This window comes from Streptomyces sindenensis (assembly GCF_014649035.1).
Classification (GTDB): Bacteria; Actinomycetota; Actinomycetes; order Streptomycetales; family Streptomycetaceae; genus Streptomyces; species Streptomyces sindenensis.
Map to the genome: position 1 here is coordinate 1 of NZ_BMSG01000014.1, position 174,803 is coordinate 174,803.

A 174,803-nucleotide genomic window follows, 5' to 3' on the forward strand; every position below is an offset into this window, starting at 1 on the left:
GCCCCTGGGCCCTCCGATCTTACGAGTGACCAGATCAGACCCACGTCTTGAAAGGTAGGACTCTCCCATGAACGGGAACCTCTACGCCCTGTCGGCCCCCACGCCCGACGCCTTCGCCGACTTCTGCGGGGGCAACGCGGGTGGCCCCCACGAGACCTGCGTAAGCCTCGCCCCGATCCCCGGCGCGGACGCCTCCTTCGTCATCCGCGACAGCAAGCCCGAGGGCGCCGGCAAGGAGCTGCGCTTCACCGGCGGCGAGCTCGACGACTTCGCCACCGGGTGGGTCAGGACTCGGGGCCTGACGCTCTAGTCTGGCTCCCTTCCTGAGCACGAAGCACCACGTAAAGGGCCGGACCGGACATGCTCCGGGCCGGCCCGTCTCCCCTAATGAAGGGCGCAGATGACCTGGTCAGGACACTGGCACGGATACGGTCCGTGGACCGGCAGCAGGGACGCGTACGGCCAGGAGGCCCTACGCCGTCCGGGTGCGGAACCGAACTCCGAACAGACCCGGGCGTTCGTCGCCTCCACGCTCCCGCCCCTCATGACCGGGCACTGGCTCCTGCGGCAGAACCAGACCGCGGTGGAGCGCACCTGGACCCGCGCGGTGGGGGCCGTCACCTGGCTGCAGAGCACGTACGAGGCGAATCCACCCGCCGACAGGGACGACGGCGGACGCGCCCACATCCCCCTCGAACAAAAGATCGCGTACGCGATGGACGCGCTCCCCCGAGGCGTCGACGTCTGCTGGGTCCACTACACGAAGTCCCAGAGCCTGATCTCCTTCTCGGTGGTCTGCTGCCTCAACCACCACCATCCCGGCCTTCCGTGCCCCCTTCCACCCGCCTGACCGGGGAAGAGCAAGTCTTGGTCCGATGGGGGTTGTGGCAGCGTGCCCGCGCGTCCAACTCCAGATGTTGAGCACGTGAGTACCTCGCGAAGGGCGGCCCCGGCGTCGAGAAGCGCACCGCCTTCGTGCGGCCGTTCTTGGGAGGCCTTCAGGGCCGTGGACCGGGCAAGGGTGCGCCGGGGAGCGGGGAGATCAGCGTCCGCCCAGATCTGCTCAGGCGTGGCCATGCCTGGCACCCCCGAGGTGGCGACCGGCCCGGTGCCTCCTGGTGAAGACCTGGTCCACGCCTCTATCCGTCGTGTCCAGCAGCAAGACCGGGCACCCGGGCCGTCCGGAAACTGATCCTTCCGTCCGCTCGTCCTACAGAGCAGGGCCGAGTGGACGGAAAGACATGGTGGAGCGGGCAGACAGCGGTGCGGTGGCGTCGGAGGCGTCGGCGCCTGGGGTGGGGAAGCGACGGGGGTGGGTGGTCGCCGGGAGTGCCGTGGTCGTGGGGGTCGTCCTGGGGTTTCACCGGCATGTTCCCAACTGGCCGGGGCGGGTGGGGAGCCTGCTGGAGTCCTTTCTGCCCTGGGTCGGGCTCCTCGTCGTCGTCCTGCTGGTCGTCGCCCTCGTTCGGCGGTCCGCCGTCGCCCTCGTTGCCCTCCTGCTGCCGGTGGGCGTGTGGGTGGACACCTTCGGCGGGCTGCTCCTGCCCGGCGAGGAGAGCGGCGGCGGGCGGGAGCTTGTCGTCGTGCAGCACAACGTCAGCGACGAGAACCGGGATCCCGACGGGACCGCCCGCGCGCTGATCGGCTCCCGGGCCGACCTCGTCGCGTTGGAGGAGCTCGTGGATCCGCAGGTGGCGGTGTACGAGAAGAGCCTCGCCGCCGACTATCCGCATCACGTCGTCCGGGGCACCGTCGGGCTCTGGTCCAAGCATCCGCTCAGCGGGGAGCAGGTGGTGGACATCAAGCCCCCGAGCATCGAGGAGGGGTGGAGCCGTGGCCTGCGGGCCGTGGTCCACTCCCCGTACGGGGACGTCGCCGCGTACGTCGCCCACCTGCCCTCCGTCCGGGTGGGGGCGGGCGGGCTCGCGTCCCAGCGGCGCGATGAGAGCGCCGCGCTGCTGGGGCGCGCCATCGCGGACGAGAGCGTCGAGGCCGTCGTCCTGCTCGGGGATCTCAACGGCGTTGTGGAAGACCGGGGGTTGAAGCCTCTCACCTCACAGTTGGGCGTCGCCGGGAGCGGGTTCGCCTTCAGCTTCCCCGCCGCCTTCCCAGTGGCCCGGATCGACCAGGTCATGGCCCGCTCCGCCACCGTGGGCCGCATCCGTACCCTTCCCGCCACCGGCAGCGACCATCTGCCCGTCGTCGCCCGCGTCACCCTGGCGTGAGTCGCCCAGGGGTGCGTCGCCCAGGGGTGCGTCGCCCTGGGGCGATCCTCCGGCGGCCCGTAGCTCGTCCGCCTTCCTTACGGCGGCCACGCGTTGCCGCCAGGTCATGTCCTCGGGGAACTCGTACGTGTCCGTGCCGACCATCCAGCTCGCGTACGCCGTCGCCCTCCGGCAGTCCGCGCACTCCGCCTCGTCGGTCAGCGGGCGGAAGACATGCTCCTCCCCCGGGCCCGTGCACACCATCAGCTCCCTGACCGCAGGCGGCGGAGGCTGAGTCGGGGCCGGCAGCGGGGTCACCGGGCACTTCTGGATCAGGCGATGGCGCAGGAAGCCGACCGCCGAGCGCACCCCGCCCTCCGGCGGGTCGGCCAGGAGCGCCTGGCGCAAGTCCCCCTCCGGCAGGCCGCCCTCCAGCCACTTCACGGCCTCCACCGCCAGCGTCCGGGCCTCCCTGACGCCCAGCAGCAGATCGCGGCGCGTGTGGCGCAGGGACAGCAGCAGGCGTTCGGCCTTGGCCAGTTGGCTGGTGGGGTGCGGGGCCGGGGCCGCCTCGGCCGGGGCCGGCTCGGCCGGGGCCGCCGCCGGTTCAGGGTCCGGTGCCCGCTCCCGCCCCCGCCCCCGCTCCGCTTCGGAGGGTGGGTGGGGAGTGGTCTTATCACCGTGGTCTTCCTCGGGTTGATAGCCACCGACCGACCGAGGAGTCGGTTCACCGACCGTCGGATACCGCACACCCGGCGAGCCCCCCGCGTCCTCCTCCAGCCTCGTCCAGACCGCCCTCGCCTCCGCGCGCGTCAGCGGCGTGTTCGTGAACAGCTGGTCCGTCGCCCACAGCCCGTCCTCGCGCTGGCCCCGCCACTCGTGGACGTAACCGTGCTCCACCAACTGCTTCTTGGCCTGCTGGTACGGGCGGCCCTTCATGTCCAGCTTCTGGGCCAGTTCGCCGAGCGGGCGGCTGGTGGCGGAGTCCGGGAGGCCCTGGACGTACAGGATGAGGATCTTCGCGTTGCTGTTCATCCGTCGGTCGCGCACGACCGTGTGCGAGGCCTTCGTCCAGCCCGACGAGGGCGCGATAACATGGCGCAGCACTTCTAGTGGCTCCTATCCACTGGCGGTGTAGGCCCTCGGGTGGTGTTCGCGCACCTCCGGGGGCCGCCCTTTGCGCGCGGGCGCGCACTGAGCGTGATGACCCGGTCACCGTATCCCACGGTTCTGACGCATCGCCAGATCGAAGATGCGTTCGCCGAACCACCCTCGCGTCGGCGTCCGTAGCATTCCCCCATGATTGCTCTGGTCGTCACCATCGCCCTCGCCTTCGTCGGGTACGTCGCGGCCTACCTCAACGGGTTGCGGCTCGCCCAGCGCAGCGAGCGGCTCGCGCGGGTCAACCGGCAACTCAGCGACTTCTACGGGCCGTTGTTCGCCGTCACCGAGGCCAACAGCCGCGCCTTCGACGCCTTCGCCCAGCGCAACGTCCGCCCCGACGGGCGCTCCCCCTTCGACCACGAGGATCCGCCCACCGAGGAGGAACTCGCCGAGTGGCGGCTGTGGGTCACCACCGTCTTCCTGCCGAACATCCGGACCATGCGCGACCTCGTCGTCACCCACGCCGATCTGCTGCGCGAATCCGAGATGCCGCCGATCCTGCTCAAGCTGTGCGCCCACGTGTCCGGTTACGAGATCACGGCCGCCCGATGGGAGCAGGGGCGGTTCGACCAGCATCAGTCCGTCGTGTCGTTCCCGAGCCAGGAACTCGCCGACTACGCGCGGGAGGGGTTCACCGCGTTGAAGGCGGCGCAGGGCCGGCTGCTGGGGCGTCGGCCCGCCGCCTGAGGCCCTCCATGTTTTGTACACGCTCTCATCACAATTCCGCTTCTCTTCCCGCATGCCCCTGCTGCGAGCCCGTACGCGCTGCGAACATCGGCTGCTCCACCGCACCTAGTTCGGCCTTGGGGGCAACACATGCAGACGAGGAAGCAGGCACGGCAGACCTTGCGCGGAGCCCTCCGGATGCGCACAGCAGTGGGAGTGGGGGCCCTCGCCCTCTCCCTGACCGGATGCGGGAGCGACGACGGCGATACGGGTGCCCAGGGCGGGAAGGGCACGGTCGAGCGGACACTGGCGCTCATGGACGACCAGCAGACCGTGGAGGCGGGCGACAGCCTGGACGTGGACGTCCTCGACAACGACTCCCTCACCCTGGAGAGCGGCGAGCGGGCGGGCCTGCTCGCCGCCTATGACCCCGCCGAGCTGACCCTGACCGTCGACACCGAGCCCGGCCACGGCTCCGCGTCGGTGTCCTCGGCCACGGTGACGTACACCGCCAGGGACGGGTACACCGGCGAGGACGAACTGACGTACGAGGTCCGCGTGAAGGGCACCGACGTTCCCGCCGCCACCGCCGTCGTCCGCATCACCGTCACCGCGCCCGCTCCCTGACCGCGAACAGCGGCGCCGTACGGGCCGGCCGCCCGGGTCCTGGCCGGGCGCGATGCCGTACGGGCCGGCCGTCCGGGTCCGTTCACTCAGCCTTCTCCTGCTCCCGCCGGGCGCCGCGCCGGCGCCGGGCGGCAAGCGCCAGGTGTGTCACCAGCCCCAGGACCAGACCCCAGCACGCGGAGCCGACGCCGCCCAGGGTGACGCCCGAAGCCGTGGTGAGGAAGGTGACCACCGCCGCGTCGCGGCCCTGTTCGTCCGCCACCGCCTGGGCGAGGCTCGTGGAGAACGTGGCGAGCAGGGCCACCCCCGCGACGACCGCGATGAGTTCGGGCGGCAGCGCCGTGAACAGCCCCACGAGCGCGGCCCCGCAGACGCCCGCCAGCAGATAGAAGACGCCGCACGCCACACCGGCCACATAGCGGCGTCGCGGGTCGCGGTGGGCCTCTTCTCCGGTGCTGATGGCGGCGGTAATGGCCGCCAGGTTGACGGCGTGGCCGCCCAGCGGCGCGAGCGCCGTGGAGGCGAGCCCGGTGGCCGTGATCAGCAGCCGGTCGTCCGGGCGGTAGCCGCAGGCCGCCAGAACGGCGAGGCCGGGCGCGTTCTGCGAGGCCATCGTCACCACGGCGAGCGGCACGGCCAGGCCCACCAGCGCCGAACCGGTGAACTCCGGTGCCGTGAGGACGGGAAGGGTCAGCCCGATGTCCACGGACGAGGCGTCGATGCCCGGGACGACGGCGGTGACGAGCACGGCCGCGAGCAGGGCCCAGGCCACCGCGTACCTCGGTGACCGCTGTTTGACGGCCAGGTACGTGGCGAGCGAGACCAGCACCGCGACCGGCGCGCCGTCCAGCGCCGAGAACAGGCCGACGCCGAAGGAGAACAGCACACCCGCCAGCATGGCCGCCACGATGCCGGGCGGTACGCGGCGCATGACCTTCCCGAAGACGCCCGTCAGGCCGACCAGCGCCATGAGGAGACCGCTGACCAGGAAGGCGCCGATCGCCTCGGGGTACGAGTAGTCCCCGAGGCTGCCGACGAGGACCGCGGCGCCCGGCGTCGAGAACGCGGTGATCACCGGTATCCGGGCCCACCAGCTGAGCACGGCACACGTGACGCCGCTGCCCACGCAGGCCGCCCACACCCACGACGCGGTCTGCTCATCGGTGAGGTGACCGGCGGCCGCTGCCGCCAGGACCACGAGGAGGGGGCCGGAGCACGAGACCACGACGGTGATCAGGCCCGCGAGGACGGCGGAGAGCGAGGCGTCCGCCAGGAGCCCGGGCCGCCCGGAGGGCCCGGACCGATCGGAGGGACCCGGCCTCTCGGAGGGCCCGGACCGCCCGGACTGCTCGGAGGACCCCGGCCGCTCGGAGGGCCCCGGCCTCTCGGAGGGCCCGGACCTCTCGGAGGGCCCCGGCCGCCCGGAGGGCCCCGGCCGCCCGGAGGGCCCCGGCCGCCCGGAGGGCCCCGGCCGCCCGGAGGGCCCCGGCCGCCCGGAGGGCCCCGGCCGCTCGGAGAGCCCTCGTCGCCCGGAAAGCCCTCGCCGATCGGGGGGCGTGCGCCGGTCGGGGGGCGTGCGCCGTCCGGAGGGCTCAGGCTTCCCGGAAGGCGTGCGCTGCCCGGAAGGCCCGTGCCGCCCGGAAGGCGTGCGCCCTTCGTCCGTCGGCCCGGGCGCCTCGCCCGCGTCGTTCTGGGCGCCCTGTCCGGCCGTGGCCATCGTGTCCTTCCCCCTCGCCCGTAACTCCCGCTGCTGCTCCGCCGCTCCGCTCCCCTACTCCGCTCGCTGTGCCACCGAGGCCAGCCGCGTCACCCCCTCGGCGAACTCCTCGTCGCTCAGGGCCTGGAACGGCAGCCGGAGGAACACCGTTCCGGACGGCGGCGCCGAGTCCGCCGGGTAGAACGCCGAGCCCCGGGTGAGGGCGACGCCCTCGGCGGCCGCCGCCGCGAGGAACTGCTCCTCCGTGGTCCGTACCGGAAGGTGCACGCTGATGTAGTAGCCGCCCTCGGGCACGCACAGCGCGGCCTCGCCGAGCGCCTTCCGCACCGCCTCGACCGCCGTGTCGTGCCGCGGCCGGAGCAGATTCCTGACCTCGTCGATGTTGCGCCGGACCAGGCCGCTCGCGAAGGCCCGGGCGGCGACCACCTGGAGCAGGGGGGCCGGCGAGAGGTACGTGCTCTCCGCGAGCGCCGCCAGGGCGCCCGGCGTACCGGGCGGGCCGATCACATAGCCGACGCGCAGCCCCGGACTGAGGATCTTGCTCAACGAGCCGATGGTCAGCACCCGGGCGCCTTCGACGGATTCCGCGAGTTTGCCGAGGAGCGTGGGTGCCGTGCCCGCGAAGCGGAGTTCCCGGTACGGGATGTCCTCCAGGATCGTGAAGCCGAACTCGGCTGACAGGCGCACGAGTTCGCGCCGCTTCTCCTCGCTCGTCGTGACCCCGCCGGGATTCTGGAAGTCCGGGATCAGGTAGACGAACGCGGGCACCTCCGCACGCAGGCGCTCCCGCAGGACGTCCAGGTCGAGGCCGTCCCCTCGCAGGGGTATCCCGGAGACCTGCGCCCCGTGCCGCTCGAAGATCTGGACGGCACGGTCGTACGTCGGCGCCTCCGCGAGCACCTTTTTGCGGGGTGCGTCCTTGAGAAGGTGCGCGGCGAGCAGGTCGAGGGCCTGGAGGGAGCCGTTGGTGACGAAGATCCGGTCGGGGTCGACCGAGTGGAACGCGCCGAGCTGGTGACGGAGTTCGCGGTCACCTGTGTGGCGGCCGATGGGCGCGTACTGGAAGACGCGGTCCGGTTCGGCGGAGAGGACCGCCCCGGTCAGCTCGGCGATGTCGGCGGACGGGATCGCTTCGAGCGGAGGGATCCCCCGCGAGAAGTGGACGGTCGGAGAGGTCACAGCGTCCTTGGTTTTCGGGGAAGTCACAGAGGTCTCCTGGAGAAGGTACCGAGGGGAGGAAGCGGAAGCGGGGGCGCCGAGAGCTGGGGTGCGTGGGAAGCGAGCAGGGCTTCCGGTGACTCAGGAGGCGCCCAGGCGCGTGGCCCGGTGGGCGCTGACGGCGAAATCGGGGCCGATGTCGGCGACGGAGTCCGCGCCGAGCTGGAGCAGCGTGTCCTCGATCTCGCTCCGGAGGAGGTCGAGGACCGCCTCGACACCCTGCTGTCCGGCCAGGCCGAGGCCCCAGAGGTAGGGGCGGCCGACGCACACCGCGTCCGCGCCGTAGGCGAGGGCCTTGACGACGTGGACGCCGGAGCGGATGCCGCCGTCCATGAGGACCAGGGCGCGGCCGGCGACCGCGGCCGCCACCTGCTCCAGGGCGACCAGGCTGGGCACCGCGCCGTCGAGCTGGCGGCCACCGTGGTTGGAGACGATGAGGCCGTCCGCGCCCAGGGCCACGCAGTGTTCGGCGTCCTCGGCGCGCAGGACGCCCTTGACCACGATCGGCAGCCGGGTACGGGACCGTATCCATTCCAGGTCGTCCCAGGTCAGCGGCAGGCGTTCGATGCGGGCGCCGTCCGGGATGTCGCCGGTGAGCACGCCCAGCGCGCGCAGGTTGCCGAAGTCGACGTGCCCCGGGGTGCGGAAGCCCGCTCGCCGGGTGCCGATACGGCGGGCCGCGTAGCTGGCGTCGACCGTGACCACGAGCGCGGTCGCGCCGGCGTCCTCCGCCAGGGCGATCGTCGCGGCGACGTCGTCGCGGGAGCGGTAGGCGTAGAGCTGGAACCAGCTGTCGCTGCCGACGGCACCGGTCACGTCGGAGAAGGCGTAGTGGCTGTCGGTGCTGACGATCGACACGGTGCCCGCGGACTCGGCCGCGCGGGCGGTCGCGATCTCGGCGCCCTCGTGGAGGAGGCGCTGGGGGCTGGTCGGGGCGAGGAGGACGGGCAGGGCGAGCCGCTGCCCGAGCACGGTCACGGACGTATCGGGTTTCACGCCCGTGCCGCCGAGGGCCCGGGGGCGCAACCAGACCTGGTCGAAGGCCTCCGTGTTGGCACGGACCGTGAGCTGCGTGTCGGCGCCGCCCGCCACGTACGCCCAGCAGGCGGCGTCGAGCAGGGACTCCGCTGCCTGCTCGTAGTCGGTCAGCGTCAGCAGACCGGATAATTCCCTTGCCATGGAACCTCTTCCGTCGTCGGATGAATTCCTTGGGCGCCTGTCGTCCCGTCAAGTGAACCCGGCCGTCAGGCGAACTGGTCGAATGCCATCTTGGCCACCATTCCGGTGACCACGAGCACAAGGACGATGCGGACGAATCCGGATCCCCTTTTCATGGCGGTGCGTGACCCGATCATCGCGCCCGCTATGTTCCCCACGGCCATTCCGAGACCGAGGGCCCACAGGACGTTTCCCTGCCAGGCGAAGACCGCGAGGGCCCCCAGGTTGGAGGAGGCGTTGATCACCTTCGCCATGGCCGCGCTTTCCAGGAACTGTGTCGCCAGGAGTGTGGTGAAGGAAATGATGAGGAAGGTGCCGACACCGGGGCCGAAGACCCCGTCGTAGAAACCGATGCCGACACCCGCGATGAGGATGGCCGCATTGCGGCGGCGCGGGGTGACGAGGATGGTCCGCTGCTGAACCCCGAAACTGGGCCTGAAGGCCACGAAGAGCGCCACGGTGATGAGCAGGCCCATGATGACGGGCCGGAAGTAGGTCGTGGGAACGCTCGACGCGGACAGCGCGCCCAACGCACCGAAGGGGACCGCGAGTCCGGCGGCCGGAAGCAGGACCGAGCGGTCCAGCCTGGTGCGCCGCTGGTACATGTACGCGGCGGTCGCGGTGCCCATGACCGCCGCGATCTTGTTCGTGCCCAGCGCCACCGCCGGCGAATGCTGGGGGAAGGCCAACAGGAGCACCGGGATGAGCAGCACCCCGCCACCGCCGACGACCGCATCCACCCAGCCGGCCGCCGTCGCGGCCGCGAGCAGGCCGAGCACTTCGTACAGTTCCACTCTTCCTCATTCACGTGACGTGGCCCCGGCTCCCGGGGCCGGGTGGTGCCGCCCGCCGGGTCAGACGACCCCGCGGATCTCCGTCATGGCCGGCAGCACGCGCGGGTGCCGCATCATGCGCTGGGCCCACAGCGGGGCGGATCGCAGGGAGTAGAAACGGCGCAGCCAGCGGTCCTGGCCGTCGTACCGGGGGGTGAACGCGGTGCGGCCGTGGACGACGACGTGGTTGTCCAGGACGACCAGGTCGCCCGGCGCGAGCACCAGGTCGCGGCAGACCCGCTCCAGCGTCGTGGCCAGGGCGCTCAGTGCGGCCCGCGCCTGCGGGTGGTCACCCTGCGTGTTGTGCGAGTTGAAGCGCATGAACGGGCGGTCCGCCGGGCCGAAGATCACCGGATGCGGGCCGGCCGAGGGGCGGGGGCCGGTGGTGTTCCGGGTGAAGGAGGTCGGATACAGGCTGTGGAACTGCGGCTTCCGCAGCTCCGCCACCTCGTCGTCGGTCAGCAGCGGCAGCGCGTCGCGTACCGAGGAGACGCGGGTCGCGGCGATCTGGTCGTGGTCCTGGCGCAGGCAGAGCAGACCGAGGTAGTCCGGGCGGAGCGGATGGTGCACGTTCTCGGTGTGGAAGTCGAAAGCGACCGATCCGCTGTTCTCGATCCGGGCCTCCTCGCCGCGTACGGGATGTACATCGTGGAAGAGTGCGCCGGATTTCTCGTCCTGATAGCCGGTCAGCGAGCCGAGGAGGTCCGCCACGAGCATGAGGGTTCCGTTGGTGGGGTGGCCGTCGAGAATGTGGGCCTCGTGCGCCTGGGGAGTCTTCGGCAATTCACCTACCGAAAATCCACGCAGGAGGCAGTATCCACTGGATTCCGTGTCCGAACCGAAATCGAGGACCGTTTTTCGCATCCCGTCCGGGAGATCCATGAGGAGTCCCGAGACGACGATGGGCAGAGAGTCCGACAAGCGCGCGGCGAGCGCGGACAGCTCGCTCACCTTCTCCGCCTCGGACTCGCTTAATCGGTACTGATTCAGAGCCTGGGCAAGCATTCTCATAATCTCTCACCGATTCCCGAATGCAGGGTTGATCATTACGGTGAAAAACGTATCCCGCCCCGATTCTCTCCGTCAACAATCGCTTTCGGACAGTGACATCCCGGGTTAACGGGTCGGGCATTTACAAGATAGGGCGTGAATTGCCTTCTCCCGCATGAAACCGCCCGAAGCGGCCCACGCGGTAAGGGGTGCAGGCCCGGTTGCCACTTCCCGTTCACCGGGGTGAGCTGCCTCTACGGCGCAGGATGACGGGGAGATGAACAGCTCACATCGCCCCGTCAGGCGACTTCGGCACCCCCTTCGCGGCGCCCACCGGGGGCACGCGGAGCCGGTTTCGCGCCATCCAAATCGCGGGAGCACGGATGGTGAATCGTGTGAAGGGGGTCACATGCCGCGGGGACGCCGCCCACGCCGGATCAGCGGTAGTCGTCCGGGTGGCCCTGCATCCACGTGTTGATGCCGTCGCGGGTGCCGACGATCTCGGAGAAGTACTTCTCCAGGTGTGCCTCGGACCGGTCGTCGCCCAGCTTGTCGAACAGGGTCTTCATGTCGGCGAGCGGCTCCTTGAAGTGGCCGGGGCCCTTGGCGTCCGCCCGCATCGACTCGTCCAGCTCGGTGAGTTCCCGGGTCACCCGGCCCAGGAAGTAGGCGCAGTCGCCCGCACCCGGGGTGCAGGTATCGCCCAGCGTCGCCTGGAGCGTCGCGAAGGCGTCGCGGACCAGGGCCGGGCCCGGCGAGGGGGCAGCGGTGGGGTCGTTCTCACCCGCCTGGGCCGTCTCACCCGCCTCCTGCTCGGCGCGGTCCGCGTTCGCCACGGAGCCGACGGTCCGGGCAGCGTCCGCGTCGGGGCCGCCGTCGCTCGACGCCTGGGTGCAGGACACCAGTGCCGCCGCCACGACCACGGCAAGTGCGCCTGTGCGCAACCCCGTTCGCGCCGGACGGCGACCGTGGGTACGGGCAGTGTTACGGAACGGCATGGGACCCCCTCGTGTGAAGGGTCCAGACCCTACCCCAGCCCCCGGTCACTGCTGGAGATCATGCAGGTACCGCGCCATCTCCCCGTACACCGCAGCCGTGTTGTCCAGATGGGCGTCGTGGCCCGCCCCCGGGATCACGACGATCCGCGTCGCGTGGTGCCGGGCCCTCATCCGGTCCGCCTCATCCGGTTTCATCGCGCCCCTCTCGCCCCGGACCACCAGCACCGGGCAGCGCACCCGGTCCCAGGCGTCCCAGTAGTCGCGGTGGGCGTTCTCCTGGACCGTGGCCACCATCACGTCCCGGTCGACGCGGGGGTGCAGTCCGCCGGGGCCCGGTGCGAGGCCCGCCGCCCAGGCCCGGCCCGCCGGGCCGCCGCCGAAGAACGCCTCGGCCGCCTCCACGGCCGGGAACGGCACCGGCCAGGAGTCCAGCCAGCGCCCGATCCGGTCCGGCAGTTCCGGGCTCGGGCCCGCCGGCCCCGCCTCGATCAGGACCAGCGCACGGCACACCTCCGGGTGGCCCGCCGCCGTCAGCAGCGCGGTGAGGCCGCCCGTACTCCCCCACAACTCCCCGCGCAGGCCGGGTGCGTACCCGTACCGGACGCGACAGGACCGTACGGGTACGCATCCGGAGCGGCAACCGAGCGGCCAGGGCTCCGAACGCCTCCGCCGCTCAACCCCCCAGCGCGTGCGACACGGTGTAGATCGCCAGGCCCGCCAGCGCGCCCACCACCGTGCCGTTGATCCGGATGAACTGGAGGTCGCGGCCGATGTGCGCCTCGATCTTCTTCGAGGTCTGGTCCGCGTCCCAGCCGGCGACCGTCTCGCTGATCAGCGAGGTGATCTCCGCGCGGTACGTCGTCACCACGTACACCGCCGCGTCCTCCAGCCAGCCGTCCAGCTTGCCCTGGAGCCGCTCGTCGCTCGCCAGCCTCGCTCCCAGCGACATCAGCGAGGCGCGCGCCCGCAGCCGCAGTTCGCTGCGCTCGTCCTCCGCCGCCGAGATGATCATCGCTCGGACGGAGGACCAGGCCGAGGCGATGACGTCCTGGACCTCGCCCCGGCCCAGGATCTCCGACTTCAGCCGCTCCACCCGGGCCCGGGTGTCGGCGTCGGTCTGCAGGTCGGCCGCGAAGTCGGTGAGGAACGTGTCGATCGAGCCGCGCGCCGGGTGCTCCGGCATGTCCCGCATCTCCGTGACGAACCGCAGCAGTTCCTTGTAGACCCGCTCCCCCACCCGCTTGTCCACGAACCTCGGCGTCCAGCCGGGGGCCCCGCCCTGCACCGCGTTCATCACCGAGTCGCCGTGCTCCACCAGCCAGTCGTGCGCCCGTACGCAGACGAGGTCGACGACCTTGCGGTGGCCGCCGTCCGTGACGACCTTCTCCAGCATCTTGCCGAGGCCCGGTCCGACCTCCACCGCGTCCGCCCGCCGGGTGATCGCCTCGCCGACCACCGCCTGGACGTCGGAATCCCGAAGGACCGTCAGCGCACCGCGCAGCGCCGTCGCCAGCTCGGCGGTGACCCTGTCGGCGTGGGCCGGCTCGGCGAGCCACACACCGAGCCGCCGGCCGACCCCCAGAGCGTGAATTCGGTCACGAATGACGTCTCCGGAGAGAAAGTTCTCGCCAACGAAGGAACCGAGGGACTGTCCTAGCTGATCCTTCTTGGTGGGGATGATGGCCGTGTGCGGAATGGGCAGACCCAGCGGGCGGCGGAAGAGCGCCGTGACCGCGAACCAGTCCGCCAGCGCGCCGACCATCCCCGCCTCGGCAGCCGCTGCGACGTAGCCCGGCCAGCCCCCCACGCCTGAGTTCTTCGCCCAGGTGGCCAGGACGTAGACAATCGCGACGAGCAGAAGGAGGCCGGTCGCCGTGAGCTTCATGCGCCGTACGCCGCGCTGCTTCTCCTCGTCGGCGGCGGTGTACGCGAACGAAGCCAGCGGGCCCGTGCCCGCCCCCGCCCCTGCCTCCCGCACCCGCCCCGGCGGCAGCGCCGATCGCCCCGGTCCCGAGGCCTCCGGCACCGCGGTCTTCGCCGCCGCGGCCCCCGACGGCTCCGGCCGCCCCGGCTCCGGTCCCGCCGGCTCCTGCGCCGCGTCCTTCTGCACCGCTTCCCCGTCCTGCCCCTGCTCGCCGGATCCGGTCCGTTCCATCCGCTCCACCCGTCCGCGTACGCCTCGCCCCCGTGACGTACGCATTGTCCCTACCTCCCCTACTCCCGGGCCGCATGTGGAGTTCCCGACGGCCTGTCGCATCATGGGACCAGCACGATCATCACAAGGAGAACCACCGCATATGCCAAGGCGCCAGGGGTATGCCCTGCTCATCGCCCTAGTGGCGGGCACCGCCGCGCTCGCCGCCTTCGTCGCCTTCGCAACGACGCTGCTCTCCGGCCCCCGGTCGGCGCCGCTCCCGCCCGCCGAGACGCAGGCGGCGGCCCGTAACCCCGTCGACCCCGCCGCCTCGGGCCCCTCGTGGGTCGCCACCTGGACCGCCTCGCCCGTCGGCGCCGAAGCGGGCACCGAGGGCGGGCTCCCCGGGCGCACCGTCCGGAACGTCGTGCACACCAGCATCGGCGGGGACGCCGCCCGCATCACGCTGTCCAACCTCTTCGGCACGACCCCCCTGGTCGTCGACCAAGCCACCGTCAACACCCGGCCGGTGACCTTCAAGGGCGCCGCCACCGTCACCGTCGCCGCGGGCGGACGGGTCGTCAGCGACCCGGTCGTCGTACCCGTGGCCCCCGACTCCGACCTCCAGGTCAGCTTCCGCACCCCGCGCGGCGGCGGGCCGGTCACCTTCCACGGCTACACCCACCAGACCTCGTTCCTGATCGACGACCGGGGCACCTTCACCACCAGCAACTGGCGCTATCTGACCGCCGTGGACGTCCGCACCGAGCAGGCGCTCGGCGCGGTCGTCGCCCTCGGGGACTCCCTGACCGCGGGCAGTGGCTCCACCACCGACGCCAACGCCCGCTGGCCCGACGTCCTCGCCGACCGGCTGGGCGGCCGGTACGGGGTCGCCAACGCGGGCATCGCGGGCAACCGGATCACCGGTGTCGGCCGCGGCACCGGGGGCCAGTCGGGCACCGACCGGTTCGACCGGGACGTCCTGGGGGTCGCCGGGGCCCGGACCGTCGTCATCGCCCTCGGCGTCAACGACGTACAGCAGCACCCGCAGGAGGCCGACCCCCAGCGCATCGTGGACGGCCTGCGCGCCCTCACCGACCGGGCGCACGCCCGAGGGCTCCGGGTCGTCGGCGCCACGCTGACCCCGTTCGAGGGCTTCGCCACCTGGACGCCCCAGCGCGACGCCGTCCGCCACGCGGTCAACCAGCAGATCCGGTCGGGCACGGTCTTCGACGCGTACGTCGACTTCGACGCGGCGGTACGCGACCCCGCCGCACCGAGCCGGATCCTCGCCGCGTACGACTCCGGCGACCACCTGCACCTCAACGACGACGGGTACCGCGCGCTCGGCGACCACGTGGACCTGAGGTCCCTGGACCGGGCCCGCCCGCCCCGGTCCGACGCGCTGTGACGCCCTGAGGAGAGCCGAAGGGGCCTCAGAGCTTCTTGCGGCCGCCGCCGTCCGGGCCCTCCAGCCCGCGCCGGCGGCGCTCCTCCAGCTCCGCCTCCCTCGCCTCCTTCAGCCGGCGGCGCTCCGCCTTCGTCCGCTTGCGGTCCACCCCGACGCCGCCCATCAGGGCGAATCCGGTGATCTGCACACGCGGGGAGTCGGGCGAGATCTCGCCCCCTTCGTTGGAGCCCTCGCCGAAGCCGCCCATGATGCCGATGCCCTTGACCTCGACGTTCAGCTCCGGCGGCGCGACCACCCGGATGCCGCCCATGATCGCGAAGCAGCGGATCACGATCTCGCGGTCCTCGAAGTTCGCCTCGCGCAGATCGATGTCGCCGCCGCCCCACATCGCGAAGGCGGTGAACAGCCGGCCCACCGTCCAGCGGCCCTTGCGCTCGAACCCGCCCCAGAGGGCGAACGCCCCCTTCGAGGTGGCACTGCCGCCGATCCGCGCGGGCCAGTTCGCGGCCGAGCCCCGCAGCGGGGCGGGCGCGGGCGCGCCGACCGGAGCGACCGTCGAGCCGGGCGCCGGCAGGTCCTGGACCAGCGGCTCCAACTCTCCGTGCGTACGGGCCTTGTAGGCCGAATCCAGGCGCTGGTCGAACTCGTCCATATCCAGTCGTCCCTCGGCCACGGCCTCGCGCAGCAGTTCCGCGATCCGCTCCCGCTCGGCATCGGAGGCACGCATTTCCGGACGTTCACTTGTCATACCGCGCAGCCTATTGAACGCACCCGTTCCCGGCCCAGACCCGCAGGCCCACGACCTGCGCGCGCCGCCCCGGGCGAAGCCCCCGGGGGACCCTCACGGCGTCGACGCGTACATCCTGGCGATCACGGCCTCGATGTCCGGCTCCCGGACCGACAGATCGACCAGCGGGTAGTCCGCTGCGATCCGCGCCACCAGCGGGGCCGCCGAAGCGGCGGCGGGGAACGCCAGCCACTGCCGCGGGCCCTCCACCTTGACGGCGCGCAGAGCGGGTTGGTCCCCGCCGTCGGGCGACTCCAGGCGGATCGGCGGGAGTTCGCTCTCCAGGTCCACCACCAGCATGCGTTCGCTCTCCCCCACCTCGTGGAGGCCCGTCAGCGAGCCGTCGTACATCAGACGGCCGTGGTCGATCACCATCACCCGGCCGCACAGCTGCTCGATGTCGGTGAGGTCGTGCGTCGTCAGCAGGACCGTCGTCCGGCGCTCGGCGTTCAACTCCTTCAGGAACTGGCGCACCTTGGCCTTGGAGACGACGTCGAGACCGATCGTCGGCTCGTCCAGGTAGAGCACCTCGGGATCGTGCAGCAGAGCAGCCGCGATGTCACCGCGCATCCGCTGGCCGAGCGAGAGCTGCCGTACGGGGACCTCCAACAGTTGACCCAGGTCGAGGAGTTCGACGCAGCGGTCCAGGTTCTCCCGGTAACGCCGGTCGGGGATGCGGTACATGCGGTGCATCAGCCGGTACGAGTCGCGCAGCGGCAGGTCCCACCACAGGGTCGTCCGCTGGCCGAAGACGACGCCGATGCGGTGCGCCAGGCGCGTACGTTCGCGGGAGGGGTCGATGCCCGCGACGCGCAGCCTGCCGCCGCTGGGGGTGAGGATGCCCGTCAGCATCTTGATCGTGGTCGACTTCCCGGCGCCGTTCGGGCCGATGTAGCCGACCATCTCGCCGCGCGCGACCCGGAAGCTGATCCCGTCCACGGCCCGCACCTCGTGGCGCTCCCGGCGCAGCAGGCCCGCCCGGCGGCGGACCTCGAAGACCTTCTCGACGCCGTCGAGGCTGATGAACCCGTCGTCCGCCATGTCCGTGCTCTCCCGCGTAGTCCCGTCCGACCCGGTCGGCCCCTGGTCGCTGTGGTCACCCCGGTTCCCCCGGCCCCACGGGTTCTTCCGGTCCATCAACTGCCCGTGCTCCGGTAGGACCGCAGCCCCGCCCGCCAGGCCAGGCCCGCCAGGCCGCAGCAGCCCGCCGCGACCAGCGGCGACAGGAAGGCCACCCACCGCGGCAGATCGACCGGGTACTCCCGCCCCAGTACGTACAGCGCGGGCAGCCAGCTCGCGAAAGCCAGCGGCACCACGAACGTGACGCCGCGCACCAGGTCCTTCGCGAAGACCGTGGGCGGGTACTGGAGCAGGGTCGTGCCGCCGTACGTGAAGGAGTTCTGCACCTCCGAGGCGTCCTGCGCGACGAACTGAAACGCCGCCCCCGCGACGAAGACCGCCCCGAAGATCGCCGCCCCGCCGATCACCGTCATCGGCAGCATCAGCACCTTCAGCGGCGTCCACGCGATGTCGAGGCAGGCGACCGCGTAGCCGAGGACCAGCAGGCCCTGCGTGATCCGGCCCAGCCGGCGCAGCGCGAACCGGTCCGCCGCCACCTGCGCCAGCACCGGAACCGGGCGCACCAGCAGGGTGTCGAGCGTTCCGTCCCGTACGCGCCCGCCGACCCGGTCCATCGACCCCAGCAGCAGATCGCAGACGCCGAACGCCGTGGCCGACAGGCCGTACAGCAGGGCGATCTCCGGCAGGGAGTAACCGCCGAGCGCGTCGACGTGGGTGAACATCAGCAGGATCGTCACGAAGTCGAAGGCCGTCACCGCGAGATCCCCGAACAGGGTCATGGCGAACGAGGCCCGGTACGCCATCGTGGAGCGCACCCACATCGCCATGATCAGCCCGTACGCCCGGAACCCTTCCAGCAGCCGGGGCCGGTCCTCGAAGGCGAAGCCGGCCGGCTCCCGCTCCTCGTCGGCCGGTACCGCCACCGATTCAGCCACCCTGCACCACCACCCTCCTGGTCGCCGCGGTCTGGAGCAGACGGCCCGCCCCGAGCAGCACGAGGGCCCACCCGGCCTGGAACACGTACACCCCCGCCAGCCCCCACCCGATGTGCTTGCCGAGGAACACATCGGCGGGCACCTGGAGGAGCGAGGACCACGGCAGGGCCCGCGCCACCTCGCCCAGCAGCCCGGGGAACAGGTTCAGCGGCAGCAGCATCCCGGAGAAGAACAGCCCCGCCAGCATCGCCATCTGCGTCGCCCCGGCGCCGTCGAGCAGCCAGAACGCCGACATCGCGACCAGATAGCGGATCGCGAAGCTGACCACCACGCCCAGGAACACCGACAACAGGAACGCCGGCCAGGTCCAGAGCGACCCGGGGAACGCCAGGTCGAAGGCGAGCGCCCCCAGGAACATCGGCACCACCCCGCGCCCCAGCAGGTGGAACGCCGCCCGGCCCAGGTCCGCCGCCAGCCACCAGAGCTGGAGGTCGGCGGGCCGGTACAGATCGACGGCGACATCCCCCGTACGGATCCGCTCGACCAGCTCCTTCTCGAACCCGCCGCCCATCAGGGCACTGGCCATCAGCAGGGCCTGGCCGAGCCAGACGTACGTCAGCGCCTGGGAGGTGTCGTAGCCGCCGAGCTGCGGACGTTCGTTCCACAGGGCGATGTAGGTGTACGCCATGATGAAGCCGAAGACGGTGTTGGTGAACACCCCCGCCGCCGTCGCCGTCCGGTAGGTGGCGTAGCGCCGGAACCCGCCCGCCGCCACCACTGCGTACAGCCGCACGCCGCCCCCTCCCTCCGCCGCCACCGGCTCCTGGCACCAAAGCGCACGACCCTAGTCCACGCGTGAGGGCCGCGGCGACCGCTTTTCCACGACCGGAGGAGGGAACGAGACAGTAAGAAACGCAGATTTCCTGACGAACCGGGCACTATGGGAGAACTGACCACGTCTCAGGAGCCCCCACCGACATGAGCGACGAGCCACAGAGCTGGGCCCCCCGCGACTCCTCGGGCGCGGGGGCCTCCGCCACCGGAAACCATCCACCGACGGCCTCCGGCGAACAGCCCGGAGAGGGAGCCGGGAGGGGACCCGGAAGGCCCGGGAAGCAGCCAGGCAGAAGGGCGCGGCCCCGGCGCACCGGCTGGCGGCGCGCCATCCCCACCTGGCGGATGACCCTCGGCACCCTCCTCGGCCTCGTCGTCCTCCTCGGCGCCGCGATCTTCGCCGCCTACCGGCTCGTCGACATCCCGGCCGCCAACGCCTCGGCCACCGCCCAGTCCAACGTCTACCTCTACAGCGACGGCAGCGTCATCGCCCGGGACGGCGACGTGAACCGGGAGAAGGTCAAGCTCCACCAGGTCCCCCCGACCGTCCAGCAGGCGGTGCTCGCCGCCGAGGACCGGGACTTCTACACCGACGACCACGCCGTCGACGTGAAGGCGATGCTCCGGGCCGGCTGGAACACCGTCACCGGCAAGGGCAAGCAGGGCGGCTCGACGATCACCCAGCAGTACGTGAAGAACTACTACCTCGGCCAGGAACGCACCATCCTGCGCAAGGCCAAGGAAGCCATCATCGCGGTCAAGCTCAACCGCGAGGAGACCAAGGACCAGATCTTCGAGGGCTACCTCAACACCAGCTACTTCGGGCGCAACGCGTACGGCATCCAGGCCGCCGCCCAGGCGTACTACGGCAAGAACGTCGAGGAGCTCACCACCGCCGAAGGCGCGTACCTCGCCTCCCTGCTGAACGCCCCCAGCGCCTACGACGTCGTCGCCCACCCCGACAACAAGCGCGCGGCCCAGCGCCGCTGGAACTACGTCCTGGGCGGCATGGTCAAGGAACGCTGGCTGACCGCCGCCGAACGGGCGACGACACGGTTCCCCACCCCCGGCGAGGCCAAACCGTCCAACGGACTCTCGGGACAGCGCGGCTACATCGTCCAGGCCGTCGGGGACTATCTGAACCGGCGCGGCATCCTCGACACGAAGACCCTCGCCGCCGGCGGCTACCGCATCACCACCACCCTGGACAAGGCGAAGCAGGACGCCTTCGTCAAAGCCGTCGACGACAACGTGATGGCCAAGACCAGCGGCGACCGCGCCGCCGACCGCAACATCCGCGTCGGCGGCGCCTCGATCGTCCCGGAGACCGGGAAGGTCGTCGCCCTGTACGGCGGCATCGACTACACGAAGCAGTACGTCAGCAACGCGACCCGCCGCGACTACCAGGTCGGCTCCGTCTTCAAGCCGTTCGTCCTCACCTCCGCCGTCGTCAACGACTCCACCACCCAGGACGGCCGGCGCATCACGCCCAACACCGTCTACGACGGCACCAACAAGCGCACGGTCGTCGGCGTGCAGGGGCCCACCGACTACGCCCCCGCCAACGAGGACGACGTCGACCACGGCGACATCACCGTACGCATCGCCACCGACAAGTCCGTCAACTCCGTCTACGCCCAGATGGCGCAGGACGTCGGCCCCGCGAAGGTCCGGCAGACCGCGATCGCCCTCGGCATCCCCGCCGACACCCCCGACCTCACCGCATCCCCCTCCATCGCGCTCGGCACCGCCAACGCCAGCGTCCTGGACATGGCCGAGGCGTACGCCACCCTCGCCGACCACGGCCGGCACGGCAGACACGTCCTCGTCGAGAAGGTCACCAAGGACGGCGCCGGGATCGAACTCCCGCAGCGCACCACCGAACAGGCCGTCAGCCGCGAGGCAGCCGACACCACCACCGCCGTCCTGCGCAGCGTCGTGGAGGGCGGCACCGGCACCGCCGCCCAGGCCGTCGGCCGCCCCGCCGTCGGCAAGACCGGCACCGCGGAGGAGGACCGGGCCGCCTGGTTCGCCGGGTACACCCCGGACCTCGCGAGCGTCGTCGCCGTGATGGGCCAGAACCCGGACACGGGCGCCCAGACCCCGCTGTACGGAGCCCTCGGCCTGGCCCGCGTCAACGGCGGCGGCGTCCCGGCCGAGACCTGGGCCGCCTATACGGAAGCGGCGCTGCGCTCGTCCCCGGCCCGGGAGTTCGACCTCCGGACCGCCCCGGGATCCGACGAGGGGGACGAACTCCTGGTCGACGAGAACGCGGACGGGGGCCCGGACCCGTCCTCCCCCTCCAACTCCGACACCGGCCCCGGTACCAGCCCCGACACCCCTCCCGACGGCAGCGCGCCGCCCACGCCCGGCACGAACACCGGCGGGAACACGAGCGGCAGCACGGGCGGGAACACCGGAGGCGACACGACGGGCGGGGCGGACGGCGGCACGGAAGGCGGGTCAGCCACCGCCCCGGACCAGAACGGGCAGTTCGACGACAGGTCCTAGGAACTCAGTGCCCCGAGGTCGCCTTCAGACCGACCACGGCCACCAGCAGCAGACAGACGAAGAAGATCCGGGCGGCGGTCACGGGCTCGTTCAGCACGACCATGCCCAGGACCGCCGCACCGGCGGCACCGATACCGACCCACACCCCGTACGCCGTACCGATCGGCAGCGTCTTCGCGGCGTGCGACAGCAGCACCATGCTCGCCACGATCCCGAGGCCGGTGAACACGCTCGGCCACAGCCGGGTGAACCCCTCGGTGTACTTCATCCCGATCGACCAGCCCACTTCGAGCAGACCGGCGACGACCAGCAGAACCCACGCCATGACAGAACCTCCGACGACGAACACACGGACAACTCACGGGTGCGTCGTCTTTGCCAACCCGGTACGGCGCGTCTCGTCGGGGTGGTCCCACCGTAGCAAAGAACGGGGAAAGGGCCTGGTGACACCGGTCACCAGGCCCTGAACAGCGCGGTCCTACAGATACAGCCCGGTCGAATCCACCGACCCCTCGAACCGGTCGGCGGCCACCGCGTGCAGATCGCGCTCCCGCATCAGGACGTACGCCACGCCCCGCACCTCGACCTCGGCCCGGTCCTCGGGGTCGTACAGCACCCGGTCACCGGGCTCCACCGTCCGCACGTTCTGCCCGACCGCCACGACGACGGCCCAGGCCAGCCGACGGCCCACCGCGGCCGTCGCCGGGATCAGGATGCCGCCGCCGGAACGCCGCTCGCCCTCGGACGCGTCGTTCCGCACGAGCACACGGTCGTGCAGCATCCGGATGGGCAGCTTGTCGTCGTGCGGGGCGCCGGGGGTGATGTTGCCCGGGGTGGTGCCACCGGGGGTGGTGTTCTCGCTCACGCCCGCAACCTACCTGCCCCGCGCCGGACCACACGCCTCCGGGTTCGGATCACGCGCGGCGGCGGCGCTTCGACACGGTGAGCAGCCCCACCACACCGACCACCAGCAACGCCGCGGGGATCACCCGCTCCAGCCGCGGCGAGCCGTCCTCCGCGACGAACCGGTCCTTCACCTCCGACACCGAGCGGTTCACCGCGACGAAGGCACGGCCGGCCGTCCGGTCCACGGACTGGGCCGCCTTCGCCTTGGCATCTCCGATGATCGTCTTCGGGTGTACGCGCACCCCGATCTCGTCGAGCACCACAGCGAGCTGCTCGCGCCTGCTGATGATGTCCGCCTCGATCTGCGCAGGGGTCCTGGCATCCGACACTGCGCCGCCTCCGTGGTCGTCGTCCGTTGCACCTTCGTCTGAAACCTTCGTCGACAGTCTGTCAGCTCGAACCTCCGCACACCCGGCGGCACCCCTATTACCCTCGGTCCCGTCCGACCCGCGCACCACCCGAGGAGAACCACATGAGCGAGCGACTGAAGCCCGGCGACACCGCTCCCGCCTTCACCCTTCCCGACGCCGACGGCAACGAGGTGTCGCTCGCCGACCACAAGGGCCGCAAGGTCATCGTGTACTTCTACCCGGCCGCTCTTACCCCCGGATGCACCAAGCAGGCCTGCGACTTCACGGACAACCTCGACCTCCTGGCGGGCGCCGGGTACGACGTCATCGGCGTCTCGCCCGACAAGCCGGAGAAGCTCGCGAAGTTCCGCGACACGGAAAACCTCAAGGTCACCCTGGTGGGCGACCCGGCGAAGGAAACTTTGGCGGCGTACGGCGCCTTCGGCGAGAAGAAGCTCTACGGCAAAGTGGTGACGGGCGTGATCCGCTCCACCGTCGTCGTCGACGAGGACGGCAAGGTCGAGCACGCGTTCTACAACGTGAAGGCGACCGGCCACGTGGCGAAGATCATCAGGGACCTGGGCATCTGACGGCCTCCCCGGGGACGCCCCCGCCTCCGCCCCTCTCACACGATCTCGACACCCCGCGGTGTGTCGAGATCGTGTGAGGGAGATCGCATCGCCCCGTGAAGTCGGTTTGCGCCCGTCAACTCTGCGCAGAAGCCTTTCCTGGAACACCCTTCGAGGAAAGGACCCCGCCCATGGCGGCCCCCGACCCCCACCAGGCGGCCGACCCAGCAGCGGTCAAACGCCACCCCGCGCTCTTCCGGGCCATCCGGAAGCGCCAGAATCCGCGGCTGCGCCGGACGGACATCACCGTCACGGACGACGCCGCAGTGAAGCGGGCCGTGAAGGCGGCCTCCCTGGGTAACGCCATGGAGTGGTTCGACTTCGGGATCTACTCCTACCTGGCCGTGACCATCGGCCACGTCTTCTTCCCGTCCGGGAACGACACCACGCAGCTGCTGTCCTCCTTCGCGACGTTCGCGGTGGCCTTCCTCGTACGCCCGCTCGGCGGAATGTTCTTCGGCCCGATGGGTGACAAGGTCGGCCGCAAGAAGGTCCTCGCGCTGACGATGATCCTGATGGCCGTCGGCACGTTCGCGATCGGCCTGATCCCCTCGCACGACACGATCGGCGTCTGGGCCGCGGTCCTGCTGATCTTCTTCCGGATGCTCCAGGGCTTCTCGACGGGCGGTGAGTACGGCGGCGCGTCGACGTTCATCGCGGAGTACGCCCCCGACAAGCGGCGCGGCTTCTTCGGCAGCTTCCTGGAGTTCGGCACCCTGGCGGGCTACGTCGCCGCGGCGGGCCTGGTGACAGCCCTGTACGCACTCCTCAACGACGCCCAGATGGAGGCCTGGGGGTGGCGGATCCCGTTCCTCGTCGCGGGCCCGCTGGGCCTGGTCGGCCTCTACCTGCGGCTGAAGCTGGACGAGACCCCGGCCTTCCAGAAACTGGAGGGCGGCACAGCGCACGCGAGCGAGGCGGCGGACGGCGTCGAGGCCACGGCCAAGGGCGACCTGGCGAAGATCTTCCGGCAGTACTGGCCGACGCTGATCCTCTGCATCTGCCTGGTCGGCGCGTACAACATCACCGACTACATGCTGCTGTCGTACATGCCGACGTACCTCTCCGACGAGCTGGGCTACAGCGAGACGCACGGGCTGCTGATCCTGCTGGCGGTGATGGTGCTCCTGATGACGATCATCGCCCAGATCGGCAAGCTCTCCGACCGCTTCGGCCGCAAGCCGCTGCTGATGACCGGGATGCTGGGCTTCCTCTTCCTCTCCCTCCCCGCCTTCCTCCTCATCCGGGTCGACGGCATCCTCCCGATCACGATCGGCATGCTGATGCTGGGCCTCTCACTGGTCTGCATGCTCGGCACGATGTCGGCGGCGCTGCCGGCACTGTTCCCGACGCACGTCCGCTACGGCTCCCTGTCGGTCGGCTACAACCTCTCCGCGTCGATCTTCGGCGGCACGACCCCGCTGGTGATCACGGCCCTGATCAGCTGGACCGGCTCCAACCTGATGCCGGCGTACTACGCGATGGCGGCGGCCCTGATCGGCGTGATCGCGGTGGCCTGCATGAAGGAGACCGCCCAGAAGCCGCTGATCGGCTCCCCGCCGTCGGTGGAGACGGACGAGGAGGCGGCCGAACTGGTCCAGGCCCAGGCGCCCGAGCCGAAGTTCTGACCGCGCCCCCTTTCCCGGAGGAACGGCCCGTACCGCTCACGTCGAGCGGTACGGGCCGTTCGCCTTTGCCGCGGGTCCTTCGTCTTTGCCGCGGGTCCTTCGTCGGCCGCTCGCCGCATTCCGGGCGTGACTGTCCGATAAACGGTTCGTTGTTCCGTACGACGCTGCGAACGTACTCGCGGCCGGGATCGGAGGGGGACATGGGGACGGTTCGCTACACGCGCGAGCTCCTGGAAGAAGCGGCGCGCATGACGACGAACGCCACGGACGCGGTGCTTTGGTGCGGCGGGACACCGACACCCGGCAGCCGGCGCTATCTGCGCAAGAAGATGGCGGAGGCGGGCCTGGACATCACGCACTTCGCCGACACGTGGGTACGCCATACGGAAGAGACACTGCGCAAGCTGGTCGCCTGCTCCACGAGCGTCGCGGAAGTCGTACGCAGGCTGGGCATCAGTCCGGTGGGCGGCAATCATGCCCACATCGGCCGCCGCATCGCCGGTCTGCGCATCGACACCTCACACTTCGCTCCTGCGCCACCGCGTGAACGCAGAGCCAAGGGGGCACCAGGAGACCGCCTGACTCTCCGCACGCCTTCGGACGGCAGGGTTCCCGGCGAACGGCTCCGCAAGGAGCTTGTCCGCAGAGGAGTTGAGGATCAGTGCGCCGAATGTGGAAACACCGGAGAATGGCTGGGGCAACCCCTCCGGCTCGAAGTGGACCACGTCAACGGTGACTGGTGGGACAACCGCCCCGACAATCTGCGCCTCCTCTGCCCCAACTGTCATGCGACCACCGACACTTATCGCGGCCGTAAGCGCAGGAGGGCGGCGTGAGCATCAGATACCCCCGCGACACGCTGGCAGAGACGGCAGCAGACGCGAGCAGCCTCGTCGACCTCCTGCGCCGCCTCGGCGTTCCCCCGGGCAGCCGGACGCTCCGCTACGTACGGAACCGGCTCGCGCACTACGGCATCGATACGTCCCACTTCGTGGAGGAGGAACTTCCGAAGCGGGAGCGCTGCTCCTACCCACGCGAGCTCCTGGCCGAAGCCGCCGCCCGCTCCCACAGCATCCGGGAGATGCTCACGTACATGGGTTTACCGCCGACTGAAAGTCCCTACGGCTATCTGCGCCGGAGAATGGACCGACTCGGCATCGACACTTCCCACTTCACCGGCGGACGCCGGTACGGAACGCCATCGACGCCGCGCGCAGCGCTGGCACGAGCGGTTGCCGGGTCCCACAGCCTGGCCGGTGTTCTGAGGGCTCTGCAACTGGGCTCCAACAACAGCACGGCGCGTGCTCGTGTGAAGCGGGACATCGAAGCCTACGGCCTGTCCGTGGCCCACTTCACCGGGCAGGGGCATGGTCGCGGGACGCGCGCCCCGAACCGCAAAACCGCGGCGGAGATACTCCAGCGTCTGCCCTCCGGAGCGTCCCGGACCAAGACGGCACAGCTACGAAGGGCCCTGGACGACATCGGAGTTCCTCACCTCTGCGCGAGGTGCGGCACAGGTGACACCTGGCATGGCAGGCGGCTCGTCCTGGAAATCGACCACATCAACGGCGACCGGCTCGACAACCGCCGTGAGAACCTCCGCTACCTGTGCCCCTCGTGTCACAGCCAGACGCAAACCTTCTCGAAGCCGCGCAAGCTCGCACAGTAGAGTGGGGCACGCGGGTCCGTACCCCAGCTGGCCTAGAGGGCGCCGGTTTAGGTCCGGTGTGTCGTGGGTTCGAGTCCCACCGGGCCCACAGGTGTGGGGCGGCTGCGGCCTTCGTTTCGAAGGCCGCAGCCGCCCTCACTGCTGTCAGCCCACCAACTCCCGCACCACCGGCACCAGCGCCCGGAACGCCTTCCCCCGGTGGCTGATCGCGTTCTTCTCCGCCGGGGTCAGCTCCGCACAGGTGCGGGTCTCGCCGTCCGGCTGGAGGATCGGGTCGTAGCCGAAGCCGTTGGTGCCCGACGGGGTGTGGCGGAGGATGCCGTTCAGGCGGCCCTCGACCACGCGTTCCGTGCCGTCGGGGAGGGCCAGGGCTGCGGCGCAGGCGAAGTAGGCGCCCCGGTGCGGGGTGTCGATGTCGCCGAGCTGGGCCAGGAGCAGGTCGAGGTTGGCCTGGTCGTCGCCGTGGGTGCCGGACCAGCGGGCCGAGAAGATGCCGGGGGCGCCGCCGAGGACGTCCACGCAGAGGCCGGAGTCGTCGGCGACGGCCGGGAGGCCCGTGGCGCGGGCCAGGGCGTGGGCCTTGAGGAGCGCGTTCTCGGCGAAGGTGACGCCGGTCTCCTTGACGTCGGGGATGTCGGGGTACGCGTCCGCGCCGACGAGATCGAGGTCGAGCCCCGCGTCGGCGAGGATGGCGTGGAGTTCGGTGATTTTCCCGGCGTTGCGGGTGGCGAGGATCAGGCGCTTCATGGGGCGATTATCGCCGGGCCGGTGCTGTGGACGCTTCGGCCGGCCCGGCCCTCTCCCCCGCCCGCGGGTCTACGGGGTGCAGACCTTGCCGATCTCCGTCGCCGCGTCCGTCACCGGGGTCACGTCGGGGGTGGCGTCGCCCGCCTCGATGGACTTGCGGACCTCGGTGACGCCCTTCTGGAGGTCGTCGACGGCCTTGGAGAGGTCGGCGTTGTCCGTGGTGTCGTCGAGCTTCTTCAGCTCGCGGTCGATCTCGTCCAGGGACTCGGAGGCCTGGGTGATGTCCTCGGAGGCGTTGGAGACGGCCTGCTGGAGGTTGTTGACGCTGGTGGCGATGGCGTCGGCGGTGCGGACGCAGTCGAGCGCCTTGTCGAGGCCGGCGCAGCCCACTGCCGTGGTCAGCGTCAGCAGGGTGGCGGCGGTGGCGAGTGCGATACGTCGGTGGCGGCGCGAAGCCATGGTGCGGTCCCTCCCCGGGGGTCGGTACGTGGACGGACGCACGGTTCGACCCGTGCGCCCGTATCCGTAACGACGCTCTGTGGCGCGTATTTGGTTGCTTCTTTACCCGGGAGGGGTGAGTCGCTACGCGTTCTGCGTGGTTGCGAGTGCGTCACGCTGGAGTGCGGCGAGGTCGACGCAGCCCGCGGTGGCCAGGTCCAGGAGGGAGCCCAGTTCCTTGCGGTCGAAGGGGGCGCCCTCGGCGGTGCCCTGGACCTCGACGAAGCGGCCGTCGCCGGTGCAGACGACGTTCATGTCGGTCTCGGCGCGGACGTCCTCCTCGTAGCAGAGGTCGAGGAGCGGGGTGCCGTCGACGATGCCGACGCTGATGGCGGCGACGGTGTCGGTGAGCGGCTTGCGGCCGGCCTTGACGATCTTCTTGCCCTGGGCCCAGGTGACCGCGTCGGCGAGGGCGACGTACGCGCCGGTGATGGCGGCGGTACGGGTGCCTCCGTCGGCCTGGAGGACGTCGCAGTCCAGGACGATGGTGTTCTCGCCGAGGGCCTTGTAGTCGATGACGGCGCGCAGCGAGCGGCCGATCAGGCGGCTGATCTCGTGGGTGCGGCCGCCGATCTTGCCGCGTACGGCTTCGCGGTCGCCGCGGGTGTTGGTGGAGCGGGGCAGCATGGAGTATTCGGCGGTGACCCAGCCTTCGCCGCTGCCCTTGCGCCAGCGCGGGACGCCTTCGGTGACGGAGGCGGTGCAGAAGACTTTGGTGTCGCCGAAGGAGATGAGGACTGAGCCTTCGGCGTGCTTGCTCCAGCCGCGTTCGATGGTGACGGGGCGGAGCTGTTCGGGGGTGCGGCCGTCGATGCGAGACATGGGCCCGACTGTATCCGTTGGCGGGGGTGGCTCCGTTCGGGTGCGGTGGACCCGGTGACGGCCGCGGCGGGTGTGGGCGTGGCCGTACGGGTGTCCGCGCGGTGCGGTGGGCCCGGGTGGCCTTCGCCGCCCGCGTATGCGGCAGGCCCCGTCCCCTGCGGTGAGGGTACGGGGCCTGCGGGTGCGGGCGCCTCGCGGAGGCGGGGCCGCGGGGTCCGGCGTGGGGTCAGCCGGTCACATCATGTCTTCGATGTCGGCGGCGATGGGGTCGGCGTCGGTGCCGATGACGACCTGGATCGCGGTGCCCATCTTGACGACGCCGTGGGCGCCGGCGGCCTTGAGGGCGGCCTCGTCGACCTTCTCGGGGTCGTGGACCTCGGTGCGGAGGCGGGTGATGCAGCCTTCGATCTCGTCGATGTTGTCGATGCCGCCGAGCCCGGCGACGATCTTCTCAGCCTTGGTGGCCATGTCCTTCTCCCTGTTTCGCGCGCAGACGGCCGCCCGCTGCGGGTCCGTTTCGTCACGGTAACGCACGGTTGGCCCAACTTCGCGGGCGAGTAACCGGACGATCCCGAAAGATGACGATCACCGGACCCCTGCCTTCGGGGCGGGGCCCGCACCGTGACGCAACTGGTCTACACCAGTTTGCAACGACCGCCAAACGTGAAGTGTTCCGGGAGGACGCCCATGAGTTCGAACGCCGCTGCGGCGCCGCAGCAGAAATGGTGGAACGGACCGGTCCAGGGCCTGCAGAAGGTCGGGCGGAGCCTTCAGCTCCCGGTGGCCGTCCTCCCCGCCGCCGGTCTGCTCGTCAGCCTCGGCAACCTGTTCAGCTCCTACCTGGACGGCGCGTTCTGGGACAAGACCTCCAAGGTCCTGCTCAACGGCGGCGGCGCGATCCTCGACGGCGAGCTCGGCCTGCCCCTGCTCTTCTGCATCGGCGTCGCCATCGGCTTCGCGAAGAAGGCGGACGGGTCCACCGCACTGGCGGCGGTCGTCGGCTTCCTCGTCTACCGGGGGGTGCTGACCGCCTTCCCCATCGACGGCACCGTGACCGACGAGCTGCCCGACGGCGAGCCGCAGAACCCGGGCGTGCTCGGCGGCATCCTGATCGGCCTGCTGACCGCCGTCGTCTGGCAGCGCTACCACCGGACCAAGCTGGTCGACTGGCTGGGCTTCTTCAACGGGCGCCGTCTGGTGCCGATCATGATGGCGTTCCTCTGCGTGGTCCTCGGCGTCCTGTTCGGGCTGCTGTGGCAGCCGGTGGGCGACGGGCTGACCTGGTTCTCCAAGCAGCTGATCGACCTCGGCTCGTGGGGCGCGGCGATCTTCGGCTTCGCGAACCGGCTGCTGATCCCGATCGGCATGCACCAGTTCCTGAACACGTTCTTCTGGTTCCAGGCGGGCGAGTTCACCGGGGCGGACGGGCAGACCGTCCAGGGTGACATCTCCCGGTTCTTCGCCCAGGACCCGTCGGCCGGCCAGTTCACCTCGGGCTTCTTCCCGATCATGATGTTCGGCCTGCCCGCCGCGGCCCTCGCCATCACCCACTGCGCGCGGCCCGAGCGCCGCAAGGAGGTCGGGGGCCTGATGGTCTCGGTGGCGCTGACGTCGTTCGTCACGGGCGTGACCGAGCCGATCGAGTTCTCGTTCATGTTCGTCGCGCCGCTGCTGTACGGCGTGCACGCGGTGCTCACCGGGGCGTCCATGGGCATCACCTGGCTGCTGGGGGTGCATGCGGGGTTCAGCTTCTCGGCCGGGTTGATCGACTACGTCGTCAACTGGCATCTGGACACGAAACCCTGGCTGATCATCCCGATCGGCGCCTGCTTCGCCGTGATCTACTACGTGATCTTCCGCTTCGCGATCACCAAGTTCGACCTCAAGACACCGGGGCGCGAACCCGAGGAGATCGAGCGGGAGATCGAGAGGGATCTGACGAAGTAGCAGGACACCGGGGCTTCGGCCCCGGACCGCAAGGCCCCCGGACCGCTTGGTCCGGGGGCCTTCGGCATGTCACCGAACGTGCCAGGTCTGCTACTGCGAATGAGATGGGGAATTGAAGGTTCCTTATCTATCCCTCACCGTGCTAAAACTGGTCTACACCACTGAGTGGTCCAGACCACGGCGCTCTGCCGCAGGGTCTGCCGAGCCGCCGCCTCCCCACATCAACGACCTGGGCGGCACCGTGTTCCATGGAGGAAGTTGATGACCACGGCTGAGACCGCACCCGCGGCCGAGAAGAAGAAGGGCGCCGGCGCCATGGCCGTCATGCAGCGCATCGGCCGCAGCCTCATGCTGCCGGTCGCCGTGCTGCCGGCCGCCGCGCTCCTGGTCCGCTTCGGCCAGAGCGACATGCTGGGACGCGACTCGTTCCCGGACTTCATCACCAAGCTCGCCGGCTACATGGCCGCGGGCGGTGGCGCCCTTCTCGACAACATGCCGCTGCTCTTCGCCGTCGGCATCGCGATCGGCTTCGCCAAGAAGTCGGACGGCTCGACCGCGCTCGCCGCCGTCACGGGCTACCTCGTGTTCCAGAAGGTGCTCGCCACCTTCACGGACAGCAACCTGCCCCAGGTCGCCGACGTCGTCGACGGCAAGATCGTGATGAACGACGCCCCCGTCAACGCCGGTGTCCTCGGCGGTGTCGTGATGGGTATCGTCGTGGCGCTGCTCTACCAGAAGTTCTACCGGACGAAGCTGCCGGACTGGGCGGGCTTCTTCAGCGGCCGCCGCCTCGTCCCGATCCTCTCCGCCTTCGCGGGTCTCGTGATCGGTATCGTCTTCGGTCTGATCTGGCCGGTCCTCGGCACCGGTCTGCACAACTTCGGTGAGTGGCTCGTCGGCTCCGGCGCCGTCGGCGCGGGCATCTTCGGTGTCGCCAACCGTGCCCTGATCCCGGTCGGGATGCACCACCTGCTGAACTCCTTCCCGTGGTTCCAGGCGGGCGAGTACAACGGCAAGCACGGCGACATCGCCCGCTTCCTGGAGGGCGACCCGAGCGCCGGACAGTTCATGACCGGCTTCTTCCCGATCATGATGTTCGCCCTCCCCGCGGCCTGCCTCGCCATCGTCCACTGCGCCCGCCCCGAGCGCCGCAAGGTCGTCGGCGGCATGATGTTCTCCCTCGCGCTGACCTCGTTCGTCACCGGTGTGACCGAGCCGATCGAGTTCACGTTCATGTTCATCGCCCCGGTGCTGTACGCGATCCACGCGGTGCTGACCGGTGTGTCGATGGCCCTGACCTGGGCGCTCGGCATGAAGGACGGCTTCGGCTTCTCCGCCGGCCTGATCGACTTCCTGCTGAACCTGGGCATCGCCACCAAGCCGTGGATGCTGGCCCTGGTCGGCCTCTGCTTCGCGGCGGTCTACTACGCGATCTTCCGCTTCGCGATCATCAAGTTCAACATCCCGACCCCGGGCCGGGAGTCGGACGAGGAGCTCGCGGAGCTCCAGAAGGCCGAGGCGAAGTAGCCCGCTTGCAGGCTCGTACGACGAGACCCCCCGCCTCCTGGAGGCGGGGGGTCTCGTCGTCCGCACGCTCAGAGCTCGTACACCGCTCCCGGGGCCGCCAGTTCCACCGGGCCCGGGTAGGCCGCGCGGGCGTCGGCGGCGTTGCGGTCGGCGTCGGTCCACGGCGGGATGTGGGTGAGGACGAGTCTGCGCGCTCCGGCGCGGGCCGCCGCCTCGCCGGCCTCGCGGCCGTTGAGGTGCAGGTCGGGGATGTCCTCCTTGCCGTCGACGAACGACGCCTCGCAGAGGAAGAGGTCCACGTCCCGCGCCAGGTCCTCCAGCGCCTCGCAGGTCCCCGTGTCGCCGGAGTAGGCGAGGGAGGAGCCACCGTGCTCGACCCGGATGCCGAAGGTGTCGACGGGGTGGCAGAGCTTCTCCGTACGGACCGAGAACGGGCCGATCTCGAAGGACCCCGGCTTCAGGGTGTGGAAGTCGAAGACCTCGCCCATCGCCCGGTCGGAGGGGGTGTCGCCATGGGCGGCGGTCAGCCGCTGCTCGGTGCCCTCGGGGCCGTAGACCGGGAGAGGCCGGGGGCGGTCGCCGCCGTGGGGGTAGTAGCGCACGACGAAGTACGCGCACATGTCGATGCAGTGGTCGGCGTGCAGATGGCTGAGGAAGATCGCGTCGAGGTCGTAGAGACCGACGTGGCGCTGCAACTCGCCGAGGGCGCCGTTGCCCATGTCGAGGAGCAGCCGGAAGCCGTCGGCCTCTACGAGGTAGCTCGAGCATGCCGAACCCTTGGACGGGAACGAGCCGGAGCAGCCGACGACGGTGAGCTTCATGGAGCGTGAACCTCCGGGGCGCGGGAACGGGGAGGGTTCGTGCGATCCGCCGAAGCCAGGTGCCGGTTCCTGCGGGATCGGTTTTGCGGTTCGTCGAGCGTAAGGCGCGAAACTCCACGTCGCTCCTCCGCTGCCCTCCGTTGTGGGGGAACTCACCTGCTCTGTCACCGGTTCGATGGAAGCGCGCCCGGGGTCCGGCCCCCGGGGGCGTGCTCCGCCGCCGGTACGGTCGGGGGATGGACACGTTCTGGTGGGTGGCGCTGGGCGCCGTGGTTCTGCTCGCGCTCGTCGCCGCGGTGGTGGACGGGCGGGGGCGGTCGGACCGGGGGCCCCGGTCCCGGCGGCCCGGACGGCCGGGGCGGCCCGCGGGGTCGGCCCGGCCGCCGTCCCGGCCGTCGGCGTCGTCGCGGCCTTCGGGTCCGGAAGGACGGGTGCCGCGGGCGGGCGAGGTGTGGTGGGCCGATGTGCCGTACGAGGACGGGCCCGGGTCGAAGGACCGGCCGTGTCTGGTGCTCTCGGTACGGGGGCGGGGCCGCAGGCGTACGGCGCTGGTCGCGAAGATCACCAGCAAGCATCACGAGGAGCGGCCCGGGGTGATCGCGTTGCCGGCCGGGACGGTCGGGGACCGGCAGGGGCGGCGGAGCTTCCTGGAGACGGATGAGCTGCGGGAGGTGCGGGTCGGCGCGTTCCGGCGGCGGGTGGGGGCGGTGGATCCGGGGGTGTGGGAGCGGGTGCGGAAGTCGGCGGCGGGATGAGGGGCGGGGCCCTGGTTTCGGGGCTCCGCCCCGGGCCCCGCTCCTCAAGCGCCGGAGAGGCTGAAAGGACGTCCTCAAGCGCCGGACGGGCTGGGTTTGGCCGGCCAAGCTGGAGAGTGCGGCTCAGGACCTGGGCCTACGCCCAGAGCTGGCCCTGCAGCGTTTCGATCGCCGCTTCCGTGGTTTCCGCCGTGTAGACGCCCGTCGAGAGGTACTTCCAGCCGCCGTCCGCCACCACGAAGACGATGTCCGCGCTCTCCCCCGCCTTGACCGCCTTCCTGCCCACGCCGATCGCCGCGTGGAGCGCGGCGCCGGTGGAGACGCCCGCGAAGATGCCCTCCTGCTGGAGAAGTTCGCGGGTGCGGGTGACCGCGTCGGCGGAGCCGACCGAGAAGCGGGTGGTCAGGACCGAGGCGTCGTACAGCTCGGGGACGAAGCCCTCGTCGAGGTTGCGGAGGCCGTAGACCAGGTCGTCGTAGCGGGGTTCGGCGGCGACGATCTGGATTCCGGGGCGGTTCTCGCGGAGGTAGCGGCCGACGCCCATCAGCGTGCCGGTGGTGCCGAGGCCCGCCACGAAGTGGGTGATGGAGGGGAGGTCGGTGAGGATCTCCGGGCCGGTGGTCGCGTAGTGGGCGCCCGCGTTGTCCGGGTTGCCGTACTGGTAGAGCATCACCCAGTCCGGGTGTTCCTCGCTCAGTTCCTTCGCGACGCGGACCGCGGTGTTGGAGCCGCCCGCGGCCGGGGAGGAGATGATCTCGGCTCCCCACATGGCGAGCAGGTCGCGCCGTTCCTGGGAGGTGTTCTCCGGCATGACGCACACGATGCGGTAGCCCTTGAGCTTGGCCGCCATGGCGAGCGAGATGCCGGTGTTGCCGCTGGTGGGCTCCAGGATGGTGCAGCCGGGGGTGAGCCGGCCGTCCTTCTCGGCCTGTTCGACCATGTGGAGCGCCGGGCGGTCCTTGATCGAGCCCGTGGGGTTGCGGTCCTCCAGCTTGGCCCAGATGCGGACGTCCTCGGACGGGGACAGCCGCGGGAGGCGGACGAGGGGGGTGTTCCCCACGGCCGCCAGCGGGGAGTCGTACCGCATCAGCGCATGCCGCCGGCGACGGCCGGGAGGATCGTGACGTTGTCGCCGTCGCTGAGCTTGGTGGAGATGCCGTCGAGGAAGCGGACGTCCTCGTCGTTGAGGTAGACGTTCACGAAGCGGCGGAGCTGCTCTCCGTTCGCGCTGTCGATGAGTCGCTCACGGATGCCGGTGTGGCGGCTCTCCAGGTCGGCGAAGAGGTCGGCGAGGGTGTCCCCGTTGCCTTCGACGGCCTTCGCGCCGTCGGTGTAGGTGCGGAGGATGGTCGGGATGCGGACCTCGATGGCCATGGCGTGGGCTCCTGTCGGAAGCGTGGAGGAGGTGGCGTGGGGCGCGCGTTTCTTCCCCGCGCGGGAGGGTGTGGTGCGTGGCGCGTACGGGTGGGGCTCGCGCGGACCGCGGCTCAGGCCGGGCGGCTCACGGGCAGGCTGCGGTGCGACAGATCGCGCTGGCCAGCCTGCACAGGTCGACGTGCAGCCGCGCGACGAGCAGCGTGCCCGGCGTCTTGTTGCTCACGTCATGGGGAACCATGCGGGCATCGTATCGATTCCCTGTGCGGAAACCCGAGTGTGATCCCACATGGTGGATGACAAGCGTTCGCTATGTGGACAGGGTTCGACTGCCCTGCCCCTCCGGGAGGTAGACGACCGTGGGTGCGCCGGTCTTCGGGTGGGCGCTGACCTCGGCGGCCACGCCGTACACCTCGCCCAGCAGCTCCGCCGTGAAGACCTTCTCCGGGGTGCCGGAGGCGACGACCCGGCCGTCCTTGAGGACGTAGACGCGGTCGCAGTAGTAGGCGGCGAGGTTGAGGTCGTGCAGGGCCAGGAGGTTGGTGGTGCCCAGTTCGCGGACCAGGGAGAGGATTTCCAGCTGGTAGCGGATGTCCAGGTGGTTGGTCGGCTCGTCCAGGACGACGAGCGAGGGCTGCTGGACCAGGGCGCGGGCGACCAGGGCCCGCTGGCGTTCGCCGCCGGAGAGGGAGGCGAAGGTACGGGGTTCGAGCGCGGCGATCCCGACCCGGTCGAGGGCCTCGGTGACGAGCGCGGTGTCGGCGGCGCCGTCCGCCTCCCAGAACCGTTTGTGCGGGGCGCGGCCCATCGCGACGACCTGGCCGACGGTGAGCTCGAATCCGGCGTGGCCGTCCTGCGGGACGGTGGCGATGCGCTGGGCGCGGGCCTTCACGGGGAGGGTGGCGAGGTCGTCGCCGTCGAGGAGGACGCGGCCGTGGGTGGGGCGCAGGGTGCCGTAGACGCAGCGCAGGAGGGTGGTCTTGCCGCTGCCGTTGGGGCCGACGAGGCCGACGGTCTCGCCGTCGGCGGCGGTGAGGTCGACGGCGTCGACGAGATGGCGGCCCTCGCCCGTCCCGTACGAGAGGCCTTCGGTGCGCAGGGTGGTCATGGGCGGGCTCCCTCGGGCGTACGTACGGTCGTGGTGCGGGCGCTCCCCCGGCGGAGGCGTCCGGGCCTCGTGCGGGCGCTCCTTCCGGCGCGCCCCGTGCGGGTGCTCCCCCGGCCGGGGCGTACGCGGCTCACGCGGGTGCTCCTTCCGGCCTGCGCCGCAGCATCCAGAGGAAGAACGGGCCGCCGGTCAGCGCGGTGAGCACCCCGACCGGGATGTCCTGCGGGCTGGCGAGCGTCCGGGCGGCCAGGTCCGCGAGGACCAGGAACACCGCGCCGCCGAGCGCGACGACCGGGAGGAGCGCCCGGTGCGCGGCGCCGACGGCCATCCGGGCCATGTGCGGGACCATCAGGCCGACGAAGCCGATCGCCCCGCTGTACGCGACGAGCACGCCGGTCATCAGGGAGGCGAGGACGAAGACGGCGGCCCGGAAGCGGGCGGTGTCGAGGCCGAGGACGGTCGCGCCCTCCTCCCCCACCAGGAGCAGGTCGAGCGGGCGGGCCAGGGTGAGGAGGACGGCCGTGCCCGTGACCAGGGTGATCGCGGGGAGCGCGAGCATGTCCCAGCGGGCGGCGCCGAGGCCGCCGAGGGTCCAGTGGAGGACTTCCTGGAGGTGGTCGGCGCGGGCGGAGGTGACCAGGATCAGGCTGGTCAGGGCGGAGAGGACGTAGGAGACGGCGACTCCGGCGAGGACGAGCCGGTTGGTGGTGAGGCCGCCCCCGCCGCGCGCCAGGGTGTAGACGAGCAGCAGGGAGAGCAGGGCGCCCGCGAAGGCGGCGGCGGGGATCGTGACGGTGGTGGCGAGGGAGGCGCCGATGCCGAGGACGATGACCAGGACCGCTCCGGTGGAGGCTCCGGAGGAGACGCCGAGGAGGAACGGGTCGGCGAGCTGGTTGCGGACGAGGGCCTGGAGGACGGTGCCGATGACGGCGAGTCCGGCGCCGACGAGGATGCCGAGCAGCACCCGGGGCAGCCGCACGTCCAGGACGATCGTGCGGAACGGGCTCGCCTCCGCCCGCCCGGTCAGGATGTCGAGCACCTGGCCGGGCGGGATACGGACGGAGCCGAGGGCGAGGGCGGCGAGGACGGCGACGGCCAGGAGCGCGGCGAGGACGCCGAGCACCAGGACGTAACCGAGCGGCCGCCGAGGAGCTGGGGCGCGGCAGGTCACGGGGTGGTGGCCGCCTCGACCGCCTCCGGGTGGAGCTGGGCCGCGAGCTTGTCGACGGCGGCGGGGACGCGGACGCCGAGGACCGCGTCGGACAGCGGCATGACGGCGAAGCGCTTGTTCTTGATGGCGGGGACGTCGGCGAGGGCCGGGTCGGTGAGGAGGCGCTTCTTCTTCTGCTCGACGGTGGTGGCGCCGTAGTCGTAGATCACGATGACCTCGGGCTCGCGGTCGACGACGTTCTCCCAGGAGGCGTCGCCGAAGGGCTTGTCGAGGTCGGCGAAGACGTTGGTGCCGCCGGCCCGTTCGATCAGCTCGTTGCCGATGCCCTCGCCGCCCGCGGTGAAGGCGGTCTTGTCGCCGCTGTCGTAGACGAAGACGGAGAGCGGCTTCAGGCCGGCCAGCTTCTTCGCGGTGGCGGCGTTGTCGGCCTTGGCCCGCTCGATCCAGGCTTCGGCGCGGTCGCTGACGCCGAAGGTGCGGCCGACCTCGCGGATCTCCTCGTAGAGGGTGTCCATGGGCTGGTCGCCCTTGGTGCAGCTCTCGGTGTTGAGGCGGGTCTCGATGCCGGACTTCTTCAGCGCCTCGCGGCCGCGGCCGTCGCCCGCGGCGAAGGCGCTGGCGTAGCCGCCGTAGACGAAGTCGGGGTTGGCGGCGAGGACCTGCTCGTAGGAGGGGTACTCCTTGGCGAGGACGGGGACGGAGGCGTAGTCCTCGGCGTACTTCGGCAGGACCTGGTCGTCGAGGTAGGCGGTGCCGACGAGGGACTTCTTCAGGCCCAGTTCCAGCATGATCTCGGTGACGTGCTGGTTCATGGTGACGACGCGCTTCGGCGGGGCCTTGTACGTGGTGGTGACACCGCAGTTCTCGACGGTGTACGGGAAGCCTTCGCTCCTGGCCGACGCCTTGTCCCCGGTGGCGGCGTCGCCGCCGGAGGAGGAGCAGGCGGTGAGGGCGAGCGGGAGCAGCACGGCGGCGGCTATGAGCGCAGGGGTGCGCCGGGACATGGCGGGGCCTCTCCGGGGGATTTCCGCGTCCCCTGGTCGATGCGAGAAGGCGGCGGGCCAGTTCCTGGCTTCCGGGCCGCCCTCCGGCACGGAGTCGAAGTCCGTACGGGAGGGGGCCCGGTCACAGTGGCGGGACCGTGCCGGATTCGCACCGGCTTCCTGATTCCCGCTGCCTTGATGGGTTCGGGGTGCAGTGTGCCAGACCCGTTCGGCGGCTCCGCGCGGCACCCGGGGCCCGGTAAGGCTCAGTACGCGTCGACGACCTGCACGTCTTCCTCGGTGATCTCGCCGTCCACGATGCGGTACGAGCGGAACTGGAAGGGGCCCGAGCCGTCGGTGTCGGCGGTGGAGACCAGGACGTAGTGGGCGCCGGGCTCGTTGGCGTACGTCACGTCGGTGCGGGAGGGGTAGGCCTCGGTGGCCGTGTGCGAGTGGTAGACGATCACGGGTTCCTCGTCGCGGTCGTCCATCTCGCGGTAGAGCTTGAGGAGGTCGGCCGAGTCGAACTCGTAGAACGTGGGCGAGCGGGCGGCGTTGAGCATCGGGATGAAGCGCTCGGGGCGGTCCGTCCCGGCCGGTCCCGCGACCACTCCGCACGCCTCGTCGGGGTGGTCGGCGCGGGAGTGGGCGACGATCTGGTCGTACAGCGTCTGGGTGATGGTCAGCATGGCGCCAGGATAAGCAGGCGGCCCTCCGCGTACCGATGGGTGATACGCAGAGGGCCGGATGCTGGACGCCGTCGGCCTTTGGGGCGGCCGGGCGGTCCGGGAGGAGGGCGGTCGTGGGGCCCGCCCTCGGGGTCGAGGGGGCTCCCGGGGCGGGCCCCGGGAGCCCGGCTCAGCGGGTCTCGGCCGTGGCCTTCTCCGCCTCCGTGGTGCGCGACCGGAGCACCCGGTGGGAGACGAAGAGGATGAGCGCCCACAGCGGTGCGCAGTAGAGCGAGATCCGGGCGTCCTTGTCGATCGCCATCATCACGATGACCATGCCGATGAAGCAGAGCGCGAACCAGCTGGTGAACGGGGCGCCCGGGGCCTTGAACGAGGACTGCGGCAGGAGACCTGCGTCGGCCTTGCGGCGGTAGCGGATCTGGCTGAACAGGATCATGATCCAGGCCCACATGCCGGAGATGGTCGCGAAGGAGACGACGTAGGTGAACGCCTCGCCCGGCCACTGGTAGTTGATCCACACGCCGACGAGCATCAGGGCGGCGGAGAACGTGGTGCCCACCAGCGGCAGGCCGTTCTTCGTCAGCTTGGCGAAGGCGCGGGGACCCTGGCCGTTGAGGGCGAGGTCGCGAAGCATGCGGCCGGTGGAGTACATGCCGGAGTTGCAGGAGGAGAGCGCCGCGGTGAGGACGACGAAGTTGACGACGGCGGCGCCGATGCCGAGCCCCATCTCCTCGAAGGCCTTCACGAACGGGGAGACGCCGGGCTTGAACGTGGACCACGGCACGACCGAGAGGATCATGATGAGCGCGCCGACGTAGAAGACGGCGATGCGCCACGGCACGGTGTTGATGGCCTTGGGCAGCACGGTCCCGGGGTTCTTGGACTCCCCGGCGGTGACGCCGACGAGTTCCACGGCGAGGAAGGCGAACATGACGATCTGGAGCGTCATGAGGGTGCCGGTGATGCCGTTGGGGAAGAATCCGCCGTCGTTCCAGAGGTTGGAGACGGTCGCGGTGTCGCCGGCGTCGGAGAAGCCGATGGTGAGAACGCCCGCGCAGATCAGGATCATGCCGATGATGGCGGTGACCTTGACCATGGAGAACCAGAACTCCAGCTCACCGAAGAGCTTCACGGAGATCAGGTTGGCGCCGTAGAGAATGACGGTGAACACCAGGGCGGACAGCCACTGCGGAATGTTCCACCAGTACGTCATATAGGTGGCCGCGGCGGTGACTTCGGTGATTCCGGTGACCACCCAGAACAGCCAGTAGGTCCAGCCGGTGACGAATCCGAGGAACGGGCTGATGAATTCGCGGGCGTACTCCGAGAAGGAGCCCGAGACCGGGCGGTACATGAGCAGTTCGCCCAGGGCCCGCATGATGAAGAAAATGACCAGGCCCGCGATGACGTAGGCCAGGATGAGGCTGGGACCGGCCCGGTCGATGGCCTTGCCCGCGCCGAGGAAGAGCCCGGTGCCGATGGCTCCGCCGATGGCGATCATCTGAATCTGGCGAGCTCCCAGTCCGCGCTGGTATCCCTCGCCACCGGTTCCGGCGTCCCCGGCGCTTCCGCCGGGCTGAGCTTTGTCGACCTGTCCCTCGTCGACGTGCGCCGATGTCATGGTGGTGCGCCTTTCTCCACGCCGATCCGCGCCGTACAAGGCTGCGGATCAGGTCCTGATCCCCCCGGATATGGATGGAGTGCGACCGACGTTCGGCCGGTGTGCAGCGCCCCCGGGAAACAGGGGTGGCGTCCCCGGCGGCCGTGAAGATCTATCACGGCCGTCACAGGACACCGTGGGGCATTCTGTGGCACACACCACAGGCAGAAGCGGACATAGAACCCCGTCCGGAACGAATGGCACCGAATGACTTGGGATGATCGTTACTCGGATCTGAGCGTCCGTTGAGCGAACAGGAGCCGCCCACCCCGGCGGGGTGGGCGGCTCGGTCGTTCCGGGGGCCGACTACGGCATCAGGGTCTCGACCAGGGATTCCTGGAGGGCGCCGAGCCAGAGGTAGGCCATCACCATGGGCTTGCGGGGATCGGTGTCGGGGAGCCGGTACAGCGAGCCCTCTTCGCCCTGGTCCTCGTCGGAGACCTCCAGCCGGGTGCCGATGGTCAGGCGCAGGTCGTTGAGGGAACGGAGCCAGCTGAGGCACTCGTCGCCGGTGAGGGTGAGGACGGCCCCGCCGCCCGCGGCGGGCGAGAGCGCGTCCAGGGTGCGGACGACGGCGAGGGCGTCGTCACGCTTGCCGGAGCGCAGGTCCATCTCGGTGAACCGGCGGAACTCGGCGGACCGCTCACGCAGCTCCCGCTCCTCCTCCGGCTTCACGGCCCCGGCGGACCCGTCGGGCGCCCCGGGGCCGCCGTAGGCGTCGGGGAAGAGGCGGGCGAGCGCCGGATCGGCGGGCGGCTTGCTGGGGCCCTCGGCGAAGAGGGCGGCGAGCGGGTCCTCGCCCTCGGCGGGCTGGTCACCCGGGCCGATCAGCTCCAGCAGCTGGACGGCGAGGGAGCGCAGGATGGAGATCTCGACCTCGTCGAGCGCGACGGCCGCGCCGCCGCCTGGGGTGGCCTCGAAATGGCCGGCCATGGATTCTCCGATGGTGGGTCGAACGGGGCGGATGGCGGGGCAGGGCCCTGAAGAAGGGGGACCGGTGCGGCCCTGGGCGAAGGGGCTAGTTGCGGTCCTGGGTGAGGGTGGCCCACAGCCCGTAACCGTGCATGGCCTGGACGTCGCGCTCCATCTCCTCGCGGCTCCCGCTGGAGACGACGGCGCGGCCCTTCTGGTGCACGTCCAGCATGAGCTTGTGGGCCTTGTCCTTCGGATAGCCGAAGTAGGCCTGGAAGACGTAGGTCACGTAGCTCATGAGGTTGACCGGGTCGTTGTGGACGAGCGTCACCCACGGGACGTCCGGCTCGGGGACCGCGAAGGCCTCCTCGGCCGAATCGGGACGTTCGATCTCTAGCGGGGTAGCAACGCTCACCTGTCCCATGCTGCCACCCGGGCGGGCCCGGCGCACAAACGGACCCCACATCTCGTCACTTTGACGAATAGGGGGTAGCATCCCAGCCATGAACACAGCGGACCTCGGTCGGCGGGTCGGCGTTCCGTCGACCGCGCTCTTCACCGACCAGTACGAACTGACCATGGTGCAGGCGGCCCTCAAGGCCGGCACCGCCGACCGGCACTCGGTCTTCGAGGCGTTCACCCGCCGGCTGCCCGAGGGGCGGCGGTACGGCGTCGTCGCGGGCACCGGCCGGGTGCTGGACGCGGTGGAGAACTTCCACTTCGACGACGAGATGATCGGCTTCCTGCGGCAGCAGGAGATCGTGGACGAGCCGACCCTCGAATGGCTGGCGCGATACCGCTTCAGCGGCGACATCTGGGGCTACCCGGAGGGCGAGGTCTACTTCCCCGGCTCCCCGGTCCTGCGGGTCGAGGGGTCCTTCGCCGAGTGCGTGCTGCTGGAGACGGTGATCCTCTCCATCCTCAACCACGACTCCGCGATCGCCGCCGCCGCCTCGCGGATGTCGGCCGCCGCCGGGGGCCGCCGGCTGATCGAGATGGGCGCCCGCCGCACCCACGAGCTCTCCGCGGTCGCCTCGGCCCGTGCCGCGTACGTCGGCGGCTTCGACGCCACCTCCGACCTGGCGGCGGGGTTCCGCTGGGCGATCCCGACGGTCGGCACCAGCGCGCACGCCTTCACCCTGCTGCACGACACCGAGCGCGACGCGTTCCGGGCGCAGGTGGACTCGCTCGGCCGGGGCACGACGCTGCTGGTCGACACGTACGACGTGACCGAGGCGGTCCGGGCGGCCGTGGAGATCGCGGGTCCCGAGCTCGGTGCCGTACGGATCGACTCCGGGGATCTGCTGCTGGTCGCGCACCGGGTGCGGCAGCAACTGGACGAGCTGGGGGCCACCGGCACGAAGATCGTGGTGACCTCGGACCTGGACGAGTACGCCATCGCCTCGCTGGCCGCCGCGCCGGTGGACGCGTACGGGGTCGGCACCCAGCTCGTCACCGGCAGCGGGCACCCCACCTGCTCGATGGTCTACAAGCTGGTGGCCCGCGCCGGCTCGGCGGAGCCCGACGCCCCGCTGGTGCCGGTGGCCAAGAAGTCGCTCGGCGCGAAGTCGTCGGTCGGCGGTCGCAAGTGGGCCGCCCGCCGGACCGACGAGCACGGCGTCGCCGAGGCCGAGGTGATCGGCACCGGCCCGGTCCCCGACGAGCTGGCCGGCCGGCAGCTGCTGGTGGAGCTGGTGCGGGGCGGCGAGGTGGTCGCCCGCGAGCCGCTGGACACGGTTCGGGAGCGGCACGTGGCCGCGCGCGCCGGGTTGCCGATGTCGGCGATCCAGCTGTCGCGGGGCGAGCCGGTGATCCCGACCGAGTACGCCTGAGCCCGTCCCCGTAGGCCCCGGGGCCAGCCCGGGGCCGCACCGGGTGTGCGGACCGGGTGTGCGGACCGGGCGACGGAACCCGGCCTCCAGCACGACTCGTCTGCGGATCGGCGCCGGACGCACCCGGACCGGGCCGGTCCGCAACCGGGGGTTTCGCGGACGGGGCTTGATTGTGACGTTCCAGTGCCTAGGCTCGAACCCCCGGCACCCTCCCGGAGGCCCCGGCACCCCGGGGCCGCCGGACCCCCGCTCGATCCCCGTCCCCTCCCCACCCCGCTCACGCCCCCACCGAAGGACACCGCCATGCACCGCGCATTGATCGTCGTGGACGTTCAGAACGACTTCTGCGAGGGCGGCAGCCTCGCGGTGGCGGGCGGTGCCGACGTCGCCGCCGCCATCACCGACCTGATCGGTGACGCCCAGCCCGCCTACCGCCACGTCGTCGCCACCCGCGACCACCACATCGACCCGGGCGGCCACTTCTCGCCCGACCCGGACTACGTCGACTCCTGGCCGGTGCACTGCGTCGCCGGTACGGAGGGCGTCGGCTTCCACCCGAACTTCGCGCCCGCCGTCGCCTCCGGTGCCATCGACACGGTGTTCGACAAGGGGGCGTACTCGGCCGCGTACAGCGGGTTCGAGGGCTCCGACGAGAACGGGACCGGCCTCGCCCAGTGGCTGCGCGACCGTGAGGTCACCGAGGTCGACGTCGTCGGCATCGCCACCGACCACTGCGTCCGGGCCACCGCGCTGGACGCGGCCCGTGAGGGCTTCGTCACGCACGTACTGCTCGATCTGACCGCGGGCGTCTCGGGGGCCACCACGGAACGGGCCCTGGCGGAGCTGCGTACGGCGGGCGTGAAGCTCTCCGGCACGCCCGTCGTCGCGTCGTAGACCGGCCCCCGGGACAGGTCCTCGGCCGCTAAGCGGCCGGGCGGGCCGGTCCCGGGTACCCGGAGGGGCCCAGCAGCGCCCGGATCGGGTGCCACAGCTCCTGGCACGAGGACACCGGCGCGGACGCCTGGTGCCCCAGCCCCGGCGGCCGGGCACCGGCCCCGTCGGGCCGCGGCGCGGCCCGCCACAGCAGACCGTCCGGATGGTGCAGTACGGCCGTGACCTCGTCCGGCGTCGGCGGCCGGTCGTTGCCGCGCAGATAGACCGCCCGCAGCCCCAGATTGCGCAGCCTGGTCAGGGCGCGCGCCCGGTTCACCGCGTGCACCAGCACCCGTACCGGGGCTCCGGGCCCGGCTTCCGTACCGCTGCCCGGACCTGTGCCGTCGGCCGGTCTGGTGAGGGTCAGGGCGACCACCACCGTGCCGTTCGGCAACCTGCAGAAACCTCCGCCTGCCATGCTCCACGCTCCCCCGTGAGACGTCGTGTCAATAAGGATGTGAACAAGACGCACCTAAACACGATCGGCCGCCGCCCGCTAGAGGGCGACGGCCGATCATGGTTTGACCTGCGGTTCTACTTGATCAGCGACCCGAGGGGCTGACCAGGACGGTCATCGTCCGGCCGTTGAGGGGCTCGTGGACGATGGAGATGCGGGTGTTCGTGTCAGAAACCTTGACACTGCCCGTCGGGTTCTCCTTGTACCAGTAGGTGCCCTTGCGGTCGTCGAAGACCGGGTTGCCCAGGCTGGGCTTGATGTACAGCGGCACGTCCGCGTTGTGGAGCGTGAAGCCCTTGTTCGGGTACCAGCTGAACGGGGCGTCGAACGGCTGGATCTTGTTGCGCAGGAGCGAGCCGTCCTTCCACTTGAGCGGCTTGGCGTGCGCGTCGATCGGCAGGATCAGACCCTGGCCCGGGTGGACCGAGGTGTTGTTGTCCTTCTGGGAGGTGTCCCAGAGCCAGACCAGCAGACCGTTCTGGTACGCGTAGTGCTCGACCCAGTCCGGACGCGTGGTGGAGAAGCCGAAGTTGTACGGGCCGACCTTCAGCGTCTCGTCGTAGGAGACGTACTGGCGGTTCTCCGCGATGTAGTACTGCGGGTAGTCCTGGGTGAAGGACTCGCCGATCCGCGAGAAGCCCTTGGCGGTCCAGCCGTTGTCGTCGCCCTCGGCGTTGTCCGCGAAGAGCTCGGCGCCGTCGGCCGTGATGGTGATGGCGTCGGCCGCGAAGCCCTTGCCGCCCGCGCCGCCGTCCGTCTGGTAGCGGAAGCGGAGGTCGACCTTCTTGCCCGCGTAGGCGTCCAGCGAGAAGGAGAGCTTCTTGTGGTCGCCCGAGACGTCGGTCAGCGCCGGCTTGTCACTGGCGTCGCGCGGGATGGCCTTGCCGTCGGCGGTGCCGTCGAGCGCGGTCCAGCTGGTGCCGCCGTTGTCGGACACCTCGGTGTAGAGGTAGTCGTAGTCGGCCTCGATGTCGTACCAGCCCGAAAGGTCAAGCGTGGCCTTGGACTTGCCGGTCAGGTCGACCGAGCGGGTCAGGGTGTTCGACAGGTCGTCGCCCATGTCGCTCCACCACTGCTTCGAGCCCTCGGCGGGCTTGACGACGGTGGTGGTGACGGCCTTCTCCGGCAGCTCGACGACGAGCGCCTGCGGGTTCTTGGTGTTGTACTCCGAGACGCCCAGCTTGTGCAGCGAGGTCTTGCCGGCCTTGGCCTTGTCGTAGTCGAGCCAGCCGAGCTGGAGCTTGTCCCACGAGGTCATGTCGCCGGGCAGGTCGCCGATCTCGCCCTTGCCGGTGCCGAGCCAGGAGCCCGCCGACATCAGGGACCAGAAGCCGACCGAGTTCTCGCCGCCGCCGGAGGTGTCGTACAGGTCCGGCAGACCGAGGTCGTGGGCGTACTCGTGGGCGAAGACGCCCAGGCCGCCGTTCTCGGGCTGGACGGTGTAGTCGCCGACCCAGATGCCCGTGTCGCCGATCTGGGCGCCACCGGCCTTGTTGTTCGCCGGGCCGGTCGAACCGGCGTTGGTGCCGTACGCGTACCAGCGGTGCGCCCAGATGGCGTTGGTGCCCTCGGCGCCGCCGCCGGCCGACTCGTCCTCACCGGCGTGGACCAGCTGGAAGTGGTCGATGTAGCCGTCGGGCTCGTTGAAGTTGCCGTCGCCGTCGAAGTCGTAGCGGTCCCACTCGTCGTACTCGGCGAGGTTCGCCTTGATCTCGGCGTCGGTGCGGCCCTTGGCCTGCTGGTCGGCGACCCAGGCGTTCACGCCGTCGCGGACCGCGTCCCACACGTTGGCGCAGTTGGACTGGCCGCAGTAGTTGGAGCCGTAACGGGCCTCGTTGTACGGGACCTTGACCCAGTCGGAGACCTCACCCTCGACCGAGTAGCGGCCCGAGGAGGTCTTCTCGTAGTAGGTCTTGAGCGAGTGGACGCCCTTGCCCTCGCCGAAGTAGAGCTCCTGGAAGTGCTCCCGGTTGTAGTCGGACTTCCAGGCGGTGCTGTTGTCCTTCTCCGGGTCCGGCTCGGCGATCTTGTTGTGCGCCGGGCCCGGCGCGCCGCCGTACTTCTTGACGGGCGGCTTGGGGCCGTCGCCGTCCGGGTCGTACATCGTGGTGTCGTCGACCTGGTCGCCGAACTCCAGCAGGATGGTGAAGATCTTGTCGGTCTTCTCCCGGCCGAGCTCCACGTACTTCTTGTCGCCGAGCTTGACGACCTTGGAGCCGCTCCGGTTCGCCACCTTCTTGTCCCCGGCCAGCACCTGCTCCAGCGCGGCCTCGCGCTGGGCGGCCTGCTGCTCGCTGAAGGGGCCCTCCAGGTCGTGCTCCACATGCCCCTTGGCCGGCGCCGGGTCACGGCGGTCGACGGTGGAGACACCGGAACCTGATGCGCTGTCATGCGCCTGGGCGGTGGCGAAGGTCGACGCCGTCGCAGCGGTCGCGGCCATGGCCACGACAACGGCGGCGGCGCGAAGCGCCTGTCTCTGATTGGTCACTTGAAGCAGTCCTCCCCGGGCGTCCCGCGCAGCGGCCAGGGGGGTATGAAGAGGGCCGCGCGCGCAAACGCGTCACAAGTGACGACATTCGATCGAAGTTATGAGAGAAAAGACAGACCTTGACTTGAACAGACCAAGTGCACTATGCGGAGCGCTCTTCCGGTATACGGACGGTATGAGAAGGGCATGGGAACGGCAAAGGAACGGCGACCGGCCCGGATCCCTCCGGCCGGGCGTTCCAACGGGCGCGCCCCACCGTCCGGTTGGTGAGAGCCGTGACTCCGTGCGCCCCCTGTGCACCGGTACCGTGTGTTAGGTCACGCTTACTACCGGTCCGGGTCGGGCATCCACCGTCGTAGGGTCGTTCGGCGCGCACGACCGCGCCGAACACCGCCCGCCCATCCGACGTCCCGAGGACGGAAACCGTCATGCCGCGTCCGACTGCCGCACAGTTCGCCTACGGTTCGGCCACCGTCGTCGCAACGACGCTCGCCCTGCTGCTGCTGTTCCGCACGGAGTCCGGCGTGGGGGTGGCCGCCGTCGGCACGACCGCGCTGGTTCTCGGCCTCCTGGTCGCCGTACGCCTGCCGCACCCCGGCCACCGGACGGCGGAAGGGACCGGGCGGACCGCGACCGACCGGACCTCCGCAGCCGCCCGAACGCACCACGCCGGGGAGGGCTTCGGGGCCCGCGAGCGGGTGCCGGCGGCGCGCTCGTCCGCGCATCCGGCGGCCCGTTCGTCCGCGCGGGCCGACGAGCACTCGCTGCGCCGCTGAACCTCGGCCTCTAACGGGCCACGACGACGACCGTCTTGGCCGCCTTGTCCTGGAGCCCCTGCCGGTAGGGCTTGTCGGTGAACATCAGCACGATGTTGATCAGCCACCACAGGCACGGGCAGCACAGCAGCGCCGGGGCCCACAGCACCACCGCCCGCATCAGCGCGGCCCCGGTGTCCGGCACCCGCCCGTCGTTGAGCATCGCCACGCGCAGCTTCAGCAGCCGCTTGCCCAGCGTGCGGCCGTCCTTGTGGGTGAAGTAGGTGTCGTACGCGACGTAGACGACCAGACCGATGATCGACCAGAGCAACTGGTGCCCGCTGTACCCGCCGGCGACCGCGTCACCGAAACCGTCGTCGCCGTCCCCGTTGACGTCGACCGCGCCGCCCCAGGGCAGCGAGATCAGGTACAGCGGGATCGAGATGATGAGGAAGTCGATGAGCCGCGCCAGGATCCGCTTCCCCGGCTCGCCGAGCGGCGGCATCCCGGCGAGCGGGTCGGGCGCCCCGAACCCGCCGCCACTGCCGTACGGATCGTTCGGCGGGGGCGGAGGCGGAGGGGGCGGCGGAGCGCTGCCGTAGGGCTGACCGTCGGACGGCGGCGGGGGCTCCTGCGGCTTCTTGAGGAACGGATCGTCGTCCTCGGGCGGCTGGCCGGGCGTCGGCTGGTCGTTGCTCATGGGGGCAGTGCATCCCTCACCACCGGGGCTCGCAACGGCTCAGGTGCTTTCGGGGGACGCGGGAAGGCATACGAGTCCAGACCGGCATGTCGCCACCCGCCCGGCCCGTTCTTCCGATAAACGGGCGGGTGGCCCGCGTTTCGCCGGTCCCGCTCAGCCCGCCACGAACGTACGGGCGGCCTTGTCGTGCCAGCACTGGCGCCACGGGCGGTCGAACAGGCACCACAGGACGTTGACCACACCGAGGACGAGCAGCCCCAGCACGCCGTAGACGAGCCAGCGGCGCAGGGCCGCTCCCAGGGACGGGGTGTCATGGGACTCGATGTCCCGTACGTCGAGCCCGAACAGCTTCTTGCCCAGGGTCCGGCCCCACTTGGCCGTCGGCAGGGCCTCCAGGAGGAAGCCGAGGAGCAGGAACGCGGCGAGCAGCGCGCCCAGCAGGGCCCCGGTGGTGGAGTCCAGCAGCCAGACGGTGACGGTCTCCCCCGTCTCCTTCGCCGCGGTGATCTTCCGGTCGATGTGGTCGAGCGCCCGGGCCGACAGCGGGACGGCCACCGCCCCGACGACCGCGCCGAGCACGAGGTTGTCGACGAGCCGGGCGGCGAACCGCTTGCCGAGCCCGGCGGGGCGGGCGGAGGCCTGGTTGCGGGCGAGTTGCTGGAAGGGGTCGTCGACCGGCGGCTTCCACGGCACGACGGGCTGGTCCGCGCCGACTCCCGGTCCCGCTGCGGCTCCCTGGTGCTGGTGGGGCAGCTGTTGTCGCGGTTCGGGCTGGGCGAGTTGGTGGACCTGCTGCGCCCAGGAGGCCGAGCCGCCGCCCGGACCGGGCGTGAGGGGCGTGTGCAGGGCCGCCGGCGGCGCGGGGTCGGGGGACGGCGTGGCTACGGGGCCGAGAGCGGGGGCCGGGGCGGGCGCGGGGGACGACGGCTGGGCCCGGTGGGGCGGTTGTGCGGGCTGGGCCTGCTGGGCCGGTGCCGGTGCCTGCTGGGCCGGTGCCGGCCGGGGCGTCGGCTGCTGGGTCTGCGGTGCCTGGGCCTGGGCCGGGAGGGCCCGGGGTGCCGGGGCCGGCGCGAGGCTGTCCGGCGCCGCGCTGACGCCCTGCGGCCCTTGGGGCGTAACGGCGTTCGACGGTGCGGGAAGACCGGGCTGTACGTCACCGGCTGCGGCAGTGCCGGTCCCGGGGGTGCCGGTCCCGGGGGCGCCGCCCCGTACCGCGTTCGTCCCGGGGCCCACCGCGCGGATCGTGACCGTCCCGTCCGTCGGCGGGCGCACCCCGGCCCCCTCGGCGGTCCGGCCGCCGCTCTCCCGCATCCCCGGCAGCGCGCCGCCGGTCGGGTCCTGGGACAGCGGCGCCCTCGGGTCGGCCGGTGGCGACGGGCGTCCGGGGGTGGCGCTCGCGGGCTCCTGTGCCGGTCCGCCCCACTCGACCCGGCGGTCCCGTTCGCCGCCGAACCCGCTCTGGCGTGCGGCGTCCGCCTGCCAGACCGACGCTCCGTCAGCGGCCCCCGCCGCCCGGTCCGGGGCGGACGTGCCGGAGCCCGGCGAACCCCCCGCGCCGTCCTGGAGGCCGTCCTCCTCGTCGAAGAAGATCGGGCCGGTCTCCTCCACGGGCGCGGTCCGCGCACCGGCCGCCGGGGCGGGGGCGGTCGCGTCCGGTCCGGTCTGCGGGGGCGCGGGGCGGCTCGTACCGGGGACCCAGGAAGCGCCGTTCCAGTACCGGACGTAGCCGGGGATGGAGGGGTCGGGGTAGTAGCCCTCACGGGGGCTTTCGTCACCGGGTGCCGGAGTTGGCGCGCTCATCAGCGGGTCCCGTATCTCTTCGAGGCCTCAGGCCGTCCCCGCCTGGCGGGCGGACGGCCTCAATACAAGGGTCCACATCTATCAGACAGCCGCCCGCCCCCGGGCCGGTCCACCTGTTCGGGCCCCCTTTCGAGACGGGTTTCGAGACGGGTTTCGGGCCGGGTCCGCGACGGGTTCGGGACGGCTTCGGAAACCGGCCGAAGTTTTTTCCGGAAGTCGCGTAATAGGTGGCGGGGAGGGCGCTCTCTCCTTGTGCGGGACGGTCACGGGACCGGCCCATGAGCACCGGAAGGTCGTGGATTTCGATGATGAGCATCGTGGAACGTGAGCTGGAGCTGAAGCTGGTCCTGTCCCCCGAGCGGTCCATCCCGGTACCCGCCCGGCTGACGTACCGGACGAACGACCCGTACGCCGTGCACATCGCCTTCCACATCGGCTCCGAGTCCCCCGTGCACTGGACGTTCGCCCGGGAGCTGCTGGTGGAGGGTGTGTTCCGGCCGTGCGGGCACGGGGACGTGCGGATCTGGCCGACGAAGGTCGCGGGCCGCAGCGTCATCTGCGTGGCCCTCACCTCCCCCGACGGCAACGCCCTGCTGGAGGTGTCCTCGGCCGCCGTGGCCGCCTGGGTGGAGCGGACCCTGCGGGTGGTGCCGCCGGGCACCGAGGGCGACCGGCTCGGGATGGACGAGGCGCTGGCGGAGCTGCTGGCCCCGCTGCCGGCCGACGACCTGTGGCTGAGCGACCCGTGGGCGGCGGACGAGTCGCCGTCCCAGGACGGTGAGGCGTGAGGGGCTCCGCGAGAGGCGGGGATCAGAAGAGCTTGCCGGGGTTGAGGAGACCGAGCGGGTCGAAGGCGGCCTTGATGGAGCGCTGCAGTTCGACGCCGGTCTCCCCCAGTTCGCGGGCGAGCCACTCCTTCTTGAGGACTCCGACGCCGTGTTCGCCGGTGATGGTTCCGCCGAGTTCGAGACCGAGCGCCATGATGGCGTCGAAGGACGCGCGGGCCCGGCGGGACTCGTCGGGGTCGTGGTGGTCGAAGCAGACGACGGGGTGGGTGTTGCCGTCGCCCGCGTGGGCGCAGACGCCGATGGTGAGGCCGTACTCCTCGGCGATGGCCGCCGTGCCCGCGAGCATCGCGCCGAGCTGCGAGCGCGGTACGCAGACGTCGTCGATCATCGTGGCGGACTTGACGGTCTCCAGCGCGGTGAGCGACATCCTGCGGGCCTGGAGGAGGAGTTCGGACTCGGCCGGGTTATCGGCGGGGACCACTTCGGTGGCCCCGGCGGCGGCGCAGAGCTCTCCGACGGCGGCGAGATCGGCGAGCGGGTCCGGGGTGTCGAAGGCGCAGAGGAGGAGTGCCTCGGTGGTCTCGGGCAGCCCCATGGACGCCATCGCGTTGACGGCACGCACGGTCGTACGGTCCATCAGTTCGAGGAGTGACGGGGTGTGACCGCGCTCCATGATTCGGCACACAGCGTCACAGGCGGCGGCCGCGGAGGGGAACTCGGCGGCGAGGACGAGCTGCTGGGGCGGCTGGGGTTTGAGCGCGAGGACGGCCTTGACGACGATCCCGAGGCTGCCCTCGGAGCCGACGAAGAGCCGGGTCAGGTCGTATCCGGCGACGCCCTTGGCGGTGCGGCGGCCGGTGGTCAGGAGCCGCCCGTCGGCGAGGACGACCTCCAGGCCCAGTACGTACTCGGCGGTTACTCCGTACTTCACGCAGCACAGGCCACCGGACGCGGTGCCGATGTTGCCGCCGATGGTGCACGTCTCCCAGCTGGAGGGGTCCGGCGGGTAGTACAGACCGTGTTCGTTCACCGCGCGTGAGAGCACCGCGTTGACGACGCCCGGTTCGACGACGGCGATCCGGTCGACCGGGCTGATCTCCAGGATCCGGTCCATCTTCACCAGGGAGAGCACGATGCAGCCGTCCGAGGCGTTGGCCGCGCCGGACAGGCCGGTACGAGCGCCCTGCGGGACGACGGGGACGCGCAGCGCGGTGGCGGTGCGCATGACGTGCTGGACCTGCTCGACCGTGCGCGGGAGTACGACGACGGCCGGGGTGCCGGCCTCGCAGAAGCCCGCCATGTCGTGGGCGTAGGACGCGGTGACGTCCGGATCGGTGATCAGCGCCTCGGGAGGCAGTCCCGCGCGCAGCCGTTCGAGGAGATCGCTCATGATCCAAGCGTGTCACCCGGGGCCAATGGTGTGAACCCGTGAGCGGGGGCGATCCCAAGGCGCGGTGTGCTCGTATGACTGACGCAGAGTGATGGCCATGGATGTCATGCCGCAGCAGGGCCCGGAGTCCCGCCAGCCGCCCGAGCCGTCCGCCGAGGACCCTTACGCGCCGCCCGCCGAAGGCGCCACCGCGCTGCCCCCGCCGCCGCCCACGCTGCGGACGACGCTGCGCCGGGCCGCGTTCGGCGCGGTGGCGGCCGGGGTGCTGCTGGCCGGGGCGCTGGTGGCGGTGGACGACGGGGACGAGCGGCCGAAGGAGCCGGGCCCGGTCGAGCGGGCCGAGGCGGCGGCGACCGCCGGGTCCCCGGCTTCGCTCTCGGACCTCACCGCGCTGATCGGGGACCGGCAGAAGTGGGTGGAGTCCCATCCGAAGGACGCCCCGTCCCTGGCCGCGCTCGGTACGGCGTACGTGGAGTGGGCGCGGCGCTCGGCGGACACGGCGTACTTCACCCGCGCCGAAGAGGTCCTGAAGCGTTCGCTGGAGGCACAGCCGGGCGAGCGCGGGAACGGACAGGCGTGGGTGGGTCTCGCCGCCCTGGCCAACGCCCGGCACGACTTCCTCGCCGCGAAGCGGTGGGGCGAGACGGTGAAGCAGCAGCAGCCGAAGACCTGGAGCGTGTACCCGGTCCTCATCGATGCCTACACCGGGCTCGGCGACCGGAAGGCGGCGACCGCGGCGACGGAGAAGTTCGGCGAGCTGCGCAAGGGGGTCCCCGCGCTGGCCCGCACCGCCGACCTCTACCGGGGCCAGGGCTGGCGCGAGGACGCGCTGGCCACCGCCCGGGAGGCGGCCGACCGGGCGACGCGGCCGGCCGAGAAGGCCGAGGCGCTGCACCGGCTCGGCGAGCTGGCCTGGGAGCGGGGCGAGCCGGAGGAGGCGGTGGCGCAGTTCGACGCGGCGCTGCGCACGGACTCCGCTCACCACGCCTCGCTGGCGGGCCGGGCCCGGGCCCTGGTGGCGCTGGACCGCACCGACGAGGCGCTGGCCGCGTACCAGCGGGCGCTGGAACAGCTTCCGCGCCCGGAGTACGCGCTGGAGCTGGGCGAGCTGTACGCGTCGCTGGGGCTCGACGGGGACGCCCGCACCCAGTACGCGAAGCTGCGGAAGATGGTGGCCGCGGCGGCGAAGGACGGGGTCGACGAGTCCCTGGTGCTGGCCCGGTTCGAGGCGGACCACGGGGACCCGGAGGCGGCGGTGGAACTGCTGCGGGCCCAGTGGCGGGGGCAGCACCGCAGTGCGGCGGTGGCGGACGCGCTGGGCTGGGCGCTGCACCGGGCGGGGAAGTCCGAGGAGGGCCTGGAGTACGCGCATCGGGCCGCCGACACGGGCGTGCGGAACGCCTCGTACGCGTACCACCTCGGCGTGATCCAGCGGGCGCTGGCGGACTACGGTCCGGCGCGCCGGAATCTGGAGCTGGCCGTGCGCACCAACCCGGCCTTCTCGCCGCTCGCCGCGCCGCTGGCGCGCCAGGCGCTGGACGCGCTGGGCGAGCCGCCGCCGGGCGGACCGGGCGAGACGCGGCAGCCGCCCCCGCCCCCGCCGCCGTCCCCCGAGCCGAAGCGGGAGCCGCAGCCGGAGCGGGAGCCGGAGCAGGAGAAGAAGCCGGAGGCCCCGGCCCCGGCGCCGTCGAAGGCAGCGGCCGCCCCGTCGACGTCCCCGTCGCCCACCGGGTCGCCCTCCGCGTCTCCCTCGGTGTCGAAGAGTCCCTGAAGCGGAGGCCCGGGAACGACGGACTCCGCCGTGGTCCGAGGTACTGCCTCGGACCACGGCGGCGTTTTCGCACCCGGAGGCGCGGATCAGAGGTTGCCGCGCTTCTCCTGCTCGCGCTCGATCGCCTCGAACAGGGCCTTGAAGTTGCCCTTGCCGAAGCCCATGGAGCCGTGGCGTTCGATCATCTCGAAGAAGACGGTCGGCCGGTCCTGGACCGGCTTGGTGAAGATCTGCAGCAGGTAGCCGTCCTCGTCGCGGTCGACGAGGATCTTCAGCTCGCGCAGGGTCTCGACCGGCACCCGGGTCTCGCCGGCCCACTCGCCGAGGGTGTCGTAGTACGAGTCGGGGGTGTCCAGGAACTGCACACCGGCGGCGCGCATCGAGCGGACCGTGGAGACGATGTCGTTGGTGGCGAGCGCGATGTGCTGGACGCCCGCGCCGCCGTAGAACTCCAGGTACTCGTCGATCTGCGACTTCTTCTTCGCGATCGCCGGCTCGTTGATCGGGAACTTGACCTTGAGCGTGCCGTCGGCGACGACCTTCGACATGAGCGCGGAGTACTCGGTGGCGATGTCGTCGCCGACGAACTCCTTCATGTTGGTGAAGCCCATGACCTCGTTGTAGAAGCCGACCCACTCGTTCATCCGGCCGAGCTCGACGTTGCCGACGCAGTGGTCGATCGCCTGGAAGGTGCGCTTGGCGGGCGGCTCGACGATCGGCTTGGCCGCGACGAAGCCGGGGAGGTAGGGGCCGTCGTAGCCGGAGCGCTCCACCAGGGTGTGGCGGGTCTTGCCGTACGTGGCGATGGCGGCGAGGACGACCGTGCCGTGCTCGTCCTTGACCTCGTGCGGCTCGGTGATGCCGCGCGCGCCGCGCTCGACGGCGTAAGCGTACGCGGCCCGGGCGTCCGGGACCTCGATGGCGAGGTCGACGACTCCGTCGCCGTGCGCGGCGACGTGGTCGGCGAGGAAGGTGCCCCACTCGGTGGAGGCCTTGATCACGGAGGTGAGGACGAAGCGGGCGGAGCCGTTGGTCAGGACGTAACTCGCGGTCTCGCGGCTGCCGTTCTCCGGTCCGGAGTAGGCCACGAGCTTCATGCCGAAGGCGGTCGAGTAGTAGTGCGCGGCCTGCTTGGCGTTGCCCACGGCGAAGACGACCGCGTCCATTCCCTTGACCGGGAAGCGGTCGGCCTGCGCTGCGGTGTCGGGGCTGGTGTGCAGAGTCTCAGTCATGTTCGAAGGCTCTCCCCGCATCGCAAGGTGCGCAATAGTTCGCGCTATCACTGGTCAATATGTGCAGTGAATGGCCATGATGGCCGGGCTATCTGTACAGGCTGACCACCGGAGGCGGGCCCATGGCGATCGATCATCTGGACGGCCGGCTCATCGTGCTGCTCGCACGTGAGCCGCGCATAGGCGTCCTCGAAGCATCCCGGCGGCTGGGGGTGGCGCGCGGGACCGTGCAGGCGCGGCTGGACCGTCTTCAGTCGAATGGCGTCATCCGGGGGTTCGGCCCCGACGTGGATCCGGCGGCGCTCGGCTATCCGGTCACCGCGTTCGCCACGCTGGAGATCAAACAGGGCCAAGGAGCTGACGTGCGGGCGCATTTGGGCGGCGTACCGGAGGTGCTGGAGCTGCACACGACCACCGGTCACGGGGACATGCTCTGCCGGCTCGTCGCCCGTTCCAACGCCGATCTTCAGCGAGTGATCGACCGGGTTGTCGGATTTGATGGCATCGTCCGGGCCTCCACGGCGATCGTCATGGAGAACCCGGTTCCGCTGCGGATCATCCCGCTGGTGGAGCAGGCGGCCGCGGACACCGGCTGAGCCGGAGGGCCCGTCGACGTCGACGGAGCCGACATCGACGGAGCCGAGGGAGTGCCGTGTGAGCTTCTGGGAGTATCTGACCACCCGCCACCAGCAACTCCTCACGGATGCGTTCCAGCACGTCAGCGCGGTTTTCCAGTGCATGGTCATCGCCACCGTGCTGGGTGTGGTCATCGGGGTGGTGAGCTATCGCAGCGGCTGGGGCGGCTCGCTGGCCATCACCTCCACGGCGACGATCCTGACCATTCCGTCCCTCGCCGCGATCGGTCTGCTGATCCCGCTGGTCGGCCTCGGTGTCGCGCCGACCGTGATCACGCTGACGCTGTACGGGCTGCTGCCGATCGTCCGGAACTCCATCGTCGGGCTGCGGGGCGTCGATCCGTCACTGGTCGACGCGGCGACGGGCATCGGGATGTCGCGTACGGCGCGGCTGTGCCGGGTGGAGCTGCCGCTCGCCTGGCCGCCGATCCTGACCGGGATCCGGGTCTCCACGCAGATGCTGATGGGTATCGCCGCGATCGCCGCGTACGCCTCCGGGCCCGGCCTCGGCAACGAGATCTTCCGGGGGATCGCCTCGCTGGGCAGCGCCAACGCGATCAACCAGGTCCTCGCGGGCACGCTCGGCATCGTGATCCTCGCTCTGCTCTTCGACGCCGCGTACGTCCTGCTGGGACGGCTGACCATCCCGAGGGGGATCCGTGCCTGAGACCGAGACCGACCCGGCCGTCACGACGGAGGAGGGGCCCGCGGCCGCCTCCGGGGCCACCATCCAGCTGGAGAACCTCACCAAGAGGTACCCGGGCAACCCGAACCCGGCCGTCGACAACGTCTCCATGGAGATCAAGGCGGGCGAGACGGTGATCTTCGTCGGCCCGTCCGGCTGCGGGAAGTCCACCACCCTGAAGATGATCAACCGGCTGATCGAGCCGACCTCGGGCCGGATCCGGATCGGCGACGAGGACGTCACGGACATCGACCCGGTGAAGCTGCGCCGCAAGATCGGTTACGCCATCCAGTCCTCCGGGCTCTTCCCGCACATGACGGTCGCGGACAACATCGCCCTGGTGCCGAAGATGGTCGGCTGGTCGAAGTCCCGGGTGAAGGACCGGGTGGAGGAGATGCTCGACCTGGTGGGCCTGGACCCGCGCGAGTTCCACGGCCGCTATCCGCGCCAGCTCTCCGGCGGGCAGCAGCAGCGGGTGGGCGTGGCGCGGGCGCTGGCCGCCGACCCTCCGGTCCTCCTGATGGACGAGCCGTTCGGGGCGGTCGACCCGATCACCCGCGACCACCTCCAGGACGAGCTGATCCGGCTCCAGCACGAGCTGCACAAGACGATCGTGTTCGTCACCCATGACTTCGACGAGGCGATCAAGCTGGGCGACCGGATCGCGGTGCTGCGGGAGCGGTCGCACATCGCGCAGTTCGACACCCCCGAGGCGATCCTCACCAACCCGACGGACGACTTCGTCTCCGGTTTCGTCGGCGCGGGCGCGGCCCTCAAACGCCTCAACCTCACCCGTGTACGGGACGTGGGCATCGCGGACTTCCCGACGGTGACGGTCGAGGACCCGCTCCAGACGATCTTCAACAAGCTGCGCAACGGCCCGCACAACGAGCTGCTGATGCTGGATCGCCGCAGCCGCCCGTACAAGTGGCTGCGGCGCGGCGACCTGATGCGGGCGCGCGGTTCGCTGGCGCGGGCCGGGCAGCTGGTGCACGACACGGTGACCCGGGACGCCACGCTGCACGACGCGCTGGAGGCGGTGCTCACGGACAGCGGGGGCCGGGTGGCGGTGACCGGGCGGCGCGGCGAGTTCATCGGGGTCGTCGACATGAAGACGCTGATGGACAACGTGCAGGAGCTGCTGGAAGCGGACCGGCTGACCGCGATGGAGCACCAGCACGAGCTGGAGGAGCGGCGCGTCCACCAGACGGAGCAGGAGCTGGAGGGGGGTGGCGGCGGAGTATGAGCCCCAGTCATCGGTCCGGATCGGGCAAGGGTCCGGCGGCCGCGACCCGGCCGCCGGGCGAACACGACGTCAAGGGCCACGCGTTCCACGACGAGGAGAGCGACCCCTCCCCCGCCCCGGCCGCGCCGGAGCGCCGGATCACCTGGCGGAAGCTGGTGGTCCTGCCGGCGGTGCTGGCCGTCATCCTGGTGATCACGTACGTCTGGATCACCAACATCCACCTGGACTCGATCGCGGAGAACTCCCTCTCCGGCGGAAATGTGCAACTGCGCTGGTGGCAGCACGTTCGGCTGACGGCGATCTCGACGTTCTGGGTGCTGATCATCGCGATCCCGCTCGGTATCGCGCTGACCCGGCGGCGGCTGCGGAAGGCGGCCCCGGCGTTCACGGCACTGGCGAACATCGGGCAGGCGACCCCGGCGATCGGTCTGCTGGCGCTGCTGGTGATCTGGCTGGGCATCGGGCCGCGCACGGCGATCATCGGCATCGTGATCTACGCGGTGCTGCCGGTGCTCTCCAACACGGTGGCGGGCCTGCGGGCGATCGAGCCGAACATGATCGAGGCGGCGCGCGGGATGGGGATGTCGGGGCGGGGCGTCCTGCTGAAGGTGGAGCTGCCGCTCGCGGTGCCGCTGATCCTGGCGGGCGTCCGTACGGCCCTGGTCCTGAACGTGGGCACGGCGACGCTGGCCACCTTCGGCGGAGGCGGCGGGCTCGGCGACCTGATCACGTCGGGGATCCAGACCCAGCGGATGCCGGTGCTGATCATCGGCTCGGTGCTGACGGTGGTGCTGGCGCTGCTGGTGGACTGGCTGGCCTCGCTGGCGGAACTGGCGCTGACGCCGCGCGGGCTGGAGGAGCGGTGATGAGGACGAGGACGACGAGGGGGACGAGGACGACGAGGGGGATGAGAGGGACGAGGGGGAGACTGCTGCTGATGGTGGTGCCGGTGCTGCTGCTGGGCGGCTGCGGGCTGAAGAGCGGTTCGCCGATGGTGGACGACGTGTCGCCGGGCTCGGTCGGGCAGGGCGAGCCGCTGAAGGGCGCAACACTGACGGTGACGTCGAAGAACTTCAGCGAGAACATCATCCTGGGCCAGATGACCGGCCTGATCCTCAAGGCCGCCGGGGCCGAGGTCCTGGACCGGACGAACCTGCCGGGATCGATCAGCGCGCGCGAGGCCATCATCAACGGCGACGCCGATGTCCAGTGGGACTACACGGGCACCGGCTGGATCACCTTCCTGGGCCACGCGGACCCGATCGTCGACCCGGAGAAGCAGTACGAGGCGGTACGGGACGAGGACAAGGGCAACGGCGTGATCTGGCTGCCGCCGGCCCCGCTCGACAACACGTACGCGCTGGCGATCAGCAAGAAGAACAACGCGAAGTACAGACTCAAGACCCTCTCGGACGTGGCCGCCCTCGCGAAGAAGGACCCGGGCGCGGTGACGATCTGCGTGGAGAACGAGTTCGCCTCGCGCGACGACGGGCTGCCGGGCATGGAGAAGAAGTACGGGATGAGTATCCCGGCAGCCAACATCCAGAAGATGGACGCCGGGATCATCTACACCCAGGTGTCCGAGTCCAGCTCCTGCCTGCTGGGCGAGGTCTTCACCACGGACGGCCGGATCAAGGCCATGAACCTGGACGTCCTGGAGGACGACAAGCACTTCTTCCCCAACTACAACGCCTCCCCGGTCGTCCACGAGGCCACCTTCGAGGAGTACCCGGTGATCGCGGAGCTGCTGGACCCGCTCGCGAAGAAGCTGACGACCGAGGTCGCGCAGACGCTGAACGCCAAGGTGGACGTGGACGGCGAGGATCCGCACGAGGTGGCGAAGGAGTGGCTGGTGGAGGAGGGGTTCATCGAGGAGGGCTGAGTTACAAAGAACCGTTGCAAAGATCTTGTTGCAAAAAAGTCTTGCAAAGGACTCTTTGCATCTCTACTGTCGAAGCATGACGGAGAACGAGAACGCCTCTCACGGCGAGAACGCCCCTCGCCCCCACCGCCACGACGGCACCGACCGGAGGATCCACAACGTCGACTCCCGCACCCTGCGCGCGGTCGCGCACCCTCTACGGCTCCGACTACTGAACACACTGCGGGAGTTCGGCCCGGCCACCGCCTCCAAGCTCGGCGAGCGGCTGGGCGAGTCCAGCGGAGCGACCAGCTACCACCTGCGCCAGCTGGCGGAGAGCGGCATGGTCGAGGACGCCCCGGAGCTGGGCAAGGGCCGTGAGCGCTGGTGGCGGTCGGTGCACGACGGCTCGATGTTCAACGCCGCGGACTTCAAGACGCACGCCGACCCGGAGGTGCGCGGGGCCATCGACTTCGTCCTGCACGAGACGGCCACCGTCCACGCCCAGGAGCTGAACACCTGGCTGGGCACGGTGGGCGACTGGTCGGAGGAGTGGCAGCGGAGCTGGGACCTGAGCGACTTCAAGATCCGCCTCACCCCGGAACTCGCGCTGGAGCTGTCCACGAAGCTCCACGCGGTGGTGGAGAGCTACCGCGACGTCGTCCCCGAGGACACCGAGGGCTCGGCCGTCGTCCGCACCCATCTGCACACGTTCCCGCGCCCCTCCGAATGACCGCGCCGCACACCGCACCTCCCCACCACCCGAAGGGAAGCCCGTTATGGACGCCGACGTCCACCACCTCCTGCATGCGGCCGAGTCGGCCGAACTCCGCTCCAAGGCAGGCGAGTTCCGCCTCCCCCGCACCAGCCTGCGCACCCGGGTCGGCTGGACCCTGGTGAAGGTGGGCCTGCGGCTGACGGCCCAGAGCCGGGAGACGGCCGCGCCCGCGCCTCGCGCTGCCGCCTTCGGTCCGGCGTAACCACCGACTCCGGGGGAAACCATGGGGAACCGCGCCCCGCTCGCCGCCACGCTCGCGGCCAACTCCATCTCCACCGCAGGCACGTCACTGACCCTGATCGGCGTCCCCTGGTTCGTCCTGGAGACCACCGGAAGCGCGGGCCGGGCCGGGGTCGTCGCCTTCTGCGCCACCCTGCCCATCGTCGTCGCCGCGCTGATCGGCGGACCGGTCATCGACCGGTTCGGCCGCCGCCGGACGGCCGTCGTGTCCGACGCCGTCTGCGCGGCCGCCGTCGCAGCGATCCCGCTGCTGCACTTCGCCGGCGCCCTCGACTTCTGGATGCTGTGCGGGCTCATGGCGCTCAACGGGTTCGCCCACACCCCGGGCAACACCGCGCGCTACGTCCTGATCCCGGACCTGGCCGAGCACGCCGGAACCACGCTCCCCCGGGCCGCCAGCCTCTTCGACGCGGTCTCGCGCGGCGCCCGGATGGTCGGCGCGGCCCTCGCCGGGGTCCTCATCGCCTTCGTCGGCGCGGAGACGGTCCTGCTGCTCGACGCGGCGACCTTCGGGCTGTCGGCCCTGCTGATCGCCGCGGGGGTACGGGGCGTGCGCGCGGCCGAACCGCGGAAGGCCGACGCCCCGGTCTCGCTGCGCGCCTACGGCACCGAACTCCGCGAGGGCTACGCCCACGTGCTCGGCAACCGGCTGCTGCTGGCGGTCGTGGTGATGGTGATGTTCATGAACGGCACCGACCAGGGGTGGAACGCGGTCCTGCTCCCGGTGCACGCCGAGGGCGAGCTGAGCGGCGCACCCGCGATCGGACTGCTCACCGCGCTGTTCGGGGCGGGCGGCCTGACCGGGGCGCTGCTGTACGGGGCGGTGGGGCACCGCTTCCCGCGCCGGGCGGTGTTCACGGTGTGCGTGATCCTGTGCGGAGCGCCGAGGTTCCTGGTCGCCGCGGTGACCGGGACGACGCTGCCGCTCGCGGTGACGATGCTGCTCGGCGGGATCGCGGGCGGCGTGCTGAACCCGATCCTGACGACGGTCATCTACGAGCGTGTACCCGACCGGCTGCGCAGCCGGGTGTCGGGGGCGCTGACAGCGGGCTGCGAGTTCGCGATGCCGGTGGGCGGGCTCGCGGCCGGGCTGCTGGTGGAGGGCGCGGGGGCGACGGGGGCGCTGCTGGCGATGGGCGGGGTCTACTTCCTGGCGACGCTGAGCCCGCTGGTGTTCCCGTCCTGGCGGACGCTGGACGACGCTCCGGGGGCGGGCGCCGTACAGAAGGCGCCCTGGCCGCAGCCCGTACCGTCGGAACCGGCCCTGGCACCGGCACCGGTCAGCAGCTCGGCACCTTCCCGCCCGACTCCAGGGCCTTGAGCGAGCCGACCGCGTCCTTGAGCGTGGAGACGGGCACGATCCGCAGCCCCTCGGGCGCCTCGGCCTCCGCCTGACCGCACTCGGCCTTCGGTACGAGGAAGACGCTCGCGCCGTCGCGGTGGGCGCCCTGGACCTTCATCGACACACCGCCGACCGCGCCGACCCTGCCGTCCGCGGTGATCGTCCCCGTACCGGCGATGGTGCGGCCGCCGGTGAGGCCGCCGCCGGAGCCGTTGCCGTCGAGCTTGTCGATGATGCCGAGGGAGAGGAAGAGCCCGGCGCTCGGACCGCCGATGTCGCCGAGGTCCACGTCCACCCGCATCGACCCGGGCTCGCGGTCCAGGTAGTCCAGGGCGGCGTCGACGGCGACGTTCTGCGACTCCTTCATGTCGTCGAGGTTGTGCTTCTCGATCTCCTTCTCGGAGCCGCCGGTGGGGTAGACGGCGTCGCGCGGCATGACCGCCCGGTCGGTCCGGAACCAGCTGTCGAAGACCTCGCCGATGCGGACGTCCGCCTTCGGCCCGGTGGCGAGGATCGTCGTCATCCGCAGCTGCCCGTCGGTGGGCCGGGTCTCGGCCCCGGTGATGGTGATCACCGGCCGTCCGTCGTCCTTGCCGAGCACGTCCGCGGTCACCCCGGGCCGCGCCAGGGTGAACGGCAGCGGCGCGAGGGCCGCCGTACCGAACAGGGCGAGGACGGGGAGTGCGCAGAGGGCGAGGACGCGGGGGCGCGAGAGACGAGAGAGCACGCACCCAATCTAACCGCCGCGCCGGAACGGGAAAGCGCCAGGCGTGCGCCGCCCGGCGCACGCCCCGACGCGTACGCGTCCACCCACCGGAGGGGGACGGCTACGCGCCTACCGCAGCGCGTCCGCCACTTCCCGGGCGGCGTCGAGCACGCGCGGCCCGACCCGTTCCGGTACGGCGTCGGCAAGCATGACAACACCGACGCTGCCCTCGACGCCCGAGACCCCGACGAGGGGCGCGGCCGCCCCGCTGGCGCCGGCTTCGAGTTCGCCGTGGGTGAGGGTGTAGCCGGGGTGGCCGGACTCCGTGGCCTGCCGGGCGGACAGGATGGCCCGGCCCGCGGCGCCCCGGTCCAGGGGATGGCGGAAGCCCGCCCGGTAGGCGACGTGGTAGTCGGTCCACGTGGGCTCGACCACGGCGACCGCGAGGGCGTCGCTGCCGTCGACGAGCGTGAGGTGGGCGGTGGCCCCTATGTCCTCGGCCAGGGAACGCAGCGCGGGCAGCGCCGCTTCCCGGACGAGCGGGTGCACTTGTCTGCCGAGCCGCAGCACACCGAGGCCGACCCGGGCGCGACCGCCCAGGTCGCGGCGTACCAGGGCGTGCTGCTCCAGCGTGGCGAGCAGCCGGTAGACGACGGTCCGGTTGACACCGAGCTTGTTGGACAGCTCGGTCACGGTCAGGCCGTGGTCGGTGTCGGCGAGCAGTTTGAGGACGCGCAGTCCTCGGTCGAGCGTCTGGGAGGTCTCCGCTGTCACGACGCCCTCTCCTCTTCGGGGTGAGCGACGACGGCCTGCTCCGACGGTTGCGACGCCGGTCCCAGCGGCGACGCACGGAGAGGCCGCCGGTCTGGCAAGGCACCGGCTGCGCTCCGCGGCGGCGTTGCCACGGGGCGTTCATATGGCGGGGACAGTAGCGAGCCGGTCCGCTCAGCGGAAGTCCTCGTCCAGAATCCGGTCTCCGGACGCGGGGCCCCGAAACGGCCCACGCATAAGGGCCAGTCAGCGGGACGGCGTCCGGAAAGCGAACATCTACGCGCGTTCACGTGTCACGACTTCGCCGGGTCGACGCGTCCACGGATGTGAACCGGCGTTAACTGCGCGTGAACGGACACCGGAGAAATTTCCCGGGAACGAGGCCCGGAAACGTGGCCCTACGCCCACGGGGAGAGCCGGTAACGCCGTCGGCCCGTGCGGAGGTTGGAACCTCCGCACGGGCCGACGGGACCGACGGGACCGGCGGAACCGACTCGGACGCCGGGGCCGACGGGACCGGCGGGACCGACTCGGACGCCGGGGCCGACGGGACCCACGCGGACGCCGGGGCCAACGGGACCCACGCGGACGCCGGGAAGGAACGGCTGCGGGGTCATGTCATCCGCGTCGCCCACTCCTGGACCTTCGCGATGCGCGTCTGGATCTGGTGGGCGGTGGCCTCCGCGCTCGGCGGGCCGCCGCAGACGCGGCGCAGTTCGTTGTGGATCACGCCGTGCGGCTTGCCGCTCTGGTGGGTGTAGGCGGAGACCATCGTGTTGAGCTGTTTGCGCAGGCTCAGCAGCTGCTTGTGCGTGACCACGGGCCGGGCCTCGGCGGGCTTCTCCAGGAGGTCGGCCTCCTCGGCCGGCTTCTGGCGGCTGTGCGCGATCTGCCGGCTCTGCCGCTTCTGGAGGAGGAGCTGCACCTGGTCGGGCTCCAGGAGCCCCGGGATGCCGAGGTAGTCCTGCTCCTCCTCACTGCCCGGGTGGGCCTGCATGCCGAATTCGGCACCGTCGTACAGCACCCGGTCGAAGACGGCGTCGGACTCCAGGGCCTCGAAGGGCAGCTGGTCCTCGGTCTCCTCGTCCTCCAGCTTCTCGGCGTCGGCGAGGAGCTTGTCCTCCTCCGAGAAGGGGTTCTCCTCGTCGCCGCCCTTCTTCGGCTTGTCGAGGACGTGGTCGCGCTCGACCTCCATCTCGTTGGCGAAGTCGAGGAGCATCGGGATGGTCGGCAGGAAGACGGAGGCCGTCTCGCCGCGCCGGCGGGAGCGCACGAAGCGGCCGACGGCCTGGGCGAAGAAGAGAGGCGTCGAGATGGTGGTCGCGTACACGCCGACGGCGAGGCGCGGCACGTCGACGCCTTCGGACACCATCCGGACCGCGACCATCCAGCGCGACTCGTCCGCGCTGAACTGGTCGATCTTCTTCGACGCGGCCTTCTCGTCGGAGAGGACCACGGTCGCGGACTCCCCGGTGACCTTCTTCAGGATCTTGGCGTACGCGCGGGCCGATTCCTGGTCGGTGGCGATGACGAGGCCGCCCGCGTCGGGGATGCCCTTGCGGACCTCGGTGAGCCGCTTGTCGGCGGCGGCGAGGACGTTGGGGATCCACTCTCCGGTGGGCGCGAGCGCGGTGCGCCAGGCCTGGCCGATGGCGTCCTTGGTCATCGGCTCGCCGAGCCGGGCGGCGATCTCGTCGCCCGCCTTCGTACGCCAGCGCATGTTGCCGCTGTAGCTGAGGAAGATGACCGGGCGGACGACGCCGTCGGCCAGCGCGTTGCCGTAGCCGTAGGTGTAGTCGGCCGAGGAGCGGCGGATGCCGTCGTTCCCCTCCTCGTACTGGACGAAGGGGATCGGGTTGGTGTCCGAGCGGAACGGCGTACCGGTCAGCGCGAGCCGCCGGGTCGCCGGGTCGAACGCCTCCTGGCAGGCCTCCCCCCAGGACTTGGAGTCACCGGCGTGGTGGATCTCGTCGAGGATGACGAGCGTCTTGCGCTGCTCGCAGCGGTTGCGGTGGAGCATGGGGCGGACGCCGACACCGGCGTACGTCACGGCGACCCCGTGGTACTCCTTGCTCAGCGGACCGGCGCTGTAGTCGGGGTCGAGCTTGATCCCTATGCGGGCGGCCGCCTCCGCCCACTGCTTCTTGAGGTGCTCGGTCGGGGCGACGACGGTGACCTGCTGCACGACGTGGTGGTGCAGCAGCCACGACGCGAGGGTCAGCGCGAACGTGGTTTTGCCGGCGCCGGGCGTCGCGACGGCGAGGAAGTCGCGCGGCTGCTCCTGGACGTACCTCTCCATGGCGCCTTGCTGCCAGGCTCGCAGCTTGTTGGCGGTGCCCCAGGGGGCGCGGCCGGGGAAGGCGGGTGAGAGGTGGTGGGAGGCGGTGGTAGTAGTCACGGTCTCCGGTTCGGGGCTCTCGGGTACGTGGGGCGCTGCCCGTACCGCACCCGGCCCGAAGGGCCCGGCCCGCGATACGACAACCGGGCCACCTTACCGGGGGCCCGGTTGAGAACTCGTACGAACAGGCCGCACCGGGGGCGGACGAGACCGTGCTCACATCGCGTCGTGCAGAGCCCTCAGCCGCCCGGCGATCTGGTCCACGTCCTCAAGACTGCCCATGGCCACCTCGATGACGAGTTTGTACGCCTCGTCCTGGTCGACCTCGACCATGTCGGTCCCGTTGATGTCGAGGAACACGACCGTGGACATCCACGCCATGCGCTTGTTGCCGTCGACGAGGGGGTGGTTCACAGCCAGCGACTGCAACAGCCCGGCGGCCTTCTGGAAGAGTTCGGTGTATGCCTCGACACCGAACATCTGCGACTGGGGCCGGTGGACCGCCGAGCTGAGCAGCCCCAGGTCGCGCACCGCGACCTGCTGCCCCCCACAGGCGAGCTCCGCCAGGTCCAGGACTTCCTGGACCGTCAGATACTTCACTACTCCCCCAGCCTCCGCAGCAGATCGGCGTGGCGCACCGCGTACTTCGCACCGAGCCGGCGGACCGATTCCCGGTCGGCCTCGACCTCCAGATAGCGGTCGATCGCCTGAAGCACTATGGCGTGCATGCTGCGCCCCTCCTGCTCGGCGCGGAGCTTCAGCGCCTCTTGCTGGTCCTCACGTATACGCAGATTCATAGCCATACCAAAAAGGTACCACTCATGGGGCCATCGCGGTACCGTCCCTACTTCTCCCGTACGAGCACCCTCGTCGCCACCCACACCCCCACCAGCGCCACCCCCGCCATCGGCAGGAACACGGCCGCGAACGCCCCCGGGTGCGAGCCCGCGGACCCCGCCTGCACCGCCCCGTGCGCGGCCGCGCCCACCGCTCCGCCGCCCAGCGCCGCGAAGGCCGCGCCGCCGGAGGCCAGGAGCAGCACGTTGGAGAGCCCGTCCGAGATCTGGAGGGCGGCGGAGTTGGAGCCCGCCTCCTCGGGGGCCGACAGCTTCAGGAGCAGGACGCTGGTGGAGGCGATCACCATGCCCATCCCGAAGCAGCCGAAGGCCCAGGCGACGGCGACGATCCAGACGGGGACGCCGTCGATCAGCACGGAGGGCGCGACGGCGATCGAAGCGGCGACGAGCAGCATGCCGGTCACCATCAGCCGCTCCCGGTACGGCTCCATGCGCGGCCGGGACTGGACGAACGAACCGAGCGCCCAGGTCGCCCCGCCGACCGCCAGCGACAGCCCGGCCATCGTCGGGGACAGACCGCGCTGGGTGACCAGCATCAGCGGTACGAAGGACTCGGCGGCGATGAACGACCCGGCGGCGATCCCGCGCAGCAGGACCACCGAGGGCAGCCCGCGCGCGGCCCGCACGGTCCCGGTGGGCAGCAGTCCGCGCACGGCGGGCACGAGCAGGGCGGCGCCGGCGGCGGCGGGCAGGAGGGCGAGCCAGTTCAGCTCCTGCCCCGCGTACTGGAGCAGCCCCGCCCCGGCCGAGATCCCGAGGGCGAGCCGGATGCGGCGGCGGTCGTACGGCTCGGTGGCGGCGGCCGGGTCGGCGGGTCCGGAGGCCGTGCGCCGGATCGCCGGGAGGGCCAGGGCGAGCGGGATCACGATGAGGACGGGGATGCCCACGAAGACCCAGCGCCACCCGAGCTGCTCGGTCACCGTCCCGGAGGCGAGCGGTCCCACGACGGAGGGGATCACCCAGCTCGCGGCGAACGCGGCCAGGATCGCGGGCCGGATGTGCTCGGGGTAGGCCCGCCCGATGACGACGTACAGCGCGACGATCACCAGCCCGCCGCCGAGCCCCTGGACGGCCCGCCCCGCGATGAAGACCCACATGCTCGTCGCCGCCCCGGAGAGCAGCAGCCCGACGCCGAACGCGGTGATCCCGGTCGCGAGCGGCTGAAGCGGCCCGCGCCGGTCGGCCCACTGCCCGGAGAGGACCATGGCGAAGAGGCTGGTGGTGAAGTACGCGGAGAAGGCGAAGGCGTAGAGCGGGATCCCGTTCAGCTCGCGGGCGGCGACGGGCATCGCCGTACCGACCGCTGTGGCCTCGAACGCGATGAGGAACACCACGGACACGATGCCGATGCTCAGCGCCCGGTAGGTGCGCCCGAGGACCCCTTCGGCGGCCGCGGCGGGAAGGCCGGACAGCGGGTCCGCGGAGGGGGCGTCGGTCGCGGGCGGCGCGAGGTGTACGGCGTCGGTGCCGTCACGGGGTTCGAGGGCGGTCATGAGGTCAGCGTAAGGGGCATGGGTCGGTTTGAACCCTGTCGATGTACGGTCCCGGGCTCGGCCCTTGGTCGTAGGTCCGGGGCCCGGCTATGAACGGCGTGTGGCAGTCACGTTGCACGGCGGCCGGATTCCTTGAGGCGGGAGCCGGCGGCCCGTAGCGTCGTCGTCAGCAAGGAACAGCGGAACACCGCACCACCCCCGACCGTGTGCCCGAGAGGCTCAGTGGCTCGACTGCAACTCGAGTTACACCGGTTCGAATCCGGTCACGGTCTCCAGCGCAGGGAAGTGGCCGCCCCACGACGGGGGCGGCCACTTCGGCTTCCCCCTGCACGGCGGCCCACCGGGTCGGTCAGCCGGTCTTGAGCGCCTTCATCACCGCACGCGTGTCGCTGATCAGGTCGGCCCGGTAGGCGAGCATCTCGGGCCGGTCCAGCCCGTCGGGCGGACCGGCCCTTCCTTGGTCCATGTCCGGAGGAGACATCCAGGAGGCCAGGGTGAGCGCCACGACGGCACCGCCGTCCACCACCCGCACGCTCATCGATTCGTCCTCCATGACGAGCAGATACGCCAGGTCGCCGAGATCCGGTACGCGCTCCACCCGGTCGACGCCCGTTCCGTCGATCTCGGTCAGAGTGGTGCCCGCCTCGAACTCGGGGCGCGGGTCGGTCTCCTTGTGCAGCTCGGCCGTGAGAGAGGCCTGATAGCCGGTGGACCAGCCCGAGCCCTCGTCGCCGTCCGGCGCCCTGAGCACCGCTGTCGTGAAGTCGACGGTGCAGCGAATGCGATGGAGGGCGGGGTGCTCGATGCCGTCCAGTTCGGTGGCGGGCTCGGCCGGGGGCGCCCCCAGCGCCGTGGCGAGCTCCTTCAGCTCCATCCCGGCGCAGGAGTCGGACTCCACGCGGTAGCCACGCGCGTCCGGCTTGCCGTCGCCGCCGATCCCGTACCCGAAGACGGCCGCGGCCCACACGGCCGACGCGGTCAGCGCCCCGGCGACACCCAAGAGCGCTCCGTGCCCCCGCCGCCGTCCGCCGGCCACAGGCCCTTGCTCCTGATCGAACCCGCTCACGACGTCCGGGGACGAGCCCGGCCCGTCCTCCCCCACCAACTCCGGCTCAGAAATCACGTCGGCACCTCCCCCTGGTCAACGGCCACGGTAGCGGTAGGACTTCTCCCGATTCACGTGGCCGCGGGAAGCCCCCAGGGAATGGCGGGGGGCTTCGCGCACTCCATCCCTGCTGTGGCCTCCCGGGCGAACTTCCTGAGCGATTCCCACCGCAGCTCGGTCCCGAGGCTCGCCTCCGTGGCATCGAACGGGAGCGGCAGATCGGACTCCCGCCGCTCCTTGGCCTCCCGTACGAGTCGGTCAGCCAGTACATCGGTCTCAGGGGTGTCGCTCACCGAGACATCATCGCCCCCGTTGCCTTGACGACCGCCTTTACCCTCTCGGCACCGAGCGATGGCCGTCGTCCGTCCCCTCCTGTGCGGCATCGGCATCAGGAGTCGGTCTCCGCCAAGCGGCTGACCGGCGGAAGTTGGCGCAGCCCCGAGTCCAGCTTCTCGGGGAGACCGGCATTGCCCTCGCACTCCAGTTTCTCGGCCACCGCCAATGACGCGGAGTGGACAACGTGAAGGTTGTCCATCAAGTTCTCCAGAGCATCACCTCGATCCTGCGCTTTGCCCAGTCCTCCGTAGATACGCGCCGGCTCATTTTTCGAGCCATCGAGTCTGGGGCTGACGCATTCAAAATAGATGCCGGCCGAGCGGACGTTGGCTACCGCCTCCTTGCCCAACGAGAACCGCTTCGTCCCTTCAGGGTTCCCTGGGTAATTGACGTCCTGTGGAGCGTATATATGGAAAGCCAAGGTCGTCTCTTCACCACTGCGACTCCCCTTCGCAGCCATCTCGCAGAGCTCTTCTCTTGGCGACCAGCTACGACCGGAGGCATACCCCTTCTGGATCTCTTCGATCACGTCGCCCATGCCACCACTCGCTCGCCGCTCGAAGGACGTCGCGCCCGTCACGGTCTCCACCGTTTTCTCCAGATCACCGGCGAACACCCCGTCGCACACCTCCGCCGCGTTGACGTACGGCGACTGAGGCTCCGGGTCCGACGAACATGCAGTAGCACAGACGGCCAGGAGCAGGCCGGCGATCAGCGTCTTTCCGTTCCGGTTCACACCCATACCTTTCATTGCAGCCCGGGGCAGCCTCAGCCCGTCTCCGGATCCGCACCCTGCTGATTCTCTCGTTCGTTGCCGACCCCGTAGCCCAAAAGCATCGATTCCTTCAGATCCTCTCGGAACTTTGAATCTTCCTTGGTCGTATGAAGAGCGAGGAAATCCTCCATCGGAGCCTCCGCCATCGACTCACCGGAGCGGTAGATGCTGTTCCACTCCTCTCTGGTGAGCTCCTCCGCCTTCTCCTTGCTCTTGTCGACCGAGTTCTCCGAGATATCTCCGACGACCTGGCCGATGACCTGCTCCGCGGCGCCACTGGCCGTGTCGGTCGCCAGAGGAATCAGCACGGCGGCCGCACCCACCGCAGCAGTCGCCGGCAGGAAGGCGACGCCGGCGGCGATCCCCACCCCCGCGCCGAACTCCACCCAGCCCGCGCGTTCGGCCACCGCCTTCTCGTAGTCCTCGTGCTTCTTCATGTTGTCCGCCTGGACCTGATCGGCCCTGGACTGGTCGAGCATGCCCTGCACCTCTGCACCGACCCGGACGGTCGTGCGTGCGGAACCCTCGTCAATGGTTCCGTCGGAACCCACGTGTGTTTCCAGAGCACTTCTGGTGTACGCCTGCTCAGCCGCGGAAAGAGTGGCATAGGCATCGGGGTGCTGGCCAAGAGCACTGAGGAATTGGCGAGCGATCGAACGGGCCTCGTCCCCGTCATCACCGAAGGGGATATGCCCTTCAATATTCTTGGTCGGGGCAAAGACGCTATTCGCGTCGCCCTTGTCCAGGGCCCAGTTGATGTCGTCGATGTATCCCGCGCCCATGACGCCCATGCTGTCCGCCAAGCCCTCCTGGTGCTTGAGCAGGCCCGCATCCGCCCCGTACTTCTCCATGACCTTCTGCATGATCGCGGCATTGTCGGCGTCCCGCTGCACACGCGCGTCCGGCTCGCCCGCCGGGTAGCCCAGGGTCGCCGCCTCCAGGGCATGGCCCAGCGCGTCCGGCATGTACTGGAGAGTGGGTCCCAGCTTGTCCGGGTCGGTGGAGTTGGAGTCCGGGAACGACTCCCACTTCTCGTTTCCGAAGAAATCGAGGTAGTTGTCGATGGCCTCGCCATCCTGCTTGCCGAGGTCGGCCGTGGCGCCTCGATTGACCGTGCCGTCCTCGTTGTAGGCCGTCGGGTCATCGGTGAAGAACTTCTTCGCCGCGTCCGGACTGTTTCCCAGCGCCTCCAGCATGGCGGTGGTCGGGTCGTAGCCGGACCCGTTCTTCCCCGAGGGGTTGTACGGGTTTTCCAGGAAGCCGTTCACCTGCTTGTTACCGGCGAACCGGTACGGATCCTGCTGGTGCAGCTGCGCCACGTGCTCAGCGATCGGGTTGAGGAACTTCGCGTCGTAGTTCCCGTACCGCATGATGCCGCCGAGCAGCTGGTAGCCGTACGGGCCGCCGCTGTTGTCGTACTTGGACAACGGGATCTGCTGGGTTCCCATCTTGCGGAGCTCCGGCCCCCACTCCGCCGTGAACGCCTTGTCGTGCGAAGCGGTGGCCAGGTTGAGGCCGAGGTTGCGCTGGAGCGCCTGGACGTCCGCCAAGCGCTCCTTGTCGACCTTGGCGTAGTCGTTCGTGTCCGTGGCGAGCTGCCCGAAGAAAGCGAGCGCCTTCTCCGGGCCGAGCTTCTCGTAGAAGTTCTTCGCGAACTCCACCGACTTGCCGTTGTCGCGGAGCAGTTCGTTCAGCGCCTGGAGTTCCGCGTGCGTGAGGTCGCGGCCCTTGGACGCCAGGGCGACGGCGCGGGCCGCCTCTTCCTGGTCGAACTTGGTGTACTTCGGGGCGCTGAAGTCCTTGCGGTCGGTGACGTTGGCCTCAAGGCTGTTCTTGAAGGTCACATCGGTGTCGTTGCAGGTTTCGACGATGTGGTCGATCTTCTTCTGCCACGACGCGATGTTCTCCCGCTCCTGCTGGAGGTACTTGCCGAAGTCGGGATCATGACGCGCAGCGTTGTTCTCGGAGATCGGGGAACGCGCCGTGACCTTTCCCCGACCGTCCACCGAGATCCCGGCGGCCGGACCCTCGTGGTCCCGGATGTTGACGAGGTCGTCCTTGGCCTTCTTGAAGGCCGCGTACCCCTCTTCGAGCAGCGCCTTCACGCCCTTGGCCTCGGCGGCGGCGTCCGCGAACTCCTTGACGGTCTTGCCGACGAACGCCTTGGTGACTCCTGCGTTGAGGCCTTCCCAGCTCGCCTTGTTCGCCTTCGCCTTCATCCCGTCCGACGCGTGATCGGCGAGCCTGTCCAGCTTCGTCGCCATTTCCGACCAGTCGTCGGCCGCTGCCTTCAGCTTCCCCAGCGGGGCTTCGACGATGTCCTCGTAACTCAGCATGTGCGCGCTCCCCCGAGCCCTACTTCATGTACTCCGACAGCTTGGAGATCGGCGCCAGATCTCCACCGATCTTCACATCATCCTTCGCGTGCTGCGCCTTGGTGTAATCCAGGTGGTTCGAAATGTGCGCGCAGGAATCCAGCAGCGTCTTGAGATGCTTCTGCCAGAAGTCGTGCACCTTCAGAACCGCCGAGCCGCTCGCGAAGTTGCCATTGGTGAGCGCGGTCGCCGCGTCGAAGGTGGCCGGGCGGGCGTGGTCACCGTCCTTCGACAGTCTCGTCCTGAGCTCATAGGCGTCATTTCCGATAGCTCCGAGATCGTCCCGGTTCACCACCAGGTCCGGTGCGCCGGCACCGCCGCCGCCCTCGGCCGGGGCGCTGTTGATCTGCATGGCACTTCGCTGAGCCGCAGCCGAACGCAGTTCGGCCCATTCCTTCTCGAATGTCACGAATTCCCTCAGGTCTCACCCGTGCGGATTGCCTTCGCGGCAACCGTACCGTCAAGGGAACGGGGCGCATGAGCCGGATCCGGGACTCTTGTCGGCCACGAATATCAGCAAAAAGAGCCGGGTCGGGATATGTCGGCTTCCATTTTGCTGATCCCCGTTGCCAGTCCGTTGGGCGTCATCGCCCTCGTCGGCCCACCGGCGGTCCCGGACCGCGGGACAGCACCGCGGGACAGGACTGCCGAGAGCGGCACTCGTGCCGGAGCGGTCGGCGCGTTCGGGACCGCCGGAGGACCCTCAGCCCTTCGGTGCCGTCGCCACCGCCGCCTGCGGCCTGATCGGGAGGCGGTTGACCGGGCGGCCCGTTGCCGAGCGGACCGCTGAGGCCACCGCTGCCGGGGCCGTGACCACCGGGACCGCCGACGCGGGCTTCGCGCCGAAGGGGGCCACCACGTCGCGTTCCTCGACCAGTTTCACGATGCGGATGTCCGGGGCGTCCAGCGCCGTCGGAAGCGCGTAGCCCGTCAGGTCGGGGTGGCGGATCAGGCCCTTCGCGGTGCGGAGGTTCTCCATGAGGGCCGCGCCGATGCCCTGGGTGATGCCCGCCTCGATGCGGATCGCCAGCTGGGACGGGTTGAGGACGCGGCCCACGTCCTGGGCGACCGCCATCTCGACCACGCGGATCGAGCCCAGCTCGATGTCGACGTCGACCACCGCCCGTACCGCGCAGAACGCGAGGCCGACGAACGCGTCGCCCTGGCCCGCCTCGTCCAGCGGTTCCGTGGGGTGGGGGCGGCACTGGGCGGTGGCCCAGAGTTCCTTGCCGTCCATGGCCTCCATGACGGTGGTGGAGAGCACCCCGTCGTACGAGGTGATCTTGCCGTCGGCGATCTGGAGCAGCTCCGTGGACATGCCGAACTTGTGGGCCAGCGGCTGGAGGAGCTGGGTGCGGACCATCTTCGCCGCGCGCTCCACCGCACCGCCCGACACCCAGGTGTGGCGGCCGTGGGTGGCGGGGCCGGCGGGGGGCTGGTCGGTGTCGACCGCCGCCACGTGGACCTCTTCGACGCCCAGGACCTCCTGGACGATCTGGCGGGCGAGGGTCGTGAAGCCCTGGCCCGTCTCCACCGCCGCGCAGATCACCGTGGCCACCCCGTCGTGGACCCGGACCGTGGCCGTCGAGACCTCGTCCGTGCCCTCGGCGCCGAGCATGTGGACCATGCCGACTCCGTAGCCGACGCCGCGGCGCACCGCCCCCGGCTCCCCCGCGCCCTCGGGGCCGCCCGGCAGCAGCCAGTCGTCCTCCGGGGCGTCCTTGGGGAGGGCGGGGAGCGGGAAGTCGCGTACCGCCTGGAGCAGTTCGGCGACCGGGGCCGGGCAGGTCACCGTCTGGCCCGTGGGCAGGATGTCGCCCGTGGAGAGCGTGTTGCGCAGGCGCAGTTCGGCCGGGTCGATGCCCAGCTTGGCGGCCAGCTTGTCCATCTGGCCCTCGTACGCCGCGCAGACCTGCATCGCGCCCTCGCCGCGCACATGACCGGAGGGCGGGTTGTTCGTCCGGACCGCCCAGCCCTCGATGAAGGCGTGCGGGACGACGTACGGGCCGCAGGCGAACGCCACCGCGGCGGCCAGGGATTCGGAGGAGGCGTCGGCGTACGCGCCCGCGTCCAGGAGGATCTGGGCCTCCACCTTCACCAGCCGGCCCTCCGCGTCCGCGTGGTGGCGGTAGCGCAGGAGGGTGGGGTGGCGGTGGGTGTGGCCGAGGAAGGACTCCTCGCGGCTCGCGGCCAGCTTCACCGGGCAGCCGGTGCGCAGCGCCAGCAGGCCCAGCGGGATCTGGAAGCCCGGGTCCTCGCGGTCGCCCGTCGCGCCCGGCACCCCGGTCACGACGACCTTGACCCGGTCCGGCTCCAGGCCGAAGCAGGCCGCGATCAGATCGCGGTCGGTGTGCGGGTCGGTGGAGGAGGTGTAGATCTCCACGCCGCCGTCGGGCCTCGGCACGGCGAGGCCGGCCTCCGCGCCGATCGGGGCCGGGTCCTGGCGGCCGATGCGGTAGAGGCCCTCGACGACGACCTCGCCCGTCGCCTCCGCGTCGCCGTAGCGCAGCGGGATGTGGCGGATCAGGTTGCCGTCGGGGTGCAGCGGCTCCGCCTCGAACGCCTTCTCCGGGTCCGTGACCGGCTCCAGCACCTCGTACCGCACGGCGATGGCGGCGGCGGCCAGCCGAGCCGTGTCCGGGTGGTCCGCGGCGACCGCGGCGATGGGCTCGCCGTGGTGGCGGACCAGGTCGGAGGCGAACACCGGGCGGTCCACCACATGGCGGCCGTAGTTGCTCTCCCCCGGCACGTCCTCGTGCGTGACGACGGCCCGCACCCCGGGCATCTCCTCGGCGCCCGAGGTGTCGATGGACAGGATCCGCGCGTGCGGGTGCGGGGAGCGCAGCACGGCCGCCCACAGCAGGCCCTCGGCCCAGAGGTCGGCGGCGTACGGGAAGGTGCCCTCGGTCTTCGCCCGGGCGTCTGCGGCCGGGAGCGATGCCCCGAGGCCCGTCCGGGGCTGCTCCAGGTCCTGGTCCGAGCCGCCGCCGGGACCGCCGCTCAGCGCGTCGATCCTGGGCAGGCTGGTGCTGGTCGCGTTGGCCGCGGTGGCCGCGTCGCTGCTCACGCCGCCTCCTTGTCGATCCCGTGGTGCTGCCGGTGATGCGTGTGCCGCTGCTGGACGGCGGGGCCGCGGGCGTGCCTCACAGCGCCTCTCCCTCGTGCGGGTGGGGGCCCTGCTGCACGCCGCCGGCGCCCGGCTCGGCCTGGTGCGGGATGCGCGCCTCGTCCGGGTCCGCCGTGGCCGCCGCCTCGGCGTTCGCCTCGCGGGCCGCGACGACGTCCGCCACCGCGTCGAGCACGCCCCGGTAGCCGGAACAGCGGCAGAGGTTGCCGCAGAGCGCCTGCCGGGTCTCCAGCTCGGTGGGGGCGTGGTTGCCCTCCAGCAGGTCGTGGACGGTCATCGCCATGCCGGGGATGCAGAAGCCGCACTGGACGGCTCCGCAGGCGGACAGGGCGCGCTGGACGTCGGACGGTTCGCCGTCGACGGCCAGACCCTCGACCGTACGCACCTCGCTGCCCGCCGCCGTGGCCGCGGGCACCAGGCACGAGGCGACCAGCCGGCCGTCGACCTGGACGTTGCACGCGCCGCACTCGCCCTGCGAGCAGCCGTCCTTGGCCCCGGCCAGGCCCAGGCGCTCGCGGAGCACGTAGAGCAGGGACTCGCCGATCCAGGCGTCGCTGACCGGGCGGTCCACGCCGTTCACGTGGAGCAGGTACGACGCGGCGGGGTGCTCGCTCGGTACGTCGGGGAGGGCCAGGGGCTCCTCGGGGAGGGCCAGGGTCTCCTCGGGCAGGGCCAGGGTCTCCTCGGGCAGGGCCAGGGGCTCCTCGGGGAGGACGGAAGCCTCGTCGAGGGGGGCGGGGGCCTCGTCGGTGGGGGCGAGGGGGGCGTCGGCGGCAGCGGCGGGGGCGGTGTCGGGGAGTGAGGGGGCCTCCGCCTCCGGTTCCGGCTCCGCGTCCGCGTCCGCGTGCTGTTCCGCTTGCGCCGCCGGGAGCGTCTCCGCTTCGCCCTCCTCGGATACGGTCCCCCGGGCTTCGGGCGCCGCCACCGGGGCCTCCGCCTCCGGTACGGGCTGGGCCTCCGGTACGGGAGGGGCCTCCGGTACGGGCTGGGCCTCCGGTACGGGAGGGGCCTCCGGTTCCGGTGTCGCCCAGGGGGCGGGCGCGCCGCCGGGCAGCGTCGCCGGGCGGGCGCTGTCCGCGTACCACTGCGGAGTGTGCGCCGACGCCAGGAACTCGCCCGATTCGTCCGGGAGATCCCCGTCCGCGACCGGGATCGTCCACTGACCCGTATGGCCGGAGTGACCCGTGGGGGCGGAGTGGGCCGTGGGGGCTGAGGGGGCCGAGGTCGGGGCCCCCCCGGTCGCCTGTGCCGCTTCCGGGGCCGCCGATGCCGTCTCTCCCAGGGCCTCGGTGAAGTTCCACTGGGCCGTGGCGTGCGAGGTGCCCTCGTACGGGCCCTGGTAGCCGCCGGGCACCCCGCCCTGCTGGTTGGGGTCCGGCCAGTGGACCGCGCCGGTCTCCTGCGCGGCGGCCTCGTGCGCTGCCGCCGCCTCCTGGGCGCGCTGCTCGGCCTGCGCCTGCTGTGTCTGCGTCTGGATGACCCAGCTGCCCGTCGCCGCCGGGTCCAGACCGGCGGCCGGGGTCAGCGGCACGATCATCGGCGGGACGTACCCCTGGCCCGGCGCGGCCAGCGGGATGTTCGCCAGGTCCTCCGGCGGGAGGTGGACGAAGGCGGTGGCGTCGGCCGCGGTGGCGTCGGCGTCGAAGCCGTCGCCCTGCGGGGTCGGCTCCCAGCCGCCGTACCGCGGGTCCGGGCCCTCGGAGTCGCCCTGCCCGTGCTGCGGGTGGGGGTTTTCCTCAGTGCTCACGACAGTGCCCTCCCCAGTGCGCGTCGGGCGAGCGCGGCGACCGTGCGCCGCAGGTGCAGGACGGCCGGGGACAGCGGCGGGGCCTCTGATCCGTCGGCCGGTGGTGCGTGGTCCGGGATGCAGGCCGCGGCGACGTAGTCGCCGAAGGCGGCCAGCGCGTCGGGGGCCAGGCCCCGCTCGCCGTCCCAGTCGATCAGCGAGGCGATCCACTGCTCCGCCTCCAGCGGGCGCAGCGGCATCGGGGCGATGGCGCCGACCGCGCAGCGCACGCCCCGGCGGGCCGGGTCCAGGACGATCGCGACGGAGGCGGTGGCGCGGCCGGGACCGGTGCGGCCTGTGGCCTTCAGGAACACCTGCGGGGCGTGCAGCAGCGGTACGCGGACGAAGCCGATCAGCTCCGCGGGCTCCAGCAGTTCGCGACCCGCCAGCAGGTGCGAGACGGGGATCTCGCGGCGGGCGCCGTCGGGGCACGCGATGACGAGCTCGGCCTCCAGGGCGGCCAGCACCGGCAGGGAGTCGCCGGTGGGCGCGGAGGTGACGATGTTGCCGCCGAGCGTGCCCGCGTTGCGGATCTGGGGCGGGCCGGCGGCGCGGGCGGAGGCCGCGAGGGCGGGGATGAGGGCGGCGAAGTCCGGGCGGCCCATCCGGGCGTGGGTGAGTCCGGCGCCCAGGAGGGCGTGTCCGTCCTGGTAGTGCCAGCCGCGCAGCTCGCTGATCCGGCCGAGGCCGACCAGGCCGGAGGGGCGCAGCAGCCCCTTGTTGACGGCTGCCATCAGGTCCGTGCCCCCGGCAACCGGAACGGCTGCGGGCATGGCGCCGAGAGCCGCCACGGCCTCGTCCAACGAGGCCGGCAGCGTCACCGACTGCGTCGCCTGCGGTGCGTGCGTGGTCAACCCAGCTGCCCCTTCCCGGTGTCCCGGCGCTCTGGCCTGTTCCGCCGTACGGTACGTGTTCACAGCCCGGACGTGGCAACTCTGGCACATCTTCCGATCGGTCCGGCGCGAGGGTCCGCGAAGGGTGGATCCGTCCCTGACCTGCAAGATGTTCCGGTTTCGCATGTCTTCGGCGGGGAAGGTGAATTGCCACTCTTCAGCGAGGCTTGTACGACTTATACGGTTCGCGCCCCGGATCCGTTCCCGGACGCGCGTCGGCCGCAGCGGTCCCGGTGGGGGCGCCCCGAAAGGCACCCCGGAGGACGGCTGCGGCCGACGGGGCCGGTGCGCGGGTCACACCACCGGAGGCTCCCCCTCCCGCGGGAAGCCGAGGACTCCGGGGCGCTGCTGGCGGGGGTACGGGCCGCCAGGCGGGCGGTAGTCGACACCGAGGGCGTCGAGGCGGGCGTAGTGGACGGCCATCCGGGCGTCGAAGGCGTCGAAGTCCCGGTCGGCCGGGGCGGGCAGGGCGGACCAGGCGACCTCGGCGAAGGCGGCGAGGCGCGGGAAGACCTGGTAGTCGACGCGGTCCCGGTTCTGCATGACCTCGGTCCACACGTTGGCCTGGGTGCCCAGGATGTGACGGGCCGCCTCCTCGCTCAGGCCCGGCGGGACGGGCTCGAAGCGGTAGACGTCCTGGAGGGTCCGTACGTACCCGATGGGCATCGGCTCGTCGGGGCCGCCGTCCTGACGGTGGTCCAGGTACACCTGCTGCTCGGGGCACATGACGACGTCGTGCCCGGCCTCGGCGGCCGCGATGCCCCCGCCGTAGCCGCGCCAGGAGGAGACCGCGGCCCCTTCGGCGAGGCCGCCCTCCAGGATCTCGTCCCAGCCGATGAGGCGGCGGCCCCGGGCGGTGAGCCAGGCGTCGAAGTGCCGGATGAACCAGGACTGGAGGCCGTCCTCGTCCTTCACGCCGAGTTCGGCGATCCGGGCCTGGGCGAGCGGGGACTCCTTCCACTGGTCCTTGGGGCACTCGTCGCCGCCCATGTGGACGAAGGGCGAGGTCGCGGCGGGGAAGAGCTCCAGCACCTCCTCCAGGACGCCCTCGAAGAAGCGCAGGGTGGTGTCGGTGGGGGCGAGGACGTTCGGGCTGACGCCCCAGGTGTCCCAGACGGTGAGGGCGGCGGTGTCGACGACGTCGGTGTTGCCCAGCTCGGGGTAGGCGCTGATCGCGGCCTGGGAGTGGCCCGGGATGTCGATCTCGGGGACGACCCGGATATGCCGCTCGGCGGCGTAGGAGACGATCTCGCGGATGTCGTCCTGGGTGTAGAAGCCGCCGTAGGGGGTCTCGTCCCACAGCTCGGAGGCCCGGTGGCCGTATTTGGTGCGCGAGCGCCAGGAGCCGGCCTCGGTGAGGCGGGGGTAGCGCTTGATCTCGATACGCCACCCCTGGTCGTCGGTGAGGTGGAAGTGGAAGACGTTCAGCTTGTGGGCGGCGAGCAGGTCCAGGTAGCGCAGGACGTCGTCCTTGGGCAGGAAGTGCCGGGAGACGTCGAGCATCATGCCGCGCCAGCCGAAGCGGGGTTCGTCCTCGACGACGACCGGCGGGACCTTCCAGGTGCGGCCGCGGGTGAGGGGGGCGCGGCGGAAGGCGTCGGGGCCGAGGAGCTGACGGAGGGTCTGCGCGCCCCGGAAGACGCCCGCCGCCGTACCGCCCGTGACGCGTACGGCGTTCGCCTCGACGGCCAGGCGGTAGCCCTCGGGGGCGAGCGACTCGTCGAGGGCCAGCACGATGCCCTGGCCGGTCGAGCCGGTTCCGGAGCCGTCGCCCGCGCCCGTGCCGGTGCCGTCGCCCTCGGGCAGGGGCAGTCCGGTGGGCGGGCCGAGCGTGGCGCGCAGCCAGCGGGCGACGCCCTCGGTGCCCGGTGCGGCGGTCAGCGGGGTCGTGTAGCCGAGCGGGTAGGGCCCGGCGGGGGCCGCGGTCAGGGTGCGCGGGGCCGGGATCAGACCGAGGGCGGCGGCGTCCACGGCGCCCGGGGAGGGGGAGTTCTCGGGTGTCATGACGTCAGTCCTTAACCGCTCCGCCCAGTCCGGAGACGAGGCGTCGCTGTACGAGTACGAAGAAGACCAGGACGGGGATGGTCATCACGGTCGAGGCTGCCATGATCCCTCCCCAGTCGTTCTCGTCCGGCTTGAAGAAGACCAGCAGCGCCATCGGCAGCGTCGACTGGGAGGTGTCGCTGATGATGAACGACTTCGCGAACAGGAAGTCGTTCCAGGTGGTGATGAAGGAGAAGACGCTCGTGGCGACCAGGCCGGGGAAGACCAGCGGGAAGAGGATCTGCCACAGGAAGCGGGTGCGGCTGGCGCCGTCGATGCAGGCGGCCTCCTCCAGGGCCTCGGGGACGGCCTTGACGAAGCCGCGCAGCATCCAGATGGCGAACGGCAGCGAGAAGGCGAGGTGCGGCAGGATCAGCGAGCCGAGCGTGTTCAGCTGGCCGAAGTCCCGCATCAGGAAGAACAGCGGGATGGTCAGCGCCTCCACCGGCACCATCTGCGCCACCAGGAACATGATCAGCAGCGTGGTGCGGAACCTGAAGCGGAAGCGGGTCACGGCGGTGGCGGCCAGGAAGGCGACCAGCGCGGAGAGGATGACGACCGTGCCCGCCACCAGCAGGCTGTTGAGGAAGTAGCGGCCGAAGTCCTGCTGTTCGAAGACCCGGCGGAACGAGTCGAGCGAGGGGGCCAGCGTCCAGGGGCGGGCCTCGGTGGACTGGATCTCCCCGGCCGGTTTGAAGGCGGAGAGCACCATCCAGTACAGCGGGAAGGCGACCGCGACGGCGATGAGCAGGGCGGCGGCCTCGGCCATCAGCCGGCCGGGGCGCTTGACGCCCAGAAGCGTGCGTGCGCTCACAGTTCCTCCCCCTGGCGCCGCACCAGGCGCAGATAGACCAGCGTGACGGCCAGCAGGATCACCAGCATCACGACACCGATCGCCGATCCGAGGCTGTACTGCGAGGAAGCGAACGCCTTCTGGTACGCGTACACGTTGAGCACCAGGTTCTGGCCGGCGATACCGCCGCCGTTGGTCATGACGTAGATCTGGGTGAAGACCTTGAAGTCCCAGATGATCGACTGGATGGTGACGACGATCAGGATGGGCTTGAGCATCGGCGCCATGATGGTGCGCCAGATCCGCCACTGCGACGCGCCGTCCAGCGAGGCGGCCTCCAGCACCTCGGTGGGGATCGCCCGGATGCCCGCGTACACGGTGACCATCACGAACGGGAACGAGCACCACAGGACTTCGAGGAGGACGAGCGCGAAGGCGCTGTAACGGCCGTACGTCCAGGAGAAGTCGCCGAGCCCGAGCACCTTGTTGACCGGTCCGAAGTCGGGGTCGAAGAGAAAGACCCAGACGGTGGAGCCGGTGATCGCGGGGGTCGCCCAGGCGCCGAGCGCGGCCATCATCAGCGCCAGCCGGGGCAGGGCGCGGATGCGGGTGAGCAGGACGGCGAGCGCGCAGCCGACGGCCAGGGTGGAGATCACGCAGGCCGCGGCGAAGAGCACGGTGGCGAGGAGGACCTGCCAGAACTGGCTGTCGTTGAAGAGGGTCGCGTAGTTGCCGAAGCCCTGGAAGGTGGTGGGTTCGCCGCCGCTGACCTGGGCCTGGGTGTATTCGAGGAACGAGATCAGGCCGAGCTGGTAGATCGGGTAGACCAGCAGGCCGGCGAGCAGGACGAGGGCCGGCAGGAGGTAGAGCCAGGGCGTCCAGCCGGAGTGCCCCCTGGGGGAGACGGACCGGCCGCGCCGGGGCGGGCGGGCGGCCGGAGTGGCGCCGCCCGCCCCGGCCGCGCCCGCGGGCGCGGCCTTGAGCGGTGAGGTGTGCGTGGTCATCGTCAGCCGGCTTCGGTGAAGGCCGCGTCCATCTTCTTCGCCGCGTCGTCCGAGGCCTTCGCCACGTCCTTACGGCCGGAGACGATCTCCTGGAACATCGTCGGCAGCACCAGCGAGGCGTCGATCTGGCCCCAGGCGGGCGAGGCGGGGACGAACTTGGCGCCCGCGCCGAGGGTCTGGACGAACGGGGCGACGAAGGGCTCCTTCTTCGCGGCGTTGTCCCGGACGTCGGTGTAGGTGGGCAGGAAGCCCATCGCGTCGAACATCTGGGCCTGGGTCTTCTTGCCGGACAGCGACTTCATCAGGCCGACGGCGAGGGTGCGGTGCGAACTGCTCTTGAGGACGCCGAGGTTGTTGCCGCCCGCGAAGGCCGGGGCGATGGAGTTCTCCGCGACGCCGGGCAGCGGCACCACGGCGTACTTGCCCTTGACGGCGCCCGCCTCGACGGCCGCGTGGCTGAAGTCGCCGCCGATCGCCATGGCGGCCTTGCCGGAGGCGAAGGCGGTCACGGTGGCGTTGCCGCCCATGGAGGCGCACTTGGCGGCCGGGCAGTTGTCGTCGCCGAAGAGGGAGGTGTACGCCTCGATGCCCTTGCGGGACTTCTCGCTGTTGATGCCGGACTTGTACGTGCCGTCGGTCTCGCCCGCGAGTTCGCCGCCGTTGGCCCAGATGAAGGGCATCGCGCCGTAGGTGTACGCGCCGCCGACCGCGAGGCCGTAGAGGTCGGGCTTGGCCTTGCGGATCTTCTTGGCGGTGGAGATCAGCTCGTCCTGGGACTTGGGGGGATCGATGCCGAGGTCCTTGAAGACGTCGGTGCGGTAGTAGAGCGCCCGGACGCCGACGAAGAAGGGCGCGCCGTAGACCTTGCCGTCCACGGTGACGGACTGCTTGGCGATCGGGTCGGTGTCCCTGGCCTCGTCCCAGGCGCCGAACTCCTCGGTGATGTCGGCGAGTCCGCCGTCCTTGACGTATCCGGCGGTGTCGCTGTTGCCGTACTCGATGAGGTCCGGGGCGCTTTTGGGGTCGTTGAACGCGGCCTTGATGCGCTGCGCGCGGGTGTCGACGGGTATGTACTCGATCTCGACCTTCGCGCCCTCGTGGGCCTTCTCGAATTCGGCGACGGCCGCGTCGACGACCTTCTCCTTGGGCTTGTTGCCGACCTCCTGGAAGAGCCAGACACGGAGCGTGCCGCTCTTGTCGTCACCCTTCGCACTCGTGTCGGAGGTCTGCGGCGCACAGGCGGTGGCGGTGAGGCCGGCCAGCACAAGCGCCGCGACGGGGGCGGCAATTCGGGCAGAAAGCTTCATCCGGAACCCCTACCGGTCAAGCGTTGCATCATGTGCAACGTGCGTTTCGTTCTGCACAACTGGCAGGAGAGTAGGCCCGCGTTCCGGTGACGACAAGTGGTCTCGACCACTCTGTGACCAGCGGACGCAGCCCGTGCAACGCGACCGAACCGTCACCCTCCGTGAGCGGGCATGCGGAAGGCCCCCGGGGCGTGCGGTGTCGCACGCCCCGGGGGCCTTTCAGCGAGTGCGGGAGCCGGACCTACTTCTTGTCCTTGCCGCCGCCCTTGCCCTTGTCCTTGTCGCCGCCGGCGCCCATGGACTCGTAGATCTCCTTGCACATGGGACAGACCGGGTACTTCTTGGGATCGCGCCCCGGCACCCAGACCTTTCCGCACAGCGCGACCACGGGAGTGCCCTCCAGGGCGCTCGCCATGATCTTGTCCTTCTGGACGTAATGGGCGTAGCGCTCGTGGTCGCCGTCGCCCCTCGACACCTGCGGTGTCGGCTCGACGAGGGTCCCCGTACCTGCCCCGCGATCGGGCTCAAGAGTGCTCATAACCGCCAAGGGTACTGAAAGAGGCGGGGATCAGTTGAGTGAAGGGTCGTCCGGATACGTGGCGATCATCGCGAGCTCGCTGCGCTGGCGGCGGAGCACCGCACGCCAGAGCCGCTCCGGGCGCGGGGAGGAGACGTCGCCGGGCTCGGACTCGACCACGTACCACGCGCCCTCGGTCAGCTCGCCCTCCAGTTGACCGGGGCCCCAGCCCGCGTACCCGGCGAAGATCCGCAGCGAGCCGAGGGCGGGGCCGAGCAGCTCCGGCGGGGTCTCCAGATCGACCAGGCCGATCGCCCCGTGCACCCGCCGCCAGCCGAGCGGGCCCTCGTCGCCGGGGATCACGGCCACGCCGAGCGCGGAGTCGAGCGAGACCGGACCGCCCTGGAAGACCACGTCCGGCTCGCCGGTCAGGGCGGCCCAGGACGCGAGGATGTCGCCGACGCCGACCGGGGTCGGCCGGTTGAGGACCACGCCGAGGGAGCCCTCCTCGTCGTGGTCGAGGAGCAGCACCACCGCGCGGTCGAAATTCGGGTCCGTGAGGGCGGGTGCGGCCACGAGCAGTCGCCCTGTGAGCGAGGACACCTCGGTCATGGCACGAATGATCCCGCATCTTCGCCCTTCTCGGGAGGCGAGTACCCGTGATGCCGCCCTCAGGAGAGCGAGCGCAGCTCAGGGCGCACGGAGGCACGGGGAGCGCATCGTCCGGCGGGGACGCTGTGGGCCATCCGGACGGTAACCCTCCGCAAGATCGGGTGCGCAGAGGGTGTTGTGGCGGATTCATGACGTTCGTACACCCCCCTTCGCCTTACGGAAGGGGGGTAGGAGGCCATTACCCTTTTCGTTGGCCCCCTGCCCGACCACTCCGGAACGCGAGATACATGACCGGCACAGACGATGTCCTGCTTGTCCACGGCGGCACCCCGCTGGAGGGCGAGATCCGCGTCCGAGGCGCCAAGAACCTGGTGCCGAAGGCCATGGTCGCCGCGCTGCTCGGCAGCGGGCCCAGCCGCCTCCGCAACGTTCCCGACATCCGTGACGTGCGGGTGGTCCGGGGACTCCTCCAGCTGCACGGCGTCACCGTCCGCCCCGGCGACGAGCCGGGCGAACTGATCCTCGACCCCTCGCACGTGGAGTCGGCCAACGTCGCCGACATCGATGCCCACGCGGGTTCGTCGCGCATCCCGATCCTCTTCTGCGGCCCCCTGCTGCACCGTCTCGGCCACGCCTTCATCCCGGGGCTGGGCGGCTGCGACATCGGCGGCCGGCCGATCGACTTCCACTTCGAGGTGCTGCGCCAGTTCGGCGCGACCATCGAGAAGCGGGCCGACGGCCAGTACCTGGAGGCCCCGCAGCGGCTGCGCGGCACCAAGATCCGGCTGCCGTACCCCTCGGTGGGCTCCACCGAGCAGGTGCTGCTCACCGCCGTCCTCGCCGAGGGCGTCACCGAGCTGTCGAACGCGGCCGTCGAGCCGGAGATCGAGGACCTCATCTGCGTACTGCAGAAGATGGGCGCGATCATCTCCATGGACACCGACCGGACCATCCGGATCACCGGTGTCGACAAGCTCGACGGATACACCCACCGGGCGATCCCGGACCGCCTGGAGGCGGCCTCCTGGGCGTCGGCGGCGCTGGCGACCGAGGGCAACATCTATGTGCGCGGCGCCCAGCAGCGCTCGATGATGACCTTCCTGAACACCTACCGCAAGGTCGGCGGCGCCTTCGAGATCGACGACGAGGGCATTCGCTTCTGGCACCCGGGCGGCGCGCTCAACGCCATCGCGCTGGAGACGGACGTGCACCCCGGCTTCCAGACCGACTGGCAGCAGCCCCTGGTGGTGGCCCTGACGCAGGCGGCCGGGCTCTCCATCGTGCACGAGACGGTGTACGAGTCGCGGCTCGGCTTCACCTCCGCGCTCAACCAGATGGGCGCGCACATCCAGCTCTACCGCGAGTGCCTGGGCGGCTCCGACTGCCGCTTCGGCCAGCGCAACTTCCTGCACTCGGCGGTCGTCTCCGGGCCGACCAAGCTGCAGGGCGCGGACCTGGTCATCCCGGACCTCCGGGGCGGCTTCTCGTACCTGATCGCGGCGCTGGCGGCGCAGGGCACCTCCCGGGTGCACGGCATCGACCTGATCAACCGCGGCTACGAGAACTTCATGGAGAAGCTGGAGAAGCTCGGCGCGAAGGTGGAGCTGCCGGGCGGTTCCCTGGTCTGACCCCGCTCAGTGCTGCCGCACACAGCACTGCGCACCCGGCGCCCCGGTCCCCTCAGCGAGGGGGCCGGGGCGCCGGCTTTCCGCCCTCACGAGGCCCGGGCCCCCCGCGCGACCGCGCGAACCGCCCCGGAGTGGTGCCCGCGATCCGCTTGAAGTGCCGGGTGAGGTGGGACTGGTCGTGGAAGCCGACCGCACCGGCCGTCTCCCCCGGCGGCACGCCCTCCAGCAGCAGGCGGCGGGCCAGGTCGACCCGGCGGGCCGTCACGTACTGGTGGGGCGGCATCGCGTAGGCCGCGCTGAAGGCCCGTACGAGATGGGTCGGGTGCGCGTGGACCAGCCGGGCGGCCTCGGCGAGCGTGATGCCCTCCCGCAGCCGCTCGTCCAGCAGCTCGCGCAGGTCCCGGGCGACTCCCGGGCCGGGCCGGGGGTGCTCCGGGGCTTCCACGGGCCGCAGATGGCCGCGCAGCCGCTCCCCGACGAACGCCAGGCGGCTCTCCGCCTCCAGCGCGTCCCCCGGGTCCTCCAGGGCGGTGTGCAGCCGGGCGACGCGGACGCGCAGCAGCGGGTCCGCCAGATCGGGGGTGTCGACGGCGGGTCCGATGAAGCTCGCGTCGAGGTGGCTCATGTCCAGATAGAGCACCCGTTTGCAAGCCCTCCGGGGTAGCGGCCGAACCGTTGTGCGGTACCTGTGGCGGCAGCAGGCTGACGGTGCCGTCCGGGGTGCCGTGCCGGTGGCGGTCCAGGTCGTAGCGGACGGCCCCGTCGTCGACGATCAGGAGCGTCCAGGCGTCGTGGACGTGCATGGGGTAGGCGTGCTCGGTGAAGCGGGCGTGGAAGACCTCCACGACCCCGGCGACGGACGGTCGCCAGGCCGAGATCTCCTGCGGGCGGCTCACGCGGGTCACGCCAAGAACGTACAAGACGCTCCGGCGGGGCGGCGGCCAGTCTCGAACCATGGAAACCACGACGACGGAACCCACCGCGGCCCCCGGGAACGCTCCCGTCCGCTTCGACACGAAGATCGCGGTGCTGCTCCGCGACGACCTGGAGACCTGGCAGCGGCTGAACGTGACCGCCTTCCTGGTGAGCGGCCTGGGGACGGCGGCACCGGAGGTGATCGGCGAGTCCTACGAGGACGCCGACGCGACCGCGTACCTGCCGATGCTGCGGCAGCCGGTGCTGGTCTTCGAGGGGGCGCGGGAGACGCTGACCGCCGCGCACACGAAGGCGCTCGCCCGGTCCCTGACGGTGGCCGTGTTCACCTCGGACCTGTTCGCCACGGGCAACGACCGGGACAACCGCGCTGCGGTGCGGGCGGTGGGGCGGGAATCGCTGGACCTGGTGGGTCTGACCGTGTACGGGCCGCGGAACGCCGTGGACAAGGCCCTGAAGGGCGCGCGGATGCATCCGTGACGTGCCGGGGGCCCCGGGCGTACCGGCGGGGCTCCACGGGGCGCATGTGCCCCTGGCATGCGCAAGGGCGGCCACCCCTGGTCGGGAGTGGCCGCCCTCGTCGCGCCTGGGGTTACTTGCCCTTGGCGGCTTCCTTGAGCTTCGAGCCCGCGGAGACCTTCACGCTGTAGCCGGCGGGGATGTTGATCGGGTCGCCGGTCTGCGGGTTGCGAGCGGTGCGAGCGGCACGGTGGGTGCGCTCGAAGGTCAGGAAACCGGGGATGGTGACCTTCTCGTCGCCCTTGGCGACGATCTCACCGACGGTCTCGGCGAGCGCGGCCAGCACGGCGTCGGCGTCCTTGCGAGTCACCTCGGCGCGGTCGGCCAGGGCGGCCACCAGCTCACTGCGGTTCATGTTGTTACTCCCGTGTTCTTCTTGCCTGTGAGGCGTGAGATCGAAGCCGATGCTGCCAGGGCCCTCTGACAGTCCCCGGACCCGGGTCTGATGTCAGACCCTCTCGCCCGATTACGCATCCTGCCCCCACCAGCGGCGGGAAAGCCAATCCGGAACCCTTCGGAGTCAATGAAAAGCGCCACGGTTTGCTCGTGGTGACGCTCCGTCGACTTGGCCGAGCGGTCCGCAGCGGATGCCGGGCCCCGCAGGGCCCACTGCCCGCCCACCCTAAAGGGGCGTTTGTGGCACCGCGACCCGCGACGCGCCGTACGGCACGGGCGGGTGCGGCCGGGGGCACTTCGCGCGTACCCCCCGAAAGGACCCCGAAACGGCCGCGTCAGACGGCCGGGGAGGGGGCCCCCGCGGTGACGCCGGCGGCCTTCGCGGCGGCCCGTACGGCTCCGGCGACCGCGCCCGCGACCTTGTCGTTGAAGACCGAGGGGATGATGTAGTTCGCGTTGACCTCGTCCTCGGCGACCACGTCGGCGAGGGCGCCGGCGGCGGCGAGCATCATCTCCGTGTTGACGGTGCGGGACTGAGCGTCCAGCAGACCGCGGAAGACACCCGGGAAGACCAGCACGTTGTTGATCTGGTTGGGGAAGTCCGAGCGGCCGGTGGCGACGACCGCGGCCGTCTGACGGGCGATCGCGGGGTCGACCTCGGGGTCCGGGTTCGCGAGCGCGAACACGATCGCGTCGTCCGCCATCGCGGCGACGTCGTCGCCGTTGAGCACGTTCGGGGCGGAGACGCCGATGAAGACGTCGGCGCCGGCGACGGCCTGCTTGAGGGTGCCGGTGACGCCCTCGGGGTTGGTGTTGTCGGCGATCCAGCGCAGCGGCGAGTCGGGGTCGGCGGCGACCAGGTCCTCGCGTCCGGCGTGCACGACGCCGTGGATGTCGGCGACCACCGCGTGCTTGACGCCCGCGGCGATGAGCAGCTTGAGGATGGCCGTACCGGCCGCGCCCGCGCCGGACATGACGACCCTGACGTCGCCGATGTTCTTGCCCACCACGCGCAGGGCGTTGGTGAGGGCGGCGAGCACGACGATCGCGGTGCCGTGCTGGTCGTCGTGGAAGACGGGGATGTCGAGGGCCTCGCGCAGCCGGGCCTCGATCTCGAAGCAGCGGGGGGCGGAGATGTCCTCCAGGTTGATGCCCGCGAAGCCGGGGGCGATGGCCTTGACGATCTCGACGATGGCGTCGGTGTCCTGGGTGTCCAGGCAGATCGGCCAGGCGTCGATGCCGGCGAAGCGCTTGAAGAGGGCCGCCTTGCCCTCCATGACGGGCAGCGCGGCCTTCGGGCCGATGTTGCCGAGGCCGAGCACGGCGGAGCCGTCCGTCACAACTGCGACGGAGTTGCGCTTGATGGTGAGGCGGCGCGCGTCCTCGGGGTTCTCGGCGATGGCCATGCAGACCCGGGCGACACCGGGGGTGTAGATCATCGAGAGGTCGTCACGGTTGCGGATGGGGTGCTTGGACGCCATCTCGATCTTGCCGCCGAGGTGCATGAGGAACGTACGGTCGGAGACCTTGCCCAGCACGACGCCCTCGATGTCGCGCAGACCTTCGACGATCTCGTCCGCGTGCGAGGTGGAGGAGGCGGCGATGGTGACGTCGATCCGCAGCTTCTCGTGGCCGGACGCGGTCACGTCGAGGCCGGTGACCGAGCCCCCGGAGGACTCGACGGCCGTGGTGAGCTGGGAGACCGCGGTGCCGCTCGCGGGCACCTCCAGCCTGACCGTCATCGAGTACGAGACGCTGGGCGCCGTTGCCATGGCCGAGTCCTTCGCTTTCCTTAGCTTCATTGCCGCACATCCGGAGGGTGGGTTCCAGATGTGCCTTCCGATCGTCGCACCTACCGACTGGTAGCCGGTAATGACTGCCGTCTTTCGGAAAGTAGTTTCCACCATACGAGAGATCACCCGTTCGGCGGAACCCCCAACGGGCCGGAAAGCGCCGACGGACCGCCCACAACGACAACAGACCCGCGCCACCGGAAGGTGGCGCGGGTCTGTCTTTTCCGTTGAGATGGCACCGACCCGCCATGCTCGCCTCGCGGCAAGTGGTCGCTCGAAGCGACGAAGGTTGGGCCCGGGGGCTTGGATCGAGCCGGTGCCAGTACCAAGGTAACAAAGACCCCGGAAAAGTGATTCCCGTGCGCCGGGTTGACTCTCGAAACCCTTCCGTGTCAGTCCCTGAGCAGGTCCGGCACCCCGTCCTCGTCCGGCATGTCCCGCTCCCCCGAGACCACCGTGAGCTGCTGCGTCGCCCGGGTCAGCGCCACGTACAGCACGCGCAGCCCGGCCGGGGACTCGTCCGCGATCTCCGCCGGCGAGACGACCACCGTGGCGTCGTACTCCAGCCCCTTGGCCTCCAGGCTGCCCAGCGCCACCACCCGCTCCCCCAGCTCCGCCAGCCACTCGCGGGCCTGGGCGCGCCGGTTCATCGCGACGACCACGCCGACCGTGCCGTCCACCTGCTCCAGCAGCCGGGCGGCCTCCTCGCGGACCGTGGCGGCCAGGCCCGCCTCGCGGACCGGCTCGAAGCGCGGCACCACCCCGGTCGAGCGGACCGCCGCCGGGGACTCCATGCCGGGCATCGCCAGCGCCAGCACCTTGGCGGCCAGCTCCGCGATCTCCGCCGGGTTGCGGTAGTTGACGGTGAGGGTGAAGCGGCGGCGCGGCCGGGAACCGAGCGCCTCGTCCCGGGCCGCGGCCGCCTCGTCCGGGTCGGACCAGGAGGACTGGGCCGGGTCGCCGACGATCGTCCAGGTGGCGTGCCGGCCACGGCGGCCGACCATGCGCCACTGCATCGGAGTGAGGTCCTGCGCCTCGTCGACGATGACGTGCGCGTACTCCGTGCGCTCCGCCGCGAGCCGCTCGGCCCGCTCCCACTGGGTCTCCTCGCGCTGCGGCATCAGCTCCTCCAGCCCGGTGAGCTGATCCAGCGGATCGGCCTCGCGCTTGCGCTTGGGCCGGGCGGGGGTGCCCAGCAGCGCCTGGAGTTCGTCCAGGAGCGCCACGTCGTGGACGGAGAGCGGACCGCCGCCGTCCGCGTCCAGGCGCTTGAGTGAGCGGGCCAGGCGGCGCACCTCGCCCTGGTTGAGGATGCGCCGGGACCAGCGGGCGAGCCGCCGCTCGTCGGCCATCGCGGCGAGCACCCGGCGGGGCGTCAGCTCGGGCCACCAGGCGTCGAGGAACTCCAGGAACGGGGTCTCGGTCGAGACGTCCTCGTCGAACGAGGAGCGCAGCTCCGCGATCAGTTCCGGGTCGGTGTAGCGGCCGCGCCCGGAGGACTTGTTCCACAGGGCGTCCAGCAGCAGCTTGCGGGCGCGCGGGCGCAGCAGGTTGACCGGTGTGGTGCCGCCCAGGACGTTGTGCCGGATGCGCTTGAGTTCGTCCGCCTCCAGCTCGATCCGGGCCCCGAAGGCGACGACGCGCAGCCGGGTGGGGGTGGCCGGGGCGGCCGCCTGCGCGGGCTCCTCCCCGAAGGCGAGCTGGCCGCTCCCGTTCACCGGCGGCGAGATCTCCAGGGCGCCCCGGGCCGCCTTGCGCAGCACGGGGAGCATCCGGGAGGAGCCCTTGACCCGGGCGACGGCGGGTTCGTCGTACGCGGTGGCGCCTTCCGGGCCGGCCGCGTCGTCGGAGAGCGAGCCGATCGCGCGGATCGCGACCTGGCCCTCCTCGCCGAGCGAGGGCAGCACCCCTTCGGTGTACGCGACGAGGAGCGGGGTGGGCGAGACGATCAGGATGCCGCCCGCGTACCGCCGCCGGTCCTGGTAGAGCAGGTAGGCCGCCCGGTGCAGGGCGACGGCGGTCTTGCCGGTGCCGGGGCCGCCGGTGACCTCGGTGACGGAGGCGGCGGGGGCCCGGATGACCAGGTCCTGTTCGGCCTGGATGGAGGAGACGATGTCCCGCATGGTGTGGCTGCGGGCCTGGCCGAGCGCCGCCATCAGCGCGCCGTCCCCGATGACCGGAAGCTTCTCGCCGCCGAGGAACGCCGTCAGCTCCGGGCGCATCAGATCGTCCTCGACCCCGAGGACCTTGCGGCCCTTGGAGCGGATGACCCGGCGGCGAACCACCCGGCCCGGATCCTTCGGGGTGGAGCGGTAGAACGGGGCGGCGGCCGGGGCGCGCCAGTCGATCACCAGCGGCGCGTAGTCGGAGTCCAGGACCCCGATCCGGCCGATGTGGAGCGTCTCCGCGATATCGGCGGTGCCGTCGTCGCGCACGGAGTCCTCGGCCGGCTCCACGGAGGTGTACGCGCCGTCCGGGCCGCGCTCCCCGTCCTTGCCGAGCAGCAGATCGATCCGCCCGAAGAGGAAGTCCTCGAACTCGCTGTTCAGCCGGTTGAGGTGGATCCCTGCCCGGAACACCTGGGCGTCCCGCTCCGCGAGCGCGCCGGGGGTACCGACCTGGCCGCGCTTGACGGCGTCGTTCATGAGGAATTCCGCCTCGTGGATCTTCTCTTCGAGGCGGTGATAAACACGGTCGAGATGCTCTTGCTCGACACCGATTTCCCGGTCCCGCAGCGATTCGACAGCGGCATCCTGCGCGGCCACCGAGGCCCCCTTCTTAACGGCACTGGGCAGCCGTCAACCCTATAGCGAAGGGGGCCCGGGCGCACCTGCCGACCGGCAGGCGGTCGCGCGTCGCGCCCTGGTCAGGCCCCGATCTCCACCAGCCGCTCCCCGTCGAAGGTCCGCACCTCGAAGCGGGCGATGTCCTCGCGGTCCATCGCCGCCCCGCCGTGCACGTACAGCGGGGCCTTGGCCGTCGGGTTCGTCGCGCCCTCGATGCCGTACCCCCACCGCGGGACGGACCAGGAGGTGACGACCTCCTCCTCACCGGTCCTGGAGACGGCTACCAGCGTGCACTTCTGCGGTCCCTTGACGTTCTTCAGCTCCAGGACCGTGTGCGTGCCCCAGGCCTTCTCCTCCATGCCGACGGTCGCGCCGACCCGGGTGGTGGGGTCGGTCGCCGAGACCTTCTCCGTCATGTGCTCGAAGAAGGCGTCCTCGGCCGGGCTGGTGGGGTGCGGCTCGCCCACGGCCACCGGTCCGCCGCCGCGCTCGTCACCCGCCGTGACCGCGAAGGCGGCGACCGGACCGCCGACGATGAGGGCCGCGGCCGCGGCGACCCAGTACCGGCTGCGCCGGGTGCGGCGGTGGCGCCTTCGCGCGACCTCGTCCATCAGTCCGCCCAGCAGCCGGGGCGCGGGCTTCTCGGGCACATGCGGTACGGGGCGGGCGCCGGGCACGGCGGACGGGGCCTCGGAGAGCATCGCGAGCATCGGCTCCATCCCCGCGAACTCGTCGAGATGCGCGGCGCACCGGGCGCAGCCCGCGAGATGGGCCTCGAACTCGCCGGCCTGGGCGTCGTCGAGGATGCCGAGGACGTACGCGGCGGCCGCGTCGTGCTCGGACCCTTCGGAGCCGGCGGGCTCCGGACCGCGGCCGGGACCGGCGCCGAAGCGTCCGGGCGGGCGGGAGGAACCCGGCGGGCCGGACGGGCCGGGGACGCCGGTGAGGTGCGCGGGCCCCGAGGGGTGTGCGGGGCCCGCCGCATACGGGGGACTTGAGGGACCGGACGGCGTGCGGTGGCCGGGAGGCCGGGGCCCGAACGGCTGCCACTGCTGGTCGCTCATGCCGTGATCCCCCTCTCTTCGAGTGCGAGCTTCATCGAGCGCAGTGCGTAGAACACCCGGGACCGCACGGTCCCGCTGGGGACACCGAGCACGTCGGCGGCCTCGTTGACCGTACGCCCCTTGAAGTAGGTCTCGACCAATGCTTCCCGGTGCGCGGGGGTCAAATCTTCGAGCGCGTCCGAGAGCGTCATCAGCCACAGCGCCTTGTCGATCTCGTCCTCCGCGGGAATGACCTCCAGCGGCGACGGATCGACCTCGCGCGGCCGGGCCTGCCGGCTGCGGTGGTTGTCGATGACGATGCGCCGGGCGACCGTCACCAGCCAGGGTCGGACGGAGCCGGTGGCCCGGTTGAGCCGGCCGGCGTTCTTCCAGGCACGGATGAGCGTCTCCTGCACCACGTCCTCGGCCCGCTGGCGGTCGCCCGCGACGAGTCGGAGGACGTACGCGAGCAGCGGCCCGGCGTGTTCGCGGTACAGCGCCCGCATCAGTTCCTCGTCCGGTATCCCGGAGGGGGACGAGGGCGGCTCACTGCGATGTCGAGCCCTGGGCGGACGGTCATCGGCCACGGCCGCATCCTTGCGCACCCGAACCTCCCGGTCGAGACCTCTGAAACGAGCTCCTGGACCATCGATACGGGAGGGTGCGCCGGTTCATTCAACGCCGGGCGGAATTTCTTTCTCCGGGCCGGGCGGGCCGGGTTCACCCGGGCCGTACGCGCCGGGTGCCGCCGGGCCGGACGCACCGGTCGTCCCGGAGATGCGGCGCCGGTGCCGGGCGACCCGTTCACGGTTGCCGCAGACCTCGCCGGAGCACCAGCGCCGCCGGCCGCCGCGCGAGGTGTCCAGGTAGAGCCGGTGGCAGGCCTCCCCCTGGCAACGGCGCAGGGCGGCCCGCGCGACGGGGTCGGTGAGCAGGTCCACCGCGTCCCGGGCGACGACGGCGAGGAGACCCGCGCAGTCGGGCGCTCCGCTCAGGACGCGTACGAGGCCGCCGTCCGCGCCGCGCACCGCCCGGGGGCCCGGAGGCGCTGCGGAAGCAAGGGAATTGACCCGCTCCAGCGCACCGTCGGCCGGGGGGCCGTCGAGCTGAGCCGCCATCAACCGCAAGACATCGGAGCGCAGTTCGTGGAATCGAGCCACCCAGGCCTCGTCCAGCGCCGCCAGCGCGGTGCCCGGCGGGACAAGCCGGGCGTCGGTGAGCCACCGGGCCAAGTGGCCCGGAGAGACGAGCTGTTCGCAGGTGCCGGGGACTCCGCCCGCCCGTTCCGTGGCCACGAGGTCGAGGCAGATCCGGCCCGCGTCGAACCGCCACATCCGCGCACCCCTGCCCGCTGCCATGATCCCGCTCACCGCCCTGGGTCACCCGGTGGAACGCCCCTCCCCAGAGTGCTCCTGTCGGAGCCCGGCCGGAACCCCCGCCGCCGCCCCCGTACCGTGATGACCGTGGGACACGAGGGGGAGATTCGCATGGACCCGTACGACGCGAGCGCCTTCATCGGCTTCGGGGGACTGCGGCTGCGCCGGTGGCACGAGGGGGATCTGGCCGCGCTGCTGCGGGCGTACGAGGATCCGGCGATGCGACGGTGGCTGGACACCCAGGTCTCCGGGCCGGAGGGGGCGGCCGACTGGCTGGAGGCGCAGCGTACGGGGTGGGCGGCGGGCACCCGCTTCGCCTTCGCCGTCACGGAGACCGGGCGGGAGCGTGAACCGCTCGGCAACGTCGTGCTGAAGCGGCCGGATCCGGTGAGCGACCGTGCGGAGGTGGGCTATTGGACGACGGCCTCGGCGCGCGGCCGGGGCGTCGCCCCACGGGCGCTGACGGCGCTCACCGACTGGGCGTTCACGGCCTTCGCCGAACAGGGCCCGACCCGGCTGGAGCTGCTGCACCAACTCGACAACGTCGCGTCGTGCCGGGTGGCGGAGAAGTGCGGATACCCGTTGGCGCGGGTGATCCCGGCGCTGCCGCCGAAGTACCCCCTGGACGGCCATGTGCATGTGCGCGAGGCTCCGGCGGCCGTGGCGGTCAGCCCGTCGGCGGGTCGTCGTGGAGAAGCCGCTGGAAGAGATGGTGGTCGCGCCAGCGGGCGTTGATGTGCAGATAGCCGGGCGCGGTGCCGGTCCGTTCGAACCCGGCCTTGGCGAGCACCCGTTGGGAGGGGACGTTGTCGGTGACGGTCGCGGCCTCGACGCGGTGCAGGCCGAGCCGGTCGCGGGCCGCCTCGCAGACCGCGCGGACGGCCGCGGTGGCGAGGCCGCGCCCGGCGTGGCCCTCGGCGACCCAGTAGCCGAGGCGGCCGTTGCGGAACGGGCCCCGCTCGATCGCGGAGAGCGTGAAGGCGCCGATCACCCGGTCGTCGGGGTCCGCGAGCACCCAGGGCATGGCCCGCCCGGCGTCCCGGTCGGCCAGCAGGGCGGTGAGCCGGGCGGCCTGGCCCTCGACGGTGTAGAAGGCCTCGGAGCGCACGGGCTCCCAGCGGCGCATGTACGCGCGGTTACGGGTGAGGGTGGCGGCGAAGGAGGGCGCGTCGGCGAGTTCGGCGGGCCGGAAGGCCACGTCCGCGGCGAGCAGGTGGGTGTGGTCGGTCATCGGGTCACGCTATCCGGGGCGGCCGGACTCCCAGGGACGCGGCCCGGCTCCTGACGGGGGCCCGGCTCCTACGGACGCGGGCCGGCTCCTGCTGGGGGGCCGGCTCCTGCTGAGGGCGCCCGACTCCTACGGACGCGGCCCAGCTCCTGCTGGGGGGCCGGCTCCTGCTGAGGGGCCGGCTCGTGCCGAGGGGGCCGTCAGCGCCCGTACTTCGTGTCCGCCGACGGGTCCAGCGCCAGCCGGTAGCCGCGCTTGACGACCGTCTGGATCAGCCGGGGCACGCCCAGCGCCGAGCGCAGCCGGGCCATCGCCGTCTCCACCGCGTGCTCGTCGGAGCCGCTGCCGGGCAGGGCCCGCAGCAGGTCGGCGCGGGCCACCACCCAGCCGGGGCGGCGGGCCAGCGCGTGCAGGAGGGCCATGCCCGCGGGCGGCACCGCGCGCAGTTCGTCGTCGACGAGGACGGCGTGGCCCCGGATCTCGACGCGGTGTCCGGCGACGGGCAGGATGCGGGCGGCCGCCGGAAGATGGGCGCACATCAGCTGGACGAGGGGGCCGAGCCGGAAGCGTTCGGGCTGGAGGGTGTCGATGCCCCGGGCCTGGAGCGGGAGGGCGGTGACCGGTCCGACGCAGGCGACCAGCACGTCGTCGCGCAGGGCGCCGAGGACCTCCGGGAGCAGTCCGCGGGTCTCGGCCCGGCCCAGGAACGAGGCGGCGGCGGGCGCGCTGGTGAAGGCGATCGCGTCCAGGCCCCGGGCGGCCGTGACGTCGAGCATCCGGTCGAGCGGGGCGAGGTCCTGCGGCGGCATCCAGCGGTAGACGGGGACGACGACGACCTCGGCGCCCGCGGCCGTCAGGGACTCGACGAAGCCGGGCAGCGGTTCGCCGTGCAGTTGGAGGGCGACCCGGCGTCCGGCGACGCCCTCGGCGAGGAGCCGGTCGAGGACCTCGGCCATCGATTCGGACCCGGGCGACCAGGCCTCGGAGAGCCCGGCGGCCCGGATCGCGCCCTTGACCTTGGGACCCCGGGCGAGGAGTTCCACCCCGCGCAGGGTCTCCAGGAGCGCGTCACCGATGCCCCAGCCGTCGGCCGCCTCGATCCAGCCGCGGAAACCGATCGCGGTGGTGGCGACCGCCACGTCGGGGGCGTGGCCGATCAACTCCTTGGTGGCGGCGAGGAGCTCGCTGTCGTCAGCGAGCTGCACGATCCGCAGGGCGGGGGCGTGCAGGACGGCGGCCCCGCGGCGCTTGAGGAGGGTGCCCAGCTCCTCGGCCCGGCGGGCGGCGGTCACCCCGACGGTGAAGCCCGCGAGGGGGCCGTGCGTTGTGTCGTCGTCCTGCATGGCGTGTTCCCGGCTCCCGTGTTCCCGCTGGTGCGCGATGGTTTCCCGCTGATACGCGATGACTTCCGCTGATGAGGTGATGTGCGGAGGCCCGAGCCTGCCAACCGTGCGTGACAGGCTCGGTTCCCCCGTATTTCCCGGCCGTTACGTCCGATGTCCCGGCCGTTACGTCCGACGACGCCGGACCGTGCCGTTCCTACACCTCCGCGTAGCCGAGCTGGGCCCGGGCGGGCACCGGTGCGGGGCGGCGAAGGTATACCGCCCAGGTGATCGCGGTGCACACCCCGTAGAAGGCGAGGAAGGACCAGAAGGCCGCGGTTCCGGTGCCGGAGCCCTGGAAGGACTGGCGGAAGGCGAGGTTGATCGCCAGGCCGCCGAGGGCGCCGACGGCCCCGATCAGTCCCATGGCCGCGCCGGAGAGCCGTCGTCCGTGGGCGGCGGCCGCCTCACTGTCCAGGCCCCGGGCGAGCGCCTTGGTGTGGAAGATGCCGGGGATCATCTTGTACGTCGATCCGTTGCCGAGGCCCGTCAGGACGAACAGGGCGGTGAAACCGGTGAGGAAGACCGGCAGCGAGGCGGTCCCCGAGGCGTGGATGACGACGCCGGTGGCGGCGGCCATCGCGACGAACGTGGCCAGGGTGATGCGCGCCCCGCCGTACCGGTCGGCGAGGCGGCCCCCGACGGGCCGGATCAGGGAGCCCAGCAGCGGGCCGATGAAGGTGAGCGAGGCGGCCTGGAGCGGGGTCCGGCCGAACTGGGTCTGGAGCACCAGGCCGAAGGCGAAGCTGTAGCCGATGAACGAGCCGAAGGTGCCGATGTAGAGGACCGACATGATCCAGGTGTGCGGGTCGCGGAGGGCCTCCAGCGCGGCCCCGGTGTCGTTCTTCACGGGCCGCAGGTTGTCCATGTACAGGGCCGCGCAGAGGGCGGCCAGGATGATCAGCGGGAGGTACACGCCGAGGACGACCCGGGGGTGCGAGGCGCCCAGGGTGCCGATGACGAGCAGGCCGACGAGCTGGACGACGGGGACGCCGATGTTGCCGCCGCCCGCGTTGAGTCCGAGCGCCCAGCCCTTCTTGCGCAGCGGGAAGAAGGCGTTGATGTTGGTCATCGACGAGGCGAAGTTGCCGCCGCCGATGCCGGTGAGCGCCGCGACCGCGACGAATGTGCCGTACGAGGTTCCGGGCTCCATCACCCAGAACGCGGCCAGGGTCGGGACGAGCAGGCTCACCGCGCTGAAGATCGTCCAGTTGCGGCCGCCGAAGCGGGCGACGGCGAAGGTGTACGGGACCCGCACCAGCGCGCCGACGAGGGTGGCGGTCGAGATGAGGAAGAACTTCCCGGCCGGGTCGATGCCGTACTCCGGTCCCATGAAGAGGACCATCACCGACCACAGGGTCCAGACCGAGAATCCGATGTGCTCGGAGAGCACGGAGAACCAGAGGTTGCGGCGGGCGACCCGTTCGCCTTTCTCCCGCCAGAACGTCTCGTCCTCGGGCTCCCAGGTCTCGATCCAACGGCCTGCCATCACGCGCCTCCACGGGGGGTCGGGGTGTTGTTCCCGACGCTAGGGAGCCCGCGTTTCGGCGTGGTGCCGCGAGGTGACCGGTGCGCAACCTTGCTCTCACCGGGCCGTTCCCGGCCCGGTGAGATGCGGTGCCCGCTACCGTCCGCCGTCCGGCCAGAGGCGGGGCCGGCGTCTGGCGGCGACGTCCTCCACCCAGCCCACGGCGACGATCATGAGCGCGATCAGCGGCCAGACGAGCAGGGTCATCAGCAGGGTGTACCCGGCCTCGACCGCCGATCCCAGGTGCGCGTCCACGTACGGGATCTCCCAGAGGAGGTCGAGCAGCGGGATCGTCGCCATGATCAGCAGGTTGTGCCAGAGGTAGATCGTCACGGCCCGGTTGTTGGCGAGCGTGACCAGCCGGTCGAAGCGGGCCAGCCGGCCGGGCAGTTCCCGCCAGGACGGGGCGTACTGGAGCAGGATCACGCAGAAGCCGAGCGACCAGGCCGCCTGGGCCAGCGGGATGTCGTTGAGGTCCCAGCCGTCCGCCGTGAGGTGCCCGGAGGCCCACCACAGCCCGAAGCCCATGACGATCGACGCCAGCGAGATCGTGAGGTAGCGCGGCACGTCCTTGAACAGGCCGTCGTGGTGGGCGAAGCCCAGGATCCAGCAGGAGCCGAAGACCGCGAAGTCGGTCAGCGCGTTGCCGGTCTCGCCCGGGACGGTCACCAGGCCGGTGCCGATCACGGCGGTCAGGCCGAGCGGGGCGAGCAGCGTCGCCCAGGGCAGCCTGCGGAACGCCCGGAGCAGCAGGGGCGAGGCGAGGACGAACCAGAGGTAGGCGCGGATGTACCAGAGGGGCCCGGCCGCCTGGACCGCCCAGGTGTCCTCCAGCAGTCCTGCCCGGTCACCGCTGGACCAGGGGAAGGGGGGAGCACCGACCGGGAAGACGTACCAGGCGAGCTTGACGAACCACCAGGCGCCCTCCGACTTCACCGGCTGCCAGCCCAGCGCGAACATCATCGGTACGACGACGAGCGCGAACACCCACATGGGCGGCAGCAGGCGGCGGATCCGGCCCCGGACGACGCCCAGGGCCGGGCGGCCCAGCGAACGGGCCATCAACGAGCCGGCCAGGGCGAACATCACGCCCATCGAGGGGAACAGGATGGTCAGCCAGGCCCAGCCGAAGATGTGGTAGATCACCACGCGGACCAGGGCGATCGTCCGGAGCAGGTCGAGATAGCGGTCCCGGCCGGGCTTCCCCTGGGCGGCGGGGGGCACCACGGGGGTTCCGGCGGGCACGGTGGCGGCGCTCATCCGACGGGCCTCCTCTCGGGGACGGCCCCGGAGCCGCGCCGCTGGGCGGAGACGCCGCCGGGGGCCTCCACCGCGCCGGTGCGGCGCAGCTTCTGCCAGCGCAGCCGGCCGCCGGTGAGCGCGGTGATCCAGGACTGGAGCAGCACGACGTACATGAGCTGGCGGTAGAGGATCTGCTGGAGCGGCAGCGAGAGGAGGTGCGTCATGCGTTCCCTGTCCAGCCGGAAGGCGTACGCGGCGCAGACCGCCTGGACGACCAGCACGCCGAACCACGCGGCCACCGTCTTGCCGGTCGGGCCGAAGACGAGTCCGTACAGCAGGAACACGTCGATGAGCGGCGCGAGCAGCGGGGCGACGACCATGAACAGGGAGACGAACGGCAGGCCGACCCGCCCGAAGCGGCCCGAGGGCCCGCGTTCGATGACCGCGCGGCGGTGCTTCCAGATCGCCTGCATGGTGCCGTAGCTCCACCGGTAGCGCTGCGACCAGAGCTGCTGCACGGACTCCGGGGCCTCGGTCCAGGCGCGGGCGTTCTCGGCGTAGACGACCCGCCAGCCGTCCCGGTGCAGGGCCATGGTGACGTCGGTGTCCTCGGCGAGGGTGTCCTCGCTCATCCCGCCGACCCGCTCCAGGGCCTCGCGGCGGAACGCCCCGACGGCGCCGGGGATGGTGGGCATGCAGCCGAGCACGTCGTACATCCGGCGGTCCAGGTTGAAGCCCATCACGTACTCGATGTGCTGCCAGGCGCCGATGAGGGAGTCGCGGTTGCCGACCTTGGCGTTGCCCGCGACGGCCCCGACCCGGGGGTCGGCGAACGGCTGGACCAGCTCGCGGACCGTGGCCGGTTCGAAGACGGTGTCGCCGTCCATCATCACGACGATGTCGTAGCGGGCGTGCCGGATGCCGTTGTTGAGGGCGGCGGGCTTGCCCGCGTTCCGCTGGCGCACCACGCGTACGTGCGGCATCCGCATGGCCTCGACCAGGTCCGCGGTGCCGTCGGTGGAGCCGTCGTCGATGACGATGATCTCGATGGGGTGCTCACTGGCGGCCAGGGAGCGCACGGTCGCCTCGATGCACTCGCGTTCGTTGTACGCGGGGACCAGGACGGAGACCGGGCGGCGCAGGGGTTCGCCCCAGCTGAAGTTCCTGCGGCGGACCTTGCGGGCGTGCAGGAAGGAGAGCAGCAGCATCAGGCCGAAGCGGGCCAGCACCAGGGCGCCGATGGCGGCGAGCCCGACGACCAGGACGCCGGTGACCCGTTCGGACACGGCGACGGCGGAGACGAACGCCTTGCCCTTCCACAGGGCGAACCCGGTGACCGGGGTGTGCGCGCTCGGGGCGTCCAGGGCCGTGGTGAGGCGGGTGAAGGTGTAGCCCTTCTCCTTGAGGTCCGGCAGGAGGGTGTCGAGCGCGGCCACGGTCTGCGAGCGGTCGCCGCCGGAGTCGTGCATCAGGATGATCGCGCCCTTGCCGTTCTTCGGCGTGGCCCGCTCGACGATCGCCCGGACCCCGGGGCGCTTCCAGTCCTCGCTGTCGGTGTCGTTGACGACGGTGAGGTAGCCGCGGCTGCCGATGTACTCGGTGACCGGCCAGGACTTGTTGTCCATGGCGTCCGAGAAGGAGGAGTAGGGCGGCCGGAAGATCGAGGTGCGGATGCCCGCCGCGCCCGCCAGCGCCAGCTGGTTCTGCGACAGCTCCCAGTCGATGCGCGCGGTGGACTGGTAGGAGAGGTCGGGGTGGTTGAAGGTGTGCAGGCCGAGTTCGTGGCCCTCCTCCACCATCCGCCGGACCAGGTCCGGGTGGCGGGCGGCCATGTTGCCGGTGACGAAGAAGACGCCGTGGGCGTCGTACTCCTTCAGCTTGTCGAGCACCTTCGGCGTCCACACCGGGTCCGGGCCGTCATCGAAGGTCAGGACGATCCGGCGGTCGGGTATGCGCAGGGTCTTCGCGTCACCGGAGCGGGCGTCGATGACGGGCCCGCCGGTCAGGACGTCCTTCGGCACCCGGTGGGTGGGGGCGGCGTCGCGGACCCGGTGGTCGGCGAGGATCTCGCTGTGCACGTATCCGCGCAGCATCAGCATCGCGAGCAGGGCTACGAGAAGGGTCGTCGGCAGGAGGTAGCGCATGGGGAGCCTGAGCCGGCTCCGGCCACGGGACGCCCTGCTCTTCCTGCTGTCCTTGCCGTTCCTGCCCCGCCTGGCGGGGGAGTTCATTTACGGGGCGCTCTCTTCTTGCACCGGCTGTTCGGGGTCCTCGACGGGCGGAGCCGTCGATTCGGTCGGCTCCGGCTCGGTGGTCGGTGGCGTGGGGTCGACCGGCGGTTCGGCGGCCGAGGTCGTGGGGGCCGGCTTCGTGGCGCCACCGCCGCCACCGCCCGTGGCGGGGCGGGACGGGTCCGCGGGGGCGGACGCGGACGGGCGCTCCGCCGAGCCGGCGGGCACGACCACGGAGGTGGCCGACGGGGTGGCGCCCGCGGGGGTGCCGGACGCGTCGGCCGTCGGGGAGCCGGAGGCGCTGGGCCCCGGCTCCGGGGCGCCGTCGTCGGACAGGCCGTCGTCGACGGTGCCGGTCTCGGGAAGGTCCTCGACCTGCTCCGCCTGCGCCTCCTCCTTGGGCCCGGACAGGGGCAGCCAGGGGGCGCTGGAGTTTCCGCCGAGGACGGCGAAGACCAGCGTCACGGCGTAACCGGTGCAGACCGTGGCGAGGACCCAGCCGAGGCGTCGGAACGTCTTGCTGCGGCGGCCGCTCTCGTCGACGAAGACGGGGCCGTCGGAGCCCTCCGGCGGGGCGGGTTCGCCGGGCAGTTCGGCGAGCTGACGGCCCAGTCCGTCGAGCTGGATCGTCGCGTCGTTGGGCTCGTGCGTGTGCCCGGTTCTCATGCCTTCGCGCCAATTGTCCACAGGTGCAGCCCATCCCCCCACTCAATGACTCAGGCGCACCGAACTTGACTGGTTCTTTACTGTCGGACTGGGCCCCCACCCGTCCACGAACCTGGTGTCCATGCACCCGGACGATGAATGTAGCGCACGACGTTGACGCCCAAGTGCCCCTGAACGGAGTTGATCAGGAACGGTTGCGCATCAGTGACAGATCGGACTCCGGCAACCATGCCCCGGACGGCCGGACCAGCCATCCCTCGGCAAGGGCCAACTGGTCAGTAGCGTTGCGCAGCGCGTCCACGCCGGGATGCCGCAACCCCTTCCGCCAGACCAGCGACACCGGCGAAAGCGGAACCGGGTCGACGAGCGGGCGCAGCACGGTCCCGGGCAGCGGCGGGAAGTCGACGACAGCGAGCACGGGGTACCCGCCCTTCTCCATGACCCGCTGGAATTCGGCCACACCCACGGCGAGCGGAACGGGCGGGGCCATCACGATGCCCCACTCGGCGAACAGCGACGCGGCGAGGTCGGTCCACTCCCGGGTCCGCTCATTGCCGGCCCCCGCGTAGACGGTCTCGCCGGACAGCTCGGCCAGGGCGACGGTCTCGCGTTCGGCGAGGGGATGGGACAGCGGCAGCATCAGGGCCATCGGCTCGTACCGCACAGGGTGCGTGGAGAGCCCCGCCCGCACGGCGCGGGCCAGCCCTGCGGCCCGGCCGAAGGAGGCGTCGAGCCGGCCGGCCAGGATCTCGGCGGCGGCCCAGGTGAGCCCGGACTCGAAGCGGGCCATCAGCTCGCACTCGGGCGCCAGCTCACGGGCGCGCCCCAGCACCCGGGCGGCGGTGGCCCCGTCGCTGTTCAGGTCCACGAGCAGCGGCCGGGCGGGCGCGCCGCTGAAGGCCCCGGCGAGTTCGGTGTGCGCGTCGAGCACCCGGCGGGCGTACGGCAGCAGACGTTCGCCGTCCGGGGTGAGGGCGACCTGCCGGGTGGTGCGGACGAACAGTTCGGCGCCCAGTTCGCGCTCCAGCCGCCGGATGTCCCGGCTCAGCGCCTGCTGCGCGACGAAGAGCCGGGCGGCGGCCCGGGTGAAGTGCAGTTCGTCGGCGACGGCGAGGAAGGCGCGCAGGAGTCGGGGGTCGGTGTCGGCGGGAGGCACGCCGCGAATCTACCGCGTGCGACCACATTCACAACACGTGCGCGTGAATTGCTCCGCAGAAGGTGTTGGACCGGGACGGCGGGGCACGGCGAGCCTGGTCCGTATGCCGATATCCCCTGCCGCCCGTCCCCAGACCGCATTCCGGCCCGACCGGGCCTCCGTTCCCCTTCTCGCCGTATCCGGCGGGCAACTGGTCGCGGCTCCGCGCCCCGCGCCGACGAGCGCCGCGCCCCGGCGGGCGCGGTCGTCGTCGAATCCGTACCTCCGGCTGCTGGCGACGCCCGGGGCCCGCGCCTTCACGGCGGGCAACCTCATCGCCCGGCTGCCGATGGGGATGCTCAGCGTCAGCGCGGTCATCATGATCGCCGGGTCCCGGGGCTCGTACGCCCTCGCCGGGGCCGTCACCGCGACCGGGCTGGCGGCGACGGCGGTCGTCGCGCCGTTCACCGCCCGGCTGGTGGACCGCTTCGGACAGGCGCGCGTCGCCGTGCCCGCCACCGCGCTCGCCGTACTGGGATCGCTGGCCCTGGTGCTGTGCGTGCACCACGACGCCCCGGCCTGGACGCTGTTCGCCGCGTACGCCGCGACCGCGACGACCCCGAACACCGGCGGGATGTCGCGGGCCCGCTGGGCGCATCTGCACCGGGGCGATCCGGCGGCCCTGCACACCGCGAACTCCTTCGAGCAGGCCGCCGACGAGCTGTGCTTCATGCTGGGCCCGGTGCTGGCCGCGACGCTCTGCGGGGCGCTGTTCCCGGAGGCGGGCACGCTGGTGGGGGCGGTGCTCCTGATGACCGGCGTCCTGATCTTCGCCGCCCAGCGCGCCACGGAACCGCCCGTCACCCCGCGTACGAGGGCGGTGGCCTCGCCGCTGCGCACGCCGGGGATGCCCGCACTGCTGGCGGTGTTCCTCGCCACGGGGGCGGTGTTCGGGTCGCTGGAGGTGGTCTCCATCGCGCATGCCGGGGGCGCGATCCTGGCGCTCCAGGCGGCGGGCTCGTGCGCGGCCGGCCTGCTCTACGGTTCGCTGCGGCCCACCCGGAACGTCCACCTCCGGCTGCTGCTGTGCCTGGCCGCGATGACCGCCCTGATGTCCCTGCCGCTGCTGGCCGCCACCGGGTCGGCCCCCCTGCCGGTCCTGGCCCTCTGCCTGCTGCTGGCGGGGGCGGCGACCGCGCCGACGATGGTCACGGGCATGACGCTGGTCCAGCGGGCCACGCGCCCGGAGCAGTTGAACGAGGGCATGACGCTCGCGGTGACCGCACTGCTGGGCGGGGTCGCGGCCGGGGCCGCGGTGGGCGGCTGGCTGGTCGAGCACGCGGGCACGGCGCCCGGCTACGCGGCCCCGATGTCGGCGGCGGCCCTCGCGCTGGCCATCGCGGCCGCGGGCCGACGAAGGCCGGACCGCACCCCGGCGCGGGCCTGTTGACGGATCCGCACGGGCGGCCCCCGGAGCGTCCGGCCGCTGTCACGGGCCGCCCCTACAGTGACCCGATGGCCGCCACGAAGAGAAGCCCGAAGAGCCCGGTGGACGTCGAGCCCGGTGCGGTGTTCGCGTTCCGCACGTCGCCGCTCCACCCCGGCTCCCCGCCCGGGACCGGGCGCTTCGGCGCACTCGCGGTCGTCGCGCGGACGCCGGAGGTGATCGTGGTGGCCGTCTTCGACGGGGTGTGGGACCGGGTGCCCGCGCTGGAGGAGGTACGGGAACACCGGGTGCTGCGGCGTCGGCGGTTCGCGCACACGGGGCGTCCTGCGGTCTTCGCGTGCGGGGTGGACGACCCGACCGGGCTGACCGGCCTCACCGCGCTGGGCACCGCCCCGCTCACCGCCGAGCAGACGAAGCCGGCCGCTCCCTACCTCTCTCCCCGGAGCGTCGGCACATCGTTCTCCACCCTCGCCCTGGCCGACAGCGATGTGGAGGGCGAGTGGCGCTGGGCTCACGACCGGGAGGCACTGCTGCGGGAGCAGGAGGCGGTCGAGGAGCGGCGGAGGCTTGCGGCGGAGGCGGAGAAGGAGCGGTACGCGGACCGGCTGGCGGCACTCACCTGGGAGCAGCTCCTGTCCGAGACCCCGTTCGAACGGTGGACGCCGTCGCCGCCGTTTCCCCCGGCCGCGTTCCGGCGGGCGGCCGTACGGCGGGTGCACCGGGCCTGCCGGGAGCTGCGGGACCTGGGGCCCGAGCCCCGGAAGCCCGCCGCACGGAAGGTGCTGAAGTCGCTGGTGCAGTGGTTCAACACCGCCGACCGGGCGGCGGGCTGGGGCATCGAGACGGAGGAGCGCGAGGACATCAGCCTCGTCCTGGAAGAGCTGGCGCATGTCGCCGGGCACCCGTCGCTCGTCATGGAGGCCGACGCCTGGCGTGAGTGGTGAGCGGGCGCGGCGCGGAGGCGTGAAAAAGCCGCTGCCCCGCGAGCGAACTCGCGGGGCAGCGGCCTACATGGGAATTGTGGAGATGGCGGGAATCGAACCCGCGTCCAACGGTGCGGAACCAGGGCTTCTCCGAGTGCAGTTCGCTGCGCTTTTCTCGGCCCCGGAGGTCACGCGAACAAGCCTCCGACAGGCCCAGCCACTGTTTGATTTCCTTCTCGGCCCCGTGGCCGGACCGAGAAGTTTAGATCCCTAGCTGATGCCAGGATCCGGGTCGGGATCACCCCCGGGCTGACACTCCGCAGAGTCTTCGCTAGCTGCTAATTAGGCAGCGAGGGCGAAGGCGGAGGAATCGCGCTTGGAATTGGCGATTATTGTTTGCGACATATGGTTTACGAGATCATTGCCGCTTCCTCGACTCGCTTCCCCTGCTTCGACATCCGCTGTCGAAACCGATCATCCCCATGTGGTGTTTTCAAAACGCGCACCTTCGCTGAGGTGCACGGCCCATCGTACGTGACCAACGCCGGACGATGCCAGCGTATTCCCCGTGAGGGGGTGCTCAGGCGCTGCGCTGCCGGCGGCGGGCCGCCGCGATGGCGCGGTTCGTCTCCCGCGTGTCCTGCTTCTCGCGGAGCGTCTGCCGCTTGTCGTACTCCTTCTTGCCCTTGGCGAGCGCGATCTCGACCTTGACCCGGCCGTCCTTGAAGTACAGCGCGAGCGGCACGATGGTGTGGCCCGTCTCCTGCGACTTCGACTCCAGCTTGTCGATCTCGGCCCGGTGCAGCAGCAGCTTGCGCTTCCGCTTGGCCGCGTGGTTGGTCCAGGTGCCCTGGACGTACTCGGGGACGTGGATGTTGTGGAGCCACGCCTCGTGGTCGTCGATCTGCACGAAGCCGTCGACCAGGGAGGCCCGTCCCATGCGCAGGGACTTGACCTCCGTCCCCATGAGGACGAGGCCGCACTCGTAGGTGTCGAGGATCGTGTAGTCGTGCCGCGCCTTCTTGTTCTGCGCGATCATCTTGCGCCCGGTGTCTTTTTCCTTCGCCATAGTGCGGTCATTTTCGCACTACGACCCACCCCCGAGGCCACTCAATACCGTCTCGGCCCGCTGCTGGGCCCGCTCCCCCACCACCAGGTCGGGGGTGATGCCCCTGCCGTCGACGTTCCGGCCGCCCGGGGTGCGGTAGTGGCCGACGGTCAGCTCGGCCACCGAGCCGCCCGGGAGCCTGCTGGGCATCTGCACGGAGCCCTTGCCGAAGGTGGGCGAACCGACGGTGACCGCGCGGCCCCGGTCCTGGAGGGCGCCGGTCAGCAGTTCGGCGGCGCTCATCGTGCCGCCGTCGACCAGGACGACGACCGGCCGCTCCGTGTCGCCGCCCGGATCGGCGTAGAGCGCGTGCTGGTCCCCGCGCACGTCGTACGTGGCGACCAGGCCGCCGTCCAGGAAGGCGGAGGCGGCGACCACGGCCTCGGTGACGAGTCCGCCGGAGTTGGCGCGCAGATCGAGGAGTATCCCCGCCCCGTCGGGGGCGTCCCGGACCGCGTCCCGGACGTCGGCCCCCGCGCCCTTGGTGAAGGCGGCGACCTTGACCAGGACCGCCGAGGAGGGCTCGTCGCCCAGCCGCCGCACGGTGACCGCCTCGGTGGTCAGCCGGGCCCGCTCCAGGGTCTCGGTCCAGCTGCGGCCCTTCCGGACGAGCCCGAGCTCCACCCGGCTGCCCTCGGCCGCTCCCGTACCGTCGCCGCGCAGTAACGCGACGACCTCCGCGACGGGACGTCTGCCGATCGCGCGGCCGTCCAGGGTGCGCAGCAGGTCGCCGGTGCGGATGCCGGCCCGGTCGGCGGGGCCGCCGGGCTGGACGCGGGAGACGGCGACGTCACCGCGGCCGGTGCGCCGGGCGGAGAGCCCGACGCCGGTGTAGGTGCCGTCGAGCGCCTGCTCGAACTCCTCGTACTCCCGCTGGTCGTAGACGGCGCCCCAGCGGTCCCCGCTGCGGCTGACGACCTCCTCGGCGGCGTCCTTCACGGACTTGCCGTCGGCCTCGGCCTCGGCTGCGGCGTCCTCGATCTCGTCGTGGTCGACCGGGGCGACGGTGGAGGAGACGGCGCGGGTCTGCGGACCGGGCCCGGGCTCGGGTTCCTGCGGCAGCGAACCGGTCGCGGCAGCGGTGGCGAGAGCGCACCCGAAGACCAATGTCAGGGCCGCCCCGCGGCGGAGACCGCGGGGCCCGAAGCGTGGAGCGGAGCCCGACATGGCGACGAGTCTAGGACAAACCCCCTGGGGCGCACGGGCGATCGCCTGTGCGCCCCAGGGGGCACATGTCACACCTTCAGGTACTTGCGCAACGCGAAGAGAGCGGCGACGGCGGGCATCAGCAGACCGATCGCGAGCACCAGCGGAAGCTTGGTCAGGACGGCGTCCCAGCCGATGAAGTTGATGAGGTTCAGCTTCTCCTGGAGGGCGAGGCCGCCGTCGATCAGGAAGTACCGGCCACCGAGCAGCATGGCGCAGGCCAGCACGCCGCCGATCAGACCGGCGACGGCCGCCTCCATGATGAAGGGGGCCTGGATGTAGAAGCCGGAGGCCCCGACGAGGCGCATGATGCCCGTCTCACGTCTCCGGCTGAACGCGGAGACGCGCACGGTGTTGACGATCAGGATCAGCGCGATGACGAGCATCAGGATCATCACGTAGATCGCGACGACGTTCATGCCGTTCATCAGCTCGAAGAGGTTGTCGAGGATGGACCGTTGGTCCTGGACGGACTGCACCCCGTCCCGCCCGGCGAAGGCCGTCGCGACGACCTTGTACTTCTGCGGGTCGTCCAGCTTCACGCGGAACGACTCCTGCATCTGGTCGGGCGTGATGTTGCCCGCCATCGGGGAGTCGCCGAACTGCTCCTGGTAGTGCTTGTACGCCTCGTCGACCGTCTCGAAGTGGACCGTCTCGACGGCGTCCATCTTCTCCAGATCGGCCTTGATCTCCGCCTTCTGCTCCTTGGTGACAGCCCCCTTGGCGCACTTGGGCATGTCCTTGGCGTCGTTCTTGTTGCAGAGGAAGATCGAGACGTTGACCTTGTCGTACCAGTAGTCCTTCATCGTGCTGACCTGCTCGCGCATCAGCAGCGCGCCGCCGAACAGGGCGAGCGAGAGGGCGACGGAGACCACGACCGCGAAGGTCATCGTGAGGTTGCGGCGGAGACCGACGCCGATCTCCGACAGGACGAACTGGGCGCGCATGGCGTCCTTTCAGTACTCGATGCTCGAAATGCACGAAGGGCCGGGGCCCCTCGGTCAGTGCTGGTAGCCGTAGACGCCGCGTGCCTGGTCGCGTACGAGACGGCCCTGCTCGAGCTCGATGACGCGCTTGCGCATCTGGTCGACGATGTTCTGGTCGTGGGTCGCCATGATCACGGTGGTGCCGGTCCGGTTGATCCGGTCCAGCAGCTTCATGATGCCCACCGAGGTCTGCGGGTCGAGGTTGCCGGTCGGCTCGTCCGCGATCAGCAGCATGGGGCGGTTGACGAAGGCGCGGGCGATGGCCACACGCTGCTGCTCACCGCCGGAGAGCTCGCCGGGCATCCGCTCCTCCTTGCCGCCGAGGCCGACGAGGTCGAGGACCTGCGGCACGGCCTTGCGGATCTCGCCGCGCGGCTTGCCGATGACCTCCTGCGCGAAGGCCACGTTCTCCGCGACCGTCTTGTTGGGCAGCAGGCGGAAGTCCTGGAAGACCGTCCCCAGCTGGCGGCGCATCTGCGGCACCTTCCAGTTGGACAGCCGCGCGAGGTCCTTGCCGAGCACATGGACCATGCCCGTGCTGGCCCGCTCCTCGCGCAGGATCAGTCGCATGAAGGTCGACTTGCCGGAGCCGGAGGACCCCACCAGGAAGACGAACTCACCCTTCTCGATGTCCAGCGAGACATCGCGCAGAGCCGGTCGGGTCTGCTTCGGGTAGGTCTTGGAGACGTTGTCGAATCGGATCACGGATGCACCACGGTCGGCCGGGAGTAGGTGAGCGTGACCATACGCGAACCGGGCTCACGCGTGCAGGCGGCGTCCGGCAATGGGTGTTATATGGCGAATCGCCCCATGGTACGAAACGGGTCGTGCCGGACCTTGTCCGGCGGGCCGCGCCGAAATCGCCGCGAGCTGGCACAGTGGTGGGGGGAACGGTTGCGTTTCCGTGAGCGTTGTGCGGAGAGAAAGCAGGCAAGCGGCTCCGCCGCGCGGGAGGAGGAATGCGCATGACCTATGACCGACTGGTGTGCGCGAACTGCGCGGCGCCCGTGAGCGAGGGCCGTTGCAGCGTCTGCCGTGCCGTGCGGCAGCAGATGCTGGAGGAGCAGGGCCAGGGCCCGCTGGCCGGGATGAGCCCGGCGATGCTGATCGCCCTGATGGTGGTGCTGCTGGCGGCGCTCGCGCTGCTGGCGCAGGCGGCCTGATCAGACCTCGCGCGGCCCTCGGGGCCGCCCCTCACCGCCCCGTCGGGGCGCACAGACGTATGCGTACGCCCGCCTGAGCGGTTCGGGCACGCGAGAAGGGCCCGGGAGGCGTCGTACGCCCTCCCGGGCCCTTCGTCATGCCGTGGCGCGCCGTGTACGGGCCCGGTCCTCGGGCCCGCGACGGACCTAGGCGACCGTGCGGCCGCCGCCGACCAGGCGCGGCAGGATGCGGAAGCCGATGCCGCCCGCGATCATCGTCGCGGCACCGATGACCAGGAAGGTCGTCTCGGCCGCACCGGTCTCGGCGAGCTCTTCCTTGCCCTTGCTCTGCTCGACCGGCTTGTTGCCGACACTGTCGGTGTCGGTGTTGTCGGTGCACTCGGCGCCGTCGAGGTCGACGGTGCAGCCGGTGTCGTCGCCACCGGTGGTGGAGCCGCCGGTCGTGGAGCCGCCGGTGGTGCCACCCTGGTCGCCGCCGGAGGTGCCGGTACCGCCGGTGCTGCCGGTGTTGCCGGTCGAACCCGTGGTGCCGGTGGTGCCGGTGGTACCCGAGGTGCTGGTCTCACCGGTGGTTTCACCCGTGGTGGTCTCGCCGGTCGTCGAGGTCTCGCCCGTGGTGGACGTCTCGCCGGTGGTCTCGCCGGTGGTGGTCTCACCCGTGGTCGAGGTCTCGCCGGTGGTCTCACCGGTCGTGGTCTCGCCCGTGGTGGTCTCACCGGTCGTCGAGGTCTCACCCGTGGTGGACGTCTCGCCGGTGGTCTCGCCGGTGGTGGTCTCACCCGTGGTCGAGGTCTCGCCGGTGGTCTCACCGGTCGTGGTCTCGCCCGTGGTGGTCTCACCGGTCGTCTCACCCGTGGACGTCTCACCCGGGTCGACCCCGCCCGCTTCGCCGCCTTCGGTGGTGCCGTCGGTGTCGTTCTCGCCCACCTGCACCTGGACGTCCACAACGCCGGTGTCGACGCCGATCTCCAGCGCCTGCGCCGCGCCGGCCGCAGTCAGCGAGGCACCCGCGGCAATAACCGCACCAGCGGCTATCCGCGCGACGCGAACACGCGTCTTCTTCGTCATCTGTTGCTACCCCCAGTAGCCGATCTCGTCAGTGGAGCAGCCATATGCGGGCAGCGGGCCCTGGGGGTATCGCTCTCGGCAAGGCCACGTCATGTCGTGGTCACCCCGCCCCGCCCCCCGGTACACACCCGCCCCAGGCATACGCATGCTGCTCTAGCACCCTGGCCAGAGTTAAGGATTACGTCAAGGCCGTTCCGTGCACTAGGCACCGATATGAGGGGTGTTGACGGCTATTCGGAAGCGCGACTGTGACGTATCGGGCACAGGTCCTCCCCAACGAAGCGGGCCCGGACAGATCCCCGCCCGGGCCCAACCTCCGTACCGCTGAAGCTACTTCTCCCGCTGCTTGCGCCAGCGGATACCCGCCTCGACGAAGCCGTCGATCTCGCCGTTGAAGACCGCTTCGGGGTTGCCCATCTCGAACTCCGTACGCAGGTCCTTGACCATCTGGTACGGGTGGAGGACGTACGAACGCATCTGGTTGCCCCAGGAGTTGCCGCCGTCGCCCTTGAGCGCGTTCATCTTCGCCTGCTCCTCCTGGCGGCGGCGCTCAAGGAGCTTCGCCTGGAGGACGTTCATCGCGGACGCCTTGTTCTGGATCTGCGAGCGCTCGTTCTGGCAGGAGACGACGATGCCGGTGGGCAGGTGGGTCAGACGCACCGCGGAGTCCGTGGTGTTGACGCCCTGTCCGCCGGGGCCCGAGGAGCGGTAGACGTCCACGCGCAGCTCGGACTCGTCGATCTCGATGTGGTCGGTCTGCTCGACGACCGGGAGCACCTCGACGCCCGCGAAGGAGGTCTGGCGGCGGCCCTGGTTGTCGAAGGGCGAGATGCGGACCAGGCGGTGGGTGCCCTGCTCGACGGAGAGGGTGCCGTAGGCGTACGGGACCTGGACGGCGAAGGTGGTCGACTTGATGCCGGCCTCTTCGGCGTACGCGGTCTCGTAGACCTCGGTCTTGTAGTTGTGCTGCTCGGCCCAGCGGAGGTACATGCGCTGGAGCTTCTCCGCGAAGTCGGCGGCGTCGACGCCGCCGGCCTCGGCGCGGATGGTCACCAGGGCCTCGCGCGCGTCGTACTCGCCGGAGAGGAGCGTGCGGACCTCCATCTCGTCCAGCGCCTTCTTCACCGACTCCAGCTCGGCCTCGGCCTCGGCCTGCGCGTCGGCGTCGCCCTCGGCCTCGGCGAGCTCGAAGAGGACTTCGAGGTCGTCGATGCGGCCGCGCAGGGCCTCGGCCTTGCGGACCTCGGCCTGGAGGTGCGAAAGCTTGCTGGTGATCTTCTGGGCCGCGTCCGGGTCGTCCCACAGGGACGGTGCCGCTGCCTGCTCCTCGAGCGCGGCGATGTCCGCCCTCAGCGCATCCAGGTCCAGGACGGCCTCGATCGACCCCATGGTCGAGGAGAGGGACTTCAGCTCTTCGGAAATATCGACGACTGCCACGGGTCCAGCGTAACGGCTGGGCGGATGAAGCTTGCCCTCACCCGGGAACCGGCCCGGAAACCGGCCCGGGGCGGGGGTGCGCTCACGGGGTCGCCGGGGCCGAGTTCTCGCTGTCCTGGGGCGCTCCGTCCCCGTCGCCGCCACCGGCGGCCAGCCACCCGCCGACCGCGACGGCCGCGCAGAGCAGCACGGCGGCGGCACCCAGGGTGATGCGGCGCTTACGGACGGCCGCCGCCTTGTTCCGGGCGGAGCCGGGGCGGGGCTTCCCCGGGGCGCGGGGGGCACGCGCCGTACCGAGGGGGCCGCCCGCCAGCTCGTCCGGGGCCGGGACGCGCATGCTGGTGTGGGTGTCCCGGTTGGAGTCGGGGGCGGAGCCGGGTACCAGCGGGACCGCGCCGCGGCGGCGGGGCTCGTCGGCGGCCGGGGTGTACTGCTGCTCGTCGTAGGCCGGGGCCTGCTCGCTCTCCTCCGGGCCCGGCTCGTCCACCTCCAGCGGCGGTATCCCCGCCAGCAGGGGCAGCAGGTCGCGCAGCCGTACGGCCAGCTCCGAGGCGCGCAGCCGGGAGGCGGGGGCCTTGGCCAGGCACTGGACCAGCAGCTGCCAGAGCTCCTCGGGGATGCCGGGGAGCGGGACGACGGTCTCGGTCACGTGGCGGCGCAGGACCGCGCCGGGATGGCCGCCGCCGAAGGGGGTGAACCCGGCGAGCAGCTCGTACAGCACGGTCGCGAGCGCGTAGATGTCGACGGCGGCGCGCGGCGGGAGGCCCTCGACGATCTCGGGGGCCAGGTAGTCCGGCGTACCGATGATCTTCGTGGCCTTGGTGCGGCGCGGGGTGTCGATCAGCTTGGCGACGCCGAAGTCGGTGAGCAGTGCGGGGTGCGCGCCGCCGGGGCCGAGCGGGCCCTCCATGTCCAGCAGGATGTTCTCCGGCTTGACGTCCCGGTGGACGATCTGGGCCTTGTGCGCGGCGGCCAGCCCGTCGGCGACGTCCGCGATGATCGCGACGGCCGCCTCGGGGGCGAGGCGGCGCTCGCGGTCCAGGCGGGTGCGCAGATCGGTGCCGCGTACGAGGGTCATGACCAGCGCAAGGTCGTTGCCGTCCACGACGAGGTCCCGGACGGCGACCACGTGCGGATGGTCGAGTCCGAGCAGGGCGGTGCGCTCCTGTACGAAGCGGCCCACGAGCTCCTGGTCGGACGCGAGGTCCTCACGGAGCAGCTTGATGGCGACCGGGCCCTCGGGCCCCTCGCCGAGCCATACCGTGCCGGCGCTGCCGCGCCCCAGGATCTGGTGGGCCGTGTACCGGCTGCCGATATTCCGTGCCAAGACTGCTCCCTCAGCGGCTGGCGGTGGACCCCCGGTCGACAAAGTTACGCGGCGTCCGGGGTGTCACGCGCCCAGGATGGCACCGACCTTCACTTCTCCGGGCGGAATGGGCCCGGAGAAGTCGACAAAGAGACAACATTGCGGGTCAGGACCGGTTGTGAGTCAGGACCGGTTGCGGGCCAGGACCCGGTTGACGGGCCGGGCCGGGCCGCACCGGGTCCTTCGGCGTACGGAGCGGGGCTCGGCCGCACCGGGTCCTTCGGCGTACGGGTCAGGCGCCGCCCGAGCTTCCGGTGCTGTCGCCGAGCTCGGAGAGCCAGTCGGAGACCTTGCCGATCCCGTCGCCGATCGCTTCCCAGTAGCCCTTGCCCTGGGCGACCCAGTCCTGGAGCGGGGTCAGCTCCCAGATCAGCCAGCCGGCGACGATCAGGAGGACCAGGGTGAACAGACAGCCCTTGAGGCAGCCGAGCCCGGGGATGCGCATCGGGTTGGCGCTGCGCTGCCGCGGCGGACGCGGCTCGCGCGGCGGCCGGGCGGCCGGCTGCTGGGGCTGCGGGGGCGCGTACTGCTGCCGCTGTGGCTGCTGCGGCTGCTGGTAGCGCTGCGGCTGTTGTTGCTGCTGTTGGTACGGGTACTGCTGCTGGAGCGGCTGCTGCCTGCGCTGCGCGGGCTGCTGCTGCCGCTGGGGAGGCTGCTGCGGCGGCGGCTGCTGGCGTTGGGGGCGGCGGCGCAGCGGGTCCTGGCTCGGGTCCAGGTACTGCACCTGGGTCTGCTCGTTGCGGTCGCGGGCCGCCTGGAGCTGCGACTGCCAGGGGTGCGGGCCGTCCGGCTGCGGCGGCCCGTCGGGGTGCTGCGGCACGGGCGGCATGACGGCGGTCGGGTCGGCGTGGCCCTGGCTGCCGCCCGGGCCCTGCCCCGGCCCGCCGGGCCCGGTCTGCGGGAGCACGCTGGTGGCCGCGGCGGGGTCGTAGGAGCCCGCGTTGCTCGGCAGCACCTGCGTGGGGTCGGCCGCGCCGGGGGTGTCCGGGACGGCCGTGGGCGCCGGGTCGGGGGCGAGCAGGGCGCCCACCCCTTCGGCGGCGGCGATCTGGGCGGACGTCGCGTGGACGCCGACGCCCGAGGCGACCGTACGCAGACCGCGGGCCAGGTTCTCGGCACTGGGCCGCCGGTCCGGGTCCTTGCTCAGGCAGCGCTCTATGACCGTCCACAGCGGTCCGGGGACGGTGGAGGGCCGGCGGGGCTCCTCGCTGAGGTGCCGGTGCAGGACTTCGAGTGCGGTGCCCCCGGCGAACGGCGGACGGCCGGTGACCAGCTCGTACAGCAGGATGCCGGCGCCGTAGATGTCGACGGCGGAGGTCTGCGGGCGGCCCTCGGCGGACTCCGGGGCCACATAGGCGGGCGTGCCGACGAACTCGTGGGTCCGGGTCAGCCCCGGGGAGTCCGCCAGCCGCGCGATGCCGAAGTCGGTGAGCATCGGGGTCATGCCGCCGTCGCGCTCGTCGAGGAGCACGTTGGCGGGCTTGAGGTCGCGGTGGACGACGCCGTCGGCGTGGCTGGCGGCGAGCGCGTCCGCGATCTGCGCGGTGAGCAGGGCGGCGGCGACCGGGGTGAGCGGGCCGTTCTCGCGGAGGTAGCGGTGCAGGTCGGGGCCGTCGATCAGGTCCATCACCAGGGCGAGGAGATCGCCCTCGACGACGAGGTCGCGGGTGCGCACGATGTTCGGGTGCGTGAGCCGCAGCAGGACCGAGCGCTCCCGCAGGAACCGCATCACCACGTCGGCGTCGTTGGCCAGCTCCTCCTTGAGGACCTTGATGGCCACGGTCTCGCCGGGCTGACCCGCGACGGCTGCCTCGGCGCCCGCGGTCTCCCGCTGGCGGGCTCGCCAGACGGTGCCCGTGGCGCCGCGCCCGAGCGGCTCCTCGAGCAGGTACTTGCTGCCTACCGGCCGCACGTCATGCGCTCCCTGCTGATCGTGGCTTGCGGTCCCCCCGGCCCGCCCGAATGTTCCGGCCCACTGTAATGCCGCCGAACGGGGCACCGGGGGCTCACGTTTCGAGGGAAGACGCGGAGACCGGGCGGAAGGTTGCCGGACAGCTGATCACAGGACGGTCAGACGTTCGGAAATCCGGCGCGTGCTGCCGCCCGGCGTGCGGCGGATAACTCCCGGCAAACCCTCCGAGCGGCGGGATCCGGACGCAAGCAGGCACTTTTGCGCCCACAGCCGACCATTCAAGATCATTTAAAGGTGACCGCCGGGCGTGTTGTCAGTGGCAGGTGCGAGGATGCCTCCAGCACGGATCTGTGGGCTCGGAGTCCCACGGTCCGTGACGACCTGTACGGACGACGTGTCCGTGCCGGGTGGGGGGAATCACCGGGCGTCTCCCCTGCCGGGCACCCCGCGCAGAAGGGACCGCTGACGGCGATGCAGATCCGGCTGACCGTCCTCGCGCCGCGCAGCGGCCAGACCCCGGCGCGCACCTGCGACGTGCTCGTGACCGCACCCGCCGGGACGGCGCTGGCCGCCGTGGCCTCCCAGCTGGCCGCCGCCGTGTCGGGACCCGAGAGCTCCCAGGGCGGTGGGGCGGTCGTGCTCTTCGCCGGGCGGGACCGGCTGGACGGCCACCGCATCGCGCTGGGGGAGCCGCCCCTGGTGGACGGCGCGGTCCTCTCGCTCCAGGTCCCCGGCGAGGACGAGGCGACGGACGACGCCGTTCCGGCCCAGCTCCATGTGGTCGCGGGCCCCGACGCGGGCGGTGTCCACCTGCTGCACGGCGGGCAGATCAGGATCGGCCGGTCCGCCGACGCGGACGTTCCGCTCGACGACCCGGACGTCTCCCGGCTGCACTGCGCGGTGTCGGTCGCCGACGACGGCCGGGTCTCGGTCGCCGACCTCGGTTCGACGAACGGCACCTCGCTGGACGGCGTCGAGGTGCGGGAGCGGCCGGTCCGCCTCACTCCCGGCGCGCTGCTGCGGCTCGGCGAATCCACGCTCCGCCTCACCTCGGGCTCCCGTCCGACGACGCTGCCGACCGCCCCGGACGGGGAGGGGCACCTGCGGGTGACCCGCGCCGAGACGGGGGCGGCCGCCCCGGACCGGGGCACGGGCGCGCCCCTCGCCGCACGCGCCCTTGACCACGGCGGCCAGGGCCCCGGCCCCGCGTACGGCGCGCCCGCCGCATCCCCCTTCGCCTCCGCGGGGCCCTCCGGGGCGTACGGGGACCCGGAGCCGTCCTTCGACGAGGCGGCCCCCTGGCCGGAGCACGCCGAGGCCGGTCCCGGCGCGTACGCGGGCGGCGGCGCCCACGCCCGCGGCGAGGAGTTCGCCGAGGCTCCGGCGCCCCGGCGCGGCATAGGGGCCTGGGCCAGGCGGCTCAAAGGCGGCGCGAAGGGCGAGCGGACAGCGCGCCCGGCGGCCGGAGCCGGAGCCGGCGAGCAGGCCGACGCGCACGGGTCTGCCGGTACCCCGGCCGCCCCGGGCACCCGGGCGGCGTACGGATCATCGCCGTACGGAACCGGTGCCCACGACACCGGGGCGCGGGGCCCCGGCGGACACGGCTCCGGCGCGGGTTCCTCCGGCGTTCCGGGCGGCGGGTCCGCCGATCCGGCCGGCGGGCCGTCCGGGGCCGCGCACCTCGCCTCACCGGCCTCCCCCGGCTCCCCCTTCTCCGCCCTGCCCTCCGCCCCCGAGGGCACCTGGCCGGACCCCGCGGCCGTGCTGCTGACCGCGCTCGGCCCCGGGCCCCGGCTCTGGGAGCGCCACCCGAGCCACCCGGAGGCCCTGGTGGTGCGGCTCGGCACGACCGACCGGGCCGAGGTGCCCGCCGTGCCGGTGACCGTGGGGCTGCGGGAGGCCGGTTCGCTCGGGCTCGCCGGTCCGCGCGCCCGGCTGGCGGGTCTGGCCCGCGCGACGGTGGCGCAGCTCGCCGCGCTGCACTCCCCGTTCGACCTGGAGATCGTCCTGATCTCCACGGACCGGTCCCGCACGCTGGAGGAGCGGCGGCGCGAGTGGTCCTGGCTGGGGTGGCTGCCGCATCTGCGCCCGACGCACGGGCAGGACTGCCGGCTGCTCCTCGCGTACGACCGTGAGCAGGCGGAGGCCCGCGCGGCCGAGCTGGTGCGCCGCCTCGACGAGGGCCCCCTCGGTCACGGCTGGCCGCATCTGGACCGGGCGGCGGTGGCCGAGGCCGCCCGCGCCCACGCGGGCCCGCACACGGTGGTCGTCCTGGACGGCGACCCGGGTACGGCGTTCCTGCGCGAGTCCACGGCGCGGCTGGCCGGGGCGGGCGCGGCGGCCGGGATCCATCTGATCTGCCTGGCCGAGACCCCGGCCGCCTCCCCCACCTCGCCGGTGGCCGCGACGTACGAGGCCGCCTGCCGCGGCTCCATCGCCTTCCGGGAGTGCGGGGCCGTCGCGATGCTGAGCGGCGACGTCGCCACGGCGTTGCGCCTGCTGCGTACGGCGGGCGGACAGGCCGCGGGGCACGGGACGGTGGCCGCGGTGGACGCGGTGTCGGCGGCCTGGGCCGAGCGGTTCGGGCGGGCGCTCGCCCCGCTGCGCGAGGAGGGCTCGGCCGCGCTGGCGGGCCGGCCGACGACCGCGGCGCTGCCGCCGTCCGCCCGGCTGCTGGACGAGCTGGGGCTGGCCCGCGCCACCCCGGCGTCACTGATGGCCCGCTGGGCGTCCACGGCGGAGGCCCAGCCGGGCGCTTCGGCACCCCGGGCGGCCGCCGCCCCCCAGCCCCGCACCGAACTGGACAGCCCCAACTCCGGGCGCACCCTCAGCGCGGGCCCGCGCGTCGGTCCCCAGCGCACGGCGGCCTCCCCGCACCACGACTCCGGCCGCACGCCGTACCCGGCCGCGGGAGCCCCCGACCCGGACCGCACCCCGTACCCGCCACTGGCCTCCAGGGACTCCGGCCGCACGCCCTACCCCCCGCCGGAATCCCGCGACTCCGGCCGTACGCCCTACCCCTCGCCGGAAACCCGCGACTCCGGCCGCACGCCCCACCCCTCGCTGGAATCCCGCGACTCCGGCCGTACGCCCTACCCCTCGCCGGAAACCCGCGACTCCGGCCGCACGCCCTACCCGCCCCTGAACTCCCGCGACTCCGAGCGCACGCCGCACCTGGGCGCCCAGCGTTCCGGACCGGGGCGCGGCGCGGCGAACGGCTCCGGCTCCGAGGCGGGCGTCGGTGCACGGGAGCGGGGCGAAGCCGTCACTCCGGCGTCCGGCTCCGGTTCCGGCGGGGCCGCCCCCGTCCACGCCGGTCGGCCCGTCCTCGTGCTCGGGGCCGGCCCCCGGGGCCCGCTCAGCGTCGATCTCGCCGACGAGGGCCCGCACCTGCTGATCGAGGGCCCTCCGGGCAGCGGCCGCACGGAGCTGCTCCGGGCCGTCGCCGCCTCGCTCGCCTCCGCGGCCCGGCCCGACCGGCTCGGCATCCTCCTCGTCGACGGCTCCGGCGGCGAACAGGGCGAGCGCGGCGAGGGCCTGCTCCCCTGTACGGAGCTGCCGCATGTCTTCACCCACCTCGTGGCGTCCGACCCGGTCCGGATGCGGGAGTTCGCGCAGGCGCTCGGCGGCGAGCTGAAGCGGCGCGCCGAGCTGCTCGGCGAGCTGGACTTCGCGGCCTGGCACGAGCGCCACGGGCAGCAGGAGACCCAGCGGGGCTCCGGCCCCCGCGTCGTGGGCCAGCGTCCGCCGAGCGGCGCCGAGCACCGGGGCGATCTGGACTCCCCGGCCAGCGGCACCCTGCGGCTGCGCCCGGCCGCCGCGCGGTCGGCGGACCCGGGCCCGTCCCCGCTGCCCCGCCTCGTCGTCCTCGCCGACGACTTCGACGCGCTGGTCGCCCCGGCGCTCGGCTCCCCCGGCCGGCCCGCCGCCGGTTCGGTGGTGCGGGCGCTGGAGGCCGTGGCCCGGGACGGCGGGCGGCTCGGGGTGCACCTGGTCGCCACCTCCGCGCGCCCCGACCGCACCGAGGACACCGAACTGGCCCGGGGCGCCCGGCTGCGCATCGTGCTGGACGCCCCGGTGCTGCCGCCGTCCCCGGACGAACCGGCCCCCGGCCGGGGCAGGCTGGGGCACCCGGACGGCCGGGTGACGCCGTTCCAGGGCGGCAGGGTCACCGGCCGCATCCCGCGTACGGCGACACTCCGGCCGACGGTCGTCCCGCTGGAGTGGGAGCGGATGGGCGATCCGCCGACCCGGCGCCCGGTCCGGGAGCTGGGCAACGGGCCGACCGACCTCGCGCTGCTCGCCAGCGCCCTGGAGCGCGCGGCCCGCTCGGTGAACGCCGAACGGCTGCCCGCGCTGGTCCCGTTCACCACCTGAACCCGCGGGGACGGCTCACCCGCCCCGGGGGCAGGCTTCCGACATGCCCTGACATGACGTCACGAGGCGATCACGATAGGCCTGTTGGGGCCACCGGCGGTATTGCGGGGCCCGTGCGCCGGGCGTAGGACTGTGCGCACGGACGACGCGGTCCGGGCATGTGACGTGGCCGGGCGCGCAGGAAAGAAACGGGGCAGGAATGCGCACAACCCTCTCGATACGCAGGACCGCGATCGTGTTCGCGGCGGTCGGCGCTCTGGCGCTCACCGGCTGCGGGGGCGACGGCGACGGCAAGAAGAAGTCGGGCGGCGACTCCGGCAAGGGCACGGACAGCGCGTCCACGGTCGACCTGCCGAAGCTGGACGGGGAGAAGGTCTCCGTCGCCGCGGTCTGGACCGGGCCCGAGCAGGCCAACTTCACCAAGGTGCTGGATGAGTTCGAGAAGCGAACGGGCGCGGACGTCACGTTCGTCCCGGCGCAGGACCCGATCATCAACTTCCTCGGTACCAAGATCGCGGGCAAGCAGCCGCCGGACGTGGCGATGATCCCGCAGGTCGGCGCGATCCAGCAGGCGGCCGCGAAGAAGTGGGCCAAGCCGGTCGGCGCCGAGGCGAAGGCCCAGCTCGCCAAGAACTACGCCCAGGTCTGGCAGGACCTCGGTGCGGTCGACGGCACCCAGTACGGGGTGTACTTCAAGGCCGCCAACAAGTCCCTGATCTGGTACAACGCCGCCGCGTTCGACAACGCGGGGGCGAGCGAGCCGAAGACCTGGAAGGACTTCCTCACCACCGCCGAGACGGTGGGCGCCTCCGGCGTCACCCCGGTCTCGGTGGGCGGCGCGGACGGCTGGACGCTGACCGACTGGTTCGAGAACGTCTACCTCTCGCAGGCGGGCCCGGAGAAGTACGACCAGCTGGCGAAGCACGAGATCCCGTGGACCGACCCGTCCGTGAAGGACGCGCTGACCACGCTGGCCGAGCTGTTCGGAAAGCCGGAGCTGATCGCGGGCGGGGCGGACGGGGCGCTCCAGACGGAGTTCCCGGCCTCCGTGACCCAGACCTTCACCGGGGGCGACCAGCCCAAGGGCGCGATGGTCTTCGAGGGTGACTTCGTCGCCGTCAACATCGCGCAGACCGAGGCGAAGATCGGTACGGACGCCAAGGTGTTCCCGTTCCCCGCGGTCGGCGCGGACTCGCCCGTGGTGACCGGCGGCGACGCGGCGGTGGCGCTGAAGGACAGCAAGGGCGCGCAGGCGCTGCTGACCTGGCTGGCGTCGGCGGACGCGGCGAAGATCTGGGCCGAGGCGGGCGGGTTCATCTCCCCGAACAAGAGCCTGGACCTGAAGGCGTACCCGAACGAGGTGCAGCGCACCATGGCGCAGGCGCTGATCGACGCGGGTGACGACGTCCGGTTCGACATGTCCGACCAGGCCCCGCAGTCGTTCGGCGGGACGCCCGGGGCGGGCGAGTGGAAGATCCTCCAGGACTTCCTGAAGAACCCGAAGGACATCGCGGGGACCCAGAAGAAACTGGAGTCCGAAGCGGTCAAGGCGTACAAGAGCTGACGCCGTGACGACAGCGACCGCTGGGGGCGCCGGTGCGGCGCCCCCGGCCGACGGCACGAGTCCGGGCCCGTCCCCCGACCCGAAGAAGCCCGGCCGGAGCGTGACCGGCACCCGCAGGGTCGTCGCGGCGGTGTTCCTGCTGCCCGCGCTGGTGCTGCTCGGTGCACTGGTGCTCTACCCGATCGGGTATTCGGTCTACCGGTCCTTCTTCGACCAGGCCGGTACGGGCTTCGCCGGGTTCGACAACTACACCGCTCTGTTCACCGACGACACGATCCTCACGGCGGTGAAGAACAACGCGATCTGGGTGGTCTTCGCCCCGACGGTCGCCACCGCGCTGGGGCTGATCTTCGCGGTGCTGACCGAACGGATCCGCTGGGGCACCGCGTTCAAGCTGATCGTCTTCATGCCGATGGCGATCTCGATGCTGGCGGCGGGCATCATCTTCCGGCTGGTGTACGACCAGGCCCCCGAGCGCGGGGTGGCCAACGCGGTGGCGGTGAGCGTGCACGACACGTTCAACGAGTCCGCCGGTTTCCCGAAGGCCCGCCCGCTGCCCGTCCACCCGCTGGAGAAGGCGGCCGGCGGGGCGTTCGTGTCCAAGGAGCCGATCCGGGCGGGCGAGCCGCTGCGGGTACCGCTGGTCGGCGTGGCCCCGGCGAAGATGCCCGGCGACGCACGGCCGGCCGAGGGCGCGCCCACGGCCTCCGGGGACACGATCTCCGGTACGGCGTGGCTGGACTTCACCCGGGGCGGCGGCGGGAAACCGAACGTCGTCGACCCGAAGGAGCTGGGGCTCAAGGGCCTGAAGGTCGAGGCGGTGAAGGACGGCGAGGTCGTCGCCACCGCGACGGCGGGGGCGGACGGGGTGTTCACCCTGCCCGCCTCGGCGGACGGCGCCCAACTCCGGCTGCCAGCCGACAACTTCCGCGAGCCGTACAACGGCGTCGACTGGCTCGGCCCGTCCCTCGTGACGCCCGGGATCATCGGCAGTTACGTGTGGATGTGGGCCGGGTTCGCCATGGTGCTGATCGCCGCCGGCCTGGCCGGCCTGCCGCGCGAGCTGCTGGAGGCGGCCCGGGTGGACGGGGCCAACGAGTGGCAGGTGTTCCGCCGGATCACGGTGCCGATGCTGGCGCCGGTGCTCGCGGTGGTCCTGGTGACGCTGATGATCAACGTGCTGAAGGTCTTCGACCTGGTGTTCATCATCGCGCCGGGCTCCTCCCAGGACGACGCGAACGTCCTGGCACTCCAGCTCTACCGGTCCTCGTTCGGCACGGACGCGGACCTGGGGATCGGCAGCGCGATCGCGGTGCTCCTGCTGCTGCTGGTGATCCCGGTGATGCTGGTCAACATCCGCCGGATCCGGAAGGAGGGACGGCGATGAGCAGCGCACCGGATGTGAACACCGCCCGCATCGGCCGCCAGAAGGCGGTCTCCCGCAAGCCGGGCGCCCCTGAAGCACCCAAGGCGAAGCAGTCCCTCGGGGCCAGGATCGCCGCCCGCGCGGGCGGCGGGGTGATGCGGGTCTTCCTGGTCCTGGTCGCCCTGTTCTGGCTGATGCCCACGATCGGACTGCTGCTGTCCTCGCTGCGCGGTCCGCAGGACATCGCGGCGACCGGCTGGTGGAAGATCTTCACCGTCCCGTCCGAGCTGACCTTCGAGAACTACCAGCGGCTGCTGGACAACTCGACGATCACGGGCTCGCTCGGCAGCACCATCATGATCACCGTCCCCTCCACTCTGCTGGTGGTGCTGATCGGGTCGTTCGCCGGATACGCCTTCGCCTGGATGGATTTCCCCGGCCGGGACTGGCTGTTCCTGCTGGTCGTCGGGTTGCTCGTGGTGCCGGTGCAGGTCGCGCTGATCCCGGTCTCCGAACTGTTCGGCACCATCGGGATCTTCGAGACGACGCTCGGGGTGGTGCTGTTCCACACGGCGTTCGGCCTGCCGTTCGCGATCTTCCTGCTGCGGAACTTCTTCGCGGAGATCCCGCGCGAACTCCTGGAGGCCGCCCGGCTCGACGGGGCGGGCGAGATCCGGCTCTTCACCCGGGTCGTGATGCCCCTGGGCGGTCCGGCGATCGCCTCGCTCGGCATCTTCCAGTTCCTGTGGGTGTGGAACGACATGCTGGTCGCCCTGATCTTCGCGGACTCCGGGTCGCCGCCGATCACCGTGGCGCTCCAGCAGCAGGTACGCCAGTTCGGCAACAACATCGACGTGCTCGCGCCCGGCGCGTTCGTGTCGATGGTGATCCCGCTGGCGGTGTTCTTCGCCTTCCAGCGGCAGTTCGTCTCCGGCGTGATGGCGGGCGCGGTCAAGTAGCTCGCACCGCAAGGCGGTGCGCCCTCGACGGCGTACCGCCGCATACGTACGGCTGTACGTCAACACGGAGCGGCCCGGTTCCCCGGAACCGGGCCGCTTCGGCGTCCGGGCCCCCCGATTGCCTCACCCGGCGTAACCCTGTCATTCCATCCGACGTTTGCGCTCTGCCTGGATTTCCGCGAACGATCGACCCATGGATGTGTAGTGCCCCGGTTCTCCGTCATCGTGCCCGCATTCCGGGTCCAGGCGTATCTGCACGCATGTCTGGATTCCGTGCTGGCCCAGTCCTTCAAGGACTACGAGGTCATCGTCGTCGACGACTGCTCCCCCGACGCCTGCGGACCGATCGCCGACGAGTACGCCCGCCGGGACAACCGCGTCACCGCACTGCACCTGCCCCGCAACATCGGCCTCGGCCCGGCCCGCAACGCCGGGATGGGCCGGGCGGCCGGCGACTACCTGATCTTCCTCGACGGCGACGACACCCTGCTGCCGGACGCCCTCCAGACCATCGCCGACCGGATCGACACGACCGGCGAACCCGACGTCCTGATGTACGACTACGCCCGCACGTACTGGACGGGCCGCAGCGTCCGCAACGTCCTGGCCGCCCATCTCGACGAGAGCGGCCCCGAGCGCTTCCGGCTCACCGACCGCCCCGAACTGCTGCGACTCCTCATGGTCGTCTGGAACAAGGCGTACCGCCGCGCGTTCGTCGAGGCCGAGGGGTTCGCCTTCCCGCCCGGCTACTACGAGGACACCCCCTGGACCTACCCGGTCCTGATGGCGGCCGACTCGATCGCCGTGCTGGACGCGGTCTGCGTCTCCTACCGGCAGCGGCGGCGCGGCAATATCCTCTCCACCACCAGCGAGAAGCACTTCGACGTCTTCGACCAGTACGACCGGGTCTTCGCGTTCATCGACTCCCGCCCCGAACTCGCCCTGTGGCGACCGGTGATGTTCCGTCGCATGCTGGACCACTTCTCGGCGCTGTTCGCCTCCCGGGACCGGCTGCCGCTGCACAGCCGCGCCGCGTTCTTCCGCCGGGCGACCGCCTCCTGCCGCCGCTACCGCACCCCCGGCGCCCCGGCCCCCCGCAGCGCCCTGCTGCGACACGGCCTGATGCACCTCGGCGCGCGGCGCACCTACCGGGCCCTGTCGGAGGCCCGGCGCCTCGGCGGCCGGCTGCGGAAAGGGGCGGCGGCCCTGCGCCGGGCGGGGCGGGGCGCGGCGCTGAAGGTGCACTACCGGATCCAGTTGCGGCTGCCGCTGCGCGCCCGGGACGCGGTGTTCACCGCCCGGGGCGGCGGCTACGCGGGCAGCCCGGCGGCGATCGAGGCGAAGGTCCGTGAGCTGGTCCCGGGGGTGCGGACGGCCTGGGTCTGCCGGCCCGTCGACGCCCACACCGTGCCGACCGGCACCCGGCATCTCGCGCCCGGCACCTTCGCCCACCGGGCCGCGCTGGCCCGCTCGGCGTATCTGGTGAACGACGGGTCCTTCGACCGGGGGCTGGTCAAGCGGCGGGGCCAGATCCTGCTCCAGACGCACGAGGGCACACCGCTGCGGACCGAGGGCACCGATCTGCTGGACCGGCCCGCCGCCGCCCGGGGCACCGACTTCGACGAGCTGCTGCGCTCGGTCGACACCTGGGACTTCTCCCTCTCGGCCAACCCGCACTCCACCCTCGTACGGGAACGGGCCTATCCGTCCGCGTACACGACGCTGGAGTACGGCTCGCCGCGCAACGACGTCTACCACCGCACCGGCCCGGCCGATGTGGCCCGGCTGCGCGAGACGCTGGGCATCCCGGAGGGGGCCACGGCCCTGCTGTACGCCCCCGTGCCCCGCGACTACCGGCGGGTCCAGCGGCCCGCCCTGGACCTGGAGTGGCTGGTCCGGGTTCTGGGCCCGCAGTTCGTGGTCCTCGCCCGGGCGCCGCGCCCCGCCGGTCCGGGAGGCAGCGGCCGGGCGGCACATCCCCGGATCATCGACGTGAGCGCCCACCGGTCGGTGGAGACGCTGGCGCTCGCCTCGGACGCCCTGCTCACCGACTACGCCTCGCTGATGTTCGACTACGTCAACCTGGACCGCCCGGTGGTGCTGCACCTGGGCGACATCGAGGCGTACGAAGCGGCCCGGGGCACGTACTTCGACATCACGGCGTTCCCGCCCGGCATCGTCGCCCGGAGCCAGGACGAGCTGTTCGACATCTTCGCCACGGACCACTGGCGGGGCTCCCGCTCGGCGCAGCTGCGGGCCGCGTTCCGGGCCCGGTTCTGTCCGTACGACGACGGGTACGCCGCCGAGCGGGTGGTGCGGCGGGTCTTCCTCGGGGAGACGGACGGACTGCCGCTACCGGTGCCGTTCTCCGCCCGCCGGACGCCCGCGGCCCTGCCGGCGCAGGACGGGGCCGGGGCGGCCGTCGGGGGCTGACCCCGACGGCCGCGCGGGCGGGATCAGCGTTCCAGGAACGCGAACAGCTCCTCCCAGCGGCGCAGGGTCTCCGGTTCGGAGAACCGCTGGACGCCGGAGCGGGCCCGCGCGCCCATCGCGTCGCGCAGCCGGGGGTTGCCGGTGAGCCGCAGCAGCCGGTCGGCGAGGGCGGCGACGTCCCCGGCGGGTGCGAGGAGCCCGTCCTCACCGTCCCGGACGATCTCGCGGACCCCGGGCGCGCAGTCGAAGGCGGCACACGGCACGCCGCTCGCCATCGCTTCCAGGAGCGCGAGCGGGAAGCCCTCGCCCCGGGAGGACTGGACGAAGACGGAGGCGTCCGCGAGGGCCCGCTCCACGTCGTCGGTACGGCCCATCCACTCCACGGAGCCGTCGAGGCCGAGGCCCGTGCACTGTGCCTTCAACGCGGCCTCGTCCTCGCCCGCCCCGTACACGCGCAGGGTCCAGTCGGGGCGGGCGGGGGCGACCAGGGCCCAGCTGTCCAGGAGCAGGTCGATGCCTTTCTGGTCACTGAGCCGGCCGATGCTGGCGACGGTCCTCGCGGTGCGCGGGGAGGGCACGTCGGGGAGCCGGGAGAGGGCGTTGGGCAGGAAGCCGACGTTGTTCATGCCGTCCCCGGCCCACCGGTCGGCGTCCTCCTCGGTGAGGACGAGCCAGTGGTCGAGGTCCTTGTAGTGGTTCTTGATCCAGCGGTAGCGGTGGCTCGCGCGGGAGTAGTCGTAGGACTCGTGGCTCATCCCGATGACCCGGAGCCCGGCGGTGTCGGCCTCCCCGACCCACTCCATCGCCCAGACCTGGGTGACGATGACGACCGCGCCGGGCCGGGCGGTGGCGAAGAGCTCCGAGAGCCTCCCCACGGCCTGCTTCTTGGCGGCGGCCCGGGCGGCCTCCTTGCGCCGGGCGGGGATGCGGAAGCGGTCGCGGACGCCGTGGGGTGTCCAGGGGGTCGGGGGGTGGGCCGGGTAGAGGGCGGTGACCGGATGTGCGGGCTGCCGGGGCAGCGTCATCTTGAGGTCGGAGGCGTGGATGCCGACGGTGTGGACCCGGTGGCCCTGGCCGGCGAAGAGGCGGGCGGTCTGGTGCATCCAGCCGGTGACGCCGCCGAGTTCGTCGGTGCTGTTGGAGACGATGAAGATGTCGCGGCTCATCGGCCGGCCCCCCGGTCGTGGTCGGTGGTGTCGCGGACGCCCCGGGAAGCGGCGGGCCCGAAGACGGCGGCGACGGTGGCGCGGGCCGCGTCTCCCCGGTCGTAGGCGCCGAACCGCTCGGCGAAGGCCCGGCGTTGGTCGGCGTACCGGTGGTCGGACTTCTTGAGGTCCGCGAGGGCGGCGAACAGCTCCTCCTGGGTCGCGGTCACCGGCCCCGGGGCCTGCTCCCGCAGGTCGAAGTAGCTGCCGCGCTCGGCCGCGTACGTCTCCAGGTCGGGGGCGAACAGCACGACGGGCCGGTCGAGGAGGGCGAAGTCGAACATGATGGAGGAGTAGTCGGTCACCAGCACGTCGGTGATGGTGAGGAGTTCGCTGACGTCGTGGTGGCGGGAGACGTCGACGACGGTGCCGGGCGGGCAGACCGGCAGCCGGGCCGACTCCAGGTAGTGGGCCCGCACCAGCAGGGTGTGGGTGTCGCCGAACCGCTCGGCGAACTCCCGCACGTCCAGCAGGAGTCGGCTCTTGCGCTGCTTTCCCGGCCCGCCGCGGAAGGTCGGGGCGTACAGCACGGTCTTCTTGTGGTCGTCGAGCCCGAGCTCCCCGGCGAGGGGCGGGCGCGGCAGCCTTCCCCCGGTCTCGGCCCGGGTGCGCTCCGCGATCAGGGCGTCGTTGCGCGGGTAGCCGGTGCGCAGGAGTCTTTCCTCGGGCAGCCGGTAGGCGCGGGCGAGGGTCGTCACGTCGTGCTCGGAGCGGACGAGGAAGTGGTCGAAGCGGTCGACGGCCTGCTGGAGCCGTTCGCGCTGCGGGGCGTTCTGGAGCCGTACGCGGGTCTCGTCGAAGCCCATGCGTTTGTACGCGGAGCCGTGCCAGGTCTGGAGGTACGTGGTGCGGTCGGGCTTGCGCAGCTGCTGCGGGAAGCCCTGGTTGTCGACCCAGTACTCGGCGCGGGCCAGCGCCCACAGGTAGCGCCAGGACCAGCGGCGTACGAGGCGGGCGTCGTCCGGGAAACCGGCCGGGGACGGATCGTAGGACCAGGTGGCGTGGAGCTTCAGGCCCTGGCGGCGGATCTCCTCGTACAGGGCGCGCGGGCTGTCGCCGTAGCAGGTGCCCATGTGGCTCTCGAAGACGACGGAGCCCCGGCGCACGGGGAGGCGGGTGAACCAGGTGTTGTAGGCGGGGGCCTTGAAGCCGCGGGAGCGGTAGCGGTCCAGGCGCTTGCGCAGGGCGCGGACGAGGAGCCTGGCCTTGCGGGCGGGCCGGAAGTGCGTGGCGTAGCGGACCAGGCGGTGGGCGGTGCGGGCCGGGCGGCGGCGGGCGGCCAGCCGGAGCGCGAAGTGGTCCTTGAGCGTGATGTAGGGCTCCCAGGTGTCCCCGGCGAGCCGCCCGAGCCGGGGCCGCGCGGCGAACCGGACCGCTCCGGCCACCTGGTCCCGCGGGGCGAACAGATCGCTGACGGACCGGACCCCGTCCGCCTCCACGATCAGCCGCGCGTCCCACGCCGTGTCGCGGACGCCGACGGGGCGCAGGCGGCGCGAGACGTCGGCCCGCGCGCGCCAGGTGATCCCGGTCCCGTCGTGCCGGACCACCTCGGCCGGGAACGCGACGGCGTGCGCCCCGCCCCGGGCCCGGAACTCCAGGGTGGCCGTGAGGGGGGCGCCGGGGCCGGGCCCGGTGTGCCCGGGCAGCACGAGACGGCCTTCGAGGAGCAGGCGGCCCCCATCGGCGGCGGCACAGCGGGTGAGCCGGTTCATCAGCCGCATCTCGCCGAACCGGCGGTACTGGTGGCCGAGTTCGGTGATGTCGGCGACGGGTTCCTCCGCTTCCCCACCCCAGGCGACCCGCCCGTCCGCACCCGTCGTCAGCGGCGCGCACACGGTGGCGGGCCGGCTCAGCGCGTAGGCAGCGGCCAGGATGCCCTCGGCGTCGCCCCGGCCCAGCAGGGTCACGGCGACCCGCTCCAGCGGCGGCAGGTCCGGCGGGACGGGTCCGGTCAGGGTGCGGGCGCAGGCGGCGGCGACCCGGTCGCGGCGGACGGCGGGCAGCGCGGGGAAGGACCGGACCAGCGGCACCAGATGGTCCCGGTGGAACGCCTTCTCCCGCTCCTCGCGCAGCTCGGGGAGCTTGTGCGCGAGGAGGGTGTTGGCGACCCGGCGGTGGGCCTCGACCAGGGCGGCGAGGTCGCGGGCCCGGTCGGGGACGGCACGGCCGGTCACGATCAGCCGGCGGACCAGGGCGATCCGGCCGACCGCCGCGGCGACGGTCGGGCCGAACAGGATCTCGCCGTGCGCCAGGTCCTCCTCGTACCGCAGCCCGTGCCGCCGGACGGCCTCGCGGCGCAGGCAGAACCCGGTCACCAAGGCGTCTCTGACGACGAGTTGGGGGGCCTCGGTGAAGCGGGTGAGGGTGCGGGAGCGGGCGAACAGCTCCCCCTGCCAGGACGGCTCCCGTTCCTTGCCGCTCTCGTCGGTGATCCGGCTCCAGCGTCCGGCGATCAGGTCGGCGCGGCTGGTCTCGCCCGCCTGCCAGAGGTTGCGGCAGGCGTGCTTCTGGAGCCGCTCGCCGCTGCCGAGGACCAGGACGTACCGGCCGGTCGCCGCGTCGAGGCCCGCGTTGCGCAGGGCCCCGGTGGTGCGGGCGGCCGGGTCGGCGTGGACCAGCCGGACCCGTTCGGGCGCGCGGGCCGCGAGGGTGCGGGCGGCGGTGCGTACGGCCGGGTCGGCGGCGGAGGCGAGGACGACGAGCGCCTCGGCGGCCCGCATCGACTGGCCGAGGACGGACTCCACGGAGGCCCGCAGGGCGCCGGCCCCGCCCGGGCCGTCGCCGTCCCCGCCGCCGGTGATCACACAGCTGACGTCGCTCATACCCGCTCCCCCTCGACAGCCCGACCGCCGGTGAGCATCCGGTCCACGACCCGGGCGGCGGCGGTCCCGTCGTCGAGGTCGCAGAACGCCTCCCGGAACTGTTCGTAGGCCTCCCGGTGCCCGGCCGTGGCCGCGTCCGGGTCGCGGAGCGCGGCCACGATCCCGGCGGAGTCGGGGATCAGGGGTCCGGGGGCGCGGTGCTCGAAGTCGAAGCAGAAGCCGCGCAGGGTGTCGCGGTAGTGGGCCAGGTCGTGGGTGTGGAAGACCATGGGGCGGCCGGTCTGCGCGAAGTCGAACATGATCGAGGAGTAGTCGGTGACCAACGCGTCGCTGATCAGCAGCAGTTCGGCGGCGTCCGGGTGGCGGGAGACATCGCGGACGAAGTCGGTGTCGGGGACGCTGCCGCCGACGAGGTAGTGCCGCCGGACCAGGAGGACGTGGTCGTCGCCGAGGACGTCGCGGGCGTGTTCCAGGTCGAGGTGGAGGTCGGGGGCGTACCGCCCCGCCTTCCGCGGCTGGTCCTCGCGCCAGGTCGGGGCGTAGAGGATCACGCGCCGCCCGTCGGGGATCGCGAGCCGTTCCCGTACGGCGGCGGCGACCTTGGCCCGGTCGGAGGCGTACAGCAGGTCGTTGCGCGGGTAGCCGCATTCCAGGACCTCGCCGTCGTAGCCGAAGGCGCGGCGCAGGACGGGGGTGGAGAAGCTGTTCGGGGAGACGAGCACGCTCCACTGGGCGGACCGGCGTTCCATGGAGGCCATGTACGCGGCGTCGGCGTGCGGGGTGCCCGCGAGGTCGCGGCCGATGCGCTTGAGGGGGGTGCCGTGCCAGGTCTGGACGACGCACTGGCCCTCGGCCCGCTCGAACCATTCGGGGAGATGCGTGTTGGTGACGATCCACCGGCTGCGGGCCAGCGCCTGGTACCACTCGGCGCTGTGCAGGGCGATGGGCCTGACCCCGTCGGGCACGGCCGCCTGCTGGTCGCGGACGACCCACAGGTGCTCGATGTCCGGTTCCCTGGCGGCGAGTTCGCGGTGGACGGCGCGGGGCGAGTCGGAGAACTGCCGGCCGTCGAAGCTGGAGTAGAGGGCGGCGGGGCGCGTCGCGGCCGGGGCGACGGTACGGAGTACGGCGTAGCGCTCGCGCCGGACGCGCTGCCCGTACGGCCCCCGGTCGGCGGCCGGGAGGGCGCTGCCGGACTCCAGGACGAGCCGGTCGTGGTAGCGCCGCTGAAGGGTGAAGTCCCGTCCCTCCAACCGCTGTCGGCGAGGCAGGGTGGTGTGCAGGGAGGTGATCGTCCGGAGCGGCCGGTACGCCTCGAAGTCCCGCTCCCCCGGTGTGCGCAGGAAGAGGTACCAGCGCCCCTCGGCCAGCGGCAGCGCCCCGCCCGGCCCTTCGACGGCGGCCGGGGCGATCACGGCCCGGAAGCCGTCGCCGTCACCCCGCTCCACTCCGACGACGGCCTCCTCCTGGTGGCCGCTGTGGCGCAGGACAAATTCGTGGGCGGTCCCCGTGGGCTCGGGGAAGGCCCCTTCGAGGACCAGTGCACCCGACCTCTCCCAGACGGCGGAGGTGACGACGGGCTGGACGGTCCGGTCGGTGAGGACGAGGTCGCCCGAGGGGTTGGGGGCCGCGTACACCTCGCGGCCGCCGGGCAGCGCGTAACGCCCGTCCGGACCGTCGGGGCGGGCCGCAACGGTCAACGGCTTGCCTTCGCCGACGAGTTGCACGCCCCAGATGTCGTCCTCCCTCCGGAAGACGCTGAGCGGGATGTCCGCCGCCCGGGAGCCGAGCGAGCCGCGCAGGGCGAACTCCCGCGTTTCCTTGGTGTGCCACTCGGTGAGCCGGAGGGCGACCGGCCCGGCGTCGCCGAGGACCTTCACCTCCAGGCGCACGGCGTCCTCGGCCGCCGACTGCCCGGTCAGGACGGCGGCGACGCGTTCGGTGCGCAGCTCCAGCTTGTTGCCGGACAGGACGGGGACGATACGGGTCCGCTCGTCGGTGTACGTCACTGCGGGCGGGGCCGGGGTGCCGACGAGCCGCATCGGGCCCCGGCGCGGCCGCCCCGCACCGACGACGACGGCCTCCGGCTTCCACGTCGTACGGTCGCCGCCCGCTTTCCCGGCGAGCGTGCGCGGATCAATGGTGGCGGTGAACCCGGCACGGTCGTAACGGTGCAGGGAGCGGCCGGACCGGGCGGTGGCCTCGTCGCCGCCGACGGGGCGCAGCCGCAACGGGATCAGCCGCTTCCCGGACCGCAGCCAGCCGAGGCGCGGGGGCCCGCCGGGGGCGTTGCGCACATAGGCGTACCCGGTCAGGCGCAGCAGCCCGTCCCGCCAGACGGCCTCGGTGAGGTGGGCGTGGACGGGCAGGTCGGCGGGGGTGAGCGCGGTGGTGGCGGGCGGCAGCGGGTCGCGGACGGCGGGGTGGTGGGCGCGGGGGCGGAGCAGTCCGCGTACGTGGAAGGTGTCCCGGTCCTTCTTCTCGTCGGCGAGGAGGGCGAGGAGTTCGGGGAGCCGGCGTTCCCGGATGAGCTGCCACTTGACCCGCAGATGCAGGGGCAGCGAGGCGAGGACGTCGGGTTCGACGGTGGAGGCGAACGCGCCGGCGTGCTCCAGGAAGGCTTCGTGGAACTCCGCGTCGCCGTCCGGCAGGGCCTCGATGAACAGCCAGAGGTCGCCGGAGAGCGCGTGGGCGTCGTAGCGGCGCTTGGCCTCGGCGGCGTCGGCCGCTCCTTCTCCGGATGACCGCCCGGCGAGGAAGCGGCTTACGGTGGTGACGGCGGTGACCCGGTCGCGGATGCCCCGGGGGACGGCCCGCCGGGTGGTGATCGAGCCGTCGCGGTCGCGCCAGTGGTAGACGGGCTCCTCGACGACGTCGACCGAGCGGGCCAGGAAGTGGGCGGGGAGGACGACCGCGATGTCCTCATACAGCACGCCCGTGGGGAAGGCGAAGGCGTGCTCGTCCCAGAAGGTGCGGCGGAAGACCTTGTTGCAGGCGATGCGGTCGCCGAGCAGGATCCAGTCCCGGGTGACATGGGTGGCCGGGCGGGCCTTCTCCATCGCCTTGCGGAACATCGGAGACTGTTCGAGGTCCCCGTTGGCCCGCAGCCGCAGGACGTTGCCGGTGGCGAAGTCGGAGCCGGAGCAGTCGAGTTCGGCCAGCATCCGGGCGTACGCGCCGGGCGGGACGACGTCGTCGCTGTCGACGAACGTCAGGAACTCCGCGTCGGGGCGGGCCTCGCGGACCCCGGCGTTGCGGGCCGCGCCGAGCCCGGCGTTCTCCTGCCGGATCAGCCGGAAGCGCGGATCGCGCTCCGTGAACTCCTGCGCCAGTGCGGGGCCGTTGTCCGTGGAGCCGTCGTCGACGAGGACGACCTCCAGGTCCGGCATGGTCTGCTCGGCGAGCGAGGTCAGGCAGGCACCGAGGTACTCCTCGACGTTGTAGAGGGGGACGACGACGGTGAGACGGGGTGCCATCGCGGCGCACGATCCTTCCGGGGACTGGGGCTTCGGGGGCGTGGAGGGCCCGCCGGGGGCCATGGGGTACAACCCGCGCCGTGGTCGCCGGTCACCCGAGGGGGTCCGTTCGAGTGACGGGAGGGGCGGGGTCGGGCGCCCGGGGGCGCGCCGGTGACGCGTTCGAGCCCCGCGCCGGGGAGGGCACGGGGCTCGGCACGACGGCGAGGAGCTCGCCTCAGGGCTTGACGGCGATCCGCCCCTCGTCCATCCGGAGCAGGAGGAGCCGCTCACCGGTCTTCTCCAGGAACTCGTCCACCGCCTGCCGCGAGCCCTGCCAGTAGCCGTAGTCGTCGATCAGGAGGACCCCGCCCGGGACCAACCGGTCGTAAAGATGCTCCAGTTCGTGCTTGGTGGAGGCGTACCAGTCGGTGTCCAGGCGCAGGATCGAGATCTGCTCCGGGGCCTGCTCGGGGACGGTGTCCTCGACCCGCCCCCGCACGTAGTGCACGCGCTCCTTCGGGTAGGGCACCTGCCCGAAGCCCGCTTTGACGTCCTCCAGGGAGGCGACCGCCCAGATCGGCCGGTCCTTGCCCTGGGCGTCCAGGAGTTCCTGGGCCGGCCGGCCGTCACGCCGCAGGTCCTCGGCGGTGGGCGGGGTCATCCCCTCGTACGTGTCGAAGAGGTAGAGGTCGCGCTCGGTCTCCCCGAGGGAGAGCAGGGTCCGGGCGCACGCCTGCATCGAACCGCCGCGCCAGACACCGCACTCGACGATGTCGCCGGGGATGTCGTGCCGGGCGATGTACCGGGTGGCGAGGATGAAGGCGTTGAGCCGCTCCGGCGAGGTCATCGAGTACGGCTTGACCGCGCGGATGATGTCCTTGGCCTCGTCGTCGTAGTCCGCCGGGAACGCCGTGGCGGGCTTCTTCGCCTGGGGCTTCGGGGCGGGAGCGGGGGCCGCCACCGGGGCGGCCGGGGCCGGGGCGGGACCGGCGGGGGCGGTGCGGGCGGCGGGCACCGGGACGCGCCTGAGCTGGTATCCGGTGAGCTGCTGAAGGACGCCGTTGACGGCGTTGCGCCAAGCCATGCCCCGGGACAGTACGCGCGGTTTGCGGCTCATGTCACCTTTCGTCAACCTGCCATTGATTCCGGCGCGGTTCCGGGAGAGGACACGGGGGTGGGCGCCGGGGCGGAGTCGGGCTCGGTGGCGGGTTCGGGTACGGAGGCGGGTGCGGGCACCGGGGCGGCGGGCCTGCCGCACCGGTCGCGGCCGTCCACCGGCCGGGGCAGCGGGACGCCGTCCACACCGCCGACCCGGTTGGCCCACCACACCGCCGACTCCCGTACGACGAACATCGTCAGCCGGGGGTAGCGCCGCGGCTTGCGGAAGACGCCGACGGAGTCGCCCCAGTAGGCGGCCTTCTTGTCGATGGCCCGGTAGTCGTGCCAGATGCCCTTCCGCGGCGGGAAGTCGGTGTAGGCCTCGACCAGTTCCAGCCGGGAGTGGGCGGCGAGGGCGCGGAATCCGTCGGGGTAGTAGCGCCAGCAGTCCTGTGCGTCGTGGACGTGGCCGCGCGAGGGGGCGGTGATGAACGCGTGCCCGCCCGGCTTCAGGACGCGGGCGATCTCCAGCATCGAGGCCCAGAAGAACGGGATGTGCTCGAACGCCTGCCCGGAGAGGACGACATCGGCGCTGTTGGAGCGGGCGGGGATGCGGTACGGCTTCGTCATCACCGCGTCGACGTTGGGGCCGTCCTGGACGTCGACCCCGAAGTAGTCGACGGGGTGCCGGGCGAGGAGCGCCCGGTGGGTGCGGGTCTGCTTGCCGGAGATCCGCGACCCGAGGTCGACGACCCGGTAGGCGCCGTGACCGGATGCGGGCCCTTCGACGGGCAGATACTCCTTGATGCAGAGTTCCATCTGCTCGTAGGCGGACCGGTGCATGGGCGTCTCCCAACATCGCGGGGTGAGCGAACTGCCGGGCACAACGACCGCGCGGGGCGGAGGAACCGGCACGGGGAGCGCACCTTGCGCCATTCGGGTGAGGGGATGCGGGTGAGGGGCGCGGCCCCGGGTCACCCGGCCGGGGCGAAGAACCGCCGTACGACACGTTCCGCCGCGTGCCCGTCGTCGTACGGGCAGAACCGCTCCCGGAACGCGGTGCGCAGCGCGGCCGCCTCCGGGGAGCGCCACCGGCCCGACCGGAACACGTCCCGCAGCTCGTCCGGGGTGGTGGTGACGGGGCCCGGGGTGTCGCCGGGGAGCCCGGAGAGCAGGTCGAAATAGGTTCCGCGCGCGGCCCGGTAGGCGTCCCAGTCGGGAGCGTGGACGACGATCGGGCGGTCCAGGCAGGCGTAGTCGAAGACCAGGGAGGAGTAGTCGGCGATCAACGCGTCGGCGGCCAGGCACAGTTCCTCGACCCGGGGATGCCCGGTGACGTCGATGACCCGCCCTGTACCCATGGGGGCCTCGCCCCCGGCGGACCGTCCGTAGAAGTAGTGGGCGCGCACCAACACCACGTAATCGGGACCCAGTTGACGCGCCAGCCGTTCCGGGTCGAGGTCGGGGACGAAGCCGTCGCGGTAGTCGCGGTGGGTCGGGGCGTGGAGGAGGGCGATCTGCCCCTCGGCGATGCCCAATTCGGCGCGGATCTTCGCGATGTCGTCGGCGGTGGCGGTGAAGTAGACGTCGTTGCGCGGGTATCCGAGGTCGAGGTGTTCGTAGGGCGTGCCCTCCGGGGCCGGGTAGACGCGGTCCCAGACCTCGGTGGAGTGCGGGTTGGCCGAGAGGCTGAAGTCCCACTGGCGTACGTGCGCGAGGATCTTGTCGAAGTCGGTCTTCCGGGCGAGGGCGGGATACGCGCGCTGGTCGAGCCCCATGGTCTTGAGCGGGGTCCCGTGGTGGGTCTGGAGATAGCGCTGACCGGGTCGTTTGGTGAAACCACCGGGAAAACTGGAGTTGTTGACCAGGTAGGTGGCGGTGGCCATGGCCCGCCAGTAGGGACGCGAGCCCTCGATGACGTACGGCACCCCGGCCGGCATCCGGTCGCGGTGGCGGGACGAAACGACCCACACGCCCCGGATGTGCGGGACCAGTTCGCGGGCCTTGGCGTGGATCGCGGCGGGGTTGCAGGCGACGCCCCGGTTCCAGTACGCCCCGTAGACCGCGAGGCCGGGGTCGAGCGGGCGGCGCAGGTCGGTGCGGTAGACGGCCCGCATGGCCTGCCGGCGGACGAACCGCTTCACCGACGCCGCGGAGGCTCGGGGGGATCTGCGGGTGGGCCTGGTGGGCATGGCCGTTGAGCGTAGCCGCGGGCTCGGGCGGCGGACGCCCCGCGTTCACCCGTTCGGGTAAGCGCCGGTGACCCTGGGACCCGCCCCCTGTTGACCAGGACATGAAGCCACCACTCCTCAGCGTCGTCGTCCCCGTCCACAACGTGGAGGCCTATCTGGAGGACTGCCTGCGGTCGGTGGCGGAGCAGACCCTCGACGCGATCGAGGTGGTGATGGTCGACGACGGTTCGACGGACGGGAGCGCCCGGATCGCCGCGGAGTTCGCCGCCCGGGACGACCGCTTCCGGCTGGTCCGGCAGCCGAACGCGGGCCTGAGCGCGGCCCGCAACACCGGCGTCCGGCACACCACGCCCACCGCCCGCTACCTGGCGTTCGCGGACAGCGACGACATCGTCGTGCACGACGCCTACGAGCGGATGACGGCTTCCCTGGAGTCGACCGGTTCCGATCTGGCGACCGGCAACGTGTGGCGGCTGACCGGCCAGGGGCGGCAGCAGGCCTGGCAGTACCGCTGGCTGACGGACTCCCGGTCGCGTACGCACATCACCCGGGATCCGCGTCTGCTGGCCGACCGCGTGGCGTGGAACAAGGTGTTCCGGCGCTCCTTCTGGGACGCGCGCGGCTTCGCGTTCCCGGAGGGCAGGCTGTACGAGGACACCCCGGTGATGATCCCCGCGCACTATCTCGCGCGCTCGGTCGACGTCCTCGCCGGGCACGTCTACTACTGGCGGGTGCGGGAGGGCTCGATCACCCGGCGGCGCACGGACGTCACGGGCGTACGGGACCGGATCGCCGCGTGCGAGCAGGTAAGCGCGTTCCTGGGCGGCCGGGACGCGGACCGGCGGCGGGCGTACGACGCGTCCTGCCTCCGCGACGACTTCGGGTACTTCCTGGACGGCCTGCCGATGGGCGGCGAGGCGTACCGGGCGGCGTTCCTGGAGGGCGCGGGGGCCTTCGTCGACCGGGCGGGCCCCGAGGTGCTGGAGGGCCTGCCGGTGGAGCTGCGCATCAAGTGGCGGCTGGTACGGGAGCGGCGCCTGGCGGACCTGCTGGCGGTCCTCGCCTTCGAACGGGCCAATGGGGCGGGCACGTTCGCCGTCGAGGGCCTGCCGGGGCGGCGGCGGGCGGTGTACCCCGGCGTGCGCGGCGCGAGCGCCCGGCTCGCGCGCACGGACGTCCCGGCGGTCGCACGGCTCCTGGAGGCGCGGTGGGGCGCGGACGGGAAGCTGCGGCTGCGCGGGTACGCGTATCTCCGCAACCTCCCCGCCGAGTCGGCGCGCCGGCGGCTGACGGTGGGCATGGTCCGGGCTGAGCGGGGGCGGGCGGTGCGACCGGTGCCGGTGCGCTCCGTTCCCGCGCCCGAGGCGACGGTGAACTCCGGTCAGGAGCTGCACGACTACGACCACGCGGGCTTCGAGATGGTCCTCGACCCGGACAGGCTTCCCGCGACGGGGGTGGGCGGCGGCTGGCTGGTGGGCGTGGTCCTCGCCGCCCCCGGAACGGTCCGCCGGGTCGCGGTGCGCGCCCAGGACGCGGGCGCGGACCAGCCGCTGGTGCACGACCTGGGCGACGGGCGGCGGGCGGTGCTGGACTTCCGGGGCGGCCGGCTCCGGCTGACGGTGTCGCGGCTGCGGGCCCGGGCCGAGGGGCACCGGACGGTCGCCGCCGGGACGGCGGGCGCCTCGCTGGAGATCGTGGGCCGGCTCTTCGGCGGGACGGCGAGGGCCACGGGGCTGGTGCTGACCCGCGAGGGCGGTGAGGGCGGCGAAGGTGTCGACGAGCGCCTGTGCGCGGTGGAGCACGGGGAGGGGGCCGGGTCCGACGGTCTCCCGTTCACCGCGCGGGTACCGCTCGCCGCTCTCGCCGCCGTACCGCCCGCCGCGCACCGGGCCCCCCGCGAGGTCGAGGCGGCGGGCGGGGCGCGGTGGCGGGCCCGGCTCCTGCTCGACGACGGCACCCGTGTCCCGCTGCCCGCCGCCCCGGACCTGCCGCCGCCCGCGTGCGCGGACCCGGCGGGCGACCTGGTGCTGGAGCCGGCGGGGCCGCCGTACGCGGACCGGGTGGAAGCCGCTCCGGGGGGCGGCCTGAGGATCTCGGGGACGTACGCCCCCCCGGTTCCGGGCGTGGAAGCGGCGTCGCCGGACGCGCCCGGCGGCCGTCTCGTCCTGCGTCACGAGACGCTGCACGAGGTGGTCCCGGTCGCGGAGGGCGGGGTGACCGATGCGACCGTCGCGACCGGCACTCCAGGCGCCCCAGGCACTCCGGGTATTCCTGGCATTCCGGGTACCCGAGGTGCCCACCCCTCCCTCCGCTTCTCCGCGCTGATCACCCCGCCGCTCCCGGAGGGCCGCTGGGAGGTCCGCCTGGACGGCCGCCCCGTCCGCGTCCTCGGCTCCGCCGCCGGGCAGCTTCCCCTAGGCGACGGGGGCGAGAACACGCTGCGCCTGGAGCGGCGGCAGGGCGACCGGCTGTCCGTCGTCGCTGCGCCCGGCCTCCCGGCCGCCGGGCGCAGCGCGTACGGCAGGCGCCTCCTGCGTACCGCGCACCACCCCGACCTGTGCACGCCCGGCACATCGCCCGCCCTCCCCCTCCGCGACACCGTCCTGCACATGGGCGGCGACTCCCCGCGCGCCGTCCACGCCGAGCTCGTGCGCCGGGGCGCGGACGCCGAGCACCTGTGGGTCACCGGTACCACCCCCGGCCGCATCACCCCCGTCCCACCCGGCGCGCGGGCCGTCCCCGTGCACAGCGCCGCCTGGTACGAGGCGCTGGCGCGCTCCCGCCGGATCGTCACGGACGAGCAGTTGCCCGTGTGGTTCGAGCGGCGGCCCGGGCAGACGGTCGTCCAGACCTGGCACGGCACCCCGCTCGGCCGGTTCGGCTCCGGCCTCGCGGGCTCCCTCTACGCCGACCACCAGTACCTCGCCACCCTGCCGCAGCGATCGGCCCAGTGGTCGGTACTGATCTCCCCGAGCCGCTTCGCCACCCCCCTGCTGCGCCGGTCGCTCTCGTACGAGGGCGAGGTGCTGGAGGCCGGGTCGCCCGCCAACGACGTGCTGTTCCCGCCGGTACGGGACAAGGCGGCCGAAGAGGTACGGCGCGGGCTCGGGATCCCGGAGGAGCATCGCGTCGTGCTGTACGCCCCGACCTACCGCGACCACCTGGCCCATCCCGCCTCCGCCGCATCTGCCGCGTCCGTGGACCGCACGGCCCCCGGCCCGTACCGCTGGGACCCGGCGCTCGACCCGCACGCCCTGGCCCGGGCGCTCGGCCCCGGCCACACGGTGCTGGTGCGCCGCCACCCCCGGGTCACCGGCAGCGTTCCGGCCGGGCCGGGCGTGCTCGACGTCTCACACCACCCGGGGGCGGCGGGGCTGCTCCTGATCGCCGACGTCCTGGTGACGGACTACGCCGGGCTGATGTTCGACTTCGCGCTGACGGGCCGGCCGATGCTCTTCCACACGTACGACCTGGAGCACTACCGCGACACCGTGCGCGGCTTCTGCCTGGACTTCGAGACCCGGGCGCCGGGGCCGCTGCTGGTGACGACGGACGAGGTGGCCCAGGCCCTGCGTGACACGGGAAGGTCGGCGGCCCGGCACGCGGACGCGTACGAGAGCTTCCGCCGCGACTACTGCGACCTGGACGACGGCGGCGCGGCGGCCCGGGTCGCGGACCGGTTGCTGGCGGACGCGGAGTAGGCCCGGGTCGCGGACCGGTTGCTGGCGGACGCGGAGTAGGCCCGGGTCGCGGACCGGCTGCTGGCGGACACGGAGCAGGCCCGGGCCCGTCGTCCGGAATCCCTCGGACGAGTGGCGGCGGGGAGAACGGGCCCGCCGCACGGAACCCATGAGGTGTGCCCCTCTTCTCCGCTGCCTCCGCCGCGTCTTCCGCCGCCGATCTCCCGACCGCCGCGACCGCGGGCGACGGGGCCGAGGGGGCTGCCCGGCCGTCCTTGTGGCTGCCGTCCCCGTTCCTCGTGCTGGGCGGTCTGCTGTGGGCGGTGCTGTCGGCGGCGGCCTGGCAGGCTCCGCTGTGCTGCGAGGCCGGACTCCAGGCGGCGGTCGTCGAACGGCTGCGGGTGAACCTGCTGCACCCGGCGTTCCCGATGACCGACCTGCCCGCCGTGGCGAGCGCGCACTACTCCCCGTACGCGCTGCTCCAGGGTCTCGCCGCCCGCGCCACCGGGCTCTCCGGCCCGTCCGTGGTGGCGCTGGCCGCGTCGGTGAACCTGCTGCTCCTGCTCTCCGGGATCGGCCGGCTGACCCGGATGCTGACCCCGAACCGCTGGGTGCCGGTGCTCCTCCTCGTACCGCTGGGGCTGATCCACTGGGCGGACCCGGCCCGCTGGAGTGCGCCGACCACGTTCGCGGTCGCCGTCACCCTGCATCTGTGGGCGTGGACCGGTCGCGTCGCCGCCCGGCTCGCGGAGCCCGGTGACCCGGCGCCCGGCCGGACGCCCCGGTGGTTCGAGGCGACCGGGATCGGGGTGCTGCTCGGGCTCGTCCTGCTGGTCCACCCGCAGACGGCGATCGGCGCGGGAATCGGATGCCTGGCCCTGATCGCGTTCCGGACGCGGACCCGGATCCGGCCGACCGTGTGGCGGTGGGCGTACGCCGGGGTGTGCGCGGTGACGGTGGCGGCGCTGTGGCCGTACTACAACGGGCTCACCGCCCAGCGCGCCCCCATCGACAGCCTGACGACAGCGCCTCCGGCGGCCGAGGGCGAGAAGGCGGCCGGGGAGCCGTACGCCTGGGCGACCGCGTACGTGCCCCGGGGCGAGGTGGTCCTGACGGACAGCCGTCCGGCGATGTACGCGCTGGCCGGGCACGGGGCGTACGTGCTGGCCGACGCGCTGCCGGACGCGGGGCTCGCGACCACGGAGCGGCGGGAGCGGAGCCGGGCGGTGGCCGCCTATCTCGACATGTCGACCCCGCAGGATCGCCGGGACGGGATCACCGCCCGGTACGGCGTGCGGTGGCTGCTGCTGACCCGCCACCAGCGGCTGCCGGAGAACGCGACAGTGCTGGCGTTCAGCCCGCGCACGGGCGAGGTGCTGGCACGGGTGGCGGCGGGCTGAGGAGCCCCCTGTCGCGTCAGCCGGTGTGCTGGAGGGCGGCGACCGCCGAGGCGGCCAGATCGTCGAGGTAGCCCTTGGGCAGCTCGCCCCGGACGACAACGAGCCGCCAGTACAGCGGGCCGACGATGAGGTCGAGCGCCCGGTCCGGATCACTGCCCTCCGGCAGTTCCCCCCGGGCCACCGCCTCCCGCACCACCACGGCGGCGACGCCCTGCTGCTGGTCGAGGAGGGCGGCCTTGATCGCCTCGGAGATCTCCGGATTGCGGGCCGCCTCGACCAGCAGGTCCGGGATGACCTGCGAGGCGACCGGGTGGCGCAGGGCGTACGCGGCCAGCTCCAGAACGGCGCGCACGTCCCCGTACAGCGAACCGGTGGCCGGGGCGGGCATGCCCTGGGCGGCGACGGCCGCGACCAGGTCGAGGACGAGCGCCAGCTTGGACTTCCAGCGGCGGTAGACGGCGGTCTTGCCGACGCCCGCGCGCCGGGCGATGCCCTCGATGGACATCCGGGCGAACCCCACCGCGGCGAGTTCCTCGAAGACGGCGGCACGGATGGCGTCGGTCACGTCCTCCCGCAGGACGGCGGCGCCCGCGGGGGCACGGCGGCGGGTTCCCCGTTCGGTGGTCATGGCCCGCAGCATAGTCGGCCGCGACGGAACGGTTGCGTTGCGACGTAGAAGCGTCCTACTCTCGGCGTTGCGACGATACGGTCCCGTCCCAACGAGGGCGTCCCCACGGGACCGTACCGTCCCGCCCTCTCCCCCTCCATCGCCCCATCGGTGTCGAAAGCGGTCGATCGTTGAGCCAGACAGCAGCCCCGCCCCCGGTGACCGCCCCCTCCGAGGACGCCCCGGCCCCCGCCGTCCCCGCCTACGCCCCCGGCGAGCTTGCGGCCCTGGCCGCCCGGCACGGCCTGCAGGTCAGCGGCGCCCGGCCGTCGCTGCCCGCGTACATCCGGCAGCTCTGGGGGCGCCGGCACTTCATCACGGCGTTCGCGACGGCCAAGCTGACGGCCCAGTACAGCCAGGCGAAGCTCGGCCAGATCTGGCAGATCATGACGCCGCTGCTGAACGCGACGGTCTACTACTTCATCTTCGGCGTCCTGATGAACACCAAGCGCGGGGTGGAGGACTTCGTCCCGTTCCTGGTCACCGGGGTCTTCATCTGGACGTTCACCAGCAGCTCGATCACCGCGGGGACGCGGGCGATCAGCGGCAACATCGGCCTGGTGCGGGCCCTGCACTTCCCGCGCGCCTCGCTGCCGGTGGCCCTGGCCCTCCAGCAGCTCCAGCAACTGCTGTTCTCGCTGGGCGCGCTGACCCTGATCCTGCTGGCGTTCGGCCAGTACCCGCGCCCGACCTGGCTGCTCGCCGTCCCCGCGCTGGCGCTCCAGGCGCTGTTCAACACCGGCCTGTCGATGGCCATGGCCCGGCTGACGGCGAAGACCCCGGACATCGCTCAGCTGACCCCGTTCGTGCTGCGGACCTGGATGTACTCGTCCGGCGTGATGTGGAGCCTGGACCACCTGCTGGCCGGCGACCGGGTGCCACGGGCGGTGCTGCTGGTGCTGGAGTACAACCCGGCGGCGCTCTTCATCAACCTCATGCGGTACGCGCTCATCGACAGCTACACCTGGGAGCAGCTGCCCCACCTGGCCTGGGCGGCGGCGGCCGGCTGGGCACTCCTGTGCGGGGTGGCGGGATTCGTGTACTTCTGGAAGGCCGAGGAGACGTACGGACGTGGCTGACGACAGGAACACCCCCGGGGACCACCGGGTCCCGACGGTCGTCGTCGACGACGTCCACATCACGTACACGGTCAACGGCGCGCGTACGGGCAGGGGCAGCGCGACCTCGGCGCTCAGCCGCCTCACCTCGCGCCGCCGCACCCCCGGCGCACGCCAGGTGCACGCGGTGAAGGGGGTCAGCTTCGCCGCGTACAAGGGCGAGGCGATCGGCCTGATCGGCTCCAACGGCTCGGGCAAATCGACCCTGCTCAAGGCGGTCGCGGGCCTGCTCCCGCCGACCCGGGGCAAGGTCCACACCCAGGGCCAGCCGTCGCTGCTCGGTGTGAACGCGGCGCTGATGGGCGATCTGACCGGCGAGCGCAACGTGATCCTGGGCGGGCTGGCGATGGGCATGACGCGCGAACAGATCCGCGCGCGCTACGACGAGATCGTCGACTTCTCCGGCATCAACGAGAAGGGCGACTTCATCACGCTGCCGATGCGCACGTACTCCTCGGGCATGGGCGCGCGGCTGCGCTTCTCCATCGCGGCGGCCAAGAGCCACGACGTCCTCCTGATCGACGAGGCGCTGTCCACGGGCGACGCGAAGTTCCAGCGCCGCAGCAAGGACCGCATCAAGGAGCTGCGCGCGGAGGCGGGCACGGTCTTCCTGGTCAGCCACAGCAACAAGTCGATCACCGAAACCTGCGACCGCGCGCTGTGGCTGGAGGCGGGCACGCTGAGAATGGACGGCCCGGCGAAGGAGGTGGTGAAGGCCTACGAAACCTTCACCAAGCGCAAGTAGCCGAGCCAGCCCGGCCACACCCAGCCCGCCCGGCGCTTGAGGGCATCGTTTCCAGCCCGTCCGGCGCTTGAGGACATCTGTTCAGCCCGTCCGGCGCTTGAGGACGAAGACCCCACGCCGAGGGGCCGGCACCCACCAGGTGCCGGCCCCTCGGACGTACAGCAGAACCACCCCTACGCGTGCGTACGCAACAACGTCCGCATCGTCCGCATGGCCACCGACAGATTCGCCAGATCGAACGCGTCCGACCCCTGGATCTCCTCCAGCGTCGACCGCGACCGGGCCAGGATCGCCGCGTTCTTCTCCTCCCACGTCCGGAACCGCTCCTCCGGCGTCGAGGACCCGTTCCCCACGCTCAGCACGTCCGACGTGAGCGCCGCGTGCGCCGCGTACAGGTCCTCGCGGATGGAGGCGCGGGCCATGGACTGCCAGCGGTCCGCCCGGGGCAGCTCGATGATCCGGTCCATCAGCTGCGTGATCCGCAGCCGGTCCGCGAGGTCGTAGTAGACCTCGGCGACCTCCAGCGGCTCCTTGCCCGTACGGTCGGCGATGGCCACGATGTCCAGCGCCGGGAAGGCGGAGGAGAACCCGGCCACCCGCACCGCCAGCTCGTCCGGCACGCCCGCGGCCGTCAGCTCGTCGAGGATCGAGTGGTACCAGTCCAGGTCGGCGCCCCGGACCAGCTTGGGCAGTTCGTTCCAGACCTGCTCGACGCCGTCCCGGAACAGGTCGATGGTCTCCGCGATGGCGACGGGCTGCGGCCGGTTGCCCAGCAGCCAGCGCGAACCGCGTTCGACCAGCCGCCGCGAGTGCAGCCGAATGCGGGTCTGGACATCGGCGGCGACCTTGTTGTCGAGCGCCTCGACCGCGTCCCACACCGCTGAGAGACCGAAGATCTCGCGGGCGGTGAACTGGGCCCGGACGATCTCCTCGATCGACGCCCCGGTCTCCTCCCGCAGCCGGTGCAGGAAGGTCGAACCGGCGGTGTTCACCGTGTCGTTGACCAGGACCGTCGTGATGATCTCGCGCCGCAGCGCGTGCGCGTCGACCGCCTCGGGGAACCGCTCGCGCAGCGCGCTCGGGAAGTAGGCGTGCACCAGCTTCTGCAGGTGCGGGTCGTCCGGCAGGACGGTGGAGATCAGCTCGTCCGCCGTCGTGATCTTCGTGTAGGCGAGCAGCACGGCCAGCTCGGGCTGGCTGAGCCCCTTCTCGTTGCTGAGCAGTTCCCGGATGTGCCGGTCGGCGGGCAGGAACTCCAGCGCCCGGTCCAGCGCGCCGTCGCGCTCCAGCCGGCGCATGAAGCGCTGCTGGGCGTGGAGCAGCGAGGGCGCCTGCGCGGAGGCGTTGGAGAGAGCGACGTTCTGCGCGTAGTTGTTGCGCAGGACGAGCGCGCCGACCTCGTCGGTCATGTCGGCGAGCAGCTTGTTGCGCTGCTTGACGGTCATGTCGCCGTCCCGGACGAGACCGTTGAGCAGGATCTTGATGTTCACCTCGTGGTCGGAGGTGTCCACGCCGGCGCTGTTGTCGATCGCGTCGGTGTTGATCCGGCCGCCGTTGCGGGCGAACTCGATCCGGCCGAGCTGGGTGGCGCCGAGGTTGCCGCCCTCGCCGACGACCTTGGCCCGCAGGTCCTCGCCGTTGACGCGGATGGCGTCGTTGGCCTTGTCGCCGACGTCGGCGTTCGACTCGGAGACGGCCTTGATGTACGTGCCGATGCCGCCGTTCCACACCAGGTCGACGGGGGCCTTGAGGATGGTCTGCATCAGGTCGGCGGGCGTCATCTTGCTCACCGACGGGTCGATGCCGAGCGCCTCGCGGATGTGCGCGTTGAGCGGGATGGCCTTGGCACTGCGCGGGTGGATGCCGCCGCCCGCGGAGAGCAGGTCGGTGTTGTAGTCGGCCCAGGAGCTGCGCGGCAGGTCGAACAGGCGGCGCCGCTCGGCGTACGAGGTGGCGGCGTCCGGGTTCGGGTCGATGAAGATGTGCCGGTGGTCGAAGGCGGCGACCAGGCGGATGTGCTCGGAGAGCAGCATGCCGTTGCCGAAGACGTCACCGGACATGTCGCCGACGCCGACGACGGTGAAGTCCTCGGTCTGGGTGTCGTGGCCCAGCTCCCGGAAGTGCCGCTTGACGGACTCCCAGGCGCCCCGGGCGGTGATGCCCATGCCCTTGTGGTCGTAGCCGGCCGAACCGCCGGAGGCGAACGCGTCGCCGAGCCAGAAGTTGTAGGCGACGGCGACCTCGTTGGCGATGTCGGAGAAGCTCGCGGTGCCCTTGTCGGCGGCGACGACGAGGTAGGTGTCGTCCTCGTCGTGGCGGACGACGTCGGTGGGCGGCACGACCTCGCCCGCGACCATGTTGTCGGTGATGTCGAGCAGCGCGGAGATGAAGGTGCGGTAGGCGGCGATGCCCTCGGCGAACCAGGCGTCGCGGTCCACGGACGGGTCCGGGAGCTGCTTGGCGACGAAGCCGCCCTTGGCGCCGACGGGCACGATGACGGTGTTCTTCACCATCTGCGCCTTCACCAGGCCGAGGATCTCCGTACGGAAGTCCTCCCGCCGGTCCGACCAGCGCAGCCCGCCGCGGGCGACCTTGCCGAAGCGCAGGTGGACGCCCTCCACGCGCGGCGAGTAGACCCAGATCTCGAACGCCGGCCGGGGCGCGGGCAGGTCGGGGATGGCCTGTGGGTCGAACTTCATCGACACGTAGGAGTGCGGCTCGCCGCTCTCCGTCTGCTGGAAGAAGTTGGTGCGCAGGGTGGCCTTGATGACGGTGAGGAAGGACCGCAGGATCCGGTCCTCGTCGAGCGAGGCGACCTGGTCCAGGGCCCCGTCCAGCTCCTCCAGGAGCCCGTCGGTCAGCTCGGTTCCGGCGCTCTGGCGGCCGGGCGACATGCGGGCCTCGAAGAGCGAGACGAGCAGCCGGGTGGTGTGGACGTTGTTACGGAGCGTGGACTCCATGTAGTCCTGGCTGAAGGTCGAACCGGCCTGCCGCAGGTACTTCGCGTAGGCGCGCAGCACCATGGCCTGGCGCCAGTTCAGCCCGGCGCCGAGGACCAGCGCGTTGAAGCCGTCGTTCTCCGCCTCGCCCTTCCAGACGGCGGCGAAGGCCTCCTGGAAGCGGGCGCGGGCGTCGTCGGCGAGGTAGCCGCCGTTGCCGTTGGCCAGGGGCATCCGCAGCCCGAAGTCGTAGATCCAGGCGTGGGTGCGGTCCGCGCAGCGCAGCTCGTACGGCCGCTCGTCGACGACCTCGACGCCGAGCTGCTGGAGGGCGGGGAGGACGGCGGAGAGGGAGACCTGCTCGCCGGTCCGGTAGATCTTGAAGCGGCGCTCGCCGGGGCCCGCGCCGACCGGCTCGTACAGGCTGAGGGCGAAGTCCTTTTCCCCCTCCCGGAGGGTTTCGAGGTGGACCAGGTCGGAGACGGCGGCGCGCGGCGAGTGGTCGGCCTTGTAGCCCTCGGGGAACGAGTGGCCGTACTGACGCTGGAGTTCGGCGGCGCGTTCCTCGCCCAGCTCGGCGGTGAGCGCCTCCCCGAAGCCGTCGGCCCAGGAGCGGGCGGCCTCGACGAGGCGGGCCTCGATCCGGTCGGCGTCGGCATCGGTGAGGTGCGGCAGCTCGGTGCCGGCGGGGACCCGGATGACGAAGTGCAGCCGGGAGAGGATCGACTCGGTGTTCCAGGCGGTGAAGTCGACGCTGGTGCCGCCGAGCTCCTCCTTGAGGATGTCGATCAGCCGCAGGCGCACGCCGGTGGTGTAGCGGTCGCGCGGGAGGTAGACGATCGCGGAGTAGTAGCGCCCGTACTCGTCCTGACGCAGGTAGAGCCGCAGCCGGCGGCGCTCCTGGAGGTAGAGGACGGAGGTCGCGATGGCGCGGAGCTGGTCGACGGGCGTCTGGAACAGCTCGTCGCGCGGGTAGGTCTCCAGGATCTGGAGCAGGTCGCGCCCGTCATGGCTGTTGTACGAGAAGCCGGCGCCCTCGACGACCTCGGCGACCTTGCGGCGGATGACGGGCACCCGGCGCACGGACTCGGTGTAGGCGGCGGAGGAGAACAGGCCGAGGAAGCGCCGCTCGCCGACGACGTTGCCCTTGGCGTCGAACTTCTTCACGCCGACGTAGTCGAGGTAGCTGGGCCGGTGCACGGTGGCCCGGCTGTTGGCCTTGGTCAGGACGAGGAGCTTGTGCTCGCGGGCCTTGGCGCGGACGTCGGCGGGCAGCCGGTCGAAGGACGGGCTGACCGGGTGGGCCTCGTCCGCGCTGTGCTGCGGGTCGGAGCGCAGGATGCCGAGCCCGGTGCCGGGGACCGCGGCGAGCGCGTCGCTGTCCCTCAGCTCGTACTCGCGGTAGCCGAGGAAGGTGAAGTGGTCGGCGGCCAGCCAGCGCAGCAGCTCGCGGGCCTCCTCGACCTCCTCGCCGGCGAGGTCGTCGAGCGGCTCCCCCGGCAGGTCGTCGGCGATCCGGAGGGCGGCGTCGCGCATCTTGCCCCAGTCCTCGACGGTCTCCCGTACGTCGGACAGGACGCGCAGCAGGTCGGCGGTGATCTGCTGGAGGTCGGCGCGGTCGGTCTCGCGGTCGATCTCGACGTGGATCCAGGACTCGACGAGCGCGTCGTGCGGCAACGCGTTCTTCTCGTCCTCGGACTTCTTCCGGCCCTGGGACGCCTTCGGGGTGCCGGGGCCGCCGGAGAGGACCTCGATGAGCTTGCCGGTGACATCACGGCGGACGGTGACCTGCGGGTGGATCACCAGATGGATGCCGCGGTCCTGCCGGGACAGCTCGTTGGTGACGGAGTCCACGAGGAAGGGCATGTCGTCGGTGACGACCTCGACGACGGAGTGGCTGCAGGCCCAGCCGTTCTCCTCGACGGTCGGGGTGTGCACCCGGACGTTCGCGGTTCCCTGGGGGCGGTTCTCGGCCAGCCGGTAGTGCGAGGCCGCGGCGCCGAAGACGTCGACCGGGTCACGGCCGCTGAGGTCTTCCGGAGCCGTATGCAGGTAGTAGCGCTGGAGGTAGGCGAGCACCGTGTCCTGGTCGGCGGAGGCGCTCGCGTCGGCCCCGGCGGCGGAGACCCGCGCCCCGGGGGCACCTCCCGGGCCACCGACACCACCGCCCGGACCGTTGTCAGCTACCTTCGCGGCCCCTGCGAGCAGCTCGGCCTTGGCTTCGTCCAGCTTGGTCTGCATGTCCTCTGGCTCCTGTCGCGCGCCGTTGCGTGACGTAGGTGAGAAAAGCGACGTACCGCCACGACGCGGGGTTTCCGGTCTGGGTCGACGCTATGCCGCTTCGAGAGTTCCCCGGGACCACATGGGCCATTTTTGACGGCCGGTCCGGAGTCGGGAGATCGCGGATCGCCCGGGTGCTGTGGCACTCCGGGCGGCGGCCGGGGGCTTCGCTGCCCCCGAGGCGTATCGCGCTGATCACGGCACCAGGCTATCTCTCCCGCACCCCACCGCGTCATGAGCTGCTTGTGTACAAAAGAACCCCCCGAACTTTGACACTCTGGACAGTGCGTCGCGCCGCCTTGGCGAACCTCCGGAACCGGGGCAGTCTGTGGACAACGCCCGAATCAGGCCACCGGCAGACCGCGAGCCGAGCCGCCGGGGCCGATCGCCCCCGAGGAGTCCGCCATGCCGCAGAAGATCCTCATCGTCACCGGCGACGCCGCCGAGTCGCTCGAAGTGCTCTACCCGTACCAGCGGCTGCTGGAGGAGGGGTACGAGGTCGACATCGCGGCCCCCGAGCGCAAGACGCTGCGCTTCGTGGTCCACGACTTCGAGCCCGGCTTCGACACGTACACGGAGAAGCCCGGCTACACCTGGCCCGCCGACCTGTCCTTCTCCGAGGTCGACCCCGGGGCGTACATCGCTCTCGTGATCCCGGGCGGCCGGGCCCCCGAGTACCTCCGCAACAACGCGGAACTGCGGAAGATCGTCGGCGCCTTCTTCTCCGCGGACCGCCCGGTCGCCCAGATCTGCCACGGCCCCCTGATCACCGCCGCCACCGGCCACCTCAGCGGCCGCACGGTCACGGCGTACCCGGCCCTGGAACCGGACATGCAGGGCGCGGGCGCGACGTTCCAGGACACGGAGGCGGTGACGGACGGCCCCTTGGTCTCATCACGGGCATGGCCGGACCACGCGGCATGGATGAGGGAGTTCCTGAGGGTGCTCCGCTCAAGCCCGTCCGACACCGGCTCAAGCCGGTCCGGCGCCTGAGGCCCGGGCCCCGGGCAGCGCCCCGAAACCTCCACCCCCGCACCGCCCCCCTACGCGCCGAACGTCTCCGCCAACGCCACCGCCTCCCCCAGACTGTCCACCACCGGCACCCCCGCCCCCTCCAGAGCGCTGCGGCTGTGCGACCCCCCGGTGTACAGCACCGCCCGCGCCCCCACGTGCGCCGCCGCCACCGCATCGTCCAGCGCGTCCCCGATGACCACCACGTCCTGCGGCGAGAACCCGTCCACACCGCCCGCCCCGGCCAGCGCGGCGAGGTGCCGCTCCATGTGCAGCGCCTTGCTGCCGCCGGACGGCCCCGTACGCCCCTCGACGCGGACGAACCGCGGCTCGATCCCGTACTCCCGCACCACGGGCACCAGCTGCTCGTGCCCGTACATGCTCAGGAGCGACTGACTGCGTCCGGCCCGCTGCCACTCGTGCAGCAGCTCCTCGGCCCCGGCGGTGAGCCCGCAGGCCGCCCGCTGCTCCGTGTAGTACCGGTGGAAGACGCCGTCCATCCGCTCCCACTCGGCCTCCGTGGGCAGCCGGCCCAGGAACCGCTCGTAGAACCGGGGTATGGGGATGGTGTACATCTCCCGGTACTGCTCCAGCGTGATCGGCGCCAGCTCGACCTCCGCGAACGCGGCGTTCGTCGCCTGGATGACGGCATGCGTGTCGTCGAGCAGCGTGCCGTTCCAGTCCCAGACCAGATGTGTGCGTGTCGTCCCGGAAGTCATACGGAGAAAATACCCGCCGGGTCCGACAACCCCGCCGGCCCGGCGCGAGCCCGGCGCCCGCCTCAGCGGATGAGCTGCGGAATCTCCTGGACACCGAACCAGAGCAGCTCGTGGTCCTCGGCCCCGTCCACCGTGAACTGCGCGTCGTCGTCGCCGAGGTCCGCCGCCCCCAGCGCCGCCGCCGCGGCGGCCACGTCCTTCTCCGCGTCGTCGGCGTCCACGTGCACCGCCGCCGCCTTGGCCAGCGGCAGCGCGGCGGCGATCCGCACCTCACCGAGCGATGCCGCGCTCAGCCCGTGATCGGGGTCGGCGACGGCGGACCCGTCCGGTACGTCGACGGCGACGACGACCCGGCGGCGCGCCTCGTCCGGGCTCCCGGCGATCATCCGGAGCGAGGCGGCGGCGGCCCGGTTGAGCGCCGCGTACTCCAGCTCCTCGATGTCGTCGGAGACGTACCACTCACGCAGCCCGGGGGTCACCGCGTAGGCCGTCAGCGGCCCGGGGCCGACCTCGCCCGCACCGTGCGCCGCTGCGAGACCGGAGAGGGTCAGGGGGACGTACACGCGCATGGCAGGTCGCTTTCGTAGAAGGAAACGTCCTCAGGATACGTGGGAGCGTCCCCTTTCGGGTTCCGGCAACCGGGGCCCTCCGTCCACGGCCGACGCCCCGTCACCCCCGCCGTCGCCCTTGTCTCGCAAGGGCCGAGCCACGGATAGGTGAAACCGCCCGCGCCGGATCGGCGCCGGAAGGCCCCTTGCGTCGCTGACGACCGCCCCCGTAGAAGATCCCCAACACAAGTTACCGTCCGGTAGAAGCCGGGCCCGGCAACGGGGGCGACAGAGCATGAGCACAGACAGGACGAGGCCCGCCGGCCGACGCGACCAGCGCGGCCCTCGATCAGCACCCACCGGTCCTCGCCTGGTGGCGAGCGGTCCCCGATCGGCACCGAGCGGCCCCCGGACGGTGCCTCCGCAGCGCTCGCGCAGGCTGCAACCCCACCGCCCGCAGCGCCCGCACCAGTGGTTCGCCGAGCGTCTGCTCGCGGTCCTCAGCGGCCAGCGCCCGGTGCACTGGATGCTCGGGCACACCATCGGCGAGGCCTACGACCAGCTCGCCGAACTGGCCCCCAGCACTCCGCTGAGGGCCACCCACGGCAGCCGCCCGGTCCTTCGCCACTGCCGAGGGGCCCAGCCCGCCACGGGGGTGGTCGAGGCGTTCGCCAGCATCGCCGCGGGCGACCGGGTGCGGGCGATGGCCTTCCGGCTGGAACAGGGCGCCGACCAGCGCTGGCGCTGCGCCGCCGTGGAGCTGGGCGGCGAACGCCTCACGGCCGGCGCCCCGGGCCCCCGGTGACCCGGCGAACGCGGCAGGGGCCGGACACCTCGCGGCGTCCGGCCCCTGCCGGGGAACCATCCTTACGGCTACTTCTTGCGACGGCGACCGCCGCCACCGCCGCTCTTCTGGGCCTTGCGGCGCTCCGCACGCGTCATGCCGTCGGCCGACCGTGTGGCGCCGGAGACCTCGTCGTTGGCGAAGTCGCCTTCGACGACACCGCCCTCGCCGTCCACCGTGGGAGCGGAGAAGTGGAGCCGGTCCGGCCGCTGCGGGGCCTCCAGGCCCTTGGCACGGATCTGCGGGGCCGCGGCCGCGCCCTCCTTCTCCAGCGAGGGACGCTCGGCGCCGTCCTGCACCGGAACCTCCTCGACCTGCTGCTCGACCTGGACCTCCAGGTTGAACAGGTAGCCGACGGACTCCTCCTTGATGCCCTCCATCATGGCGTTGAACATGTCGAAGCCCTCGCGCTGGTACTCGACCAGCGGGTCCTTCTGCGCCATGGCCCGCAGGCCGATGCCCTCCTGGAGGTAGTCCATCTCGTAGAGGTGCTCGCGCCACTTGCGGTCGAGCACCGAGAGGACGACGCGACGCTCCAGCTCGCGCATGATGTCGGAGCCGAGGGTGTTCTCGCGCTCCTCGTACTGCTCGTGGATGTCGTTCTTGACCGACTCGGCGATGAACTCGGCGGTGACGCCCGCCAGGTCTCCGGCCGCCTCCTCCAGCTCCTCGACGGTGACCTTCACGGGGTAGAGCTGCTTGAAGGCGCCCCACAGCCGGTCCAGGTCCCACTCCTCGGCGAAGCCCTCGGCGGTCTCCTGGCGGATGTAGTCGTCGATCGTGTCGTCCATGAAGTGCCGGATCTGCTCCTGGAGGTCCTCGCCCTCCAGAACGCGGCGGCGCTCGCCGTAGATGACCTCACGCTGCCGGTTGAGCACCTCGTCGTACTTCAGGACGTTCTTACGCGTCTCGAAGTTCTGCTGCTCGACCTGCGACTGGGCCGAGGCGATGGCGCGGGTGACCATCTTGTTCTCGATCGGGACGTCGTCCGGAACGTTCGCCATCGACATGACGCGCTCGACCATCTGGGCCTTGAACAGGCGCATCAGGTCGTCGCCCAGCGACAGGTAGAAACGGGACTCGCCCGGGTCGCCCTGACGGCCGGAACGACCGCGCAGCTGGTTGTCGATACGGCGCGACTCGTGGCGCTCGGTGCCCAGCACGTAGAGCCCGCCGAGCTCCTTGACCTCTTCGAACTCCGCCTTCACGGCCTGCTCGGCCGCCTCCAGCGCGGCGGGCAGCGCGGCCGCCCACTCCTCGACGTTCTCCACCGGGTCGAGGCCGCGCTGGCGCAGCTCCGCCTCGGCGAGATCGTCCGGGTTGCCGCCGAGCTTGATGTCGGTGCCTCGTCCGGCCATGTTCGTCGCGACGGTGACGGCGCCCTTGCGGCCCGCCTGGGCGACGATCGTCGCCTCCCGGTCGTGCTGCTTGGCGTTGAGGACCTCGTGCTGGACGCCGCGCTTGGAGAGCTGCTGCGAGAGGTACTCGGACTTCTCGACCGAGGTGGTGCCGACCAGGATCGGCTGGCCCTTCTCGTGCTTCTCGGCGATGTCGTCGACGACCGCGGCGAACTTCGCGACCTCGGTGCGGTAGATCAGGTCCGACTGGTCGGCGCGGACCATCGGCCGGTTCGTCGGGATCGGCACCACGCCGAGCTTGTAGATCTGGTGGAACTCGGCGGCCTCGGTCATCGCCGTACCGGTCATGCCGGAGAGCTTGTCGTAGAGGCGGAAGAAGTTCTGCAGGGTGATCGTGGCGAGCGTCTGGTTCTCGTCCTTGATGTCCACCCCTTCCTTCGCCTCGATCGCCTGGTGCATGCCCTCGTTGTAGCGGCGGCCGGCGAGGATACGGCCGGTGTGCTCGTCGACGATCATGACTTCGCCGTCGATGACGACGTAGTCCTTGTCCTTCTTGAACAGTTCCTTCGCCTTGATGGCGTTGTTCAGGTAGCCGACGAGGGGGGTGTTCACCGACTCGTAGAGGTTGTCGATACCGAGCCAGTCCTCGACCTTGGCGACGCCGGACTCGTGGATGGCCACGGTCCGCTTCTTCTCGTCGACCTCGTAGTCGCCGGTCTCCTCGATGCCCTTGAGCTGGTTGCCCGCCTCGCCCTTGGTGAGGCGCGTGACCAGCTTGGCGAAGTCGCCGTACCACTTGGTGGCCTGGTCGGCCGGGCCGGAGATGATCAGCGGCGTACGGGCCTCGTCGACCAGGATCGAGTCGACCTCGTCGACCACGGCGAAGTTGTGGCCGCGCTGGACGAGCTCGTCCTTGGACCACGCCATGTTGTCGCGCAGGTAGTCGAAGCCGAACTCGTTGTTCGTGCCGTACGTGATGTCGCAGGCGTACTGCTCGCGGCGCTGGGCCGGAGTCATGTTGGCGACGATGCAGCCGACGGACAGGCCCAGGAACTTGTGCACCCGGCCCATCAGCTCGGAGTCACGCTGGGCGAGGTAGTCGTTGACCGTGATCAGGTGCACGCCCTTGCCGGAGAGCGCGTTCAGATACGTGGGAAGGGTGCCGACGAGGGTCTTGCCCTCACCGGTCTTCATCTCGGCCACATAGCCGAGGTGCAGGGCGGCTCCACCCATGATCTGTACGTCGTAGTGGCGCTGCCCGAGGACACGCTTGGCGGCCTCGCGGATCGTGGCGAACGCTTCGGGAAGCAGGTCGTCCAGGCTCTCGCCGTCCGCGTACCGTTCCTTGTACTCGTCGGTGAGCGCCCGCAGCTCGGCGTCGGAGAGGTTGACGAAGTCCTCTTCGATGGAGCTGACCTGGTCCGCGATGCGGTGCAGTTTGCGCAGGATCTTGCCTTCGCCTGCACGCATGAGCTTGTTGAAGACGGACACTGAGGCTGGTCTCCTTGCCGGTCGGGCCTGGCACTGGGTCGTGTAATGGACTCTGGCGCGGGCACGGCAGGTGGGCCCCACCGCAACGGCCATCGTAAGCGAGGACACCACCGCGTCGGGAGGGCTGCCGTCGCGTGACCTCGGGTCTGTCGTTTGGATCAGGTCGGGCTCGCGTGCCGGGGCCCACGAGCCCGACCTGATCCGAACGACAGACCCTAGCCGCACCCTTACAGGACAACGGTCCAGGGGTGCGGAAGGTGCCGGGAAGCCCGAAAGTGCTCGCATCACGGCGGCGGTCTCACGAGAATCGGCCCATGGAGCCGATCACCCTCACCACGGAACGCCTGGTCCTGCGGCCCTTCGGCCCGCAGGACACCCACCGGGTGTACGCCGCCTGTCAGGACCCGGACATCCAGCGCTGGACGGTGATCCCCTCCCCGTACCGTCTCACCGACGCGGAACTGTTCACCACGAAACTCGCCCCGGCGGGCTGGCAGGACGACTCCGCCTACGGCTTCGCCCTGACCCTGCGGGAGGCCGGGACGCTCGTGGGGGCGCTCGGCATCGACCGCCGCAGCCGTCCGGGGACGTACGAGGTGGGCTACTGGTCCGCCCAGGAGCACCGCGGCAACGGATACGTCACCGAGGCGGTGCTCGGCTCCGCCCGCTGGGCCTTCGCCTCGCTCGGGGCGGACCGGCTGGAGTGGCGGGCCGAGATCGGCAATCTGGCCTCACGGGCCGTCGCCCTGCGAGCGGGGTTCCGGCTGGAGGGCGAGCAGCGGTCCGGGCTGCTCAACAAGGGCGTGCGGCGTGACGCCTGGACGGCGGCCCTGCTCCCGTCCGACCTCGGGCTCGCGGGCACCCACCCGTACGTCCCCGGGCGGCACGCGCCCCGGCCCGACGGAGGCCCGCACCCCGTCCGCCGGTCCACATGATCCCCGTTCGCCGGCCCGCGCGGTCCCCGTCCCCCGGGGCGCCGGGGCCCGTGATTGACGGGCGGATTGCGGGGCCGGACTGTCAGTGGCGGCGTCTAGGGTTCGACGTATGACGCCTGTGCCTCCTCCCGCAGTCGAACTCTCCGCCGACCAGGCCCGCCGCATAGCCCTGCGCGCCCAGGGCTTCCTGGGGGCACCGGACCGCCGGGCGGGGGTGCCGGGGGTACTGCGCCATCTCGGCGCGGTCCAGCTGGACACGATCTCGGTGCTGGCCCGCTCGCACGAGCTGATCCCCTACGCCCGGCTCGGCCCGGTGGGCCGCCGGACGGTGGAGGACGCCTACTGGTCGGGCGGCCGCACCTTCGAGTACTGGTCGCACGCCGCGTGCATCCTGCCCGTCGAGGAGTGGCCGCACTTCGCGTTCCGCCGGCGTGCCTACCGCTCCCGCCCGCACTGGCACCACGATCTGCCCGACGGGGTGTACGACACCGTGATCAAGCAGCTGCGCGACGAGGGCCCGCTGACGGCCACCGAGCTGGGCGGCGCGAAGAACGGCGGCGAGTGGTGGGACTGGTCGGCGTCCAAGGTCGCCGTCGAGCGGGCCCTGATGTACGGCGAGGTGGTGTGCACCGAGCGGCGCGGCTGGAAGCGGGTCTACGACCTGGCCGAGCGGGCCATTCCGGACGCCCTGCTGCACGACGAGCTGAGCGACGCCGAGTGCCGGCGGCGGCTGGTCGCGCTGGCGGGCAGGTCCCTGGGCGTCGGCACCCGTGGCGACATCGCGGACTACCACCGGCTGAAGGGCGAGGAGTTCGACGCCGTGGTGGCGGACTCGGGACTGGTCCCGGTCGTGGTGGAGGGCTGGACGAAGCCCGCCTGGGCGGATCCGGAGGCCCTGGCCAAGGAGCCACGCGGCCGCCACCGTACGACGCTGCTGTCGCCGTTCGACTCCCTGATCTGGGAGCGGGCGCGCACCGAGCGGATCTTCGGCTTCACGCATCGGCTGGAGGCCTATGTGCCCAAGCAGAAGCGGATCCACGGCTATTTCGCCATGCCGTTGCTGGCGGGCGGGAAGCTCCAGGGCCGGGTCGACCCGGCGCGCGAGGGGACCACGCTGGTCGCCAAGCAGGCGTCGTTGGCCGGACCTAAGGCGGTGGCCCCGATGGCCGAGGCGCTGGTGGAGGCGGCGGCCTGGGTGGGCTGCACGGACATCCGGATCGACCGGGTGGACGCACCGGAGCTGCGCGAGCCGCTCAGGACGGAGATCGGCCACGCACTCCAGCGCGCCTTTCGCTGACCGGCCGCCCGCGTCGGCCGGCTACCTGATCTCCAGGATCTTCTCGCGCATGGCGTAGACCACGGCTTCCATCCGGGAGTGCAGCTGCAGTTTCTCCAGGATATTGCGGACGTGGTTCTTCACCGTGTTCTCGGAGATGAACAACTCCTTGGCGATATCCCGGTTGTTCATGCCGGTCGCCACGAGTTTCAGCACCTCCAGCTCCCGATCGGTGAGCCGGGGCGCCGGAACGAGCCGTCGCTCGTCGGTGCGCTGGATCATCGATTTGAACTCGGTGAGCAGCTTGGAGGCCATGGAAGGGCTGATCTGGGACTGGCCGTCGGCGACCGCGCGAATGGCTGTGGCGACCTCGTCGGTGGAAATCTCCTTGAGGAGGTATCCGGTCGCGCCCGCCTTGATCGCCTCGTAGAGGTCGGCCTCCTCGTCGCTGATCGTCAACATGATGATCTTCGCGCTGGGGGCCACCTCCTTGATGGCGGTGCAGGCCTCGATGCCACCGCGCTTGGGCATCCGGACATCCATCAGCACGATGTCGGGAAGCAGGTCGGCGGCCTTGTCGACCGCCTCGGATCCGTCCCCGGCCTCGCCGATGACCTGGATGTCCTCCTCCTGCGCGAGGACGATCTCCAGACCCCTGCGGAAGAGCGCGTGGTCATCGACCACGAGGACCCTGATGGGCTCCTTGCGTGCGGCGTCGTCCGCGTCCGCCCCGGTGTACGCGCCGGAGTCGTCGGAGTCGTTCGCATCACGCACGGGCCCGAAGGTGTCCGCCATCGTTCCTCCCCCTGAAGGCCACGGCCTGAAGTGTCGGTCGTTCGCCAACGGCACCTCACGGAACACCGATTGGCTCGGTCCGCCATGATTTCATGCCCCGGACCCGGCACGGTGGTCCTGTGCCCGTGCGCGGGTGCCCCCGGTGGCGTGAAAACGCCCCGGGGGCACCCGGTTGATGTGGCCTCAGCCGCCGAGCGCACCGCCCGCGCCGCCTGCCTCGTCCGCGGCGAGCGGGTCGGTCCTCAGGTGGATGACGCCGTAGTCGTAGGCGTGTCGCCGGTAGACGACGCTGGGCTCCTTCGTCTCGGAGTCGACGAACAAGTAGAAGTCGTGGCCGACCAGTTCCATCTCGTAGAGCGCCTGGTCGAGCGACATCGGTGCGGCGGTGTGGGTCTTCTCGCGCATCACGAGCGGCCCTTCGCCCTGTACTTCGAGCGAGCCGATCTTCGTGGTGGGGACGGGCGCCGGCGACTGGTCGCCGACCAGCTCACCGTCCTCGTCGAACGAAGCCACGCCGGGGACGACGTCCCCGACCTCGGCAGCCGACAGACGGCCGTTGCCACGGCGGCTGTAGCGCTTGTCGTGCTGCTTGCGCAGCCGGGCCTCCAGCTTTCCGGTGGCCAGGTCGAGCGCTGCGTAAGGGTCGCCCGCCGCCGCTTCCGCCCGGATGACCGGCCCCCGGGAGCGGAGCGTGATCTCCACCCGGTCGGAACGGTCGGCCTGACGGGGATTCGGCTCCTTGGACACCTCGACGTCGAGGCTGATCACCTTGCCGTCGAACTTCTGGATCTTGTCCAGCTTCAGCTTCTCGGCCACGTGCTTGCGGAACCGCTCGGGCACCTCGGTCTTGCGGCCCTTGACGACGATGTCCACGCAGAACTCCGTTCCCGGATCGCCCCGCTCAGTGGCGGAGCATCTCCCTTTTGCACCAGGCCCCGGAGATCCCCAGGGCCTCGGACTCGGTGGCTTTCGCCTCCTCCTCCCCCGCCGGAGGGGTCGCAACCCCACCGACTTTGCGTGCTTCTCCTACCGGTGAGTTACCTGCCCGAAACCTCATGGTGCATTCATCGAGGTCCGGCATTCACCGTTCCTCACAACCGAACATAGCCTGCGCACCAGGGTCTCGGCACCCGCTACTGGCACGTACCTCCATTCAGGGGGTATTGGCCCCTCATTACCTGCAACGATGCAGTTTCTCGGTCAGTTCCGGTTTGTTTCGAAGGCGGAGGGAGAGGCTGCGACGACCGCCGCCCGGCACCCCACGCGCGCGGAGGGCTCCCGACCGGCTCCGCACCCCTCGCCGACGGCCCGTGCCGCCTCCGCCAGCGTCGATCCCGTCGTCAACAGATCGTCGACCAGGATCACCCGGCCGTGAGAGACACGTCCGCGCCGGAGAAGGCGCCCGCCCGCCGCCGTGAGCTCCAGCGCGCCGGCCAGATTGGCCCGCCGCTGCCGCGCCCCGAGCCCCGACTGGTCGGCGACCGCGCGCCGCTGCCGGAGCACCGGAAGCACCTGGGCCGGCAGACCCGCGCGCCGCAGCTCCCGCGCGGCCGTGACGGCGATCCTGCGCACCGGATCATGGCCCCGCGCCGCGGTCACGGAACGCGCGGAGGGCACAGGGACCAGCAGCAGGGGCCCCGCACCGTCCGACTGCCCCCTCCCGGCCCGTACACCACCCGCCAGGGCCCGTCCGAGCACCCTCACCAGCCCGAGTGCCCCGCGCTCCTTGTGGGCCAGCAGAACCGCGCGTACGGCGTTCTCGTACGGCGCGGCCGCGTACACCGCCGGAAGTCCCGGGGGCCGGGGCGAGGGGCGGACCCGGCGGGCGGTCACGCCGAGCAGCGCGGCCCGGCAGACCGCGCACAGCTCGGTGCGCGGTCTGCCGCAGCCGGCGCAGGCCACCGGCAGAAGCAGACCGGACAGCTCGTGCCACACGTTCCGCATGACCCCACTGTGCCGCGCCCACGGGGACCGGACCACCCCTGTGGAAAACCCCGGAACTCCCGGATCAGCCGGGGTAGACCAGCGCCTTGCCCTCCTTGAGGACCGTCTGCCAGTTGTCCCCCGGCGACAGCTTCACAATGCCGTCGCCGACGGTCTCGGCCATCAGCGGGAGCTGTTCGTCGTCCGCCGCGGCGACCGACTCGACCTGGTTCACGCCGGGGAGCGCGCCCGAGCCCGACGTGGACCCGTCGGCCTGCACGTAACGCACCTGCTGAACGCCGCCCTCCTCCTTGCCGACGACCACCAGACGGCTGCGGCCCGACCAGGAGATGGCCGAAACGTCCGTGAGCTGCGGGGCGGCCTGGCGCAGGTCCTCGACCGAGATCTCGGGTGCCACGGAGGACCCCCGGCGCTCCACCCGGCCGATGTTCAGCGTCGTCCGGCCGTCCTTCGTGAGCAGCAGGGCGATCCGCACGCCGTCCGCGGACATCCGGAGCTCCTCGATCCGGGCGCCGTCGAGACCGGGCACCCGGACCTCCTGCGGCTCGCCCGTGCCCCCGGCCAGCCGCAGCAGTCTGGGGCCTGCCGGATCGCGGTCGGCGACCCACAGATCGCCGCGGCCGTCCCAGCTCGGCGGCGACAGCCGGTCGGCCGCCTTCTTCGCCTTGCTGGTGACGAGGGGATCGGCCAGTTCGCCCTCCGTCTCGACAGAGGACACGTAGAGGTGCTGGCCCGAGGAGGAGACCGCGGCGGCCCGTTCCTCGTCCCGGGCCACCCCGACGGAGCCCATCGGGACGGTGCCCGCTCCCAGCGGACCGGTCACGGGCTCGGGCGTCCCGGTGCCGTCGATGGCACCGGGGATCCGCTCCACCTGGCCCTTCTCGTTGATGAAGTACGGGCTGTCGGCCCCCTCGGAGCCACGGTCGGCGGAGAACTCCAGCGCGTCGTCGGCGTCCAGCGCGCAGAGCCGGCCCTCGCCACCCTCCAGCTCCACCCGCTCGACCCGGGCCGAGGTCAGGTCGCGGAGCGTGAACAGCACCTGGGCGGCCATCATCCGGCAGGCGCTACGGCCCGCCGATTCGGCCTTCTTGTTGAGCGGCACCTTCAGGACGTTCTGGTCGTCCGGCGCCAGCGCGGTGACGCCCTTGCGCAGGGCGGTCCCCGTCGGGAACCGGGAATCGACCACGGGCCGCAGCCAGTTCGTCGGACCGGCGAGGAGTGTCCTGACGGTCTGCGTCGCGGTGTCCATGCGCGTGACGGGATCTGTCCGGTTGCGTACGTAGACGGGGTCGGCGACGAGCGTCGACCGGCTGTTCGTACCTCCGCTGGCGTAGTAGTACTTGTTCACGGAGCGGTAGAGCCGCTTGAAGTCGGACTGCCCGAGGACCAGGCCGTCCGGCACGACGTCGATGCGCCACTCCTTCTTCCCCTCCGCCACCTGCTCCAGCACCAGGTGCAGCGTCTGGGCGTAGGCGGTGGGCGCGAGCGGCTGGTAGGAGCTCTGGGCGTCGACCGTCGCGACCTTGTCGCCGGTCAGCGTGAAGGTCGTCTCGCGGTCCCGGGTGGCCCGGTTGTCCTCATCGTGGAGCAGGGGGCCGCTGCGGTTGGGAGCCTGGGCCAGCACCGTGGTGCTCCCGCCCGGCTGCCAGGTGCGCCGGGCATCCGTGCTCAGGTATTTCCGGGTGGTCGCGAACGCGGGGTCGTCACTGGTCATCGACTCCAGGAAGCCGTCGACGATCTCGCCGGGCGGCGCGCCGTCCCGGGGTGCCACCGCGTACACCTGGACCTGGGAGTCCCCGGGCTGCGAGGCGTCGACCGCCTTGACGTCCCCGGTCACCGGCATCGAGCCGCAGCCGGCCAGCACGACGACGCCGCAGCCCAGCAGCGCGGTCATCAGCACCGCCCGCCCATGGCCGCCCGAACGGCGGTCAGTACCCACGAGTGGTGTCCTCCTGGTCGCAATCCTGTGCGCCGCCCACGCCGCCGGGGCGTTCCGGGGCCTGGCGTGCCACGACGCGTGCTCCGTTGCCGGGCAGCGCGGCGGGGTGCACCGACGAGGGCGCGCCGCTACGGGCGGCGGACCCATGACCGGGCACGGGCAGCGGCGAACGCGCGCCCGCGCCGGGCTGGGGCGGCACGGACATCAAGCGGTGATCGCCCGGCGTGCCCGATCCGGCCTCGTCGCGCTCCCGGTTCTCCCGGTTGCGCCGCGAGTCCTCGGGCTCCAGCGGTATCGGCGAACCGCGCAGGGGCTCGTCCGCCGTCCGCGGCAGGGTCAGCCGGAACTGGGAGCCGCCACCGGGCTCCCCCCACGCCTGGAGCCAGCCGCCGTGCAGCCGGGCGTCCTCGACCGCGATGGAGAGGCCGAGGCCGGTCCCGCCGGTCGTGCGGGCGCGCGCCGGGTCGGCCCGCCAGAACCGGTTGAAGACGCGGGTCGCCTCGCCGGGCTTGAGCCCGACCCCGTAGTCCCGGACGGCCACGGCGACCGTGCCCTGTGCCACGCCCATCCGCACCACGACGTCCCGGCCCTCGCCGTGCTCGACGGCGTTGACCACGAGGTTGCGCAGGACGCGTTCGACACGGCGGGCATCGGCCTCGGCGATCACCGGCTGCTCGTCGCCGACGACCAGGATCCGGGTGCCCTTGCGCTCGGCGAGCGGCTCGGCACCGCCGATCACCCGGTGCACCACGGTCCGCAGGTCTATCGGCTCGGCCTCCAGGGCCGCGGCGCCCGCGTCGAAGCGGCTGATCTCCAGCAGGTCGGCGAGCAGCGACTCGAACCGGTCGAGCTGGTCGCCCAGCAGCTCGGCGGAGCGTGCGGTGACGGGGTCGAAGTCGGCGCGGGCCTCGTGGATGACGTCGGCGGCCATCCGCACGGTCGTGAGGGGGGTCCGCAGCTCGTGCGAGACGTCGGAGACGAACCGCCGCTGCATCCGGGAGAGCTCCTCCAGCTGCTGGATCTTCAGCTGGAGGTTCTGGGCCATCTTGTTGAAGGCCTCGCCGAGCCGGGCGATGTCATCCTCGCCGGTGACCTTCATCCGTTCCTGGAGTTTGCCCGCGGAGAGCCGCTCGGCGATGCCGGCCGCCATCCGCACCGGTGTGACAACCTGCCGGACCACGAACCAGGCGATAGCCCCGAGCAGCACGACGACGAAGAGTCCGGCGGTCGCCAGGGTCGTCTTGACCAGGGTCAGGGACTTCTCCTCCTGCGTGAGCGGGAAGAGGTAGTACAGCTCGTAGGGCTGCTGATCGATGTCGTAGAGCCGCTTGCCGACGACGAGCCCCGGTTGCGACTCGTTGCCGTACGAGTACTGGATCAGGGAGTACGTCTGGTAGGCGCCCTGCCCCCTGCTGACGTTCTGCCGCAGGCGCTCGGGCACGCTGGACGCCTCGACGCTGCCGGAACCGCGCGCGGCACGGCTGCTGGCACCCTCGGTGACCGAGTCCACGCTGAGCGCCACCACGTTGAAGGCGTTCTTGCCGCCGCTGGCGAGCTGATCGACGAGCTCGGTGCGCCAGGAGGTGCTGTTGGTCATGTCGTCGGCGCCCTCGCCCCCCTGACCGCCGGGCACGAGGGGAGCGTTCGCCTTCTCCTGCGCCGCGGCGAAACCGCCGGCGGCCTGGGTCTGGGCGGCCTTGCCCTTGGCGTCGAGCAGGCCGTTGCGCACCTGGCCGATGACGACGAAGCCGAGCAGCAGCACGACGCCGATCGACATCAGGAGGGTGCCCGCGACGACGCGGAGCTGCAGGTTGCGCCGCCACAACCGGACGGCGGGCAGCAACGGACGGCGCACCCACCGCATCAGCAACCGCGGTACGGGCCCGCCGGGCGTCCGGTCCTCGAACAACCGGCCGCCCTGCAGGAAACGGCTCATACGTGACGCCTTCCGACCCGGACCGGCAGCCCGCTCCGTACGGACTCCCGGCTCACCGGGCCCCGGAGCAGCACCGCCTCGGGCCATCTCAGCTCGGTCCGGCCTTGTAGCCGACGCCTCGGACCGTCACCACGATCTCCGGCCGTTCCGGGTCCTTCTCGACCTTGGAACGCAGACGCTGGACATGAACATTCACCAGGCGGGTGTCGGCCGCGTGGCGGTAACCCCACACCTGCTCCAGCAGGACCTCACGGGTGAAGACCTGCCACGGCTTGCGGGCGAGCGCGACCAGCAGGTCGAACTCCAGCGGCGTCAGGGCGATCGACTGCCCCTCCCGCTTCACGGAGTGGCCGGCCACGTCGATGACCAGGTCACCGATGATCAGCTGCTCCGGCGCGGGCTCTTCGGACCGCCGCAGACGTGCCCTGATCCGGGCGACCAACTCCTTAGGTTTGAACGGCTTGACGATGTAGTCGTCGGCCCCGGATTCCAGGCCGACCACGACATCGACGGTGTCGCTCTTGGCAGTGAGCATGACGATCGGCACACCGGACTCGGCCCTGATCAGCCTGCACACCTCGATGCCGTCCCTACCGGGCAGCATGAGGTCGAGCAGCACCAGGTCCGGCTTGGCCTCACGAAATGCGGCCAGTGCCTTGTCGCCGTCCGCTACGAACGACGGCTCGAAACCTTCTCCACGCAGCACAATCCCGAGCATCTCGGCCAGTGCGGTGTCGTCGTCGACGACAAGGACGCGTCCCTTCATAATCGACATCATCCCATTAGCTAATCGTTACCTGCGATGACCTGGCACACAGCTCGGCCAGTCCGACCCCCGTGACCGGGGAAATGACGCCCTCCTCGGTGACGATCGCCGTGATCAGTTCCGGCGGCGTGACATCGAAAGCCGGGTTGTACGCCGGGGCTCCGAGGGGTGCGACGACGATCCCGCCTCCGCCGCCGGCCAATACACCCTGCGGCGATGTGAGCTCCGTCACTTCTTGCCCGGAACGCTGCTCGACGATGATCGATGTGCCGTCCGGGGTCTCCAGATCCACGGTCGTCGTCGGCGCCACCACGATAAAGGGCACGTGGTGGTACTTCGCGAGCACGGCCAGCGGGTAGCTCCCCACCTTGTTGGCCACCGAACCGTCCGCGGCGATGCGGTCGGCGCCTATGAGCACCGCGTCGACCTCCCCCGCCGCGAACAGGGACCCCGCCGCGTTGTCCGTGAGCAGGCTGTACGCCAGCCCGTTCCTCGCCGCCTCGTACGCCGTCAGCCGCGCCCCCTGGAGCAGCGGCCGCGTCTCGTCCACCCACAGCCGTCGCAGCCGCCCCTGCCGGTGCACCCGCAACGCCACCGCGAGCGCCGTCCCCTCGCCTCCCGAGACCAGCGCCCCGGTGTTGCAGTGGGTCAGCAGCTGGTACGCACGGCCCGGCAGCAGTTCCTCCAGCAGCGCCTCGCCGTACTCGGCCATACGCCTGCTGGCCCGGGCGTCCTCCCGGTGCAGCGCCCGCGCCTCGGCCAGCGCCGCCGCGGCTGCCGCCCCGTCGCCCTCCCCCTTCCCGGCCGCCGCCCAGTAGGCCGCCGCCACCCTCCGCACCCCGTAGCCGAGATTCACCGCGGTGGGCCGCGCCCTCTCCAGCAGTCCCGCCGCTTCCGCGACGTCGAAACCCCGCGCCGCCGCGAGCGCCACCCCGTAGCCCCCGGCGATCCCGAGCAACGGGGCCCCGCGCACCGCCAGCGTCTGGATCGCCCGCACCAGCGCGGGCACATCGGTGCACACCAGCTCGACCTCCTCGGCGGGCAGCCGCGTCTGGTCGAGAAGCACCAGCACGGGGCCCTCCGGAGGCTCGTCCCAGCGGAGTACCGAGAGCGCGGGAGGCTCGAAGCCCACCGATGATTGCGCGTCCTGATCAGCCATCTGTCCAGTCTGCCCGGTGAGCCACCCGCATATGAAGGTGCGAACGAGAAGGAGCGGCTGGTCCGCCCCCGACCCGCGCGTGGCACGATGGCTGCCAACCTGCCGCCCCGATGAGCGGTCAGGACGGTGAAGGAGCGAGAATGAACGACTCTCCGGGCTGGGCGTCGCCCGGATCTGCCCCCTCCGACGGCAAGGAGAAGGCGATTCCCCGCCCCTCCGACCCGCAGGACGGAAGCGGCCCGACGGGACAGTGGTCCCCCGAGCAGCCGCCCCCCGGGCAGTGGTCCCCACCGAGCAACCCCGGCAGCGGCCCCGGAACCCCGCCGCCCGCACCCGGCTGGGGCGGCGGCCAGCAGCGGCACGGCTGGGCGGGACCGCCCCCGGCCGCGAAGCCCGGCGTCATCCCGCTGCGCCCGCTGAGCCTCGGCGAGATCCTCGACGGCTCGGTGTCCGCCCTGCGCGCCCACTGGCGTACCGCCCTCGGCTTCAGCCTGACGGTCTCGGTGATCACTCAGATCGCCGTCATCCTCATGCAGCGCTACCTGCTGCCGGAACCGACCTCCATCGACCCGAACGCCACCGGCACCGAGGCCCTGCGCCAAACCGCCGACTCGGCCCGATCGACGCTGATCTCCCTGGCCCCGGCCTCCCTCCTCTCGATGATCGCCACGCTCTTCACCGCGTCGGTCGTCACCGTGATCATCAGCCGCTCCGTGCTGGGCCGACCCACCACCCTCGCCGACTCCTGGGCCGAAGCCCGCCCCCGCGTCCTCCCTCTGCTCGGGCTGACCGTGCTGGTCGCCGTGATCATGGCCGCCATCATGGCCGTGGGCATCGGCCCCGGCCTGTTGCTCGGCTCCGAGGCCGGAGCGGCTCTCGCCTTCCTCGGCTTCGCCGCCGCCTGCGTCGTGATGCTCTGGCTGAACGTGAGCTTCGCCCTCGCCGCTCCCGCACTGATGCTGGAACGGCAGAGCATCGTGGCCGCGCTGCGCAGGTCGGCGAAGCTGGTCCGGGGCGCCTGGTGGCGCACCTTCGGGATCCTCGCCCTGACCTATCTGCTGACCTTCCTGCTGACGTTCCTCGTCTCCATCCCGTTCACCGCCATCGCGGTGGTCGCCGACGGAACCGAGGTCAGCGACCTCTTCGGCGGCACCGCCCCCTCCGTCGGCTGGCCCTTCCTGATCGTCACCGGCATCGGCGAAGTGATCGTCTCGACGTTGATCTACCCCTTCGTCGCCGGCGTGATGGCCCTTCTCTACATGGACCAGCGCATCCGCCGCGAAGCCCTGGACCTCGACCTCGCACGAGCCGCCGGCATGCCCGGCTACGGCGACAACACACCCAGGAGCTGATGCGGTGTCGGGGGCGGGGGGCATCACCACAGCACGGCAGGACATCGCGGCGGGCGACATACCCGTGGACACGCCACGTCTTCCCGCACGGGAGGCGGCCGAGAGCGAACTGTCCAAGCCGATGTACCACGAGAACGACCCGAACGTCGTCCAGCGCGCCCTGAACCAGTTCTGGGACTGGGTCGCCGGAGTGTTCGACGCCGCCGCGGGGGCCGCCCCCGGCGGCCCGGCCGGACTCGCCGTCCTGGTCGTCATCCTCGTCGGCCTCGCCGCCGCCCTCTGGTGGCGGCTCGGCACCCCGCAACGCTCCTCCCGGAGCACGGACGCTCTCTTCGACAGCACGGGCCCCCGCAGCGCGGCCCAGCACCGCGCCGCCGCCGAAGCGCACGCTGCTGCCCTGCGCTGGACCGAAGCCGTCCAGGAACGCATGCGCGCCATCGTCCGGTCCCTGGAGGAGCGCGCCCTGCTCGACCCCCGCCCCGGCCGCACCGCGGACGAGGCCGCAGCCGAGGCGGGCCACGCCCTCCCCGAGCACACGACCCGGCTGCGCGCCGCCGCCCGGAGCTTCGACGACGTGACATACGGCGGCCGCGCGGCGGACCAGTCGGCATACCTGTCGCTGCGCACCCTCGACCTCGAACTCGACGAGGCGAAGCCGCTGCTGCCCGGAACCTCCCGAGGAGTCACCGGATGACCGCGGCGACCACCGTCTCGCCCACCTCGACCGCGCCCACCCCCGGGCAGGTCTGGACCCGCGCCCGAGGCATCCTCGCGGTCGTCCTCATCCTCGTCGTCGCCGGCATCACGTTCGCCGCCGTACGCTCCGGCACCAACCACGGACAGCTCGACCCCCGCTCCACAGACCCCAAGGGCAGCCGTGCCGTGGCCGAACTCCTCAAGGAACGCGGCGTATCCATCACCGTGGCCACCACCCTCGACAAGGCCACCACCGCGGTCGGACCCGACACCACACTCCTGGTCGCCGGCCCCAACCTCCTGACCCGCTCGCAGCAGCTCAGGCTGAACGCGGCGACCACCGCCTCCGCCGGACGCACCCTGCTGATCGCTCCGGGCCCGGGGGCCACAGCCCGGCTCGCCCCCGGTGTCCGCGCCGAAGCGCACCACGCCGTCAGCGCTCTCGCCCCGTCGTGCGAGTTCCCCGCGGCCCGCAGGGCCGGCACAGCGGACCTGGGCGGCACCCGCTACACGGCGCAGGACCCGGCCGCCGTCACCTGCTACCCGAGCGCAGGCATCCCCAGCCTGGTCGTCCTCCCGACCGGAGCGGGCGGCGACACCGTCGTCCTCGGCGCCCCCGACTTCCTCCACAACGAACGTCTCGACCAGCAGGGCAACGCCTCGCTCGCCCTGCAACTCCTCGGTTCCCGTCCCCATCTCGTCTGGTACCTCCCCTCTCTCACCGATCCATCCGCGACAACCGATGACGGCGCCCCCGGCGGCGGGGACGAAGAACGGTCGGAGGGCGGAGCAAGGGACGACTCGGCCGACGAAAGCAGCTTCCTCGACCTCGTCCCCTCCGGCTGGCTGTGGGGAACGCTCCAACTCGCCCTCGCCGCTGTCCTCGCCGCCGTCTGGCGGGCCCGCCGACTCGGCCCCCTGGTGACAGAACGACTGCCGGTAGCCATCCGCGCATCCGAATCCGCCGAAGGCCGCTCCCTCCTCTACCGCAAGGCCAACGCCCGCGACCGGGCCGCCGACGCCCTCCGAGCCGCCGGCCGCACACGCCTCGCCCCGCTTGTTGGTGTCCCTGTCCGTGACGCACACACCCCCGATGCCCTCCTCCCCGCCGTGTCCGCACGCGTCACCGCCCCGGACCGCGACCTGATCGCTCTGCTCTACGGCACGGCTCCCTCCACCGACGCCGCCCTGGTCCTCCTCGCCGATCAACTCGACGCCCTCGAAAGAGAGGTACGCACTTCATGAGCGCCCCGACCCCTGAGCCGGCCGAGCCCACGGCGCCCACGGCACCCCCTGTGATGCCCACGGCACCAGGGCCGTCCGACAGCGCCCGCGCCTCCTTGGAAGCTCTGCGTTCCGAGATCGCCAAGGCCGTGGTCGGGCAGGACCCCGCCGTCACCGGACTCGTCGTCGCGCTGCTCTGCCGAGGGCACGTACTCCTCGAAGGCGTCCCCGGAGTGGCCAAGACCCTCTTGGTCCGTGCGCTCGCCGCCTCCCTCGAACTTGACACCAAGCGCGTCCAGTTCACCCCCGACCTGATGCCCAGCGACGTCACGGGGTCACTGGTCTACGACGCGCGCACCGCCGAGTTCTCCTTCCAGCCCGGCCCGGTCTTCACCAACCTGCTGATCGCCGACGAGATCAACCGCACCCCTCCCAAGACCCAGTCGTCCCTCCTTGAAGCGATGGAGGAGCGGCAGGTCAGCGTCGACGGAACGCCGCGTCCGCTCCCCGAACCCTTCCTTGTCGCCGCGACCCAGAACCCCGTCGAGTACGAGGGCACCTACCCCCTCCCCGAAGCCCAACTTGACCGCTTCCTGCTCAAACTGACGGTTCCCCTCCCCTCGCGGCAGGACGAGATCGACGTCCTCACCCGTCATGCCGACGGCTTCAACCCCCGCGACCTCAAGGCCGCCGGGATACGGCCCGTCGCAGGACCCGCCGATCTGGAAGCAGCACGCGAGGCCGTCGCGAAAACGACCGTCTCCCCCGAGATCGCCGGCTATGTCGTGGATATCTGCCGTGCCACGCGCGATTCCCCCTCGCTCGCCCTCGGCGTCTCTCCCCGAGGCACCACCGCACTGCTGTCGACCGCTCGCGCCTGGGCCTGGTTGACCGGCCGGGACTATGTCATCCCGGACGACGTGAAGGCCCTGGCGCTCCCCACGCTCCGTCATCGCATCCAACTGCGGCCCGAGGCGGAAATGGAAGGAGTCACTCCCGACTCCGTCATCGCCTCAGTGCTCGCCCACGTCCCTGTACCCCGATGAGGCGGTGACCATGGCCCTCACCGGACGTACCGCGCTGCTGGCCGCCTTGGGGTCACTCCCCGTAGGCGTCTTCGCCCCCAGCTGGACCGGGATGTTGGCAGTCAACGCCCCGCTCTCACTGGCAATTCTGTGCGACTACGCCCTGGCCGCGCCAGTGCGAACGCTTCGATTCACTCGATCCGGCGATACAAGCGTTCGACTCGGTGACACGGCCGAGGTGCAACTGACGGTGACCAACACCTCGCGTCGGCGCTTGCGCGCCCAGCTGCGGGACGCCTGGCCCCCCAGCAGCTGGGCCTCGGGCACCGAACGCCGCGCTTCCCGTCACACGCTGACGATCCCCGCCGGCGAACAGCGACGTCTGGTCACCGTTTTGCGCCCGACGCGTCGCGGCGACCGGGAGGCAGAACGCATCACGGTCCGCTCGTACGGCCCGCTCGGGCTCGCCGCACGCCAAGGGCAGCACCGAGCCCCTTGGACCGTACGGGTCCTGCCGCCGTTCACCAGCCGCAAGCATCTGCCGTCGCGGCTCGCCAGGCTCCGGGAACTGGACGGCCGCACCAGCGTGCTGACACGGGGTGAAGGCACGGAGTTCGACAGTCTGCGGGCCTACGTACCGGGAGACGACACCCGCTCCATCGACTGGCGGGCCACCGCACGCCAGTCCTCCGTAGCGGTCCGAACATGGCGGCCCGAGCGTGACCGACACATCCTGATCGTCCTCGACACCGGGCGTACGTCGGCCGGCCGGGTCGGTGACGTACCCCGCCTGGACGCCTCGATGGACGCCACTCTCCTTCTCACCGCACTAGCGGTGCGGGCGGGCGACCGCGTCAGCCTCCTCGCCTATGACCGCCAGGTCCGAGCCCGTGTCCAAGGCCGAACAGCCTCGGGCAATGTTCTGCCCACTGTCATCAACACGCTGGCGACGCTGGAGCCCGCGCTCATCGAGACGGACGCCCGCGGCCTGAGCAATGCCGCCCTCACGGACGCCCCGCGCGGTTCGCTGATCGTGCTCCTCACAACGCTGGAGGCCGCCCCCATCGAGGAGGGGCTTCTCCCGGTGCTGCCCCAGCTCACCCAGCGCCACACCGTTCTCGTGGCCGCGGTCTCCGACCCTCGGATCGAGGAAATGGCCAACGCACGGGGAACAGTGGAATCGGTGTACGACGCGGCAGCCGCCGGCCAGGCCCAGGCGGACCGTTACCGCACGGCGGACAGACTTCGTCGCCATGGCGTCATCGTTGTGGACGCCACTCCCGACAATCTCGCTCCCGCGCTGGCCGACACGTACTTGGCTCTGAAGGCCGCAGGTCGCCTCTGAGGGGCCTGCGGGCCGGCCGGGGAGGGGGATGGGCTGGCCGCAGGTTCAGGCCTGGTACTACGGTCCCAAAACGCAGAAAAGCCCCGTGCCACAAGGGCACGGGGCTTTCCCACAATGATTGTTCGGCGGCGTCCTACTCTCCCACAGGGTCCCCCCTGCAGTACCATCGGCGCTGAAAGGCTTAGCTTCCGGGTTCGGAATGTAACCGGGCGTTTCCCTAACGCAATGACCACCGAAACACTATGAAACTATGAACACCGGACAACAACACGGCCGTTCGTTATTTCAGAACTAACACAGTGGACGCGAGCAACTGAGGACAAGCCCTCGGCCTATTAGTA

147 protein-coding genes, 2 tRNA genes, 1 rRNA gene, 1 other RNA gene, 1 pseudogene and 2 riboswitches are annotated in these 174,803 nt (G+C 71.6%); of the genes and pseudogenes, 53 read left to right on the top strand and 99 right to left on the bottom strand.

What is annotated here, in order from left to right; all coding sequences use genetic code 11:
- The first annotated feature begins 67 nt into the window (after positions 1 to 67).
- The 5 genes from IE145_RS17005 to IE145_RS17030 all read left to right on the top strand — a co-directional run bounded on the left by IE145_RS17005 (position 68) and on the right by IE145_RS17030 (position 4,661).
- The gene (locus IE145_RS17005; protein WP_189525886.1) at positions 68 to 310 is read left to right on the top strand and encodes a DUF397 domain-containing protein; all 243 of its coding nucleotides are present in this window, start codon (positions 68 to 70) and stop codon (positions 308 to 310) included.
- 90 nt (positions 311 to 400) lie between these two features.
- The gene (locus IE145_RS17010; protein WP_189525887.1) at positions 401 to 850 is read left to right on the top strand and encodes a hypothetical protein; all 450 of its coding nucleotides are present in this window, start codon (positions 401 to 403) and stop codon (positions 848 to 850) included.
- A 391-nt stretch (positions 851 to 1,241) separates the two neighbouring features.
- Positions 1,242 to 2,225 (top strand): endonuclease/exonuclease/phosphatase family protein, encoded by a 984-nt coding sequence (locus IE145_RS17015; protein WP_229825611.1) that lies wholly within the window; start codon positions 1,242 to 1,244, stop codon positions 2,223 to 2,225.
- A gap of 1,278 nt (positions 2,226 to 3,503) precedes the next feature.
- Positions 3,504 to 4,055 (top strand): hypothetical protein, encoded by a 552-nt coding sequence (locus IE145_RS17025; RefSeq protein WP_189525888.1) that lies wholly within the window; start codon positions 3,504 to 3,506, stop codon positions 4,053 to 4,055.
- Positions 4,056 to 4,232: 177 nt separating this feature from the next.
- A complete protein-coding gene (locus IE145_RS17030; RefSeq protein ID WP_229825612.1) occupies positions 4,233 to 4,661 on the top strand; it encodes an Ig-like domain-containing protein in 429 nt (142 codons plus the stop codon).
- 82 nt (positions 4,662 to 4,743) lie between these two features.
- Here IE145_RS17030 and IE145_RS17035 read toward each other — a convergent pair whose 3' ends face one another.
- The 8 genes from IE145_RS17035 to IE145_RS17070 form a co-directional block, all read right to left on the bottom strand.
- The gene (locus IE145_RS17035) at positions 4,744 to 5,886 is read right to left on the bottom strand and encodes a benzoate/H(+) symporter BenE family transporter (RefSeq protein ID WP_229825613.1); all 1,143 of its coding nucleotides are present in this window, start codon (positions 5,884 to 5,886) and stop codon (positions 4,744 to 4,746) included.
- A gap of 546 nt (positions 5,887 to 6,432) precedes the next feature.
- Positions 6,433 to 7,584 carry an aminotransferase-like domain-containing protein gene (locus tag IE145_RS17040; RefSeq protein WP_189525890.1) on the bottom strand — a complete coding sequence of 384 codons (1,152 nt, stop codon included), beginning with the start codon at positions 7,582 to 7,584 and terminating at the stop codon, positions 6,433 to 6,435.
- A 93-nt stretch (positions 7,585 to 7,677) separates the two neighbouring features.
- Entirely contained in the window at positions 7,678 to 8,775 is a 1,098-nt protein-coding gene (locus IE145_RS17045; protein ID WP_229825615.1) for an alpha-hydroxy acid oxidase, read from the bottom strand.
- Between the two features lie 65 nt (positions 8,776 to 8,840).
- Positions 8,841 to 9,608: a sulfite exporter TauE/SafE family protein gene (locus IE145_RS17050; protein ID WP_189525891.1), complete on the bottom strand. Its 768-nt coding sequence runs from the start codon at positions 9,606 to 9,608 to the stop codon at positions 8,841 to 8,843.
- Positions 9,609 to 9,668: 60 nt separating this feature from the next.
- A complete protein-coding gene (locus IE145_RS17055; RefSeq protein ID WP_229825621.1) occupies positions 9,669 to 10,430 on the bottom strand; it encodes a TauD/TfdA family dioxygenase in 762 nt (253 codons plus the stop codon).
- Between the two features lie 644 nt (positions 10,431 to 11,074).
- Positions 11,075 to 11,560 (bottom strand): hypothetical protein, encoded by a 486-nt coding sequence (locus tag IE145_RS17060; RefSeq protein ID WP_189525893.1) that lies wholly within the window; start codon positions 11,558 to 11,560, stop codon positions 11,075 to 11,077.
- Positions 11,561 to 11,680: 120 nt separating this feature from the next.
- Positions 11,681 to 12,202 (bottom strand): alpha/beta fold hydrolase, encoded by a 522-nt coding sequence (locus IE145_RS17065; RefSeq protein WP_373296595.1) that lies wholly within the window; start codon positions 12,200 to 12,202, stop codon positions 11,681 to 11,683.
- Positions 12,203 to 12,308: 106 nt separating this feature from the next.
- On the bottom strand, positions 12,309 to 13,835 hold the full coding sequence (locus IE145_RS17070; RefSeq protein WP_189525894.1) for a DUF445 domain-containing protein: 1,527 nt from the start codon (positions 13,833 to 13,835) through the stop codon (positions 12,309 to 12,311).
- A gap of 97 nt (positions 13,836 to 13,932) precedes the next feature.
- Between IE145_RS17070 and IE145_RS17075 the strand changes: the two genes are divergently transcribed.
- Entirely contained in the window at positions 13,933 to 15,180 is a 1,248-nt protein-coding gene (locus IE145_RS17075) for an SGNH/GDSL hydrolase family protein (protein ID WP_189525895.1), read from the top strand.
- A 25-nt stretch (positions 15,181 to 15,205) separates the two neighbouring features.
- On the opposite strand, the gene IE145_RS17080 is transcribed toward IE145_RS17075, so the two are convergent.
- The 4 genes from IE145_RS17080 to IE145_RS17095 form a co-directional block, all read right to left on the bottom strand.
- Entirely contained in the window at positions 15,206 to 15,907 is a 702-nt protein-coding gene (locus IE145_RS17080; protein ID WP_189526047.1) for a DUF1707 SHOCT-like domain-containing protein, read from the bottom strand.
- A gap of 114 nt (positions 15,908 to 16,021) precedes the next feature.
- Positions 16,022 to 17,008 carry an ABC transporter ATP-binding protein gene (locus tag IE145_RS17085; RefSeq protein WP_189525896.1) on the bottom strand — a complete coding sequence of 329 codons (987 nt, stop codon included), beginning with the start codon at positions 17,006 to 17,008 and terminating at the stop codon, positions 16,022 to 16,024.
- Positions 17,009 to 17,103: 95 nt separating this feature from the next.
- Positions 17,104 to 17,982 (bottom strand): ABC transporter permease, encoded by an 879-nt coding sequence (locus IE145_RS17090; RefSeq protein WP_189525897.1) that lies wholly within the window; start codon positions 17,980 to 17,982, stop codon positions 17,104 to 17,106.
- Positions 17,975 to 18,775 carry an ABC transporter permease gene (locus IE145_RS17095; protein WP_189525898.1) on the bottom strand — a complete coding sequence of 267 codons (801 nt, stop codon included), beginning with the start codon at positions 18,773 to 18,775 and terminating at the stop codon, positions 17,975 to 17,977. Before IE145_RS17095 ends, IE145_RS17090 begins: the two co-directional genes overlap by 8 nt.
- 185 nt (positions 18,776 to 18,960) lie before the next feature.
- On the opposite strand from IE145_RS17095, the gene IE145_RS17100 reads away from it, so the two are divergent.
- Positions 18,961 to 21,327 carry a transglycosylase domain-containing protein gene (locus IE145_RS17100; RefSeq protein WP_189525899.1) on the top strand — a complete coding sequence of 789 codons (2,367 nt, stop codon included), beginning with the start codon at positions 18,961 to 18,963 and terminating at the stop codon, positions 21,325 to 21,327.
- Between the two features lie 4 nt (positions 21,328 to 21,331).
- On the opposite strand, the gene IE145_RS17105 is transcribed toward IE145_RS17100, so the two are convergent.
- The 3 genes from IE145_RS17105 to IE145_RS17115 form a co-directional block, all read right to left on the bottom strand.
- On the bottom strand, positions 21,332 to 21,652 hold the full coding sequence (locus tag IE145_RS17105; protein ID WP_189525900.1) for a DMT family transporter: 321 nt from the start codon (positions 21,650 to 21,652) through the stop codon (positions 21,332 to 21,334).
- Between the two features lie 38 nt (positions 21,653 to 21,690).
- A riboswitch (guanidine-III (ykkC-III) riboswitch) is annotated at positions 21,691 to 21,749 on the bottom strand.
- 56 nt (positions 21,750 to 21,805) lie between these two features.
- Complete coding sequence (locus IE145_RS17110; RefSeq protein WP_042498713.1) at positions 21,806 to 22,108, bottom strand: GroES family chaperonin; 303 nt, start codon at positions 22,106 to 22,108, stop codon at positions 21,806 to 21,808.
- 133 nt (positions 22,109 to 22,241) lie between these two features.
- Positions 22,242 to 22,562, bottom strand: a complete 321-nt coding sequence (locus tag IE145_RS17115; RefSeq protein WP_093808797.1) for a DUF3618 domain-containing protein — start codon at positions 22,560 to 22,562, stop codon at positions 22,242 to 22,244.
- 143 nt (positions 22,563 to 22,705) lie between these two features.
- Between IE145_RS17115 and bcp the strand changes: the two genes are divergently transcribed.
- The 5 genes from bcp (at position 22,706) to IE145_RS17140 (ending at position 26,597) form a co-directional block, all read left to right on the top strand.
- A complete protein-coding gene (gene bcp / locus IE145_RS17120) occupies positions 22,706 to 23,173 on the top strand; it encodes a thioredoxin-dependent thiol peroxidase (RefSeq protein WP_189525901.1) in 468 nt (155 codons plus the stop codon).
- 170 nt (positions 23,174 to 23,343) lie between these two features.
- Complete coding sequence (gene proP / locus IE145_RS17125) at positions 23,344 to 24,840, top strand: glycine betaine/L-proline transporter ProP (protein ID WP_189525902.1); 1,497 nt, start codon at positions 23,344 to 23,346, stop codon at positions 24,838 to 24,840.
- A 200-nt stretch (positions 24,841 to 25,040) separates the two neighbouring features.
- A complete protein-coding gene (locus IE145_RS17130; protein ID WP_189525903.1) occupies positions 25,041 to 25,676 on the top strand; it encodes an HNH endonuclease signature motif containing protein in 636 nt (211 codons plus the stop codon).
- Positions 25,673 to 26,509 carry an HNH endonuclease signature motif containing protein gene (locus IE145_RS17135; RefSeq protein WP_189525904.1) on the top strand — a complete coding sequence of 279 codons (837 nt, stop codon included), beginning with the start codon at positions 25,673 to 25,675 and terminating at the stop codon, positions 26,507 to 26,509. The genes IE145_RS17130 and IE145_RS17135 overlap by 4 nt, the downstream gene beginning before the upstream one ends.
- 12 nt (positions 26,510 to 26,521) lie before the next feature.
- Positions 26,522 to 26,597: transfer RNA gene (locus tag IE145_RS17140), tRNA-Leu, on the top strand.
- Between the two features lie 56 nt (positions 26,598 to 26,653).
- Here IE145_RS17140 and rdgB read toward each other — a convergent pair.
- From rdgB to IE145_RS17160, 4 genes are all read right to left on the bottom strand, one after another.
- On the bottom strand, positions 26,654 to 27,256 hold the full coding sequence (rdgB, locus tag IE145_RS17145; protein WP_164202484.1) for an RdgB/HAM1 family non-canonical purine NTP pyrophosphatase: 603 nt from the start codon (positions 27,254 to 27,256) through the stop codon (positions 26,654 to 26,656).
- A gap of 69 nt (positions 27,257 to 27,325) precedes the next feature.
- On the bottom strand, positions 27,326 to 27,715 hold the full coding sequence (locus tag IE145_RS17150; RefSeq protein ID WP_189525905.1) for a hypothetical protein: 390 nt from the start codon (positions 27,713 to 27,715) through the stop codon (positions 27,326 to 27,328).
- A 123-nt stretch (positions 27,716 to 27,838) separates the two neighbouring features.
- Positions 27,839 to 28,576 carry a ribonuclease PH gene (gene rph / locus IE145_RS17155; RefSeq protein WP_010062049.1) on the bottom strand — a complete coding sequence of 246 codons (738 nt, stop codon included), beginning with the start codon at positions 28,574 to 28,576 and terminating at the stop codon, positions 27,839 to 27,841.
- A 234-nt stretch (positions 28,577 to 28,810) separates the two neighbouring features.
- On the bottom strand, positions 28,811 to 29,044 hold the full coding sequence (locus IE145_RS17160) for a PTS sugar transporter subunit IIB (protein WP_003968866.1): 234 nt from the start codon (positions 29,042 to 29,044) through the stop codon (positions 28,811 to 28,813).
- Between the two features lie 219 nt (positions 29,045 to 29,263).
- Between IE145_RS17160 and IE145_RS17165 the strand changes: the two genes are divergently transcribed.
- The gene (locus tag IE145_RS17165) at positions 29,264 to 30,523 is read left to right on the top strand and encodes a PTS transporter subunit EIIC (RefSeq protein WP_189525906.1); all 1,260 of its coding nucleotides are present in this window, start codon (positions 29,264 to 29,266) and stop codon (positions 30,521 to 30,523) included.
- Positions 30,524 to 30,784: 261 nt separating this feature from the next.
- The gene (locus IE145_RS17170; RefSeq protein WP_189525907.1) at positions 30,785 to 32,050 is read left to right on the top strand and encodes a PTS transporter subunit EIIC; all 1,266 of its coding nucleotides are present in this window, start codon (positions 30,785 to 30,787) and stop codon (positions 32,048 to 32,050) included.
- Between the two features lie 68 nt (positions 32,051 to 32,118).
- On the opposite strand, the gene IE145_RS17175 is transcribed toward IE145_RS17170, so the two are convergent.
- Positions 32,119 to 32,871: an MBL fold metallo-hydrolase gene (locus IE145_RS17175; RefSeq protein WP_189525908.1), complete on the bottom strand. Its 753-nt coding sequence runs from the start codon at positions 32,869 to 32,871 to the stop codon at positions 32,119 to 32,121.
- Between the two features lie 236 nt (positions 32,872 to 33,107).
- Between IE145_RS17175 and IE145_RS17180 the strand changes: the two genes are divergently transcribed.
- A complete protein-coding gene (locus tag IE145_RS17180) occupies positions 33,108 to 33,626 on the top strand; it encodes a type II toxin-antitoxin system PemK/MazF family toxin (RefSeq protein WP_189525909.1) in 519 nt (172 codons plus the stop codon).
- A 136-nt stretch (positions 33,627 to 33,762) separates the two neighbouring features.
- On the opposite strand, the gene IE145_RS17185 is transcribed toward IE145_RS17180, so the two are convergent.
- The 10 genes from IE145_RS17185 to clpS form a co-directional block, all read right to left on the bottom strand.
- Complete coding sequence (locus IE145_RS17185; RefSeq protein WP_189525910.1) at positions 33,763 to 34,713, bottom strand: PLP-dependent cysteine synthase family protein; 951 nt, start codon at positions 34,711 to 34,713, stop codon at positions 33,763 to 33,765.
- Positions 34,713 to 35,000: a MoaD/ThiS family protein gene (locus IE145_RS17190; protein WP_030193204.1), complete on the bottom strand. Its 288-nt coding sequence runs from the start codon at positions 34,998 to 35,000 to the stop codon at positions 34,713 to 34,715. The genes IE145_RS17185 and IE145_RS17190 overlap by 1 nt, the downstream gene beginning before the upstream one ends.
- A gap of 127 nt (positions 35,001 to 35,127) precedes the next feature.
- Entirely contained in the window at positions 35,128 to 35,241 is a 114-nt protein-coding gene (locus IE145_RS33930; RefSeq protein ID WP_335755801.1) for a putative leader peptide, read from the bottom strand.
- A 69-nt stretch (positions 35,242 to 35,310) separates the two neighbouring features.
- Positions 35,311 to 36,108, bottom strand: coding sequence for an ABC transporter ATP-binding protein (locus tag IE145_RS17195; RefSeq protein ID WP_189525911.1), 798 nt, complete (start codon positions 36,106 to 36,108; stop codon positions 35,311 to 35,313).
- A 130-nt stretch (positions 36,109 to 36,238) separates the two neighbouring features.
- Positions 36,239 to 37,279 carry a FecCD family ABC transporter permease gene (locus IE145_RS17200; RefSeq protein WP_189525912.1) on the bottom strand — a complete coding sequence of 347 codons (1,041 nt, stop codon included), beginning with the start codon at positions 37,277 to 37,279 and terminating at the stop codon, positions 36,239 to 36,241.
- Positions 37,276 to 38,283 (bottom strand): ABC transporter substrate-binding protein, encoded by a 1,008-nt coding sequence (locus tag IE145_RS17205; RefSeq protein WP_189525913.1) that lies wholly within the window; start codon positions 38,281 to 38,283, stop codon positions 37,276 to 37,278. The genes IE145_RS17200 and IE145_RS17205 overlap by 4 nt, the downstream gene beginning before the upstream one ends.
- A 38-nt stretch (positions 38,284 to 38,321) precedes the next feature.
- Positions 38,322 to 38,501: riboswitch (cobalamin riboswitch) on the bottom strand.
- A 27-nt stretch (positions 38,502 to 38,528) separates the two neighbouring features.
- Positions 38,529 to 38,951: a M67 family metallopeptidase gene (locus tag IE145_RS17210; RefSeq protein ID WP_006124878.1), complete on the bottom strand. Its 423-nt coding sequence runs from the start codon at positions 38,949 to 38,951 to the stop codon at positions 38,529 to 38,531.
- 169 nt (positions 38,952 to 39,120) lie between these two features.
- Positions 39,121 to 40,572 (bottom strand): amino acid permease, encoded by a 1,452-nt coding sequence (locus tag IE145_RS17215; RefSeq protein ID WP_189525914.1) that lies wholly within the window; start codon positions 40,570 to 40,572, stop codon positions 39,121 to 39,123.
- A 345-nt stretch (positions 40,573 to 40,917) separates the two neighbouring features.
- On the bottom strand, positions 40,918 to 41,544 hold the full coding sequence (locus IE145_RS17220) for a DUF2017 domain-containing protein (protein ID WP_189525915.1): 627 nt from the start codon (positions 41,542 to 41,544) through the stop codon (positions 40,918 to 40,920).
- 85 nt (positions 41,545 to 41,629) lie between these two features.
- Positions 41,630 to 41,947: an ATP-dependent Clp protease adapter ClpS gene (gene clpS, locus IE145_RS17225; protein ID WP_006124882.1), complete on the bottom strand. Its 318-nt coding sequence runs from the start codon at positions 41,945 to 41,947 to the stop codon at positions 41,630 to 41,632.
- A 79-nt stretch (positions 41,948 to 42,026) separates the two neighbouring features.
- Between clpS and IE145_RS17230 the strand changes: the two genes are divergently transcribed.
- Positions 42,027 to 43,355 (top strand): nicotinate phosphoribosyltransferase, encoded by a 1,329-nt coding sequence (locus tag IE145_RS17230; RefSeq protein WP_189525916.1) that lies wholly within the window; start codon positions 42,027 to 42,029, stop codon positions 43,353 to 43,355.
- Positions 43,356 to 43,658: 303 nt separating this feature from the next.
- Positions 43,659 to 44,249: an isochorismatase family protein gene (locus IE145_RS17235; RefSeq protein WP_189525917.1), complete on the top strand. Its 591-nt coding sequence runs from the start codon at positions 43,659 to 43,661 to the stop codon at positions 44,247 to 44,249.
- 28 nt (positions 44,250 to 44,277) lie between these two features.
- Here the strand turns inward: IE145_RS17235 and IE145_RS17240 are convergent, their stop codons facing one another.
- The gene (locus tag IE145_RS17240; protein WP_189525918.1) at positions 44,278 to 44,706 is read right to left on the bottom strand and encodes a hypothetical protein; all 429 of its coding nucleotides are present in this window, start codon (positions 44,704 to 44,706) and stop codon (positions 44,278 to 44,280) included.
- Between the two features lie 124 nt (positions 44,707 to 44,830).
- Positions 44,831 to 47,233 (bottom strand): immune inhibitor A domain-containing protein, encoded by a 2,403-nt coding sequence (locus tag IE145_RS17245; RefSeq protein WP_189525919.1) that lies wholly within the window; start codon positions 47,231 to 47,233, stop codon positions 44,831 to 44,833.
- 428 nt (positions 47,234 to 47,661) lie between these two features.
- Here IE145_RS17245 and IE145_RS17250 point away from each other — a divergent pair, with 428 nt between their 5' ends.
- Positions 47,662 to 48,009 (top strand): hypothetical protein, encoded by a 348-nt coding sequence (locus IE145_RS17250; RefSeq protein WP_189525920.1) that lies wholly within the window; start codon positions 47,662 to 47,664, stop codon positions 48,007 to 48,009.
- A 10-nt stretch (positions 48,010 to 48,019) separates the two neighbouring features.
- Here the strand turns inward: IE145_RS17250 and IE145_RS17255 are convergent, their stop codons facing one another.
- Together IE145_RS17255 and IE145_RS17260 are read right to left on the bottom strand one after the other, a co-directional pair.
- The gene (locus tag IE145_RS17255) at positions 48,020 to 48,688 is read right to left on the bottom strand and encodes an RDD family protein (protein ID WP_189525921.1); all 669 of its coding nucleotides are present in this window, start codon (positions 48,686 to 48,688) and stop codon (positions 48,020 to 48,022) included.
- A gap of 153 nt (positions 48,689 to 48,841) precedes the next feature.
- A complete protein-coding gene (locus IE145_RS17260; protein WP_189525922.1) occupies positions 48,842 to 50,488 on the bottom strand; it encodes an RDD family protein in 1,647 nt (548 codons plus the stop codon).
- Positions 50,489 to 50,793: 305 nt separating this feature from the next.
- Between IE145_RS17260 and IE145_RS17265 the strand changes: the two genes are divergently transcribed.
- The gene (locus tag IE145_RS17265; RefSeq protein WP_189525923.1) at positions 50,794 to 51,276 is read left to right on the top strand and encodes an SsgA family sporulation/cell division regulator; all 483 of its coding nucleotides are present in this window, start codon (positions 50,794 to 50,796) and stop codon (positions 51,274 to 51,276) included.
- 22 nt (positions 51,277 to 51,298) lie between these two features.
- On the opposite strand, the gene IE145_RS17270 is transcribed toward IE145_RS17265, so the two are convergent.
- Positions 51,299 to 52,666 (bottom strand): FAD-binding oxidoreductase, encoded by a 1,368-nt coding sequence (locus IE145_RS17270; RefSeq protein ID WP_189525924.1) that lies wholly within the window; start codon positions 52,664 to 52,666, stop codon positions 51,299 to 51,301.
- Positions 52,667 to 52,763: 97 nt separating this feature from the next.
- Between IE145_RS17270 and IE145_RS17275 the strand changes: the two genes are divergently transcribed.
- Complete coding sequence (locus IE145_RS17275; protein WP_189525925.1) at positions 52,764 to 54,437, top strand: tetratricopeptide repeat protein; 1,674 nt, start codon at positions 52,764 to 52,766, stop codon at positions 54,435 to 54,437.
- Between the two features lie 86 nt (positions 54,438 to 54,523).
- On the opposite strand, the gene hppD is transcribed toward IE145_RS17275, so the two are convergent.
- Positions 54,524 to 55,669 (bottom strand): 4-hydroxyphenylpyruvate dioxygenase, encoded by a 1,146-nt coding sequence (gene hppD / locus IE145_RS17280; protein WP_069738987.1) that lies wholly within the window; start codon positions 55,667 to 55,669, stop codon positions 54,524 to 54,526.
- A 122-nt stretch (positions 55,670 to 55,791) separates the two neighbouring features.
- On the opposite strand from hppD, the gene IE145_RS17285 reads away from it, so the two are divergent.
- The 8 genes from IE145_RS17285 to IE145_RS17320 all read left to right on the top strand — a co-directional run bounded on the left by IE145_RS17285 (position 55,792) and on the right by IE145_RS17320 (position 62,435).
- Positions 55,792 to 56,265 (top strand): Lrp/AsnC family transcriptional regulator, encoded by a 474-nt coding sequence (locus tag IE145_RS17285; protein ID WP_189525926.1) that lies wholly within the window; start codon positions 55,792 to 55,794, stop codon positions 56,263 to 56,265.
- Between the two features lie 58 nt (positions 56,266 to 56,323).
- Positions 56,324 to 56,971 carry an ABC transporter permease gene (locus IE145_RS17290; RefSeq protein ID WP_189525927.1) on the top strand — a complete coding sequence of 216 codons (648 nt, stop codon included), beginning with the start codon at positions 56,324 to 56,326 and terminating at the stop codon, positions 56,969 to 56,971.
- A complete protein-coding gene (locus IE145_RS17295) occupies positions 56,964 to 58,235 on the top strand; it encodes a betaine/proline/choline family ABC transporter ATP-binding protein (RefSeq protein WP_189525928.1) in 1,272 nt (423 codons plus the stop codon). Before IE145_RS17290 ends, IE145_RS17295 begins: the two co-directional genes overlap by 8 nt.
- The gene (locus tag IE145_RS17300) at positions 58,232 to 59,101 is read left to right on the top strand and encodes an ABC transporter permease (RefSeq protein ID WP_189525929.1); all 870 of its coding nucleotides are present in this window, start codon (positions 58,232 to 58,234) and stop codon (positions 59,099 to 59,101) included. Before IE145_RS17295 ends, IE145_RS17300 begins: the two co-directional genes overlap by 4 nt.
- 41 nt (positions 59,102 to 59,142) lie before the next feature.
- Positions 59,143 to 60,117: a glycine betaine ABC transporter substrate-binding protein gene (locus tag IE145_RS17305; protein ID WP_189525930.1), complete on the top strand. Its 975-nt coding sequence runs from the start codon at positions 59,143 to 59,145 to the stop codon at positions 60,115 to 60,117.
- Between the two features lie 76 nt (positions 60,118 to 60,193).
- Positions 60,194 to 60,829: a winged helix-turn-helix domain-containing protein gene (locus tag IE145_RS17310; RefSeq protein WP_189525931.1), complete on the top strand. Its 636-nt coding sequence runs from the start codon at positions 60,194 to 60,196 to the stop codon at positions 60,827 to 60,829.
- A gap of 46 nt (positions 60,830 to 60,875) precedes the next feature.
- Positions 60,876 to 61,076, top strand: coding sequence for a hypothetical protein (locus tag IE145_RS17315; RefSeq protein ID WP_189525932.1), 201 nt, complete (start codon positions 60,876 to 60,878; stop codon positions 61,074 to 61,076).
- 21 nt (positions 61,077 to 61,097) lie between these two features.
- Positions 61,098 to 62,435 (top strand): MFS transporter, encoded by a 1,338-nt coding sequence (locus IE145_RS17320; protein WP_189525933.1) that lies wholly within the window; start codon positions 61,098 to 61,100, stop codon positions 62,433 to 62,435.
- Here the strand turns inward: IE145_RS17320 and IE145_RS17325 are convergent.
- The 6 genes from IE145_RS17325 to IE145_RS17350 all read right to left on the bottom strand — a co-directional run bounded on the left by IE145_RS17325 (position 62,395) and on the right by IE145_RS17350 (position 68,621).
- Positions 62,395 to 63,183, bottom strand: coding sequence for a S16 family serine protease (locus IE145_RS17325; protein ID WP_189525934.1), 789 nt, complete (start codon positions 63,181 to 63,183; stop codon positions 62,395 to 62,397). The two genes, IE145_RS17320 and IE145_RS17325, sit on opposite strands and share 41 nt — an antisense overlap.
- 108 nt (positions 63,184 to 63,291) lie before the next feature.
- Positions 63,292 to 63,936, bottom strand: a complete 645-nt coding sequence (locus IE145_RS17330) for an IclR family transcriptional regulator (protein ID WP_030591826.1) — start codon at positions 63,934 to 63,936, stop codon at positions 63,292 to 63,294.
- A 610-nt stretch (positions 63,937 to 64,546) separates the two neighbouring features.
- Complete coding sequence (locus IE145_RS17335; protein WP_189525935.1) at positions 64,547 to 66,331, bottom strand: DEAD/DEAH box helicase; 1,785 nt, start codon at positions 66,329 to 66,331, stop codon at positions 64,547 to 64,549.
- Positions 66,332 to 66,487: 156 nt separating this feature from the next.
- Entirely contained in the window at positions 66,488 to 66,871 is a 384-nt protein-coding gene (locus IE145_RS17340) for a type II toxin-antitoxin system death-on-curing family toxin (protein ID WP_189525936.1), read from the bottom strand.
- Positions 66,871 to 67,068, bottom strand: coding sequence for a ribbon-helix-helix protein, CopG family (locus IE145_RS17345; protein WP_032775118.1), 198 nt, complete (start codon positions 67,066 to 67,068; stop codon positions 66,871 to 66,873). The genes IE145_RS17340 and IE145_RS17345 overlap by 1 nt, the downstream gene beginning before the upstream one ends.
- Positions 67,069 to 67,115: 47 nt before the next feature.
- The gene (locus IE145_RS17350) at positions 67,116 to 68,621 is read right to left on the bottom strand and encodes an MFS transporter (protein WP_189525937.1); all 1,506 of its coding nucleotides are present in this window, start codon (positions 68,619 to 68,621) and stop codon (positions 67,116 to 67,118) included.
- A gap of 200 nt (positions 68,622 to 68,821) precedes the next feature.
- Here IE145_RS17350 and IE145_RS17355 point away from each other — a divergent pair.
- Positions 68,822 to 68,896 (top strand) — tRNA-Cys (locus IE145_RS17355).
- Between the two features lie 74 nt (positions 68,897 to 68,970).
- On the opposite strand, the gene IE145_RS17360 is transcribed toward IE145_RS17355, so the two are convergent.
- The 14 genes from IE145_RS17360 to IE145_RS17425 form a co-directional block, all read right to left on the bottom strand.
- Positions 68,971 to 69,744 (bottom strand): hypothetical protein, encoded by a 774-nt coding sequence (locus tag IE145_RS17360; protein ID WP_189525938.1) that lies wholly within the window; start codon positions 69,742 to 69,744, stop codon positions 68,971 to 68,973.
- A 53-nt stretch (positions 69,745 to 69,797) separates the two neighbouring features.
- On the bottom strand, positions 69,798 to 70,019 hold the full coding sequence (locus IE145_RS17365; RefSeq protein WP_189525939.1) for a hypothetical protein: 222 nt from the start codon (positions 70,017 to 70,019) through the stop codon (positions 69,798 to 69,800).
- 95 nt (positions 70,020 to 70,114) lie between these two features.
- Positions 70,115 to 70,798, bottom strand: a complete 684-nt coding sequence (locus tag IE145_RS17370) for a hypothetical protein (RefSeq protein ID WP_189525940.1) — start codon at positions 70,796 to 70,798, stop codon at positions 70,115 to 70,117.
- Positions 70,799 to 70,830: 32 nt separating this feature from the next.
- A complete protein-coding gene (locus IE145_RS17375) occupies positions 70,831 to 73,173 on the bottom strand; it encodes a hypothetical protein (RefSeq protein WP_189525941.1) in 2,343 nt (780 codons plus the stop codon).
- Positions 73,174 to 73,192: 19 nt separating this feature from the next.
- Positions 73,193 to 73,621, bottom strand: coding sequence for a hypothetical protein (locus IE145_RS17380; RefSeq protein ID WP_189525942.1), 429 nt, complete (start codon positions 73,619 to 73,621; stop codon positions 73,193 to 73,195).
- Positions 73,622 to 73,915: 294 nt separating this feature from the next.
- Positions 73,916 to 76,279 (bottom strand): xanthine dehydrogenase family protein molybdopterin-binding subunit, encoded by a 2,364-nt coding sequence (locus IE145_RS17385; protein ID WP_189525943.1) that lies wholly within the window; start codon positions 76,277 to 76,279, stop codon positions 73,916 to 73,918.
- 76 nt (positions 76,280 to 76,355) lie between these two features.
- Positions 76,356 to 78,086 carry a (2Fe-2S)-binding protein gene (locus IE145_RS17390; RefSeq protein WP_189525944.1) on the bottom strand — a complete coding sequence of 577 codons (1,731 nt, stop codon included), beginning with the start codon at positions 78,084 to 78,086 and terminating at the stop codon, positions 76,356 to 76,358.
- Positions 78,083 to 78,979: an FAD binding domain-containing protein gene (locus IE145_RS17395; RefSeq protein WP_189525945.1), complete on the bottom strand. Its 897-nt coding sequence runs from the start codon at positions 78,977 to 78,979 to the stop codon at positions 78,083 to 78,085. Before IE145_RS17395 ends, IE145_RS17390 begins: the two co-directional genes overlap by 4 nt.
- A 333-nt stretch (positions 78,980 to 79,312) precedes the next feature.
- Entirely contained in the window at positions 79,313 to 81,022 is a 1,710-nt protein-coding gene (locus tag IE145_RS17400) for a beta-N-acetylhexosaminidase (RefSeq protein WP_189525946.1), read from the bottom strand.
- A 4-nt stretch (positions 81,023 to 81,026) separates the two neighbouring features.
- Entirely contained in the window at positions 81,027 to 81,875 is an 849-nt protein-coding gene (locus IE145_RS17405) for a carbohydrate ABC transporter permease (RefSeq protein WP_189525947.1), read from the bottom strand.
- Positions 81,872 to 82,858 (bottom strand): carbohydrate ABC transporter permease, encoded by a 987-nt coding sequence (locus IE145_RS17410; protein WP_189525948.1) that lies wholly within the window; start codon positions 82,856 to 82,858, stop codon positions 81,872 to 81,874. Before IE145_RS17410 ends, IE145_RS17405 begins: the two co-directional genes overlap by 4 nt.
- Positions 82,859 to 82,860: 2 nt before the next feature.
- Positions 82,861 to 84,165, bottom strand: coding sequence for an extracellular solute-binding protein (locus IE145_RS17415; protein WP_189525949.1), 1,305 nt, complete (start codon positions 84,163 to 84,165; stop codon positions 82,861 to 82,863).
- A 241-nt stretch (positions 84,166 to 84,406) separates the two neighbouring features.
- Positions 84,407 to 84,703 (bottom strand): DUF3039 domain-containing protein, encoded by a 297-nt coding sequence (locus IE145_RS17420; RefSeq protein ID WP_006124925.1) that lies wholly within the window; start codon positions 84,701 to 84,703, stop codon positions 84,407 to 84,409.
- Positions 84,704 to 84,733: 30 nt separating this feature from the next.
- Positions 84,734 to 85,294, bottom strand: coding sequence for a YqgE/AlgH family protein (locus IE145_RS17425; RefSeq protein WP_189525950.1), 561 nt, complete (start codon positions 85,292 to 85,294; stop codon positions 84,734 to 84,736).
- A gap of 287 nt (positions 85,295 to 85,581) precedes the next feature.
- Between IE145_RS17425 and murA the strand changes: the two genes are divergently transcribed.
- The gene (gene murA / locus IE145_RS17430) at positions 85,582 to 86,922 is read left to right on the top strand and encodes a UDP-N-acetylglucosamine 1-carboxyvinyltransferase (protein WP_006124927.1); all 1,341 of its coding nucleotides are present in this window, start codon (positions 85,582 to 85,584) and stop codon (positions 86,920 to 86,922) included.
- A 52-nt stretch (positions 86,923 to 86,974) separates the two neighbouring features.
- Here the strand turns inward: murA and IE145_RS33935 are convergent, their stop codons facing one another.
- Together IE145_RS33935 and IE145_RS33940 are read right to left on the bottom strand one after the other, a co-directional pair.
- Positions 86,975 to 87,547 carry a helix-turn-helix transcriptional regulator gene (locus IE145_RS33935; RefSeq protein WP_373296596.1) on the bottom strand — a complete coding sequence of 191 codons (573 nt, stop codon included), beginning with the start codon at positions 87,545 to 87,547 and terminating at the stop codon, positions 86,975 to 86,977.
- A 10-nt stretch (positions 87,548 to 87,557) separates the two neighbouring features.
- Positions 87,558 to 87,878, bottom strand: a pseudogene (locus tag IE145_RS33940) (AraC family ligand binding domain-containing protein); the annotation flags it as partial.
- On the opposite strand from IE145_RS33940, the gene IE145_RS17440 reads away from it, so the two are divergent.
- Positions 87,877 to 88,335: a DUF2000 domain-containing protein gene (locus IE145_RS17440; RefSeq protein WP_189525951.1), complete on the top strand. Its 459-nt coding sequence runs from the start codon at positions 87,877 to 87,879 to the stop codon at positions 88,333 to 88,335. The pseudogene IE145_RS33940 and the gene IE145_RS17440 sit on opposite strands and share 2 nt — an antisense overlap.
- 112 nt (positions 88,336 to 88,447) lie before the next feature.
- Here the strand turns inward: IE145_RS17440 and IE145_RS17445 are convergent, their stop codons facing one another.
- From IE145_RS17445 to IE145_RS17470, 6 genes are all read right to left on the bottom strand, one after another.
- Positions 88,448 to 88,729 (bottom strand): HU family DNA-binding protein, encoded by a 282-nt coding sequence (locus IE145_RS17445; protein ID WP_003968811.1) that lies wholly within the window; start codon positions 88,727 to 88,729, stop codon positions 88,448 to 88,450.
- Between the two features lie 376 nt (positions 88,730 to 89,105).
- Positions 89,106 to 90,542: an NAD-dependent malic enzyme gene (locus tag IE145_RS17450; RefSeq protein ID WP_189525952.1), complete on the bottom strand. Its 1,437-nt coding sequence runs from the start codon at positions 90,540 to 90,542 to the stop codon at positions 89,106 to 89,108.
- 413 nt (positions 90,543 to 90,955) lie between these two features.
- Positions 90,956 to 93,328 carry a HelD family protein gene (locus tag IE145_RS17455; RefSeq protein WP_189525953.1) on the bottom strand — a complete coding sequence of 791 codons (2,373 nt, stop codon included), beginning with the start codon at positions 93,326 to 93,328 and terminating at the stop codon, positions 90,956 to 90,958.
- Positions 93,329 to 93,429: 101 nt separating this feature from the next.
- The gene (locus IE145_RS17460) at positions 93,430 to 94,413 is read right to left on the bottom strand and encodes an anti-sigma factor family protein (protein WP_189525954.1); all 984 of its coding nucleotides are present in this window, start codon (positions 94,411 to 94,413) and stop codon (positions 93,430 to 93,432) included.
- A complete protein-coding gene (locus IE145_RS17465) occupies positions 94,410 to 94,997 on the bottom strand; it encodes a sigma-70 family RNA polymerase sigma factor (RefSeq protein WP_189525955.1) in 588 nt (195 codons plus the stop codon). Before IE145_RS17465 ends, IE145_RS17460 begins: the two co-directional genes overlap by 4 nt.
- 66 nt (positions 94,998 to 95,063) lie before the next feature.
- Positions 95,064 to 95,750: a CGNR zinc finger domain-containing protein gene (locus IE145_RS17470; RefSeq protein ID WP_189525956.1), complete on the bottom strand. Its 687-nt coding sequence runs from the start codon at positions 95,748 to 95,750 to the stop codon at positions 95,064 to 95,066.
- 129 nt (positions 95,751 to 95,879) lie between these two features.
- Here IE145_RS17470 and IE145_RS17475 point away from each other — a divergent pair, with 129 nt between their 5' ends.
- Positions 95,880 to 96,503, top strand: coding sequence for a GNAT family N-acetyltransferase (locus IE145_RS17475; protein WP_189525957.1), 624 nt, complete (start codon positions 95,880 to 95,882; stop codon positions 96,501 to 96,503).
- Here IE145_RS17475 and IE145_RS17480 read toward each other — a convergent pair.
- From IE145_RS17480 to IE145_RS17510, 7 genes are all read right to left on the bottom strand, one after another.
- Positions 96,436 to 96,999, bottom strand: coding sequence for a GNAT family N-acetyltransferase (locus tag IE145_RS17480; protein WP_189525958.1), 564 nt, complete (start codon positions 96,997 to 96,999; stop codon positions 96,436 to 96,438). The two genes, IE145_RS17475 and IE145_RS17480, sit on opposite strands and share 68 nt — an antisense overlap.
- Positions 97,000 to 97,196: 197 nt before the next feature.
- A complete protein-coding gene (locus IE145_RS17485) occupies positions 97,197 to 98,339 on the bottom strand; it encodes a uroporphyrinogen-III synthase (protein WP_189525959.1) in 1,143 nt (380 codons plus the stop codon).
- 196 nt (positions 98,340 to 98,535) lie between these two features.
- Positions 98,536 to 99,867: a nitrate/nitrite transporter gene (locus IE145_RS17490; protein WP_189525960.1), complete on the bottom strand. Its 1,332-nt coding sequence runs from the start codon at positions 99,865 to 99,867 to the stop codon at positions 98,536 to 98,538.
- A 135-nt stretch (positions 99,868 to 100,002) separates the two neighbouring features.
- On the bottom strand, positions 100,003 to 101,166 hold the full coding sequence (locus tag IE145_RS17495; RefSeq protein ID WP_189525961.1) for an acyltransferase family protein: 1,164 nt from the start codon (positions 101,164 to 101,166) through the stop codon (positions 100,003 to 100,005).
- The gene (locus IE145_RS17500) at positions 101,163 to 103,379 is read right to left on the bottom strand and encodes a bifunctional polysaccharide deacetylase/glycosyltransferase family 2 protein (protein WP_373296597.1); all 2,217 of its coding nucleotides are present in this window, start codon (positions 103,377 to 103,379) and stop codon (positions 101,163 to 101,165) included. The genes IE145_RS17495 and IE145_RS17500 overlap by 4 nt, the downstream gene beginning before the upstream one ends.
- Positions 103,380 to 104,066 carry a hypothetical protein gene (locus IE145_RS17505; protein ID WP_189525963.1) on the bottom strand — a complete coding sequence of 229 codons (687 nt, stop codon included), beginning with the start codon at positions 104,064 to 104,066 and terminating at the stop codon, positions 103,380 to 103,382. It abuts the gene before it with no gap.
- A 163-nt stretch (positions 104,067 to 104,229) separates the two neighbouring features.
- The gene (locus IE145_RS17510) at positions 104,230 to 105,201 is read right to left on the bottom strand and encodes a LysR family transcriptional regulator (protein ID WP_189525964.1); all 972 of its coding nucleotides are present in this window, start codon (positions 105,199 to 105,201) and stop codon (positions 104,230 to 104,232) included.
- A 103-nt stretch (positions 105,202 to 105,304) separates the two neighbouring features.
- Here IE145_RS17510 and IE145_RS17515 point away from each other — a divergent pair, with 103 nt between their 5' ends.
- Positions 105,305 to 106,630 (top strand): MFS transporter, encoded by a 1,326-nt coding sequence (locus IE145_RS17515; protein ID WP_189525965.1) that lies wholly within the window; start codon positions 105,305 to 105,307, stop codon positions 106,628 to 106,630.
- Positions 106,631 to 106,695: 65 nt separating this feature from the next.
- Positions 106,696 to 107,571 (top strand): hypothetical protein, encoded by an 876-nt coding sequence (locus IE145_RS17520; protein ID WP_229825622.1) that lies wholly within the window; start codon positions 106,696 to 106,698, stop codon positions 107,569 to 107,571.
- A gap of 74 nt (positions 107,572 to 107,645) precedes the next feature.
- Here IE145_RS17520 and ssrA read toward each other — a convergent pair.
- The 5 genes from ssrA to ftsE form a co-directional block, all read right to left on the bottom strand.
- Positions 107,646 to 108,032, bottom strand: a transfer-messenger RNA (tmRNA) gene (ssrA, locus tag IE145_RS17530).
- Positions 108,033 to 108,130: 98 nt separating this feature from the next.
- Complete coding sequence (gene smpB / locus IE145_RS17535) at positions 108,131 to 108,619, bottom strand: SsrA-binding protein SmpB (RefSeq protein ID WP_003968790.1); 489 nt, start codon at positions 108,617 to 108,619, stop codon at positions 108,131 to 108,133.
- Between the two features lie 18 nt (positions 108,620 to 108,637).
- A complete protein-coding gene (locus tag IE145_RS17540; protein ID WP_189525967.1) occupies positions 108,638 to 109,825 on the bottom strand; it encodes a S41 family peptidase in 1,188 nt (395 codons plus the stop codon).
- A gap of 68 nt (positions 109,826 to 109,893) precedes the next feature.
- Positions 109,894 to 110,811: a permease-like cell division protein FtsX gene (gene ftsX, locus IE145_RS17545; RefSeq protein WP_010062141.1), complete on the bottom strand. Its 918-nt coding sequence runs from the start codon at positions 110,809 to 110,811 to the stop codon at positions 109,894 to 109,896.
- 54 nt (positions 110,812 to 110,865) lie between these two features.
- Positions 110,866 to 111,555 (bottom strand): cell division ATP-binding protein FtsE, encoded by a 690-nt coding sequence (gene ftsE / locus IE145_RS17550; RefSeq protein ID WP_003968787.1) that lies wholly within the window; start codon positions 111,553 to 111,555, stop codon positions 110,866 to 110,868.
- Between the two features lie 260 nt (positions 111,556 to 111,815).
- On the opposite strand from ftsE, the gene IE145_RS17555 reads away from it, so the two are divergent.
- Positions 111,816 to 112,013, top strand: coding sequence for a hypothetical protein (locus tag IE145_RS17555; protein WP_189525969.1), 198 nt, complete (start codon positions 111,816 to 111,818; stop codon positions 112,011 to 112,013).
- Between the two features lie 186 nt (positions 112,014 to 112,199).
- Here the strand turns inward: IE145_RS17555 and IE145_RS17560 are convergent, their stop codons facing one another.
- From IE145_RS17560 to IE145_RS17575, 4 genes are all read right to left on the bottom strand, one after another.
- The gene (locus IE145_RS17560) at positions 112,200 to 113,081 is read right to left on the bottom strand and encodes an LPXTG cell wall anchor domain-containing protein (protein WP_189525970.1); all 882 of its coding nucleotides are present in this window, start codon (positions 113,079 to 113,081) and stop codon (positions 112,200 to 112,202) included.
- 330 nt (positions 113,082 to 113,411) lie between these two features.
- Positions 113,412 to 114,518 (bottom strand): peptide chain release factor 2, encoded by a 1,107-nt coding sequence (gene prfB, locus IE145_RS17565; protein WP_030708835.1) that lies wholly within the window; start codon positions 114,516 to 114,518, stop codon positions 113,412 to 113,414.
- Between the two features lie 82 nt (positions 114,519 to 114,600).
- Positions 114,601 to 115,845, bottom strand: coding sequence for a serine/threonine-protein kinase (locus tag IE145_RS17570; RefSeq protein ID WP_189525972.1), 1,245 nt, complete (start codon positions 115,843 to 115,845; stop codon positions 114,601 to 114,603).
- Positions 115,846 to 116,116: 271 nt separating this feature from the next.
- A complete protein-coding gene (locus IE145_RS17575) occupies positions 116,117 to 117,796 on the bottom strand; it encodes a serine/threonine-protein kinase (protein WP_189525975.1) in 1,680 nt (559 codons plus the stop codon).
- Positions 117,797 to 118,267: 471 nt separating this feature from the next.
- On the opposite strand from IE145_RS17575, the gene IE145_RS17580 reads away from it, so the two are divergent.
- From IE145_RS17580 to IE145_RS17600, 5 genes are all read left to right on the top strand, one after another.
- The gene (locus tag IE145_RS17580) at positions 118,268 to 122,173 is read left to right on the top strand and encodes an FHA domain-containing protein (RefSeq protein WP_189525977.1); all 3,906 of its coding nucleotides are present in this window, start codon (positions 118,268 to 118,270) and stop codon (positions 122,171 to 122,173) included.
- 199 nt (positions 122,174 to 122,372) lie between these two features.
- Positions 122,373 to 123,737 (top strand): ABC transporter substrate-binding protein, encoded by a 1,365-nt coding sequence (locus IE145_RS17585; protein ID WP_189525978.1) that lies wholly within the window; start codon positions 122,373 to 122,375, stop codon positions 123,735 to 123,737.
- Between the two features lie 100 nt (positions 123,738 to 123,837).
- Positions 123,838 to 125,124, top strand: coding sequence for a carbohydrate ABC transporter permease (locus tag IE145_RS17590; RefSeq protein ID WP_189526049.1), 1,287 nt, complete (start codon positions 123,838 to 123,840; stop codon positions 125,122 to 125,124).
- Positions 125,121 to 126,062 carry a carbohydrate ABC transporter permease gene (locus tag IE145_RS17595; protein WP_189525981.1) on the top strand — a complete coding sequence of 314 codons (942 nt, stop codon included), beginning with the start codon at positions 125,121 to 125,123 and terminating at the stop codon, positions 126,060 to 126,062. Before IE145_RS17590 ends, IE145_RS17595 begins: the two co-directional genes overlap by 4 nt.
- Positions 126,063 to 126,266: 204 nt before the next feature.
- Positions 126,267 to 128,495 (top strand): bifunctional glycosyltransferase/CDP-glycerol:glycerophosphate glycerophosphotransferase, encoded by a 2,229-nt coding sequence (locus tag IE145_RS17600; RefSeq protein ID WP_189525982.1) that lies wholly within the window; start codon positions 126,267 to 126,269, stop codon positions 128,493 to 128,495.
- A gap of 23 nt (positions 128,496 to 128,518) precedes the next feature.
- Here IE145_RS17600 and IE145_RS17605 read toward each other — a convergent pair whose 3' ends face one another.
- The 6 genes from IE145_RS17605 to IE145_RS17630 all read right to left on the bottom strand — a co-directional run bounded on the left by IE145_RS17605 (position 128,519) and on the right by IE145_RS17630 (position 139,270).
- Entirely contained in the window at positions 128,519 to 129,661 is a 1,143-nt protein-coding gene (locus tag IE145_RS17605) for a glycosyltransferase (protein ID WP_189525984.1), read from the bottom strand.
- Positions 129,658 to 132,522, bottom strand: a complete 2,865-nt coding sequence (locus tag IE145_RS17610; protein ID WP_189525986.1) for a CDP-glycerol:glycerophosphate glycerophosphotransferase — start codon at positions 132,520 to 132,522, stop codon at positions 129,658 to 129,660. Before IE145_RS17610 ends, IE145_RS17605 begins: the two co-directional genes overlap by 4 nt.
- Positions 132,519 to 135,998 carry a bifunctional glycosyltransferase/CDP-glycerol:glycerophosphate glycerophosphotransferase gene (locus IE145_RS17615; RefSeq protein ID WP_189525988.1) on the bottom strand — a complete coding sequence of 1,160 codons (3,480 nt, stop codon included), beginning with the start codon at positions 135,996 to 135,998 and terminating at the stop codon, positions 132,519 to 132,521. Before IE145_RS17615 ends, IE145_RS17610 begins: the two co-directional genes overlap by 4 nt.
- A gap of 217 nt (positions 135,999 to 136,215) precedes the next feature.
- Positions 136,216 to 137,097 (bottom strand): TylF/MycF/NovP-related O-methyltransferase, encoded by an 882-nt coding sequence (locus tag IE145_RS17620; RefSeq protein WP_189525990.1) that lies wholly within the window; start codon positions 137,095 to 137,097, stop codon positions 136,216 to 136,218.
- Between the two features lie 11 nt (positions 137,098 to 137,108).
- Positions 137,109 to 137,921 carry a methyltransferase domain-containing protein gene (locus IE145_RS17625; RefSeq protein WP_189525992.1) on the bottom strand — a complete coding sequence of 271 codons (813 nt, stop codon included), beginning with the start codon at positions 137,919 to 137,921 and terminating at the stop codon, positions 137,109 to 137,111.
- Positions 137,922 to 138,052: 131 nt separating this feature from the next.
- Positions 138,053 to 139,270 carry a CDP-glycerol glycerophosphotransferase family protein gene (locus tag IE145_RS17630; protein ID WP_229825624.1) on the bottom strand — a complete coding sequence of 406 codons (1,218 nt, stop codon included), beginning with the start codon at positions 139,268 to 139,270 and terminating at the stop codon, positions 138,053 to 138,055.
- 101 nt (positions 139,271 to 139,371) lie between these two features.
- Here IE145_RS17630 and IE145_RS17635 point away from each other — a divergent pair, with 101 nt between their 5' ends.
- Both IE145_RS17635 and IE145_RS17640 read left to right on the top strand, forming a co-directional pair.
- The gene (locus tag IE145_RS17635; RefSeq protein WP_189525994.1) at positions 139,372 to 142,971 is read left to right on the top strand and encodes a bifunctional glycosyltransferase/CDP-glycerol:glycerophosphate glycerophosphotransferase; all 3,600 of its coding nucleotides are present in this window, start codon (positions 139,372 to 139,374) and stop codon (positions 142,969 to 142,971) included.
- 155 nt (positions 142,972 to 143,126) lie between these two features.
- A complete protein-coding gene (locus tag IE145_RS17640; RefSeq protein ID WP_189525996.1) occupies positions 143,127 to 144,350 on the top strand; it encodes a hypothetical protein in 1,224 nt (407 codons plus the stop codon).
- Positions 144,351 to 144,366: 16 nt separating this feature from the next.
- Here the strand turns inward: IE145_RS17640 and IE145_RS17645 are convergent, their stop codons facing one another.
- Entirely contained in the window at positions 144,367 to 144,990 is a 624-nt protein-coding gene (locus IE145_RS17645; protein WP_189525998.1) for a TetR/AcrR family transcriptional regulator, read from the bottom strand.
- Between the two features lie 158 nt (positions 144,991 to 145,148).
- Between IE145_RS17645 and IE145_RS17650 the strand changes: the two genes are divergently transcribed.
- Both IE145_RS17650 and IE145_RS17655 read left to right on the top strand, forming a co-directional pair.
- The gene (locus IE145_RS17650) at positions 145,149 to 146,096 is read left to right on the top strand and encodes an ABC transporter permease (protein WP_373296598.1); all 948 of its coding nucleotides are present in this window, start codon (positions 145,149 to 145,151) and stop codon (positions 146,094 to 146,096) included.
- Complete coding sequence (locus tag IE145_RS17655; RefSeq protein WP_189526000.1) at positions 146,089 to 146,880, top strand: ABC transporter ATP-binding protein; 792 nt, start codon at positions 146,089 to 146,091, stop codon at positions 146,878 to 146,880. The genes IE145_RS17650 and IE145_RS17655 overlap by 8 nt, the downstream gene beginning before the upstream one ends.
- A 173-nt stretch (positions 146,881 to 147,053) precedes the next feature.
- On the opposite strand, the gene IE145_RS17660 is transcribed toward IE145_RS17655, so the two are convergent.
- A complete protein-coding gene (locus IE145_RS17660) occupies positions 147,054 to 152,060 on the bottom strand; it encodes an NAD-glutamate dehydrogenase (protein ID WP_189526002.1) in 5,007 nt (1,668 codons plus the stop codon).
- 444 nt (positions 152,061 to 152,504) lie between these two features.
- Here IE145_RS17660 and IE145_RS17665 point away from each other — a divergent pair, with 444 nt between their 5' ends.
- Positions 152,505 to 153,092 carry a DJ-1/PfpI family protein gene (locus IE145_RS17665; RefSeq protein ID WP_189526004.1) on the top strand — a complete coding sequence of 196 codons (588 nt, stop codon included), beginning with the start codon at positions 152,505 to 152,507 and terminating at the stop codon, positions 153,090 to 153,092.
- A gap of 50 nt (positions 153,093 to 153,142) precedes the next feature.
- Here IE145_RS17665 and IE145_RS17670 read toward each other — a convergent pair whose 3' ends face one another.
- Both IE145_RS17670 and IE145_RS17675 read right to left on the bottom strand, forming a co-directional pair.
- Positions 153,143 to 153,829, bottom strand: a complete 687-nt coding sequence (locus tag IE145_RS17670) for an HAD family hydrolase (protein WP_189526006.1) — start codon at positions 153,827 to 153,829, stop codon at positions 153,143 to 153,145.
- Between the two features lie 62 nt (positions 153,830 to 153,891).
- Positions 153,892 to 154,398: a DUF6912 family protein gene (locus IE145_RS17675; protein ID WP_189526007.1), complete on the bottom strand. Its 507-nt coding sequence runs from the start codon at positions 154,396 to 154,398 to the stop codon at positions 153,892 to 153,894.
- A gap of 274 nt (positions 154,399 to 154,672) precedes the next feature.
- Here IE145_RS17675 and IE145_RS17680 point away from each other — a divergent pair, with 274 nt between their 5' ends.
- Positions 154,673 to 155,182 (top strand): Rv3235 family protein, encoded by a 510-nt coding sequence (locus IE145_RS17680; RefSeq protein ID WP_189526009.1) that lies wholly within the window; start codon positions 154,673 to 154,675, stop codon positions 155,180 to 155,182.
- 68 nt (positions 155,183 to 155,250) lie between these two features.
- On the opposite strand, the gene secA is transcribed toward IE145_RS17680, so the two are convergent.
- On the bottom strand, positions 155,251 to 158,070 hold the full coding sequence (secA, locus tag IE145_RS17685) for a preprotein translocase subunit SecA (RefSeq protein ID WP_189526011.1): 2,820 nt from the start codon (positions 158,068 to 158,070) through the stop codon (positions 155,251 to 155,253).
- Positions 158,071 to 158,384: 314 nt separating this feature from the next.
- Between secA and IE145_RS17690 the strand changes: the two genes are divergently transcribed.
- Positions 158,385 to 159,005 (top strand): GNAT family N-acetyltransferase, encoded by a 621-nt coding sequence (locus IE145_RS17690; protein ID WP_189526013.1) that lies wholly within the window; start codon positions 158,385 to 158,387, stop codon positions 159,003 to 159,005.
- 109 nt (positions 159,006 to 159,114) lie between these two features.
- Positions 159,115 to 160,302: a winged helix-turn-helix domain-containing protein gene (locus IE145_RS17695; protein WP_189526015.1), complete on the top strand. Its 1,188-nt coding sequence runs from the start codon at positions 159,115 to 159,117 to the stop codon at positions 160,300 to 160,302.
- A gap of 21 nt (positions 160,303 to 160,323) precedes the next feature.
- On the opposite strand, the gene IE145_RS17700 is transcribed toward IE145_RS17695, so the two are convergent.
- The 7 genes from IE145_RS17700 to mtnA form a co-directional block, all read right to left on the bottom strand.
- Positions 160,324 to 161,076 carry a response regulator gene (locus tag IE145_RS17700; RefSeq protein WP_189526016.1) on the bottom strand — a complete coding sequence of 251 codons (753 nt, stop codon included), beginning with the start codon at positions 161,074 to 161,076 and terminating at the stop codon, positions 160,324 to 160,326.
- A gap of 183 nt (positions 161,077 to 161,259) precedes the next feature.
- On the bottom strand, positions 161,260 to 161,949 hold the full coding sequence (gene hpf / locus IE145_RS17705) for a ribosome hibernation-promoting factor, HPF/YfiA family (RefSeq protein WP_006124981.1): 690 nt from the start codon (positions 161,947 to 161,949) through the stop codon (positions 161,260 to 161,262).
- Between the two features lie 327 nt (positions 161,950 to 162,276).
- Complete coding sequence (locus IE145_RS17710) at positions 162,277 to 163,020, bottom strand: ComF family protein (protein WP_189526018.1); 744 nt, start codon at positions 163,018 to 163,020, stop codon at positions 162,277 to 162,279.
- Between the two features lie 64 nt (positions 163,021 to 163,084).
- A complete protein-coding gene (locus tag IE145_RS17715; protein WP_506005043.1) occupies positions 163,085 to 164,920 on the bottom strand; it encodes an LpqB family beta-propeller domain-containing protein in 1,836 nt (611 codons plus the stop codon).
- A 28-nt stretch (positions 164,921 to 164,948) separates the two neighbouring features.
- Complete coding sequence (gene mtrB / locus IE145_RS17720; RefSeq protein WP_189526020.1) at positions 164,949 to 166,982, bottom strand: MtrAB system histidine kinase MtrB; 2,034 nt, start codon at positions 166,980 to 166,982, stop codon at positions 164,949 to 164,951.
- A 1-nt stretch (position 166,983) separates the two neighbouring features.
- A complete protein-coding gene (mtrA, locus tag IE145_RS17725; protein WP_189526029.1) occupies positions 166,984 to 167,673 on the bottom strand; it encodes a two-component system response regulator MtrA in 690 nt (229 codons plus the stop codon).
- A 4-nt stretch (positions 167,674 to 167,677) separates the two neighbouring features.
- A complete protein-coding gene (mtnA, locus tag IE145_RS17730) occupies positions 167,678 to 168,820 on the bottom strand; it encodes an S-methyl-5-thioribose-1-phosphate isomerase (protein WP_189526031.1) in 1,143 nt (380 codons plus the stop codon).
- 140 nt (positions 168,821 to 168,960) lie between these two features.
- On the opposite strand from mtnA, the gene IE145_RS17735 reads away from it, so the two are divergent.
- From IE145_RS17735 to IE145_RS17755, 5 genes are read left to right on the top strand one after another with little or no spacing between them, the layout of a single operon-like run.
- Entirely contained in the window at positions 168,961 to 170,172 is a 1,212-nt protein-coding gene (locus IE145_RS17735) for a DUF7847 domain-containing protein (RefSeq protein WP_189526033.1), read from the top strand.
- Positions 170,173 to 170,176: 4 nt separating this feature from the next.
- Positions 170,177 to 170,866 (top strand): DUF4129 domain-containing protein, encoded by a 690-nt coding sequence (locus tag IE145_RS17740; protein WP_189526035.1) that lies wholly within the window; start codon positions 170,177 to 170,179, stop codon positions 170,864 to 170,866.
- On the top strand, positions 170,863 to 172,113 hold the full coding sequence (locus IE145_RS17745) for a DUF4350 domain-containing protein (RefSeq protein WP_189526037.1): 1,251 nt from the start codon (positions 170,863 to 170,865) through the stop codon (positions 172,111 to 172,113). Before IE145_RS17740 ends, IE145_RS17745 begins: the two co-directional genes overlap by 4 nt.
- The gene (locus IE145_RS17750) at positions 172,110 to 173,138 is read left to right on the top strand and encodes an AAA family ATPase (protein ID WP_373296599.1); all 1,029 of its coding nucleotides are present in this window, start codon (positions 172,110 to 172,112) and stop codon (positions 173,136 to 173,138) included. Before IE145_RS17745 ends, IE145_RS17750 begins: the two co-directional genes overlap by 4 nt.
- A 10-nt stretch (positions 173,139 to 173,148) precedes the next feature.
- Positions 173,149 to 174,462: a DUF58 domain-containing protein gene (locus IE145_RS17755; protein ID WP_189526039.1), complete on the top strand. Its 1,314-nt coding sequence runs from the start codon at positions 173,149 to 173,151 to the stop codon at positions 174,460 to 174,462.
- A 120-nt stretch (positions 174,463 to 174,582) separates the two neighbouring features.
- Here IE145_RS17755 and rrf read toward each other — a convergent pair.
- A 5S ribosomal RNA gene (rrf, locus tag IE145_RS17760) occupies positions 174,583 to 174,699 on the bottom strand.
- Positions 174,700 to 174,803 lie beyond the last annotated feature (104 nt).

What these genes read in the sequence shown, in the direction of transcription:
- smpB (WP_003968790.1), bottom strand. Translation starts at nt 108,619, where the DNA reads ATGGCGAAGGAAAAAGACACCGGGCGCAAGATGATCGCGCAGAACAAG.
- IE145_RS17215 (WP_189525914.1), bottom strand. Translation starts at nt 40,572, where the DNA reads ATGACATCGGCGCACGTCGACGAGGGACAGGTCGACAAAGCTCAGCCC.
- IE145_RS17350 (WP_189525937.1), bottom strand. Translation starts at nt 68,621, where the DNA reads ATGACCGCCCTCGAACCCCGTGACGGCACCGACGCCGTACACCTCGCG.
- IE145_RS17085 (WP_189525896.1), bottom strand. Translation starts at nt 17,008, where the DNA reads ATGGCGGACGACGGGTTCATCAGCCTCGACGGCGTCGAGAAGGTCTTC.
- bcp (WP_189525901.1), top strand. Translation starts at nt 22,706, where the DNA reads ATGAGCGAGCGACTGAAGCCCGGCGACACCGCTCCCGCCTTCACCCTT.
- IE145_RS17445 (WP_003968811.1), bottom strand. Translation starts at nt 88,729, where the DNA reads ATGAACCGCAGTGAGCTGGTGGCCGCCCTGGCCGACCGCGCCGAGGTG.
- IE145_RS17400 (WP_189525946.1), bottom strand. Translation starts at nt 81,022, where the DNA reads ATGACACCCGAGAACTCCCCCTCCCCGGGCGCCGTGGACGCCGCCGCC.
- IE145_RS17540 (WP_189525967.1), bottom strand. Translation starts at nt 109,825, where the DNA reads ATGTCGGGCTCCGCTCCACGCTTCGGGCCCCGCGGTCTCCGCCGCGGG.
- IE145_RS17005 (WP_189525886.1), top strand. Translation starts at nt 68, where the DNA reads ATGAACGGGAACCTCTACGCCCTGTCGGCCCCCACGCCCGACGCCTTC.
- IE145_RS17755 (WP_189526039.1), top strand. Translation starts at nt 173,149, where the DNA reads ATGGCCCTCACCGGACGTACCGCGCTGCTGGCCGCCTTGGGGTCACTC.
- IE145_RS17425 (WP_189525950.1), bottom strand. Translation starts at nt 85,294, where the DNA reads ATGACCGAGGTGTCCTCGCTCACAGGGCGACTGCTCGTGGCCGCACCC.
- IE145_RS17735 (WP_189526033.1), top strand. Translation starts at nt 168,961, where the DNA reads ATGAACGACTCTCCGGGCTGGGCGTCGCCCGGATCTGCCCCCTCCGAC.
- IE145_RS17515 (WP_189525965.1), top strand. Translation starts at nt 105,305, where the DNA reads ATGCCGATATCCCCTGCCGCCCGTCCCCAGACCGCATTCCGGCCCGAC.
- IE145_RS33935 (WP_373296596.1), bottom strand. Translation starts at nt 87,547, where the DNA reads ATGAGCCACCTCGACGCGAGCTTCATCGGACCCGCCGTCGACACCCCC.
- IE145_RS17480 (WP_189525958.1), bottom strand. Translation starts at nt 96,999, where the DNA reads ATGACCGACCACACCCACCTGCTCGCCGCGGACGTGGCCTTCCGGCCC.
- IE145_RS17645 (WP_189525998.1), bottom strand. Translation starts at nt 144,990, where the DNA reads ATGCTGCGGGCCATGACCACCGAACGGGGAACCCGCCGCCGTGCCCCC.
- IE145_RS17605 (WP_189525984.1), bottom strand. Translation starts at nt 129,661, where the DNA reads ATGAGCCGCGACATCTTCATCGTCTCCAACAGCACCGACGAACTCGGC.
- IE145_RS17015 (WP_229825611.1), top strand. Translation starts at nt 1,242, where the DNA reads ATGGTGGAGCGGGCAGACAGCGGTGCGGTGGCGTCGGAGGCGTCGGCG.
- IE145_RS17300 (WP_189525929.1), top strand. Translation starts at nt 58,232, where the DNA reads ATGAGCCCCAGTCATCGGTCCGGATCGGGCAAGGGTCCGGCGGCCGCG.
- IE145_RS17175 (WP_189525908.1), bottom strand. Translation starts at nt 32,871, where the DNA reads ATGAAGCTCACCGTCGTCGGCTGCTCCGGCTCGTTCCCGTCCAAGGGT.
- rdgB (WP_164202484.1), bottom strand. Translation starts at nt 27,256, where the DNA reads ATGAAGCGCCTGATCCTCGCCACCCGCAACGCCGGGAAAATCACCGAA.
- IE145_RS17210 (WP_006124878.1), bottom strand. Translation starts at nt 38,951, where the DNA reads ATGCTGACCATCACCCAGACGCTGTACGACCAGATCGTCGCCCACTCC.
- IE145_RS17520 (WP_229825622.1), top strand. Translation starts at nt 106,696, where the DNA reads ATGGCCGCCACGAAGAGAAGCCCGAAGAGCCCGGTGGACGTCGAGCCC.
- IE145_RS17180 (WP_189525909.1), top strand. Translation starts at nt 33,108, where the DNA reads ATGGACACGTTCTGGTGGGTGGCGCTGGGCGCCGTGGTTCTGCTCGCG.
- IE145_RS17420 (WP_006124925.1), bottom strand. Translation starts at nt 84,703, where the DNA reads ATGAGCACTCTTGAGCCCGATCGCGGGGCAGGTACGGGGACCCTCGTC.
- IE145_RS17470 (WP_189525956.1), bottom strand. Translation starts at nt 95,750, where the DNA reads ATGGCAGCGGGCAGGGGTGCGCGGATGTGGCGGTTCGACGCGGGCCGG.
- IE145_RS17075 (WP_189525895.1), top strand. Translation starts at nt 13,933, where the DNA reads ATGCCAAGGCGCCAGGGGTATGCCCTGCTCATCGCCCTAGTGGCGGGC.
- IE145_RS17305 (WP_189525930.1), top strand. Translation starts at nt 59,143, where the DNA reads ATGAGAGGGACGAGGGGGAGACTGCTGCTGATGGTGGTGCCGGTGCTG.
- IE145_RS17485 (WP_189525959.1), bottom strand. Translation starts at nt 98,339, where the DNA reads ATGCAGGACGACGACACAACGCACGGCCCCCTCGCGGGCTTCACCGTC.
- IE145_RS17690 (WP_189526013.1), top strand. Translation starts at nt 158,385, where the DNA reads ATGGAGCCGATCACCCTCACCACGGAACGCCTGGTCCTGCGGCCCTTC.
- IE145_RS17310 (WP_189525931.1), top strand. Translation starts at nt 60,194, where the DNA reads ATGACGGAGAACGAGAACGCCTCTCACGGCGAGAACGCCCCTCGCCCC.
- IE145_RS17630 (WP_229825624.1), bottom strand. Translation starts at nt 139,270, where the DNA reads ATGCCCACCAGGCCCACCCGCAGATCCCCCCGAGCCTCCGCGGCGTCG.
- IE145_RS17460 (WP_189525954.1), bottom strand. Translation starts at nt 94,413, where the DNA reads ATGAGCGACCAGCAGTGGCAGCCGTTCGGGCCCCGGCCTCCCGGCCAC.
- IE145_RS17165 (WP_189525906.1), top strand. Translation starts at nt 29,264, where the DNA reads ATGAGTTCGAACGCCGCTGCGGCGCCGCAGCAGAAATGGTGGAACGGA.
- IE145_RS33930 (WP_335755801.1), bottom strand. Translation starts at nt 35,241, where the DNA reads ATGGTTCCCCATGACGTGAGCAACAAGACGCCGGGCACGCTGCTCGTC.
- IE145_RS17555 (WP_189525969.1), top strand. Translation starts at nt 111,816, where the DNA reads ATGACCTATGACCGACTGGTGTGCGCGAACTGCGCGGCGCCCGTGAGC.
- ftsX (WP_010062141.1), bottom strand. Translation starts at nt 110,811, where the DNA reads ATGCGCGCCCAGTTCGTCCTGTCGGAGATCGGCGTCGGTCTCCGCCGC.
- IE145_RS17700 (WP_189526016.1), bottom strand. Translation starts at nt 161,076, where the DNA reads ATGGCGGACACCTTCGGGCCCGTGCGTGATGCGAACGACTCCGACGAC.
- IE145_RS17620 (WP_189525990.1), bottom strand. Translation starts at nt 137,097, where the DNA reads ATGAGCCGCAAACCGCGCGTACTGTCCCGGGGCATGGCTTGGCGCAAC.
- IE145_RS17170 (WP_189525907.1), top strand. Translation starts at nt 30,785, where the DNA reads ATGACCACGGCTGAGACCGCACCCGCGGCCGAGAAGAAGAAGGGCGCC.
- IE145_RS17670 (WP_189526006.1), bottom strand. Translation starts at nt 153,829, where the DNA reads ATGACTTCCGGGACGACACGCACACATCTGGTCTGGGACTGGAACGGC.
- IE145_RS17070 (WP_189525894.1), bottom strand. Translation starts at nt 13,835, where the DNA reads ATGCGTACGTCACGGGGGCGAGGCGTACGCGGACGGGTGGAGCGGATG.
- IE145_RS17610 (WP_189525986.1), bottom strand. Translation starts at nt 132,522, where the DNA reads ATGAGCGACGTCAGCTGTGTGATCACCGGCGGCGGGGACGGCGACGGC.
- IE145_RS17010 (WP_189525887.1), top strand. Translation starts at nt 401, where the DNA reads ATGACCTGGTCAGGACACTGGCACGGATACGGTCCGTGGACCGGCAGC.
- mtrB (WP_189526020.1), bottom strand. Translation starts at nt 166,982, where the DNA reads ATGGCCCGAGGCGGTGCTGCTCCGGGGCCCGGTGAGCCGGGAGTCCGT.
- IE145_RS17235 (WP_189525917.1), top strand. Translation starts at nt 43,659, where the DNA reads ATGCACCGCGCATTGATCGTCGTGGACGTTCAGAACGACTTCTGCGAG.
- IE145_RS17495 (WP_189525961.1), bottom strand. Translation starts at nt 101,166, where the DNA reads ATGAGCGCCGCCACCGTGCCCGCCGGAACCCCCGTGGTGCCCCCCGCC.
- IE145_RS17195 (WP_189525911.1), bottom strand. Translation starts at nt 36,108, where the DNA reads ATGACCACCCTGCGCACCGAAGGCCTCTCGTACGGGACGGGCGAGGGC.
- IE145_RS17110 (WP_042498713.1), bottom strand. Translation starts at nt 22,108, where the DNA reads ATGCTGCACGACCGTGTGCTCGTGCGGAACGACGCGTCCGAGGGCGAG.
- IE145_RS17500 (WP_373296597.1), bottom strand. Translation starts at nt 103,379, where the DNA reads ATGAACTCCCCCGCCAGGCGGGGCAGGAACGGCAAGGACAGCAGGAAG.
- IE145_RS17205 (WP_189525913.1), bottom strand. Translation starts at nt 38,283, where the DNA reads ATGTCCCGGCGCACCCCTGCGCTCATAGCCGCCGCCGTGCTGCTCCCG.
- IE145_RS17625 (WP_189525992.1), bottom strand. Translation starts at nt 137,921, where the DNA reads ATGCACCGGTCCGCCTACGAGCAGATGGAACTCTGCATCAAGGAGTAT.
- IE145_RS17410 (WP_189525948.1), bottom strand. Translation starts at nt 82,858, where the DNA reads ATGACCACGCACACCTCACCGCTCAAGGCCGCGCCCGCGGGCGCGGCC.
- IE145_RS17080 (WP_189526047.1), bottom strand. Translation starts at nt 15,907, where the DNA reads ATGCGTGCCTCCGATGCCGAGCGGGAGCGGATCGCGGAACTGCTGCGC.
- IE145_RS17580 (WP_189525977.1), top strand. Translation starts at nt 118,268, where the DNA reads ATGCAGATCCGGCTGACCGTCCTCGCGCCGCGCAGCGGCCAGACCCCG.
- IE145_RS17285 (WP_189525926.1), top strand. Translation starts at nt 55,792, where the DNA reads ATGGCGATCGATCATCTGGACGGCCGGCTCATCGTGCTGCTCGCACGT.
- IE145_RS17660 (WP_189526002.1), bottom strand. Translation starts at nt 152,060, where the DNA reads ATGCAGACCAAGCTGGACGAAGCCAAGGCCGAGCTGCTCGCAGGGGCC.
- IE145_RS17450 (WP_189525952.1), bottom strand. Translation starts at nt 90,542, where the DNA reads ATGGCAACGGCGCCCAGCGTCTCGTACTCGATGACGGTCAGGCTGGAG.
- IE145_RS17710 (WP_189526018.1), bottom strand. Translation starts at nt 163,020, where the DNA reads ATGCGGAACGTGTGGCACGAGCTGTCCGGTCTGCTTCTGCCGGTGGCC.
- IE145_RS17220 (WP_189525915.1), bottom strand. Translation starts at nt 41,544, where the DNA reads ATGGCCGGCCATTTCGAGGCCACCCCAGGCGGCGGCGCGGCCGTCGCG.
- murA (WP_006124927.1), top strand. Translation starts at nt 85,582, where the DNA reads ATGACCGGCACAGACGATGTCCTGCTTGTCCACGGCGGCACCCCGCTG.
- IE145_RS17490 (WP_189525960.1), bottom strand. Translation starts at nt 99,867, where the DNA reads ATGGCAGGCCGTTGGATCGAGACCTGGGAGCCCGAGGACGAGACGTTC.
- IE145_RS17475 (WP_189525957.1), top strand. Translation starts at nt 95,880, where the DNA reads ATGGACCCGTACGACGCGAGCGCCTTCATCGGCTTCGGGGGACTGCGG.
- clpS (WP_006124882.1), bottom strand. Translation starts at nt 41,947, where the DNA reads ATGGGACAGGTGAGCGTTGCTACCCCGCTAGAGATCGAACGTCCCGAT.
- IE145_RS17230 (WP_189525916.1), top strand. Translation starts at nt 42,027, where the DNA reads ATGAACACAGCGGACCTCGGTCGGCGGGTCGGCGTTCCGTCGACCGCG.
- IE145_RS17680 (WP_189526009.1), top strand. Translation starts at nt 154,673, where the DNA reads ATGAGCACAGACAGGACGAGGCCCGCCGGCCGACGCGACCAGCGCGGC.
- IE145_RS17615 (WP_189525988.1), bottom strand. Translation starts at nt 135,998, where the DNA reads ATGGCACCCCGTCTCACCGTCGTCGTCCCCCTCTACAACGTCGAGGAG.
- IE145_RS17265 (WP_189525923.1), top strand. Translation starts at nt 50,794, where the DNA reads ATGATGAGCATCGTGGAACGTGAGCTGGAGCTGAAGCTGGTCCTGTCC.
- IE145_RS17240 (WP_189525918.1), bottom strand. Translation starts at nt 44,706, where the DNA reads ATGGCAGGCGGAGGTTTCTGCAGGTTGCCGAACGGCACGGTGGTGGTC.
- IE145_RS17100 (WP_189525899.1), top strand. Translation starts at nt 18,961, where the DNA reads ATGAGCGACGAGCCACAGAGCTGGGCCCCCCGCGACTCCTCGGGCGCG.
- IE145_RS17695 (WP_189526015.1), top strand. Translation starts at nt 159,115, where the DNA reads ATGACGCCTGTGCCTCCTCCCGCAGTCGAACTCTCCGCCGACCAGGCC.
- IE145_RS17560 (WP_189525970.1), bottom strand. Translation starts at nt 113,081, where the DNA reads ATGACGAAGAAGACGCGTGTTCGCGTCGCGCGGATAGCCGCTGGTGCG.
- IE145_RS17745 (WP_189526037.1), top strand. Translation starts at nt 170,863, where the DNA reads ATGACCGCGGCGACCACCGTCTCGCCCACCTCGACCGCGCCCACCCCC.
- IE145_RS17750 (WP_373296599.1), top strand. Translation starts at nt 172,110, where the DNA reads ATGAGCGCCCCGACCCCTGAGCCGGCCGAGCCCACGGCGCCCACGGCA.
- IE145_RS17675 (WP_189526007.1), bottom strand. Translation starts at nt 154,398, where the DNA reads ATGCGCGTGTACGTCCCCCTGACCCTCTCCGGTCTCGCAGCGGCGCAC.
- IE145_RS17345 (WP_032775118.1), bottom strand. Translation starts at nt 67,068, where the DNA reads ATGAATCTGCGTATACGTGAGGACCAGCAAGAGGCGCTGAAGCTCCGC.
- IE145_RS17315 (WP_189525932.1), top strand. Translation starts at nt 60,876, where the DNA reads ATGGACGCCGACGTCCACCACCTCCTGCATGCGGCCGAGTCGGCCGAA.
- IE145_RS17440 (WP_189525951.1), top strand. Translation starts at nt 87,877, where the DNA reads ATGGAAACCACGACGACGGAACCCACCGCGGCCCCCGGGAACGCTCCC.
- IE145_RS17250 (WP_189525920.1), top strand. Translation starts at nt 47,662, where the DNA reads ATGCCGCGTCCGACTGCCGCACAGTTCGCCTACGGTTCGGCCACCGTC.
- hppD (WP_069738987.1), bottom strand. Translation starts at nt 55,669, where the DNA reads ATGACTGAGACTCTGCACACCAGCCCCGACACCGCAGCGCAGGCCGAC.
- IE145_RS17375 (WP_189525941.1), bottom strand. Translation starts at nt 73,173, where the DNA reads ATGCTGAGTTACGAGGACATCGTCGAAGCCCCGCTGGGGAAGCTGAAG.
- mtnA (WP_189526031.1), bottom strand. Translation starts at nt 168,820, where the DNA reads ATGGCTGATCAGGACGCGCAATCATCGGTGGGCTTCGAGCCTCCCGCG.
- IE145_RS17150 (WP_189525905.1), bottom strand. Translation starts at nt 27,715, where the DNA reads ATGGCTTCGCGCCGCCACCGACGTATCGCACTCGCCACCGCCGCCACC.
- IE145_RS17270 (WP_189525924.1), bottom strand. Translation starts at nt 52,666, where the DNA reads ATGAGCGATCTCCTCGAACGGCTGCGCGCGGGACTGCCTCCCGAGGCG.
- IE145_RS17030 (WP_229825612.1), top strand. Translation starts at nt 4,233, where the DNA reads ATGCGCACAGCAGTGGGAGTGGGGGCCCTCGCCCTCTCCCTGACCGGA.
- rph (WP_010062049.1), bottom strand. Translation starts at nt 28,576, where the DNA reads ATGTCTCGCATCGACGGCCGCACCCCCGAACAGCTCCGCCCCGTCACC.
- IE145_RS17415 (WP_189525949.1), bottom strand. Translation starts at nt 84,165, where the DNA reads ATGAAGCTTTCTGCCCGAATTGCCGCCCCCGTCGCGGCGCTTGTGCTG.
- IE145_RS17130 (WP_189525903.1), top strand. Translation starts at nt 25,041, where the DNA reads ATGGGGACGGTTCGCTACACGCGCGAGCTCCTGGAAGAAGCGGCGCGC.
- proP (WP_189525902.1), top strand. Translation starts at nt 23,344, where the DNA reads ATGGCGGCCCCCGACCCCCACCAGGCGGCCGACCCAGCAGCGGTCAAA.
- IE145_RS17160 (WP_003968866.1), bottom strand. Translation starts at nt 29,044, where the DNA reads ATGGCCACCAAGGCTGAGAAGATCGTCGCCGGGCTCGGCGGCATCGAC.
- IE145_RS17255 (WP_189525921.1), bottom strand. Translation starts at nt 48,688, where the DNA reads ATGAGCAACGACCAGCCGACGCCCGGCCAGCCGCCCGAGGACGACGAT.
- IE145_RS17585 (WP_189525978.1), top strand. Translation starts at nt 122,373, where the DNA reads ATGCGCACAACCCTCTCGATACGCAGGACCGCGATCGTGTTCGCGGCG.
- mtrA (WP_189526029.1), bottom strand. Translation starts at nt 167,673, where the DNA reads ATGATGTCGATTATGAAGGGACGCGTCCTTGTCGTCGACGACGACACC.
- IE145_RS17595 (WP_189525981.1), top strand. Translation starts at nt 125,121, where the DNA reads ATGAGCAGCGCACCGGATGTGAACACCGCCCGCATCGGCCGCCAGAAG.
- IE145_RS17260 (WP_189525922.1), bottom strand. Translation starts at nt 50,488, where the DNA reads ATGAGCGCGCCAACTCCGGCACCCGGTGACGAAAGCCCCCGTGAGGGC.
- IE145_RS17025 (WP_189525888.1), top strand. Translation starts at nt 3,504, where the DNA reads ATGATTGCTCTGGTCGTCACCATCGCCCTCGCCTTCGTCGGGTACGTC.
- IE145_RS17105 (WP_189525900.1), bottom strand. Translation starts at nt 21,652, where the DNA reads ATGGCGTGGGTTCTGCTGGTCGTCGCCGGTCTGCTCGAAGTGGGCTGG.
- IE145_RS17045 (WP_229825615.1), bottom strand. Translation starts at nt 8,775, where the DNA reads ATGGCAAGGGAATTATCCGGTCTGCTGACGCTGACCGACTACGAGCAG.
- IE145_RS17320 (WP_189525933.1), top strand. Translation starts at nt 61,098, where the DNA reads ATGGGGAACCGCGCCCCGCTCGCCGCCACGCTCGCGGCCAACTCCATC.
- IE145_RS17275 (WP_189525925.1), top strand. Translation starts at nt 52,764, where the DNA reads ATGGATGTCATGCCGCAGCAGGGCCCGGAGTCCCGCCAGCCGCCCGAG.
- IE145_RS17635 (WP_189525994.1), top strand. Translation starts at nt 139,372, where the DNA reads ATGAAGCCACCACTCCTCAGCGTCGTCGTCCCCGTCCACAACGTGGAG.
- IE145_RS17665 (WP_189526004.1), top strand. Translation starts at nt 152,505, where the DNA reads ATGCCGCAGAAGATCCTCATCGTCACCGGCGACGCCGCCGAGTCGCTC.
- IE145_RS17185 (WP_189525910.1), bottom strand. Translation starts at nt 34,713, where the DNA reads ATGCGGTACGACTCCCCGCTGGCGGCCGTGGGGAACACCCCCCTCGTC.
- IE145_RS17190 (WP_030193204.1), bottom strand. Translation starts at nt 35,000, where the DNA reads ATGGCCATCGAGGTCCGCATCCCGACCATCCTCCGCACCTACACCGAC.